This is a genomic window from Pirellulales bacterium (assembly GCA_019636335.1).
Classification (GTDB): Bacteria; Planctomycetota; Planctomycetia; order Pirellulales; family JAEUIK01; genus JAHBXR01.
This window is the reverse complement of the sequence record JAHBXR010000002.1, coordinates 1-230,686: the sequence shown is the minus strand read 5'-3', so window position 1 is coordinate 230,686 and position 230,686 is coordinate 1. Positions and strand designations below refer to the sequence as shown.

The window sequence follows — 230,686 nt, the reverse complement described above, 5'->3', positions numbered from 1 at the left end:
CATCAACGAGCCCACCGCGGCCACGCTGGCCTATGCCTGGCATCGCGGAGAGCTCGGCGCCTCGAGTGTCAAGTTCGACAAGCCGCGGATGGCTTTGGTCTACGATCTCGGCGGGGGCACGTTCGACGTCACGCTCGTGCGTTACACGCCCACGCATTTCCAGGTGCTGGCGACCGACGGCGACGTCCACCTCGGCGGCATCGACTGGAACGACCGCCTGCTCGACTTCGTGGCCGAGGAGTTCAAGACCCGCTACGGTTCGGATCCGCGCGAGTCGAAGCGCACCGTGCAGGTGTTGCGCAACGACTGCGATCTCGCCAAGATCGCCCTGTCAGCCCATGCCGAGACCACGATCAATTGCCGGCACGAAGGCAAGACCATCACGGTCCGGATCTCTCGCCGCCAGTTCGAAGACATGACGGCCGATCTGCTGCAGCGCACCATCGACACGCTGATGCTCGTGCTCGAGCAGGGCCAGGCCACGCCGGCCGATCTCGACGCGATCGTGCTCGTGGGGGGCTCGACGCTCATGCCGCTGGTGTCCGAACGGATCGAAGCAGTCACGGGCGTCAAACCCTACCGCGATCTGTCCCCCTTTACCGCCGTGGCCCAGGGCGCGGCGATTCATGCCGCGATCCTCGAAGCCAAGTTTCGCGGCGGCCAGAGCGATATTGCCGAAAAAGTGCGCAAGCACCTAGCCGCCATCAAGCAGGACGAGGTGAATTCGCACGGGCTGGGGGTGGCGGCCCGACATCCGCGGACGGGCCAGCTCGTCAACCATGTGATGATCCCCCGCAATACCAAGCTGCCGGTCGAGGTCAGCCAGACGTTTCTCACGAACCAGGACCACCAGCAGCGCGTGAGCGTCAAGGTGATGGAAGGGGATGCCCCCGACCCGGCTGCCTGCTCGTTGATCGGCAATTGCCGCATCACCGACCTGCCGGCCAACCTGCCGAAGGGTTCGCCCATCGAAGTGACCTACTCCTTCGATCAGGCCGGACGCATTCGCGTGCGGGCCCGCGACAAGACCGGGGGGCGCGAGGCCGCTATCGATATCGAACGCCGCGGCGGGCTCGACGATCAACAGATCGATGGCTTCACCAAGCTGGCCAGTGAATACAAAGTCGAATAGGGAACTCGAGGTCGATAGTCACTCCCCATGAACAAGCCGCTGGACGTCTATCGCGATTGGCTGGGCATCACCGAGACCGCGCGCCCGCTGAGCTACTATCAGATTCTGCGGTTGAGGCAGTTCGAGGACGATCCCGCCAAGATCGGCACGCACTATCGCAAGATGAACGCGCACGTGCGCAAGTTCGCGGCGGGCGATTTTGCCAAGCAATCGCAGGATCTGCTCAACGAGCTGGCCAAGGCCATGCTCTGCCTGACGGATGCCCATCGCAAGGCGGAGTACGATGCCTCGCTCGGCCGTAAGGATGCCACGCCCGGCAAGCGCCGCTCGATGGAAGAGCTGCTGCTGTTACGCAAGGTGGTCGATCAGGAACAGCTTGCCAAGGCCCGCCGTTATGCGCAGGCCGTCGGTGTCGACATGCACGACGCGCTCGTGCAGCAAAAGCTGGCCACGGCCGACGTCGCCATGCAGATCTTCGCCGAGTCGCAGGGGTTGCCCTACCTCGACCTGTCGGACATCGAGTGCGACACCTTCCTGCTACCCAAGGTGCCCGCCGTGCTGGCGCGGCAACACTCGTGCGTGCCGGTGATGATCGACGACGACCAGTTACTGGTGGCCTCGCCCCACCCGCTCAAGCCCGAGGTCGAAGACGAGTTGCGTCTGCGCGTCGGCATGCCGGTCCGCTCCGTGCTCTGCACGCCCGCCGGGGTCAACAACATCATCGCGCAACACTATACGAAGGAGGCCGCGGCCGCCGAGATGGCCGCCGGCGGAGCGCCGGCTGCCGGTCGCAAGGCCACGAATACGTCGGCAGTGACCGCCGCCGCGGCCGGTCCCCTGACCGCCGAGCAGAAGAAAGAGTTCAAGAAGCGGCGGCTGATGACGACGCTGATGGCCTTCAACTTCGGCTTCATGGCCATGATCTTCTGGCAACAACTGCTGAAGGGATTGTTCTTCAATCCGTTGCCGTCCCCCTTCCTGACGGTCACGTTGCCCCTGGCTATTGGCGTAGGATTGGTGGCCGCCGGCGCCGGCTTCGCCTACGCGACCGTCAAGGGCTAACAGCTTGATCTCGTTGCCGACTACGACGGGGTGTCCGGCCCTTTCTCCGGCGAGTTGAACAGCGTCGTCTGATCGAGACCGCTCGTCGTGGCGTTCGTTTCCTTGGCGGCCGGGGAGCTATCCATGGTCGCTTCGAAGGCGCTGTTGCGCACGGTGGCGGCGTTCGGCGCCGTGCGTGTCGCCGGCCGTTGTTGGCCAAGCTGGCCTCGCTCGTAGCGGCTCCACCACGCCTCGGCATCGTCGAGCGTCCATTTGGCCGTCACACGATCGAGCATGGCCGCCAGGTCCCGCGCCGTCTGCGGGCGCTTGGCGCGATTCTTTTCGAGGCAGGCCAACAGCGCGTGCTCCAACTCGGGGGACACGGCCGCGCCGAGACGTCGCGAGGGGGCCTCGGGAATCGCCGTGATGTGCTGCTGGCACAGCTCGGCCAGCGTGCGTGCGTGGAAGGCGGTCTCGCCCGTCAGCAGGAAGTACCCCACCGCACCGACGGCGTAGAGATCGCTGCGCGGATCGACCAGCTCGGGTGTTTGAATCGCCTCGGGCGACATGTAGAGGGGGGTGCCCGACATGTCGCTCCCCACTTCCTTCTTGTCGTCGATCGCCTTGACGAGCCCGAAGTCGAGGACCTTGACGACGTCAGGCTCACCGCCGCGGCGATTGAGCATGATATTCGCCGGCTTGATGTCGCGATGCACCAAGCCTTGCGAATGCGCCTCGTAGAGCGAGGCACAGATCTGCCGCAGGATACTGACGACGCGTCCCTCGGGCTGGGGGCCGTCGCGATCGACGAGTGTTTGCAGGTCGATCCCGTCGAGATACTCCATCGCGTAGTAGAACACCCCCTCGGGCGTGCGACCGTAATCGAAGATCGCCACGGTGTGCGGGTTGTTCAGATTGCAGGTGATCTGCACCTCGCGCTCGAAGCGCGCGATCGTCGCGTCGTTCACACGGTCGACGTCGAGCATCTTGATCGCCGTGGGGCGTCGTAGCATGGCGTGTTGCCCCTTGTAGACGACGCCCATCGCGCCGGCGCCGATCTTGTCCTGCAACCGGTACTGGCCGAGTTGCTTGGCTTCGATCGTGGCCTTCTGTGCCTGACGTTGCAGCCGCGCCACCACCAGCGTAAAGACGAAGATCGCCACGGCGCTGATGCCCAGCAGCGCGTAGATCGAGAAAAAGCTCCACTTGAGAATCGTCAACGGGCGATAGGCCTCGCCGATATCGATTTCGGTAATGATGCCCATCTGATACTTGGGCAGCCAGGTCCAGGCGCCGACCGAGGGCGCCCCGCGATAATCGCGGTAGCCCGCCATATTGACGCCGGTGGTTCCGCTGACGGCCGCCGCGGCGATCTCGGTCAACGGCAATTCGTGGCGGCGCACGTGGGGGCGGAACCCTTCGACCATGTTCCCGCCGGGATCGCGCACTTGGACGGTCAGGATCGACGCGGCGCCTTCCTGGTCGGGCAGGATCCCCAGCAGGATCAAGGCATCATCGAAACGGCTGTTCGAGACCAGCAAGCCCTCTTTGCTGATGGCGTAGGTCTCACCCGTCTCACCGATCTGGCCGAGTTGAAGAATATCGGTGAATTCGTCCTCCGGTCGGATGCGCAGGGCAAGTACCGCGACCACTTGTAGATTCTCGTCGCGCACCGGAGCACAGACGAACATTGTAGGCACGCTGCTCCGCAGCCGACCGCGTGCATCCTTGACCATGCTGACGCTGGCGAAGGGAGTGGAGACGGTGGGCGTCCCCTCGAGCGTTCGATCGAGAAAGCTCTCGTACTCCGGTACGACCTGCCCGATCAAGTCCCGCGCCGTGGCGGCAATCACGCGGTGGTGCTTGTCGACGACCACAAAACCGGTGAAGTCGTGCGAGGACATGCCCGCTTCGAGTTCTTTCGACAAGCGGGCATACAACTCGGACAGACTGGCGTCACTACGCTGCGCGGGATCGATCCCCGCGGCGGCGAGCGAATCGGGCTGCGCTGCCAGGAGCTGTGCGATGGTCTGCCGGACGGCTGGGCTGTTCGCCATCGAGACCGCGCTCGATTCCTGGACCTTCAACCACTTCTCGAGCATCGAGCGCTCGACCGTGAGCAACGTCTGTAATTGCGAACGGAGCGTCTGCTCCATCGTGTCATGAATCGAGAGGTTGATCGCATAACCCAGCGTCGCCAGCACGACGACCGCGATGATGGGCCAGACCCAGAGTTGCTTTTTCAGCAGCAGGCGCGTGCGCGAAATGGTCCGTCCCAGCGAGGTCTGGCCAAACGTCATGTGCGCCTGGACCCCCTCCTGGTCGCGCGACCGCCGCCACAAGGCATTCAGCCAGTTCCGCATATCTTTGTCGTCGAGAGATTAGGTGAGAGGGGGAGCCCGGGATGCCCGCGTCTTGCAAGCTCGATGCTAGTTACCGCCAAATGGCGTCCGCAAGCGACGAGCGTTCTCGATCACCATGCGCCACTCCGGCCAGTGCAGATCCATCAAGCCTACTATTTATTTCGAGAAACACACGGCGAGGAGACCGCCCGCAGAACGCATCCCCATACAGGACAATGACTTTTGGCTCACGACCAGCGTGGCCGAGTCTGTTTTTCTGAAATTGCTCGAATGGTTGTCGATTGGGCGGGAGATCGTTCGACCAATTCATGCCCACCGAGGTACAGGTCCTGAATCTCTCGCAAGGAGTCTCGCCATGAAGATCGCCACATTGCTCTTGGGTCTGTTGGGAGCCAGCTTCGCTCTGCCTGCCCTTGCCGACGACCATCAGCATCCCGCCCCCGCCGCGGCCACGAACGCGGGCTTCGAGAAGCTGAAGACGTTGGTCGGCACCTGGGTCGTCGCCGATGAAGAGGGCCACCCCACCGACCAGGTCGTTTCGGTGATTCGTCTCACCGCCGGCGGCAGCGCCCTTCACGAAACGCTATTTCCGGGCCAGGACCAGGAGATGATCTCGGTCTACACGGTCGACGGCTCGGACATTGTCATGACGCACTACTGCGTGCTGGGAAATCAGCCGCAGATGAAAGCCCGCGCCAAGACGCCGAGCGACACGCTCAATTTCGAGTTCGTGGGGGGCACGAATCTCGATCCGCAGAAAGATATGCACATGCATGCGGCGGTGCTCAAGTTCGTCGACAACGATCACTTCGAGGTCGAAGGCATCGGCTGGCAGAATGGCAAGCCCACCGAAGAAATGTGCGGTGGCATGAAACTGGTGCGCAAGAAGTAGCACGGCAGCCGGTGACACGAGGCGGGCTGATTCTCCCACACGGGAGTCAGCCCGCCTGCCCCACTGACCACTCTACACCCTGCCCCACCGCTACAAGTTCCGCAAGCGAGAGAGTTCGCCAAGCGTGTATGAAGCCGTGCCCGGAATGCGCCGAAGAGAGCCAACAGACTCCCTCTGCTCCGCGACGTGCGGTCCCGGCCGGTCCTCTCTCTCTGCCGTCAGACGTTTACACGCTTCGTGCGGAAAGCGACCATGTTTTCTCATCGCCGTGGAACCTGGTGGAAAGGTTGGTTCACGGTGGTCTTCTTGCTTTTGTTCGCACCGGCCGGGCAGGTTCTTGCGCGCGCCGATGATCTCGCGATCCAAGCGACAGAATATGTCGGCGAACAGGAGATCTACCAAACGTCGCCGAGCTTCCTCGACGGGCTGCAAGATTTTCCGCGCATCTGGCACGTTGATCCTTACGGCACGGTCCGTTTGCGGGGACGCGTCGACACCGATTTCCTGTGGACCAGCCAGAGCGCCGCGAACGAGGCCACCTTCGGCGATTTGGGCGACACCGTAGGTCTGCGGCGTGCGCGGATCGGCGCGGAGGGAGCCTGGGGGACTTCCGGGCGATACATTGCCGAGATCGATCTGGCCCCGGGCGTAGTCGTGCCGCGCGACATCTTCGCAGGGTTCGGCGAGAGGCAAGCATTCGGCGAAGGACGCGTCGGACACTTTCGCGAACCCTTCAGTCTCGAAGGCGCCACGAGCGCGAACTTTTTTGCCTTCATGGAGCGCTCGCCCATCAACTTGCTCGACCCGGCGCGCAATTGGGGCCTGGGACTATTTCGCACCGACGTGGGCGAGTCGGCCACGCTCGCACTCGGCGCGTTTCATGCCGGCACCGATGCCGGTGACTTCGAAGGGGGCGACGGCAGCACCGTGGGTTTCACCGGTCGACTGACGGGCGCGTTCTTCCGCGACGATGCCTGCGCACGCTACTTGCTCGTCGGCGTCTCACTCTCGGAGCGTCTTCCCGAGCAGGGGGTCATCGTCATCAATCAGCAGCCTCGCAATCCGCTGCTCGAGCTAGGCGATTCCTCGTCGCCCCCCTTCGTGCCCGTGATCGAGATTCCCGCTTCGTTTCAACAACTGATGAACGTGCAGGCCCTGTGGGCCGAGGGCCCCTATTGGATTCAGAGCGAGTGGTACGGCAGCCTCATCGCTCAAACCGGCGCCGCCGACGTTTTTTTCCACGGCAGCTACGTGGCATGCGGCTGGTTTGTCACGGGGGAGCATCGCGACTACGACGGCGCGAATGCCGTGCCCGGTGCGATCCGCGTCGCGCGTCCCGTGCTACGAGGACCAGCGTCGCGAGAAAAGTCGCGCGGCGGGGGCGCGTGGGAGTTGGCCGCGCGCTTTGGTTACCTCGACTTCTTCGACCCCGACACACCTCGCGGCCCGAACGGGCAACTCCTGGGCATCGGTCTGCCGACCGCCACCTTTGGGGTGAACTGGTATCTCACCGATCGCATGCGTCTGCTCTTCAACTACACCTACCAAGCGCCCGACGAACCGAACACCGGTTCGAGCGCCAGCAGCATCTATGGCATGCGTCTGAACGTTCATTGGTAACGTGGAAAGGCCTGCCGTTCGGACGGACGCGTTTCGACAGCCAGACACCGCGCTCGCCTTCGAAAAGGGGAGAGTCCCTCGTGCCCTTGGCCTGCCCAAGATTTGGGGGATGGGCAGAGGCCTGAGTGGGACAAACTCTCGACACCGCCGGTAGGCGCTATTAACCTACCGCGACACGGTCACACGGCGACCACGGCCGGACGAGACCTCACTTTGCCCACGTGGTGTACGCCGGCGCGATCGGCCGGCGTGGGGTGGCACTTGAATCACACATGGCAATCGCCGCTGGACGAGGCGCAAGCACTCTACGATCGCGGATTGTACGTGCAGGCTTGGCGATGTGGTCTGGCTCTCGGTCCGCTCAACGAGTGGCCGGGCACGGCAGGTCGTATTCTCGCTGGGCGTGTGGCACATAACCTGGGTGCCATGCGGCTGGGAGCCTGGCTTCACTTCACCGCGTGGCGGGCTGATCCGAACAACGTTGAAGCAAGACTCTTCTACACGCACACGCTGCGCGAACGGCGCGGCACGTTCACCGCGTGGCAGTTCACGCTTCGACCGTTTGATCGTGAGGGGGCCGCCCCGCGCACGCTGGCCTTCTGGCACGCCTGCGAGGCGGCGCTGGCCGCCGACCGACGAGATTTCGAGGCCGCCCATGCGTTCTACGCGCAGGCCAAGGAGCTGGCCAGCGAGGAACCTTGGATCGGCGTCGACTATGCCTGGATCTTGCGCTGCGAAGACCGTCTGCCCGAGGCGCTGGTCAGCATCGAAGCGCTCGTCGAGCGACACCCCTTTTACCGTCCGGCAATCTCCTACGCCGCCGAGCTGTTGCAGGCCAGCGGACGCGATTTCGAGGCGCGCGCGCTGCTGGAGGACAAGATTCCGCGGCTCGAAAGCGTGCAGCTCTCGTTGCAGTTGATCGACCTGCTGACCGAGTTGGACGATTACGATTCGGCCTCGCTCCATCTCGAGCGGCTCTTCGACGAGCATCCGATACTCGAGTCGAGCTTGTACCAAAGCCTCACTTGCCGGCGCAGCGACATTGCCTGCGCGCTCGGCGACATCGCACGTGCCGCGCGGTACGCCCGGCAAGCGCAATGGCCGTTTCATCGCTATGTCGCCGACCAACTCGAGCAGCCGCAAGAGGGCAAACGCCGTGTGTCGCTGCCGGTCGGCTTCGTGCAGCAGCATCACGTCACCTGCGCACCGGCAACCCTGGCGGCACTGTGCGAATTCTGGTCGCGTCCGGCCAGCCACTTGGAAATCGCCGAAGAGATCTGCTACGACGGCACGCCCCCGCATCGCGAGCGCGAATGGTGCCGAAAGAATGGTTTTCACGCCCGCGAATTCACTGTCACCTGGGATGCCGCGGTCGCGCTGATCGACCGGGGAATTCCGTTTTCGTTGACAACCATCGAACCCGCGCGTGGGCACCTGCAGGCGATTATCGGCTATGACAGCCGGCGCCGCACGCTGCTGATTCGCGATCCGTCGTTCCGGCACTTCACCGAGCTGCTGGGAGACGAGGGACTCCAGTATTATCGGTCGACCGGACCGCGCGGCATGGTAATGGTGCCCGAGGATCGGATCGATCTACTCTCCGGGCTGCTGCTGCCCGACGCGGAGCTTTACGATCAGCTCAGCGTGCTACAGACCGCCACGGAACGCCACGATCGAAACGAGGCACAGGCGGTTTATGAAGCCATGGTGGCCGCCGCGCCGCAGCACTTATTGACGCTCACGGCACGCCGGCTGTTGGCCTACTACGATGGCGATGCGACCGCGCAGATGTCCTGTGCCGATGCCTTGCTCGAGATGTTTCCCGACGACGCGATGAGCGAGCTTGCGAAATTGAACTCCTTGCGTCTATTGGCGCGACGCGAAGAGCGCGTCGCGCGTTTATGCGCGCTTGGCGACCGCGTGCGCGGAGAACCCGTCTTCCGGCAAATGCTGGTCGAGGAACTGCAGATCGACGCGCGACAGCGCGAGTTCATCCGCCGGACGCTGCGCCGGATCATTCGTGCGCGGCCGGCCGATCCGCAGGGATTTCTGCTCTTGGCGGTGCGGCATTGGGAGGAACGCAAGTTCGATGAGGCCCTCCCGCTGTATCGCGTCGCCGCCTGCCTCAACCTGCGCGATGAACGCATGGCGCACCATTATTTCCAGGCTTGCCGCCACCTGGGCCGGACAGACGAGGGACTGGCCTTTTTACGCTCGCGCGTCAGGCAACTGGGAACCGCCTCCAGCCTGCCAGCCCACACGCTGGTGGGCGCGTTGCTCGATGTCCACCGCGTTCCCGAGGCACTGGCCACCTTCGACGAAGCGCTGACGCTGCGCCCACACGACGGCAATTTGAAGCTCTATGCCGCCACAACACTGGCTCGTGTCGGGCAAAGCGCGCGGGGGGCAGAACTGCTTCAGTCGGCCGTGGGTCAGACGCGACGGATCGATTGGCTGCGCGCCGCGGCCCAGATCGCCCACGGCCAGGGAGACTTGCACCAGGCATTGGCACATTGGCGCGATGTGGTCGCCAGCGACCCGCTGGCCGTCGACGCGCAGAATCAGGTCGCGCTGCTGCTCGAGCTGCTCGAAGGCCGACGCGCGGCACTTGCGTATCTGGCCGAGCGAGCCGACCAGTTTCCCCATCACTACGGCTTGCGTCAGCTCCAGTTCATTTGGCTCAAGGATTCTCCCCACGAGCCGCGCGAAAGAGTCCTCCGACAGCTCATCGAGATCGATCCTCAAGATGCCTGGTCGCACCGCGAGATGGTCGCCTGGCTCTCGTCCGAGAATCGCTTCGACGAGGCGCTCGTCGAACTCGACCTGGCCGATGAGCTAGAACCGAACTCACCGTTCGCCGCGAACATGCGGGGCTTTCTGGCGCTGCGCATGCAAGGAACCGCTGAGGCCCGCCAGCACTACCGCCGTGCCATTCAGCTTTCGATCGAAAACACGTTCGCCATTCACGAACTCGTACGCGCGTGCGACACCCAGGAGTCTCGCCTTGAAGAGCTGCGTTTCGTGCAAGCCGAACTCGAACGGCAAGTCGGCTTTGGCGATGCCCTGCTCACGTTTCGCAACGTCGCCCAGGGGACCTACTCGCCCGAGGAGCTGTTGGGGCTGCTTCAGCGAGCGCTCGAAGCACGACCCGATTTGTGGCATGCCTGGATTGCCGTCGTACAGCAGCACCTGGCATTGCGGCAACTCGATCAGGCGCTCGACCTCGCCCAGCGTGCCTGCGAGCAATTCCCGCTGACGCCCGATGTCTGGAGCGAGCTGGCTACCGTGCATCACGCGCGAGGCGATCAAGCCGCCCGGGTGGCCGCACTACATCGCGCCCTCGAAATCAAGCCCAGCGAAAGCAATGCGGCGCGACAACTGGCCATGGCCCACGTCGACGCTGGCGATGTCGAAACCGCGCGGCAAGTGATGGAGCGGATCCTGCAGCGAGACGCACTCTGCGCCGAGAATCATGCGCTGCTCGCCTATCTCGACTGGTTGCGCGGCGAGCGCGGCGCGGTCCTCGACACGCTCGAACACACGATCCGCATCAATCCCGATTACCACTGGGCGTGGGAAAACCTGCAGCAATGGGGAATGGCCGCCGGCCAACCACAGCGTGCGATCGATCTGGCGCGCACTTTGACCCAGGAACGGCCGGGCAACTCTCGCACCTGGCTTACGCTCGCTTCGCTATTGCGCGGCGGTGGGCCCGCAACCTCGGCCGAGCGTCTGGCTGCCATCGAGAGTGCCATCGCCTGCGATCCTTGGAACTGGGACGCCTACGATCTCCAGGCCGAGTTGCTGACGATCGAAGGCCGCTTCGAAGAGGCCGAACAAGCCTGTACGCCATCCACGATGCACGGCCGCTTGCCCCTCTCGTTGCGCGGTCGCCGGGCCTGGATTCTCGCTTCCGCTGGCGACCTGCACCGGGCGATCGACGAGATGACCGACGTGCTCGCCGACGATCCCAACTATCAATGGGGCTGGCTGCAGATTCTCGACTGGCACCGACTCGAAAAGAATCTGCCAGATTACCGCGCGGCGGCCATTCGACTGACGCAAATCGCGCCCGATCTGGCCCTGGGCTGGGGATACCTGGGCGATGCGCAGCTTCAATACGGAGAGCGGATCGATGCTATCGCCAGCCTATCGCGTGCTCTCCAGATCTCCCCCGAATATCAATTCGCCGCGCAGACGCTGTTCGATCTCTACCTGGCGATGCACCGGTACGAAGACGCCGAGGCGCTTCTCGAGCGGACGCGCCCTTATTCCCCCGAACCGGCTCAGCACCTGCTTGGCCACGTGAGAATCGCCCTGGAAAAACGCGACGAGGAAGAAGCCCGGCGGCGGCTTGCCTACCTCTGCCAGTCGCCATCCGACGATCGCGCCTGGTTGGCGCGGGCCCGGACGGAATTCGAGCAGCGTGGCTGGGGACGGCTATTTCGTCAGACGGTCGAATGGTCGCTCAAGCAGGCCGCGCCCCACCCCACGCTACTCTCGACCTGGATCGAAGACGCCGCGTCACAAGCTCGCTGGGGCGCGTGCCAGCGCAGGCTCAAGGATCTCGCAGGGAACGAGGCGGCGTGGCGGGCAACATTCGCTACGCTACTCGAGACGGCCGGACAGCAGCGTCAAGCAGGGCTGGTGCGCAAATTGCTCCGCAAGAATCGCGACCGTATCTGGCACGACAACACACTCTGGGCCGACGCGGGCATCGCGCTCTGGCGCTGCGGACGTTTCCACGACCTTAACAAGTGGTACACGAACTGGCGCGGTCGAAAAGATCTCCAACCCTGGATGCTCCAGGCCCTGGCTTACAGTCTGCGGTACACGTCGACGCGAGCCTCGGGCGCCGAGATCAATACCCTGGCGCTCGAACTTCCCCCCGATCATTCGACGCCCATCCACCGCCTGTGGTTGGCCACCGATGCCTTGTTGGTGGGAGACTGGCAACGTGCCCGGTCGCTGCGCATCGGGATCCACGCCGAAGGACTCGGAGAGTTTGCCCAACTCATGCTCCGTGTCGTCGATGCCGCAATTGGCGTCGAGTCGGGCACGAGTGCGTCGCCGTATGGTCTTTCGTTCGCTCAAGCTCAGGCTCTCCTCCGGGCCTCGCTTGGCGACCACGGCGCCTCGCTGGCCAGCGATCACGTCTTCCGCGACTTCTACCGGCGCTATCGCCGTCGCGCGGCGTACCGCTTGGGTGGCCCCCTCGACTGGCTAATCACATTTATTTCGCCCCTCTGCTATCGCCCGATGACTTGGTAGCAACCGCTTGCGTCAGGGGCATCTTCTCCAACTTGCGCTGGGTAACGCCGCGCCAGGTGCGACCGCTTACCCAGCTTGCCATTCGTGGCGAAGTCTGACGGCTGCGTCGATTCTGCTGGGGGACACGTTCCCTGTCGGCCGATAGATGACGAAGGACGACCCGGCACCGTTGCGCCGGGTTGTGTGGCACGCGCGCCGCACCGACTCGACACCCCAGGCCGGTCGAAGACGATGAGCATTTGCCGAACGATCCGCTTCCGCCTCGTCGCGTGGCACTCGGTGCTGCGACGACTACCAACGCTCACCCTGGCCCTGGCGCTCGCCGGAGGCACGCTCGAGTGCGCGGTTCGCGCCGCGGGGACTCCCGAATTGCGTCCCACGCAGGTGATCGAGACGCCCGTCGAAGGGACGCGCCGAGATAAGGTACCGGTCGTCAACGCCGTGGCCCTGAGTCCCGATGGCGCCACTCTGGCCACCGCGGGAGACGATCATCTGATTCGTCTTTGGAATGCCGCCGATGGCACGCTCAAGCAAACGCTGCGCGGCCACTCCGACTGGGTGCAACGCGTTGCCTTCAGCCCCGGCGGCGACTTGCTCGCCTCGGCCGGCAACGACCGCCGCATCCATCTCTGGAATGCCGAGACCGGGCAGCTCATCAAAACGCTCTCTCGACATCCGGCGGCGATCTATTCGCTGACCTTCTCGCCCGACGGCACGAAGCTGGCCACGGCCGGTTTCGAGAAGGTTGTACGGCTGTACGACGTCGATCGCGGCCTCGTGCTGCACGAACTGACGTGCTCGTGCGCGGACAATCGTTCGCTGGTCTTCTCGCCCGATGGCGAGCAACTGCTGGTCGGTGGCCGCGGTGGCTGCATCTCGTTCTGGACGCTGACCGATGGTTCGCTCGATCGCAGCCTGACACTGCAGACACAGCGCATTCGCGGCCTGGCCTTCTCACCCGATGCGACGCGGATCGCCGTGGCGGGCGAAGGCATCGAGATCGACATTCTCGACGCCGCGACGGGCGAAAAAGTACTCACTCTGCCGGGCCGGCCCGGCAAAACGCTGGCCATGGCGTTCTGCGGCAACGACACGCTGGCCACGGCCGGCAGCGACGACCAGATCCACCTGTGGGATCTGACGTCGGGACAAGAGAGCGCCCGGGGCATGGGGCACACCGGCTCGGTCGCCGCACTGTCGTGCGACGCCGTGGGCGGACGACTCGTCTCGGGCAGCTTCGACACGACGATCTGCGTGTGGACCCTGCCCGACCGATCGGTCCGGGCGATGCTCGAACGCCCCGAGCCGCGTTACTCGCCGCGCTGACACGTGGCGCCGCTGGCCGGGCACCAACGGCAACGCCGTTGGTCGCGGCAGTGCGACTAACGGGTAGACGACCAGACTTGCAACGGATGACAAGAGACGACGAGCTCGCGACGCCAGTCCGCTGACGACGCGACGAACAGGCTTCCCACTCGACACGGAGATAGTTACGTGGGCCGTATCCGCACATCCCTCTCGCGCTTGAGCTCGCGCCTGTTTGGTCGTAACAACCCTCACCCGGGCCAGGCCCATGCCGAACGCTGGCACCGCTGCACGCTCGACGTGCTCGAAGAACGCCGCCTGCTGGCGAGCGACATCTACATTGGATCGGTCTACTACGAAGGGGCCGAAGGTGACGACGCCACCGGCGACAAGTTCTACATCACCTTCCAAGGGGGCGCGCCCGGCACGCAACTCGACCGCATCGTGATCGATGGCGACAAGGAAGGGAACGGCCTCACCAACGGCGACACATTCTTTGATACCGCGCCCGGCGGACTGGGAGCGTTCGGATCGTTCCCCTTCACCCAGGTGCAGGCCAACGGCTTCACGATCACCAACATCAGCGTAACGGATGGTGGTACGCAACTGGTTCTCGACTTCTCCGGCTTTGACGCCGGCGAGTTACTGATCTTTTCGATCGACGTCGACGAGCAAGGGTTCCTGCAGCCGAACTCGATCGCCGAAGGTCGCGAGTTCGAAGGAGCGTCGTTCCAAGCGTTCTTCACGGCGCCGCACTACTTCGACATCAACGGCAAGGATCTCTATCTCGACGAGTATGACGATAAGCTGGCTCAAGCATCGGCCGCCGGGCTCGGTTTGAACCTGCCGCCAGACAACTACATTCCGCCCGCCACGAACGACCTGAAGGATTTCACCGCCGGCGCGATCTTCAAGCTCACGCAAACGCCGCTGCCGATCACGATCTCCGGCAAAGTGTTTGAAGACATGAACCTGAACAACAGCCAGGAAGGGGGCGATCCTGGCATCGCCGGCGTGAACCTGACGCTGTATCAGAAGGTCGGCAACGATTTCATCAGCACGAACAAGAGCGTCACGACCGACGCCAACGGCTACTACAAGTTCGAAGGCGTGCTCCCCGGCGAGTACGAGGTTCGCGAGACACAGCCAAACGGTTACTTCAGCGTCGGCGCCAAGGCCGGTAATGTCGCCGGCTCGCCGCGCGGCAGCGTCAAGAACAACGACGCCATCACCGGCATCGTCGTCAACGGCGGCGAGGACAGCGTCCACAACGACTTCGCCGAGGCATGTCCCGCCTCGCTGAGCGGACACGTCTACCACGATCGCGACAACGACGGCGTCCGCGACCTGGGCGAAGAAGCCATTGCCGGCGTGTCGATCGAAGTACAGTTCCTGCCCAATGGCGGGCCAGCCCCGGCGCCGATCGTCGTCGTCACCGACGCCAACGGCTTCTGGGAAGTGACGGGCCTGGCGCCGGGCAGCTACAAGGTCACCGAGTTGCACCCCACCGGTTGGCTCGATGGCCTCGACTCCGCGGGCAATGCCGGCGGCACCGCGCAGAACCCCGGCGATTCGATGACCGGCATCTTCCTGGGGAGCGCTCAGGCCGGCATCAACTACGACTTCGGCGAGTTGAAGCCGGGCAGCATCCACGGCCGCGTCTATGTCTCGGACGATCCGAACTTCATCTATCACCCCGGCGATCCGGTGATTGCCGGCGTTACGATCTGGCTCCTCGACGCCGCGGGCAACCGCCTCAAGAGCACCCTGACCGACGCCAACGGCGAGTACCACTTCACCGACCTGGCGCTGGGCACGTACGGCGTCGAAGAGGTGCAGCCGGCCGGCTACTACGATCACGGCGACGTGCTCGGCACGCTGGGAGGCGTCATTCCGAAGAACGACTTCTTCGGCGGCATCGTCATCACCTCCGGCGCGCACGGCTTCGAGTACAACTTCAGCGAGCAGCTCCCGGCCAGCATCAAGGGGCGCGTCTATCAAACGCTCGACGGCGATTGCGACTATCAGCCGACCGATCCCCCCTTGGCCGGCGTGGTGATCTACCTGCTCGATTCGCAGGGGAACCGCATCGGCCAGACTGTGACCGATGCCAACGGCGAGTACCAGTTCACGAATCTCGTGCCCGGCACGTACGGCATCGAAGAGATCCAGCCCAATGGCTTCTTCGACGGCGGCGAAAAAGCCGGCTCCGTCGGGGGCAACGTCACCAACGACAAGATCACGAACATCGTGCTCGGCTCCGGCGTCAACGCCGTCGAGTACAACTTCTGCGAGATCCCACCGGCCAGCCTGTCGGGCAAGGTCTACGTCGACCACAACAACAACGGGCAAATCAACTCGGGCGAGCCAGGCATCGCCGGCGTCACGCTCCACCTGCTCGACAGCAACGGGAACCCGACCGGGCTGACCACGGTCACCGACGCCTCGGGCAACTACTCGTTCCAGAATCTGCAACCCGGGACGTACAGCGTCGTCGAGGTCCATCCCACGGGCTACATCGACGGTCTCGACACCCCGGGCTCGCACGGCGGCTCGGCACAGAACCCCGGCGATCGCATCAACGGCATCACGCTCTTGGGTGGCGCCAACGCGGTGAACTACAACTTCGGCGAGTTGCAATCGGCCAGCATTCGCGGGCGCGTCTATCTCACGCTCGACGGCGACTGCGACTACCAACCGACCGATCCGCCGTTGGCCGGCGTGATCATCTACCTGCTCGACACGTCGGGCAACCGCATCGCGCAAACGGTCACCGACGTCAACGGTGAGTATGTCTTCACGAACCTGTCGCCCGGCACCTACGGCATCGAAGAATCGCAGCCGGCCGGTTATCTCGACGGGGGCGAAAAGGCCGGCTCCGCCGGGGGCAACGTCACGAACGACAAGATCACGAACATCTTCCTCGGCTCCGGCGTCAACGCCGTCGAGTACAACTTCTGCGAAATCCCCCCCGCCAGCCTCCAGGGCACGGTCTATGTCGACCTGAACAACAACGGCGTCAAGGAAGCGAACGAGCCGGGCATCGCCGGCGTGACCGTGCAACTGCTCGACGCCAATCAGGCGCCGACCGGCAAGACCACCGTCACCGACGCATCGGGCAATTACGGCTTCTACGATCTCTATCCCGGTACCTACTCGGTCAACGAAGTTCACCCCGCGGGCTACTTCGACGGCATCGATACGCCGGGCTCGGTCGGGGGCGTGGCGCAGAACCCCGGCGACCGGATCACGCACATCGTGCTCGCGGCGGGCGTGGCGGCGGTCGACTACAACTTCGGCGAGTTGCTCGGCTCCGAAATCCGCGGTCGCGTCCATCTCACGCTCGATGGCGATTGCACCTATGAGCCCGGCGATCCCCCCGTGGCCGGAGTGACGATCTGGCTCTTGGATTCCCTGGGCAACCGCATCCGCAGCACCGTCACCGACGCGAACGGTGAATACGCTTTCACCGATTTGATGCCCGGCACGTACGGCGTGGAAGAGATTCAACCCACGCAATACCTCGACGGCGGGCAAGAGGTCGGCACGGCCGGCGGTGTGAATTCGTCGAACGATCGCATTACCGAAATCGTGCTCACCGGAGGCACGAAGGCCTTCGAGTACAACTTCTGCGAGATCCCGGCCGCGAAGATCTCGGGCTACGTCTTCGTCGATGGCAGCCCGCTCGAGCTGTCTCCCTCGCAGGCGAAGAACCTCTCGGCCGCCGGCGTCCTCAGCCTGGCCCAGGCTGAAGGATACAACTTCACGCGTGACGCCAGCGACAAGCCGATCGCCGGCGTGGTGCTGCGATTGGGCAATGCCTTCGGCGAACCGATCCTCGACGACCACGGCAACCCGATCACCACCGTCACCGACAAGAACGGCTACTATGAATTCGCCAACCTGCGTCCCGGCGTTTACACGGTGCTGCAAGACCATCCGACGAAGTACGTCGACGGTCTCGACAGCGCCGGTTCGACCGGGGGCTTCGCGGTGAACCAGGGCGATACGTCGGCGGCGAGCCTGCTGACCGTGCCGGCCAACAACGACGCCATCGCGCGGATCGCCGTGACGGCGGGCGTGGTGAGCGTCGAGAACAACTTCGCGGAGTTGGAAACGACCTCGACGCCCCTCTTCTTCCCGCCGCAAAATCCGCCCCCTTCGACCGTGCCGGGGCCGACGCAGTACGCCGGACCGCAGCAGCCGTTCCAAACGTACTCGCCGGTCCTCTCGCCCGACGTGGTGCGTCCGACCTACTTTGGCGGCGTCGGCTGGCGTTCGACGATCGGCAACACCTGGCACTTGAGCGTCATCAACGGTGGCCGGCCACGCGCCGATCAGTTTGCCACCGAGCTGCTGCAGCAGGTCAGCTCGCGCTTCAACGTACACGCCTGGACCGGACTGCCGCTCGACAACTCGCTGTGGCAATTGCACGAACGCGATGGCGCCCCGGTGGCGCAGTACATCTTCGGCACGGAACGGGGCATTCCGGTCGTGGGCGACTGGAACGGCGACGGACGCGACGAAGTGGGTGTCTATGTCGATGGCGAGTGGTTCCTCGATCTCGATGGCGACGGCCAGTGGGACGAGCACGACCTGTGGGCCAAGCTGGGTACCGCCTCCGATCAACCGGTCGTCGGCGACTGGGACGGCGACGGCAAGGACGACATCGGCATCTTTGGCTTCGCCTGGCCGGGCGATCTCGCGGCCCTGGTCCACGAACCCGGGCTGCCCGATCCCGAGAACCTACCGAGCGGTGCGCAAAAGAACGTTCCGCCCGACCCCGACAAGGCCACGCTGGGCAATCGCGCGATGAAGCGCACCATACACGGCAAGGTACGCGAGGATCTGATCGATCACGTCTTCCACTACGGCTCGGAAGGAGACGTCGCCGTCACCGGCGACTGGAATGGCGACGGCATCGCCACGATCGGCCTGTTCCGCTCCGGGACGTGGATTCTCGACGATAACGGCAACGGCCGCTGGGATCTCGACGATCGCGTCGTCGACTTCGGCGCGCCGGGCGATCGTCCGGTCGTGGGCGACTTCGACGGCGACGGCATCGACGAAGTGGGCGTCTATCGCCACGGCACGTGGATCATCGACACGAACCACAACCTGCAGCTCGACGACGAAGACGCCCGTTACGAGCTGGGTGGTCCGGGCGACATCCCCGTCGTCGGCGACTGGGATGGCGACGGCCGCGACGAGATCGGCGTGTACCAGCAAGGCAAGGTCGTGCGGCCCGAGACCTAAACCACGCGCGCGATCGCGGTCCGGGGCTTGCATCGCCACGCATGGGGCGAAAGGATAGAGTCTGCTTCGGCACCGGAACAGACTCTATGCTTGCCGCCGATCATCTGTTGGCCCTCGTCGCGGCGCTGACCCTGGTCAGCGTATCGATCGCGCTCGTCGCATGGCACGTGCGCTCGTGGCGATTGATACGCGCCGAGCTGCCGCGCGGCGCCGAGCGCGATTATCGTTGGCGGCAGTTCCGGCGGAGGATGCAGGCCAGCTCGCTCGTGGGAGTGCTGGGGGTGGCCATTTACTTGGGCTACCTGATTCCCTACCAGACGATGCCCCGGTTCTTTCTGGCCTTCTGGCTGATGGTCATCGCCTGCGTGCTGTGGTTGTCGGCGCTGGCCTGGATCGATGTGCTCGCGACGCGCACCTTTTTTGCCACGCGTCGCCACGCCATCGACATCGAGCGCGCCGCCTGGCAGGCCGAAGTCGAGCGATCCGAGCGCGCGCGGCAAAACGGTTCGAGCGTCTGAGCTTCTGGCGCGAAAGCGCGCCGCCGGCGCCCCGGCCGTTGCGTCCGCTACGACACCGGTCCTTTTTCGACTAGAATCGCCCCTGCCCCGCACCGTCCCGCCTTTGGAACAGACTATGGACCCGTTTCGTTTCTGCCTCGCCCTGCTGCCCTTGGGCGTTTACCTGGTGGTGCTGGGGGGGCTGCAGCTCTCGCGCCGACCGATCCTCGTCAGCGGCGGACGCGACCTGGCCGCGCTGGGGCTCGCCCTATCGGGCATCGCCATCATTGGGCCGATCGAGCTGTTTCTGCCGCGGGCCGCGGCGAACACGTTCGGCGTCTATGTGTGGCCCTTGGTGATGGCGTGCTACTTCCTGCTCGTGATTCTCGCGGTGCTGACGGCCCGCCCCCGACTCACGGCCTACAACGTGTCGCTCGACGAGTTGCGGCCCCTCTTGGGAGAAGTGGCGTTGGGACTCGACGCCGACGCACGCTGGGCCGGTGCGAGCTTGTCGCTGCCCCGCTTGGGAGTCGAGTTGCACATCGAGGAATTTTCGCCGATGCACAACGTCGCGTTGGTGGCGGCGAACGATCGCCAGCGCTACGACGGCTGGCATCGGCTGGAACGCGCCCTCCGTGCGCGCCTGGCACAGGTGCCCGTGGCGCGCGATCCGCGCGGGGTGTTGCTTCTCGCGCTGGGGCTGCTGCTCTTCTCGGCGGCCTATGCCCGGGTGGCCTTCGATCCGGTCGCGACGCAACAGGCATTCGTCGAGATGGTGCATCCGTAGCGCACTCGCCGGACGAGTCGAGTTTTTCCGCAGCCTGCTAGCGCAGCAGATTCCGTAGCAGATCATGCACCGCGCGCTAGGCGAACAGCGCTTGCAATGGATTGCCCTCGCACACGCGAATCGGACGGCCGAGCCCGTTGTGCAAGTACGTCTCGGGCGAGATGCCCAGGGCGTGAAAGACCGTGGCCGAGAAGTCTTGCGGCCGCACGGGATCGATCTCGGGGTGGGCCGCGATGCGATCGCTTACGCCGTAGACACTCCCCCCCTGGATGCCGCCGCCAGCGAGCAATCCGCTGTAGCAGAAGGGCCAATGCTCGCGTCCCGCGTTGCCACGCGTAATCTGCGGCCGACGACCGAATTCACCGACCCAGACGATTAGCGTCTCGTCGAGTCGCCCGCTGGCCGAGAGATCCTCGAGCAACGCCGAAAGGGCCTGATCGGCGGGGGGAATCAAATCGCGTTTCAAACGACGGAAATTGTCGCCGTGGGTGTCCCAGAAATTCTGGCCGTCGTTGTGCCAGTTCACCGAGACCAGCGGCACGCCATGCTCGACCAGACGGCGGGCGAGCAAGGCACACTGGCCGTGAATGTTGCGGCCGTAGCGATCGCGCGTCTCGGCCGTTTCCCGTGCCAGGTCAAAGGCGTCGCGCGCCTGCTGCGAGCCGAGCAGCCCGAGCGCCTTCTGCATGTGCTCGGCCATGTCGGCCGGTTCGCCGGCGCTGTCGATCATGCTGCGGCATTCGTCGATCGAGGCGAGCAGGCGGCGGCGATCATCGAGCCGTTCGAGCGTTACGTCCCCGGCGAGCGTCAGTTCGGGAATCTTCCATTCCTCGGCATTCGGATCGCCCGACGCGATGAGCGGATCGTAGCGCTTGCCCAGCCAGCCAGCCGTTTGACCTGGCGCCTGCCCCCCCGGCGCGGCCGGATGCGCGGTGAGCCACGGCATCGTCACGAACGAAGGGAGCGCGGCGGGCGAAGGTCGCAAACGCGAAACGACCGAGCCGATGTGCGGCGTGTCTTGCGGGCTGGGGGGGTCCGCATCGCTGTTGAGCACGCGGGCCAGCGTCCCGGTCACCGTTAGATGTCCGCTCGACAGGTGCGCCGGGTCGGTGTGGTGCAACGAGCGAACGATTGCCAGCTTATCGGTGTGCTGCGTCAGGCGCGTGAAGTGTTCGCAAATCTGGATGCCGGGGACGCGGGTCGAAACCGGCTTGAATTCGCCACGAACTTCGTCCGGGGCCTCCGGCTTCAGATCGAAAGTGTCGAGCTGACTCGGCCCACCCCACATAAAGAAAAAGATGCAGCTCTTGGCGCGACCGAAACCGCGTGCGGCGGTCATCGGCGCCGCCTCTCGAGCGGCCACCAGGCCGGGCAGGCCCAGGCCCAGCAGCCCCAATCCACCGGCGGCCAGCAAGTCGCGCCGCGCGACCCTCGCCTGGCGGACAAAATCGTGGCAGCCCGCCGAGGCACGCCCCGAACGGGGGCGATCGTTCGCTGGCGCATATCGAGTGCGGCGTGGCAAGTCGTGGTCCTCGGTCCGATCGATTCGGCGGGCGAAGCCCCAAACATCAACGTTCGTTGATCTTACCCCTGGCCCGCGTCAGCAACAAGCTTGAGTTTGCCGCAGCGCCGGGGGAAGATCGGGGTAGCAAGTATCACGGCGATGGGGACTTCGGCGTTGCCCGGGGTGGACCGCCGACGGTGCCGAAGACTACGATTGTCAGGCGGCCTCTGGCCGGTGACGTCGCTGCCCTACTTACGGACAGAAGAGGAAGCCCACTCTTGTCGACCGAGGTACAGAGCCTGGTCACGGCTCTCGAAGCCAATATGTCGCAAGTCGTTCTGGGAAAGAGCGACGTCGTGCGTCTGTGTATCGTTGCGCTGTTGGCCGGCGAGCACGTGCTGTTGGAAGACGTGCCGGGAGTCGGCAAGACGTTGGTCGGCAAGGCCTTGGCCAAAAGTGTCGAGGGGCGTTTCTGCCGCATTCAATTCACCCCCGACTTGCTTCCCAGCGACATCGTGGGGACGAGCTTCTTCGACGCGAAGAAGAACGAGTTCACCTTCAGCCCGGGGCCGATCTTCGCCAACATCGTGCTGGCGGACGAGATCAACCGCACGACGCCGCGCACGCAAAGTGCCTTGCTCGAGGCGATGAGTGACGCACGTGTCTCGGTCGATGGCACGACCCACACGCTGCCCCATCCCTTCATGGTGATCGCCACGCAGAACCCCTTCGAGTTCGAAGGCACCTACCCATTGCCCGAGAACCAGTTGGATCGCTTCCTGCTTCGCACGCGGCTGGGGTACCCGGGACGGGACGACGAACGCCAGGTGCTGGCCATGCACCGGGCGGGCGAGCCCGTCGATCACCTCGAGCCGGCGCTCACTTGCGATCAGGTGGTCGAGCTGCAGACGGCCGTGCGGCGCGTCGCGGTCGACGAGGCCATCGCCGATTACATCCTCGACATTGCCGAGGCGACGCGTACGAGCGACGAGCTGCACGTCGGTATCAGCACGCGTGGCGCGCTCTCGCTCTATCGTGCCGTGCAATCGCTGGCACTGGTCGAAGGGCGCGACTATGTCATCCCCGACGACGTCAAGCAGTTGGCGCTGCCCGTGCTGGCGCACCGCGTGATCAGCAAGGGCTATCTGCACGGCGGCCAGCGCGATGCCGTCGAATCGGTGGTCGCGCGCCTGATCGCGGAAGTGCCCGTGCCGGAATAACCGCCGCGGCGCGCCAGGGAACGTTGAATCGAGGGGCCGTTCTTCGACAGATCGCGAACGGTGACGCCATGCAGCCTCGACGCCGAATCGCGATCACGTTTGCCGGCCTGTGCTATCTGGGCGTGCTTTGCTTCCTGTTTACCGGGGCGATGCTGCGCGATATCAACCTGATGATGTTGATGTTCGGCATGATGGCCTGCCCTTACGTCTACAATTGGCGCAGCGTGCGGATCTCGCTCGCGCGGCTCGAACTCCTTCGGCGCATGCCGCGACGAATCGCCGTCGGCGACTTGATCGAAGTGGCCGTCGAAGCCACCAGCCGCCATCGGTGGTTCGGCAGTTGGGCCGTCTCGGTCGAGGACACCATTCGCCGCGAAGGAGACTCGAGCGCCGCCGAGCCGCTGCGGGCAAGGCTGTTGATTCCCCGCATCTCGCATCAGCAGACGGTGTCGATGTCGTACCGCGGGCGCCTGCTGCGGCGCGGACGTTACCACTTCGGCCCCTGGCGATACTCGACGGCATTTCCCTTCGGATTGGTGCGGGCCACGGTCAGCGATCCGCGCCCCGCCACGCTCACCGTGATTCCGCGACTCGGTCGTCTCACGCGGCGCTGGTGGAGATTTCAGCAAACGGCTCAGCGGCCGGCCCAAGCGACGCGCGCCCTGGGAGTGGTCGAGGGAGATTTCCACAGCCTGCGCGACTATCGCCCGGGCGACAGTCGGCGCTGGATCCATTGGCGCACCTCGGCCCGTCGCGGTGCGCTCATCGTGCGCCAATTCGCCGAACAGAGAAATCAGGATCTGACCCTGGTGCTCGAGCTCTGGCGACCGCCGACACCGAACGAAGCCGAACTAGCGGCCGTCGAAGCCGCCGTCAGCTTTGCCGCCACGATTGCTGCCGAGCTGTGCGGGCGCGGTGGCAGCCACCTACAATTCGCCTGTGCCTGCGACAAGCCGAGCCTGGTCTCGCATGCGGCCTCTTCAGCGCTGCTCGACGACATTCTCGAATCGCTGGCCCTGGCCGAAGCCACGCCCACCGACCGGTTGCCCGAGTCGCTGGGGGCGGCGCTCGCCACGGTGCGACCCGGGCGCTCGGTGATTCTGATCAGCACGCGGCCGGTCGACCTGGCCGATACCGAGCGCTTCGTCGAGATCTGGGAAGATCCCCGCCGCAGGGCCACGCTGTCGCGCATCCTGACGGTCGATGCGAGCAGCGCGCAACTCGCCGAGTATTTTCAACCGCAGTGACATGACCATCGAACGCTTGCTACAGCTTTGCATCGCGGCGCTCGTCGCTCTCTCGGCCATGCTGTTGGGCATGGGCCAGCAGGAGACGCGTTTGCCGATCCTGGCGGTGGTCGTTTCGGCGGTGGCCTTCTATGTGGTCGATCTCCGTGGCTGGTGGCGCCTGGGCGATCGAACGGCGGCCCTGCTGTCGCTGATCGCCGTGGCCTTCGCCTTTCTCGACCTCGGCAGCATGGGGCGCGATAGCTGGCTGATCGCCGTGGCAAACTTGCTCGTCTATCTGCAGTTCATTCTGCTGTTTCAAGTCAAGCTGCTGCGGCGGTATTGGCTGTTGATGCTGCTCAGCGTGCTCGAAGTCGCCGTGGCGACCGTGGTCAACGACGACCTCAGCTTCGGCTTCCTGCAAGTGGTTTACCTGTTTCTCGGCGCCACGACGCTCGTCTTGCTCCACCTGCATAGCGAGATGCTGCGTCTGACGTCCCCTGCGGCGCCCGGCGGCACGAGCGCCGCCGGTTGGTTCGGCGCCCAGACCGTTCGCGTCGGCCAGCAGGTCGACCGCGTGTTTGTGGCCCATGCGCCGGTCAACCTGGCCGAGCGACGCGTGCTGGCGCCGGCGCTGAACGAGGTGGCGCTCGTCTGCCTCGGAACGCTCGTCATGACGGCCGTCGTCTTTCTCATGGTGCCGCGCGTGGGAGGAAATCCCTGGCGCCCCGCCTCGCTGACCGGGCAGCCAGTCGTCGGCGCGTCGCAGAGCGTCCGGCTGGGCGACCTGGGAGACATCATCGAAAGTCCGGAAGCGGTCATGCAGGTCAGCTTCCAGTCGTTCGAGGGGGGGCGAGTCATTGAGATCGTCGGAGAGCCCCTCTTCCGCGGCATGCACCTCACGCAATACCAGGACGGCGTGTGGGATCTGCCGCGCGGATCGAGCGCGGACGAAATCCATCCCGTTCCGCTGAGAGACCTGCCGCCTCATACGGTGCGACAGAACATCCAGATCGAGCCTCTCTCGAGCGACCTCCTGTATTGCCTGCCCACGTCGTACAAAATCGAACAGGATGTGCATCTGCTGTACGATCACGCGCGTTACCAGTACGTGCGTTCCGATGATAAACAGAACGAACAGTATCGCTTCAACATGGCGACCACCGGGCTGATTGGCGGAAAGCAGTACCCGGTTCTGCCCAGCCAGGAAATCGTCGATACGGGGTACAACCCTTACGAAGATTTGCCTCCCGGCGACAAGCTCGATCGCCTGGGCGATCTCGCCGAGAGCCTGGTGGCCGACATCCCGGCGAGCAATCGCTTGGCACGTGCCCGCCGCCTGGAAAGTTACTTCGGCGAGCCGGGACGATTCAGCTACTCGCTGCAATCGCCGCTGCGCGATCCGGCGCTCGACCCGATCGACGACTTCCTCTTCGAACGGCCGCAAGGGCACTGCGAATACTTCGCCACGGCCCTGGCCCTGATGCTGCGGAGCGTGGGCATTCCCTCGCGACTGGTGCTCGGCTTTAAAGGGGGCGAGTGGAACTCGCTCGGCGGCTTCTACCAGGTTCGTCAACTGCACGCGCACGCCTGGGTCGAGGCCTATCTCGAACCGGCTCACTTGCCGAGCGATCTTCCCCAGCAACCGCGAGGCGACATCCCGGTCAGTTGGGCCAACGGGGGCTGGCTCACGCTCGACCCCACGATCGCCAGCCTGAGCGCCGTCGACCGCTCGTCAAACTGGTTGGCGATCGCCTCGTTGCGGCAGTTCACCGACTATGCCCAATACCTGTGGTCGAGCTACGTCGTGGGGCTCGATGCCAATCGTCAGATGGAAGCCATCTACCAACCGATCGGCGCCGCCTTCCTGTCGGTCTATCGCGCGCTGACCAATCCGCAGAACTACCGTGACATCTGGCAAGGATTTACCGTTCTGTTGGGACTCGACGGAACCGGTTGGTTCAGTGGCGACTGGTTCAGTTGGCGTGGTGGGCTGGTCGGTTCGCTCCTAGCGGCAGGCGTGATCGGCGCCGTGCAAGGAGTGCGCCGTCTGTGGCAGCGCTATGGCTGGCGCCGGGGATCGGCTTTGGCTCGCCGGCGCGGGCCGGAGGTCGAGTTCTACCATCGACTCGAGTCGCTGCTGGCGCGGTTTGCCATCGTGCGGACTGCCTCGCAGACGCAGCGTGAATTCGCCACCCTGGCCCGGCGCAAGCTGGGCGAACGGGGGCTCGCGCCGGCGGCCGCGCTGGCCCCCGAGCGCGTGACCGAGGCCTTCTACCGCGTCCGTTTCGGCCGCGCGGACCTGGACAAGGCCGAAAGCGACACGGTAGAACAGTCGCTCGCGCTGCTCGAAGCGGCGCTTCCGCCGCGTCGAGGACGTCACGAGCTACGGTCATGAAGATTGGTATCGTCGGCTATGCCGGGTCGGGCAAGAGCACGCTGTTTCACTGGCTGACGGGGGTCGAGCCCGACTTCGCGCTCGCACACTCCGGGCAATCGGCCATGGCCCCGGTGCCCGACGAGCGCATCGCGCAACTCTGCGAGATCTACAAGCCCAAGAAGATCACGCAGGCCTCGCTCGAGCTGTTCGACACCCCCGGCCTCACCCGCACGCACGAAGGGAACGCCGCGCGGCTGGGCCTGCTGCGCGAGGCAGGCTGCTTCGTGCTGGTCGTGGCGGGCTTTGCCGGCTCCGATCCCCTCGTCGATCTGCAAAGCTTCGAGGAAGATCTGCTGCTGGCCGACCTGGAGATCGCCTCGGGCCGGGTCGAACGCCTGCGCGAATCGGTCAAGAAGCCTCGCCCCAACCGCGAAGAGGAGCTGGCCGAACTGGCCGCTCTCGAGCCGCTCGTCGCAGGACTGGGCGAAGGCAAAGCGCTGCGCGATATGAAGTTGACCGAAGAGCAGTACCGCGCGACCCGCTCCTTCCGCCTGCTGACCGAGAAGCCCAAGCTGATCGTGGTCAACGCCGCCGACGACGAGGACCAGCCCGAGCGATTCACCGAGAAGATCGTCCCCGGGCAGCCCGTCGAGGTGATCCGCGTCGGGCTCGAGCTGGAGCTGATGCGGATGTCGCCCGAGGATCGCGAGGAGTTCGCCCAGGAGTTGGGGCTCACCGCCTCCTCGCGCGACGGACTGCTGAAGCGCATCCTCGACGTCTCCGGGCAGATGCTCTACTTCACGGCCGGCGAGAAAGAAGTTCGCACCTGGATGCTTCGCCAGGGTGGAACCGCGCTGGAAGCCGCCGACAACATCCACAGCGATCTCGCCCGCGGCTTCATCCGGGCCGAGGTGATGGACTGTGCCGACCTGGTCCGCCTGGGGAGCGAACGGGAGATCAAGGCCAACAACCTGCTACGGCAGGAGCCGAAGGACTACGTCGTCCGGGACGGCGATATCCTGCACGTGCGATTCAGCGTTTGATGCCGGCCAGAGGCACAGGCTGCCAGCCTGTGCCTCTGGGTCTTTCTCCAGGGGCGGTCCATGGCCCGGTTTCAGCGGCGACCGCCTGTTCCGCCCTTGCCAGATGGGCGAACTCGCCGACAATAGCGGGTGTCTACTGCTTTTAGTCTTCCTTCGGAGTTCGCCGCACGATGTCGAATGCCGTTGCCGTCACGCCGCAGGCGAATGCCGCCTCGCGCAAGTTGGTACCCGACCTGAAGGAAGGGGATAGGCTCGAGGTCGTCCACCAGGTGAAAGTCGGCCAGCGCAGTTGGACGACCACCACGCAGGGGACGGTCATTTCGACCGAGCGCCGCCGCCACGGTCTGCACAACGCCCGCAGCACCGACGACAAGGTGTGGAGCGACATCATCCTGCTCCGCCGCGACGATGGCGAGCTTACCACTGTCACGATGGACGAGTTCACGGTCCTCCGACGCGTGAAGTAGCAAACGCGACGCGCACCGCTTGGGAGTATCCCCCCTCCCTTCTGACGTGGGTCAGGGGCCGGAGGTGAGGGGAAAGCCAGGGACCGGCATCGCGCCAACACCCGCGGCCTGCCACCCCCAACCGACCGCCCGATGAATCACGATTCGATCACCCCCGCCGCCGAACGACTCTTCACGCAGCACGAGCGTTCGTTCGAGCAGAACCGGTTCGTCTATCCGGTGCTCAGCCGGCGCTCGGGGGGCATCTCGCTCGGCGTGAATCTCAATCCCGACAAGGTCTGCAACTTCGATTGTATCTACTGCCAGGTCGATCGCGTGAGCACGGCCGAGACCACGTTCGTCGATCTGCCGGCCTTGCTCGACGAACTCGACCACACCTTACAACTCGTCACCTCGGGTCAGCTCTTCGAGCATCCGAAGTTTCGCGATACGCCGCAGGCGCTGCGGCGGTTGAACGACATCGCCTTCAGCGGCGATGGCGAACCGACGACGCACGTCAACTTCGACGAGGTCGTGGCGCAGTGTGCTGAGTTGAAACGCCGTCACGGGCTCGACGATGTGAAAATGGTGCTCATCACGAACGCCAGCATGTTCCATCGCCCGCACGTCGTGCGAGGACTGGCCACGCTCGATGCGAACCGAGGAGAGATCTGGGCCAAGCTCGACGCCGGAACCGACACGTACTACCAGCAGGTCGAACGGACGAAGATCCCCTTCGCGCGCATCCTGGAAAACATCACCGCCGCCGCGCAGGTGCGTCCGCTCGTGATCCAGGCCCTCTTCATGCGCATCGCTGACCAGGCCCCCCCCGCCACGGAGATTGCGGCCTTCTGCGAGCGCTTGAACGAGATCACCGCCGCCGGCGGGCAACTTAAGCTGGTACAGATCTACACGGTGGCGCGCCGCCCGGCCGAATCATACGTCGCGCCGCTCACCAATGAGGAAGTCGACGCGATCGCTGCCGAGGTCCATCAGCGCACGGGACTCGAAACGGCCGCCTTCTACGGCGTCTCGTAGGTCACGCCAGAGTGCGTGACAGGCATATCGTCCGGCCTGTCGTGTTTGTGGTTTTTTTTAATCAGGCACCAGATGTGCGGCTGACTACTACGGCGTAATCGCAGCATCGGGCTCGGTCACCGTTTGGCCGTCGAGCGTTTCGACCTTCAAGTCGGAATCGGCCGGCTCGAGCCGATCAAAAGGCAGGCCTTCGATCGAAGTCGTCGTCGGTTCGGTCGGAACGTTTTCAAGCGGAACGGGCGGCTTGGCTTGCTGGGCCTCGATCATCTCGGCGCGCTCCACCTCTTCCGAGAACTGCCCCTCGGGCGCGGCCGCTTCACTTGCTGCGGGCTGCTCGGCCGATTGCGTCTCGGCCGGCACGTTTTCCGCGGGAGCGGCCTGCGTCGCGGCCGTAGCGATACGTTCGTCCGCGGCCTGCCGCTGACGTGCTGCGGCCGCCTGCTGCTGTGTCGTGTAGTAGAGGCTGGCGGCAAAGCCGATTGCCGCGGCCGCGCTAAAACCGATCAATTGCAGAATGAGGGCCAGCCAACCGCGGCTTTCCTCGCGGGGGCGAGCAGGAGTGGCCATCGCAGCTCGCGGCGAAACAGAAATAGAAGCGGTGGTCGGTACGGCGGCCTTCGTGTCGGACATGGCGTGGTCTCCGCGGAACGTGTTCACGGCCTCTTCTGCTCAGCCGTCCCATGCCGAATTGTCTCGCCTCCAGCGACGACTAGCATCGCTCGCAGTGGCTTTGCTGACAAGGTGTCAGACAAAAAAAGCCGCTGTTTTCAGGGATGAAATCACTCTCGCGAGTGTGGCGCAAACTTAGCGCTCTGCGTCAAAGTGTCACGATTTCTTAACAGTATGCGGCCAGTGGTCGAGCGATTGAACCGAACGGTCGCGATGCTTCACGCACGATGAAAACCCATCGCGCGAGCGCAGCACCTTGCGGCGCCGAGATTTGCGGCGGACGAGCGTCGTTGACCAACGGCGGCGGAACCCTTTAGACTCATTCGACCGACGGTCGCCGCATGCGGCGCAGGTAGAGGAGTACGAGCGCGTTCGCAATCGTCGCGGACGCCTCGGCCGCGCGGCCCGGCTTCATTGGCTTTGATCTGGTGGCAAGGAAATCATGGCGACCACTTCTCTCAATCTCGAACAGCTTTCGATCAATACCATCCGCACGCTGGCGATGGACGCCGTACAGCAAGCGAACAGCGGTCACCCCGGCACCCCCATGGCGCTCGCGCCGGTGGCCTATACCGTCTGGCAGAAGTTTTTGCGTTACGATCCAGCGGCCCCCCACTGGCCCAACCGCGATCGGTTTGTGCTGTCGTGTGGGCATGCCTCGATGCTGCTCTATTCCATCCTGCACCTGGCAGGCGTGCGACAAATCGACCACGACGGCAAGCTGACCGATGAACTGGCCGTGCCGCTCGAGCACATCAAGCGGTTTCGCCAGTGGGACAGCCGCTGCCCTGGGCATCCCGAGTGGCGCCACACCACGGGGGTCGAGACCACCACCGGCCCGCTCGGACAGGGTGTCACGAACAGCGTCGGCATGGCGATCGCCTCGCGCTGGTTGGCCAGCTACTTCAATCGACCGGGCTACGAGCTGTTCGACTTCAACACCTACGTGTTGTGCAGCGACGGCGACCTGATGGAAGGCGTCTCGGGCGAGGCCGCCTCGATAGCCGGGCACCTGCAACTTTCGAACCTGTGCTGGATCTACGACAACAACCACATCACGATCGAAGGCAACACTTCGCTCGCCTTCAGCGAGGAAGTGGCCACCCGCTTCGAGGGCTACGGCTGGTACGTCCTTCGTCTGGACGACGCGAACGATACCGAGGCGCTGGCCAAGGCGCTGCGCACGTTCAACGAAAGCTCGAGCAAGCCGACGATGATCGTCGTCCGCAGCCACATCGCGTGGGGCTCGCCCAAGAAGCAAGACACGCACGAGGCGCACGGCGCCCCGCTCGGAGCCGATGAGATCCGCGCCACGAAGGAAGTCTACGGCTGGCCGGCCGAGGCGAAGTTCCTCGTGCCCGACGAGGTGCGTGAAGATTTCCGCAACGGTGTCGGCGAGCGCGGCGCGAAGCTGCGCACGGCGTGGGACAAGCTCTTCGCCGACTACGCGAAGAAGTATCCAGATCTCGCACGCGAGTGGCAGCAGATGGAAGCTCGCGAGTTGCCCAGCGGTTGGGACAAGGACATTCCCGAGTTCCCGGCCGATGCCAAAGGCACGGCCAGTCGCAACTCGGGGGGCAAGGTGCTCAACGCCATCGCCCAGCGCGTGCCCTGGCTCTTGGGGGGCTCGGCCGATCTTTCCCCCTCGACGAAGACGAATCTCACGTTTGCCGAGGCGGGCAGCTTTGCCGCCAGCACGCACGGCGGGCGCAACTTCCACTTCGGCATTCGCGAGCACGGCATGGCCGGCACGCTCAACGGCATGTCGCTGTGCGGCCTGCGTCCTTACGGCTCGACGTTCCTCGTCTTCAGCGACTATTGCCGCGGCAGCATGCGCTTGAGCGCCATCATGGGCCTGCCGGTGATCTACGTCTTCACGCACGACTCGATCGGCGTGGGAGAAGATGGCCCCACGCATCAGCCGATCGAGCACCTGGCCGCGCTCCGCGCGATTCCGAACATGATCGTGTTCCGGCCCGGCGACGCGAACGAAGTGGCAGCCGCCTATCGTGCGATCATGCCGCTGCGCGATCAGCCCGTTTCGCTCATCCTGACTCGACAGGACCTGCCCACGCTCGACCGCACGAAGTTCGCTTCGGCCGACGGCGTGAAGCAAGGGGGCTATATCCTGGGCGAAGCGAAGAAGGGATCGCCCGAGGTGATCTTGCTGGCCTCGGGGAGCGAGCTCTCGGTGGCGGTGGCCGCCTGGGAGAAGTTGAACGCCGATGGCGTGGCGGCGCGCGTCGTGAGCATGCCCTCGTTCGAGCTGTTCGAGGCGCAAGACCACGCCTACCGCGAAAAGGTACTCCCTTCGAACGTGCGCGCTCGCGTGGCGGTCGAGGCCGCGATCAAGCAAGGCTGGGAACGCTACCTGGGCGACGGTGGCCGCTTCGTGGGCTTGAACCACTTCGGCGCCTCGGCCCCCGCGGAAGAGCTCTTCCAGAAGTTCGGCATCACGGCCGAACGCGTGGTCGAAGAAGCCCGCGCGGCGCTGCGTGGAAACTAATTCGTCGGTTCGTAGCCCAAGTTGCTCGAGAGCCAGCGTTCGACTTCCGATCGCTTCAGCCCCTTGCGTGCCGCGTAGCGTTCGACCTGGTCCAGCGTCAGCGAATCGACGGAGAAATAACGGGCCTCAGGGTGGGCAAAGTAGAGTCCGCTGACGGCCGCCGTCGGCCACATGGCAAAGTTCTCGGTCAGCGTGATGCCGGTCGCTTCCTCCGCGCCCAGCAGGTCGAAGAGGGTGCGCTTCTCCGTGTGATCGGGGCAGGCCGGATAGCCGGGCGCCGGTCGAATGCCGCGATAGCGCTCGGCGATCAAATCGTCGTTCGTCAGATGCTCGTCGCGACCATAGCCCCAATCGAGCCGCGCCGTGGCGTGCAACGATTCGGCGAACGCCTCGGCCAGACGGTCGGCCAGGGCTTTCGCCATGATCGCGTGATAGTCGTCGTGGTCGGCCTCGTAGCGGCGGACGATTTCGTCCAGTCCATGCCCGGTCGTGACGGCAAACGCCCCCAGGTAATCCTCGCGGCCGCTGTCGCGCGGGGCGATGAAGTCTGCCAGCGAGTAAAAGTGGTTCGTCCCCTTGCGCTCCCACTGCTGGCGCAGCGTGTGGAACCGCGTGTGCGGCGTGCCACGCGACTCGTCGGCGAAGACGTCGAGGTCGTCTCCCACGGCCGCCGCCGGCCAAAAACCGTATACGCCACGAGCCTGCAACAACCGCTTCGCAACGATCTCGTCGAGCATGCGGCGTGCGTCGTCGTACAGCTTGCGAGCTTCCGGGCCCACATGTTCGTCCTGGAAGATGGTCGGATACTTCCCCTTCAGTTCCCAAGCCTGAAAGAAGGGAGACCAGTCGATGTAATCGACGAGCTTATCGAGGGGATAGTCGTCGAGCACGCGGCGTCCGAGGAACGCGGGCCGATCGATCCGCACACTGGCCCAGTCGGTGGCAAAGCGCCGCGCGACGGCCTCGGCATACGGCACGAGCTTGCGCTGCTGTCGCTGCTGATACGTCTCGACCAGTTGCCGCTGCACGTCGCGATTCGAGCGCACGAACTCTTCGTTGAGCCGGGGATTGAGCAGCTTTTCGACAACGCCCACGCACTTCGACGCATCGAGCACGTGGACCGTGGGCTGGTGGTACACCGGCGCGATCCTGACCGCCGTGTGCCGGGCGCTCGTCGTTGCGCCCCCGATCAACAGGGGCGTCTTCATTTCGAGTCGCTGCATCTCGCGCGCGACGTGAACCATTTCGTCGAGACTGGGCGTAATCAGCCCGCTCAGCCCGATCAGGTCGGCCCCGGCTTCCACAGCCGCCTGCAAGATCTTCTCGCAGGGGACCATTACGCCCAGATCGATCACCTCGTAACTGTTGCAGCCCAGCACGACGCCGACGATGTTCTTGCCGATGTCGTGGACGTCTCCCTTCACGGTGGCCATGACGATCTTGCCGCGCGATGAGCTCGCCGTGGCGGCCCGCTTCTTTTCCTCTTCCATGAAGGGGAGCAGATAGGCCACCGCCTTCTTCATCACGCGCGCGCTTTTGACCACCTGCGGCAGGAACATCTTGCCGGCGCCGAACAGGTCGCCGACGATCGTCATGCCGTCCATCAAGGGACCCTCGATGATCGACAAGCAACTGGGATACTTCTGCCGCGCCTCTTCCACGTCCCCTTCGATGTAGTCCGCGTTCCCCTTTACCAGCGCGTGCGAAAGACGCTCTTCGAGCGGCGCCTGCCGCCACTCAAGTTCGGCCGTCTTGCTGCCTCCCTGCTCCTTGATCGTCTCGGCAAAGTCGACGAGGCGCTCCGTCGCGTCGGGCCGGCGATTGAGCAGCACGTCCTCGACGCGCTCGAGCAACTCGGGCGGAATCTCTTCATACACCGCCAACTGCCCCGCGTTGACGATGCCCATATCGAGCCCCGCGCGAATCGCGTGGTACAGGAATGCCGCATGCATCGCCTCGCGCACCACGTCGTTGCCGCGGAACGAGAACGAGATATTGCTGATGCCGCCGGAGATCTTCGCGCCGGGGCATACCCGCTTGATCTCGCGCGTCGCCTCGATGAAGTTCAGGGCGTAATCGTTGTGCTCTTCGATCCCGGTGGCCACGGTGAGGATGTTGGGGTCGAAGATGATATCGGTCGGATCGAGGCCCACCTTTTTCGTGAGCAACTCATAGGCGCGGCGGCAGATGCGGACCTTGTCCTCGACCGTGGTGGCCTGACCGACCTCGTCGAAGGCCATCACCACGACCGCGGCGCCATAGCGGCGCACCAGGTTCGCCTGCTCGAGGAACTTTTCTTCCCCTTCCTTGAGGCTGATCGAGTTGACGATCGGCTTCCCCTGCACGCATTTCAAACCGGCCTCGATCACCGACCATTTCGAGCTGTCGATCATGATCGGCACGCGGCAGATATCGGGCTCGGCGGCCACGAGGTTCAGAAAGCGGGTCATCGCCGCTTCGCCGTCGAGCAGCGCCTCGTCCATGTTCACGTCGACGACGTTCGCCCCCCCGTCGACCTGCTCGCGCGCCACGCGCAGCCCCTCGTCGAACTGGCCGTTCAGGATCAACCGTGCGAAGCGCTTCGAGCCGGTGACGTTCGTCCGCTCGCCGATCATCGTGAAGTTGCTGTCGGGACGCAGCACCAGCGCTTCGAGTCCCGCCAGCCGGGTCAGGGGCTCGATCTGCGGACGCACGCGCGGCGGCCTCTTCGCCACCGCCTCGGCGATGGTCTTGATGTGCTCGGGCGTGGTGCCGCAACAGCCGCCGACAATATTCAACCAGCCATTGGCGGCGAACTCCCCCAGCGTCGTCGCCATCTGCTCGGGCGTCTCGTCGTAGCCGCCAAATTCGTTCGGCAGGCCGGCGTTCGGATGGCAGCTCACATAGACCGGCGCGATCCGCGACAGCTCTTCGATATAGGGGCGCATCATCGAGGGGCCCAGCGCGCAGTTCAAACCGACGCTGAAGGGGCGCGCATGCGCGATCGTCGTCCAGAACGCCTCGAGCGTCTGACCCGACAGCGTGCGTCCGCTGGCATCGGTGATCGTGACCGAGATCATCACCGGCAACGTCAGATCGTGGTCGGCGAAGTAGCGGTCGATGGCAAACAGGCAGGCCTTCAAGTTCAGCGTGTCGAAGACCGTCTCCGGCATCAGAATGTCGACGCCCCCTTCGACCAGCGCCGAGATCTGCTCGTAGTACGACTCAACCAGGTCGTCATACGTCACCTCGCGCGCGCCTGGGTCGTTCACGTCGCGCGACATCGAGGCGGTGCGATTCGTGGGACCGATCGAGCCGGCGACGAAGCGCGGGCGATCGCCGTTGCCGAGCAGATCGGCCGCTCGGCGCGCACATTGCGCCGCGGCGATGTTGATCTCGCGGATGTACGGCTCGAGGCCATAGTCGGCCATCGAGATGCTCGTCGAATTGAACGTGTTCGTCTCGACGATGTCGGCGCCGGCCTCGAAATATTGCCGGTGGATCGCGGTGATCGCCTCGGGCTGTGTGAGGACGAGCAGATCGTTGCAGCCTCGCAGATCGCGCGGATGATTCGCGAAGCGGCTCCCCCGGAAATCAGCCTCGGTGAACTTCAGGGCCTGGATCTTCGTCCCCATCGCCCCATCGAGCACGAGGATCCGTTCGGCGAGGAGCTGTTCGAGAACGTGACGGGTTTCACTGCGATCGGCGACTGACATGCCGGAAACAATCTCCCTGCAAGAGAAAAGAGACAAGTGGAGTCGGCCCTAGGCACTCCTGGAGTATGTCAGACTGCCCCAGAAGCTGCAAGGCAACCTAAGCCTTCTCATGATCATGTCTTACGTCGAAAATCGGCGTTGCGGACGGTGGCCCGCCGCGCGATCATCCGGCGCCGCCGAGTTGCGGCGTACTTTGCCCAGCCTTCCTCTTTCCGACAACGTTCAAGATCAACCGCATCGATACCGATACAAGAACCGAACCACGGGTTCGCCTCGCCTGGGGCTGCGCAGGGTTTGCGCGGCGCGAGGCCATGCGAGCGAGCGGACGACAAGGATGTCACCGCGGCAACGGTCCGTTGTCGCGAGAGCGAACACGTCGAGGGAACGATGAGCCACGCACCTTGGGAGCCGGAGCCGACCGGCGAGGGCCTGATGGCGCCACAGCGCCGTCCGCCGAAAAACGTCTCGGCGGCGTTCCCCGGCGAAGGAGCTCGGCGCGGTGGTCCGCGTCTGCGGCTTCAATTGCAAGATTTCAGCGCTCCGACCCTGAGTGCGGCGGCCGCTCCGATCGTGGCGGCCACCGCGTCGACCTCGGCCGAGCCGGCCGCGAAACCGAAGCTCATCCAGCGTTTCGTTACTCAGGGGGCAGTCGTCGGGCTGAAGCACTACTTCGGTACCACCTTGCGGGTCGTCATCGTGCGCAACGCCTCGTTGCTCTGGCAGCCGCAGTTCCTGCTGCAGCCGAAGGTGGCGATCGCCGGTCTCGCGGCGGTCGTCGCTACCGCCGCCACGTTCTTCTTCACGGGCAGCGATACCAAGGTCGCCGATCAGCTCGGTGCCGCCCCGGCGTGGGCGCCCCCTACAATCGAGGCCCCGGACTGGAACACGGTCGCCCAACCGGTGACGACCGTGCCGGTCGAATCGCCGCTGCCGGCGATGCCCACCTCGACCGATGCCCATAGCACGGTCGCCACCGAGGGAGAGGCCCCAGCCTGGACGCCAGCCTCGGCCCTGCCGACCACGGCCACCACCCCGTCGGCGATACCAAACTACCCCACCACCGAGATTCCAAACGTGGCGGGGGTGGACACGGTGCCCGCGGCCAACGCCAACAGGCAAGCCACGACCCCTCGCGAGCCGGAAGTCGTCGCCACGCGCCCCGAGACTCCACGCCCCTATCCGACCACCTTCGCCCCGGAGAAGCCGCCGCAGGCACGCATCACGGGCAATGTCACCGTCCTGCCGGGGGAACCGACCCCATGAGCAAACTCGACCGCGCTTTTATCCGAGCCTTCAATCGCGAACGGACGGCCCACGTCGCCGAGCCGCAGCACGCTCTAGAGTGCTCGGCGCCGGTAGCGCCCGAAGACTTCGCGCCCCCCGTGCTCGACACGACCGAGGAATGCTGCGCGGACGCGGGCACAGGTGAACCCGGCGTCCAAGATCCGCACCTGCCATCGATCGAAGAGTTGTACGGCTTTCCGCGGACGAGCGGCGAGTCGCGCATTCTCCGTGCCGATGGTCCGGTCGCCCGGCAACGTTCGATCCCGACACCGCACACCCATTTCGCTTCGAACGAGGAGGTCGCCCCGGCGACAACCGAGAGCGAACCGGTCGCAGAAGATTTCGAAGGGCACCTGACCAGTGCGGTCTTCGCCTCGACGGCGCCCGCAGGGGAACTGCCGTCGCACGAGGAGACCACCGCACAACCTGCCGCGATGAGGTTGTTTTTCGGCGAAGACACGCCCCACGTCGAGGAGGCCATGCCTGCCGAAGGCACGGGTCAGCATCCGCGCTCGCGTCCCACGCTGTCGCTCTACCGCGAATCGTCGTGGGACGAAACGTGGGACGCCGAGTCGTTCGAGCGTGGCGGGCTGTTTGGCGAGACCTCGGAAGAGCCGCCGGCAGCCGCCTTCGAAGTACCGCGTTTCGCCTGGCCCGCCATGTGCGATACCTTGATTCGCAATGCGGAAGGGCTCTTCGAGTCGCTGGCCGATGCGCTCGTTGCGGCCGGCCACGACGGACATAACCGCGTCGTGTTCACCGGCACGTGCAGCGGCGCTGGCTGCACGACGATCGCCCTGGCCGTCGCGCGCCGCCTGGCTGCCGATGGCCACTCGGTGGTACTCGTCGACGCCAATTGGCGACACCCGCAGCTTGCCGCGCGCCTGGGCATGCGTCCCGAATGTGGCTGGCGCGAGATCGTCGAAGAGCGACTCCCCGTCGACGAGGCCCTGGTCGAATCGCGCGACGATCGCTTGAGCCTGTTGCCCCTGGTCGAACGTTCCGATGCCCCCACGGCGGGTCTCGATGCGGCGGCCCTGGCTAATCATGTCGCACGGTTGGGACGACATTACGACCTGGTGTTGATCGACGCGGGGGCACTCGATGCCGCCCCTGCCGTCGGCTTCGAGTTGACCGCGCACCTGGTGAACCTGGCCGACGTGGCCATCCTGGTGCAGGACATGCGCGCCAAGCAGCAAGAATCGGAGCGCCTGCAAGAGGCGCTCGATCGGGCCGGCCTGGCCTGGTGGGGCACGGTCGAGAACTTCGTGCCCGCCGCCTGATCGTTCACGAACGCCTAGCGAGTCGAAACATGTACGAATCCTACTGGCAGCTCGACCACAAGCCGTTCGAGAACAACTCCGATCCGAACTTCTACTATCCCTGCGAGTCACACCAGGGAGCCCTGCTCAAGCTGCGCTACTCGATCGAGAACGATCGCGGCGGCGCCCTGCTGGCCGGCGCCTCGGGCCTCGGCAAGACGTTGCTCGTACACCTGCTGCGCCGGCAACTGCCCGAAGAGTACAGCCCGTTCGTCCATCTCGTCTTTCCGCAGATGGCCCCCGCCGAGTTGCTCGCCTACCTGGCCGACGAGCTAGGCGCGCCGGTCGCCGAGCCGGGCCGCACCACGATCGACGGCAGCGTCCGCCGCTTGCGCACCTTCCTCGCGGAGAACACGCGCGCGGGGCGGCACGCGGTCGTCGCGATCGACGAGGCACACCTGCTCGAAGGTCCCCGCGTGTTCGAGACGCTACGGCTGCTCTTGAATTTCGAGACCGATTCGCGCCCCGACTTGAACCTGCTGCTCATCGGTCAGCCTTCGCTCTTGCCGGCGCTCGAGCGCATGCCACAGTTCGACGAGCGGCTGGGCGTGAAGTGCCTGCTGCGTCCCATGACGCTGGAAGAAACGATCAGCTACGTGAGCCATCGCCTGACGGCCGCCCGGGCTCCGCGTCCCATCTTCGACAGCGAGGCCCTGGAAACGATCCACCATCTCACGCAGGGCAATCCTCGCCGCGTGAATCGCCTGTGCGATCTGGCGCTGTTGATCGGCTTTGCCGACGAGCTGCGCACGATCGGCGCCTCGCAGCTCGAGACCATCTCGCAAGAGCTCGTGGCCGTAAACCCCGACTGATTCGTGTGGACGTCAGCTTTTTTAGTCGACGGCTCATCGGCTTCCCTCTCTCGGCGGCCGTGGCTGCCGTGGCGTAGAATCGGCGTATGGATTCGCACGCCGCACCGAGCCTCCGCCCCGCGTTCTCGACCGCTGTTGGCTGTGGCCTCGCGTGCGCCGCGCTCCTCATCGCGACGGCCGATACCCTGCCCATGAGCTGGGACGAAGGCAATGCCATTCGCCGCGCCGAGGGCATCGCCGCCTGGGCTACTCTGGCCACAACCGGAGAAGACGATCCTTTCTCGTCCACGATCATCGGCGAACATTGGCGCTACACGACCACCATCGAAGGGCATCCGGCGTTTTACGGCATCGTGATCACCGCCGGCCGTGCGCTGGGAGAACGTTGGCTGCCCCCCCTTGCCGCCGCGCGGCTTGGCCCCATCCTGCTCTTCTCGCTCGCCGTCGGCTGTGCGGCGTGGCGACTGGCGGGGGACTATTCGCGAGTAGCCGCGATTGCCGGCAGTGTGGCGCTCGTGACGATGCCGCGACTTTTCGCGCACGCGCATTACGCCTCGTTCGATGGGCCCCTCACAAGCTGCTGGCTCATCGCCTGGGCATTCTTCGAACCCGCGCGTCGCGGCGGCTGGCGATTTCTCCCCTTTGGCGTCGCGCTCGGCACAACACTGGCCTGCAAGTCCCCTGGCTGGTTCGCGCCGCTCGCGTTTCTGCTGGTGTCGCTCGTCACGCGCGACCGGGCCGGCATCCGGGCCAGCCTGGCCGGGATGCTCCTGGCGCTGGGGGTCTTCTGGCTCTTGAACCCGCCCCTCTGGCACGACCCGATCGGCGGTTTTCAAGAGTTCGTGGTCCTCAACACGGGGCGCGCCGACCGGCCGCAGCACAACATTTCGACGTGGTTTCTCGGCCGGATGCACAACCTCGATTATCCACTCCCCTGGTACAACACCCTGCTTTGGACGGCCATTGCCGTACCGCTAGGCACGCTCGCGCTGGCCCTGGTCGGCATCGGCCATGCCGCGCGGAGCGGGGAACGCGAAACCTGGCTCCTGGTCGGTTGCTGGGGAACACTCGTGCTCGTCCGCGCGACCCCCTTTGCGCCCCCCCACGACGGCCTTCGTCTCTTCCTGCCGAGCTTTGCCTTCCTCGCCTGCCTGGCCGGAGTCGGTTTCGATCGCTTGTGGCGCCGATTTGCCCGGCGCGACTTAGAGATCTCGCGCGGCCGCTTGCTCCTACGTCGCACGCTGCTTGCTCTGCCGCTGGCCGCCGCCGCCGGGAGCACCGCCTGGTATTGGCCGCAGGAGCTGTCGTACTACAACCTGGCGATCGGCGGCCTGCGCGGCGCGACCGCGCTAGGCATGGAGCCCACGTACTACTGGGATAGTCTCGACCGGCACGTCTTCGCCTGGCTCGACGCGAACACGGCGCCGGACGAAAAAATCCTCTTCGGCGCGGCGCCGCCAGAGAACCTCGCCCTGTTGCGCGAGTGGGGAACGCTCCGGCGAGGCTATCGCGCTGCAGATCCTGGCCGCTACCGCTGGTACGTCATCCAGCTACGCCCCAGTGGCTGGCGCGACTTCGACCGCTGGCTGCTCGCGCACGAGCAACCTGCCTACCAGCACACGATCCGCCCGAGCGATCGCGAGCTCGGCCCCTGGTCGCTCGACGTGCCGCTGCTGAACATCTACACGTACGAGCAATACGAACGAGCCCGCGCGGCCGTGCAGATCGAGAACAGCCCGGCGTCTTAGCCGTTCAGGGGAGTTCGCCGATGGTTTCACCACCGTCAATGGTTGCCATGGCTGCAAGCACCTGCATCTCGATCTGGATTGAAATTGGGCGAACCGATGCGTCACAAAAGACGAACGGCAGGACGCCCGGGTGATAGCTGCCCCAGCCGCGCCGACAAGGCAATGAGGTTCCGGTCCCCCCCGCCTGCTTGCACGCCTCGTAGTCTCCCCACAGGCTCCGCGACTGTGGCGTCACGGCCGACAGGCTGTAGTGCGCATACGAATAGGCCCAGAATGTACGGAACGAGGGCGTGGTTCGGGTAATGCTCTCGCCGACCAACAGCGTCTGCGAGGTGCCGTCCCGAACGTGAGCAAAGCTTTCGGTGCTGAAGCCGAGCACGCCAACGGTATGCATGGCGCCACGGCTGGCGCGGGGGAATTCTCCCAACTCGGCGGAATCCAGAAAACGTATGCCATCGCTGCGGCCACTGACGGCGCGGTAAGAACCGGCTCGATAGGGCAGGTTCAGCGCGAACGAGCCGGCCGGCCCACTGCCAGGCACACCCAGTTCATCGCGCCCCACATCCGACGCGCAACCGAAGACGGGAATGCGTGTTTCGCGCACCACCCGGTTCTGAGGCGCCTCGTTAAAGTCGTCGAAGTCATACTGCCTGTACAGCGGTTGCTGTTCGAGAAACGGTAGTATGGCGAGACACCAATTGGCGCCGTCCTGTGAAGGGTATCCCGCCGATCCGGCCGCGCCGCCATAGCAGATACCGGCGGTGTGCGTCACATTGCCTGGCGGAAATGTTCCTACCACCTCGTGGTACTGGTGAACGGCCAGACCGATCTGTCGCAAGTTGTTCGCACACTGCGCACGTCGCCCCGCCTCGCGTGCCGATTGGACTGCGGGAAGCAGCAGTGCCATCAAGGCGCTCACGATGGCGATCACAACCAACAATTCGACGAGCGTGAGCGCGCTACGGCGATGTGGCTTCATGCCGCTGAACATCGCGATTGCCTCGCTACGGTGTGGAGCTTCGTCCCTCGTCGGCGAATCCACAGTGTCACAGTGATGAGCCCCACCGTGGCGCCGACGAACGTCCCCGGCTCTGGTACGGCAGAAATCTGCATGGGATCCATGACCCACAACTCATAGCCGTTGACCGATGGTCCCATGGGTCCGCCCGACGCTTCTTGATTGAAGATGCCGACGGCGTTGAAAAACCCATCCGGTGGCAACATCGTGCCGAACTCGGGATTCAACCCCAAGTGGAGCGAGAACTCGCGACCAGCGACGTCCGCCACCGTCACCCGATTTCCAGCCGCCCAAATCGAACCATCGTCGATGCGCTGGACCGACATCAACTGCACGAGCTCGCCCTGGTAGCGTTCTCCTCCGGCGAGCCGGCTCGGATCGAAGAGCACACGATCGTTGATCTCATCCCAAAGATCAGCCAAGAGTAGCGGCACCGGCGTCGGCAAGCCTACTCCCGGTGTGATCAGCGCCAACTCGAAGTCCAACTCGGACTCGATGAAATGCTCTTCGTTGACGTTTGTCTTGCCGCCGAACGCGAGTGCGCCCTGCGCGCGTATCTCGACGTAGTCCCCCGCGCGGAACACATGACCTGTCGCGCGATCCTGGTTCACGCGTAACATCTCGGCCGACCAGGCGGCATTCGAATAACTTCGATCGGGATCGGGCTGGCCGTCTTCGAAGTTCTGAGGAAGATTGCCGTAGTGCTGCCCCATGAACACGGCCGTACCCCCGTAATCACCCGGCTCGACCGCCTGCACGAAGACCTGCCACTGCGCGCCCAGATTGAACGGCGGAAGCGGACCCGTCACCGGGGTGCTGTCCAACATGTCTTCCGGGTTGTTCAGCAAGATGCCTCGCAGACGGTACGGAAAACCGGTGGTGGGAAAAGTACGCAGTCCGTTGGCATCCACCGCCTGAAAGTCACGATGCTGAAGGATGGGACGACTGTCCCAGTCCACGTCGGCCACCCCCGCGCCATCGGCCGCGACGGTCCAGGTAAGAAGCCCCACGACGTTCAAACAGGCGAGCATGAGCCCTCGCCACCAACGGGCACGAAAAACGGACGACATGCGGAAGCGCCTTTCTGATCGAGTGAAGCGGGCAGGCCAGGCGGCGCGAATTCGCGCCGGAGCCATGCGAACGAGCCTTGGGAATCTCGGTCGGAGATCGCCGAACGACCGAGAGGACTAGAACTGGTCAGACAGCGCCTGTGGCGGCCGTTGTGGCCCAAGCAGCGGTCGACCTAGCGCGGCATTAGCTATCCCTGCGGTAGAGGCGTGCCTCGAACGAGCGAAGCACGGGAGTCGACCATCTCTCTTGCACACTGCGTGCCAGCAATACATGTCGCTCGATCTTGTGGTGTAGCAACAGCTTGGTGCGCGCTGGCTGGACTCCTTGGCGCCACGAAATATCGCGACTAGCTTGATGTTCGTTGATTCCAACGAAATTTCGTCACACCGAACGAATTGACCGCTCCGTGAATACCGTGTCGCTACAGGCGATCGCCACCTCGGTGGCCCAGGAACGCTACCTGCCCGATGTGCTGCAAAGGATCGTCACCGAGTTGGCCGCCCAGCCAAACGTCGCGCTGACGCGTATCTGGTTGCTTCAGTCAGGAGAAGTTGCCGACGGCCACGAATCCTCAACGGGGTCGAGAACAGGTCGCCACCTCACACTGGCCGCCAGTGCCGGCACATCCTGTGCCCACCATCGCCACGCCGATTGGTCGCGCGTCGATGGCGCACGCCAGCACATCGAGCTGGGTACCGGCAAGGTGGGAAGAATCGGCGCCACGGGCGAATCCATCCTCGTGGCCGACACTTCCACCGATCAGCAATGGATCGTCGACCAGCACTGGGCGCACGAGGAAGGCATCCAGAGCTTCGCCGGACATCCGCTGATGTTCCGCGGCGAGATTCTGGGTGTGCTCGCCCTGTTCAGCCGCGATCGACTGACGCAGCACGACTTCGACTGGCTGCGACTGTTTGCCGACCAGGCGGCAGTGGCAATTGCGAACGCAAGGGCCTTCGAAGAGATCGAGCATTTACGGCGTCAGCTCGAATCAGAAAACTTCTACTTGCGCGAAGAAGTCAACGAGGCGCGCGCCTTCGGCGAGATTGTGGGGAGCAGCCCTGCACTTGCCAAGACGCTCGAGCAGATCGAGCTCGTCGCTCCCACGATGGCCAGTGTCTTGATTCTGGGCGAATCGGGCACGGGCAAGGAACTGGTGGCCCGGGCGATCCACGAGCGGAGCCAACGCCGCGAGCGTCCCCTGGTCAAAGTGAACTGCGCCGCCGTTCCGCGCGATCTCTTCGAGAGCGAGTTCTTCGGTCATGTGAAAGGCTCGTTCACCGGCGCGGTCAAAGACCGCACCGGTCGCTTTCAGCTCGCCGACCGCGGCACCTTGTTCCTCGACGAAGTGGGAGAGATCCCGCTCGAACTACAAGGCAAGCTCTTGCGGGTACTGCAGGAAGGTCAGATCGAGCGTGTCGGCGATGACGTAACGCGGCGCGTCGACGTGCGGGTCATCGCCGCCACGAATCGCGACCTGCGGGCCGAAGTCGAGGCCGGTCGTTTTCGGCAGGATCTTTTCTTCCGCCTCAGTGTCTTCCCGATCGAAGTCGTCCCGCTGCGCGAGCGTCGCGAGGACATACCTGCCCTGGCCGAATTGTTTCTGAAACGTTGCTGCCGCAACTTGTGCCGTGACGGCGTGCGTCTCGCCCCTCACGACCTGGATCTGTTGCAGCAATATGCCTGGCCCGGCAACGTTCGCGAGCTGCAGAATGTCATCGAGCGTGCCGCGATCGGTGCTCGACAGGGCACGCTCGATTTCTCTCACCTGCTGCCGGCTACCCGGCGTCAACCTGCCCGAGCACCGGCGACGGCGCGCTCGTCGCAGGACGTGCTGACGCGACACGAAGTCGAGCAATTCGAAACCGCGAACATCGCCGCGGCTTTGGAACGCACCAACTGGAAGATTTACGGCGCGCGGGGGGCGGCGGCGCTCTTGGGCATGCAGCCCACGACGCTCGCCTCGCGCATGAAGCGACTGGGACTGCACCGGCCACGCTAGCCGAAGCACCGGCGAACGATCCCCACGAGTCGCCCGACTCCCATACCGACCGCGGCGGCTGCGCAGGGGAACATCAAAATCCCATGGCGCGGCCGATGATTTCCTTCATGATCTCGGTCGTGCCGCCGTAGATGGTCTGCACGCGCGTGTCGAGGTAAATCTTGGCGATGGGGTATTCCATCATGTAGCCGTAACCGCCGTGCAGTTGCAGGCATTCGTCGACGATTCGCTTCTGCGTTTCGGTCGTCCACCATTTGCACATGGCGGCCTCTTCCACGTTCAGCTCGCGGCGGTTGTGCTTCAAGACGCAGTTGTCGAGGAAGACCCGGGCGATGTGGGTCTCGGTCTTGCATTCGGCCAGCTTGAAGCGTGAGTTCTGGAACGTACCGATCGGGCGTCCGAAGGCGGTGCGCGTGCGACAGTATTCCAGGGTGTGCTCGAGCGCGACTTCGCACGCCGCCACCGCGCCCACGGCAATCGAGAGCCGCTCTTGGGGCAACTCGTTCATGAGACAATAAAAACCCTGCCCTTCGCCACCGAGCAGGTTCTCGGCCGGCACGCGGCAGTTGTTGAAGTAGAGCTCGGCCGTGTCTTGCGCGCGCAGGCCGATCTTGTCGAGCTTGCGCCCATGCTCGTAACCTTCCATGCCACGTTCGACGACGATCAGACTGATGCCGGCGTGCTTGGCCGTGGGATCGGTCTTGGCCACGACGATGCACAGATCGTTGAGCAGGCCATTGGTGATGAACGTTTTCTGACCGTTGACGACGTAGTGGTCACCATCGCGAATGGCCGTGGTGCGCACGCCTTGTAGGTCGCTGCCGGTGTTCGGTTCCGACATGGCAATGGCGGTGATGATCTCGCCGCTGACCATCTTGGGCAGCCAGCGCTTTTTCTGCTCTTCGGTGGCGTAGTGCAGGATATAGGGCAGGATCACGTCGTTCTGCAGGCTGAAACCGACGCCCGAGGCCCCCACACGCACCAGTTCTTCGACGACGATCATGTTGAAGCGGAAGTCCTGCAGTCCGGCGCCACCGTATTCCTCGGGCACGTCCATGCAGAGAAAGCCCGCGGCGCCGGCCTTGAGCCAGGCCTCGCGGCTGATGACGCCATCCTTTTCCCACTGCTCGTGGTAAGGCACGATTTCTCGTTCGACGAACCGGCGGAACGAATCGCGGAACAACTGATGCTCGGGCTCGAAGATCTCTCGCTTCACCGCAGGATTCCCAATTTGAGCTAGAGGAAATGTTTCACCGCCAAGGCGCGAAGAGCGCGAAGGCAATTATGGCATGACCAACGAATTCCCCACCCGAAGCGTCAGCGAGGAGGCACTTTGATCGATGCCCCATCCAAGAACTCCCTCGCTGACGCTTCGGGTGGGGATTCTGCAAACGCGCAACTTCAAAGTACATTGGCCAGGATGCACCCCGTTGACGCTGCAGGCTTGCGATCGCCTCCCTCGCAGGCGGCTACCCGCCTGCGAAACGCTCGATTCTAACCAGAGAATGGCGCCGATGCTGCCACCCTGTTTTCGGGCCTGTGCCGGAACCGCACATTCACTGTCCCCCCGCGTACGTTCTGGAACAAATGCTTCCCAGCCCCCGGAGCTTGACCTTATAATCGCGGGGTGGCGAGGCGCCGGCCCCCCATCGTCTTCCCGCCTGAAAACCGGCTCGTCGCCCCTGTGCTTGTAGAAGTTCATCCTGCCTGATGCTCGCGGGGGTTCGACATGATGCGACGTATCTCCAGCGCGGCCCTGGTGGCCGTGCTGCTGCTCGTGGTCTCGACGGCGCGCGCCGACGACAAGATCAGCTACAACCGGTCGATCCGCGCGGTGCTGGCCGAGAACTGCTTCGCGTGCCACGGTCCCGATAGCGGCTCGCGCAAGGCAGAGCTGCGTCTGGACCGTCACGATGATGCGGTGGAGCGTGGGGCGATCGTCCCGGGCGAACCCGACCAGAGCGAGCTCGTCGCCCGCATCGAAAGCGATGACCCCGAGCTATTGATGCCGCCGGCGTCGTCGCACAAGAAGCTCACGCCCGAGCAGAAAGAGCTGCTGCGCCGCTGGATCTCTGAGGGAGCGGAGTATGAACCTCACTGGTCGTACATCGCTCCGGTGCGACCGGCCTTGCCCGAGGTAGCGGACCAGGCGTGGCCCAAGAACCCGATCGACTATTTCGTTCTCGCGCGGTTGGATCGGGAAGGGCTCGCGCCGGCCCCCGAGGCCGATCGCCACGTGTTGGCGCGGCGTGCGAGTCTCGACATCACCGGGCTGCCGCCAGAACCGGCGCTGGTCGAGGCGTTCGTCGCCGACACCGCGCCCGAGGCCTACGAGCGGTACGTCGATCAATTGCTCGCCTCGCCACACTGGGGCGAACATCGGGGCCGTTACTGGCTCGATGCCGCGCGCTACGCCGACACGCACGGCATCCACTTCGACAACTTCCGCGAGATGTGGTCGTACCGCGATTGGGTCATCGAGGCGTTCAATCGCAACCTGCCCTTCGATCAGTTCACCATCGAGCAGCTTGCCGGCGATCTGTTGCCGAACCACACGCTCGATCAGACCGTCGCGTCGGGCTTCAACCGCTGCAACATGACGACGAACGAAGGGGGGGTGATTCCCGAGGAGTATGTCGTCCTCTACGCGCGCGACCGCACGGAGACAACCTCGCAGGTCTGGCTCGGCATGACCACCGGTTGTGCGGTCTGCCACGACCACAAGTTCGATCCGATCTCGCAGCGCGAGTTCTACGAGTTCTCGGCGTTCTTCAACAACACGACGCAGAACGCGATGGATGGCAACATCAAGGACACGCCGCCGATCGTGACCGTGCCGCGCGAGGAAGATCGTGCCACGTGGGAGGCCCTGCCCACGCAGCTGGCCGCGGCGAGGAAAGAGGTCGAAGATCGGCGCGGCAGCGCGCGGCCCGAGTTCGACTCGTGGCTCGCTGGTCCCGCCAGCGGCTCGCTCGCGGCGAACAACGTGGCGGATGGCCTCGTCTTCCACGCTCCGCTCGACGTGAGCGCCGGCCAGGCCTTGGCGGTGCTCGTGGCGGGCCAACCCCGTCCCGTGGCAGCCAGCGCGGTGCCGACCTTCGAGGCGGGCGTGGTGGCCGACCAGGCCTGGAAGAGCCGCCCCGAGACGCTGGTCGAGGTGGCCGACGTTGGCGACTTCGAACGCGATCAATCCTTCACCTGCAGCGCCTGGGTCAAAGTTCCCGCCGATGGACTGGGCGGCTCGATTGTGGCCCGCATGGACGAGAACACCGCCTTCCGCGGCTGGGATCTGTGGCTCGAGAATGGCCGCGTCGGCGCGCATCTGATCAACGCCTGGCCCGACGACGCCCTCAAGGTAGTCGGCCGGGGTACGCTCACCAAGGACAAGTGGCAGCATGTCACGCTCACCTACGACGGTTCGAGCCGTGCCGCCGGACTCAAGATTTACCTCGACGGCGCCGCGCAGGAGGTCGACGTCGCGGCAGACGGTTTGAAGAATACGACCCGCGCCACGGTCCCCTTCAAGTTCGCGCAGCGGCATAGCACGGCGCGCATCAACGACCTGGGGCTGCAGGACGTGCGGCTGTACGATCGCGTGCTGGCGCCGGAAGAGATCACGCGCATGGCCGGCACGGCCCGCGCGGCGTTCCTGGTAGCCAAGCCGGCCGAAGCGCGCACGCCGGCGGAGGCGGACGAGTTGTATGCGTACTGGCTCGCTGGGATCGACACGACGCATCAACAATTGGCCGCCCAAGTGCGCGAGTTGGAAAGCACGGAGACCGCCATCAAGTCCCGCGGCACGATCGCCCACGTGATGCAGGAGAAAAACGACCCGGCGCTGGCCTACATCCTTTTCCGTGGCGAGTACGACAAGCGCCGCGACGAGGTTCGCCCCGGCACCCCCGCCGTCTTGCCCGCCTTCCCCGCAGACGCGCCGCGCGATCGCCTGGGCCTGGCACAGTGGCTCCTCCTGCCCGAGCATCCCCTCACCTCGCGCGTGACGGTGAATCGTTTCTGGCAGGAGGTGTTTGGCGCGGGGTTGGTCAAGACGACCGGCGAGTTCGGCGTCGGCGGCGACCTCCCCACTCATCCCGAGCTGCTCGATTGGCTGGCCATCGAGTTTCGCGAAAGTGGCTGGGACGTGAAGAAGCTGTTCCGGCTGATGGTCACGTCGGCCACGTACTGCCAGTCGGCGGCCACGACCCCGGAAAAGATCGAGCGCGATCCGCACAACAACCTGCTGGCCCGCGGTCCGCGGTTCCGCATGGATGGCGAAATGGTGCGCGACAACGCCTTGGCCGCCAGTGGCCTGCTGGTGCCGAAATTGGGGGGCCCGAGTGTCAAGCCCTACCAACCCGACGGCGTCTGGGAGGCGGTGGCGATGATCGGCAGCAACACGCGCGACTACAAGGCCGACTCGGGCGAGAACCTGTACCGCCGCAGCATGTATACCTTCTGGAAGCGAGCGGCCCCGCCCGCCTCGATGGAGACATTCAATGCCCCCAGCCGCGAGGTCTGCACCGTGCGGCGCGAGCGGACGAACACGCCGCTGCAGGCGCTTGTGACGTTGAACGATACGCAGTTTGTCGAGGCGGCCCGCCGGCTCGCCGAACGGGCGTTGAAGGAAGGAGGCGATACGGACGCCGACCGCATGGACTTCATCATGCAGCGGCTTTTGTCGCGTTCTCTCACGGACGCGGAACGGACGGTGGTCGAGCGTTCGCTCGTCGACCTCCTCGCTTACTACCGCGAGCACGCCGACGATGCCCAAAAGCTCGTGGCGGTCGGCGAGTCGCCAGCCGACGCCTCGCTCGACGTGCCGACGCTGGCCGGCTGGACGATGCTCACGAACGAGCTGATGAACCTGGACGAAGTGGTCAACAAGTAGCACACGCGCGCAGACGATGGCGGTTTGCCGCGAGATCGAAATACCGACGGGAGAGAACGATGCACCCCCTCTTCGAAGAATGGGTTCGCACCGAAACGCGACGGCAGTTTCTGCGCCAGGGAGCCAACGCGCTGGGCATGGCCGCGCTGGCCTCGCTGGGCGGGAATAGCTTTCTTCGCCCCGCGGCGGCCGGGCAAGACGTGCTGCAGGCGATCGGCCCCCACTTCGCCCCCAAAGCCAAGCAGGTGATCTACCTGCACATGGTCGGCGGTCCGTCGCAACTCGACCTGTTCGATTACAAGCCGCAGATGCAAGATTGGTACGACAAGGATCTGCCCGACTCGATCCGCAAGGGGCAACGTCTCACGACGATGACCTCGGGCCAGGCGCGCTTTCCCGTCGCGCCGTCGAAGTTCAAGTTCGCGCAGCACGGCAACTGCGGCATGTGGATCAGCGAATTGCTGCCCAACCTGGCGAAGGCGGCCGACGACATCTGCTTTATCCGCAGCATGAACACCGAGGCCATCAACCACGAACCGGCCATCAGCTACATCCAGACGGGCAACCAGATCACGGGGCGACCCTGCTTGGGCTCCTGGGTCTCGTACGGTCTCGGCTCGATGAACGCCGATCTGCCCACCTTCGTGGTGCTGGTGGCCAAGCCGACGAACACCGAGCAGGTGCAGGCGATCTCCGCACGACTCTGGTCGGCCGGCTATCTGCCGGGCGAGCATGCCGGCGTGTCGTTCCGTTCCGGCGGCGACCCGATTCTCTACATCAACAATCCGGACGGCGTCCCCTCCTCGGTGCGTCGCACGACGCTCGACGGGTTGCGCGAGCTCAACGAGCTCAATTACCAGCAGGTAGGCGATCCCGAGACCCACACGCGCATCCAGCAGTACGAGCTCGCCTTCCGCATGCAGTCGAGCGTGCCGGAGCTGACCGACCTGTCGCAGGAGCCGGAATCGACCTTCGAGCTTTATGGCGAGTCGGCTCGCAAGCCGGGCACGTTCGGCCACACGGCCCTGCTCGCCCGGCGCATGGTGGAGCGCGGCGTGCGCTTCGTGCAGGTTTACTTGAACAACTGGGATACGCACTCGAACGTGGCAGGCCGCCTGCCTGACCAGTGCCGCGACATCGATCAACCCTGCTACGGCCTGATTCAGGATCTCAAATCGCGCGGCATGCTCGACGAGACGCTCATCATCTGGGGAGGCGAGTTCGGCCGCACGATCTACTCGCAGGGGGGGCTGTCGAAGGAGAACTACGGCCGCGACCATCACCCGCGCTGCTTCACCATGTGGATGGCGGGCGGGGGCTCGAAGGGGGGCACCATCTACGGCGAGACGGACGACTTCTCGTACAACATCGTCCGCGACCCGGTCCACATTCGCGACTTCCACGCCACGGTGCTGCAACTGCTCGGCTTCGAGCACGAGCGTTTCACGTACAAGTACCAGGGGCTCGATCAGCGTCTGACGACGGTGACCGACCCGGCGCGGGTGATTCAAGAGTTGCTGGCTTAAACGTTTTGTGAAGCGTCCGTTCTGAAGTGGCGACTTCCCGGTATCCGGGCGCGCCGCCGAAGGAAGCGACGGATGCGCACGACGGCGTACGGTTTGAGTCAGCGGTGCCAAAAGAAAGTGGAAGAGTGTTTTGGCCGGTTGAAATCGGTGGCGGGCATGAAGCGTTTGAATCTTTTCATGCACGGGACCGCAGCCCCGTGCCACTTCGAGCGATAATCTTCCGCTTCCTTACTGCTGCACGTCGGCGAAGGCGTGGCGCAGGGCCTTGAGGGCCGCTTCCCCCTGCTGGCCCTCGACGACGACCGTCACGCGGACCTCGCTCGTGTTGATCATGTCGATGTTGATGCCCGCATGGGCGAGCGCTTCGAACATGCGAATGGCCACGCCCGTGTGGCTGCGCAGGCCGATGCCCGAGACCGAAAGCATGGCAATCTTCGGCGTGCTCGTGACGGGGCCGCATTGCAGCCTGGTGGTCAGCTTCTCGGCCACGGCCACCGTTTCCTTGAGCGATTCTTGCGGCACGGTGAAGCTGAGCGTGGCAGGCGTGCCACCGGCATAACTCTGCACGATCATGTCCACCAGGATGCCACCCGCGGCGATACCGTCGAAAACGGATGCCGCAAGTCCGGGATGATCGGGTATGCCGGCGATCGTCACCAGGGCCTGCGTCGCGTCGAGCGACACGTCGCTGATGGCCAGGTCTTCCATCCCCTGCAGACGGCGCACCACATCAACCGCGCTGCCCGAGGCCGGCGCAGGGGGGGGGCCGTTGGGGGCCTTTGCGGGCGCCTTGTCCAACTCGAACGCGCGATGCACGGCGCGGACCGCGGCATCGGCCTGGTCCCGCGAGATGAGGGCCGAGATCTTGATCTCGCTGGTGGTGATCATCTGGATGTTGATGCCGGCGTTCGAGAGGGCATGGAACATGCGCTCGGCGACCCCCGGCTGATGGGCCATGCCCAGGCCGACGGCCGAGACCTTGGCGACGCTGTCGTCGTGCGTGATCTCTTCGGCGCCCAGTTCCTGGGCGGCCTCTTCGACCGCTTCGAGCGTGGCCCGCAGATCGACGCGCGGCACGGTGAACGAGATGTCGGCCTTGCCGCCGGCGCCGAGGTTCTGCACGATCATGTCCACGGCCACGGCGCGCCGCGCGATGCGCGAGAAGATCGCCATGCTCGTGCCCGGCTGGTCCGACACGCCCCGAATCGTGACGACCGCCTCGTTGCGCACCAGGGCGGCGCCGCTGACCGGTTGATCGGGCGCTTCGGGGTCGGCCACGATCAGCGTGCCCGGTACGTCCGTGAAGCTGCTCCGCACGTGGATCGGCACGCCGAACTTCTTGCCGAACTCGATGGCCCGGCTGTGCATCACGCCGGCCCCCAGGCTCGCCAGCTCGAGCATTTCGTCGTAGCTCACCCGGCGCAGGAGGCGTGCCTCGGGCAGAATGCGCGGATCGGTCGTATAGACGCCATCGACATCGGTGTAGATCTCGCAGGCATCGGCCCCCAGCACGGCGGCCAAGGCCACGGCCGTCGTGTCGCTGCCGCCGCGACCGAGCGTCGTGATGTTGAACTCCTCGTCGATGCCCTGGAAGCCCGCCGCGATGACGACCTTGCCTTCGTCGAGCGCGCGGCGCATGGTGTCGGTCGAGATCGAGCGAATCCGCGCCTTCGTATGCGTGCTGTCCGTTCGAATGCCGATCTGCGTGCCGGTCATGCTGATGGCCTTCGACCCCAGGCGTTCGACGGCCATGGCCATCAGCGCCACACTCACCTGCTCGCCCGTCGACAGGAGCATGTCCATTTCGCGCGCGGGCGGATTGTCGTTGATCTCGTTGGCCAGCGCGATCAATTGATCGGTATTCTTGCCCATCGCCGACACGACGACGACGACCTGATTCCCTTCGTGCTGGGCGCGAATCGCCTTGCGGGCGGCGGCCAGAATCTTGGTGCTATCGGCGACGCTCGTGCCGCCGAATTTCTGAACGATGAGACCCATGAGTGGCTACTTCTAACTTCTATCGCTTGCCGTTCTGGCCCAGGAAATAGGCCATCATACGCCATCCTTCGTCGAAGGCCAGGGCCGAGCGACCGGCCGTGGGCTCGTCGTAAGTAGTGCTGGCGTCGGGCTCGATGCCGGTGCCGGCGATCGCCAAGGGAACGAACCCGTGGCTGTGCGTTTTCAGACGCAGGGGAGTGGGGTGGTCGGGGGTCACGAGCAGACGGTAATTCCCCTGAGCCTGCAGGGCCTCGTGGATGGGAGCCACGATGTCGCGATCGATATCCTCGAGTGCCTTGATCTTGGCGGCGCCGTCTCCTTCGTGCGAGGCCTCGTCCGTGGCCTCGATATGAACGCAGACGATGTCGTGGTCCTGGAGGGCCTCGATGGCGGCCCGGCCTTGGGCGGCGTAATCGTTGTCGAGGTATCCCGTCACGCCGGGGACCTCGATCCGGTCCCAGCCGAGCAAGGCGGCGATGCCGCGCAGCAGATCGACCGCCGTAATCATCGCCCCGCGCTTGCCATACACGAACGAGAAGGGCTCGAGCGCCGGCACGCGCCCCAGGCCCCAGAGCCAGATGTTCGTGGCTGGGGGCAGGCCGCGCTCGCGCCGCGAGACGTTCACCGGATGTTCGGCAAAGAGCGCCACGCTGTCGGTCATCAGTTGGTTGAGCTTATCGCTCCCCGGTCCGCGCGGATAGTCGTCGAGAACCGACTTGTCGGTCAGGTCGTGCGGGGGCGTGGTGCGCGTATCCTGGCTGAACGGCGCCGTCCCCGACTTCGGCCGATCGATCAGCAGGTTGCGATAGCTGACGCCGGGGATGAATTCGAGCTCGTCCCCCCCCAGGTTCGCTTGCAGGGCGGCGATCAACTCGCGAGCTTCGTGGTCGGGAATCTGACCCGCCGTGAAAGAACGCATCTGCTGGTCTTCGACCGTCACCAGGTTGCAGCGGATCGCCCAATCGTTGGGGCCAAGCTGAATGCCCTGTGCGGCGGCCTCGAGCGGCGCGCGCCCGGTGAAATAGCGGTTCGGGTCGTAGCCCAGCAGGCTTAACGTGGCGACGTCCGATCCGGCCGGTAGATGCGCCGGCACATTGTTCGCGCGGCCGACGACTCCGGCCCGCGCCACCGCGTCCATGGCCGGCGTGTGCGCGGCTTCGAGAGGCGTCTTCCCCCCCAGCGATTCTTGCGGTTCGTCGGCACAACCATCGGGAATGACGATCACGTACTTCATGTTGGTGTTGGGCTCGGAGTTAGTTCTCGACCCGCATGCGGACGCATTGCGAGCTGACGCAGGGGAGACGGTCGATCTCTTCGACGGCCTGCCGCGTGGCGCCTTCGGTGGTCAGATGGGTCATGATCACCAGCGGCACGACCCCCGTGTTCGGCGTGAAGGCCTCGTGCTGGATGACCGAAGCGATCGAAACACCGTGCCGGCCGAGCACGCTGGTCACTTCGGCCATGACGCCCGGGCGATCTTCGACGTTGAAACGCAGGTAGAAGCGGCCGGGCACCTTGTCGTGGTCGCGGGCGTTGACGGCGTCCTTGCGCTGCGACCAGAGCTCCAGGTTGCGGAAGGTGATCGCCGTGCGACCGACGACCATATCGATCAGGTCGGCGACGACGGCCGAGGCGGTCGGCATCTGCCCGGCGCCGAGACCGTGGAAGAAGACTCGTCCCACGGCGTCCCCCACCACGCTGACGGCGTTGTGCGCGCCTCGAACTTCGGCCAGGGGCGTGCCGATCTTAACCAGCGTCGGCGAGACGTGCAGTTCGAGCCCCTCGACGACTAGCCGCGCGACCGCCACGAGCTTGATGCGATAGCCCAGCTCGAGCGCGTAACGCAGGTCGACCAGCTCCAGCGTGTCGATGCCGCGGCGGGGGATTTCGCTCCAATGCACCTGCGAGCCGAACGCGAGCTGCGCCAGGATGGCGAGCTTCTGCGCCGCGTCGGTGCCGTCGACGTCCATGCTGGGATCGGCCTCGGCGTAGCCCAGTCGTTGCGCTTCGGCGAGCGCCTCGGCGTAGGTGGCGCCTTCGTCCTCCATCTGCGTGAGGATGAAGTTGCTCGTGCCATTCAGAATGGCGTAGATCGACGTGATCTGGTTGGCCGACAAGCACTGACTGATGTTGGTGATGATCGGAATGCCGCCGGCGACCGAGGCCTCGAAGGCGATCGTGCGCCCCAGCTCGCGGGCACGCTCGAACAATTCGGGGCCATGCTCGGCCAGCAGCGCCTTGTTCGCCGTGACGACATCCTTGCCACTTTCGAGCAGTTCGAGCATGATCGTCCGCGCTGGTTCCAATCCCCCCAGCAGGTGCGCGACGGCCACGATCTCGGGATCGTTCGTGATGCGCGTCAAGTCGTCGCTGATGAGACCGCCGGGCAACTCGACCTGGCGCGGCTTGTGTACATCGCGCACGACGACCTGCTCGAGCCATAGCGTGCGACCGGCATGCCGTGCGGTACGATCGCCAAAGTCGAGCAACAACCGCGCGACGCCACTCCCGACGGTGCCGAGCCCGACCAGCGCTACCTTGGTTTTTTCCATCAGTTCGTCACTTGCTGAACGTTCCGTCTCGCTGGGAAACAACATCCCAACTCGAAGCCAAGCCGCGAGTCCGGCCGAGGGACCCTGCCGCTCGCTGAAATCGCACCAGTCGCGATTACAAGCACGCGCCGGAGGAGGTACCGAAAGGCACTCCCACCGGGCGTCGACTGTGAGGCAACCACACCGTTTTGTCGCTTGGCGCACGAGAGAATCTGACAATCCTAGGTCCCCCGGAGGGGGAGCGTCAAGGATCGATCGGGGAGCCTTCTCCCGATGTTCGGCAGGCACGGCCAAGTGGGCTGCCGACGACGAGCCAGGCGGGCGAACAGCACCCTCCGCCTCTTATCGGGCTGACGGAGACGCTTCTCGCCGCCGCCACAGTTCGAACCACACCGGCGTGACTGGCGTCGCCCGCTCGAAATCGTAATTCCACGCGATGGCCGCTTCTCCGTCCGGCAGCACGCTGATCAGGCCGATCTGTTCGTAGTGCTCCGCAGCGTACTCCTCCCACCACCCGAGGATCCGCCCCGGCTCGTAAAACTGATCGACGTCCCCCACGCCCCAAGAGGTCATGCTGTGGGCGACCACGCAGTAGGTGGGCTCTCCCCTCTCGATTTGTTGTTGCATCTCCGCTTCCATCCGCGACGCATGTCGATGTTGCTCGGCAAAGGGGTACGTGTAGAGATAGCTGGTCACGCTCGGCAGGTCCGAGCAGAAGTAAATCTGCGGTTCCGAACCAAGCACCGCCAAAGTGTCCCCTTCTTGGGCGAGGTCGTCCAGATGCTCAGCCACGATCCGCGAATGCATAAACGCGTGGCCGCGGTAGGTGTTCCAGATGAGTTGCTGATTGTCCCAGCGGAACCAGGCCTCGAAATGGCCTGCGATCAGCAACCCGACCGCCATGCTCCCCGCGAGCGATGTCGAAAACCTCAACGGCGTTTTCGACTGCACGAAACGCGCGAGACCGGCGATGCCTTGCGCCGCAAAGTAAGACGCCGCGGGCATCAGGAGTACGAAGTAATGGGGGGTGAAACGCAAGCCCGGGATCGCTGCCAGTACGCCCCCCGCGAACAGGCAGAGCCAGAGCAACATATCCCGCCGCGATTCACGATCCCAAACCAGCGAGCCGAGCCCCACGAGCAAAAGTCCGTTGAGCAACTGAGACGCCCGTCCAAAATTCCTCACGGCAATCCAGGCGTGAGTGAACGGAGACTCCCAACCCCGATTGCCCGCCGCATAATCGCGGGCGTACGTGACCGTCCAAAACCAGAACTCCGTAAAGACCCCCTGCTGATAGAGCGCCGCGAACAAGACGCCGAGCGAGATCGCCCCCCCCAGCGAAAGGCAGGCCACGTCGCGCAGGGTCGCGCCCATCGCGCGACGACGTCCCAGGCAGTAGAACACCGCCGGAATCGCGAAAAAAATGGCCTGCTGCTTCATGATCGTGGAGATGCCAAACAGGCATCCTACTCCCACCAGGAGCCAGGCTCGCCCACCTCTCCAATCGCCGTAGGCCTGCGCCAGCAGCAGCCAGGCCCCCAGGCCGAACGGGAGCACGAAGTTCGTCGCGTGCGACCAAAGCCCCCGCGTCGCCGGGATCATCGACCAAAGCAGGAACAGCGACGTCGCAAGTGCCGCCAAGGCAAGGTCCCGAGAACGCGCGACCAGCGCAAAGAGCAGGGCGGCCGACGCCAGATGAAACGGGAGCAACGCCAGGTGAACGGTCGTCACGCTCTCCCCGAACAGCAGGAACGCCCCGGCGTAACTCAGCGCCGTCCCCGGATACTTCATCGTATGCGCGGTCGAATAGAGTGGCTCACCTTGCAGCAAGAGCCGCGCAATATGGGCGTACTCCCCTTCGTCCCGTTCCAGCGGCACGTCGACGTATCGCCAGCGAACCACGACGACCAGCACGATCGTCAACGCCAGCAGCCAGACGCCTAGCCAATCGAATTCTTGCCGTCGGTCTGACGGGGCGGTTTGCAAGGACGACAATCGCACGGCGTTAGGCAATTTGCTCGACAACGTTGCGGAGAAGTTCCCGTCGAAAATGGGGACCCGCCACGAAAGGGTTAAAGACTTTCCGACTCGGGTGCATCGCGAAGCGGGGCGCGCGGTCTCGACAGCGAACCGAGCCTCCAGATAACGATCCATCCAAGCATCCGACTCAACGCGATCCATTCTGCCAGCGAAGGTCGCAGATATCTACCTATCTACCGGCATCGACCTTCGACCAGGCCCGATCGGGCAGTATTTCAAATTCATTTTGTAGGGAGAACACGCTCAGCGTGGCTCGGCCGAACGACATGGCAACTCCGGCTCGTTAGAGACAGCCATCGCAAATCAGTCTGCCCGCGAGAGCTAAAATGGGAACGCAGCCGCCACCCCTTGCCATTTCGCAAGCCAAAGCCTTGCCTCGCCCTACGTTGTCAGCCCCTGGCGCGGCTGGTAGGATGCGCGACATGCGCAAAGGACTCGCGGTTTCCCCAGGCGTGGCCGTGGGAAAGGCTTACTGCATCGACGAGGTGTTCGTCGGCCACGACGCCAAGCCCCTCGAAGAGTCGGAAGTTCTTCACGAACTGGCCCGCTACGAACGCGCGGTCGAACACGCCGCGGCCGATCTGAATGCGCTCTACCAGAAGGTGGCCAGCCAGGTCGGGCCCGAGGAAGCCGCCATCTTCCTCACCCACGTCTCGATCCTGCGCGATCCCGTCTTTGCCGCCAAAATGCGGCGATTCATCGCCAAAGATCGCCAGCGGGCCCCCGCCGCCCTCCATCGCCTGCTGAACGAGTACACCTCGCTCTTCGCCCGGACCAAAGACGACTACCTCAAAGAGCGTCTGGCCGACGTCCGCGACGTGATCTTGCGCGTCAGCGGCTACCTTTCCGAAATGCTCCAGCCGGGGGCCGAGGCCACCAGCGGACCGATCATTCTCGTGGCAGACGAGTTGCTCCCCTCGCAGGTGGTAACCCTGGGAGAACGCCAGGTCGCCGGCATTGTGACCCAGGCGGGAGGACGGACCAGCCACGCCGCCATCCTCGCCCGTGGACGCGGCATTCCGGCCGTCTCGGGCGTGCGCGGCATCCTGCGCCAGGTACGCAATGGCGACACGGTGATCGTCGACGGGCGCGACGGCAACGTCATCGTCAATCCGCATGCCGAAGTCGAGGCCGCCTACCGTAAGCTGCAACGCGAGTTCGTCGATCTCAAGGATTCGCTCGTCGAGAATCGCGATCGTCAGGCGGTCACGCGCGACGGTGAGCGGATCGAGCTGCTGGCCAACATCAACAACGTGGGAGACGCCGAAGCGGCCGCGGCCATGGGGGCAGACGGCGTGGGACTCTTCCGCACGGAATATCTCTTCCTGACGCACGCCGACGTCCCCGACGAGGAAGAGCAACTCGAGGCGTACCGCGCGGTCATCGATGCCAGCCCCCATCGCCACACGACGATCCGCACGCTCGATCTCGGCGGCGACAAGACGATTCCCTACCTGGGGCATAGCCGCGAGGCCAATCCCTTTCTGGGCTGGCGCTCGATCCGGCTTTCGTTCGAGCATCCCGAGTTCTTCATCACGCAGATCCGCGCCGTGCTGCGGGCGGCGCACGATCCCCTGGGACGCAAGAGCGAGGTGAAGTTGCTCTTTCCGATGATTACGGTGCTCGAAGAGATGCGCCGCATTCGGGCTATGGTGCGCCGCGCGCAGCGCCAATTGCAGACCGAGGGCAAACCGTACGTCGAGGTACCGATCGGCCTGATGCTCGAAGTGCCCGCCGCGGCAGCCAGCATCGATACGCTGCTCGATGTGGTCGATTTCGTCTCCATCGGCTCGAACGATCTCGTGCAGTACCTGATGGCCGCCGATCGCGACAACCCCAAGGTCAGCCACCTCTATCAACCCCTGAGCCCAGCGGTGCTACGCGTGCTGTTCAACGTGATTCGCACCTGCCGCGTGGCGGGCAAGCCCGTCACTTTGTGTGGCGAGATGGCCGGCGCGCCACGTTCTTTCGTCCTGCTGTACGCCATGGGTCTGCGCAGCTTCAGCATGAGTCCCGCCTTCATCCCCACGGCAAAAGAGCTAGTGCGCAACCTGAGCCAGGAAAAGGCCGAGGAAATCCTCTCGCGGGCCATGCAGCTTAAGACTTCGGCCCAGATCATCCGCTTCATGGGCGAACAGACCGACGAGCTTTGTCCGAACCTGAAACTGCTCGACTCGGAATAACGTCGAGCCGATCGCGCAAGTCTAGCAGGCCAGCGATCTGTGCCACCAAGCCCCTCTTACTCTCCCAGCACGTCGTTGAGCACTTCTTCCGACACGTAGATCGGCAGGGCCGGGTCGCACGTCACGGCCACGGCGATGGCGTCGGACGGCCGGGCGTCGACCTCGACCAGCTCTCCTTCGCGCTTGATGCGCAGCCGCGCGAAGTACGTATGGTCTTTCAACTCGCTGATCACGACGTCCTGCAACTCGCCGCCGAGATTCTCCGCCACGCTGACCAGCAGATCGTGCGTAAGGGGCCGCGGCGAGGTAAACCCCTTCACGCGGCGATCGATCGTGGTGGCTTCAAAGATGCCGATCAAGATCGGAAACGTGCGATCGCCATCGACCTCTTTCAGGTAAATCACCTGATGGTCGTTGATCTCGCTGATGATGATCCGCGACAACTCCATCTGCACCGGCATGACCCTGTTCCTCGCGCTGCCTAAGGACGTCAAGCTTAAGAGGCATCTCGGGGTGTCACTGCGGACCGCGCACCAAGGGGCTCGGACCTTGGTCGCAGCAGCGCCGACCGATCCTGACGACCAGCATCCAGTATACGGAGATAAATCGCGCGGCGAATAGGGCGCGAATAAGGTAGTTGGTCAGTTGATATCGGAGTGGTATCCTATACCTATAGGTGTGGAGGCCTTTTATGCCCTATCAATTCCCGCCCGACGTGGAGCAACTTGTCCGCGCGCAAATGATTGCCGGCGACTATCGTACCGAAGACGACTTGCTTCGCGACGCGCTTAAGGTTCTCGAAGAGCATCGACAGACGGTCATCTATGACGATCCCGAGGTACTGGCCGGCGTCCGGCGAGGCCTCGACGAGATGAAGCAAGGTCTGGGCCGACCCTTCGAGCAATTTGATACTGAGTTCCGCGCGAAACACAAGCTTCCTCGCGATGCCTAGGTTCCGCATCATCCTGCAGCCCGAGGCTGAGCGAAACGTCGCGGAGATCTTTACTTGGCTATCCGAGCGTTCACCACAAGGCGCCGCAGCCTGGTACAAGGCATTTGAACAAGCCATGGAGCGATTGCGAGCTTCAGCGGACGTTTTCCCGGTCGCGCCGAATCGCCACACTTTCACGATAACGACGTTCGTCACGTACTTTTCAAGACTCGCCGCGGACGACCTTATCGCTTGCTCTTCACCATAAGCGATACAGACGCGCACGTCATCTACGTTCGCGGCCCAGGCCAGAACTTGGCAAAGCCTTGAAGGCCCAGCCAGCTCTTGAAAAAGCCCCGTCGGCTGTGGCTATTTCGACCGAGCGCGTAACGTCACCAAAGCCCTTTCGATCGAGGCGAGGCGCTGGCGCAGCTCTTCGAGCCCGGCCCGCTCTTGGGCCACCACCTCGGGGGGCGCGCGGTCCACGAAGTTGGCGTTGGCCAGCTTCTTTTCCTTCGCGCCGATGCCGGCGAGCACTTTTTCCTGCTCTTTCTCGTTGCGCTTGATTTCGGCTTCCACGTCGATCAGGCCGGCGAGATCGGCGTAGATCTCGATGCCAGGCAGTGCCACCTTGGCGTGCGTCGCCGGCGGCTCCACGTCAGGGCCCCACTGGCTGGCCTTGGCCTCGGCCATTGAATCGAAATAAGGCTCCATTGGTTGGAGCAGCGTGGCGGTCTCGGCATCGGTCCGCACGGAGAAAGAGATCTCGGTCCGCGGCGGAATGTTCTGCCGGCTGCGAATCTCGCGCAGCCCACGCAGCACCTCCTGGAAAAGACCGAAGCGGCGTTCGATGGCTTGATCCTGCCGAGCCAGTTCGGCCACCGGCCAGGGGGCCAGCATCACGCTTTCGGCCGCGGGGGCAGGCTGCGGCAAGCCGCGCTCGGGCGCCGCCTCGCGCAACAGTTGCCATACCTCTTCCGCCAGGAAGGGAATCATCGGGTGCAACAATCGCAGCAGCGTATCGAGCGCGTGGGCTAGCACGCGTTGTGCCACTGGTCGCGCGGAAGGATCACTCAGACGATTCTTGACCATCTCCACGTAGAAGCTGCAGAACTCGTTCCAGGCGAAGTCGTACAGCGTGCGACAGGCATCGGCGAAGCGATACGTGTCGAGCGCCTCGGTCACCTGCGTGGTCACGGTGGCCAGGCGACTCAAGAGCCAGCGGTCTTCGACCGCCAGCTCGTCGTCTTTCACCGGGGCCGGTGCGTAGCCGTCGAGATTCAAAAGCGCAAAGCGGCTCGCGTTCCACAACTTGTTGCAGAAGTTGCGCGCGCCCTCGAAGCGTTCGCTCACCACGGCGCCACGCGGCAAAGCCGTGTCGGCGGGGGCCTTGGCCCACTGCGTCGAGAAGGCCTGGCCGCACTGCGGGCACTCGATGCGCGGCAGCACGCGGTTCTTCTTGGTTTGTTCCACCAGCTTCTGGCAGTGCGGACACTCGAATTCCACCGGCATCCGCACGTCTTGCGTCTCGGTGGTGAGATGCGCGAGGCCGAAGCGCAGCGCATCGGCGCCGAACTTCTCCATCACGTCGATCGGATCGACGCCGTTGCCCTTCGACTTCGACATCCCTTCGCCGTAGCCGTCGAGGATCTTGGGGTGAATATAGACGTCGTGGAACGGCACTTTGCCCACGTTGTAGAGTCCCGTAATCACCATCCGCGCCACCCAGAGCGTGATGATGTCGCGGCTCGTCACGAGGACGCTGGTGGGATAGTAGTAGGCCAGCTCCGGCGTCTGCTCGGGCCAGCCCAGGGTCGAATGGGGCCAGAGGGCGGAGCTGAACCAGGTATCGAGGACCTCGGCGTCTTGCACGAGCTTGTGGCCGGGCAGGGCATTTTCGGCCAGATCCTCGTCGCGCGAGCAGATGAGCCAGCGGTTGCCGGCCTCGTCGCGCGTCCAGGTGATATCGTCGCGATCTTGGAAGGCCGTTTGCAGTTCTGCTTCGGTGGCGGTGTCGTTGTACCAGATGGGGATGCGGTGCCCCCACCACAGTTGCCGCCCGACCGGCCAATCGCGTTTCTCGCTCAGCCAGTCGAGGTAACTGCGTGCGTAGCGGGCTGGCACGATTCGCACGCGGCCGCCGGTCACGGCGTCCATCGCGGTTTGGGCGAGCTGCTCCATCCGCACGAACCATTGATCGGCCAGCAAGGGCTCGATCGGCGTCTTCGAGCGATCGGAGTGCGCCAGCTCGATCTCGCGATTCTCCACCGCGGCCAGCAGGCCCTGTGCGTCGAGATCCTCGACGACGCGTTTGCGTGCGTCTGACATGGTCAGCCCGCGATAGGTTCCGGCGGCATCATTCAGAGTGCCGTCGAAGTTGAGGATGTTCGTCATCGGGAGTTTCTGGCGCAGCCCGACTTCGTAGTCGTTGGGATCGTGAGCGGGGGTGATTTTGACGCAGCCGCTGCCGAGCTCCGGCTTGGCCCACACATCGGCCACGAGCGGAATCTCGCGATTCAACAGGGGCAACAGTACATGCCGACCGGCGCGGGCCATGTCGCGCAGCGTCTCCAGCTCCGGCAAGAGGGTACGGCGCCGCTCGGCCAGCTCGTCGATTTGAGCTTGAATTTCGGGTTTCTGTTTTTCGGGTGCTTCGGCCAGTTTTGCCTCGAGGAGGGCGCGGGCCGCGTCGAGCGCTTTGGCCGGGTCGGGATGCACCGCCACGGCGGTATCGCCCAGCATCGTCTCGGGGCGGGTCGTGGCCACGGTGACGTGGGTCGGCTCGCCCGGCTGAGGGTTCACCACCGGGTAGCGCAGGTGCCAGAAGCTGCCGGGCACGGTTTTGTATTCGACTTCGTCGTCACTGACGGCGGTTTGCAGGTAGGTATCCCAATTCACCAATCGCTTGCCGCGATAGATCAAACCATCGCCGAACAAGCGGAAGAAGGTGAAACGCACGGCGCGGGCGCAGATGTCGTCGAGCGTGAACCGCGTGCGCTGCCAGTCGCAACTGCAGCCCATCTGCTTGAGCTGGCTGAGAATGCGGGCTTCGTACTCCTGCTTCCAGTTCCAGATGCGCTCGATGAGGCCGTCGCGACCGAGATCGTGCCGCGACTTTTTTTCTTCTTCGAGCAGTCGTTTTTCGACGATCGCCTGGGTGGCGATGCCGGCGTGATCGGTGCCGGGCATCCAGAGGGTATTGAAGCCCTGCATCCGCTTGTAGCGGATGAGGATATCTTGCAGCGAGTTGTTCAGCGCGTGCCCCAGGTGGAGCGCGCCGGTCACGTTCGGCGGAGGAATGACGATGGTAAAGGGCTTGCGTTTCGGATCGGGGACGCTGTGAAAATAGCCGCGCTCTTCCCAGAACTGGTACCAGCGGGCCTGCGCCGCGTTGTGCTCATACTGCTTCGGCAGCTCGTCTTTGCTCGTCGCCATCGACATGGGATATCCAAGATTTTGGTGTGTAGTCGAACGTTGCTCTTCGTTTGCTCCGGCACCTTATCAACCTCGCCAAGTGCGGAGCAAAGCTCCGCACGGCTCGCAAAATAACGACTTACATCGCTGTTTTGTCATCGCATCCCTGCGATGTCGCAGTCCGTTGAGTTTTTCAACGGACTGTTCTCCTAAGCGCGAAGCGTCCGCGAGGAAGGCACGTAGGTCAGGTACGGGGTACCTGACCTACAAAATTGTTGTTGCATCGCGCTGGTGTTTTTCCTCGCTGACGCTTCGCGTTTGTGATTTTTGAATGAAATTGTGTTGGTTCGCGCACCCTCGCGCACCACGGCGGACCACTCGGTCGCCCCAGGAGCAGCGGATTCGTTGCAAGCGGCGCGGTGGTGGGCACTTGCATATCGAGGACCAGGCTGGGCGATCGTGCTTCTCAAGCGGGTATTGGTGGCCTCGTTAGGAGGCGCTGGTTCGCGCACCATCGCGCACCACTCGCGCGAGGGCGAAGACATTCGACGTGGCCGAGTCGAACAAGTGTCAGGTACGCGCGTACCTGACCTACTGTACACGGATGCACATCTCGCCGCGCTGTCGATTTTCGGCCACCGCGCTGGCCGCGGATTTTCGCGCGTCGCCAACCCCGGATCGTATCGGGCCACTTCAAAACTCACGCTTCGGGTTATTCCGGCGGCATTCTTCCAATTCGTGAAATCCGTGGATGGTTTCTTCGTCACCGACCCGCGCCGGCCGGGGCGGGCTCGCGCTCCTTACTCGGGGCGGACTTGGGTTGCGCGCGTCGGGCTTCGTCCTTGTAGAGTTTGTACTCGATGCTGTCGAGCAGCGCCATCCAGCTCGCCTCGACGACGTTTTCGCTGACGCCGACCGTGCCCCACACGTCGTGCTCGTCGCGGCTTTCGATGACCACGCGGACGCGTGCGGCGGTCGACGCCTCGGAGTTGATCACGCGGACTTTGTAATCGACCAGGTTCACCTCGGCCAGCGCGGGGTAAACGCCCAGCAGTGCCTTGCGGAGCGCCGCATCGAGCGCGTTCACCGGACCATCTCCCTCGGCCACTTCGTGGCGCAGCTCGTCGCGCACGCGCAGCTTGACCGTGGCCTCGGTGGTGACGGTCCCCTGCTCGTCGGTCTGCACCTCGACGCGATAGTTCAAGCGTTCAAAGTGTGGCTCGAAGGCCCCCATGGTGCGTTTGACCAGCAGGTCGAACGACGCCTCGGCCGCCTCGAACTGATAGCCGGAGTTTTCGAGCCGGACGACCTCGGCCAGAATCTTTTCGGCCACTTTGGGATCGTCGGCGATGTTATGCCGCGTGGCGAGCGCCAAGATGTTCGACTTGCCCGATAGCTCGCTCACCAGGATGCGCCGCTCGTTGCCGACGAGCGTGGGGTCGATGTGCTCGTAGCTGCGGGCGACGCGATTGACGGCGTGGGCGTGCATGCCCCCCTTGTGCGCGAAGGCACTGCGACCGACGAAGGGTTGATTGTCGCGGAAGTGCATGTTGGCCGTTTCATAGACGAACCGCGACAGCTCGGTGAGATGCTCGAGCTTGTTGGCGTGCAGCGCCTCGTAGCCCCGTTTCTTCAACGTCAGGTTGGCAACCACGGTAATCAGGTCGACATTGCCGCAGCGCTCGCCGAGTCCGTTGATGGTGCCCTGCACGTGCGAGGCCCCGGCGTCGATGGCCGCCAGCGAATTGGCTACCGCCAGTTCGCAGTCGTTGTGGCAATGGATGCCCACCGGCACCGGGAGCGCGTCGACGGCACGGCGTGTCAGCTCGGCGATTTCCTCGGGCAGGCTGCCGCCATTCGTATCGCACAGGACGACGATCTCGGCGCCGGCGTCGGCCGCGGCGCGGATCGTGGCCAGCGCGTAGTCGGCGTTGGCCTTCGTGCCGTCGAAGAAATGCTCGGCGTCGTAGATCACCCGGCGGCCGCACGAGCGGAGGTAGGCCACGCTGTCGGCGATCATGGCGATGTTCTCGTCGAGCGAGACGTGCAGGATCTCGGTGGCGTGAAAGTCCCACGTCTTGCCGACCAGCGTGATGACCGAGGCACCGGCATGCACCAGGGCCTGCATGCCCGGATCGTCGGCCGCGGCGATCCCCTTGCGCCGCGTCATGCCGAAGGCGCACACGGCGGCGTGGTCGAGCGGAAGCTGCTGCACGCGTTGGAAGTATTGCGCGTCCTTCTCGTTCGACAGCGGGTAGCCCCCCTCGACAAAATCGAAGCCGAGCGCGTCGAGCCGTTCGGTAATGGCCAGCTTGTCCTCGAGCGAGAAGCTGACTCCTTCACCCTGGCTACCGTCGCGGAGCGTGGTGTCGTAGATCTGAATGCGGCGCATGGCCGGTACCTCGGTGTTGGCGGTTGGCGCCCTGAAACGAAAACAGCCCTGTGGCTGCATAGGCCTCAGGGCTGCGGTTGATCGGTCGTGCCGGTCGAAGCCCTACGGCCTTACCTCCTGGGTAATCTCGCTAATCGCACGAATAATGCCCGTCGCGACGAGCGAAACACGCTCGACGACGACCGGCCGTGCGATCTGGAACGAGACGTCCACGAGGGCAAAATCCTGGGCTGCGGACCGTGACAAAACGTACGAAACAAGCATACGACCGGTAAAGAGGGGTGTCAACGCGGAGAGGTTCAGCCAGCAAACGCCCCAAAGGCCCGAATTCCACCCCGAGCGGCGGACCTGTCCCCCCGACGAGCGAGCTCAGAGCCAGCGGAGCGGATCGGCCTCGCTGCGGCTGGCCCAGACCTCGACGTCGGCAAACTGCCGGCCGAGCAGGGTGGCCAGCGTCTCGACGGCGAAACGCTCGGTGGCGTAGTGTCCGGCGAGCAGCAGGCCGATGCCCTGGGCCTCGGCCTCGAGGGCCGTATGAAAGCGGGCCTCGCCCGTTACAAAACACTCGCAGCCCAACTCGATGGCCGAATCGACGAGCTCGCCGGCGCTGCCGCAGGCCACGGCCACCAGCTCGACCTCTTGGCTGGAATCGCCGACGACCTGGAGCGACTCGATCTTAAGGAACTGCTTCAACTCCGCGGCCAGTTGGTCGAGCGTGAGCGGCCTGGCCAGTCTTCCGCAACGGCCCGTTCCCAAATGGGGCGGCACCACAGTATTCGCCGCGGGCGTGAGGGGGCGGACGTCGAGCAGCTTCAACCCCTCGGCCAATTGCTGATTGATGCCTGCCGCCGCGGAATCGAACGCCGTGTGAGGACTGTAGACGGCCACGCGCGCGGCGATCAGATCGAGCAGCATGCGGCCGGTGATCGTGTCGCGCGTGATCCGCTTGAAGGGGCGAAACGGCAGCGGGTGATGTGCCACGATCAACTGGGCGCCCGACTCGATGGCCTCGTGGGCACTGGCCGGCGTGATCGTGAGACAGGTCATCACGCGCTCGACCTCGGCGCCGGCATCACCGACCAAGAGGCCAACGTTGTCCCACTGCTCGGCCAATTCGGCAGGGGCGAAGTCATCCAAGAATTGCGCGATCGTACGAACACTAGACACGGCGAATACCTTGTAAGTGACATCCGACGGGAATCACAACCCGAAGCGTCAGCGAGGCGATTCCTCGATCGACGTTCTCTCCAAGAAGCCCCTCGCTTACGCTTCGGGTTAAGATGCGATCGCGCGATCACCACCTGCGGAGCGGATTACTCTTGCGCCCGGAAATGGTAGTTCAGCGAACGCGATCCGCCAATCTCGTCGGCCCGTAGCCAGAGCATTTGTCCGATCAAGGCCTGGCCATTCTCGATGCGGTAGGTCGTGACATCGGTCCCACGATAGAGGTGCAGTACCTGGCGGCGAATGCGACGCCGCTGCGGCGCGAACAGGCTGCACGTGAAGCTTACGGCCTCGTCCGTGGTGTTGGTCAGCCGTTGTTGCACTTCGAGATCGCCATTGGGCAGCAACTCGCTCGTCAACTCAATCGAAATATCTCCCAAGCCCACGTCGAGACGGCGATAGGCGCTGAACTTGTAGGGGCGATCGGCGTTGACCTCGAAGTCGATGCGTACTTGCTGCGGACCACTGTTCGCATCGGACGAGAAGAGAATCGTCAGGGGCAGCTCGACCTCTTCGCCCGCGGCCAGTTCGAAATCGAAGCTGTGGGGGCTGACGATCCATTCCGGCGGCGTCACGATGGTCGCGCGACCGCCGGCGCCGTTGGGAAAGAAGTTTTTGAAGCGCAGGGTCTGCCCGTGCGGCTTGCCAAAAACGCTGGGCAACTGCCGCCGGCCGAAATCGACGGAATGTCGCCAACGCGCCACGGGCTCATTCATGCCGGTGATGAACGTCGGAAGGGGTCCCACGTCGATGACCTGCTCTCCCTGCACAACTTCGGGTTTTCGGGCGCGTCCCCAGATATCGAGCTGCTCGACCTTCTCGCCCAGGTAGATCTGCTCGCGCTGCGCGCGGGCATTCCAGGCGACCATCACCGCCTCGCCATTGCGGACGAAGACGTCGTTCGAGCTGCCCCCGGGGAGCGACATCTGACCAAGACACTCCGTTCCGGCCAGCGCGATCGCCGTGGTGCGCCACGGCAAGAGCAACTCGCCCGGGGTACCATCGTCGTTCAAGAGTCCGCGATCGGTGCTGACCGGATCGGGCACGAACATCGCTTCGACACCGGCGCGTTTCGCCGCCATCATCCGCTCGACGAGGTCGGCCGCACGGACGTCGTTCGTGTAGCGGCGACGATCGAGCGGCTCGATGGCCACGAACCTCGCGACACGCGGGTTGCGTGGCAATGTCAGATAGGCACGCAGCTCTTCGGCCGTGAGGGGTGGGTGTGCCGAAAGGGCGAGGAAGCGCCAGGCGACGTCGGGCGAAGCGGGCTGCTCATAGGTCCAGTTCCAACCGAAGCCCAATTGCACGTCGTGCCCGACCGTATCCATCATCTGCTTGAGCTCGGCGATCTTCTTCTCGAGACCGCTGAAGCCCACGAACGACTGGTCGAGATCCGTGCCCAACTGCCAACGGCGGACGTTGATCGACGATCGTAAGAGCACCGACTCGAGCGAGGGAAACCAGACTTCACTGGGCGTGGTGAACAGATCGGCGGCCTCGAGCGAAGCGGAGTTGCCGAACTGCGCGCGGACGGCGGGTGGCGGCTCGTGCAGCAAGCCGACCACCGTGATGCCCTGGGCCCGCATCTGTTCGGTGAACCAGATCAGGTCGTTCACGCGCGCCGTATCTTGCACGTCGTGCCAGAGGGGGAACTTGACCCAGTTGATGCCCACCTGCCCCAGCAGTTGCGCCAGCATCGGAATGGGGAGGGGCCGATCGCCGCGCGGCAGCGTCCAGCCGAACTCGCCGGCACCGCGCTGTGGCTCGGGTCGTATGACGGCCAGCGATAGCGAACGTTCGAGAACCGGCCCCTCGTTTCCGAGCAATTCGGCGCGCAGGCGGTAAAAACCCACCTCGTCGAGCTGCGGCCGCCAGACCACCTCGCTCGAATAGTGTTCCTTGCCCGTCACGAGATCGCGCCGCATGACGCGCGCCGCCGGAGTGGAGTTCGACTCGCTGACGACGAGCGTCTGATGGTCGACGGGTTGGTCGCGGGCATCTTCGAGGGCGAGCGAGACCCGCCAATCGGGATCGGCCAGGCCGGTAATCTCGCAGCGCAGCTCGACCTCGCCGGTCGATTCGTACATTCCCAGGGGAACGCTTGTCGCCAATTGCATGCGCGGCAACCGGCCGAGCCACAGATCGTCGAACGCGGCGGCGCCCTGCAGATCCTGGGGGCTTCCGGCTTCGACGTGCAGGCCGATCAAGGCACTGCGCGCGTCGCGATGATCGGAGGCCACCGGCCCGATGCGGACGCGCGTCCAGGGCGAATCGCCCCGGATGGGCTCGGAATGGTAACTATCGAGCACGCGATTCTGCGCGTCGAGAATCGTCAGCGTGAGAAAGGCGCGATCGTGCCGGAGCCCTTCGGTCCGAATCATGCCCTCGAGCACGTAGGTAAAGTCGGGACTGATGGCAATGGCCGGGCTGCGCACCGCCGCGGCGCCACCATTGAGCCGCACGACCAGCGTCCGCCCCGACGACGGAGAAGCGTCCGGTTCCAGCTCGATCTCGACGTAATGGGGGTAATCGGGTCCGCGTTTGCGGGTCCAGCCGTCGGGCCAGCGATCGAAGTTCGCGTCGGCTCCCTGGTCGAAGTCGCTCGCGAACACCTCGACGGCGTAGGGATCGCGCGCGGCGGTGGGCGCGGCGGCCAGGGCAGCTAGAATCAACACACCCGTGCGCAACATGCCCGACAGCACGGCCAAGTTTGGGCGAGCCGTCACTACAGGGCATGACGCGGAGGGGGCGCGTACGTTCATCGAAGCGGAGTTTCTCGTAAGCTGAGCGGCCGGGCCGCACGGCAGGCAAATCTGATTCCACTTCATCGCTATCGACTTCGCGCGGCGAGGCACTCGACCGCGGTTTTCCTAATCGTTACGACCCGAAGGATCCGTTCCTTGGCAGAACTGAAAATCGGCATTCAGCTCCGCAGCCTGCGTCTTCCGTTCCGCAAGGCCCTGCAAACGGCCCAGCGGCTGGGGGCTTCGGCCGTCGAGATCGATGCCCGCGGCGACCTTCGCCCGCAGGAACTTTCGGAGACTGGCCTGCGCGAATTGCGCAAGATGCTCACCGACTTGGAACTGCGCGTCGCGGCCGTGGGGTATCGCACGCGCCGCGGGTATCACGTGCTGGACGAGCTCGATGCCCGCGTCGCCGGAACGAAGGCGGCGATGAAGTTCGCCCACGATCTTGGGGCGCCGGTCGTGGTGAACCAGGTCGGCCCGGTCGGCGAGGATCTGGCCACGGACGAGATGCGTCTACTCAAAGACGTGTTGATTGAGCTCGGCCGTTACGGCGATCACGTGGGGGCCTACCTGGCGGCGGAGACGGGCACCGAGAGCGGCACGCGGCTTGGCCAGTTCATCGACACGCTGCCGGCCGGCACGTTGGCCGTGAATCTCGATCCGGGCAACCTGATCGTGAATGGCTTCTCGCCCCTCGAAGCGGCCGAAGTGCTCGGCCCGCACGTGCGCCACGTGCATGCGAAGGATGGCGTGCGCGATCTGGGTCAGGGGCGCGGGATCGAAGTGCCGCTGGGGCGTGGCAGCGTCGACTTTCCCGCGATCATCGGCGCGCTCGAGCAACACGCCTACCGCGGCTACTACACGATCGAGCGCGAGCGGGCCGAGAATCCCGAGTTGGAACTGGCTAGCGCCGTCCGTTATTTGCGCAACCTTTGATGGCGCTTGGCAGCAGGAGCGCTGTATCTCAGTGAGGTCCCTGTGCTATGCTGCCGAGTGCTGTGTCGAGAGAAAACGCACGATGTTCGCCACGGGGGGTGGCGGTTCGATTAACGCCTTCAACGCCTTGCGAGAGAGGTATCGACCATGTTCCGCTATTGCACGTGGTTCGCGCTGATGTTGCTGGTGACTTTCGCTGCGAATCTCCGCGCCGAGGATGCCAAAAAAGAGAAGCCGGATTCACCTGGCTCGAAGGAAGTTTCGCCAGAAGAACTCGAGGATCGGTTTGCTGAAAAGCTGAGTGGCGCCGTGCTCGAAGGGAGCTTTACCGCCGACGACCAGCCCAGCGGCGAGACGCCCAAGCCCGATCGCTACAAGCTGGGCACCGTGAAGAAGGGGAAGAACGGCTATTTTCTGATCGAGGCGAATATCGGCGAGGGGGATGCTCCCTTCCGCATGCCGGTGCTCGTGAAATGGGCTGGCGATACGCCCGTCATCACGCTGACGAACGTGCTGATTCCCGGCTTTGGCACCTTCACCGCCCGCGTGCTGTTCTATGAAGATCGCTACGCTGGCACGTGGCAGGGTGGAAGCCACGGCGGCACCATGTTCGGCCGCATCGTGCGTGACGACGAAGCGGCAGGCGAGAGCGCCGGCGAAACGGCCCAGGCCACAAAAGAATCGGCGAGCAAGTAGCACCGCCACAGCGCCACCGTTCGAGCAATGGCGCGACTTAGCAACCTCGCCAAGTGAGGAGCAAAGCTCCGCACGGCTCGCAAAAGAACGACATACGTCGCTATTTTGTCATCGCATCCCTGCGATGTCGCAGTCCGTTGAGTTTTTCAACGGACTGCTAGCGTGCGTCGTCCGCGAGCGCCCCGAGGGTCGCCGCGAGCGTCAGGCAGGCCGTTTCCACGCGCAGAATGCGCGTGCCGAGCGCAACGCCTTGCCAGCCATGTTCGACTGCCGCCGCGAACTCGGCGTCGCTGAATCCCCCTTCGGGGCCGACGGCAACGCACACCTCGCGCGGCGCGGCGCCCGTCCGTTCCAGCCTGTCGCGCCAAACGGCTGCGACGGAAGCCGTGGCCTCGGGCTGCGCGATGAGCCGCAACGATTCTGGTACATCGCGCGCGGCAAATTCGCTCCACGGGCGCGGTTCGGCAATCTCGAGCAGCCGATTCCGACCGCATTGCTTGGTCGCTTCGATCGCGGCGCGTCTCAGGCGCGCCAATGCCGAGTCGGCCGGCTGCGCCACGCCCCGTTCGGTCCACAAAGGAACGATCGACGAGACGCCCAACTCGACGCACTTCTCGACCAGCCATTTCTGGCGGTCCCCCTTGGGCAGGGCCACGGCCAGCGTGAGCCGTAGCGGCAACTCTCGGTCGATCTCGCGGCGGGTGTGGATCGTCAGTTCGACCTCGTCGCGTGCGACCCGCGCGACCGAGGCGTCGAATTCCGCACCGCTGCCATCAAACAAGGTGACGGCATCGCCCGGCTTGGCCCGCATCACCCGCGCGAGGTGATGCCCCTCGGGGGGCCCCAGCACGACGCGATCCGAATCGATCGTGTGCTCGACAAAGTAGCGATCGGCCATGTTTTGCTGCGTAATTCCGTGTGAGGGCGTCAAGTTTGACGGCCATTTTACCGATGAGGACAAAGGCAAGGAATGCGCCGAACGAGCCGGGCGCGGTGCGCGCGCTCGCCGGTCGGCAATCTCTCTAGAATCGGGCGCGGATCGCTGCATGTATCTCGCACACTGGGGTCTTCGCGAAGCGCCATTCTCGCCGCGGCTCGATCCGCGCACGTTCCATGCCAGCCCCGTCCACAACGAGGCCCTCGCCCGGCTCTTGTTCCTCGTCGAGGAACGGCGTCGCGTGGGGCTCTTGCTGGGCGAGTCGGGAACGGGCAAGTCGCTGTTGCTGGCAACGCTGGCGAGCGAACTGCGCGCCACGACGCCGAACGTGGTCGCCGTCAATCTGCTGGGAGCCGAGCCCCAAGGGTTTCTGTGGGGCGTGGCGGCGGCACTTGGGGCGAACCCCGACGTGCATGCCAGCACCCACGAACTGTGGCGTGCCGTGACCGACCAGATCGCCGCGGCGCGCTACCAGCAGTTGCCGACCGTGTTGATGCTGGACGACGCCGACCGCGCCTCGCGAGAATGCCAGGCGACCGTGTTGCGTCTCGTACATGCCGACCTGGCGCCCGAGGCCCGTCTGACCGTCGTGCTCGCCAGCCGGCTGAATACGTCGCACCAACTCGATCGACGCTTGCTTGAATTGGCCGAGCTGCGCGTCGACCTGGCTCCCTGGGAAGAAGTCGATACGGCGGCCTTCGTGCGCGAATCGCTCGCGCGCGCCGGCGGCACGGAGCCGATCTTCGAAGCGGGCGCCCTCACCCGGCTGCATCAACTCGCGCAGGGCATTCCGCGGCACGTCTGCCAACTGGCCGAGTTGGCCCTGGTGGCCGGCGCCGGCGAGCATCTCCGCCGCCTCGACGCAGGGACCATCGAAGCGGTGTATCAAGAGCTCGGCGTGGTCGAAACGTTGGCCGAGTGAAGGGTGAACGAGCTCGTTCATCAGATACCGCACGGAATCGCCTTGCGTTGCCGTGCCCTCGTCGCGGAGGGTAGTATGGAGGCAGGAGATACCCCATGGCGACTGAAATCAGCCCCGAGCTCCGTGGCGAATGCAATAAAGATGCTGATCGGTGCGGATCAGTAGCTTGTCTCCCACGATGGCGGGCGTGGCCATGCACATTTCGTCCTCGCCCAGCGGATTCTCGTGCAGGATCTTGAACTCGGGGCCGGCCTCGATGACGAAGGTCACCCCGTATTCATCGCAGCAGAAGATCTTGCCGTTGTAGGCCCAGGGCGAGGCCGTAAAGCCCCGTGCATTGGGGATGCGCTGCTTGCCGAACACCTCTTCGCCCGTCCGCGCGTTGTAGCAGGCGAGAAAACCGCGATCCAACAGCACGTAGAGGTTATCGCCATACAGCACGGGCGTGGGATTGTACGAGCAGGCGCCCTTGTTGCACCAGGCGATGAACTCGTTCGACGTCTCGTCTTCGCCGAGCGAGATATCGCCGCTGGCTCCCGGGCGAATCGCATAGAGAGGCTTGAGCTTGTCGAGCACGTAGCCCGAGCCGATATAGAGCAAGCCATCGCGCGAGAAGGGGGTGCAGATGGTGATGCTCGACATGCCGGCAAACTCCCACAACAGCTTGCCATCGAGATCGTAGGAGCGCGTCTTCACGGTGCCCGGCGTGACAATCTCGGTGCGCTGTTCATTCTGCCAGACATAGGGGGTCGCCCAGTTGCTCTTCTCGTCGGTGCGCGGCGTGCGCCAGAGTTCCTTTCCCTCGCGCGCGTCGATCGCCACGAGGTACGATTCGTCGTCGTTGTCGTCGACGATGTAGATGCGGCCGTCGTGCAGCACGGGGGAGGCCGCGGTGCCCCAGCCGTAGCGCGTGTTGTGAACCGGAAACTTCACGGACCAAAGCTGGTTGCCCGCGAAGTCGAAGGCGAACAAGCCCAGGTTGCCGAAGTAGGCGTAGACGCGCTCGCCATCGGTCACCGGCGTCTCGGAAGCGAGCGTGTTCTTGATGTGGTAGGTCATCTCGGGCACGCCTTCGTGCGCCACGCGATCCCATAAGATCTGGCCCGACTCGAGATCGAGGCAATACACCTTCCATTGATGCTTGGCGGTGGGGGGCGTCTTGCGCTCGCCGCCGAAGTAAAGCCCCCGCTTCGCGGCCTCGACCTCCCCTTCGCTGACCACGGTCGTGAGAAAGACCTTGTCTTGCCAGACGATGGGCGACGACCAGCCCAGTCCGGGAATCGCGGTTTTCCACTGCACGTTTTCGGTGGCGGTCCACCGGTCGGGCAGGTTGCTCCCCTCGGCGGTTCCCAGGGATCCCGGTCCGCGAAATTGCGGCCAGTTCGCGTCGGCGGTGGGTGCTGGCTTCAGCTCGGCGGCCTGGGCCGCCAGCGTCAGAGAGAGGAGTAGGACGAGTAGCGAGAGCCCGCGTGGCATGTTGTAGTCCCTTTTCGATTTCGAGTATCGCCCGGCCACGTCGAATGTTACGGCGAGTGACGCCGCCCGGGAAGAGAGGTCGTCCGCGATCGCCCGGGATCGCTACGGGAGCCCCTTCGTCTCGAACCCGCTCCCACCCCCCGGTCCCTGCCCGGGCCGAGGGGCATCGGTGCGCAGCGAGATTTACCTACTCTTGGGTATTCATTCTGCCGAAAATCGGGCCTAGAATCATCGTACCTTAGAGCCGAAGGACGAGACCAGCTTGCGAGCCTGATCGGCCGCCGGCGGCGGCTGATGGCAGCAACTCGGGCAAGACGGGGCAGGACGTTCTCGTTCAACCGGAAATAAGCCGAGCAACGCGCATTCGACCGCGGCTGACACGGCGAAACTCGATCGAGCGGTGCGGCGCGATGACCGGCCAGCTAACTCTCTTCATTGTCGATCCCGATGCGCCGGCGCGTCGCTGGTTGCTCGACACCGCCGCCGCGCGTGGTGTCGCGTGCGAAGAGTTCTCGTCTGCCGAAGAGTTGCTGGCGGCCTGCGACAATGGCCGCACCGGTTGCATTGTCACCGAGTTGCGGTTGCCCGGCATCAGCGGGATCGAATTGCTCGAACAATTGCGCGCGACGGGCAACTTGCTGCCGGTCATCTTTCTCACGGCGCACGCCGATATTCCCGCCACGGTGCGCGCGATGCGCAGCGGCGCCATCACCCTGCTCGAAAAGCCGGGGGACGTCGACGCCTTGTGGGACGCCATTACCCGGGCGCTCGCCGACGAGCAACTGCGTTCGGAACGGCAGGCGCGCCGGGCGGATACCCTGCGGCGACTGGCCTTGCTCTCGGAGCAGGAACGGCGCGTCATGCAGTTGGTCGTCGAAGGACGTCTGAACAAAGTCATCGCCCGCACGCTCGACGTCAGCACGCGTACCGTCGAGCGCGATCGCGCCAGCCTGATGAAGAAGCTGGGCGTGGAGAGCGTGGCCCAACTCGTCGAGCGCGTCGTCGACGCGCGCGAGTAGCGGGAAGAGCGACCCCGATCGGCGTGCATCGAGCAGGAATCCTGCATGCCCATTCGGCAACTGCCGAATGGGCATGATCCGCACGGCGGTGTCACCCGACCTGCCAACGAAATTCGGAACGTTACTTTTTGGCCGTAGCCCCCGCGGCGGCGAGCTCGCCCAACTCGCGGAGAATCGCCACCGCATCGCTCGGGAAGGCCCCCGTCTCCTTGCTCCAGAAGTTGAGCGTGGCGGGCTTGCCTTGGTAGACGATCGGGAGATGCAGGCTGGAACCAACCATGGCGGCGAAGGTGGCCAGATCCTGCGCATCGTCCTTGCCGAGCTGGTTGTGAATGGTGAGCTCCCTGGCTTCGGCATGCGCCGCCAGGGCCGAACGTTCCTTCGCGAAGGTCATGCCCGGACCGCCAAGCTGCAACTCGACCACCGGAGGTTGCGCGGCGAGCGCCACGCGAACCTGCTCTCCGTCGACATAGGTGACGCAGACGCGATCGACCTGCGGCACGACACGCACCAGGCGTTCGAAGAAGGTCTGCAGATCCTTGTCCGATTGCGTGGCCTTCTCGGCGCCGCGCTTCAACAAGGTGCTGACGCGCGGGGCTTCTTTCTGAACTGCCGCGACAAAACGTTCCGTCCGCGATTCACCGGCGGGCAACTGCGAAGGATCGATATCGGTCGATTCCGAGAACCAACCGATCATCATCTCTTCCCAAGTCTGATCTCCCCAGCGGACGTCTTCGTTGGGATTCGGATTCGCCAGATTGTTCTCCGAATTGTCGAAGTGCGCGAGGCAGTAGAGCTTGCTGCCGGCCGGCGCGAGAATCGGCTGCTCGAGCATGTAGATCACCTGCCAGTTGAAGTCGTACCGCGGCACGTCGAGCAGCGTCTCGACCTTGCCGTCGGGATAGTGCAGCTCGTAGCGGAAGGCCTTGCCGCGGAGGTGCATGTGTGGGGCGAAGGTCAGCAGCAGCGTGTCTTCTTTGAACGTCCGCGTCGCCTCGACGGGGTGATTGTCGGCCCCGGCCGGAATCTTGAAGGCGAAGTTGATCGCCATGTTCATGCGAGTGTCGTGCTTGACGGTCTTCGGATCGGCAAAGCGGAATCCGATGGCACTGCGATCTTCGGTCGCGCCGCCGTTGGGCGTGTAGTGCATCTGGAAGAGCAAACGCGTCCCCGCCTCGACGTGGGTGGCCATGCCCGGCGGCTTGAACCAGGGAGGGGTGCCCGGCGCGGCGCCGGCGATCAGCTCGATGCCCCCCGTGCCTGGGTTGAACTCGCCACGGCTCTTCTCCGGCCCTTCGAACGAGGGAAGCTCCACGCCTGCCGGCACCGCAAAGACGAAGATATGGTGTACGACCGCACGATTACCGAGCAGGCACTCGGTCACCTCGATCCACTTGTCTTCCTTCCAGCCCGGATCGACCACGAAGTACTGATACTCGAGCGTCCCTTCCGCGGGAATCGGGAAGGGCTCGTCACGCATGTAGTAGATCTCGTCCGGTTGGCCGATCTGCCAACCTTCGGGATACTCGATCGGCTCGGGCAGTTGCGAACGATCTCCCTCGGGCGCGCCATTCTTGACCCAGGCGAAGATCAATTCTTTCTCTTCCTCCGACATGCTGCGATCGTTCGTGAAGTGGCCGTAGCGCGTATCGGCGTGCCAGGGGGGCATGCGCTGCTCGCGGACCACCTCGGCGATCATGTCGGCCCAGCCGGCGACCTCGTCGTAATCCATCAGCGCGAACGGAGCGATCTGTCCCGGCCGATGGCACTCGACGCAGTTGTTCTGCAGGATGCGTGCGATCTGATTCGAATAAGTCACCTGCGAATCTTCGGCCGGCGTGCGTACGCGGCCGATCAAGCAGCCCACGGCCTCGGTCGCAGGTGCTGCCACGTCGCGGTCGGCCAGCACATCATCGATGGCATCGCCCAGGAAACGGGAACGCACCTTCGATTGCGCGTAGCCGGTGCTCGAGCCGAGCCCGTATTGATCGTCGATCCGCCCGCGGTAGCGAATGCGCCGCTCGGCGTCGAGCACGAAGACTTCGGGCGTGCGTTCGGCGCCGAACTGGTCGGCCAACGCGTTGCCCGTGTCTTTGAGGAAGGGGACACCCAGGTTGTAGACGCGCGAGTAGTTCTGCATCTCGGCGATCGAATCCTGGCGATTCGGATCGACCGCGAGGAAGGCCACCCCCTGGTCGCGATACTCGGTGGCCAATTCGTTGATGCGGGGGGCGTACAGTCGGGCCAGCGGGCATTCCGTACCCAGAAAGACGACGACTATGGCCTTGCTGTCGGCCAGGTCGGCGAGCGTATGCTCCTTGCCCCAGATGTCGTCGAGGGTGAACCCGTCGATCTGTTTGCCCAGCGTCGTCTGCCTGGCCTCTTCGGCCGCGGCGGGCCGACTACACAAGGCCGGCAGGGAGAGTCCGGCCAGAGCGGTCAACAGGAGCGCGGTACGCATCACTTCACCTCGAAGAGTTAACGTGGGTCGATGGATTGGTGTTGGATGGATTCGGGCCAGTCATCCAAGGTTCGCGATCGGCTCGCCCCGGGCGGGATTTCCTCAGTTCATCTGCCGCGTGGGGGCTAATCGGGTCTTCGTCGGACGAGTCTTTTACTTGCGGCGGTAAGGCCGTGGATTCAATATTTTCGATGAAGCGAGCTCGACTCAGGTCTCCCCTCGGTCGGCATCGATGCCCAGATAACTCAGGTAGCCGCGCACCAACTCGGCCGCGAGTTGCTCGTCGGTCATGTCGGCCGCCAAGGACTGCACGCTCGGCATCAGCGTGCATTGATCCAACATGGCGAAGACCATGCGGATGCCGAAATCGACCGCCAGGGGGGGCTGCCAGTGTCCGATTTCCTCGATCCGCGCGAGCATCAGCCCCCGCAGGCGCTCGGTAATGTGCTCGCACAACCGTCCGGCACTCTCGGCGAAGGCCGTGTCGTGTACGCCGCGGAGGATGAAGGCGCGAATCAGTCCCTGTCGCTCGCGGTAGATCCGCACCAGAAAGGGAATCAACTCGGTGACGATCTCGGCGATACTCGACCCTTCCCATTCGGCCGGGTCGAGAGCGGCATCGGTCGTGGCAACCGCCTCTTCGTGAAACCGCTCGTGCAGCAGGTTGAGCAGGGCCTCTTTGTCGCGGAAGCGGGCATAGAACACCCCCACCGACGACTGCGCCCGGCGCACGATGTCGGAGATCGTGGCCGCGTCGAATCCCCGCTCCGAAATGACCCCCTCGGCCGCATCGAGGATGCGTTCCATGCTCTCCTGACTGCGCGCCTGCCGCGGCGGGCGAACCCACTGGACGTTGTGATGGGAGGTACGGGCAGTGGACATGGAAAACCCAGGCAGACCTTGCGGGCAATAGTGCGTTAGTTCGCGGGGAAAACCAGAAACGGGATATAGAATCTAGAATTCAGATTCTACTTGTAGCCGCTGCTTCGATGGCCGTCAACAGCGATCCGCCGAGTATCGGCATTGAGCATCCGTGTAATCGCGAGCCAGCCCTGGTTGGGGCTTTGCCGCTTTGATACATCCACCCTGCTGGGCCTGATCGTGCGTGGCCATTGCAACCCACCGCACGCGACTTGCTCAGCCGACGACGCTGACCTGATCGCCCACGTGGATCTTGCCCGTGCGACCCGTGGGAACCAATCGCGTGTTCGTCGTGAAGCGGTAGGTGTGGTCGAAGCGATCCTTAGGCGCCCAGTCGGGCAAGGTAGCGGCACGCTGTCTGGCGAGGGTAACGACGAAATGTTCGTACTCCTCACCCGTTTCCGGATTGCGCGTGGGGACGGGGCAGCGTTGGCAGGGATTGGTCCCCTCGAATGTTACGTCGCCGATCTGAAAGCGCACGACGCCGTCGCCGGAGCCAAAGAGGCGGTCTTCCCAAAAGGGCTCGACCCCCGACACCACCAGGTTCATGCGAAACCGCCGGTGCAGATCCTCGGGCGAGAGCTCGGGCATCCATTGCGAGACGGCCTCGATCGACGCCCCGCTCACGATCGTGGGACCGGGCGAATCGTTATCGTCCGGAAAGCCCCCCAGGTCGTGCTCGACGAGCATGATCCGCGCGCCGAAATACTCGCCGAGCCACGCCTCGATCGCCGCGCGGTCGTCGTCGAGATGAAACCGCGCGGACTCGTTCTCACCCTGACGGCGCAACTCAAGTGTGCGGGCCAGCGGATCGCACACGGAGCGCAGGCGGTGAATCTTCTCGGTGCGTTTGGCACTGAAGAATTCGCCGTCGGCACCGCGCAGGGCGAACTGGCGGTCGTGGCGCAGGCCAGCGCCGGAGATGAGCTCCGCATTGGCGACATCGTACCCGTCGAGCGACTTGATCGGATAGATCGTGATGCGCTCGAGCTGAGCCATAGGGTCTGCCTAGAAGCGAGTCGACATATCGCAGCTTACGCCCCCCGCGGCCGGCAGGTAGGCCGAACGGACGTAGTCCATCACCATACGATGCGCGCTGAACCGCCACGCGAGCGAACTGATGGAGTTCATCATCATCTTGATCCACCCGCGGGGCAGACCGTCGATGTCGCGATCGTAGTAGAGCGGGATGATCTTGGTCTCGAGGACGCGATAGAGGTCGTCGGCATCGCGTTTGTCGTTCAACTCGTCGGAGACGTGCGAATTGCCCGTGCCGATGGCGAAGCCGTTCTTGCCGTCGTAAGCTTCGGCCCACCAGCCGTCGAGGACGGAGAAGTTCAATCCGCCGTTGAGCACGGCCTTCTGCCCGCTGGTGCCCGAGGCCTCGAGCGGTCGCCGCGGCGTGTTCAACCAGACATCGACCCCCTGCACCAGGTGGCGGCAGACGTTGATGTCGTAGTCCTCGACGAAGGCCACCTTGCCGGCGAAGCGTTCGTCGAAGCGCAGGTTGGCGATCTCGCGAATGAGTTGCTTGCCCGGCTCATCGGCGGGATGCGCCTTGCCGGCAAAGATGACCTGGATCGGCCGATCCTCGTCGTTCAGCAGGGCGCTGAAGCGGTCGATGTCGCTCAAGATGAGCGAGGCCCGCTTGTAGGTGGCGAAGCGTCGGGCGAAGCCGATCGTCAGCACGTTCGGATCGAGCATGTTGCGTGCGGCTTCGACGGCGTCGTCTGGTTCGCCGCGGCGGCGGCACTGGCGGCTCAGACGGCGGCGGACGAAGGCGAGCAGCAGGTTCTTGAGCGCCTGGTGGGTTTCCCACAGTTCGCCCGGATCGATCTGGTGAATGCCTTGCCACACCTCGGGCTCGCCCATGCGGCTGAACCAGTTGGCCGGGAAGTAGCGGTCGTACAAGCCTTGCATCTGTCCGGCGAGCCAGGTGAGGATGTGTACGCCGTTGGTGATGTGACCGATCGGGATCTCTTCTTCCACGCGCCACGGCCAGAGATGGGCCCACATGCGGCGACTGACGTGGCCGTGCAAGGAGCTCACGGCATTCGCCCGGCGCGAGAGCTTGAGCCCCAGCACCGTCATGCAGAAGGTCTCGTTGTCGTTGCGCGGATCGACGCGTCCCAGGCCCATGAACTGCTCGTACGAGATGCCCAAGGCATCGCGCAGCGGGCCCAAGTGTTCTTCGATCAGTCCGCCGTCGAAGCGATCGTGCCCCGCCGGCACCGGCGTGTGGGTGGTAAAGACCGTGTGCTGAGCGACGTCGCGCAACGAGTCGTCGAAACTCATGCCGTGCATATCCATCCGCTCGCGCACAGCCTCGAGACAGGCGAAACCGCTGTGGCCTTCGTTCAGGTGGTAGACGCCGGGCGTGATGTTCAGCGCCCGCAGCGCCCGCACGCCACCGACACCGAGCACCAGTTCTTGACGAATGCGCGTGCGATGGTCGCCGCCATAGAGCCGGCTGGTCAACTGGCGGTCTTCGGGACTGTTCTGATCGACGTCGCAGTCGAGCAGGTAGAGCGGAATGCGTCCCACGTGCATCAACCACAACTTGGCCAGCAGCGGGCCGGTGCGGGTATCGATGTGAATCGTGATCGGCTTGCCGTCGGGGCTGAGCGCCGGCTCCATCGGCAGGTTTTCGACCTTCGTATCCTGGTACTCTTCGATCTGGTAGCCGTTCTGATCGAGGCGCTGCTTGAAATAGCCCTGATCGTAGAAGAGGCCGATCGCCACGAGTGGGATGTTCAGACCGCTGGCGCTTTTGATGTGGTCGCCCGAGAGGACGCCCAGACCGCCGGAGTAGATCGGCACCGATTCGTGAATGCCGAACTCGGCGGAAAAATAGGCTACTGGCTTCGAGCCGAGCACACCCGCGTGGGTGATACCCCACGTCTGCGTGGGCGAAAGGTATTCCTTCAAGCGGCGATACGCTTGATTGATGCGGCTGTAGAGCACGAGCTCCGCGGCGCGCATCTCGAGACGCTCCGGCGTGAACTCTGCCAAGAGCGCGATCGGATTGTGGTCGAGCTGCCGCCAGCGAATGGGATCAAGGTCGCGAAACAGGCTCGTGACCTCGGGATGCCAGCTCCACCAGAGATTGTGGGCCAGAGCGACACATTTGTCGTAGAGCGTCTGCGGTGACAATCCATGCACGGCGGAGCTGTCGAGGTCCCCGCGGCGTGCAGCCTGTGTCTGACTCATCGAGTGATTCTCCTTCGCGCGCCTGCCGGGAACGCCCCGATTATATCGCGTGTTTCCAAGGGAGCGACCCCTGATTCCTCTGCGCGTCGAGATTGCCGTCGCAGCATTAGATTTTGTGAAGTGAGACGCGCCACGCGCCGCGGCCATCGATCGGTTGTCGCCTGCAACGCCCAGGGGTATCGTGAACCGCCGACGCTCGATGCTCTGCTCGACCTGCAGCCTGCGGTGACGACATGTCAAACTCTTCGCAGATCACCACACCGGACGATCCCGCCCTCGCGCAACTCTGCCACGAATTGAGCGCTCATGCCACGGCACTTGATGTGAGCGAGGCGTGGCCCGAGCATCAACTGAAGCTGTGCGGCGAATACGGCGTCTATCGCTGGTTCTCCGGCCAGAGGTGGGGGGGCTGCGACTGGAGCGAAGGGGACGTCATTCGCGGTTACCTGCGGCTCTCGGCCGCCTGCCTGACGACGACCTTCATTCTCACGCAACGTGCGGGCGCTTGCCGTCGAATCGAGGCTTCGGACAACGAAGCGCTGAAGGCCGAGCTATTGCCGCCGCTGGTCGAAGGGAGCGCCTTCTCGACGGTGGGTATATCGCATCTCACCACGAGCCGGCGACATCTGGGGCGCCCCGCGCTCGTGGCCGAAGAAACGGCGGGGGACTACGTGCTCGACGGCTACAGCCCCTGGGTCACCGGGGGGGCGCATGCCGACTGGGTCGTCACTGGGGCCACGCTGGAAGATGGTCGGCAGATCCTGGTCGCCCTGCCCACGGCGCTCGAAGGGGTCGAGGCCGCCGAGCCGGCTCGACTGATCGGCCTGACGGCCAGCCACACGGGCGAAGTGCGCTGCCGGCGCGTGCGGGTCGAACGCCGCTGGTTGCTCGCCGGACCAGCAGAGAATGTCATGTCGCAAGGGAGCGGAGCGAACACCGGCGGACTGCAAACGTCGACCTTGGCGATCGGCTTGGCGCGGGCAGCGGTCGATTTTCTGCGGTACGAGGCGGAGCGCCGCGCGGACCTCAATCCCCCCAGCCTGTCGCTGGCGCGCGAGGTGGAGCTCGCCACGGGCGACCTGCTCGAGCTGGCGCGCGGCAACGCCGTTTGCAGCCACGACGAGTTCCGTGCGCGAGCCAATAGCCTGGCGTTGCGGGCCTCGCAGGCTTCGCTGGCGGCGGCCAAGGGAAGTGGCTACGTCGTGGGGCATCCGGCCGGACGGATGTGCCGCGAAGCGCTCTTCTTTCTGGTCTGGAGCTGCCCGCAACCCGTCATGTCGGCAGCGCTGTGCGAGTTGGCCGGGCTGTCGGACTGAGTTGGCTGGTGCGTGGAAGTGAGCGGGGAGAATTCCCGGGTTTCCACGCCCCGTCACGGCCTTTCGGCCCTTCTTGCGCTTCGCTATCATTTTGGCTTCATCATATTGCGGTGGAAATGCGGCGGGCCCTGGTGCGCGACCTCGTCTCGGTCAGCGCAACCTTGCTGTCGGACTCGCCTGATGCCCTCTACTTCTCGGGAGCTTTGCACGTCATGACGAACGACACGAATGTCACCTGGCACGAACACGCGGTGTCGCGCGAAGAGCGCGAGAACCTCAACGGTCATAAGGGCTGCGTGATCTGGTTCACCGGTCTCAGCGGCTGCGGCAAAAGTACCGTGGCGAACCTGGTCGACCACAAGCTCCACGCCCAGGGTGCGCACAGCTTCGTGCTCGACGGCGACAACGTGCGCATGGGCCTCAACGCCGGACCGGGCATGCTGAAGAAGCGGCATAGCGAAGAGTTCGCCAACCGTTTCGGACTCGGCTTCTCGGCCATCGATCGCGAAGAGAACATTCGCCGCATCGGCGCCGTTTCGGAGTTGTTCGCCTCGGCCGGCGTCATCGCACTGACGGCGTTCATCAGCCCCTATCGCCGCGATCGCGATGCCGTGCGGGCCATGCTGCCCGAGGGGGACTTCATCGAGATCCTGGTCGACGCCCCGCTCGAGGTGTGCGAAGCCCGCGATCCGAAGGGGCTGTACAAGAAGGCCCGCGCCGGCGAGATCAAGGGTTTCACCGGCATCGACGACCCGTACGAAGCCCCCGAGAAGCCAGAGTTGGTGCTCGATTCGGCCAAGAAGGACGCCGAGACGCTGGCCGAAGAAGTGCTGGCCTATCTGCGTTCGAAGGGCAAAATCAAGTAGCGGTCTATCACTTTCAGTGCGATTGCATCGACTCGACGTCTCCGGCGGCTATGCGTTTGCTCGGTGGGTGCTGATCTGGGCTATAATTGGAATATGGCACCAAAAATTACGCCCGAAATGCGTACTGCGCTTTCCCAGAGCAAGGGCCAGCCAATCGAAGTCGAGGACCAAGAGTCCAACCGGGTTTATTGGTTGTTCGAGAGTCCTCTGGCCGAAATGCTGCTCGACCAACAAGTCTTGCAGGAATTCCTGACATGGCGGCTCTCGCGCAAGTCTGACGACAAGCACGATCAACTTGACCGCTGGATCATTGCACGGCTTGAAGAGGCCGAAGCCGAAGTCGCCGCTGGCCTGGCAACCTCCTGGGATATCGATGACTTTAGGAAAAAGCTACAGGCACGATTGAGCCAGACCTCGTCAAGCTGATGGCATACGTTGTCAGGGCAGATGGGATTGAAATAGCACGCGTGCTGCATGGTGCTCGCGATTTGCCGAATCTACTCGGTACTGGTGAATAGCAACCTCGATGTTTCGCGAACCCCCGGTTCGCCAGTCCAGCATCCGCATTCACTGTTGTGAGAACGATTCAATCAGGTCATACTTGAATTGGTCATGGCAGCAGCCCAATGGATTGCAGCCAAGGCCTCTGGACGTCGACTGTTATACGTTGGCAATGGCGTGAATCAGACGAGGTTTGAATGCAATCGCGTGGACCGGGTTGGTGGGTATTGTATGGCCTGGGGGCCCTCTGCGCGTTCGTGCTTGCCGGCCGCCTGGTGGCGATCATTTTTTCGTCGTTCTTCTCGCTGTTGATCGTCGACGAAAAACTCGACCAGGCTGGCGCCGGGCAGATGACCGGGCCGATTCAGGTGGTGCGCCAGTTCGATGGTCCCCCGGATACCATTGCGGCGCCCCAGGCCACGATTCCGGGTGCGGCGCGCCCTCTCACCGCGGCCGACCTGAAACAGCCCTCGACGCCCTATCTCGAAACCCCCACCACGCGGCGCCAGCGCCCCCAGTAGGCAGATGGCCGTGGGGGGACGTTCGAGGAGAGGGGGGATCTCTGCGCGGTTGGGCTGTGAAGCCTCGTGCCGCGAGTGAAGACCGAACTCGGGTTATGCTGCCCGATCGCGGGCAGATTGCCGCGAGTTTGCCTGAGAGGTCGTCAGGTGGGGCTGAAGGGGCGGGGGGCGCGTGCCGCCGCGAGCTCGGCTATTACCTCGCGACGAGGCACGGTAGGCCTCCTCCTGTTGGCGGACACGCGCCATTGTGCCGCGCAGCACCACAAACACGAGGGGAAGCAGGCTGAGGAGGCCGATCCACAGCAATAACTCGATCGAGCTGAGAGACAACATCCTCGCCCCTAAGGCAGAAAATACCGGCGCCACGCCTCGACGCAACCACACGTTGCGTCCCTGTACGGCTTCTATCGGCATCCACGATTAGGGAACATGCGAGGCGCCTTGCCTCGATGCGCAGCTCTCATCAGTCCACGCAAACCTCGCTGTTTAACACCTGCTGGCAGGGCGCGATAGCAGCATTGCGCGGGAAGCAAGATCCGGTCGCGCGGGACCGTTGAATTCCGGTGGTAGCACGACCGTCCTCGGTCGCGCCGGGGACCCTTGCCCGGCGTGGGAGGAAATCGAATCACGGCGAGCTACTTGGGAAGTTTTCCCTCGGCCAGCTCGCGGTCCCACTCATCCATGAGGGGCCAATCGACGGCACACGTGCCAAAGTCGGCCATGTGCTGATACTGCTCGAGCCGCGCGATGGTGGCGTCGAGCACCGCGTTGTCCTTGCGGAAGATCGGTCCGTGGCTCGGCAAGAGCCACTCGACATCGCTCGCGCGAATACGCTTGAGCGAGGTGATGAAATCCTGAATGTCGCTGCCGTGGTGGGCGTCGATCACCCCGACGCAACCGTCGCGGTAGATGTTGTCGCCGCTGAAGAGCAGATTGCCGAGGCGGAACGAGAGCTGGCTGTCGGTGTGCCCCGGCGTGTGCCAGACCTCGAGTTCGAGGCCGCCGATGCGAATGCGGTCCCCCTCGTCGATTAGTTGGTCGATCTCGACGGCCGGCAGTTCGAGGTGGATCCCTTGAGCACTGATCTCGGCGTAGGTTTTGACGAGATCGCCCGAGGCGAGGGCCTCGGCCGCGAGGCGGTGCCCCAGGGCCGGCGTCTTCAGCAATTGCTTGACCTTGGCCAGCCCCTGAATGTGGTCGGCATCGGCGTGCGTGGCGATGACCCCTTTCGCGCTCGAGAGGGGAAAATCGAGCTGGCGGATGATCTCGACGATCTCGTCGACGGTGTCTTCATAACCGATATCGATCAGCACCCATTCGGGGCCGTCGTAGACGAGATAGACATTGCAGCCGATCCGTTGACCGGCCTGGTAGTTCATCTCGATAACGTGAGGGAAGACCGGCTTCCGCTCCAGCATGATGATCCCCCTCTTCGCGCCTATTGCTGTCCACGCGGCCAATGAGCCACTTTGCAGAACGGTGCCCTCACGCATTCCGGGCTTCCGTTGGGCGCCCGAGACTCCTTGGCTGCGCGGAGCGGAATAATGCCCAACGCTGAATGTGTCGCAGTGCCGGAATTTTAGGGCATCGTGGCCGGCAAATGAACCCCCTCGGGGCGCGAGGGATAGCCGGGCAAGGTCTCGCCGAGGAATTCGTCGAGACGCTCGGCGACGCGGCGGTTGCCCAACTCGCTGAAATGATGCCATTGTTCGTCGAGGTAGAGATCGTCGACGTTGCCGGCGGCCAGAAAACTGCCCGCCAGATCGAGAAAGGGAATGCCCGCCTGCCGTGCCGATTGGTTCAGCGCTCGGCTGATCTGCCGGTAGAGATCTCGGCGGGCAGAATCCTTCAATTCTGCAAGTTCGGGCAGCAGCACGATCACCAGGGGCAGCCCGTCGAGCGCCGTCTCGCGGTGCAACTCGGCCAGAATCGCCCAGGCAACATTCAGTTGCCGCGAAGGGTCGATTTCCAGGGGCGGACTCTTCCAGGGGGCGGCGAGTGACTCTGCCGTGCGGTAGATGGCACTGTAGTCCGAGAGAAACCGCACGACGCCGTCACGCGCGTCGAGTGGCTCGCCGGCCGCGATTTTCTTGGGCACAGGGCGCCCCGTCACGTGCAGTCGACCGCCGACAAGGTCGAAGCGAGGCATGGCGGCCCCGTTGGCCATCCGTCCGCCGGTCATGCGCCAGATATCGTCGAGGATCAAGGCCACGACGACGGCCTTGGCGTGCAAGGCGTCTGCATCGCGCTGGTACCAGAGGTAGCACTGCCCGATCGAGTAACCCCCCTGCCCCATATTCACCGCCTGTAGCCCGGGATTGACGGCTTCAAGTTGTGCCGGGTAGGTGGCTCGATCGTCGACACCGTATCCCAGCGTGAACGAATCGCCCAGGCAGAGGATGCGAAAGCGCCCATCCACCGGCGCCGGCGCATAGGATTCTCGGGCACGAAGGCCTTGATCGTTGATTGTGATGTGCCGGCCGGGACCGTAGAAGTCGGCAATCTGCTTGCCTGGGATGTGTGCCCAACCCAGGTCGGCATCGTGCCGCGCGTGGAAGTCTTCCATGAACTCGACGGCCCGCGGCGATTCCGGGCGTGTCGCGTCGTCGCCCGCCCATTGCCAGTACAGATGCAACAGGCCTTCTACAATTGCCAGGCCCAGCAACGTGGCGATCGAGGCCCAGAGAAGACGCCTGCGGAGCTTCATGGAGCGAACCATTTCGAGGCAGGCGCCGCGGGGAACGAGAGCCAGGGCGATGTTCGTATCGGGCGCGCCCTTCGGTCGAGCGAGTGTTTCTACGGTGCGGTCAGAACCGGCGCCCCGGGGGCGGGGGGCATGGCGCGCGATCGCGACTCGGTGTCGCGCAGCGCCGCCGAGAGTTCTGGAATCGCCGGGGCGGCGCCGGGACCGATTTGCCCCAGGGCTCGCGCCGCGGTCAGTCGCACCGTGTAGACGTCGTCGGCCAGGGCCGCGGTCAGCGCCGGTACGGCCTGTTGAGCGGTCTCTCCCAACCGGGCGATCCCCTTGGCGGCGTTGGTGCGCACCACGGGATCGGAATCGTGCAGGGCAGCGATCAACACCGGCAGGGCCTGGCTGCCGATGCGCGAGAGCGAGTCGGCGGCGGTTTCCGAAATCGTGATCTCCGGGAGCAGCGGACGCTGCACCAATTGGGCGATGGGCCGTTTCGGCAGTTCGAGATTCACCCGCGCTCGCGCATCGGCAATCTCCTGCGCCGTGAAGCTCGTGGGCCCCACGCCGGTACCACAGCCGACGACCAAGGGGGCCACCCCAAGCACGAGCCAAGGGACGCTAAACGAGGTTCTCGACATGCTGCTGTTCCTCTTTCAAGCCGCCAGACGGGGACACGACGCCCCTCGAATGCCAGCATGACCAGCGGCTCGGCGACTGTCCACGGCGTGCCGGGATGCACCGTCGCGAAACGAGACGTGCTGCCCCGCGGAATGCTCGCCTTCGGCCGTCGAGTGAGTCTCAGAGTTGGAGGTGTCGTCTCATTTCGAGCCGGGCGCCGTGCGTTCGACGACAGTTCGCGCCGGCCCCTGCTATGACGACGGCCGCGGTCGGTCGCATAGAAACTTTCTCAACCAACGGCCACAAAAACACTTACGATCATCGCGGCCTGGCGGCACCGCAAGATAGTGATGCCACTGGCACGCCGCTTGCAATTTCATACGAACAAGAAGCGGAAACTCGGCCGGAGCAGCCCAGCCGGCGAGAGGCCGCCGGGAACTCCGATTCGCAGAAGGTCGCCGCCATGTTGGAACTCGAATGCCTGATGGCCTTGGGGGTGCTGTTGTCGGTAAGTCTGGTGCTGATGTTCACGGTGCGGCCGAAGCTGCCGCAGGTCCGGTTGAGACAAATCCCGATCAACGACTGAAACGACGAGAAACGACTGAAACGACTGAAACGACGAGAGCTGTTCGACGCGGGGTCGGTAGTAGAAGAAGCAACATCGCCGGTGGATGTGATCGGCGATGACGGAGAATAGGGGTCGTACGGCGGAACCCGATCGCTCCTGCTCTGGTAGAGACGCGGCGAGGGGGGGAAACCACCCGCGCCGGGAACGAGAAGTGGCCAGGCACGGGAAGAGGCAACCCGTGGGACGAGGGAAGAATGTGGCTCCGACAGGGGTGTCATGCACTGGCCCCCTGGACCTTGTCCCGCCGAATGGCGCGTGCCACCCGCCGCGACGTGAAGACGTGCCCGTAGAGTTGACATCATGAGAGACCGCACGTCACGTTTTCATGTCCGGCGGTGGCGCGACATTCGAATGACGCGGGGCTCCTGATTCAGAAGCAGGATTCCTCTCTGTTTTCGGTGCAAGATCGTTCGCCGGCCACCGAACCTATCTTTGATCGCACGATGCACCTCCTCGGCTAGCTGTGCTTCCGGCCAGGGGTCATTTGCTCTAGAATCGTGCGACTGTCTTCGTGCTTCCCGCCCCCCGCTGGTGAGATGGCCTTCGTGAGCAAATCGACCACTGCCGAGCGTGTCATCCTTGTGGCGGGGCACGAACCGATTCGCCTGCGCGATCCGGCGTTTGCCGCGTTTCTCGCCTGGCTGCTGCCTGGGCTGGGTCACCTCTATCAGCGCCGCTTTGCGAAAGGGGTGCTGTTCATGGTGACGATCCTTTCGACGTTCTTCTATGGGTTGTTCCTGGGAGAAGGTCACGTGGTGTACGCCTCCTGGCGTCCCGAGGATCGCCGTCTGCCCTATCTGTGCCAGGTGGCGGTGGGGTTACCGGCCTTGCCCGCACTGGTGCAGGCGCGCCGGGCCGAACCGCTGTGGGGCGGTTTCATGGCGCCGCCGCGCAACTCGCATGAGCTCGACCACTGGCACCGGCGGCTGAACAAGTATTTCGAGTTGGGCACCGTCTACACGATGATCGCCGGCCTGCTCAACATCTTCGCCATCTACGACGCCTACGCCGGCCCCGCGATGGTCGAGGAGAAGGACGCGGAAGGTGACGGAGCGAGTCCGCCCGACGGCGATCCTCCTGGCAGCGAGTAAGCGCCGGCATCTCGTCCCACAAATTCGATCCTTTTTCCACGCACGCACGGTCAACCCCATGTCGCATGTGGTTCTGCTCGCCGCCGGCGAGAATCAACTCTGGTACCTGCTGCCGCTGGTGGTGGCGGTGAGCCTGGTCTGGTCGGCCACGCGGCACGAAGACATGGGGCAGATTTTGCGGCGCGCGCTGCGTGCCGGACTGACGATCCTGGGGCTGTTGGGCGCGGCGTTCGTGTTGTTGTTTGCCATCTCGCGCTGGCTCTAGGGGGCGTCTCTCCCCCCACCCCACGATTCGTCTCGCAGCTCGCGTCGCAGGTGACCGCACCGCGTGCCAACGCGCGGAATGATCCACACAATCGGCAGAAAACTCCGGCCGATTCTGGCATCGCGCCACACGATGGGCTATACGTGTGTAGGCCGCTGCCCGGGCCTCCCGCCAGTTTCCAGCCCATAACCCTCCGGCCGACGATCGTGAACTTCCGACGTTTGGTTGCCACCTTCAGTTTGGCCATGGTGGGCCTGACGTTGCCGCTTGCATCCGCTGCGCAGGTGGCTCTGGCACAAGCCTCGCGCGCCCCCGCGCTCGAGGCCTCGCTCGACGCGTTGGAACGATCGTTGCCGGCCGATCCCTCAGCGTTCGCGACCGCCGATACGGCGGTTTGGAAGCGGCTCGTCGCGGAGATCGACGCCAGCGCCAATACCCGAGCGGCGACGCTCGATCGCCAGGTGCCCGCCCAGGCGTTGGCTGGCTGCCGCTCGCTGCTCGTCGCGAAGGATCGCGTCGACGCCCTGCTCGAACAGACCCTCGCACGGCGGACTGAATTCGCCGGTTTCGGCCTGGGCGAAGAGAATCGCGATGCCGTACGTCGCTATCTGAGCGCGACCTCGCGTCTCATCGAGCTCTCGGGGCGACTTCGCTACCTGCTGCGCGATGCACTCGAACGGGCATCGTCCAGCATCGAGGCCGATCCCCGCTCGCGCGAGGCATTCATCCAGTTGCTCACCGAGCACGGCAGCCAGATCGGCGCCGTGTTGTTGACGCCCTTGCTGTTCGACCCCGAGCCCGCTCCGGGCCGCGCGGCGGTCGTCGCCCGAACCAGCGATGCCACCAAGGGGGCCGTTCTGCGTTTGCTGGCGGCTGCCGGAAATCGGGAAACGCTGCTCGACCTGGCCGAGTTCCTGCACACGGGCCCCTCGGCCTCTCTTACCTTGCAGGCCGCCGAGACGATTCGCGAGATCGGCCTGCCGCAGGATCCTCGCCCCGATCAGGATGCGAACCTGCCGCAGCCCGCGATCACGGCCGAAGATCTGCACGAGTTGCTCACCGCCGTGGATGCGTCAAAGCTCGCGGGCGATGACGCGCGGCGCCATGGCGAGCTCGTCGCGTGGAGCGAGCGCCGGATGCGCGAAGGCGTAACCGAGGACGTCTATCGGCTGGGGCGGTTCGATCTGCGGCCGGGCGATTGGCTGCTGATGCGCAATCCGTCGCCTTACAACAGCTTTACCGACCTTTCGCCGGGGCTCTTCACGCACGTGGGGGTCGTCACCGACGAAACGGGGCCGGATGGGCGGCGCCGCATCGTGCTGGTCGACATGCCCGAGCGCGGCACGGTGATGCCTGCGACGAACATCGATCTCTTCGTTGAACGCACGCTGCACTATGTCGTGCTGCGTCATGCCGATCCCCTGTACGGCAAGAAGATGGCCGACGTGGCGCGTGCGGTGATCGGCAACGAGACGCAGTTCGATCTGAACTTTCGCACGTCGCGCGTCGAAGAGTTGAAGGGACAGGACCTCGAGGGGCGCAAGATCCACACCTACTGCGCCGGTCTGTTGCTCCTGTGTGCGCAGGAGACGCCGGGCGCCCGCGACGAATTCTTCCCGCTGCCCGAGTATGCCGCGGCAGGCAATACGCAGCCCAACCTGGCCAAGCTGGGACTATCGATCGGGGAGGATTTCGTCTCGCCGACGGGAGCTCTCTTCTCGCCCCATTTCTCGCTGGTCGCACGTTGCGAGCCGATGTACGAGCCGACGCGCGAGATCGAAGAAGCGGTCTTCGACCATTTTGCCACGTCGCTGGTCGACAAGACGTTGCGTCCTTCGGCGTCGATGTACCAGTCGCTGCGCGTGAAGCTCGCGCAGGCGGCCGAGGTCACGCCCCTCTTGGGTCGGGCGCTGGCCGCGGCGAATGACGTCAGCCCCGACATGGATCTGGTCGCGGCAGCGCGAGCGGCAGCCGTGGTCGAGAATCTCGATGAGATCGCCTTCGGCACGAGTGGCGAGTTCGTGGCGGCGCGCGAGGCCATTCGCGCCGGCAACACGGCCGATCTGGTGGCGCGCGGCGCCTCGAGCGAAGAGGTCGCCCGGGTGCAGGAAATGCGCCGGCGGCATGGCGATCTCTACCAGGCCTGGCGCTCGGGCAAGATCACCCCGCGCGACCTGCGGCTGAAGCTGGTCGACTACTACTCGACGCTCGGCAAACGCCGCATCGACGAACAATTCTTCAGCCGGGCGCCGTGACGGGCGGCACGTCTGCCGCGAGCCGGTGGTCCCCGCTCGCGTCCCACGATTTCCCCGCGGCAAGCCCGGATAACAAGAGCGGCCTGGCGGGGCTACAATAGAGCATGGTAGGCCGGTGGATGTCGTGTCTTGCTGGTCCCCATGATAACGCTGGAAACTCCGTTGTGACCGATCAGCCGAGTACGCTTGCCCCCCCGGAGGCCGCGTCCGAGCCGGACTTGCGGCGCGGCGCGATGACGCGCCGCCGCTGGATCATGCTGCTCGGCGCCAGCTTCGTGGCGATCGTGGGGGCGGCGCTGGCGGCCCTGTTCTGGCGAGATGCGCAGGCTCCGCTGCTCGTGTTGCACGGCCATCACGATAAAGTCCACGCAGTGGCCTATTCGCCGGACGGCATGCTCCTTGCCAGTGGCGGCGGCGATCAAAAAGTGCGGCTCTGGAACGCCGCGACAGGCGAACCCGTGGGGGAACTCGATCACCAAGGTCCCGTCCTGGGGCTGGCTTTTTCTCCCGATGGCGGATTGCTGGCCTCGATCGACTCGGACCGCACGGTGAAGCTTTGGAACGTGGCGGATCGCACGCTGCAAAGCACGCTGCGCAATCGCCGGCAACCGACGATCATCGCCTTTTCGCCCGACGGCCAGCAACTGGTCGCTCACGCGCCCAAAGCGAAGGACCTGACGCTGTTCGATCTCGAATCGGCGGCGCCGGTCCACGTGCGCGACCCCCAAGAGGCGCTCGGTTGGTTGATTCCGCAAACGAGCGACGGCGCGCTGGCGGCCCGACCTGCCTCGGGGCGGCAGATCTCGCTGACCGAAGGGATCGAAGGGGGCGAACGTCACAAGCTGCCGGGGCATAGCGACCAGTTGAACTGGGTGCGTTTCTCGCCCGATGGACGGCTGCTTGCCTCGGCGGGGGGATATACGTTCGACCAGTTTACGTTTCGCGGGGGGGAGATCCGCCTGTGGGACGTGGCCACCGGCAAGTTGCTCGTGAGCATCGACCAATTGAAGGCGGCGATTCCGTGCCTCGCGTTCTCGCCCGATGGCCGTCGCTTGGCCGCCGCGAGTTTCGATGGTACGGTCTGTGTATGGGACGTCGAGCAAGTGCTCGCCGGCAAGTAACAACAGGAAGCGACCGTGTCCGAAGAACCACGCGATACGAGCACCGATCTCGAGCTTCCGCCGCCGGTGACGCCTGGCGTGGTCGACGTGTATGAGCCCGCGACTCGATCGCTACGTTCGCATCCCGCCTGGCGCTGGATCTGGCGCGGCAGTCTGGTGTTGGCCGGCATCGTGGCGGTGGCCCTCCTCGGTCTGGCGGCGAACGGCACGAAAGGGCTGGCGAATTACTGGCTGGCCCGTGCCTATGGGCACTACGCCCAGGGCGATCTGCCTGCCGCGATCGACAGCCTGACCGACGGACTGGAATGGTTTCCGGACGACTCGATGCTGGTCTATGCGCGGGCACAGTTCCGTCGCGAGCACCACGATCTGGCAGGCAGCCTGCAAGACGCGAATCGATTGATCGAGCTGGCGCCGGAGTTCGCCGACGGCTATACCGAACGCGCACAGACCTACCTGCGGCAGAAGCGCTACCCCGAAGCGATCGCCGATCTCACGCAGGCGCGCGATCTGCAACCGACCGGAGAACCCGAACCGCTGAATGGCCTGGCGTATGCCCGGGCGCTCGCCGGGACCGATCTCGAATTAGGGCTGAGTGAAGTCCAACAGGCGATCGACCAATCGGCCACCTCGCCCCACCTCTACTCGTATCTCGACACGCGCGGCTATCTCTACCACCTGTTGCAGCGCCACGAGGAGGCGCTGGCCGATCTCGATCGCGCGGTCGAGCAAGGACTGAAAGATCGGGATAAAGCCGTGGCGCACATGCAGGCACAACGACTTTCGGACTCGCAGATCAACCGCCTCACCAACCTGCTGAATCGCAACCTGGCGGTGATCTATCATCATCGCGGCGAAGTTCACCAGGCGCTGGGGAACAAGGAACAGGCCGAGTTCGATCTGCGTCGCGGCGACGAGCTGGGCTACAACCCCGAGCAGGGGGTCTTTTAGCGCCGCGCCCGGCGTTAACCGCCGGCAAAGCACCGTTCGGCCAGACGAACGCCGATCCAGACTGCGGTCAAGCCGATCGCGCAACTGGCGAGCACATTCGCGACAGCCAGGCGCGCGTCTCCCGTGGCGACCAGTTGATACGTGTCGAAGCCGAAGGTGGAGAAGGTCGTGAACCCGCCGAGAACGCCGACCAGGATGCCCAGGCGAATCTCGTCACGGACCGGCAGATGACGGCCCAGGCTCACGGCGAGAAAGCCGACCAGCAGGCACCCCAGGACGTTGACGCTGAGCGTGCCCCAAGGGAAGCGCGTGCCGATCCATTTCTGCACGCCGGCATGCATCAGGTAGCGGCAGACCGAGCCGAACGCGCCGCCGAGCGCCACCATCGTCAACTGCAGAGCCACGAGATCTCTTCCTTTGCTGTGCGTGCCTCACTCCCCCGCGCGGCGATCAGAAGCGATAGATCACGTCGGTGGCGATCAAGAGTTGGTTCGAATCGCTCTGGCCATCGTAGGGGAGCGGACCCTTGGTTTGCGACCAGTCGATGCGCAGCTCGGGCCGCACCAGCAGATTCGCGTTCGGCTTCCAGTTCAGCCCCAAGGTGCATTCGAAGAAATCGCCGCGGTTGCCATTGGTATCAAGGCGGGTTCCCTCTTCGTCGCGGAACCACTCGAAGCGGCATCCCCAGGCCCAGCATGGATTGATGTCGCGCAGGAAGTACTGCACGATGCTGTACCAATCGGCGTCGTTCTGAAACTGCGGTCCCGCGGCGTTTTCCTGGAACCCACGGTCGTATTGCAGCACGTAGGTGAAACACTCGCTGGGCCGTAGCGTGAGAATGGCGCTGAACATCACCATGGTGCTGTTCGGCTCGCCCAGCAGTTCGTTCTGCTCCTGGCCGGCATACACGGAGTAAGCAAACGACGCGAAGCGTTCGGGGCTGTTCCAGGTAATGCCGCCGAGGAAGCCTTGATCGTTGTTGATGTCTTCCCAGGTATCCCAACCGCGAACGACGCCGGCAAGAATCGCCGTACTGGGCAGAATGTTGTAACTGCTCAGAAAACCGGTGTGCGTGAAAGGCTCGCCGTAGAGCTTGCTGTACGAATGCGAGTAGAAGAAGTTGTTCACCGCGGGCACGGTTTCGTAGCCGATGATCGTGTAGAAATGGCCCAAGCGGAAACGCGCGCCGTAGCCCCACGGCGCATAGACGTCGACGAATGCCTGCGGCATGGCCAGGCCGTATAGAGGCGCGGCGCCGTTGGCGCGCGGACCGTAGTCGCGATTCCAGCGTTGCGTGCCGTTGTTGTGCGTCTCGAGCCCCAGCGCGGTGGTGAAGTAATAGTCGGTACCGTAGAGCAGGTCGACCTGGCCGCCGATATCCCATTGGCACGATTCGGTGCAGACCGGCTTGGCCATCGTCAGATAAAGCTGGTTCATCTGGTACTCGTTCGCCCGATCGTTGAAGCCGACCCCCGCATTGAAGCGATCGGGGGGGCTGTCGGGGTTCCAGGTGAAGCCCTGCTCGAGCCACGCGTCGAAGCAGAGGGCGGAGGCAAGTTCTTCGCCGAGCAGGCCGCGCGGCGAGTAGAGGGCGGGCGGAATGAGCCAATGCCCGTTGCGACGGCAACAGCCCGCCTCGTCCGTGTACCAGGGGCGATCGTAACCGTAGTCGTCGACGAAGGCCGACTGCGACTCGTCGCCACGGTAGGGACTTGTCTGTGGCGAAGCGGGCGCCGATCGTTGGCGGGGCTGCGTGGCAGGCGCGGGTGCGCTCTCTCGCTCGTCGTCGAGACCGGGTATCGGCGCGTTGCCGCGCGGACTCGGGTCCAGGATTTCGTCGATCGAGGGCGCGTCTTCATCGGGGACACCCTCCGGAGGCGGAAGGGTCGGCAGCGGAGGCTCGTCATCGGTGGCCGGGGCGGCCGGCACGGTTGGTGTCGGCGCGGTGCTTTCGGGCACGCCGATCGGGGGTTCAGCCGTCGCCGGCGGCGCGGGCGTATCGGTAGGCGGATCGGCCTGACGAACGTTGACAAAGCGCAGCGTTCGAGCCGGCGCGGCCGCCTGCGCCTGCTCGACGGTCGTGGCCAAGAACCAACCGGCGAACCCCAGCGCGATCCATCTCAAAGCGTTCATCGACCTCCCCCCCTCGAGTGCGACGTACAACGTTCGATCAGACCGCGACGATGCGGGAATCGACGTTGCCAAGCGGCGCCATCCACCAGACGAGGGCGGCCGCCACGCGAAGAGGAAAGCTTTGCCACCAGCGCGAACGCCTGTCCCAACAGGACAAGCGTTCACGCGCGAGCCACCGTGGGCGGCACGAGCATGGGCACTTCGGTCGAGCCGATCGCGTGCGCTGCGCAATTTCCAGCGCAGGGCAACTTCCCCCTTCGTTCGCATCATCGGCGCGCACGGTCAGAGGGCTTGTGCCAATCAGTCAAGATTTGCGGGTCGTAGCGATCGCCCGGATCGGGCAGAGACTGTCGCTATCAGTGTGATGCTAGCTGCCGAAGGGAACCACGTAGTTGATTACCGCGCAGTAATGCAGCGCGCTGCCGGCGAGCACGAAGATGTGCCACACGGCGTGGAAGTATCGAATCGAATCCCAGGCGTAGAAGATCGTGCCGGCGGTGTAAGTGAGTCCGCCGGCCAAGAGCCACAACAGACAACCGGTGGGGACGGACTCGAGCATGGGACGCGCCGCGATCACGCAGACCCAGCCCATCGCCAGGTACAGGCCCAAGGAGACCCAGGGGAAGCCGTGTCCATACAGGAGCTTGAAGACGGCCCCGAATATGGCCAGTCCCCACACGATGCCAAACAGGGTCCAACCCCAGGGACCACGCAGGTTGACCAGCGTGAAGGGGGTGTAGGTGCCGGCGATCAACAGATAGATCGCGATGTGATCGACCAGCCGCAGGATCTGCTTGGCCCGTGGATGTTGGACGGCATGGTAGAGCGTCGAGGCGGCATACAACACGACGAGCGACGCGCCATAGACGGAGCAGCCGATGATGTGCCAGAGGGTGCCCTGCCAGGTGGTGAGGACGACGAGCCCGACGAGCCCGGCGATGCTGAGCCCCAAGCCAATACCATGCGTCACTCCATTGGCGATCTCATCTTCGATCGCGGCCAACGTGACGGAATGCGGACGTGAGACCGGGGTGCTACGCATCGGCTGCTCGCGTGAGGCCAGGTTCCGCTTGGGCCAGGGCCGCGACGCGCGGCGGCGTTCGTGGTGGCGAATCTGCGGAAACGGTTTGGAGGCAATCGGTGCTATCATTGTATTCGCTCCCGGGGGCGGCTGCCGACCATTTATTCTCGTGCGGCCAGCACACTCCCCCAGGTCAGCGTAGCGCAGGCAAGCTACGCCGTGTTACACCGCTCCAGACACATCTGGCAGGCCATCCCCTACCGGAGCAGGAGTCGTAAGACGATGGCCGCGCCGCCCCCCTGGGACACTTCCGGCCCGCCACGAAGGGAAGAATCGCCGCGCGAGTGACGACGACCTGAACTTCCCCGAGGCTGTCGTGTCGCCGGCCAGACCTGGGACCGATTGACGGCAGTCAAGCCGAAGATGCGCCGGGATCTCAGTTGCCCAACGAGACCGCTTCCTTGGGCGGCTTCATGGGATTCACCGGCACGGTGCCGTCGAGCGGGCGGTCGAGCACCTGCACATCGCTCACGCGCTGGTGAACCAGCGGCAGCAGCAGCGAGATGGGCTCGCTCGTCAGGGACACGACTTCTTCCGTCGGCCGCGCGTAGAGAAATACCGCGTTGTGTTGCCGCAGGTAGCTGCAGCGGAAACCTTCGGCCTCGAGCGCCGACTTGGCATCGTCATACGAAGTTCCGGTCGGAACGCGGCGCAGGACGGCTTCGCGAATCTCGTCGTGAGTTCCCTCGTTCGTAGCCAGCCGCGCATCGGCCGGCTGCACGTCGCAGGCCGTCGGTACGCCGGCCTGACATCCGCAGAACGTCAGGATCAGCACGGCAAGGGAAAGCGGTTTCCAGGGATGCATCATCGTGTGGTACTCGGCTGGGACTCGACCGAGGCGACCTGCGTTTCACACGCTCGGCGCGGTGGTCGCGTCGAGTTCAACAACCACCCGGCGGGCGGGGCGCCGGATGAGGCCGCGTATGATGCCCGCATTCGGTAGTTGTTGTCGAGACGAGTTTTGTGCGGTTCAGCTAGCAGAGTAGAGAACCGCTAGCGGTGGCAGCCGAGAGAACGGATCTCTCTCGCGTCAGGCTGCTAGCTGGTATTGCCAGCATCGATCGCAGCCGAGCGGCTTGAAACAGGCTTGGTGAATGGAGCCGCGCCGAGGCAAAATCGAACGCACCGGGCACCGATTCGCGACCAACGAGGGGACGGGGGGAGACCATGTCTGACACGATCGAATGCACAGCCAGCAGCCCGCCGCACGCACTCGAGACCGGGGAAACGCCGATCTTTCTCACCGCCGCGTGGCGCCATCTGGTCGTGTTGAACTTCGAGATCGACCCCGATCGGCTGCTCCATCTCCTCCCCCGCGGGACCGAGCTCGATACTTATGAGGGCCGCAGCTTTGTCAGCATGGTGGGCTTCCAGTTTCTCGACACGCGATTGTTCGGCTGGCCGGTGCCGGGACATCGTCGCTTCGAGGAGGTGAATCTCCGCTTCTACGTCTGGCGCGAGGTGTCAGGCCAGCGTCGGCGGGGCGTGGTATTCGTCAAAGAGCTTGTGCCGCGTCTGGCAGTGGCCAAGGTCGCACGCTGGTTCTACAACGAGAACTACGAAACGCGTGCGATGCGCCATCGACTCGCACCGGCGGCCGCAGGTCATCGCCTGCCGACCGAGATGATCTACGAATGGCGCCGCGCAGGTCGATGGGACCGGCTGGGCGTGGGAGTCGACCCGGAAAACTGGGGCTATCCCGCGCCAGGCTCGCTCGACGAGTTCATCATCGAGCATTATTGGGGGTATTCCGTACAGCGCGACGGCGGCACGATGGAGTATGAAGTCAGGCACCCCGCGTGGCGCATTGCACCCGCCGTCGAGTGGGAGTTCGATTGCGACGCGCGGGCGCTTTATGGCAGCACGTTTGCCGAGGCGCTGCGGCAGCCGCCGGCCTCGGCCTTTCTGGCGGATGGCTCGGCGGTGGACGTGCATCAAGGGACGCGTTTGCGTTGGCCGTCTTTCAGCAGCGCGTCATCGACACGATCGGCCCGCCAACGAACGATGTAATTCGGCATCGCCTTGCGTCCCACCAGGCCGTACAACCCCGTGCCATCCGGGGCGAAGGCAATCTCCTTCACCAGGCGCGCGGCGGAAGGCGCGTCGCACACGGCCAGTTCGTGTCCGGTGCGCAAATCCCAAAGTCGGACGGTCCGTCGTCGGGATTCGATACAAGCGAGTGACAAGTTATCCGGTGATACCGCGACGCAATCGACGTCGTCGTTGGCGGTCAGCGCCGAGCGGAGCTCGCCGGTCCGCGGATCGCGCAGCCCGATCGTGCGCGGGGCCTCGCCCGTGATCAGGAGCTGGCCATCCGGGGTGAATGTCGCATGGTTGAAGACGTGCCCTGGTTGCTCGTGATGGAACGTCTGCTTCCAGGTCGAGGTATCCCAGCCGGTGAGCATGTATCCGCGCGGCGAGACCAGCGTCTTGCCATCCCTGCTCAAAGCCAGATGAAAAACGGCCGCCGGTGTCACGAGACGCTTTTGCAGTGCCCAGTACTCGGTGTCGAGCACCTCGAGCCAGCCGTCGAGGCCGCCGATGACGAGCCATTGGTGATCGCGCGCGAACATGGCTACCAGGGGCGTGCCGGGCCAGTGGCGATCGAGCACGAGCTTGCCCGTCGCCAGCTCGGTCACGCGCACGCCGCCGTCGACCGCGATACTGGCAAGCCATCGGCCGTCGTGGCTGAAGCACGCGTTGACGACCATCGCCTGATGCGGGGGCAACTCGACCTTGAATTGCCAATCCTTGGTCTGATAGAGGGCGAGTTCCCCTTTTCGCCCGCCGATGGCCGTCAGAGAACCATCGGGCGACAGTTCGAAGGTCTGGGGCAACGTCTTCGCCGTATCGTTCCATTGCAGGCCGGGCGCCTGCGGCACGCCGGTCCGCTCGTCGAATTGCCACAGCCGTACGGTCCCATCGGCACTTGCGGCAGCCAGGACAGGACGATCGGGCGCCAGCGCCACCGACCAGAGGCGTTCCGATTGGCCCTGAAAGGAGCGGAGCAAGGCGCGATTTTTCACATCCCAGAGTCGCGCCGAACCGGTCGCCGAGGCCACGGCCACCAACCCGCGCCTCTGATCCACGCCGTGGGCCATCACCGAAGCGGTGAACGGCGTTCCCAAGCGCCGAATCGGCAGGCCGGTCTCGGCATCGAAGAGTACCTGTTGCCCGTCGATGAGCCCCAACAGCAACTCTTTGCCCCCCGAGACGAAATCGACGCAGCGAGCTTCAACCTCGGCCTTGAATTCCAACTGCAAGTTCAATCCCGAAGGAGTGTACTCCCACACTCGGACGTAATCGTCCTCGCTGGCGGTGACCAATCGCTTGCCATCCGGAGAAATCGCGACCGAATGGATGTGGAGATCGCCCAGCTCGTGTGTCCAGATGAGCTCGCCGGTGGCCAGATCCCACGAACGGATCGTGCCGTCGTGTCCGGCACTGACCAGCCCAGTACCGCCGGCGACAAAGGTCATCATGCTGACCTGTTTCTCGTGTCCGACGAGTTGCCGGACCATCGTGCCGTTGTCGACCCGCCACAGGCGAACGCTGCCCGTGTCGTCGGAGGAAGCGAGCGTTCGCGAGTCGGGGGCAAAGCAGACGAAGTCGACTTCGTCGAGATGGCCGCACAAGACGTGCCGGGGTCGCCCGTCGGCCGTCCAAAGGCGGGCCGTGCGATCCTTGCCGGCGGTAGCCCAATACTTGCCGTCGGGCGAGGCCGCCACGCAGTAGACGTCCCCCGTGTGGCCGAGCATCTCGCCGGCGTGATCGTGCGTGACCCCCCACAGATAGCGCCAGCCGAATCCCCGGAGGTCGGCATAACCTGGTTCGGGAAGCTGATCGGCGAGAATCTCGACCGCCTCGTCCGAGTTGAGACGCTTCCACGTCTGTTGGGCGCGGGCGATCTCGGCGGAATAGAGTACCTCGCGCATGCGCGATTCGCTCGCCTTCGTGGCGGCCAAGGCGCGCGAAATGCGCACGCTATACCACGTGGTACTGGTTACCAGCAAAACGATGGCCAGCGCACTGACGCAAACCAGCGCGGCCGCCGTGGGGCGACGGCGGGCCCATTTCCAGACGCGTTCGCGCGGACGAATCGGTCGCACCCAGGTCGGTTCGCCGCGCAGGAAGCGCCGCAGATCTTCGGCCAGCATCGCCGGCGAAGGATAGCGCTTTGCTGGCATCTTTTCGAGGCAACGCAGACAAATCGCCTCGAGATCGCGCGGCACCTCGGGGCGCACGACGCGCGGGGGGACCGGCTCGTTCTGGAGTACCAGGCGCAGCGTGGCGCCGTGCGTGCTGCCGCGAAACACCGCGCGACCCGTCAGCAACTCGTACAGCACCGCTCCCAAGCCATAGATATCGACGGCCGGACCGACGGCATTCGGCGCACCGTTCGCCTGTTCGGGCGCCATGTACGAGGCCGTGCCGATCACGGCGCCGGTGGCTGTCTCATCGCCATCCGGTTCGAGCACCTTCGCCAGACCAAAGTCGGTCAGCTTGGGCACGAATTCGAGTTGTTCGTGTTCCGGTGAGGGCACACCGGGCGTACTTTCGACGTGCTTGCGGCGAGGTTCGAGCAAGACATTGCTCGGCTTCAGATCGCGGTGCCAGACGCCACGATCGTGCGCATGCACGATGCCATCGGCCAGTTCGGCCACGATTTGCGCCGCGATGATCGGCGGCGCCGAGGGATGCTCGCGCAACCAATCCGCCAGGTTGATGCCCGGTGAATAGGCCTGCGTCAGGTAACAGATCGGCCCCAACTCGCCCGCCTCGAACACGGTGACGATGTTGGGATGGCTGAGCTGCGCGGCGGCCTTTCCTTCGCGCAGGAAGCGCCGCCGCATCGAGGGGGTCATCAACACGTCGGGGCGTGGCACTTTCAGGGCCACGAGCCGATTCAGCGCCGGATCGCGCGCCAGAAAGACGACGGCCTGACCGCCGTGCCCCAACTCTCGCACGATCTCGAAGCGACCGAATCGACTGGCGGCCGGGGCTTGCTCGTCTGCGGGCGGGGCGGCATCGTCCGCCGTTATGCTACCGTCTGTCCGCGGGCTGGCGGTGTCGATATCGCCGTTGTTCGAGCCGTCTTGATGGCGACGGCGTCGCTCGCGATCGAGCAGATCGAGACATTCGACCGCGCCGCGCAACGGTTCGGGAAGCATGCTGCTCGTGGCCGAGTCCATCGCCTCGGTGACGGGAGTGGCGTGCCCCGCGGCTAGGGCTTCGTCGTAGTCAACGAATAGTTCCGCCAGCGGCTCGGGGAGATCGACATCGCGAGGTGGGCGCAGATCAGCCATGAACGGGTGAGTTCGAATTGGAATCGTCGTCCAGCAATTGCCGCAGCCGATAGATTGCCCGCACCCATAGTTTACGCGCCGCCTCGGCGGAGCGCTCTAATTGTTCGCCGACATAGGCAAACGAACGACGCTCCAGGCTGCGCAGCTCGACGGCACGACGCATATCGTCGGGTAGCCGCTCTAGTGCCGATTGCAACCGCCGCTGCTCCTCTTTGCCGGTGGCAATGCTGCTCGGTGTCGCTTGGCGGCGGATGTGCTCGCCCGCCTTCGATGGCACGGCGCCGACTTCCCCTTCGAGCGATACCTCGCGACCCACATTGCGCTTCTGGGTGCCGGTGTACTGCCGGCGCGCATGAGCCAGCTTGTGCTCGAGGATCTGGGTCAGCCAGGCGAGCAGTTGTTCGTTCTCGTTCCCCTCGAAGCGGTGGAAGATCTTTTGTGCCTGGACGAACGTTTCCTGGACGACATCCGAGGCGCCGATCTTGGCTTGCAGGTCGTTGCCCAGCTTATGGTTGGCCACCAGGAGCAGATAGTTGCGGCAGCTTTCGAAGATCTCGCCGAGCGCGGCCACCGATCCGGACCGCGCAATGGCCAGCCGTTGGGCGAGCAACTCGAAGGGGGCGCCGGCCTGACGGGGGGCCGGATTCGAAGGGGAGCCACGCGACAGACCAGCCGACGCGACGTCCGAAGACGCCGCTACGGCCGGCGCCGAAGCCTCGTTAGGCAACGGTGGAGCCGCTTTTGGGACGCTTTGGCCCGATGGCTCTGGTCTTGTAGGTCCCTGCCAGTCCACTAATCACCGAGCTTTCGAAAACCGGACGCGCGTGGCGGCAAAAAATTGGCGGTTTCTACCAGTGTCAGTATCAACAGGGTCTACCCACAGATCAAGCATCGAGCGTAAACATCTGCTACAAAACGCCTTGCAAAATACGCAACCAACCCTAAATGCAGCCAGTACGGCCCCATGATCGGCCCGATATTGCCGGCTTACCCGTTGCTGGGCCCTCGGCGTCCCCTGCGATGATTTCGCGGGCGGGGTCAAATTGGAACGGTTCATCCGTGCGTCACCAGTCTTCGACCGCGAGTTCCATCACGCCGTCGGCTTCTTGGCGTTTCGCCAGCGAGATTAATTCTCGGCGCAAGGCTTCGAGCTTGGGGCTCAAGGGTTCGGTGGGAAGCTTGCTGAGCACGCGCAAGGCCTGACGGGGACGCGCACCGGTGGCCAATAAGATTTGCGCCAGCTTCAAGCGCACGTGCAGGGCCTTGGCCGGGAAGCGCTCGAGATACTCCACCAAAATCGGCACGGCGACGTCGTACGAATCGGCGTGGTCGACCGCGCGAATCAGCTCGACAAGCTCGGCCTCGGGCAATTGCCAGCCCGGCAGTGCCCGGGCCTTCTGCTGATAGAAGAGCGCGGCGAGTCGGCCCTGCCGCTGGGCAACGAGCTGCACGATTTTTTGCCGCGCGGATTCGGCCTCGCGTGCGGCGATTTGCGTGCGCTGTTCCTCGGTGAGAGATGGCGTGCGATCGTCGAGCGTGCTGCGGCCCTCGCGCCCATGCCAGACATTGATGATGTCCCACCCTTCGCAATCGACCATCGCGCGTTTGAGCATCACCCAGCCGACGACGAGGCCGAGCGAGGCCCCCATCAGGTGCAGCACGGCCGTCTGCAGTTCGAAACCGGTGAACGTCGCCACGAGGAGGTCCATACAGACGTAGAACACCGCCAGCCACATGACGGGCACGTCGAACTCGCTCGATCGGCTGCGGAACCCCCAGCCCCCCCCGGTGATGAAGTGAATGTCGTTCTTCGGCGCCCAGACGAGTGAGATGGCCATCAAGCCATACACGATCGACGAGGCGCCGAACGAGAAACTCTCGGGCATGCCCAGCGTGATCGATTGCTCGAGGGCACATTGCACGATGCCGATGCCGAAGTAGATGGCGAGGAAGCGGAGCAGGCCGACCTTGCCTTCGACGACCAAGCCGAAGACCCACAGAAAGGCCATGTTGCCCAGCACGTGCCCCACGTCGCCGTGAATGAAGTTCGACGTGATCCACTGCACCGGGTGCAGGCCCTGACCGATCCAGAGCGACCAGGCCATGGCCGCGCCGGGATCGCGGCTCAGGGTAAAATGAGCGAAGACCAGCGCATTCGTGGCGATCAGCGAGACGGTCGCGATCGGCCAATGATAGAGGGGCGCGTCGGTGCCCCAGGGGAAAAAGAAGAACATGGTAGCCGCCCCCGCACTAACTGCGCGATCGCGAATGCTTCAAGAGTTGATGCGCTCACTGTCCAAAGGACCTGATCTTACGTTGCCCTGAGAATAATCGCAGAAGGCTGGGGCAAATTAGCCAAACTTTGCCGCTGCCAGCACTGCTGGTGTCTGGCGACGACCGCCAAGTCGGGCTTTACCGTCGTTCTTGCTCCCGCCGATACCGACATCAGGGTCCGCCGTGCGCCGAGGCTGGTGCGCGGCGTGAGGCCCACACGCGCGGCAGGGATTCGCCGCGTCAACTGGCAGGGAGAGCCGTCTTGAACTCGACGCACGCGCCGAGAGGAGCCTCCTTTCGCGCCGACCGCGTTTGTCCACGCCGTCGCCGCGCGGACGCTACGCTCGTGCGCCGAGGCGGCAGGCTGGTGCTGGCCATGCTGCTGCTCGGGTTCTCGGGCTGCACCTCGTTTCGCGACTACGTCTCGAACGGTCTGAAAGTCGGACCGAATTACCAGAAGCCCTGCGCGCCGGTGGCGCAGGACTGGATCGACAAGGACGACATTCGCATTCGCGATCAAGCGGAAGACATCAGCACCTGGTGGACCGTCTTTGGCGATCCCGTGCTGAATCGTCTGGTGGCTCAGGCCTATTCGCAGAACCTGACGCTGCGCGAAGCGGGGTTCCGCGTGTTGCAGGTGCGGGCGCTGCGCAATATCGCCGTGGGAGAGTTCTTCCCGCAACAGCAGGACATGTTTGGTGGCTACTCGCGCAACGCGATCAGCAAGTCGGTGGCCAACTCGTCCTTCATTCCCGATCGATTCTACGGTCAATGGGAAGGGGGCTTCAATCTGGCCTGGGAGCTGGACTTCTGGGGCCGTTATCGCCGCGCGATCGAGGCGGCCGACGCCGATCTCGACGCGTCGGTCGAAAACTACGACGACGTGCTCGTGACGCTCGTCGCCGACATGGCGCAGAACTACGTGCAACTGCGCGTGCTCCAGCAGCAATTGGCGCTGGTGAAGGCCAACGTCGAGTTGCAGCGACAGACGCTCGAGCTGGCCGAGGCGCGCTTCCGCGGCGGTCAGACGAGCGAGCTGGACGTCGACCAGGCGCGCAGCAATCTCGCACAAACCGAGTCGCTCGTGCCGCAGATCGAGATCCAGATTCGCCAGTCGAACAACGCCATTTGCGTGCTGTTGGGGATTCCGCCGGCGGATCTGGCGGCCATGCTGGGCCCCGCGCCGATTCCGACCGCGCCGATCTCGGTGGCGGTGGGCATTCCAGCCGATCTGCTCGCGCGCCGGCCCGATATCCGCCGCGCCGAGCGCGAAGTCTCCGCGCAATGTGCCCGCGTCGGCGTAGCCGAAGCCGAGCTGTATCCTCACATCGCGGTGACGGGCACGATCGGCGTAGCGGCCGAGAACACGAACAATCTGTTTGGCGGCAATTCGATGGTGGGGGCGATCGGACCGAGCTTCCAGTGGAACATTCTGAACTACGGCCGGTTGCTGAATAACATTCGTTACCACGACGCGCGGCTGCAGTCGACGATTCTGCTCTACCAGAGCACCGTGCTGTCGGCGGGCGCCGAGGTGGAGAACGGGCTGATCGCGTTCTTGAAATCGCAACAAGAGGCCCAAGCACTCGCCGTGAGCGTCGATGCGGCCGACAAGGCCGTGCGGATCGCGATCGTGCAGTACAAGGGGGGGATCGTCGATTTCAACCGCGTGGCGCTGCTCGAGCAGAATCTCGTGCAGCAGCAAGACTCGCTGGCCCAGTCGCGGGGCAACATTGCGCAGGGGCTGGTGGCCGTGTATCGCGCGCTGGGGGGTGGCTGGCAGATTCGCCTCGCTCCACCAGGATACGTGGTGGGGGCTGACGGCGCCGCCACGCCGCCAGAGGGGGTGCCGGCTCCTCCCCAGGGACACGAGGGGGTGCCTCTGCCCGCGCCACTGCCGAATCTGCCTGCGCCGACGCCGAATGCCCCGGGGGTGCCTGCCCCACCGTTGCCGGCGGGTGCGGCTCCGGCGGCCATCCAGCGTCCCGCACCAACGGTGGCGCCAACCGCCGCTTATGTGCCCCTGCCGCCGCCCGCCCCCCTTGCGCCAGTGGGTGCTGGGATGAGCGGCCAGGCCCCGGCGATCTTGCCCCCTGTGGCCGCTCGGCCTCTTCCGCCGTCGCACGTCTGGTAGTGTCCGAGAAGCGTCGCTACTTTGCTGGCTGGCAGCATGCTAGCTGCGGGCGCGCGGAGTGGGCAGATCGGTCGTGCCCTAGCAGGACGAAAAGCGTACAGTGGCGGCGTCGCATCGCCCCTCACGACGCACGAGACTCATGCCAGAAGCTCGCACCCGCACGCCCCGTTCGTGGCGCCTTAAATTCCGCGACTCCTTGCGTGGCACGCGGCGCGGCATTCGTCGCGAAAGCAACTTCACGATCCATCTCTTTACCGCGGCGCTGGTGATCGCCGCCGGGGCGATCTTCGAGATCGGGCTCGTCGAGTGGTGCCTGGTGCTGCTGGCCATCGCCGTGGTGCTCGTGACGGAGTTGCTGAACACCTCGATCGAGTTGCTCGTCAAATCGCTCAACACGCGACACGATCCGCAAATCGGCGAGGCACTCGATATTGCCGCGGGGGCCGTGCTGGTGGCCTCGTTTGGCGCGGCGCTGGTGGGCGGAATCGTCTTCGTCCACCGGCTGGGCATCCTGCTCGACTGGTGGAAGTCGGTTCTCTAGCCCCGGGTACGCGACGTCGCGCGGGCGTACTACTGCTGCAGACCGTAGAGCATGGCGTTGATGGCGATGCGGGCGGCATCCTCGCGCGTGTAGCCGGCGCATTGCAGCGATTCCTGGCGCTCGAGCGCGCAGCTTAGATCGTAGGGCGAAAAGACGACGCCCCAGCGGTCCCCGACTTTGATCCCTTGCAATTCGGGGGGGACAATTCGCAGCTCGACCGTGATCGGCTTGTCGGCCTCGGCACGGCGCGGCTGTCGCCGCGTGACCGTCTTCAGGTCGAAGCCGCCGAAGGCCGCCGTCAGAAGCGGATCGTTGGCGGGGATCGGCGCGAGGGGCGTTTCGGGGAAGGTCGCCGCCATCTCGCGCTGGAACGCGCGCGTGAAGGCCTCGCTGCCGCACACGCTGTCGGCCAGCAAGAACCCGCCCCGTTCGACGAACTCGCGTAGATGGCTCCGTTCGGCGGCCGAGAGGCGGAAGTCGTTGCGTCCGTGCATGAAGAGAATCGGATAGGCGAACAACTGCGGATCGGCGAGCGCGACGTCGTGCCGATCGGTACTGGTGCGCACGCCCGCCTCGCGAGCGAGCGCCTCTTGCAGGTTGATGAGCGCGCGGGGGGCGGTGTCCCAGCCGCCGGTGTGGCGCAGCTTGGCGATCTCGAGCCGGGCGCGATCGAGCGGATCTTGTGGATTCTGATTGGCGCTGGCCAGCGGCGTGATCTCGTATTTGTACTTCACCTCGCGATTCGTCGCGTAAGCGAGCACATTCGCGCCGATCGAGTTGGCCGCGGTCACGTTGACGAGCACATCGGGGGGCAAGGCCGCGGTGCGCTGCGGGCCGGATAGCTCCCACAGGCAGGAGAGATCCTGCGGGGAGTAGACGACGCTCGTGCGGCAACCGACGTCGATGCCCCACAACGGCGCGACGTGCGCCGCGTCGATCGGCTCTTCGGCGTGCCAGATGGGATGCTCCGGCGGCAGCAGCCGCAGACGGTATTCGGCCTCGGGGAAAACACGCTCCATGAGTTGCCGAAAGCCCTGGTCGAAGCCGCCGCTCTCATCGCAACAAGCGACGGCGAAAATAAACCCGCCCTGATTCACGTACTCGCGCAGGCGCAGCGTCTCTTCGTCGTTGAACTGCGGCGCCTCGCGCCCGCTGATGTAGAGCACCGGCGTCTGCAGCAGGTCGTCGACGGTGGCCGCCTGCGGACTGATGATCTGCCACGTCAGGTCGCGCTGCCACCGCTTCTCGACATAGGTGGTGAGATTGGCGATGTCCGCGCGGTGGTGGTTCCAGTCGTTGTCGGGACCGTGAGCGAGCTTGCCCGCGATGACGGGACGTCGCCCCTTCGAGAGGAACAACAGCGCCAGGCTGGTGGCCACACGGGGATCGCTCTCGCCGTGCGACTCGTTCTTCCAGAAGCCGGAGAGTTGATCTTGCGTCTCGACGAGCATGGCGACCCCTTCGCGATACCAGTCGTGCTCGCCGATGAAGCGCCGCGCGGTGAGGCGGCCGACTCGTTCGATGCCGTACAGGTTGTAGAGCAGCCAGGTATTGCCGCGGCCCGAGTTCGTCCGCACGCTGAAGTTGCGTCCGAGCCAGTTCAGGGCATTGTCGACGACGGCGCTCGAGGCCTGATCTCCGCAGCAGCGCACCTGCCCGCCGAGGAGTTGCACGTCGGGCTCGTTCAAGCGGCCGCTGGCGATGACGACCGAGGAGATGCCGGCCGAGGTCATGCTGCCGGTGCCCGCCTCGCCGGGCGTGTACCCCCACGAGCCATCCTTGTTCTGGGTGTCGACCCAGTGGGCCAGGGCCAGGCGCCAGGTGTTATCGCTGACGGGGACGCCGACGCGTTCGGCCTCGTGCAGGGCGAGCAGGGCGAACTGCGTGTTCGAATTGTCGCCGCCGCCGCGCGGGTAGGACCAGCCCCCCTTGTTGCGCCCGAGCTTCAATTGATTCGTCTCGAACCATTTCACGTTCTCGCGAATCAGGGCCATGTCGCGCTTGGGCTGCGCTGCGCAGAGGGCCATCGTCTGCAGGGCCACGGCGTAGTTCATCTTGGGGCGGGCGTCGCGCAGGTGTTGCAGGGCACGCTGAATTTGCGGGTCGTCGGCCGGCACGCCGGCATTGACCAGGGCCAGCACGCAGAGCGAGGTGACACCATCGTCATAGCCGGTAAAGTCGGGCCAGGTTCCATCGGTGCGCTGTTCGCGCCGTAGAAATGAGATGCCCCGATCGATGGCGCGCTTGACCTGCTCGGCCGAAACGTCGGCCTGGACGGACGTGGGCGCCAGGGACGTCAGGCAGGCGAGGAGCAACACGATCGACGAGCGCACGGCGAGCCGTACTCGCGAGCGAGTCGCGGCGCCGAACGTGCGTCGGACGTGTTGCATCATGAGCTTGCCGCAGCCTTTAACGGAAGGCCGGCCGCGTTGCTGGCCCGAGAAGTGACCGATAGAATGTAGAGTTGACGGCGCTAGTCGAGCGCCATTCTAAGCGGACGGCCTGGGGGCGACCAAGCGCCCCGGCCTGGGATCGCGGCGCCGGAACCCGACTTTCCCATGTGCAAGGCATCAGTGCGAAGGAAACGTTCGTTTGGCCACCAAGCCCCGCAGCCTCGGCGACGTCCTGCAAGAGTTCGCGCAACATCGTCAATTGATGCGCGACGAGCTTAAGAAAGTCATCGTCGGCCAGGACGAGGTGGTCGAACAAATCTTTGCGGCGATTTTCACGCGGGGTCATTGTCTGCTCGTCGGTGTGCCCGGGCTGGCGAAGACTTTGATGGTCAGCACGCTGGCACGGCTCCTGGACATCGAGTTCAAGCGGATTCAGTTCACGCCCGACCTGATGCCCTCGGACATTACGGGCACGAACGTGCTCGAAGAGGACGATCACGGCCGGCGAAATTTTCGTTTCGTGGAGGGGCCGGTCTTTACGAACATCTTGCTGGCGGACGAAATCAACCGCACGCCCCCCAAGACGCAGGCGGCCTTGCTGCAGGCGATGCAGGAGCGCGAGGTGACGGTCGGCCAGCAGACGATGTCGCTGCCCGATCCGTTCTTTACGATTGCCACGCAGAATCCGATCGAGCAGGAAGGGACGTACCCCCTACCCGAGGCGCAGCTCGACCGCTTCATGTTCAATATCAAGGTCGACTACCCCACTCAAAGCGAGGAAGAGCAGATCCTGGCGGCGACGACCCGGGGGGAGCGCCCGGAAATCCGCAAAGTCTTGTCCGGCCGGGCCATTTTGAACGTACAGAAGCTGGTGAACTCGGTGGCGGTCAGCGAGTACATCATTAAATACGTGTCTCGACTGGTACGTGCCACACGTCCGAAGGACGCTTCGGCTCCTGCCTTCGTCCGCGAGATGGTGGACTGGGGGGCGGGTCCGCGAGCCGGGCAGTTCCTGATTCAGGGGGGGAAGGCGCTGGCGGCGATGGACGGCCGCTTCTCCGTCTCGATCGAGGACGTGCGCAAGGTGGCGGTGCCCGTGTTGCGCCACCGCCTGAGCACGAACTTCCAGGCACAGGCCGAGGGGCTTTCGACCGACGACGTGGTGCTGCGGCTGCTGAAAGAGATCGCCACTCCCGAGATCCCCAAGTTCGAGACTTGAGCGGCCGCACGGCATTCCCTTCTCCCTTCTCAAGTCGGCCGCAACGGCCATGACGACTGCCGAAACCTATCTGAAGCCCGAAGTAGCGCAGCGCATTGCGCGGCTGGATCTGCGCGCGCAGTTCATCGTGAAAGGGTTTCTCCAGGGGCTGCACGCCAGCCCCTTCCACGGCTTCTCGGTCGAGTTCAGCGAGCACCGTAAATACACGCCGGGAGACGACCCCGAAGACATCGACTGGCTCGTCTACGCCAAGACCGACAAGTACTACGTGAAGAAGTTCGAGGCCGAGACGAACATCACCGGCTACCTGGTGATGGACCTCAGCCGCTCGATGGACTACACGCATCGGCAGGATCTGACCAAGTTCGACTATTCGATCTGTCTCGCGGCGGCGCTCTGCTACCTGATGGTGCTACAGCAGGACCCCGTGGGACTGATCACGTTCGACGAGAAGGTGCGCGACTGCCTGCCGCCGCGCTCGAAGCGCACCCAGTTGGGGAACGTACTGTCGCACCTCAGCCGCTTGAAGCCCGACGGGCAGACCGGCATCGCCCGCAGCCTGACGCAGATCGCCGCCATGCTGCGGCATCGCAGCCTGCTGATGGTGTTCACCGATCTGCTGGCGGAACCGGACGAGGTCATCTCGAGCCTGCGCCGACTGCGGCATGGCGGCCACGATGTGATTCTGTTCCACGTGCTGGACGAGGCCGAGGTGCATTTCCCCTTCGACGGGATGGTGGAGCTCGAGGAGCCCGAGAGCGAGGAGACGCTGCGCGTGGACGCGGCGAATTTTCGCGAGGATTACCTGGCCGAGCTCGAGGAGTTCCGCGAACGCTACCGGCGTGAATGTTCTCGCATCGGCATCGACTACGTGCCGCTCGACACGAGCATGCAGTTCGACAAGGCGCTGACCGAGTACCTCATGAGTCGCCGGGCACGGGGTTAGCGAGGCAGCGCCATGGACTTCGTCAATCCGGCACTTCTGGCGGGCGTGGCCCTGGCGGCGGTGCCGATCATCTTGCACCTGGTGCTGAAGCAGAAGCCGCGGCACCTCGAGTTCCCGGCGCTGCGTTTCGTCAAGAAGCGGCGCGAGGCGAACCAGCGGCGTCTGCGCTGGCGGCAGTTGCTGCTGCTGGCGGCGCGGGTGGCGGCCATCTGCCTGCTGGCCCTGGCGCTGGCGCGTCCCAGCCTGAAGATGTCGGGGGGGATCGCCGGGCGCGAGGCCCCGGTGGCGGCCGTGATGATCTTCGACACCAGTCCCCGCATGCAGTACCGCCGCGACAATCGCACGCGGCTTGAGGAAGCGCGGCAACAGGCGCTGTGGCTCTTGAGCCAACTGCCCGAGGGGAGCCAGGTGGCGGTGGTCGATGGCACGACGGGCACGGCCGTGTACCAGGTCGATCTGGGCTCGGCCAAGCAACGCGTCGAGCGGCTCGATACGCATCCGACGACGCGTCCCCTGGCGGAGTTGATGGACGAAGGGCTGCGGCTGCTGACCGAAAGCGACAAGGATCGCAAGGAGCTTTACGTCTTTACCGATCTGGCGCGAAACGCCTGGCCGCAGGACGATCGCAAGCCCTGGGCCGAACGGATGGAATCGCTCGGCGATGCCGGCTTCTACCTGATCGACGTCGGCGTGCAGGAGCCGCAAAACTTTGCCTTGGGAGAGATTCGACTCTCGAGCGATACGATCGCGCGGCACAGCACGGCGCGCGTGACGACGAGCGTCTCGCTCGAAGGATCGGCCGGCGAGCGCGGCGTGGAGTTGTACGTCCTGGACGTCGACGGCAAGCCGCAGAAGCGCAGCCAAGAGGTGGTGCAACTGGCGGATGGCGATTCGCGCGAGGTAGAGTTCCCGTTGTCGGGGCTGGCCGAGGGGACGCATCAAGGCTTCGTGCGGATCGTGGGAGAAGATGGACTGGCGATCGACGACGCGCGTTACTTTACGATCGAGGCGTTGCCGGCCTGGAATGTATTGATCGCCGCCTCGCCCCCGGTGGATTTGCACTCGCTCTATCTCGCCGAGGCTCTGGCGCCCGAGAGCTTCCGGCGCAACGGCACGGCGCGGTTCAACTGCACGACCATCGCCAGCGATCAACTAGCGGAGCAGGACTTCAAGCGCTATGCCGCGATCTGCCTGGTCGATCCGCCGTCGCTGTCGGCCGATGCCTGGCAGAAGCTGGCGATCTACGCGGCGGAAGGTGGTGGTGTGGCGATCTTCCTGGGGCGCAACGCGGCGGCCTCGGCGGGGTTCAACGAGGGGGCGGCCCAAGACCTGCTGCCCGGCAAGCTCGCGAAGGTCGTCGACCGCGAGACGCACTTTCTGCCCGACGAGCAGTTCGTGCATCCGCTGTGGTCGAAGTTTCGCGACGTGTCGGGCATCCCCTGGTCGCAGTTTCCCGTGCATCACTACTGGGAGTTAGGGCCGCTCGTTGCCGACGCGAGCGTGTTGGCGCGTTACGCCGATGGCGGCGCGGCGCTCGTCGAACGACCGGTCGGCCGCGGCCGCGTGTTGGTCATGACGACGCCGATCTCCGACCCTCCGACGGCCGATGCGTGGAATCAATTGCCGAGCGGCATCGACGCCTGGCCCTTCGTGATGCTGGCCAATGAGTCGACTCTTTATCTGGTGGGCAGCCACGCCGCGCGATTGAACTACGTGAGCGGGCAAACCGTGGTGATCCCGGTCGCGCGACGTGGCCTGGCGAGCGCGGTGCTCAGCACGCCGCAGGGGGATGAATTTCGTCAGAGCATCGATCCCGAGCGCGAGGCCGTAATCATCACCGCGACCGCTACGCCCGGGCAGTACCAGATTCGCGCCGGCGGCGACGAAGAGGGCATGTCCACCGGATTCAGCGTGAACCTGCCGGCGACAACCACGTCATTGCGGCGCATGGACGACGCGGAGCTGGCGGTGACGTTCGGCGAGTCGGGCTTTCAACTGGTGCGCGATCGCGAGGAGATCGATCGCCAGTTGAGCGCGGGACGCGTCGGTCGCGAACTGTATGGCTGGTTGATGGGGCTCGTGGCCGTCGTGCTGGCCGCCGAATTCTGGCTGTCGAATCGGTTCTATCGACCGGTTGCCAGTGAAACGGAACCTGCGAAGTAGAAGTAAGGGGCAAACATCGGAGCAAGAAACGTGGCGTTCTGAGTACCTGTTCTCGACTCGATTAGCATGCGATTGTCCCTCATACCTGTTGGCGGCTACCTCTTCGTCGTGCTGGTCGCGGCGGCGCTGGTGGCGTTGCTGTGGTGGGCGCCGGTTGGCGACCGGGGGACGGTGCGCCGACGTCGCGTGTTGGGCATCTTGCGTGCCACTTCGATTCTGCTGTTGCTGGTCGCCATGCTGCGACCGACGGTGGTCTACACGAGCGTCAAGCAGCAATCGGCCACGCTGGTGCTGCTCCTGGACCGCTCGCGCAGCATGCAGGTGGCCGATGGATTGGGAGGGAGCACGCGGTGGAGCTCGCTTTGGGCGGCCGTGGCCGATGCCCTGCCGGAATTCGATACGTTGGGAGACGATCTCGAGCTGCGCGCTTACACGATCGACGCCGAGGCGCGCGAGGTGCCGTGGGAAGAATTGAGCGACACTTTTTCCGCGGAGGAGGACGGATCGCCTGCCAGCTCGAAGGATAAAGAAAACTGGGCCGCGCCCGAGGGTGAAGAAACGGCGCTCGGCTACGTGCTCGAGCAAGTCATGCAGCGCGAGGCGGGGAAACGACTGGCGGGCGTGATCTTGATGAGCGATGGGGCACAACGGGCGTACGCCCCGCGCGACGTACCGCCGCAGATCGCGGCGCGGCGCCTGGCCGATCTTGGCTACCCGTTGTATGCCTTCGCCCTGGGCTCGACGACCTCGAGCGGCGAACGGCGCGATATCGCCTTGCGCGATCTCGTGGCGACGCAGCCGATCTTCGTGAAGAACCGGCTCACGGCCACCGCCACGGCGCGCGTCGAGGGGCTGGTCAATCGCGATGTGCCCGTCGAGCTGCTGTTCGAATCGGCGCCGGGCAAAATGGAGGTCGTCTCGCAGAAGACCTACCGGGTGGTCGAACAGGGCGAGCAGTTGCATCTCGAGCTCGATCACGTGCCGGTTCTGCCGGGCGAATTCAAGATGATTCTGCGCGCGGTGCCGCAGCCGGGGGAATCGCTCACGTCGAACAACGAGTTGGCGACCTTCGTGAACGTGCTTAAAGGAGGCGTCAACGTCTTGTACGTCGAGGGGGCCATCCGGCCCGAGATGCCCTACCTGATCCGCGCGCTGGCCAGCTCGCCCAACATCAAGGTCGACGCCGTGCGCGTGAATGCGGAACGGCGCGAGACGCGGCCCCCCGACTTTGCCGAACGCTTCAAGCCGGGCAAGTACGACGTGTACATTCTGGGCGATCTCGATTCGACGGCGTTCGACGACGCCGAGTTGACGAACCTGGCCGATGCGGTGCGACGCGGGGCCGGGCTGATCATGATCGGCGGCGTGCATAGCTTCGGCCCGGGCGGTTATCAAAAGACAGCCCTGGCCGATGTGCTGCCGATCGTGATGACGGATCTCGAGCGGCAGAATTTTCATGAACCGCTCAGCCCCGACCTGCACTTGTCCGGTCCCCCCAAGCTGCGGCCGACGAAGCTGGCCGAGGGGCATTTCATCCTGCGACTGGGCGAAGCGGGGCAAAGCTCGAGCGTGTGGGCCAACCTGCCGCCGTTGCCCGGCGGAGCGAATCGTTTCCGCGGCTTGAAACCCGGCGCCAACGTGCTGGCCGAGAGCGAAGCGGGAGATCCGCTCCTCGTGGCCCAGGGGCTCGAGCGCGGCCGCGTGCTCTGCTTTGCGGGAGATTCGACCTGGCGCTGGGCGCTGGAAGGATTCGAAGACGAGCATCGTCGCTTCTGGCGACAGATCGTGCTGTGGCTGGCGCACAAGGACGAATCGTCGGACGGCGAGGTCTGGGTGCGGCTCGACTCGCGCCGCTTCTCGCGCGGTCAGCGGGTCGAGTTCGAGCTGGGGGCACGCGACGGCCAGGGCGACCGAGTCGATGACGCCGAGTTCGAGGTCGAGGTCGCGGCGCCCGACGGCAGCAAGCAGCGCGTACGCGCCACGAACAGCGCGACGGGGGAGCGGGGCGTGTTTCTCGCTACGTCGAAGGCCGGCGACTACACCATCTCGGTCGCCGCGCGGCGCGGCGGCACATCGCTGGGGACGACGCACGCGCGCTTCCTCGTCTTCGAAGAAGATCTCGAACTGGAAAACCCCGTGGCCGATCCCACGTTGTTGGCAACCCTCGCCTCGATCTCCGGCGGCAAGGCGCTGGCGGCCGAGGAGCTACCGGGATTGATCGAAGAGCTGCAGCGGTATCCCGAGCAACTCGAGGTCGAAATCGAACGCCGCGAGACGATGTGGGACTCGTGGCCCTTCTTCCTGCTGTTCGTCGGCCTGCTGGGCACCGAGTGGTTTTTGCGCAAGCGTTGGGGCTTCGTGTAGCCGCAGCGTGCCGGCACTTGTCGCTACCTGTCATTTCGGCGAAGGCCGGCCGAGCCATGTGGCACGTTTCAGAGGGCGAAGTTCCACGCGTCGCGCGAGTATTTTTCGGCCACCAGCGCAGCGACGCGCCGCGTCAGTTCTTGCTCGTCGAGATCGCCTGCCTCGGCGCGCCAGGCCCGCGTGAGCGCTTGGCGTAGCGTCTCTGCGGTGACGGGCAGATTCGCGATGAACTCCTCGTGGCTGCGTCCGGCGCGATAGTCGGGAACGCGGGGAGGAGTCCGCAGCAAGTCTGCCACTAGCGGCAAATCGAAGTCGTAGAGCAGCGTGCCGTGATACAGGACGTGGCTGCGTTTGACGCGGAGACTGTTGCCCGAGAATTTGCGATTGCCAAGCGCCAGATCGCTGGTGCCGGCGCGCGCGATGCCGGGGACGAGCGGCGCGATCGCCGCCAGGAGAGTTTCGAGCACCACCAGGTGCGCGCCGGCCAGGCTGCTCAAGGTGGGTCGCCGCACGGCGGAGAGGACCACGGCGTACATGAGGCATCCCGGGCCGGCGACGATGGTGGCCCCACCGCTCGTGCGGCGTAGGACCGGCACGTCTCGCTCGTGGCAGCGCGCGAGATTCACTTCCACGCCAACCTGCGTCGAGCGCCCTAGCACGACGACCGGCGCGGTGGCTTCCCAGAGTCTGAGAAACTCCAGCGCCCCGCGCGACGACTCGGCCACGTCGAGGAGCGCTTCGTCGAGCGCCAGGTTTTGCTCGGGGGTGGCGAGCGTTCGATCGACGAGCTTCATCCGCGGTACTGTCCCGGGGTTGTGGTCTGCCGAGGGGGCCACCGGTGCGGGTTGACGCCCCCCCGTCCCCTCCTAAACTTAGCGTAGTTGCGTCACCGGCGCCGATCTGTTGGCCCGCACGCGACTCTCGTCGTCCTAGAGGGAAGCAGGCCGCGCGGTCCTTCGCCGGCTGATGTTGCGCGCCCCTTGACGGCGGGCTCCGTGGAAAGCTGAGCGCAGGCATGACCCAGCCCCCCGATGTCCCCCCTTCGATGTCGCCCGACGACGCCTTGCCGCCGGTCGAGCCGCCGAACGCGGGCTTTATCGTGCAACTCTTCGTTGTGCCGGCCGTGATCGTGTCGATCATCGTGGCCGTGTGGCTGATGTTCAACTGGCTGGCCCATATGAGCCAGGAAGATGCCACGGGGTACATCCAGGCCCTCAAGCGCGACAATACCGCGCGCTGGCAGACGGCGGTGAACCTGGCGAACGCGCTGCAGCAGCCCGATCATCCGTTGAAAAAGGATGAAGGGTTTGCCCGCGACCTGGCCGCGTTGCTCGACGCCGAGGTGGCCGCCAGCGCCGAGCACGGCGACATGGAAGATATTCGGCTCCGCGTGTTTCTCTGCCGGGCCTTGGGGCAAATCAACGTGCCGGCCGCGCGCGAGGCGCTGTTGAAAACGGCGGGCTCGACCGGCGGAGATCAGAATGTCGCCGTCCGTGAAGCGGCCGTGCAAGCGCTCGCCGTGCAGGCCGGCAATCTGTCGGAAAATGAAGATCGCACGGGTTTGCTCGCCTCGTTGCTCGAGCTGTCGAGCGACAGCGAGGCCGCGGTACGTTCGGCGGCCGCCTATGCCCTGGGGGTCGGCGGGCAACCCGAGGCACTGGCCCGACTGCGGCAATTGCTCAACGACGGCACGCCGAACGTCCGCTACAACGCGGCGACGGGTTTGGCGCGCCATGGCGACGCGGCGGCGGTCCCGCTGCTGTCCGAAATGCTCGATCCGGAAGAGGTCGTCGTGATCGCCGGCGAGGATGTGGGGGAGCGCGACCGCGAGATTCTGCGGCTTTCGATCGTGCTGAGCGCCTTGCAAGCAACCGATCAATTGAGCGAGAAGAATCCCGGGGCCGATCTGACGGCGCTCGACGCGCCGCTCGAGGCGCTGACGAAATCGGAAATCAAGCAGATCAGCGTCGCCGCGCTGGAAGTCGTGCAACGGATGAACGGTCGACAAGCAACCGCAACGGCACCCTAGTGCTCGCGACTTGCTTGCAGCGAGAAACGTGGACGGGAACGCGTACGAACACTCACACTTCGAGGAGGTAGGTCATGGCCATCACCGCGCAAGAAATCGTCGCCATGCTGACGAAGTCGTACTGCATGGAGTTGGAAACGGTCATCAACTACCTGCAGGCGAGCATCAATCCTGACGGCGTGCGTGCCGAAGAGATCAAAAAGTCGCTCGGCGCCGACATCGCGGCCGAGTTGGGGCACGCGCAGCAGCTTGGCAATCGCATCAAGCAGCTCGGTGGCAAGCTGCCGGGCTCGCTCGCGCTCGAGTTCGATCAGAAGAGCTTGCAGCCGGCCGAGAAGTCGACCGATCTCGTCTCGGTGATCAAGGCCGTGATCGACGCCGAAGAAGGAGCGATCGCGCAGTACAAGAAGATCATCAAGGCGGTCGAGGGAGAGGACTACGTCACGCAGGATCTCTGCATCCGCCTGCTGGCCGATGAGGAAGAGCACCTGATTTTGTTCAAGGGCTTCCTCAAAGAATACGCGGCTTGATCGTCTACCGCGTGGGTATTTCGTCTACCTGGGGAGTGTATGAACTGGGGCAAATGCCGGCGGTCGAGGCCCTCGACCGCGGCGCTCGCCCCCCCTTATTGAGACGAACTCGCGTGCCAAACACGCAATTCGGGGACGGCAGTGACCAGATGTCCAGTGCTAGCGAGATTCACGACACTAGGTCGTAAATAGCGATTTGGCAAATAGTTGCGTTCGACGACGCGCAGCGGCCCATCGGCCGCTTTTTTCGCGAACTTCAACAAATCTTTCATCTCGCAACTCCTTGCCGCAGTGGAAGTTGCAAGTGGCCACCGCGCGCATGTTAAACTTTTCTGTTTGCTGGGTGACGAATCGTCGGCCAGACTCTCATGATGGCTCGCGCAAGGTGGGTTCTGCGCCGAATCTGTGACGTCGCTCCGGCGGCGGTCGGCCAGCCGAAACCCGCGCGAGCCCTGAGATGTGGGTGAGGTGTCGTTTCAAGTCCGCTTCGAGTCCTGTCCGCGCCGCCACTGTGAATGGCCGTGTCGCGACGGGGGGCAAGTGAGGTTGGTATGCGTGCAACTCTGACATGGTCGTTGCTGGTGCTGGTGTTGAACTCGTGGCTGCCGGGCGCCGTCCAGGCGTGCGACGGCTGCGGAGGCTGCGCGGTCTGCTCGGAGCGCACGTGGCGTCTCGTGAGCGAGACCGCCTACGAGGAGCGTCAGACGACGGCATACCGTATCTCGAACGAGATCGTCTATGACGAACGCCAGGTGACGTCGTATCGTCCCGTCTGGGAGACGGAGATGCGCGAGCGCCGCTACACAGTGGCCCGCCCCGTGCAAGAAACCAGCGAGCGGGAAGAGCGCTACAAAGTGCTGCGTCCCGTGTGGGAAACGCAGGTGCGCGACACCAGCTACAACCAGGTGCGCAACGTTTACGAAACGGCCGAGCGCGAGGAACGCTACGTGGTCTCGCGCCCCGTCTGGGAGACGCAAGAGCGCGAAGAGGCCTACACCGTCCGCCGCCAGGTGATGGAGACGGTCGAACAAGAACAGCAATCGGTGGTCTGCGAGCCGGTGACCACCTTCCGCACGCAGATGGTCGATCAAGGTTGCTTCCAGAACGTGCAGACCTACAGCCCGGGCCGCGTGTGCAACAAGCTCATGTGGCAGCCCAAGAGCTGCGTGGTGGATCCCTGCACGGGCGCCGTCAGCCAGCAGGGGGGCGGATTGGTCTGGGTACCGGTGCAGGGACCAGGCAGCTACCAGGTGGCTCGCGTCTGGCAGCCGAACGTGGTCGCCCAGCAGATTCCGCAGACGACGATGGTGCAACGCGTCGTCGTGCAAAAGGTGCCGGTGCAGGTCTGCCGCGTCGTCGATGAGCAGTGCGTCCGCAAGGTGCCGGTGCAGGTCTGCCGCATGGTGCAGGAAGAGCAGGTCCGCAAGATTCCGTACACGGTCTGCCGCCAGGTGGTCGAGCGTGTCGAGCAGCAGACGCCCGTGCAGGTTTGCCGCATGGTGGAAGAAGAATGCGTCCGCCGCGTGCCGGTGACGACGTGCCGCGTCGAGTACGAAGATCGCGTCGAGCAGGTTCCGGTCCGCGTCTGCCGCCAGGAAGCGGTGGTCGAAACGGTGCGCGTGCCGCGCTGCGTCGAGCGTCGCGAGCCGGTGGTGTACACGTACCGCGTGCCCCGTACCAGCTATCGCTGGGTCGAGGTCACGCCGCAGGTGTCGATGGTCGAACCCGACTGCTCGGCGGGCTCGCTGCCCCCCGCGAACTGGGTTCCGGCCCCCTCGACGTCGAATCCCTCGACGTATGAGCCGAGCCGTAGCGAACCGACCCCGGCCACGCCGCCACCGAGCACGAACCCGCCGTCGCGGACGACGCCCGGCACGGGCGAGCCGACCCGACAACCGGCGATCCCCAACCACGAGAACGTGCCCGAGCCGCAAGACGAAGAGACGCAGCCGGACCCTCCGCGCAGTGCCTGATCCTCAGCCGCACGGCAGCAGGAAACATCACGAACCAGCGTCCGGGGCACAAGTCCATCACGACTTGTGCCCCGCTTCTTTTGCGCCGAGCAGCCAGGTCCTCTTCAAACCGAGCGGTAAACCACCCCTGACCACGGACCCCGCGGCGTTGACAGTCGGGCATAACAGCGCGAGACTGCACCGAGACTGCGTTCGCGAAACAAGCCTCGCCCTGGCCCGCGCCATACTTCCGGCATGAACGCCCCCTCGACACCCCTTGGTCGACCGATCGATGACGAGCCTTCGCTGGCCGGTCGACGCGTGGCGTTCGTGGGTCGACTGGCGGGCATGTCGAAGCGCGAAGCGCAGCAACTCGTGCGTTCGCACGGCGCCATTGCCGTCGAAGTGGCCGATGCCGAGACCGAGTTGGTCGTCGTCGGCGAGGAAGGCTTTCCGCTGGCGGCGGTCGACGAACCGGTCGACGTGCTCGAGGGGGTTCTGCGCACGGCGGCCGAGCAAGGCACCCTCGAGGTGCTGCGCGAGTCCGACTTATGGCGCCGCCTGGGCATGGTTGACGACGAGCGGGATGTGCGCCGGCTCTACACGCCGGCCATGCTCGCGGGTCTGGTCGGAGTGCCGGTCGCCACGATACGCCGCTGGCACCGCCGGGGACTGATTCAACCGCTGCGCGAGGTGCGGCGTCTGCCCTACTTCGACTTTCAAGAAGTCACCACGGCGCGTCGCCTGGCCGAAGTGCTGGCGGCGGGGGTCTCGCCCCAGGCGCTCGAGCGCAAGCTGGCGGCGCTCGCGCGATTTCTGCCCGACGTCGAACGCCCCCTCGCGCAACTGCCGATCATTCTGGCGGGCAAGGAACTGCTGCTGCGGCAGGGGGAGGGGCTGCTCGAGCCCGGTGGGCAACTTCGCTTCGATTTCGACGCCGCGGCCGTCGATGCCGAACCGGCCGTGCTGGATGTAGCCAGCGCAGGCTACGCGGATACGCCCGAGGCGATGTTCTCCGCGGCCGAGGAGTTGGACGACGCGGGGGATCTGGAGGGGGCCGCCGAAGCGTATCGCGCGGTGTTGGCGGCAGGCGGCCCGAATGCCGAAGTCTGTTTTCGGCTGGCCGAGTTGCTCTATCGCCTGGGGGATCTCAGTGCGGCGCGCGAGCGGTATTCGATGGCGCTCGAGCTCGACGAAGACTACGTCGAAGCGCGGGCAAACCTGGGGTGCGTGCTCGAGGAACTGGGACGGACGGATCTGGCCGAGGCGGCCTTCCGCGGGGCGATCGCCATGTACGAGGATTTTCCCGACGCGCATTATCATCTGGCGCGCTTGCTCGACCTTGCCGGCCAAGCGGACGAGGCCGAGCAGCACTGGCGCCGTTTTTCGCAGCTTGCCCCGGAGAGTCCCTGGGCCGACGAAGCGCGCGTGCGGCTGGCCACCGGTCCCGACTTCGATTGAGCGTGGCATTCGCATACCTGCGTAGTAAACAATGACGATACCTCGGCAAGCACCTCGTCGTGGCGGCGGAGCTTGGGGCAGAATCTGCGATGTTTTTCCAAAATGGGCGGTTGACTCGACTGCATCGCTGACTAGAATCGGTCGTGTTGAGATTGAGTCTCGCCCGCTAGGCCTCTCCTAGCCAGCACTTTTCCGGAATGTCTTGTGGCGGCGGCGCTGCGCGCTCGTCTGCTTCATGCGACATTCACGTTCCATGATTTCCGCACGGATGCCCGCCATCGCAAGCCTGGATTCGTGATTGCGCCGGGTGCGCATCGCTTTCTATCCAGCGCTAGCTCGTAGCCGCTTCGACGTGGGGCGCTGCGCGCCCCGATCGAACGACCGCGAACGTATCGATTGGAGTTTGCTCATGCGATGAGGGTGCGGAACACCACCGTGCCACCTACCTAGTCGACTGCATCGACCTGTGCCGCACGTTCGCGCTGGCTTGAGCTGCGAGCGCGGTTGGCGCGTCGATGGTCGCCTTTGACTGCGCTAGCCAGCCTCCCGCCTGCTCGCCGGCCGCGTTGTCGCGGTCCCGTCTTTTCCTACTTCTTCCCTGCGATCGATCGGGCTCTCCCGCGAAGGAGGTTGCCATGCGCTAGAGGTACGTCCACGAGTTTTTTTTCTTTCTTGCTGGTGACACACAATGGAGATGCTATCCATGTTAGTTCTTCGAAGGTTGATGGCGTGCGTAGTGTTGGGCGTTGTAGCGATCGTGGCGACAACAGCGCAAGCGGACCCGATGGCGTTGATCGATCCCGGGCTGCCCGGCACGACGCAGTACGACGGCTGGGCGAGTGGCAGCCTGACGACCGGCGCGAACCCCGGTTTTCCTGGCTTTCCCGGCACGGGCGCCTGGCCGTCTGCCATTGGCTCGAGTGCGCCGGGGTCGGGTGATGCCACGTTGATGAAGGTGGCCAACGGCGCGGGGGGCGGTCCCTATCCCGGGGGAGGCTCCATCTACTACGGCGGCTTCAGCGGCGATAGCAACGTCAACGGCGGAACCCTGTCGGTGGCCGACAGCACGCCGGTGTCGGGCGTGAAGAATGTCGTGTTCCAGATCCAGATCGGCGAGGCCTCGACCTACGACTTCTTCAACGACATTCTGCCCACGTTGAACTACAACGGCGGAGTTCAGCAGCTCGCGGCGACCAACAACCTGTTGCTCGAGCAATTCTTCAACGGCACGATCGATACGCCCACGGGCCCGGAAGACGTGTTCATCAACACGTATCTCTTGCAGTGGGATCTGACTCCGGTCGGCAGCGTGACGGATTTCAACATCGACTGGAATGGTGTCCAGCATGTGCAGGTCTATGCGTTGCGACTCGACCAGTCGGATCACTACGAGGCCTACGCCGTGCCGGAGCCGACGTCGATCGGCCTGGCCTTGATGGGGGGCCTGGGGCTGATCGGCGCGCGGGCACATCGGGCGTGGCGTCGGCGACGTGCTTCGTAGGTCGCTAGTTTTTTTCTAACAGGCGCTCGGCCTGCTTGGCGCGTGAAGCGTGGATGGCGCTTCCGCGCCAAGCGGCCGATTCTTTCTCGATAGGACGCGAGCTCGCTCGCCCTGGATTTCGATGATTACGAAGCAAGTTCGACCGGCGCGCACGGGAAGCCGCTGTTTCGCACCGGTTGGATTCACGTTGGTGGAACTGCTGGTGGCGATCGCGATCATCGGCATCTTGATCGCCATTCTGCTGCCTGCCGTGCAGGCGGCGCGCGAAGCGGGGCGGCGCGCGATCTGCAGCAACAACCTCAAGCAGCTCGGCCTGGCGATGCACAACTATCAGAGCGCGAACGGGATCCTGCCGCCCGCCGGATTGAAGCGCAATCCGCCCGGCAGCCTGATTCCGCCACGTCCGGCGAGCGGTTTCGTCTCGGTGCTGCCGTATTGCGGCGAAGAAGCGCTGTTTCAGTCGTGGAACTTCAACATCGGGCCCGACTTCAATCCCAACCTGCCACTGACGCGCCGCGTGCTGTCGATCCATCGCTGCCCCTCGATGCAGTTGACTCTGCTGGGAAGCAGCATGGAAGATTGCACGCTCCGCCCGAGACCCAGCAGCTACGCCCTGTCGACGGGCAGTCACCATCGGCTCGACGCCAACAAGTATGGGCACAACGGCGCGTTCGTCATGCAGGGAGAGGGGTTCTATCGCGTGGGGCTCGACGATATCTCGGCGGCCGACGGCACGTCCCAGACGCTCTTGATCGGCGAGCTCGGTTATACACTGGCCGAAATGACTGACGAATGCTGTCCGGGAGGAATGACGCAGTGGGCCGTCACCTACCCGGGCCAGGCGATTGCCAGCACCGGAGGAATCTTCAATAGCCGTCGTGTGGTGAGTCACGAGTACGAGGTCTTTCGCGGCGATCATCCTGGGGGGGTGAATTTCGTCTTCGCGGACGGGGGGGTGCATTTCGTTCGCGAGACGGTCGACGCGGCGGTCCTCGATGCCCTGGCGACGCGCGCCGGTGGAGAAGTCTTGGGGGACTTCGAATGAGCCCGGCGCGCGTCGTGGCCTCGATGCTGCTGGCGGTCATCCTGCCCTGCCTGGGGTGTGGTGGCTCGAGCGTGGCACGAGTGCCGGTCTCTGGCACGGTAACGCTCGACGGGGCGCCGTTGCGTTACGGCTCGATCGTGTTCACCGGGACGCATGGTCCGCGCGCCGGCGGAATCATCCGCGCGGGAGAATTCTCGATCACACGTGCGGAAGGACCGGTGATCGGCGAGCTGCGCGTCGAGATCCGTGCGCCGAAGCTGGCCGACGACAAGCCACTCCCTAGCGATCCAGGCGAGATGACACGGCTGGCGATCCATGCGCCAGAGCTCTTGCCCGAGCGCTACAATACGACCAGCATCTTGAGCGTGGTGGCTCGCGGCGACGGGGAGAATGTGTTCGCGTTCGAGCTGACATCGGCGGAGAAATGAGGACCGATTGCGCGCGTGCGAATCAATTCGCGCCTTTGGCGGGGTGATCGAGCTGGTCGTACTTCTGCTTCAATTCTTCGACGGCGTCGTCGCTGCGATCGACGTGCAGGTCGAGCCAGACACCGTCGACGCCGGGTTTGGCGACACGGATACCTGCCGCGAGCCGACCACGATGATCGCCCCCCGCGCGATCGCCGGCGACGAGGGTGGCCATCAGACGATCGGCCAGGCTTCCCGCGGTCGTTTCGTAGGCCGCGACCATCGAGACGATGACCTCGCGACCGGCGAGCGTGTTTCCCTGGCAGGCATAGAAGCGTCCCGTCATGGCACCCCAGTAAAGACTTTCGCCCTCGGCGGCGATGGGCTGATGAATGGCGGTGCGTCCCCGCGCGTCGATGAGGGCGAGTTGCCGCTCGTCGCGGCGAGGATCGTCGGCCAGGAGTAGCACGAGCACCTCTTGGGAAGACTTGCCGGCCGCCAGGAGCTCGAGGGCGCGCGGACCGAACTTGGGCTCGTGCCAGTGTTGGGTACAGAAGGCGCCAACTCCGGCGCGGACGTAAGGGACAACGCGCCCGACCGACGGATACTTGCTGGCGACGGCCGCCCCCACGGCGCCCGAGGCGGGATCGTACGCCACGATCGAGAAGGTGCGGCTGACGGCGGGGGGAGCAGGCTCGGCGGCGAGAAGCGGAAGGGCAATCTGGCTGACCAATAGCAGGATCGGACAGGCCAAGGTAACGCGGGGTCGCATGTGGCGAATCCTCGAATTCGGACGTGACTTGTTGGCCGGTGGCGGCAACACAGTTTAGCAGTCGGTCCGTGGCGCGAAGCGTCGTCGGGGGGCTGGTGCGACCGGGGGCTGCGGCGAGGGTCGATCGGCCAACGCAAGTGACGAACTGACGGCAGGTTGCGACCAAAGGCCGAAAATGCCGCGTGCGGCACGGGCACCTTGTAAAACTTCCTAAACTCCTTATCCTTTCTGGGTATATCAGCGTGCGGGTGGGGGTCTGTACGGCTGCTCGTACGGTGCCCCCAATCTTGTTGAAGGCGTGGGCATCTTACGGCGCCGCTCCCGCGCGACGCTGGGCTGTTCCGCGCGGACAACCCGCGATGAAGATTCGATGAATCAAATCCTCTACCAGTACGAGATCAATCCGACCACGTGGGTCTACGTGTCGTCGATGATGACGATCGGGATCTACTTCAAGTTCGGCCGGTTCTGGAGCGTGAGGAATCTGGACCTGGTCGCGCTGATCGCCCTGGCGCCGGGATTGTTGCTCGTCGAGCATGGCCCCGACACGGAGGCCTTCGGCTACGTCTGGCTCTTCGTGCTGGGCATGTTCTGGCTGATCCGGCTGCTGGCCGACCCGATGATGGTTCGCCGGCCCCTGTTGGAACCGAACCTGTCGCCGGGGGGGCTGACGTTCATGTGTGCGTCGCTGCTCGTCTTTCTGATGACCAACGTCATCACGGCCGAGCTCACGCCGAACGATCTCGAGGGGGCGAAGCGCCTGAACGACGTGCTCAGCCGGCAACCTTCGGCCGAGGGGGATGTCTCGCTGGCGGCGCATGGGCCCGGCTATCCGCTGCTCCACTTGCTGGCGCTGGTGCCGAACGAGGCGATCCTCGACGTGGACGAATCGCTCCCCCCCGATCAATCGGAATTGCTCGTCCACACGGCGACGGCCCGCACGATGGCCATCATCTCGCACCTGGCGATCGTGTTCGGAATCATGTTCATCGGGTACCGGCACTTCGGCAATCTGCGGATGGGCATTGCCGCGGCGGCGCTCTACCTATTGCTGCCCTGCACGGCCCAGATGGTGGGGCGCGTGGATCACGTGCTGCCGGCGGCCCTGTTGGTCTGGGGGGTGGCCTGTTATCGACGTCCGCTGCTGGCCGGCATGTTGATCGGACTGGCGGCGGGGGCGATCTACTATCCGATTTTTCTGCTGCCCCTCTGGATCAGCTTCTATTGGCAGCGTGGACTGGTGCGGTTCCTGTGTGGCGTGTTCGCGATGCTGGCGCTCGTGACCGCGACGCTGGCCTTCACGTCGGCCGATTCGGCGGCCTTCTGGAGTCAGGTCAGCCAGATGTTCGGCTTCACGACCCTCACGCAGCAGCCGGTGGATGGATTCTGGTATTTCAACGAACCGGCCTATCGAATTCCGGTCGTGGCGACGTTCTGCGCGTTGTGCTTGAGCATGGCCATTTGGCCGGCACAAAAAAATCTGGGCACACTGCTGAGCTGCTCGGCCGCGGTGATGCTGGGCACGCAGTTCTGGCATGCCCCCAGCGGCGGACTGTACGTGGCCTGGTACCTGCCCCTGCTGTTGCTGACCGTCTTCCGCCCGAACTTGGAAGACCGCGTGGCGCTGAGCGTGTTGGGGGCGGGCTGGTTCACGAAGCGGAAGTCGAGCCCCATTCGGGGCATCGTTCGCGCTGCCTGACGCGGCCTTACGGCGGAAGGACCCAACGGCGGTTCAGTCGTCGCCCAGGCGGTCGGGGTGGAGCCCCAGGTTGACGATGCTGCAGGCCATGATGGGATCGAGGCCGAGTTCTTCGGCGCGCTCGATGACGTCGGCACTCTCGCTGCCCGGGTTGAGCCACAATTCCTCGCAGCCCCGCTGGGCGATCTCATCGAGCGCGGCCAGGGTCACCGCCGGCGGCAGGTAGACGCTGACCCGTTCGATCTTGCCCTCTGGCACTTCGGCCAAGGAGCGATAGACCGGCAGGCCCTCGATGGTGCCCCCCTTGGGATTCACGGGAAAGACTTCGTAGCCTTGCTGCAGGTGGGCGCGGACCGACTTGTTGCCGAACTTCGAGCGATCGGCACTGGCGCCGAGTATGGCCACGGTGGGCTTGAGCATAGCGAGGAAATCTCCAAGGACGTGTGCCGCAGGAGCACAAAAGGGGCACCCCTGACCACTGAGTGGAGTGTAGCGATCGCGGCGAGGGCCGCAATCAGTTGCGCCGCGCGTCGAGATCGGCCGGCGCCTTGCGCGTGGCGAACCACTGTTTCCAGCGTGGGACGTCGAAGTCGAAATTGGCGCCGGTCAGTTTGATGAGGGCGTCGAGCACCGAGTGGTTTTGCAGGCGCTGGGTGATGATGCGCGTGCTTTGCCCGACGGAGAGCCCTCCCGGCGCGCCGCCACCGCCGGGGGTGGTGTTGAAGGTGGAGTTGATCGATTCGGGGCTGCCCGAAGTGATCTTGTGCTTGTGGACGGTCACCAGGGCATCGATGAGGGGTTCGACGGCCGTGGGGCTGTTCATCACGCGGAGGCAGTCGGCGGCACGATTGACCGACTGGTTATCTTTGCTGCGCAGGCCCGAGATGTATTGGGCGACCACGTCCGGGTGCTTCTCGACGGCGAGATAGTCGAGCGCGGTGAGGCGGACTTCTTCGTTGGGATCTTCGAGCGAGAGTTGCACGAGCAGCGCGAGGGCCTTGGGCGTGGCGATGTTGCTGACGGCCTGCGCGTAGAGGGCGCGGTGGGCATCGATTTCATCTTCTTTGAGGGCGCGCGTGAGGGCGGGCAGCGCGTCGGGGTCTCGCAGGGCGCGCAACTGGATGATGGCCTCTTCGGCCCGATCCGTTTCGAGCCAGTCGCGCCAGCGTTTCAACTTGCCTCGCCAGGCGGCCTCGGCCTGGTCTGTCTGGCGGCGTTCCTCGATCAGTTGCACCTCTTGCGGCAGGACCCAGCGGCCCTTGTACTTCACGTAGCCGCGCGAGGCCATGACCGAATCTTGCGTGACCCATTTCCCCTCGAGCTGCGTGTAACCCAGCGCGCGGCGTGCCGCGAGGTGGTTGGTATCGAGCTCGAGGATGCGTTCGAGATGGGTCTTGCGCGCCGCCGGGTTGCCATTCTGGCGGCACCATTCGGCCAGTTCCCATTGTCCGGCGACGGTATCGGGATATTGAGGCCGGATCTCTTCGTAGCGCGTCTGCGCGGCGGTCTGATGGATGACGTCGACGACCGCCGTGCGGGCCAACGTGACGCGCCCGCCCGACTTCGTTTCGATGACATACTTCTCGCGCGGCTGCTCGTCGGGATTGAGGAGCTTACCCTCGATGCGTCCTTTGTTGGCAAGTTGGAAGATCTCGCCGCGCGCGGGGGGCGCCGCGCACACGCTCAAAGCCATGACCGCCAGCAAGGGGACCAGGCTGGTGCGGGGAGGTACACTCCTTCGAGATGTCGGGAGCAGACTCGACATGGCCAACCGACGAGAAATTCGCAGAACGAAAGGGTTCCGTCCAGACTGGGGCGCCGGGGGGTCGCTCGCGGCGCGTCACCTCCAGTATATAGAGGGGCTGGGGTGAAGTAGCGAGAAAACTGCCGGGGAACGACATGACCGATACGGTGGCGGAACACAGACAGGCATCGCCCCCGCAGGTGCGCTGCGGAGTGGTGACGGTGAGCGACACGCGGACTTTGGCCGACGATCGCGGGGGGGGCCTGATCGTGGAATTGCTCTCGGTGGCGGGACATACAGTAGCGGCGCGGGAGATCGTGCCCGACGATCCGGCCCTGATCGGGGATCTGGTGATCCAGTGGCGGGATCGCGAAGATATCGATGCGATCCTGCTGACCGGTGGAACCGGCATCAGCCGCCGCGACCAGACCTTTGAAACCGTCGAGGTCCTGCTGACCAAGGTGCTGACGGGCTACGGCGAACTGTTCCGCGTGCTGAGCTACCAGGAGATCGGCGCCGCGGCGATGTTGAGCCGGGCCCTGGGAGGCGTGGCCGAGACGACGGTCGTGCTCACGATGCCGGGCTCTCCCAACGCGGTGCGCCTGGCGATGGAAAAGCTGATTCTGCCGGAGTTGCGGCATCTGGTCCGCGAGGCGACGCGGTAGCGGCTCGATCTGGCGGCCGGTCGATGCCGTCTTTGCTAGCACCCGCCAAGTTGCCCTAGGGAGTCGGGGCGGGCTTCGCTATTCTACGCGGCCCAATTGTCCGTGGCACCGGCACTCAGCCTGTGCAGATTTGAATTTGAATCTGTTTGAAGAATTCCCTCGCTGACGCTTCGGGTTGCGATTACCCAATCCCCACCCGAAGTACACGACCCATCATCGCGTGCGTGGCACGAGGCTGCGCGCGTGTCGACCCGTTCGCACGATTGCCCAAGGAGGGGCACATGCGTCGCCTGCTCAAGCTGTTGCTGCTGGTTCTGGCCGCCGGAGGTGGTGGCTACTACGTGCAAAAGAATGGCGTGCCGGGGCTCGATCAGCTTCAGCCGTCTGGTTTGGAAGGCACGACGGTCGCTTATTCGGATCCGGTGGCGCCGTTTCGCGCCGGCTCGACGATCCGCGTGGCCACGTTTAACATCCAGGTCTTTGGCGAATCGAAGATGTCGAAGCCACACGTGACGCGCATCCTGGCGGACGTGGTGCGCCGTTTCGACGTGGTGGCGATTCAAGAAATACGGGCGGTGAGTCAGGAGATCCTGCCGCGATTTTTGGCCGAGGTGAATTCGGTGGGGCGGCAATACGACTACGTGATCGGTCCGCGGCTGGGGCGCACGTCGAGCAAGGAGCAGTACGCCTACATCTACGACACGGCCACCGTGGAGCTGGATCGGGAATCGGTCTACACGGTGCAGGATCCCGACGACTTGTTGCATCGCGAGCCGCTGGTGGCGGCGTTTCGCGCCCGCGGGGTGCCCGAGGCGGAAGCATTCACCTTTACGTTGGTCAACGTCCACACCGATCCGGACGAAGTGCGAGAAGAGTTGAACGTGCTCGACGACGTCTATCGGGCGGTGCGTGCCGATGGCCGTGGCGAGGATGACATTCTCATGCTGGGCGATTTCAATGCCGACGATCGCCGCATGGGCGAACTGGGGCAGGTCTCGGGCATCACGGGCGTCATTCGCGGTGTGCCGACGAACACGCGCGGCACGCAGATGTACGACAACATTCTCTTCACCGAGCCGGCTACGAACGAGTTCACCGGCGGCGCGGGAGTGGTGGATCTGATGGAAATGTTTCACCTGACCCAGGAGCAGGCGCTGGAAGTCTCGGACCATCTGCCGGTCTGGGGGGAGTTCAGCGTCTACGAAGGTGGTCGGGGCGGACGGCTGGCTACCCGTCCCGAAGAGGCCGGGGCGCGATAAACTAACGGAGTGGGCAAACTGTCTGCTCCGGGGAGTTGATCGCGTATGGCAACAGAAAGTCGACTTTCGTCGCGTTTCGAGTCCGCGCTGGTCTATGCAGCGCAGTTGCACGCGGCGCAGACGCGCAAGGCGTCGGATGTGCCGTACGTCGCCCATCTGCTGGCGGTGGCGTCGCTCGTGATCGAGCACGGCGGCGACGAGGACGAAGTGATCGCGGCGCTGCTGCACGATGCGATCGAAGATCAAGGAGGCGCGCCGACGCGGGCGGCCATTGTCGAACGCTTCGGTCCGCGGGTGGCCGAGATCGTCGCCGGCTGCACCGATGCGGAGGTGATGCCGAAGCCCCCCTGGCGGGCGCGCAAAGAGGCCCATCTGGCCCATGTGGCGGTGGCGTCCGACTCGATTCGGTTGGTGATCGCGGCCGACAAGCTGCACAACGCGCGCGCGCTGCTGCACGATTATCGCCTGCACGGCGAGTTGCTGTGGGAGCGTTTCAACGGCGGGCGTGAAGGAACTCTCTGGTACTACCGCTCGATGGTCGACGCCTTGCGCCGCGGCTGGTCGCACGCGTTGGTCGATCAACTGGCACGCGAGCTCGATGAGCTCGAGCGGCTGGCGAACATCGATTGAAATCAGGCCACGCGCGGCGCTAAGATACGACGCGTGGTGAGTGGTATCCGCAGGGCCTGAACCGATTCAGGTATTTCGCAGAGCCCGACGCCGAAGGTTTTCGGCGGCGGGCTTTTTTCGTGCGCTGAGCGCAAGGGGACGCGCGGCAGTGTGGACAGTGATGAGCGATTTGGCCATTCCGGAACTGGGCAACGTGACGGCGACGGCGATTCTCGGCTGGTATGCGTGGCACACGGCCTCGCGGACGATTCCGGAGCTGTTGCGCGACTTTCGGGCCGAGCTGGCGGCGGGACGGGCCGAGTTCCGCGCGGAGCTCGAGGCGTTTCGCGTCGAGTTGGCGGCCGAACGTCGCGACCGGCACGAGGATCACGTGTCGGCCGTGGAGGCGATTCACGAGTTGGCCGAGCGCCTGCCACCACCCGGCGCGAACAAACCACGAGAGGAGTAATCGCGATGACGTCTGAAGTCGTATTGCCGAGCGGGCTTTTCGACCGCACAGGAAAGCTGCGACAGATTCTCGATCTGCTGGCGGCCGTGCGCGAGCTTGAAGGCTCGCTCACCGAACCGGCTGGCTTGCGGGCATACGTGGGCCTGGTACTGCGCTTTGCCGAGTTGTTCGGGCTCGAGCCGAGTTGGCTCGAGCGTCTGCATGGCGTGTTGAAGAACGACGCGACGTTCGAACTGTTGCTGGCGATGGTGCGATACGCGTCGAGTTGGCTGGGACGGGCCGACGAGCGCCCGGGCAAATCGGTGCGCGCGGCGGAAGCGCAAGCCGCGGTCGAGGCAAGCTCGCTGGCCGAATGGCTGCCGTTCGTGTTGTGGCTGCTCGAGACGTGGCGCCGCCTGCGAGGTGAACGATGAGCGAGAGGACGGGAAAGAGCGCGTCGTGGCGGTTGCCTCCCTATGCCGTCGAGGCGCAGTTTGTCGCGCTGTCGGAAACAGTCGACTGGGGCCTGAGCCTGTACGGCGTGCCGGAGCAATGGCGCGACTCGCGCGGCGCTGGGGTGACCGTAGCCGTGCTCGATACCGGGATCGACGAGGGGCATCCCGATCTGGCCAGCGCCGTGGTGGGGGCGCGCGACTTTACGCGCTCGCCGAGTGGCCCGATCGATCGCGTGGGACATGGCACGCATGTGGCCGGCACGATCGGCGCGCGGCAGAACGAATTGGGAGTCGTCGGCGTGGCGCCGGAATGTCGGCTGCTCGTGGCGAAGGTCTTGGGCGATAGTGGCAGCGGCAGTGGGGCAAGCGTGTCGGCGGGGATCGATTGGGCCTGCGAGCAAGGCGCCGACATCTTGTCGCTGAGCCTTGGCTCGCCGCAGCCCAGCGAGGAGATTCGCGGGGCCATCGCGCGGGCGTCCGGGGCGGGCAAGATCATCCTCTGCGCAGCGGGAAATGAAGGGCGCGACGACGCCGTGAACTATCCGGCGCGCTGGTCCGACACGATCGCCGTTGGCGCGGTCGATCGAAATGGCCGGTTGGCTTCATTCTCGAGCCGCGGACCGGAGGTCGATCTCTGTGCGCCGGGGCAGGATGTGCTGTCGACCTACCTGCGCGGCGGCTATGCCAAGCTCTCGGGCACGAGCATGGCGACCCCCTTCGTGAGCGGCGTGGTGGCACTGATGCTGGCGAAGCATCGGCGTCAACGCGGCAGGACGCCCGTCGAGGAACGTGTCCAGGTGGTCGAACATCTGCTGCGAACGGCGATCGATGCCGGACCGACGGGCAAAGACCCCCAATACGGCTACGGCCTGATTCATCCGGCGGGGGCACTCGCGGCGCTGGCGCCGCAGCCGGCGACGCTCGAGCTGCGGATCGGGCCGGTTTCACTCAACGGCGTGCCGGGCGAGTTGGTGTTCGTTCCGACAAGCGACACGGAGTAATCACGTTGTCCGCGATGGTCTTGGGAATGCTCTGTGCGATGGTGTCGGCGAAGCAGCACGTCTCGCCCGCCGACGAGCTGCGCGCGGTGCTGGCCGATCTCGAGACGCATGTGCCTCGGGTCGACTGGCGCGAGACGCGCTACCTGAGCTTGCACAACCTGCCGCGCGAGCGCTGGGCAGAGACTCATGCGGTGGTGTCGTTCGTGCTGAACAGCGTGAGCCGTAGCGATCGGATCGTGCGGCCCACGATCGTGCCGGACCGTGGCGGGGGACTGTTGCGTTTCTCGCTGGCGGATTACGGGCTGCCGGCCGAGGCGTGGGAGCTGCTTGCCAGCGAGGATCCCTACTGGCATCTGCGCAGCGAAGTGCTCGACCCGGCAAGCGGCAAGCGGAAGCAGGTCTTCACCGATGGGGGCTGGGTGGGGCTCGAGGCGGGAGAGGCGCTGCGGGCCAAGACGCGCAGCGCGGGCGCCCTACTGCGGGCCGATTTCTTCGTGGCGCGGGTATCGACGACGCTCGACGGCGGACACTACTACCGCTTCGCCGGCATCCCGCGCACCGAGACGGAATGGTTTGCGGCGCTGGGCATCGATTTGAAGACGGTAAGCACGCTGCACGCCGATCGCGGGGCGAACATGATTCGTTCCGACATCACGCAGAAGGTGCGACGCGTGGTGCGGCGTCAGGGACCGCTGGGGGGCACCTGGCAGACGTACGACGTCGCGCGGAGCACGCCGGAGCGCGATCCGTTGCGCCATCCGTTCGCGTTCGAGTTCGATGCGTCGGAACATATCGCCACGAAACGGAATGGCCTGCACCTGTTCAGCCTGAACGATCGGCAAGGCGCGCGGCAGGAGACCGTGCCCGACGTGGTGGCCAAAGACACGAGCGATCCGCACGGACCGGGCATCGTGGCGCCGATGCTATCGTGCGTGCGCTGCCACGTCGAGTCGGGCCTGCGTCCTATTGCCAACGACCAGCGGCACCTGGCCGAGCGTGGTGTGGACCTGTTCGCGGAGCGTACGCAAGACGCCGATCGCCTGGCGGCCTTCTATGGATCGACTTTGGAAAAAGAGTTGCGGCGCGATCGTGAGGACTATGCCGAGGCCGTCGCGGCGGCCACCGGCGGATGCGACGCCGCCGAGGTGGCAAGCTGGCTCGCCGAGATGTATCGCGACCATCGCGACGCGCTGGTGACGCCGGCACGCGCGGCGCGCGAGCTCGGCGTGCCCCTGGAAGATCTGGCGGACGTTTTGGGTGGATCGACCGATCCGGTGTTGCTCGCGTTGCAGGCGGGTTTGAGCGTGCAGCGCGAGCAATGGGTGGCCTCGTTTGCAGAAGCGGCGCTCCGCGCCGCGGGAGAAAAACCATGAAATATTGGGGCGCGTTGATGGTCGTGGGGCTTGTCTGTAGCGCCAGCGCGGCGGATTGCACGATCGTTCGGCGATCGGTCGGTCGACACGTCGCGGTGCAAGTCGATGCCGGGCTGGCCGTAGTGCCATTTGCGGTTCCCGTGGCGGTGCCGGTGGCCGTCATCTCGCAACCGGTGGTGTTCTATGCACGGCGCGTGGAGTTGGCCGCCGAGGTATCGCCAGCCACGGCCAGGGAGAGGCGAGCAACACCACGTGCCCCACGTTCGGCGGCCGACGTATTGCGAACGCACTGCGCGGCGTGTCATAGCGGGCCGACGGCCAAGGGAGAGTTGCGCTTGTTCGAGCCGGAGGGCGCTCTGGTCGAACGATTGCCGCGCCGGGCGATCCTCGACGCGGTGACCGAAGGGAGCATGCCGCAGGGGACGTCGACGCTGACGGAGGAAGAGATCGATGCCTTGCGCGAATGGGCGACACCGCCCCGCGAGCTGTTGTATTGAACGGGAGCGTGAAGTCCGGGGCCGGCTGACGTGAGACAGTCCACTTTCTTAACCAGGAGTACGAGCATGAAAACGCTGTTGACGTTGATCGCGTTGTGGATGAGTGGCGTCGTAGGTGACCTGGCCATGGGTTGTCCTTTGGCGCCGGTGTGCGCGTCGGCCGAGGTGGCGGTTCCGGCGCAGGTCGTGCAGGCGGACGTATCGTTCCTGGGCGTGGCGCCGACGTTCGTGCCCCAGGCGGTGGTGGTGTCGCCGGGTTACGTCGTGGCGCCGTCGGTGGTGGCGAGCGGCGTGGTTGCTCACTCGGAAGGGGTGGTGGTGCGTCGTTCGACTGTATTCCGATCGCGACTGGCGCCGATGCGGGCTTCGTCGCGCGTGACGATTCGTACGCGCGTGCGGTAGCTCGCAGGCCAGGCGGTACAGGCCCGATCGCCTGTGCCGCCTGGCTGAAGCCGGGTTCGAAAACGCACAGGCCGGTGGACTGTCCATCTGATTGGCTTACTGTCCGAAGGAATTACAACCTCATGTTTCGCGATCGCATCAAGGAGCTTCGTCGCGTGCCCGCTGCGGCTTTGCGGCCGAATCCACGAAATTGGCGGCGGCATCCGGCCGGACAGCGCGCGGCGCTGCGGGCCATGCTCGACGAGGTCGGCTTTGCCGATGCGCTGCTGGCGCGCGAGTTGCTCGACGGCTCGCTCGAGCTGGTGGATGGGCATCTGCGGGCCGAGACGGCGGCGGACGACGAGGTGCCCGTGCTCGTGCTCGACCTGGAGGAGTCCGAGGCGGACAAGTTGCTGGCCCTGCTCGATCCGCTGGCCGCCCTGGCCGAGACGGATCAGGTGGCGCTGGGAGACTTGTCCGCTCGGTTGGAACTCGAGAGCGAGGCGCTGGGCAACGTGCTGGCATCGATCCTCGACGAACCGTCGGTGCTGGATGCCGCTCGACACGAAGAACCCGAGACGCCGGTGGTGCCGGAAAGTTTCGTGGTGGCGATCGAATGCGACGATGAGGGGGAACAGCGTCGAGTCTACGAGCGCATGCGCGAGGAGGGCTATCGGTGCCGCGTCTTGACGTTGTAGTGCAATGTCCGGTGTTCGATTCGTTTCGCGTCGAGCAGGTGGCGGGCATGTTCGACGTGCCGTTGGCCGAGAAGGCGACGGAGACGTTCTCGGTCGACGTGCCTGGCGCGGACGAACCGTGGGAAATCGGCCTCATCGTCGGACCGTCGGGGAGCGGCAAGAGCACGATCGCGCGGCGGGCCTTTGGCGAGGCGCTTTACACGCCGCGCGACTGGCCGGCGGACCGCGCGGTCGTGGATGGCCTGGGCCAATTGCCGATCAAGCAGATCACCGGGCTGTTCACGGCGGTGGGGTTCAGCTCCCCCCCTTCGTGGATCAAGCCGTACCACGTGCTGAGTGGCGGCGAGCGGTTTCGTTGCGATCTGGCGCGGGCTCTCGCGGTCGGCTGCGGTGCGAACGAAGAAGGGAGGTTGGAAATCGAGCGCCCGATCGTGGCGTTCGACGAGTTTACGAGCGTGGTCGATCGCAACGTGGCGCGGGTGGGTGCGGCGGCGATTGCCAAGGCGATTCGCTCGGGGCGCACGGCGTGCCGTTTCGTGGCGGTGACTTGTCATTATGACGTGGCCGAATGGTTGGAGCCCGACTGGGTGCTCGACATGGCCACGCGGCGCTTGACCTGGGGGCGTCTTCGGCGGCCGCGCGTTCGGCTCGCGCTGGTCCGTTGCGGCCGCCGTGCGTGGGACTGTTTTGCGCGTCATCACTATCTGAGCGGCAAGCTCTCGTTCGGCGCGCGCTGTTATCTGGCCCTGTGGGAGCAAGAGCCGGTGGCGTTCTGTGCCGTGTTGCCGGTGATCGCCTCGCGCGGCAAGTGGCGTTTGAGCCGCGTGGTGACGCTGCCCGACTATCAGGGCATCGGCATCGGCACGCGGGTGGTCGAGGGACTGGCAGAGGAGTATCTCGCGGAGGGTGAACGATTCTTCGTGACGACGGGACATCCGGGCATGATCGCGCACTGTCGCGATTCGCGGCGCTGGCGGATCGTGCGGGTCAAGAGGACGGGCTCGCGCGCGAGCATCGACCTAGCGAACTATCGGGGCACCGGCATGCGAAGCGTGGTCTCGTTCGAGTACCGCGGCGGGAGTGACGATGGGAACACGAGCCGAGAAGGATCCACGGAAGAAGCCTCGCGTCCGCGCCGAATCGCCGACGAGGGGAGTGCTGAGCTCGCACCAGCGCGCTCAGATTTGCGCAATCATCGCCGTGGGGTGCAGTCGAAGCTGCGCCGCGAGCTACATCGGCTGTCGGGTCGCGGCGATCGACGAGCTCGCCGCGCGGAGCAGGACGTTTCGCCAGCAACTGGCCGAGGCGGAATCGAAACATGAGCTCGCGCATCTGGAGAACATTCGCGCGGCGGGCAAGAAGGAGTGGCGGGCCTCGGCCTGGGCACTCGAGCGGCGCTATCCCGAGCGCTACGGCGCGCGGAAAATAGACGGACTGACGGGCAAGCAATTGTCGCGTGTGCTGTCGGAGTTCTCCACATTGCTTTTGGGGCAACTCGGCGATGTCGCCCAGCGCGAGCATGCCGCGGCGGAGTTGCACGACCTGTTGGATGAGATCGAGCAGCGGGGTTAGTGGGCAGTGGGCAGTGGGCAGTGGTGAGATTTTTCCGTGGTTGAATCTTCCTCGAAATTGGCGCCGTTTTTGGATGCTGGCGTGCCCTTGCCTGCCGTGGCGAACGTGGCGCGGCAACTGCTGGGCATGCTCGGCACGCAACAGATGCGCGTCGAGGGGCACGGCACGGCGCCGCGTCCCGACTCGCCCGGCTTGCTGGCGTGGGCGCGCGAGTTTCTACCGCGCCACGTGCGCTCTGCCCCCTCGCTCATGCACGTCTGGGTCGCCGAGCAGCTCGACGGCTGGCATCGAGCCGAGGGGACGAAGCTCAATGTGCTCGGCCCCCGCGGCAGCGCGAAATCGACGCTGGTGACGCTGGCTTACGTGCTGCGGTCGGCGGTCGAGGGGCGCGAGCCGTACATCTGGATCGTCTCGGACACGCAGAGCCAGGCCTGCACTCATCTGGCCAACCTGCGAGCAGAATTGGAACACAACCGCCGCCTGCGGAAGGTCTATCGCTGGTCGACACGGCCGGGCGCCATCTGGCGGAGCGATGTCTTGTCGCTCTCGAATGGCGTGACGATCGAGGCCTACGGCACGGGACAGAAAGTGCGCGGCCGGCGGCGGATGCACCATCGGCCGACCTTGATCGTCTGCGACGATCTGCAGAACGACCAGCAGGTGGCCACGCCCGAGGGACGCGAGCGGGCGCGACAATGGTTTCACGGCACCTTGCTCAAGGCGGGCGCCCGGCAGACGAACGTGGTCAACCTGGCCACGGCGCTGCATCGCGAGGCGCTCGCGCTCGAGTTGCACGAGAATCCGGGCTGGACATCGCGCATCTTCCGAGCGATCGAAAACTGGCCGGACGACATGAAGTTGTGGGAGGCGTGGGAGGCCCTCTATACGGATCCGGCGCGCGAGGATCGCCGCGAGGCGGCCCGGGCGTTCTTCGAAGAGCATCGCCCGCGGATGGAGGCTGGGGCCACCGTGTTGTGGCCCGAGGTCGATGATCTTTACCGGCTGATGCAGATGCGCGTGGAGAGCGGACGGGCGGCGTTCGAGCGGGAGAAGCAGAATTCGCCGCTGAATCCCGAGCTGTGCGAGTGGCCGGCCTCGTACTTCGACGCGGGCATCTGGTTCGACGACTGGCCGCAGGATCTGCTGGTCAAGACGATCGCGCTCGACCCGAGCAAGGGGCGCGACGGCGAGAAGGGGGACTATTCAGCCTATGTGGTCTTGGGGATCGATCGGCAAGGGACACTCTACGTCGAGGCCGATCTCGACCGGCGCCCCACGCCGCAGATGGTCGATGACGGAGTGGAGTTGTGCCGGCGTTTCCTACCCGACGCTTTCGGGGTCGAGTCGAACCAGTTTCAGGAGCTGCTCGGCGACGACTTCGCCGAGGCCTTCGGACGGCAGGGGCTGCCGCTGCGCATCTGGACGCTGGACAACCGCGTGAACAAACGGGTGCGCATCCGGCGGCTGGGTCCGTATCTATCGCGCCGCGCGGCGCGATTCAAAAGCCACTCCCCTGCGACGGCACTGCTGGTCAACCAACTGCGCGACTTTCCGTTGGGGGCTCACGACGACGGTCCCGACGCGTTCGAAATGGCGCTGCGGCTGGCAGGCGAGTTGCTCGCGGGGCGCGGTTCGCCCGATGGACTTGGAGACCGATTGATTTAGTGGGCAGGGGTAGCACCGATCATTTTGCGGTGCGAGTGGACTACTCGATTGGCCCGAGTCGCAAAATGGTCGGTGTTGCGCAGCAACCAGAGGATGAGTGTTGTATCGCGATCGGTAATCTCGATGCCGGCACGACCCTCTTGTCGCTGCGCGACACGGACGTCCTTCCGACTTCACCTCCCACTGGCCAGCAAGCCGCTCGCGGAAGAACGTCCGTGCCACCCGCCACTGCTGGATTGGGAAACCAACTCACTTAGAGAGAGGACCGACGATGCGTACGACCTTGGACCGTTGGGAACATCGCCTGCAAGAGGCGTTCGACGAGTTGTATGCCAGCTTCGTCGATCCGTCCGAGCCGTTTCATGGCGAGGATGGCGAGCGGTGGCTGCCGTTGGGCATGACGAACGCGGTTCTGGCCACGGAGCTTGCTTTTCGCAACGAGCAGGAGCTGGCCGAGATTCGCCACGAGTGCCGCCTGCTGGCGACGACGAACGAGTTTGCCATCAATGGTCACGAGAATCGGGTGAGCTACATCGTTGGCACGGGGCACACCTACCGAGCCACGCCGAAGAAGGGACTGGCCGTGCCGGAGCGTCTGGCGGCGCAGGCCCAGGAGGTGCTCGACGAGTTCGTGCGCGAGAATGCCTGGCATTGCCGGCAGCAGGAGATCGTCCGCCGGCGCGACCGCGACGGCGAGGCATTCTTGCGATTCTTCGCCGATGACGACGGCACGACGCGGGTCCGCTTCGTCGAGCCGGGACAGGTCTCGACCCCGCACGAGCTGCTGTCGGATGAGTCGGTGAGCTTCGGCATCGAGACCGCCCCGCACGATGTCGAGCAGGTGCGGTGCTACTATGTCGAAGGAGAAAGAGTACCGGCCGAGGAGATGCAGCACCGCAAGGCGAATGTCGATGCGAACGTAAAGCGCGGACTGCCGCTGTTCTTTCCGGTGCGAAAAAATCTCCGTCGCGCGGAGCGCATTCTGCGGAACATGAGCGTCGTGGCCGAGATTCAATCGGCGATCGCGCTGATCCGCAAGCATCGCGGCGGCTCGCGCACGGCGGTCGAGCAGTTCGTTCGCGGCCAGGCCGATGCAACGGTCTCGCGCGGCGCCAGTGGCCGCACGGCGAGCTATCGGCGTTATGGAGCGGGGACGATCCTCGACGCCTATGGCGACGTGGAGTACGACTTTCCGGCCGCGGGAATCGAAGCGGGCAACTTTGTCATGATCCTGCAGGCCGAGTTGCGGGCGATCGCCAGTCGGCTGGTGATGCCCGAGTTCATGCTCACGTCCGACGCCTCGAACGCGAACTACTCTTCGACGATGGTGGCCGAAGGGCCGGCCGTCAAGATGTTCGAGCGCTTGCAGGCGGAGCAGGTCGAGGCGGATCTGGACGTGATGCGGCTGGTAGTCAGCACTGCGGCCCGGGCGGGACGACTGCCGGAAGAGGTGCTCGAGCTCGTCGAGATCCAGGTGGGCACGCCGTCGCTGTCGGTGCGCAATCAAGTCGAGGAAGCGCGCATCCGGGCAATCGAACACCAGCACGGCATTCTTTCGCCGCAGACGTGGAGCCAGCAGCGCGGGCTCGACTACGACCAGGAGCAGGCGAACCTGGCGCTGCACGCGGCCCGGGGTGCCATACCGCATGGTAATACTCACCAAGCGCGGGTTACACCGTAGCGATCGAATTCGGAATCGGCGCTGACGAGAGTGAGATTGCCCAACTGGGCCTGAGCGATCAGCAATCGATCAAACGGATCGCGATGGTGATTCGGCAGTTTTTCAACCATCGTTGCATGCGCGAGCGTGATGGAAATCAATTCAAAGTGATTCCGCGCAATCTCGCGTGGGAGAAATGTCTTGCAAGATTCTCCCAAGTCCAATTTGCCCAGCCCCACCTTGATGGCAATCTCCCAACAACTAGCGATGCTGACGAGTTTGCGGTTGTCTGCTTCTTCGATGAGTGCCTTAGCGGACGTGGAGAGTTGGGGATCATCCCACAGGAACCACAACATGGCATGAGCATCGAGCAACAAGCTCGTCATCCCATGTACTCCCGAAACTCTTCCAGGGGAGCGTCGAAATCAGGCGCCATCCAGTGCTTTGTTTCCTTCGCGCTGCCGGCGCGACAGGGCCAGTGCTGTGCATGAGCGCGAACCAACGTCGCCAGCGGTTCACCCTTTTCGACAATGACTAACTCCTCGCCAGGGGCCAGGATCTGGATGAGCTCGCTCAATTGAGCCTTCGCGACGTCAAGGCTTACGGTGTGCATCTGGTTTACCTGTTCGCGCGACACGTGAAGATACCACCCTCAATTGTACCAGAATATTTGGCCTTGGTGCGAGGTTCTGCATCGAACATGCACGCGATCACTTTGAAGCTACTCGGATGGGCGATACGAAATCGGCTCTTCTGGAAAGGCCTGAATCAACTGGTCAAGATGTTCGAGCGTGACGATCGAGCATTAAGGGCGCGTAACCGTTCACTCCCCGGGGCGTGAACGGTTACCAAAAAAGTCGCGTGGAAATCGGCCACCGGCCGCGGTACTCTCACCATCATGACACTGACGCACACGAGTGAGACGAATCGCAAGCGTGTGGCTCAGGCCGAAACGGTTTGGGCCGAGTTGCTCGCCGAGATGTTGCAGCGCGGCGTCCACGGCACGGCGGCTGTCGAGGTGTGCGTGCAGGATGGCACGATTCAACACGTGCGGCGCCGCGTCGAGCGGCTCGAGAAGTAACGAGTAACTCGCGACTGAATAATCCGGGTATCCGAACGGGCCAGGGCGTAGCACGCGGCGCGATCCGAAGATCGCGACGGACGCACGCCAGGTACGGCATCGAACGGGGCCCACTCGAAACGACCGCGTTTCGGGTGGGCTCCGTTTTTTTATGGGGAGAAGGCAGCCATGCCACAGTCGTTGCAGGAGTATGTCGATTCGCGCGGCGTGGGGGTGCGGGTCGATCGCGAGCGCGGCATCATTCGGGGCGTGAAGATCCTGGGACTCGAATCGCGGAATGGCCGCCGCTATCGCGAAGAGGCGCTGTTGCGGGCGGTCTCGCTCTACGACGGCGCGAAGGTGAACGTCAACCACGCACGGGCCGGCAGCGCGGCGCCGCGCGAGTACCAGGACCGCCTGGGGGTAATCCGCGGCACGGTCGTCCGCGCCGGTGAAGGCCTGTTCGGCGACCTGCACTTCAACCCGAAACACGCGCTGGCCGAACAGTTGATCTGGGACGCCGAGCACGCGCCGGAGAACGTGGGCTTCTCGCACAACGTGCTGGCCCGCACGAACCGCGAGGGGAATCGGTTGATCGTCGAAGCGATCACGAAGGTGGAAAGCGTGGACCTCGTGGCCGATCCGGCGACGACGCGCGGTCTGTTCGAGGCGGAAGAGGCGCCAGGCGAGGATCTGGCCGGCGAGCCACCCACGGATGCTCCGCGGGACGACGAGCTCGTGGCGTGGAGCGAGCTGACGGTCGAGTTGCTGGTCGAACGGCGGCCCGACCTTGTCGAGGAGATTCGCGCCACCGCGGCCGACGACACGGCCGAGATGCAGCGCGAGCTCGAACGCTTGCAGGCCGTGGAAGCCCGCACGGCGCGACGCGAGCTGATCGAGCGTCTGCTGAGCGAGGCCGAGTTGCCGGGCCCCAACGAGGGGGAGCACGCCCGGACCATCGTCAGCCACTGGTTTCTCGAGGCGCTCGAGCAGGCGCCCGACGAGCGGATCGTCCGCGAGATGGTCGCCGATCGGGCCCGGCTGGTACGCGAGGTGTTCGGTCCGGGGGCACCGCGCCGGCGGCGCGCGGGAGAACCGCAGTCGCGCGAACAACGTTTCTTCGAGCGGCAGCGCGACGAAGCGCTCGACGCGCGGCAGTTCGCCCTGGCGATCCGTTGATGCAGCGGCGTGGCAGGCACAGAGCCATTTTACTTCGACACGATTCACTTGACCGCAGAGGAGCAGACCAGCGATGGCCGACACGATGCGTTGGAGATATGGCGATACGAAACCGGTGGTGTCGAACGACGTCGCGTCGGCGACGGTGCTCGAGATCGGCGATCTCGTGTTTCAGGACGCCTCGGACAGCAACAACCCGAAACCGGCCGCGGACACGGGGGCGATCCCCGGTACGCACGCCACGCTGGCGGCCGCACAGGAGGCATTCCACGACGAGTTTTTGGGGGTGGCGATGCAGCGCAGTCCCGCCGGCGCGACGAATCGCGTCCGCGTGGCGACGGCGGGCGTGTTCGAGTTCGTCTGCGCCTCGGCGACGTTCGCGCTGGGCACGTTGGTGGGAGTCGACGACAACGCCGGCGGGACCGCGCTCGAGAACCAGCAGGTGATCGCGGTGGCGACCCCCAACCTGGCGATCGGCCGGGTGGTGAAAGATTACCCCATGGCGACGACCAGCGTGCTGGTGGAAGTGGTCGGCACGGTGACGGCGGGTGGCCCGCAGGCGATGGCCTAGTCGATGGAGAGAGGGTCTCACGCAGAGACGCGGAGCGAGAAGGAGACGCGGCGGGGAAGTGCGTGGGTAGCAGACGTTCTTCCGCGTGTGGCTGGCTGGCCAGCAGGAGGTGGAGTCGGAAGGACGTCCATGTCGCGCAGCGACCAGAGGGTGGTGCCGGCATCGAGGTTATCGATCGCGATACAACACTCATCCTCTGGTTGCTGCGCAACACCGATCACTTTGCGACTCGGGCCAATCGAGTAGTCCACTCGCACCGCAAAATGATCGGTGCTACTCCTGCTTTCCGTGAAACACCGAAACAGTTCAAGAAATATAGTCAAATCAAAGAGGAGCCTCACGGTGGGAGCGATCAAATATCGGGAGTTGAAGCGGCGGTATCAGCTCGATGGGGCGGAGCGGACGGTGCGGCAATTGTCCGAGGCGCTGCGCGAGAAGCATCTGCGGGCGGAGGATTTCAGCATTCGCGATCTGGCCGAAGGGCTGGTGCCCGACGGGCGCGAATGGGTGCGGATGCTCGATCCGCGCGGCGAGGGCTCGGTGCGGCTGCTCGAGGCGGGGGATGGGGTCGACGTGACGGCGTTTCTCAACATCACCGGTCAGGTGGTCTACTCGAAGATCCTCGAGGCGTACGAGCAAGAAGCGTTCGTGATGTCGAAGCTCGTGGAGACGATTCCCACGCGCTTCGATGGCGAAAAAATTCCGGGCGTGGGCAGGGTGCGCGACGCGACGGGAGAAGTACACCCGGGCATGCCCTATCCCAGCCTGGGCTTCGGCGAGGATTTCATCGAGACCCCTTCCACGACGAAGCGCGGCTTTATCGTGCCGGTGACCAAGGAGGCGATCTTCTTCGATCGCACGCACCTGGTGCTCAGTCGTGCGGCCGAGGTGGGGGAGATCCTGGGCTTGAACAAGGAGAAGCGGCTACTCGATCTGCTCGTCGGCGTGACGAACAACTACAAGTGGAACGGCGCCAGCTACGACACGTACCAGGCGAGCGCGCCCTGGATCAACGTCAAGTCGGGCAATGAGTTGATCGATTGGACCGACGTCGACGGGGCGGAACAGCTCCTGGCCGACATTCTCGACCCGACCACGGGTGAGCCGATTCTGGTCCGCGCGACGAGCGTGCTGGTGATGCCGGCCTATCGCCATGCGGCCCATCGGGTGTTCAACGCCGTGGAGATCGACTACCAGCCGGCCAGCGCCGCCACGACGACGCGAGCGAGCAACCCGCTGGGCAACTACCAGGTCCACGAAAGCCGGTTGGCGTATCGGCGGATCGTGGTCTCGGGCGTGAGTGCCGACGACGCGAAGAAGTGGTGGTTCCTGGGGGATTTCCGCAAGGCGTTCGCCTACATGGAGAACTGGCCGATCACGGTCACGCAGGCCCCGGCCAACAGCGAGGCGGAGTTCAGCCAGGACATCGTCGTGCGTTTCAAGGCCAGCGAGCGCGGCGCCGCGGCCGTAATCAACCCGCGCTACGTCGTCAAATCGACCGGCTGATGCGCGGCACGCGACTTCACCCTGCAAGAAGGACGATGCGATGACCAGGCTGGGAGACGATACGGTTCACGGTTTCGACCATGGCCGCAAGAGTGAGATCGGCACGACGGCGGTGCCGCTGGTGGCGACGTCGCGGAAGGGGACGCGCGGCGTGCAACTCAAAGCGGCCGCGGACAATTCGGCCGAGGTGTACGTCGGCAACAGCGACGTCACGACCGACGCGGCCGATGCCACCGACGGATTTCCGCTCTCCGCGGGGGAGGGGCTGTTCGTGGCGGTGGACGACGCGAGCAAGATCCATCTCCGCGCCCCCTCGGGCACGCAGAAGGTGTTTTATCTAGTGCTGTGAAGCGAATCGAGTTCTGTGGCAAAGGAAGCGTGATGCGCGGGCGAGCGATGCACCAACCGGTGGCGACCAGGCAGTACGGCACTCCGTGCTGGTTCACGCGGGCCGAGAGATTCTCGCCGGCGAGCGTGGCGGGACTGGTGCTGTGGCTGGCGGCCGACGATGCGGCGTCGTTGTTTCAGAGCTCGGGTCTCGACACGCCCGCGCTGGTCGATGGCGACCCGGTGGGAGGTTGGAAGAACCGGGGGGCGGGAGCATATCACGCGTTGCAGGGGACGGCGGATCGGCGTCCCCTGCTCCGCTTGAACGGGGTGAATGGCTTACCGCTGGTGGAGTTCGACGGCAGCGACGACTACCTCGCCGTGACGCGCATGACGGGGAAGTTCTCGGATGGACTCAGCTACTTCATGGTGTTGAAGTTTGCCGATGGCCGACCGCCCGGCACGCGGCGCCCCTTCGGGGCGAGGACAAGCTTCCCGATTCAAAGTTACTTTACCGCCACGCTGCCCAGCAGTGGTTCGATGGTGCATGCGACGTGGATCGACGCGGAGTATTACGAAGCACCCCTGCTCTCGCTGGACGATGGCGAGACCGAGTGGCATTTGTTGGCGACGGTGATGACGCGGGGAGGAGATTTGACGAGCTACGTCGATGGCATCGAGACCGCCACGGTCGACATGAGCGCATCGACCTGGTCGAGCATTGCCAGTCCCGTGTCGGAAAGCCCTTTTCTCGGGGCCGAGAATCTCGTCGGTTCCCCCACGGGGGCACACTCGCTACGGTTGGCCGAGCTGCTGATCTACGGCACGCCGCTCGGCGGAGCCGACCGGGAGGCCATCGAGCAGTATCTGCAGACCAAGTACGGTCTGAGCTGACGCTTTAGGAGACGACTACATGAGCGACCAGGCGACGATCGCCACGATCAAGAGCCAGATGCTGGCGCTGATCGCGGCGATTACCGAGAACCCGAAACCGAGCTACGCGATCGACGGCCAGTCGGTTTCGTGGAGCGACTATCTGCGACAGTTACAGGCCAGCGCCGAATGGTGCGATCAACAACTCGCGCGCAGCGAGCCGTTCGAGATCCACTCGCAGGGGTTCAGTCCATGACGATCGAGCTCGACGTGGCCGACGATTTCCGTTCGTTCGATGCGCTCGAAGGGATCGTGTTGCGTTCGCGCAGCGGCCTGCACGAAACGGCGATCGCGCGGGCGCTGCGAAGAAGCGTAACGCGGCGTGAGGCGGCCCCCTCGGCCGGCTTCTACACGCAGGCCGATACGCGCTGGCACTTCGAAAGTGGGGCGGTCGAGACGGAACCCGAAGTGGGGGGCACGATCCTCGACGCCACGGGGCGCATCTGGCGGGTGCTGGGCGTGTCGCACGAGACGCTGAGCCAGCGCTGGACGTGCTGGTCGCGCGAGTTGTCGTTGGCCGGTGGATTGACCGACGTGATCACGATTCAGCAGGCCGCCTGGACGAAAGGAGAGGCCGGCGCGCTCGTAGCAAGCTGGAGCGATTACCTCGCGCCACTTCGCGCACGCGTGCAGCCAGAAGGCTCGGCGATTGCCACGCAACACCGCCTGCGCAGCGTGCCGCGGCGCTACCGCGTGTACCTGGCCGAGGAAGTGGCGGTCGATGCCAACCACCGCATCATGCATGGCAGCGAGATCTATCACGTGCTGGGCTTCGAGCGACCGTCGCGCATCGACGAGCTGTTCGTCATCCTGGCCGAACAAACTCCCTGGCCGCTGGGAGGTGGAAACGTGGGGGGCGCCGTATGAGTCTCGAAGGGGCGATTCACGAGCGTTGGGGGGCCACCGCGGCACTGGCGGCGCTCGCGCCGGCAGAGCGTGTCTTGACTGGCGCGGCGCGCGGCGATCTCCCCCTGCCCTACGTCGTGCTCGTGCGCGAGGGAGAAAGCGCACGCCTGCGCACGAGCAGCCACACCGAGGTAACCGAGATCCTCGTGCGGTTCGAGATCTATGCGGCCGAGCTCGACCTGGGCAAGGCCATTGCCGAGGCGCTGCGCGGACCATTCAATCGGCAGGGTTTTGCACTCGAGGTGGGCACGTGTCTCGTGATGCAGGGGACGAGCGAACAGGAACAACTGGCCGCCGACGGCATCTGGACGGTCACGGCGAACTATCTCGCGCGCATCGCCCTGCCCGTGGCGAGTTGAAGAAAACAAGCGAACTGAGGTACGGGGATGACAGACACGTTGACGGCGGAATTGAGTGTGTCGCTGGCCTGGATCTCGCCAACAAGACGGATGGCTGGACCGTGACCGGGAGCAGCAGCGACGTGCTGCGGATCACGAATCCGAACGCCACGAGCGTAACTTACAAGATCGCCCTCTTGGGCACGAGCGCATAAAGGAACAGATCGATGGCAGTCATCAGCGGCAAAGACGGTTCGGTCACGTTCAACTCGGCGGAGGTCCTGCAAGTCACCGGTTGGACGCTGACCCATACGTCGCACAATTCAGCCTGGGCCAGCTCTTCGACCGGGGGATATCGGCAGCGCGTGGCGGGCGTCAAGGACTGGGGAGGCAGCTTCACCGCCAAGTACGACGCGGCGATCGTGCCGACGGTCGGACAGTCGGCGGCACTCGTGCTCGAGCTCGACGGATCCGACAGCGCGACCGGCAACGCGATCATCGACTCGGTCAGCCTGCTGGTCGACATCAACACGGGGGAGGCCGTGGGCTACACGCTGGCCTTCAGCGGCAACGGGGCGCTGACGATGCCGAGTTAGGGTCAGGGGTCAGGGGTCAGGGGTCAGGGGTCAGGGGTCAGGGGTCAGGGGTCAGGGGTCAGGGGTCAGGGGTCAGGGGTACGCAACGTAACGAGCACTTGTTTCATCTATGCCTATAGCTTTTGAAGAACTTGTCGGCTCGCCGCGGATTCGCATTGCGGATGGCCGCTTTTTCGCCACCCGCGAGTTCAAGATCGCGTGGAGCGACACGATCGACTTCGCGGTCGAGCTGTTGGGTGGTTACCGTAACATCGACGGCACGTTCGTCTTCAGCGAGCCGGCGATTTTTCCGGGCGTGCCGCAGGCGATCTGTCGTGATGTGGATCTCGACCCCTTTCCGCCCGACAAGATCGTGACCAGCGCTTCGAGCTCGCTCGTGGGGAATACGAACCTGCCCGAGTTCGCGCTGGTCACGGCGCGCTACACGATCCCGCTGCACAACAACCATCGGCAGAAGCGCAAGCATCAGCCCGAGGTGCCCCCCGGGACATTTCTCACGAGCCAGAGCGAAGTGGGGTCCGAACAGGCCACGCTGCCTGGCTGCGCGATGCAATGGAAGGAGGACGAGTCGCCCTTCGACGGCGACATGGTGCTGGGCAAGCTGCTGCCCACGGAAGAGCTGACCGAGATCTGGGAGAAGGTGCCGATCGAGCTCGCGCCGTGGGATGCCATTCGCGACGCGCGCGGCAAGGTAAATGACGCGCCGTTCCTGAATCACGCGGCCGGCACCGTGCTCTTTCTGGGGGCCGAAACGACCCTCGAGAATCAGCTTGCGGGGGACGTGCTGGTGAAGCTGACCTATCGCTTCAAAGTGCGCGAAGTCCCCTCGACGAGCTCGCCCGACCTGCTGTTCGGCTGGAACCACTTCTATCGCGGCGCGGCGCATGCGGGAGAGCACTGGCTCGAGATTGCCGATCTGGACCACAACGCGCCCTATCCCGCGTTCGATTTCATGAAACTCTTCACGTTCGAACCGTAATCGGTTCAGGCAGCATTCGATGATTTTGGAAGAAGTGCGCGCGGGCGAACCGATCACGGCCGAGTGGGCCAACACGCTGGTGCGCGCCGTGCGGCAGATGCAGCGAGTCTCGGCCGCGGCGCCGTTGCGGTGCCAGGTCGATTCGAGCGGGTTGCACCTCTCGCTCACGAGCTGGCCCCGTTGGGAGTTGTGCGAGCTGACCACGGAGCTCTCGGCGGGCAGCAGCGCCAAGGCCGTTCCGCTGGTCTTCGTCAACAGCCTGTGGACGCATCTTGGCGGTTGCGAGTTCGACGTGTTCGATTCGCTGGGAGACAAGAATGGGCTGGTGGGAGATCGCCTCTGGGCGTACTACTCGCCCAAAAGCCTGCGCTGGGAGATCGTGCAACTGGCATGTTGAGCGCGAGACTTCCACTATTCGAGGCCGGTCGGTGGCCGCGCGCCGGCGGGATGCTTGCTTTCGCCGGCGGATATCCCTGCTGTTGCCAACGCTCGCGCGGCAGCACGTCGAGCGAGCCGCCGGGCAGCAGCGCGACCAGCACGAGCAGCGTCTCGTTGGGCACCACGGTGTGCGGCATCTGTCAGGGGGCGGTGACGTCGCAGTATTACCGCGTCGACCTGGCGGGGATCGCCACCGGCACGGGGCTCTGTCTCGGCGGTCGCACTTGCGCCAATCTTGATGGATCGTACGTGCTGGGGCCGCTCGCGGAGCTCACCGTCGAGGGGAACACCTACTGCCAGGCGGGGCTCGAGATCGCCGGCGTCTGCCGCGACGACGACAGTTGTTTCGCGCTGCTGCGCCTCGTCTTCGAACGGCCCCTGGTGGGAGATCTCGCCGGGCATTATCTCGTCTACGTCGAATTGTCGAGCACGGGCGAGTGCAACGAAGACACGGGCGAGCCGATCATGACCTTCTTGCACGACTTTGGCAGCGACGGTCCCCCCGACTGCCTCGGCAGCTTTCCGCTCATCATCAGTGGCGGCGTGGTGGAATTCGTGATTACGCCCAAATGCGCTGCCGGCGGGGCAACCTGCACGATCACCGCGATCGCCCCTCCGTGACCCCGCCGTGAAGTCTCGTAGCCATGTCACGTTTACCGCGGAGCAACCGATGGAACCCTGCACGCATCGCCTCGTCGACGAGGAGCTGCCCGTGTGGCGCTGCTCGCATCCGCAGGTACACAGCCGACTCCAGGTAGTGTGGTCGGGCGTGTGCGCCGGTTGTATGCGGATCGATGGCGGCGTACGCACGGTCGAACCACGCGAGCTCGTTTCCCTCCCCTCGAGCGGCGATCCCGCGCAGCGCTCGCGCGGCCTGGGCGATACGGTGGCGAAGTTGCTGGCACGCTGGGGCATCAAGCAGCGGCCCGGCTGCGGTTGCGCCGCGCGCCAGGAAAAGCTCAATCGCTGGTTTCCGTATCGACGGCGACGAGCGTCTCTCGCGCCGCGAGACACCGCACTGGAGCCACCCTCTTCCGAGGCGCAGCTCTTATTGCGCTTTCCGCACGGGTTTGGCGATGCGGTGCAGTTGACCACGGTGCTGCTGCACCTGCGCGAGTTGCGCCCCCGCTGGACGATCGACGTGGCGTGCAAGCGCGGGGCCGATTCGCTGTTTGCGGGGCTGTGCCGCCAGACGTTGCGGCTCGATGCGATGCCGCCGCTCGAAGCGACGTACGCGTTCGATCGCACGCTACCCTGGGACGAGCCCGACCAGACCTACCACGACTCGCCCAGCACGAAGGCCGAGAAATGCCTGCGCGAGGTGTTTGCGCTGGCGCCCGTCGAACGGCTGTGCCGCTACCAGATCACGCCGAGCGATGTTGCTCGGCAAGCAGTGGATCGATACCTGCGAGAGTTGTGCGGTCGCGTGGAAGCGCGCGCACCGATCGTGCTTCTGCACTACCAGGGGAACAGCGCCCGGGGGGGCAAGAACCTCGACGAGCAGATGGTGCGCAAGCTGGTGGCCGTCGTAAGGGGGCGTGGATTAGCGCCGGTGGTGCTCGACTGGGAGACGCCTCCGAGGAGCTCGTTGGTACGCGAGGGACTCGTCGCCTGCCCCGGGGCTGAAGACCGGTTGTGGCAAGGGCTGGGCACCGGGGATGGTGGCGTCTTGGCGGCGCTGATCGCGCGCGCCACGGCGATGGTGGCCATCGACTCGGGGCCGGGGCACGTCGCCGCCGCGACGAGCACGCCGACGCTGGTTGTCTGGCGGCGCCATCATCCGGTGAACTACTTCGGCCTCGACGACGGCCAGGTCACGCACGTCGTGACGCGCGATCATGGCCGGTATATCCGCGGCGACCGAGCCACGGGGGAGGATTACTTGCGGCGGCGCTATCGAGCCCTCGTGGCCGACGCGCCCTATCGCGTTTTTCTGCCACGCCTGCTCGAGGAACAATTGCGTCAGCTCGTTTGAACAGGCAGTTGGCGAACGCTCACGCGCCTTCGACGTCGGAAACCTTGTCGTAGAGCACCTGCACGATGCCGACGAGGGTTTGGGCCTCACCACTCTCGAGCAGCAGGGCCACCTTCTCGTGAACCTCACGATTGCGATTCATCGTGGCGACGATCTCGAGCGTCCCTTCGCGGGTCAGCGCGCCGCCGGTCCCGACGCGACTGTAGAGCTCGTCGAAATCGGAGGGAGCCCAATCGCGAAACAACTCGGCCCGCTGCTCGACGACCTCGTCCACGGCCGGGTTCGACTCGCGATCGAAACTACGGTTGGCGAGCGTGGCGGGATTCTGGAACAGCTCATCGGCCGCCACCCCCAGCCCCACGGCCAGACGGTGGAGCGTGCGGGCATGCGGCCGCTTGCCGTCTACGCGAAGCAGGCCTTGCACCGTGCGGCTGTCGAGGCCGGTGCGCTCGATCACCTGAGCCAAGGTCAGGCCGTCGCGGACCATGATCCGCCGCAAGTTATTGGCTAAATCGCTCATGGGGGCACCGCACAAAATACGTGTTTATGCGTGGCAGAAAAATACACTTTTCTTGTTGACCGTATAATGTATTTATGTACAGTATTCGTAGTCGCGGCGTCAAGCTTTTTCCCAGGAATTTGGGAGGAGGGGGCGGCGCCGGTCGCTTTTGGGTCAGGTTCGGGCAAAGACGCCACCAGCAAGACAGCGGGGTGAGACATGATGGTCGCGGCAGGGAGCGAACGGGGGCAAAAGTACCGCGTGTGGCTCGTGGGCTTTGGCGAATGGGAGCCCGAGCGCTGGAGCGATGTGCCCCCCGAGTCGGTGGCTATCGAGGCGGCGGAAGAGGGCTGGCTCTCGGTGGACGAGGCGGCCGTTTTCGTCCGCAGTTTCAACACGGCGATGCTCACGCACCCGAAACGGGTCTGGGCGATTCCGGTGCCCGTGGTGGTGCGCTACGAAGGAGATCTGACCGCCGGACAAACCGTCGAGGCGGAGGCCGTGGACGTGCGGCCGCTGAAGAAGGCAGCGCGGGGGATTGGATGGTGAAGAAGTTGCTCGGCTTTCCCTCGCACTTGCGTAGTGTCTTCGTGCCGTTGTGGTGGACAGGACAGGAAGAAGAATCACCACGACAGGGGGGCACTACGGGGTTCGGCCGCCAATTCCGCTTCGAGCAGCTTTCGAAGAGCCGGACAAAGCTTGTCGAGAGGTGCCTGTTGAATGGGAGAGGTCACGCGCACTTTTGCATTTTGTAAACCCTTACACTCGACAGTTCGCATTTTGTAAAGTACCCTTGATAGTCGGACGATTGTAGTGTTAGGGGGGGGGCGTGCGTGCATATCGTTTCCAAATCGCGTCTACGTGAGTACTGGGAACGCTTTCCCGCGACGGAAGGTCGTTTGCGAGCCTGGTATTTGACGGCAGTCCATGCCGAGTGGTCGCGCTGGGCGGAGTTGGTGGCGTCTTTCCCCCAAGCCGATCAGGTAGGCGATTGCGTGGTTTTCAACCTCGGCAACTCGCATCGCTTGATTGGTCGCGTCCGATACGCAGCGAGGCGATTGTACGTTCTGCGAATTCTGACTCACGCTGAATACGACAAGAGCGATTGGCCTACCGAATGTGGCTGCCACGAGCGGCCACCCCGCAAGTTGGCCAAGCGTTCGCGAGGTACCTAAGATGGCAACTGTCTCGCGCAAGAAGAGCAACGCAGGCTATCTGAAGCTGATCGACGAATTTCCGCTTGCTCCGATCCGTTCCAAGTCGCAATTAAAGTCGGCGCAGCGTTTGCTCGATACGCTGCTCGCGCGCTGGCTAGATCGCGGTGAGAACGATTACTTCGAGGTGCTCACGCAACTGGTCGAGGATTACGAGAGCAAGCAGGAGAAGATCTCGCCCCCTGCGCTCGCCGACTTGCTCAACTTACTGATGGAAGAGCATGGTGTTTCGGCGAGCGATGTGGCCAGAAGAACCGGCATCGCCGAGTCCACGATCAGCCAGATGCGTGCCGGCAAGCGCTCGTGCAGCAAGGTGAATTGCGGGCGACTGGCCGACTTCTTTCATGTGTCCCCGCTGACATTTTTCGAAGCGACGACACTCAACGCAGGTTAGCATCGCACCGTTTGTGCGTTACTTCTCCTTCGGGTTCACCCAGTCCCCCCAGCGTTCTAAGTAGGCGCGGTACGCCGCGCTCGATTTCGATTGCTTGATGAGCCACTCCTTGGTTTCGCCGACGATGCCCTGCTCCTCGTCGAGCGAGAGTTGGCCCAGCAGCACGCGGGTGCGAAGGAAGACGAAGTAAGTGTCGAGCGCGTCGCAACGGCAGTAGTCGTTGATCTCGGCGATCTTTCCTTCGTTGTACATGTCCTGAACCATGTGCCCCTGGATATCCATCTTGCCGGGCTTGCCGAGCAGATTGGCCGCCAGGTTCAGCCCGCCGTTGAAGCGGCTCGACCCGAAGTTCGTCAGCAGTTCCTGCAGGTCGATGTGCGACTCGAGATTGAAGCGATTGCGCGCCTGCTCAAAACTCTTGGCATAGAGGTTGAACCAACCAGGAATGCTCAAACCGTAGCGGAACGCTGCCAGCTCGAGCACCGGGATATCAAACGTGCGTCCATTGAAGCTGACGAACGTGGGACGCTTGTACTTCTCCCAGCCGCGCCAGAAGTGTTCGGTGATGACGTGAGGACGGAACTCCGGCTCGTCGAGCACGACGAGGTCGTCCAGGCGAAAATCGTCGCGCACCTTGGCGATCGCCACGCTCACCGGTGTCTGGAACGTGTAGGGAATAAAATCGCTTTCGTACTTCTCCATCAGCTCCGCGCGGTAACGGGCCACGGCGGCCTCGGGCGCCAGCTTTTCGCCCGGGTAGCGGAGCTTGGCCACCAGTTCGGGGTCGGCCACGGTTTCGATGTCGAAGACGAGATATCGAACGGCGGGCATCGTGGGTTTCCGTGGAGGTCGAAACGGGGGCTTCCGTCGAAGGCCCCCCAGGCACGCTACCCCAAATTGCCGCGGGAGGGTCTTTCAGGCCGGGCACACGTCGGGGGGCATCAACAGACCAGGCCAAGGCTACCAGATCGCCCTTCGATGGGCGACCAGCAGAGCCACCCATCGGTAGCGGCTGCTAGCAGCGACGTCGGCGAGCCGGGGAAAACGAGGCAAACCTTAACGGCCCCCCTTGGCAAATGCCCGCGTGCCAGCACGGCTGGCGTCAATTTCGTCTGCCGTTTCAGCCGACAAAAACGGTAGAGAGTGGCCGATCGATCAGCCCGGTGCGAGTCCGCACGCTGACTCCCTTCGGCCACCCCTCTGACTGCCAGGGATTTTACCCACCCACGGCCAACGATGTCCTACCTGAGCCGCGGGCAGTCTCAGATTCAAGCACACCCGGGGGAACGCGCAGTGCCATCCCTTTCGATCGTGATCCCGGTGCTCGGCGACGTCACACGGCTGGAAACGACCCTGGTATCGGTGCTGAGTCACCGCCCAGCGTCGTGCGAGGTGATCGTCGTGCTGGCCACTTCCTACGACGATCCGTACGACCTGGCGGACGAGGTGCAGTTTGTGGCGGCCCGACCGCGCGCCGGTTGGGTGGAGTGCGTCAACCTGGGATTCGAAGCAAGCCGGGGTCGCGTGATTCATGTGATGGAAGCCGGCCTCGAGGTGGAAGAAGGCTGGGCCAACTCGTCGGTGCGACAATTCGACGATCCGCGCGTGGCGGCGGTCGCTCCCGTCGTCGTCGACGCGTGCGACACGAAGCACGTCTGGGCGGCAGGCGTCGAATACCGTGCCGGCGGCCGACGGATGGCGCTCGTGGGGGACGAGGGCGCCAGCGCCGTCGAGCGGTGGCATCGAGGACTGCGCGGACCGCATCGCCTGGCCGGCTTCTATCGTCGCAGCGTCGTCGTCGATCAACTGGGGGGCTTCGACGCGGGCGCCGGCGACCATTGGGCCGACGCCGAGATGGCGGTCCGTCTGCGCCAGGCCGGCTACACGGCGACACTCGAACCGGCCAGCCGCTTGAACGGCACGGCCGAGATTGCTCGCGACGCAGAGCGAGCGCGAGGCTTGCTGCGGCAAGGCTTCGAAGCCGAGCGTGCCTTCTGGCGCAACCTGCCCGCGCGAGGCGTGGTGCGTTCTCTGACCGGCCACGTCTTCAGCGTGCTGGGAGAAACGTTGCGTGCTCTACCCAACCCGGCGGCGGTTGGTGGCCAGCTCGCGGGTCGACTCTTCGGCCTGACGACGAGCCTCACGCAGGGCGCGTACCGCGCGCACCTGCACGCGATCAAAGATCTGGCGGCGGATGCCGTCACGTTGCCGGCCGCGGAGCATCTCGATCGGCGCGCCGCCCTGCGGGGCGAGCGTCGTGCCGGCTCGGTGGCATCGGATGCGCTGCGCCACAGTGCGTGAGCACGGATCGCGCCTGCGACTAACCAACCTGGCTTGAACTTTGATGTTCAAGCCTTCAACTGCTCGTCGTGCCGCATGCCGCTCGGCGGTTGATCGGCGCGGTGGACGTTGGCCAGCGCCGCCTTGGCGCCGGCGTGTTGCTCGACGTCGTTATCTTCCCACTCGATCGAGACGCCGCCGCTGTAGCCGGCGCGGTTGAGCTCGACGAAGATCTTCTCGAGCGGCGCGGCGTCGCGCGCCGTGCCGGCGGTGACAAAGTTCCAGCCGTTGTGGCGATCGCCCATCGGGCGGTGTCCCCCCAGGCGGCCGTTGCGGGTATAGCCGTCGATCACTTGCACCCCTTTGATGTGGGCGCAGTGAATTCGCGCGCCGAACTCGCGAATGAAGTCGATGCCCGAGACCCCCTGCCACTCCATGTGCGAGCAGTCGAAGTTGAAGCCGGCTGCCTGGGCGAACCCCGCTTTATCGACGGCGGCCAGATATTCGCCGGCACTGGTAATATCGCCCATGGCCCGTTCGCTGGGGTGGCATTCGAGATCGTAGGTCGTGCCGTACTGCAGGCAGGCCTGGAACACGGGCGAGAACCGCTCGACGAGCAACTCGAGGCTGACTTCGTAGACGTTCGGGATCGGGTGCCCACCGAGCGAACTCGGCAGGGGCGGGAACAGAAACCAGTGGCTCCAGCAGTGGGCCGGCGAACCGACGAAACCGGAGACCGGCACCACACGATCCTGCAACTTGCCGACATGATGAGCGAGACGCACCGTGTTCACGAGTGCCGTGGTGGCCTGCTTCTGCGCGATCGCCGCGACGTCGCTCGGCACGAAGAAGGGATCGGTGCGAGGGGGATTATTTCCCGCCTTGCGCCAGGCGGCGTAGGCCTCGACCGCTTCGCCGCCGATGAACTGTAGCGTTTTGGCCGAAGGTTCGTCGCCGAGCACCTGGCCTTGCAGGTGGGCGGCGATGCTCAGGATTTCGAGCCCACGCTTCTTCGCCTTCTCGACGCGCTCTTTGGCGTAGGCGGCAGCGCCGGCGTCGTCGCCGCAGCGGGCCAGGTCGAGTTCCCAACTCGCTTCTTCCCAGCCGTCGAATCCGGTGGCGGCGATCCAGTCGAGCCACTGCTCCTCGGGGACGTTGCCGAATTGACCGCGGACGAGCCCGATCTGATGGTGCGAGTGTTTGCCCGGCCGATGTGTTTTCGTCTGCTGATGACCCACGACTGCTTCCCTTGAAAATGCGCTGCGGTGTTTCTCGAGCTTCCGTTTGGTGCGCCGCGAAGGGAGTATCTTAGCGGCGCGCGGGACGGGATTGAACTAGCGCGGCGGGTGGTTCGGCAAACGTGTAATGCTTAACCCGGCGTCCCTTGTTCGGGAGACACCGGAGCCCAGCGAATACGATACGCACGGCCTCCGCGTGAGCGAGACGATTTCCTGCGTGTGTCCCTTGAAGTGGGGCACCGTGTCGAAGAGGGGTTGCGGCCGCCACCAGGTTTGCTCGTCGGACAACTGGCCATGACAAAGCTCGATGACTTCGAGCGCGTCGACCAGGACTTGCGCGGCGGCGCTAAGGGCGGCGCGGGTAGCTTTCTCGGCGGTGGGAGGTGTCAGCGAGCTCGCGAATAGCTCGAAAGTCCGTCTTCGAGCAATTGTGCCGCGAGTTGCATCGGGCTGATTTTTCGATCGTCCGTGCTGACGGACTCGGCCAAAGTGGTCAGTTGGGCCATCGTGGCATCGCTCATGGGGACCTTGCCGTAGTGATTCCACGAAGGGTCGGTGGGCCTGCCTGGCCTTTTGCCACGGCTGGGCTCCAGGCGATCTGCCATGATCTTCGCGAGGCGAGCCATACCGATCGTGCCGCCTCCCACGTCGGGAACGTCACCCACTATGGTAGCGCCGAGCCGCTGGGCGATCTTTTTGATGTTTTTAGCCATGACTGGACTCTTCTGGAAATTGAATTTCCAAGAACTGCTTATCGATGACGAGACCCACTGCCCCCTGGTGGGTTTCGGTTCCCATGGCAATCAGGAATTCGTGAAGCTCGTCGACGTGGGCCTCGATTGCTCGTTCGGACGTATAGCAATTCAATACTACGGGATCGTCGAAGACGAGCTGGCCTTATCTTTCGTCGTCGCGCCATACTCCGCGTGCTCTGGGAGATGCGGTAGCGCCTCCAAAAGTACGTCCAAAAAACTCGAGCGCGCGTTCCACCCATACCGCTTGCTCGACGGGCTCACCATTGCGATCGACACTCGGAATGTAAAGCACCATGACGGTAGTCTCGCGTCTGGATGCCCCGAGCTTCGCTTTCAGACTCCGCGCCATGCCCCGCCCTTTACATCGTCGAATTGCATCCGGTGCAACGAACGCCAATTGCAGCATCGTACTTTTAGGGACAAAAGTCAACTTTATGTCCCAAAAGTGAATCTCCCACAAAAATCGCCGACACCGTCTGAAGCAGACCACCGACAACACGAGTACAATCTGCGTCAGATCGGCGACCAATTCCAACAAACTGCGCACCGTTCAAGGTTCATCCTGGAGATCGCTTCCATGTCCACACTTTCGACCACCTGGTTTACGGCCGCGGCTACGGCACTGGTGCTTTCGTGCTGCCTCGCCAGTGGGGCCAGTGCCGACGACGACGCCAAGAAGGATGCCGAGGGGCCCGCGCCGACGAGTGGCGAAGGCTGCAACCTGGGGACCGACGGGTATGCCGATTCGGACGGCGTGAAGATCCACTATGTCACGCTGGGCGAGGGGCCGCTCGTGGTGCTGATTCACGGCTTTCCCGACTTCTGGTACTCGTGGCGAGAGCAGATGCCCGAGCTGGCCAAGCACTTTCAGGTCGTGGCGATCGATCAGCGCGGCTACAACCTGAGCGACCAGCCCGAGGGGGTCGAGAACTATACGATGGACAAGCTGGTGGCCGACGTCGATGCCGTGGTGAAGCATCTGGGCAAAGACAAGGCGATCATCGTCGGGCACGACTGGGGGGGTATGGTCGCCTGGAGCTACGCGGCCGCTCACCAGGACAAGACCGACAAGCTCATCATCTTGAACCTCCCCCACCCGCGCGGCCTGATGCGCGAACTGGCGAACAACCCCGAGCAGCAGAAGAACAGCAGCTATGCCCGCAACTTCCAGAAGCCGGAGGCGGCGAAGCAGATGAGCCCGTTGTTGCTCACCTTTTGGGTGAAGGACCCCGAGGCGAAGAAGAAGTACAACAAGGCGTTCCAGCTCTCGAGCATGGAGGGGATGCTCAACTACTACAAGGCGAACTACCCGCGCGAGCCGTACAGCGACAACACGGGCGCGGCCGCCGAGTTCCCGCAGATCACCTGCCCCGTGCTGATGTTCCACGGATTGAAGGACAAAGCGCTGCTGCCCGGCGCGCTCGCCGGCACCTGGGACTGGATCGACAACGATCTCACATTGATCACCATTCCCGAGTCGGACCACTTCATTCAGCAGGATGCGGCCGAGAAGGTGACGAAGAACATGGTCCGCTGGCTGACGGCGGAGTGAGGGGGGGCTGCATTCCCACGGAACTACGGCGATCGCTGACTACTCCGCAAGTTCGTCTGGTAAAGCGAACTCGCGGCCGCCCCAACGCACGTGCAGCACTCGCACTTCACCTGATGCGATCCTGAAAAGCGCTCGATAGACGCTGCGCCCTCGGCCGAACAAAAAGTGGCGCAATTCATCTCACGTCGGCTGCTCGGGGGGCAAGACACGCCGGATCTCGTCAAAAACTTCGTGCAAAGGAACCATGCGTCCTGCTTCGACATCTGCCATTCCCTCAAGCACTCCTGCCAATGCTTCTTGGCGTTCGCGCTCCAGCATCCGCAGAGCTTCGCTGACAAGCTCCAGCTCGGAACTGTAACGCCCCGTGCGAAGTTCCCGGTTGACGAATGCTTGTAGTTCTGTGGGAATTTGCAGTGCCATGGGCTGATTCGAGGGCAGGAAATTTGAACCGTGGTAGTCGGACGCGACAGACTTGGTAGTAGCCTAGCCAAAACAACTCAATCCTATCGCGCGGGTCCCCCAAGTGGCAAACTCTGACGGCCAAATCGCCGCAGAAACGACTCCCTTGTAACACGCGGCAGGGGGTCGACCCGTCGCAGGTGCGGAAGGTCTACCTTAAATCCCGGGCCGGGCCTAGTTTCGCCCCCCTTAAGGCCTTTTCAGGTCGGGCTGTTTTCAGTAGTTTATGCCCTTTACCCTTGCCTAATATCACTGGCTCGAATAGTGAGATCCGGGCCGCACACGACTTTTGTAGAGGCGGAAAGACGATTCCCATGAACTACAAGAAGCTAGTTTTCTGGTCCCTTGGCACCCTACTCTTGTTCGCGGCACAGCCGGCACTGGCCAGCGAAGCCAACCTGGCCATTCCCGATCTGCACGCCGGTACGTTTACCATCGCGGGCACGGAAATCACGGCCTGGAATCTTCTCTTCTACGGTTCGTTCGTGATTGCCTTCACCTTGGGAATCAGCCTCTATTTGCGAGCGCAAATCCAGCGTTTACCAGCCCACAAGTCGATGCTCGACATCGCGGAAGTCATCTTCCAAACCTGCAAGACCTACCTCATTCAGCAGGGCAAGTTCCTGCTGATGTTGTTCGCGATCATTGCCTCGGCCATGACCTACTACTTCATGGCACTCCAGGGTGAAGGGCTCGATACGGTATTGCTCGTGCTGCTCTTCTCGGTGGTGGGCATGATCGGCTCCTATTGGGTGGCCTGGTATGGCATTCGCGTCAACACTTGGGCCAACGCACGCACGGCCTTCGCCTCGCTGCGCAGCGAACCGTGGGACGTGGTCAACATTCCCCTCCGCGCGGGCATGTCGATCGGTCTGTTCCTCATCTCGCTCGAACTGATCATGATGGTCATCATCCTGCTGTTCGTGAACCGCGAGATCGTCGGTTACTGCTTCCTGGGCTTCGCGATCGGCGAGTCGCTCGGCGCTTCGGCCCTGCGTATCGCGGGGGGTATCTTCACGAAGATCGCCGACATCGGCTCCGACCTGATGAAGATCGTCTTCCAGGTGAAGGAAGACGACCCGCGCAACCCGGGCGTGATCGCCGACTGCACGGGGGACAATGCCGGTGACTCGGTCGGTCCCACGGCCGACGCCTTCGAGACCTACGGCGTGACCGGCGTGGCCCTCATTTCGTTCATCACGTTGGCGGTGGCCGATATCAACATCCAGGCCAAGTTGATCGTGTGGATCTTCGCCATGCGGTTCTTGATGGACTTCATGTCGGGTGTTTCTTACTTCTTGAATCAGGGTATCTCCGAGAAGAAGTACAAGGGACTGTCGGAGTTCAACTTCGAGGAACCTTTGACGCGGCTGATCTGGATTGCCGCCATCCTTTGTATCTCGACTTCGTTCGGCATGAGCTGGCTGTTGATCGGCGACCTGAGCGTGGCTCAGGCCGACGGCTCGACACTCGCGTTGCCCGCATTGTGGTGGCAGCTCGCGCTCATTATCAGTTGCGGCACGCTGGCCGCGGTGCTGATTCCCGAGTTCACCAAGATCTTCACCAGCTCGCACTCGAAGCACGTGCATGAAGTGGTCACCGCCTCGCGCGAGGGTGGCTCGTCGCTGACGATCCTCTCGGGCCTGGTGGCGGGCAACTTCAGCGCCTTCTGGTGCGGCATGCTGATCACGGGACTCATGACCGGGGCCTTCTTTGTCAGCCAGTTCGAACTGATGAATGTGCTGGGTACGAATGCTTCGATCTTTGCCTTCGGTCTGGTCGCCTTCGGCTTCCTCTGCATGGGGCCGGTCACGATCGCCGTGGACAGCTACGGCCCGGTGACCGACAACGCCCAGAGTATTTTCGAGCTGGCTCAGACCGAGCACATCCCGGGCATCAAGGAAGAGATTCAGCGCGACTTTGGTTTCACGCCCGACTTCGAACGGGGCAAGCACTATCTCGAAGCGAATGACTCGGCAGGCAACACGTTCAAGGCGACGGCCAAGCCGGTGCTCATTGGCACCGCCGTGGTAGGCGCCACGACGATGATTTTCGCCATCATCCTGCTGCTCGAGAAGGCTGGCATGCTGCACCTCAGCCTGACCGACGCGCCGGTCCTGCTGGGCTTCATCAGCGGCGGCGCCGTGATCTTCTGGTTCGCCGGTGCCTCGATTCAAGCCGTGACGACCGGCGCCTATCGGGCCGTGGCCTTCATCAAGAAGAACATGGACCTCTCGAAGACGGCCGCCGACATCGAAGACTCGAAGACCGTGGTCCGCATCTGCACCGAGTACGCTCAGTCGGGCATGTGGAATATCTTCATCGCCCTGATGTCGATCACCTTGGCCTTCGCCTTCTTCGATCCGAACTTCTTCGTGGCCTACCTGATCTCGATCGCCGTGTTCGGCCTGTTCGAGGCGATCTTCATGGCCAACGCCGGTGGCGCCTGGGATAACGCCAAGAAGCTGGTCGAGGTCGACCTCAAGGAAAAGAACACGCCGCTGCACGAGGCGACGGTCGTGGGCGATACGGTGGGCGACCCATTCAAGGACACCACGTCGGTGGCTTTGAACCCCATCATCAAGTTCTCGACCCTTTTCGGGCTGCTGGCCGTCGAGATCGCCATCGAGATCAAGGAAAAGGCGCATGTCGAGTCGACCAGCGACTTCACGCCCTACGTCGGCGCGGTCATGCTCGCCATCTCGTTGATCTTTATCTGGCGTTCGTTCTACTCCATGCGTATTCCGAAGGAAGTCTGACAAACCGCGCGGACCGCGGATCGCTCGTTGCGAAAATCTCACAGCCGCCGGCCGGATCGCTCGATCTTGCCGGCGGCTTTTATGATTCCCCACCAGATTCCGGGCGAGCAAACACGATCCATGGCGCTTCGCGCGCGAAATACGAAAAGTCCGTCGTGCCGTTGTCGTGTCCGCTGCTATTCCGACGCATAGAACCACGACACCGGCAGCGAGCGGAAACGGGACGAGATACGCCCCGTCCCCTCTTTCGCCACGTAGTAGCTGAGCAACACCCCATCGCGGTGGAAGAGCACGCTCGTGTAGGCGTAGGTGTCGTCGGTGCTGGTTTCCAGGTTGCGGAGGTGCTGCCAGGTGCCTCCTTCGTCCGAAGAAATGGCCGCGGTGAGGGGCGTGCGCCGGCCATAGGCCCCCGGCGGCGGCTGGACGTTGTTCCAGACGAGCAGCAGGTCCCCCGTCGATGGAAGGCGGCGGATCGTTGCCGGCGATTCGGGCGAAGGAACCGAGAGTTTTTCTGGCTTGCTCCACGTGTCGCCGCCGTCGGAGGAATAACTCGTGGCGATCGAGCCGAACTGCGTGCGGATAATCATCAAGACGCGCCCGTCGCTGAGTTCGATCACCTCGGGCTCCATGGCGCCGCGCTGCGGCATGGCGACCGATTCCTTGCCTCCCCGCCACGTGGCGCCGCCGTCATCCGAGAGGAAAACCCACGACCGAAACTCTCCGCCGTGCGAGACATCGTCGCACGACGCGACCGGGCACAGAATGCGGCCGCTGGATAGCACCGTCACGCGATCGTTGTTCATCACGTGGTAGCCCGGCTCGTCGGTGACGAGGACCGGCGGACCGAACGATTGTCCCTGATCGTGCGAGACGCGCAGATAGGCGTCGAGATCGGTGTGCGAGTTCTTCACCAGGTAGAACATGCCGAGCGGCGCCTGCACGGAGCCGTTGAGCGCCGCCGCGATATCCGCCTTGTCCCCCGACTTCGGCAGCCGCCGCAGGGTGACCGACATGACGTTCTGCCGCCCCACGTTCTCCTGCAGCAGCCGCGCTTCGCCCCACGTGCGTCCACCGTCGATCGAAGTACGTCCGATGATCGTGGCGGTCGCGTGATCGGCACCACCCCCCACGAACTCGGTTGTGGCATACAACAGCGAACCATCGGCGAGCGCCGCGATCGAACCCTCGCTGTATCGCGGATGCTCGGCTGTTGCCGGATAGACATCCACGGCGAAATCGTCGGGCACGACCGACACCGGCAGACCGAGCGCCCCGGGGGGCAGCGATAGCGCGATCAACGACTGCGCCGCGCGGACGCGCACATCGACGCCCGGATCATCGAGCAGTGCCTCGAGCCGCTCGCGGGCTTCCGTGGCGCGACCATACCCGGCAAAATCGGCCGCATAGGTGCGAACCATCACCTCGGGGGACGACAGATTCGCCACTAGCGCCGCGCGGCCGCGTCCATCGCCCAGGCAGGCCAGCGCATGGGCCGCGTACGCTTTGGCTAGGGGTTGTTCTTCTCGCTCGAGCAGCGCGGCCACCGGCTCGACGTCCTGCTGGTCGCCCAGCAATCCCAAGGCCCAGGCGGCGACCTTGCGAATCTCGACGTCCGGCGAGGCGAGCTTGTCGCGCAGGTGGGCCAGCGCCGCGCGGTTGCCCCCCCGCGCCAGGGCGGCGGCGGCCATCAACCGCAGGCGATCATCGCTCGACTGGGCGAACGCGGAACGTAGCAATCGTCCATCGCCAAGCTCGGCGATCTTGTAGAGGCTTTCGGCCGCGTGCGTGCGACCGTTCGACCCGGGGTTGGCCAGGATGTCGAACAGGACATCGAGTTGCCGGCGGTCCCCGGTGCGGACCATTTCGCGGACGAGGCCACATCGTCGCTGATCGTCTGTTTCTTGCGGGAATCGCGGCTCGAGTGCGGCCACAACTTCTGCCCCTCGCCCTGCCAGCGTCAAAGCTTCGGCGGCGTGCATGGCAGGCCAGAATTCCTCCCCCGCGAGCGCCTCGCGCAAGACCTGCAGGCAGCGTGCGTGCAGCTCGGGCGACAGCGGTTCGACCCGCGGATCTGCTGCCTCGGCCAGCTTCCCGTGCGCTCCCAGGCATCCGATCCACAGCAACAAGCAACCGCCCCACCCAATCGTACGTTTCATCGCTTGCTTCATGGAGAGCACCTCGTCCTTACTCGGAATCGCGCCTGCTCGATTCGACTGCGTTTAGGTTGGTTCCCATTGTGTACCCGTTCGATAGACAATCGACGGCAGGCCTGTCTCTTCGCGGGAGCACCAGTATAGGGTCGCAAAAGCGCCTCGGGGAAAGAAGTTTGTCGCCGGATTCCTCGTTGCCACGCCGCGCTCCTCCGCGAGGCCGTGGGGGGGCGGCCAGCAAAGCGCTGCTTGATGGCGCACTGTTCTCACTTCGGCGCACGATCGGCAACGAATTCGCCAAATCCTGGTACGAGCACTTGTCTGCCGCCGGCAAATCTTTTCAAGTCAGGCTGATTCCACGCTCTGGGCCGCTTGACTCTCGCGTAGAACAGTTCGATAGTGGGGAGTGTCGCCGGCGGTTATTTTCGCGCTCGATGCTATGCGTGTCGTCGCGCGAGAGCATCGATCCCCCCGGAGCGACGATGGCCGCAGAGCCGTTTTTGCGCAGGAGCATTGCCCCGTGGTAACTTTGGTAACGGGGGCGACGGGGCTCGTGGGCAATAATGTCGTGCGTTGCTTGCTGGCCGATGGTCAGCCTGTCCGTGCGCTGGTGCGCACTTCGAGTTCTCCGCGTGCCCTCTCTGGCTTGCGGGTCGAATTGGTTCGCGGCAGCGTCTGCGATCCCGACGATGCGCTACGCGCTTGCCAGGGGGTGGAGCGTGTGATTCATTGCGCGGGCTACGTGCAGATCGGCTGGTCGAATCTCGCCACGCACCGCGCTGTCAACGTCGGCGGCACGCGCAACATGGCCTCGGCCAGCCGCGCGGTCGGCGCGCGGATGGTACACGTATCGAGCGTCGATGCGCTAGGTATGGGCACGCGCGAACATCCGGCCGATGAGAACCAGGGACCAAGTCCGCACATCCTCTGTCCCTATGTGACGTCCAAACGCGAAGCGGAACAGGCGGTCGAGCGCGAAGCCGCGGCCGGCCTCGACTCGGTAATCGTCAATCCGAACTTCGTCCTCGGCCCGTGGGATTGGAAACCCTCGTCCGGTCGAATGCTGTTGGAGATCGCGCGCGGGCGAGGGTTGATTGCACCCCCCGGCGGGAACGATTTCTGCGATGCGCGCGACGTCGCCCAGGGGATCGTTGCCGCCGGCGCGCGCGGCCAGGCGGGGCGCCGCTATATCCTGGGGGGCGTACCGCTCTCTTACGTCGAGGCCTGGCAACTCTTTGCCAAAGCGTCCGGTGTACGTGCTCCGTTGGCGGTCGCGCCCCAGTGGCTACTCCGCGCGGCAGGGCTTGCCGGAGACGCCTGGGGTAAATTGTGTCGCCGGGAGCCCGACGTCAATTCGGCCGCCACGGCGATCTCGGCCCGACCGCATCACTACTCGAGCGCCCGCGCCATCGCCGAATTGGGCTACCACGTCCGCGACATTCGCGAGACCGTGAACGATACCTGGGACTGGTTTGTGCGTGCGGGATATTGCTAGGAGGTAGCCCTGCGCTGCCTTCCGATCGAAGGTGTTGCGCAGCAACAAGAGGGGCGATCGGGCCTGTGCATTTCAGCAACGCAGCCTCATCACAACACGGGGCCGGTCGAAACGGACCTCTTGTCGCTGCGCGACACCGACGAGCTTCCGACTTGCGCAAGAAAAGCTTTAAACCGTCTCCGGAAACTCGTCGGTGCTACTCCCTGGCACCACTGCGAACCAGGCGGCGGCGCCCAGGGCCAGCACGATCGGCGCGAGCGTGAAGAAGATCGGGGCGTACGATCCGGTGCGTGCCTCGCACTCGGCGAACAGGAGTGGCCCGATCGCCGAGGCCAACACGGTCAGCATTTGCGCCGCCCCCTGGATGCGTCCCAGGTGCAGACGCCCGAAGTATTCGGCCCAGATGGCAAAGAAGACCACCGTCACCATGCCCCCGGCAGCCCCCATCAGCACGGCGTTGGTCATGACCTCGCCGTAGCTTGTCACGAAGGGCAACCACACGAGCGCGGCGGCATAAAGTCCCATCGCCAGCGACATCAAGCGGCGCAGCGACCAGACCGCGCCGATCCAACCCGCGGCAAACTGGCTTAGCAGCCCGACGAGTGCGCCGACGACGAGCGTCGCGTGGTAGGTCTCGGTGTCGAAGCCGAGTTCGAGCAGGATCGCTTCGTTGAACAAGCCGATGCCGGAGACGGCCAGGCCGTAGAACGACGTCGCCAGCGCGAAGATCCAAAACGCCGGCGTGCGCAGCGAATCGCCCAGCGACAGCCCCTGCGCGTCGGCTTGGTCATCGGCCCGTTCCTCGCGTCGATCGGGCGCGAGCCCTACTTCCTCGGGCGTGCTGCGGACGAGCAGCCAGAACAGCGGCAACAGGCCCACGAGCAGGACGAGCGAGATCTCCCACCATGCGGTGCGCCACCCTTGCTCGCGCACTGCATAGCCGACGAGTCCAAACGCCGTCGCGAAGAGAAAGCCGACGAGCACGGCGTAAACCCCCATCGCCAGGCTGATGCGGCGGCGAAACCACTTGCCCACGAGCGAGATGCTCACCACCGAGAGCGCGCTCTGCCCAAGCGCGCGGGTAAGCATGACGAGGATCGCCAGGACGGCCACCGTCTGCACGCCGCTCATGCCCCACACCGTCAGACCCAACCCAGCGATGACCAGCGCCAGCACGCGCCGCGATCCATAGCGGTCGACCCAGCGTCCGACCGGGAGACAGGCCAGCGAACCGAGCAGGGTTGCCCAGAGATTGATCTGGGCATACGTGGTGCGGTCGAGCTGCAAATCGGCCAACAACGGTTCGGTGATGAGCCCCAGTCCCTGCGTGCGGCCCGGCAGCGTCGCCAGCATGGCAAACGCCGCGCAGACGACATTCACCCAGCCGTAATAGAAGGGGAGGCGGACCATCCAGCGGCGTACCCCCGGAGGGGCCGAGAGCGTGACTTGCGGTGCGGGAATCGTCTTGCTCCTTGTCGTGCGAATGAAATCAGGCGACTTCAAGTGGCGATCGCTGCTCGTGGCCGATGGCTGGCAGTCCAGACTGCGGCCAGTAGAACGAACATGACCAGGCCCGCCCAGCGGATGCCTCCCGTCTCGAACACCACCATGCCGTTGAAGACGATGAAGAGCATGAAGGTGTGCAGCAGGCGGTCGATCCACGCGGAGCGCGCGGCATACCGCGCCGGCAGACACCACCACCAGAGCGCATCGATGATCCAGCACCAGGTAAAAAAGTAAGAAATGTAGATCCCCTCGCCCACGCCACTCACTTCACGGGTTCGCTCGAAGGCGTGCGCGTGCGACCAGCCGTGGTAGTAGTGAAACGCCATCGCCAGATGGACCAGAAAGACCACGATCGCCCAGGTCCAGCACCAGCGAGTCAGGCGACCCCGCGTCGATACCGCGCGCCAATCGTCCGTGTCGCGCAAGCGCATCATGAGGCACAAGGCCACGGCGTACCACGCCAGCGACAGCCGCACGGTGTTGCGCGTGAGCAGGTCGCCGACATCGTATGCCCAAAGCCGCGTCAGCGCGATGACCGCCACCAGCACCACGGCGCCACCGACCAGCACGGCCGTATCGAGTGGCAACGTCACGCGTCGCGGTTCGGCAGCAGTGCTCGTCATCATGTTACGGACGCGTGTCGAGCACGATTTCCGACTCGCGATTGGCGGCCACGTCGGCGGGAAAGAACCAGGCCGGCTTGAACTTGCCCGCGACGTACAACGACATCTGATCGGCAAAATGGGGCGATTGCGGATGATCGCTCACGCCATAGGGCAAGCAACTGACGGCCTGCGTCTCGCCGGCAAAGTCGACGATCATGCCGTAGCTCGAGCCGGCCGTGAGATAGCGGTGCCCGCGTTTCACCTCTCCCCCGCTGGGTCTCAGCGTGGCGCCGATCGTTTCGTTCCCCTGGCGCGTGCGATGGATGCCGCACCCGGCAATCCCCATCTCGATCTCGCCCCGTCGAATGCGGCTGAAATCGCCCCAGGGGGCATCGAGCGAGCCGAGTTGCTTGCGCATGTCGGCGGCCACCTCGAGCAGTTCCTTCACGGCGGTGGGGCCCTCGTTGGCCTCGACGGCTTTGACGAAGGCATCGTTCGTCCACAGGTGGAAGAAGAGCGCCGCGCCTCGCGAGTCGACATCGGTGCGCAGATCCCAACGCTCGAGCACGTCGGCCGCTTCAGCCACGGTATCGCGGGCATCGCCCGCGCTGTCGAGTTGCGCGCGCAGCAGGCTAACGATAGCGTCTTTGTGTTGAGTGCCCGCCTCGAGCTTCGTATCGACGGCGTACTCGTGCATTTCCGACCAATCGATCGATTCATCCCCCGCGAGCAACTCGGCCAGGCGGCGCCAGCGGCTGTTCGCCTCTTGCCCCATCAAATACGGCACGAAGTCGCTGGACCGCGGCGCCTCGTCGGGGGTGACGTTCTGCGGTCCGCTGTTCGTGTTCAGCAGATACCCGCTCTTGGGATTGAGCACCTGCGGCAGCTCGTCGATGGTGTGGAATCCCTGCCAGCGGGCCCACTCTTGATCGCCCGGGCGCAGGTCGTGGCTGCTGATGCGCGTGTCGCGCTTCGGCACGCGACCGTTCGAGATATAGAAGATATCGCCCGCCTTGTCGGCGTAGACGATGTTGAACATCGCCAGCCCCAAGGGCTCGAGCGACGAGCGGAACGACTGGACGTCGTGCGCCTTGGCCATCTGATAAAGCTGCCGTACGCGGCTGGGACCCTCAGGCAGCGGCAGCGCGAAGACGTAGGCCACGCCGTCCTGCTCTTTGATCACCGGTCCGAGATCGGTGCGCTTGCAGGGCATCGTCTGCTTGGTGGCGCCGCTCGGCATCGCCACGTGGTAGGTCTCTTTCGACTCTTCGAATTCCTGCCAGCCCGCGAGCCCCTTGTACTGCTGGGGATTCTCGGGGTTCACCTCGAAGGTGAAGACGTCTCCCAGGTCGGGGGCGTTGACCGTCATGCACCAGGCGGTATCGACAGTGCGACCCATGCTGACATAAGGGGAGCCGAAGAAGCAGGCCCCCATCACGTTGATCTCGGGGCTGACGAGGTGCATCTCGTACCAGCGAAAGAAGCCCGAGTGGGGTAGGTGCGGGTCCATCGAAAGCTGCGCCGCGCCGCTCGCCGAGCGCTGGGGCGAGACGGCGAACTGGTTCGACCCGAAGGCCGATTCGCGATCGCGATCGAGGCTCTCGAGCCCCACCAGCTTGATGCCGGCCCGGGTCAGGTCGTCGCGGCAGTGCGAAATGCAGAACATCGTGTCGACATACATGGCAAAGCCGACGATTTCGTGCGGCTCGATCGGCGTGATCCAGTCGGGCACCTGCACGCGGTTCTTGGCGATGTAGGCATTCACGCCGGCCGCGAAAGCATCGAGATGCTCGCGTTCCTCTGCCGTAAGAACGGCGTAGGCCTCCTGGGCGCGTTGGGGAATATTGAGCAGCCGCATCAAATGATCGAAGATCATCTGATTGAAACCCTCGCGCTCGGCGGCGCGGCCTTGCCCACGCAGCAGATTGACGTACAGGTTCTCGAGCTGATCCTCGGCCTGGCAGTAGCCCACGCCGTAGAACAGACTCCAGCTATCGCCGGCGATGATGTGCGGCACGCCGAACTTATCGCGGACGATTTTCACCGCACCGGTCGCCGGCGGTCCGTAATCTTCCAGGGTGGCCGCCGCGGCCGGAAGTGAGACGACGAGCGCAAGGAGCCATCCGAACGAGCTTCGCATAACGCAGATCTTTCGTTGCCAGAAGATAAGGGAGCCGCACGCTCGGCACGTCTTGCCCAGCGCGTTAGCGACTATCATCGGTGCGCGAACTTCGCTCGTCAAATCACCCGCAAAGGCGCCGGCGGCGGCTCTCACAGCCGGCAATAGGGGGGCTCGCGATCGGGCAGGTGAGGCGGCCCGAACAACTGGGGGTGCAATAGATGCGCCAGAATTTCCAAACTCTCGACCATTCGTGGTCCCGAGCGATTGAAATAGGCATTGCCGTCGACCGCATAGACGCGGCCCGCACGCACCGCCGTCAATTCAGACCAGCCGGGTAGCGCAGGCAGCACCGTTGCTTCTTCGAGCGTCCGCGCCAGGTCGAACCCGCACGGCCCGACGACGATCACCTCGGGATCGAGCGCCACCACGGCGGGCCATTCGATCCAGGTGCTGTGAACCCCTGCCTTGGTGAGCAGATTCTTGCCACCGGCAATCTTGACCAGTTCCGGCGTCCAGTTGGCCGCCAGCATCATGGGTTCGATCCACTCGATGCACGCCGTGCGCGGGCGCTGCTCCTCGCCTAGCGACGTCGCGCGGTGACGGATGTTCTCGACGCGCGCCTGCAGACCGGCCACATACTGCGCCGCAACCGGGGCGACCCCCGCCGCCTCGCCCACCCGCAGGATATCGGTGAAGATGTCGTCGAGCGTCATCGGGTTGAACGCCACGATCCGCGCCTGCCGCAGCGCGGGATGCGTCTCGACGGCGCGGACCACATCTTCATAGCGCACGGCGCAGACGTCGCATTGCGCCTGGGTCACGATCAAGTCGGGCTGCAAGGCGGCCAGCCGCTCGACGTCGATCTCGTAGAGCGCTGCGCCGCTCTGCAGCATCGTCTGGACCTGCTGGTCGATCTCGCCACTCGAGGCCGACGCGGCGACGTTCGTCGTCGTGACGCGCGGCTTGGTCGCCGCCTCGGCCGGAAAGTCGCACTCGTGGCTCACCGCCACCAGGCGATCGCCCAGCCCCAGCGCGTAGAGCATCTCGGTGCTACTGGCAAGAAGAGACGCGATACGCTGAGGTCGTAGGGTCATGAGTCGCCTTCAAAGGATATTCCAGTGGGGCATCGTCTCGCGCCGCCGTCATCGTCGATCGAGCAATTCGGCCAGGTGCAATACTTCGATCGCTCGTCCCTGGCGGTGCAAGCGGCCACCGATGTTCATCAGGCAACCGGCGTCGGTCGAGACGACGGCGTCGGCGGCCGTTTGCGTGATGCAATTCGACTTGTCGTCGACCATCGCCCCCGAGATCTGAGGATAGCGCACGGCGAACGAGCCGCCGAAGCCACAGCACTGGTCCTGCCGGACGAGGGGAACATAGGTTGTACCGCGCACGTGTCGAATCAGCGTCTCGGCCTCGGTCACAAGCCCCAGTCCCCGCAGGTGGCAGGCAAAGTGATAGGTGACCCGTCCCTCATACGCGGCGCCCACATCGACGACGCCGAGCCGATTGACCAGCAAATCGGTGAGCTCGAACGTGCGTGCGGCCAGATCCTCGGCACGGCGGAGCCACGCCTGGTCTTGCTCGAAGAGGCGCGGGAACTCGAGCTTGACCATCGCCGCGCACGATCCCGAGGGGGTAACGACCGCTTCGGCCCCCTCGAACACGCGGATCGTGTGCCGCGCCAGCTCGCGCGCCTGATCGAAGAAGCCGCTGTTGTAGAAGGGCTGCCCGCAACAGGTCTGCTGCTCGGGAAACTCTAGTTCGTGACCCAAACGCCGCAACAAGCGCACGGTCGCCTTGCCGGCGGCAGGCCGCAGCACATCTCCCAGGCAGGTCACCATGAGCGCCATTCGCATCGGCGTATCTTATCGAGCGGAAAGAGGGAGGTGAACGGGCGCCGTTCCCGGTGGCCAAGTTGGCAGAATTCCGTTGACGCATCTATTTAGACTATCTATATAGATGGCATGGAAACCATTCGCGGCGATCAACTGCGCGGACATCTGGAAGGGCTGATCCTCGCCTCCCTCGAGCGCGAGGCCGCCCACGGCTGGGATATCTGGCGGCGACTGGAGCAGGCGAGCGGCGGGGCGCTGGCCATCAAAGAGGGGTCGCTTTATCCGGCTCTCTATCGACTGGAGCAGCAAGGGCTCATTGCCGCGCAGTGGGATGCGGAGGGTGCGGCACGCTCCGGACCACGACGCCGAGTGTATCGTCTTACTGCCAAGGGGCGGCGGCGTCTGGCCGCTGCCCGGAACGAATGGCAACAGTTTGTTGCCGTTTTGGGCCAATTATTGGGAACGCCTGCATGAATGCACTCAAGGTACATGTCGAACGTATCGTGCGACCCGTCCGCGCGTGCCATCGGCGGAAGGACGCCTGGCGCGAGGAGTTGCTCGCCCATCTGACACGTATCTACGACGAGGAACGGGCGCGCACCGGCGACGCAGAGTCGTCCGCGGCGGCGGCGATTGCCCGGTTCGGCGAGGCGCCGGCCCTGACGGCGGAATTGCAGGCGGGCGTTTCCTGGATCGAGCGCTGGAGCTTGACACCTCTTCCCACGTTCGCGCTGTTTCGCCGGCGAATCGATGAATCCCCTCGCCACTATGTAGTACGGGCGACGACCTACGGTCTCGTCTGGGGGACGTTTTGCGCCGTGGCTGTGGTTGCGATCTCGCTAGCGTTCCGCTCGCCTGCCGCGCATCAGAAGTCGAACGCCGCGGTAGCCGGCCAGATCAGCCTATCTATGTTTGCCGCCTGCGCCATCCTGTTTTCCGCCGTGATGGCGAACGGTCTGCTGACCGACCAGATCCGGGTAGAGTTCGAGCGCCGCTCCGTCGCGCTCGATGCGGCCGAACGTCGTCGTGCGAATCGGCAGGTAGCGTGTTGGGTAGCCTTGAATTCAGTGTTCTGGAGCGCTGCCGCACTGGGATTCATGTTCCTGTTGAATTCGGCGATCCCCGGTTTTGTTTCCACGGCGCGCATGGTAGCAATGAGCGCGGCGGCAGGCGTTGCCAGCGCACCGATCATCCTGCTGCAGACCAGAGACTGGTTGCTCGCGAATCGGCGCTTCGAGAACTGGGAATCACTTCCGCTCGACGATTCCGCCGTCGCCGAGTAGGGACGCGGCTACCGCGATCCTAGAACGGTGGCCCACCTCCGCCCGGGAAGGGGGGTAGCTGCTTGCCGCGCTCCTTCATCCGCGCGGACATGTCGCGCATGAACTCGGTAGCCTGGGCACGAAACTCCGGGGTCGTCGAATCGAGCATCTTCTTACGGAATTCGTTTCGCGCCGCGGGGTCGCGGGGCGGACCTCCCGGTGGTCCCCCTGGCGGACCGAAGCCCCGCCCGCCGAGCCCGTTACTTGTCTCACCCCGCTTCTCGCGCTCCGCGCGTTCCTTCTCGAACGTCTTGCGCATGTTGTCCATCTGGTCGATGACGCGGTCGAGCTCCTTCGTCTTCTCCTCGGGCGTCATGGCGAAGTAGCGCTCGAATTGTTCCTGCATGCGCCCTTGCATCTCTTCGCGGCGGTGGTCCATGAACTCGCGGCGCGTCGACTCGGGCATGGCGTCGACCTCCTCGCGAAGTTGCTTGAACTGCTCGCGCACCTCGGGCTTCGAGATGTCGGGGGGGCCGGTGGTCTGTTCGAAGATCTTCTTACTCAAGGCCTCGGCCTTGGCGAGTTGCGGATCGGGGCCGCTCGACCACCAGGCCCACGTTCCACCCGAGAGCAACACCACGATCAGCGTGCCGATGACGAGCTTGATCCGCATAACTGATTCTCCCAGATGATCCGAGGTAACCTGCCAAGACAGAGGCAATACCTTTCCAACCGCGTGCCGCGACGATAGTTTCGCGGGGCGCGGCCATCCGTAACGCTTGACCGGCCGCCACCGTCAATTCGACAATCAGGACCGCATTCGACCAAGCCTTTCCCTCGCAGCACGAGAATCCGACGCTTTGCTCCGCCGTTGATCGTCGGGCCGACAACAAGTGCCGGCGGCCTTCATCGGTGCCGACAACGCCCCCCAGCCCTTTTCCCACGAAGGATACCCGTGACAGCACCCCGCTCGTTTCAACAAGAAATCTGCTCGCTTTTCGGACAGCCGGTGGCGGAAAACCCCACGCAATACATGCTCGAACGGGCCTTCCAGCACCACGGACTCGACTGGCGCTATATTACGCTCGAGATCAGTCCCGCCGATTTGCCCGCCGCCGTGCTCGGCATGCGCGCCATGGGCTTCCGCGGTGGCAACTGCACCATCCCCCACAAGGTGGCGGTGATCGAGCATCTCGACGAGATCGCCGAATCCGCCTCTCTCATGGGGGCGGTGAACTGCATCGTCCGTCGGGGGGACCGGCTCGTCGGCGAGAATACCGACGGCAAGGGCTTCCTGACCTCTCTTCGCGAGGTGACCGACCCGCGCGGCAAGCGGGTCGTGCTGTTGGGAGCGGGGGGCGCTGCCCGGGCGATCGGCGTCGAGCTCGCCTTGGCTGGCGCGGCCGAGATTCGCGTCGTGAATCGCAATCCCGATCGGGGCGAATCGCTGGTCGAGCTACTGAACGACAAGACTCCCACGCACGCGCACTTCGTTCCCTGGACCAGCCAGTACGCTTTGCCCGAGGCGACCGATGTGCTGGTGCAATGCACGTCGATCGGGCTGTTTCCCGACGTCGACGCACGAGTGCGAATCGAATTCGACACGCTGCGCCCCGGCATGATCGTGGCCGACGTGATTCCGAACCCTCCGGCCACGCATCTGATCCGCGAAGCGAAAGCGCGTGGCTGTACGACGCTCGACGGCCTGGGCATGCTGGTCAACCAGGGGGTGATCGGCTTCAAGCTCTGGACCGGAGTCGACCCCGACCCCGCCGTCATGCGCGAGGCGCTAGAAGAAGTGTTTAATTGAAAAGTTCTGCTCTTAGGATGGGGGTAGCACCGCCGAGTTTCCGCAACAGGCGTGAAACTTTTCTCGCGCAAGTCGGAAGCTCGTCGGTGTCGCGCAGCGACAAGAGGTTCGTTTTGACGTACGATAATCATGGCATCAGCCCGGGGCAGAGGAATCTGATGGTCCAACGCAGGGTCTTTGATGATGAACGCCATGCACAGTTCGTGACTTTTTCCTGCTAGAGACGGCCGCGACTCTTGGATCACCCACGAGCAAAGGAAATCGTCATCGACCTGCTCGCTGAAGAACTTGCCAAGCGGCAAGGGGGCTGTTTTGGCTTCGTCGTGATGCCCGACCATGTGCATGCCACAGTCTGGTTCCGTGCAGTGGGCTGTTTGAGCGAATTCATGAAAGTCTGGAAGGGAAAGTCGAGCCGGGAGCTGAAACTGTTGTTGCGCGGAACCTTGCCGGAATATACGAGAACGATCGACTTGCGAGAGCCGTGTTGGCAGCCGAAGTACTACGCCTTCAACGTCTACTCGGAAAGTAAAGTCCGTGAGAAACTGGAATACATGCACATGAACCCAGTACGTGCCGGACTTGTCGAACTCGCAATCAATTGGGAGTGGAGTTCGGCCCGCTATTACGAACTCGGTGAGCCATGCGAAGTTCCTTTGGCTTGGGAGTTCTGATTACAAAGAGCGAGATGCACAAGAGGGCTACGGACCTTGAAAGCACGATGGCTCAAGACCTCTTGTTGCTGCGCAACACCGACGACAGTGCGACTCGAGTGTATTATCGTGCGCGACGTCGCGCCGCACCATCGTCGGTGCTACCCGGCTGACCGACGGATGGTGCCACCCTCTTCCTTCCTACTCCGCGCCTCCGCGTGAGCCCTTTACGGCTGGCAGCATCGACACTCAATGCCGCCATTGCGGCGAGCGTTTTTCGAGGAACGCCTGCATCCCCTCGATGGCATCCTCGCGCTGGGCGTTGTCGACCATGACCCCTTGCGCAAGTTCGTAGGCGCGCGGTCGATCGAGCCCGAGTTGCGCGTAGAAGGCCTGCTTGCCCAGCGCCAACGTATCGCCGCTGGCGCCCGCGATGCGCTCGGCCAACTCGCGCGTGGTGGCCGCGAGCTCCGTGGCGGGCACGACTCGGTTCACCAGCCCCAGACGTTCGGCTTGCGCGGCCGAGATCGGCGTGCCCGTGAAGAGCATCTCCAGGGCCTGCTTCGTCGGCACCGCCCGCGCCAGCGCCACGGCGGGGGTCGAGCAGAAGAGACCGATCTTGACCCCCGGCGTGGCGAACGAGGCCCCTTCGGCGGCGACGACCAGATCGCACGTGGCCGCCAATTGGCAACCTGCGGCGGTGGCCAATCCCTGTACCTCGGCAATCACCGGCTGCGGCGCGAGGCGGAGCGTCTCCATCACCTGGGTGCAGAGCGCAAACAGGCTCTCGAGTTCTGCCGGCGAGGCGGAGCGCACCTCGGCCAGATCGTGTCCGGCCGAAAAGACCGGCCCCGCCGCGCGCAACACGAGACACTTGATCGTGCGATCGGCGCTCGCGGTGCGCAAACGTGTGGCCAGCTCGGTAAGCATGGCGCGCGAGAGGACATTTCGCCGCGCGGGATTATTCAGCGTGAGCACGCCGACGGCCCCCTGCCGTTCCCAGACGACCAGCGAGTCGCTCGCCTGGTCGGCAGACGCCGGCGTCGCAGCCGTGCGAGATTCGATAGCCATCCGAGCCTCCTCGATTAGAGGCGAGCCGCGCGATCGCGCAGCTCGTATTTCAATACCTTGCCGGTCGACGTCTTCGGAAGCGGCCCAAAGACAACGGTCTTCGGCGCCTTGTAATGTGCCATCTTCGCGCGGCAGTGCTCGATCAGTTCTTGCTCGCCGATATCCGACGCATCGGGACGCAACAACACGAAGGCGCAGGGCGTTTCGCCCCACACCTCGCAGGGCCGGGCAACGACGGCCGCCTCGAGCACCGCCGGATGCTGGTAGAGCACCCCCTCGACCTCGATGGTCGAGATGTTCTCGCCCCCCGAGATAATGATATCCTTCGAGCGATCCTTGAGCTCGATGTAACCGTCGGCGTGGAGCACGGCGAGGTCCCCCGTGTGAAACCAGCCCCCGGCGAAAGCCTCGGCCGTGGCGCGGGGATTCTTCAAATACCCCTTCATGGTGATGTTGCCCCGCGTGAAGACCTCGCCCAGCGTCTGACCGTCGGCGGGCACGGGCTCGAGCGTCTCGGGATTCGCCACCAGCAGCGCTTCTTGCACCGGATAGCGGACACCTTGGCGCGACTTGAGCGCGGCGCGCTGCTCGGCCGGTAGCGAGTTCCACTCGTCGTGCCACTCGCAGATCACCGCCGGACCGTAGGTTTCGGTCAGGCCGTAGACGTGCGTGATGTGAAACCCGCGCCGTTCGGCCGCGGCAATCACCGAGGCCGGTGGAGGCGCCGCGGCGGTCATGACCTCGACCGTGGGACTGCCCAACGGACGCTGCGCGTCGGTCGCCTGCGCCAGCATGTTCACCACGATCGGCGCTCCGCAGAGATGCGTCACCCCCTCGCGCGACAGCGCCTCGAAGATCGGCTCGGGCGCCGTCCGCCGCAGGCAGACGTGCTTGCCCGCCACGAGCGAAAGTGTCCAGGGAAAGCACCAGCCGTTGCAGTGAAACATCGGCAAGGTCCAGAGATAGACGGGATGCTGCGGCAGGTGCCAGACGAGCGCGTTGCCAATGGCGTTGAGCATCGCGCCGCGGTGATGGTAGACGACCCCTTTGGGGTTGCCGGTCGTGCCCGACGTGTAATTCAACGCGATCGCCTGCCATTCGTCGTCGGGGGGAGACCAGCGAAAGTCGGGATCTCCCGTGGCAAGAAACTCTTCATACTCGACCTCTCCCAGACGGCGACCATCGCCCGAGAACTGGGGATCGTCGATGTCGATCACGCGCGGACGATGTTTTACTTGAGCGAGGGCCGCCTCGATGACGGGCGAGAACTCCCGATCCGTAATCAACAGCTTCGTCTCGGCATGCTCGAGCGTGAACGCGATCGTGGCCGCGTCGAGCCGGATGTTGAGCGAATTCAGCACCGCGCCAGTCATCGGCACGCCGTAATGCGCCTCGAGCATGGCGGGCACATTCGGCGCCATGATCGACACGGTATCGCCCCGCGCGATCCCCGCCGCGGTCAGGGCCGAGGCCAACCGCCGGCAGCGGGCATGGAACTCGGCGTAGTCGCGGGCGATCGGGCCATGCACGTAGGCCGGTCGGTGGGGAAAGACCGCGGCTGCCCGTGCGAGCAATCCCAGGGGCGAAAGGGGCACATGGTTGGCCGCGTTAGGGCCAAGACCGGTTTCGTAGATCAATGGTGTTCCCTCGAACGAATGATTACTATCCGCGCGGGCCAGGAGTTCTGAGAAGTGCGATGCCTGCTCGCGTCCCGAGCTTCCGTTTTCTGCCCTCGATTTCATTGCCGCGCGGAGCCGCCCGGTGGAGACCCCCGTCATTGTAACGCGTGACAGCAGATACCAACCAGATTTGCAGGTCACGTAACGAATGGCGATGCGATGGAGAATCTGGCGTGTAGCAACAGCCGGCCTTCTACGCTTGGGAAGGATAACCCAATCATTTCGTCCCGGCCCCGCGAATCGAGATCGATTTATGACACGACGCAACCGTTGCGCGCCCTTGGCCTTGCTCGCGCCGTTATTTTTGCTGGGTCTTCTTTTACCCCGCTGGACTTGGGCCGACGAAACCGCCCTGCGGCCGAGCGGCGTTCCTGGCCCGGCCACGCGCTCGCGGGCCGAGTTGGCCGAGCTGGTACGCAGCGCCCTGGATGATCCCCGCGCCGATGCAGCGCAGCAGCTCTCGCGCGATCATGCGGCGCTCGTGTCCGCCTTCCAGCGGCAGGAAGATTTCCTGCGCCGAAGCCACGCGCACGGCGCCGGCTGGCAACGGCACCTGCAGAGCGGCGTCTTGGCGGCCGAGCTGGCTAAAACCAATGGCGGCGATCTCGCACGGCTCGCCGCGATCCTGCCCGCGTACAAGAGCGGTCACGCCGGCCTCGAACGGCAACCACTGTACGAGGTGCGCGGGACACTCGAGCAATACTGCCGCAGCCTGCGCGCGGCGCGGCTCGACGATCCGGCGCACGAGTATCACGAGCATCTCACACGACTGGCACAAACGCTCGAACGGGGCCGGCTGCGATCGCGCTCGTACGAGGACATCGCCGCCTCGCTGGCCTGGCTCGATCAACATGGCTTCGCCCCCACGATCGTGGCGGCACTACGCGACGAGCTCGTGCAGCCCAACCTGTCGGTGCAACTTTCGGGACGTGCGCTTTGTTCGCAGCTCGATCGCACGCTGGACGAGGCCCTCACCATCAACGACACGCTCAACGGAGCGCATGTGACGGGGCGCGGACGATTGACCGGCCACGTCACGTTCGATCTCGTGCCACACCACGATCGCGCGGCGATCCGCCTGCGGGTCGACGGCCAGATCCAGACACGCACCACCGCTCGAAGCGGGCCGGTCGGGCTCGAGGGAACCGGCCTCACGCATCTGACTGGCCAAAAACTGATTCTGGCCGACGGCGACACGTTCCAATCCTTGCCGGCGCAAGTCTCGGCCGAGACGCGCTTGCGCCCCACGGGGGTCTGGTCGACCTTCCGCGGACCGGTGCTCGATCGCGCGGCGCGACGCATCGGCTGGCAGCGCAATCTCGACAGCCTGCCCAGCAGCGCGTGGAACGTCTCGCGCCGCGCCGAACGCGACCTGCGACGGCGCATCGATGCCGAGGCCGCCACGCTCGTCGCCTCGCTCGAACAAGCCTACATCGACCAGGTGCGGGTGCCCTTCTCCCGGCACCATATCTTTCCCGAACGGGTAGGCTTCCGCACGACGCACGAGCACCTGCTGCTCGATGCGACGCTCGTCGCACCGGGTCAGTTGGCGGCCATGTCGCCACCCCCCACGCATGACTCGGCGGCGATCGCCTCGCTGGCAATCCACGAATCGTTCTTCAACAACATGACCGACACGGCATTGTCGGGACGGACGCTACAGTCGACCGAACTGGCGGGCGTGCTCGAGAAAATGCTGGGAGAGACTCCCTTCGGTTTCGAGTCGGTCGACGGCGTACCGTGGGAAATTACGGTGGCCGACCACGCTCCGCTCGAAATTCGACTGGGCGAAGGAGACGTACACGTCACGATCCGTTGCTGCAAGGTCGTGGCCGGGCCCGAGATGTTCGACGTCCCCTTCGCGGTCGGCGCGAAGTATCTCGCCACGATCGACGGAGACGCCATCGTCTTTCATCGCCAGGGAGGACTGGGCGTGTCTGGTCCGGCCGTCGGTGGCATCGGCAAACTGAGCGACGGCGTCACCGATTCGACAGCGAAAATCGCCGAGCGGTTCGAGATGCTCTTGCAAGAGGAACTGCGCTTCACGGCCGATCTGCTTCCCTTCACCCTGCCCATCACAGGCAAGCTGGTGCCCAAGCGGCTCGTGCTGAGCGAAGGTTGGATGCACCTGGCGCTCGACACGACCCCCGCCACGCCCCCCACGGCCATCGCCACTGGAAGTTCACGCTAACCTGGCACAACGATCGGCGCTCGTCGTTACTTTGGCGCCATGCGAATCGCGCCGTCGAGGCGGATCGTCTCGCCATTGAGCATCGGGTTTTCGACGATCTGCTGGGCGAGTTGAGCATATTCGTCAGGCTTGCCCAGTCGCGCGGGGAACGGCACCTGGGCGCCGAGCGACAGGCGTGCTTCCTCGGGCAGGCCCGCCATCATCGGCGTCTCGAACAGCCCCGGCGCGATGGTCACCACCCGGATGCCGAACTTCGCCAGCTCGCGTGCGATGGGAAGGGTCATGCCGACAACACCCCCCTTCGACGCGCTGTAGGCGGCCTGGCCGATCTGGCCATCGAAGGCGGCCACCGAGGCGGTATTGATAAAGACGCCACGTTCCCCCTCGGCATTCGCCTCGGCGCCGGTCAGGGCGGCGGCCGCCAGGCGAATCACGTTGAACGTGCCGATCAGGTTCACCCGAATGATGGCGGCGAAGACGTCGAGATTGTGCGGGCCTTCCTTGCCGGCCACGCGCATCGCGGTGCCGATACCGGCGCAGTTCACCGCGCCGTGCAGTCCGCCGAACTTCTCCTTGGCGGCGGCAATCGCGCGGTTCACGGCGGCCTCGTCGGTGACATCGCACTCGACGAAGTGGGCATTCGCGCCGAGTTCCTGCGCCACCCCCTCACCAGCGGGCTTGTTCATGTCGGCGATCACCACCTTGCCCCCGGCTTTGACAAAGCGGCGGGCCGTGGCGGCGCCGAGCCCCGAACCGCCGCCGGTAATGATGAACGTGGTCTTGTCGAGTTGCATGGCTGGAGTTCCCTCGGATGCTTGAATGCTGAATACGCGCGAGCCTGTTTGCTCAGCGCGAGAGTTTTCTGTGCGCCGTTCGGTGCTGCTGCTCTGTCACCACCCGACCCCTCTCCCACGGTGGGGAGAGGGGAGGGCATGGTCTCGAATCGATTGGTAGCGCTAGATGCGCTCGATGATCGTGCAGGTGGCCTGACCGTGGCCGATGCACATCGTTTGCAAACCGAGCGTGCCCCCCGTGGCTTCGAGGCCGCTGAGCATCTTGGCCATCAGGCCGGCGCCGGTGCCGCCGAGCGGGTGCCCGTGCGCAATCGCTCCCCCCCAGGGATTCACCTTCGACATATCGGCGCCGAGCTCCTTGGCCCACGACAGCACGACCGTGGCGAACGCCTCGTTGATCTCGATCCAGTCGATGTCCTTGAGCGTCAGCCCGGCGCGAGCCAGCGCCTTCTGCGTGGCGGGAATGACGCCGGCAAGCTGCAACGTGGGATCGTCACCCACGGCGACGCGGGCGAGGAAGCGCGCCCGCGGCTTGTAGCCCTGCGCCTCGGCCACTTCACGATCGGCGATCAAGACCGCGGCGGCGCCATCGGAGATCTGGCTCGAGTTGGCGGCCGTCACCACGCCGTTGCCTCCGGGACGGAACACCGTGGCCAGGCTGGCGATCTTCGCCGGGTCGAGCTTGTCGCGAACTCCCTCGTCCCGCGCGAGCGTGACCTTGTTGCCTTCGGCGTCGACCGCTTCGGTGGGCAGGATTTCCTTGTGGCGATTTTCCTTCAGCGCGGCGCTGGCGCGGCGATGGCTTTCCATCGAGAACTCGTCGCACATCTGGCGCGAGAGGCCCCATTTCTCGGCCATCCGCTCGGCGCTTTCTCCCTGATGGATCAGCTCGAAGCGGGTAAACAGCTCGGGGTTCATCTTGTCGAGCGAGCCGACGTCGCTGAACATCGGGGCGCGGCTCATGTGCTCGACGCCGCAGCCGATGACGAAGTCCGCATCGCCGGCAGCCACTTCCTGCGCGGCAAAGTGGACCGCCTGCTGGCTCGAGCCGCACATGCGGTTCAGGCTCACCGCCGGCACCTCGACGGGAAAACCAGCCAACAGCACGCCCAGGCGGCCGATGTTGGCTCCCTGCTCTCCCGCCTGCGAGACACAGCCGGTAACGACATCGTCGACCCGCGCGGGATCGACCTTCGCGCGGTCGACCAGACCACGCAGCGCCCGGGACAGCAACTCGTCGGGGCGAATGTTCTTGAAGGCGCTTTCTTTCCGCGCGAAAGGAGTCCGAACGGCTTCCAAAATGACAGGCTGTGGCATGACGGGCTCCTTCGAGGGCTACGTGTCTGCGGATGAGTTGATGGTTCGATTCTACAGGTGTGTCGTCATTGTACCGAGCGGGGCAGGCAGGCGTTTCGCCCCCTATCCCACTTGGCAGTAATAATTCTGGAACTGCTCTCGCAGCTTCGACTTCTGAAACTTGCCCGCCGACGTTCGGGGGATGGACTCCACGAATTCCACGGCATCGGGGAGCCACCACTTGGCGAACTGCGGGCGGAGGAAGTCGATCAATTCTTCCTGCGTGGCGAGACGCCCCTGCTTGAGTACCACCACGGCCAGCGGCCGCTCGGCCCACTTGGGGTGCATCACCGGCACCACGGCGGCCTCGGCCACGGCGTCGTGCCCCATCAGGGCGTTCTCAAGCGCCACGGAACTGATCCATTCGCCTCCCGACTTGATGACGTCCTTGGCGCGGTCTTGCAAATGGACGCAGCCGTCAGGGTCGATCGCCACGATATCCCCCGTGCGAAACCAATCGTCGGGCGTGAACGAGGCGGCCCCTTCCGGGCTGTTGTAATAGGCGTTGGCGATCCACGCGCCGCGACATTCGAGCTCCCCCATCGACTGGCCGTCCCAGGCGATCTCGCCATTCTCGTTGCGGCCGCGCACCTCGACGAACGGCGCTGGCTTGCCCTGCTTGGCGCGGTAGTCGAGCTGCGCATCGAGCGGGGCTTCGAGCAGGTGCTGCGGAAGATTCGCCACGGTGCCCATCGGCGCCAGCTCGGTCATGCCCCAGGCATGCACGACGTTCAGGCCGTGCCGCTCCTCGAACGCGCGGATCATCGAACGCGGCGCGGCCGAGCCACCCACGATCATCGCGCGCAGCCGCGAGAGGTCGTAGCGTCCTGATTCTTGATCGAGGATCTGCAACATGCCGAGCCAGATCGTCGGCACGCCGGCGGTCATGGTCACCTGCTCCGCCGACAGTTGCTCGAGCAGCAAGCGAGGATCGAGATGGGGGCCGGGAAAGACCTGCTTCGCCCCCACGAGCAGACAACCGAACGGAATGCCCCAGGCATTGGCGTGGAACATCGGCACCACGGGCAATACCGTGTCCGCCTCGCGCAGGCCGAGCACGTCGACGGTGGCCGCGGCCAGCGAATGCAAGGCGATCGCGCGATGCGAATAGAGCACCCCCTTCGGCCGCCCCGTCGTGCCCGAGGTGTAGCACATGGCCGCGGCCTGGCGCTCGTCGAAGTCGGGATAGACGAAGTCGCGCTCGTGGACCGAATCGAGCAGCTCTTCGTAATCGATCGTGCCTGGCGGCAAATGATCGTTGCCGTGCCGCACGACGATCACCTGCTGGAAGGGGACACGATCGCGAAACGGCGCGAACAGCGGCCACAGCACGTCGTCGACGATGACGATCTTGTCTTCGGCGTGACCGGCGATGTAGGCCAGGTCGTCGTGGTGCAAACGCAGATTGAGCGTGTGCAGCACGCCGCCACAGCAGGGAATGCCGAAGTACGCTTCGAGATGCTGGTAGTGATTCCAGCAGAACGTGGCCACGCGATCGCCACGTTCGATGCCAAGCTTGTTGAGGGCCAGCGAAAGCCGCTTCGTACGGCGCACCATGTCGGCGTACGTGTAGCGATGACTCGACCGATCGGGCAGCCGCGAAACAACCTCGCGGGCGGCGAACAATTGCTCCGCGCGGCGCAGTATCGCCGGCAGCGTGAGCTGGTAATCCATGATCAAGCCGTGCATGCTTCCCCCGCCACGGGCCAGGAACCGGCCCACAAAAGGCGTCTTGATTGTAGCGGCCGGTAGAGGGCCAGCAAACAACTCGCGCCCGTCCGTTGTAGGTCAGGTACGCCGTACCTGACCATCGATCGAGTTGGCTACGTCGAGAAGTGTCAGGTACGGGGTACCTGATCTACTTCACGCAGGCGAATGTTGCGGAAGCGCATCTTGCGGCCGCCGTAGTTTTGCAGGCCGAGGTAGCCCGTCGGCCGCTTGAGGCCCGGGTGCTCTTCTTCGCGCTCGGGATAGCGGTCGAGATCGACGTCGAGGACTTCCTGGTCGTTTAGCTTCACCACGAGTTGGCGGCCCACCGCGCGGATGGAGATCTTCTGCCACTCCCCCGCGGGCTTCAACGCGCCGGGCTTGGGGCCTGCGATGTCGTACAGCGCGCCGGTGTTCTGCACGGGCTTGAGATCCCGATACTCCGGCGCGAACTCGTCGAGCAGTTGGATCTCCATCCCCAGACGCGAGGTGCGCCCCCCATGCGGAGCGCGGATGAAAACGCCGCTGTTCCCCCCAGGCGGCAGCACGAACTCCAACTCCAGCTCGAAGTCGGAGAACTCGCGGGTCGTCGACAGCCAGCCCCCGGCCTCGGCCGGCGTGAGATCGCCGTCGATGACTTGCCAGCAATCGGCGGGCTCTCCCACCACCTGCCAGCCCTCGAGGTCGCGACCGTTGAACAAATTGGTCCAACCGGTCGGCTCGTCGTCGGCCCGTACGGCGAAGGATAGGTTTGCGACGGACACGAGCACCAGCGCGGCGCACGCATATTGTACAAGCGAACGATCGGACCGGCGCAGTGTGCTGTACATCGCCTCAGCTCCGCAGCACGCGGGTAAGTTGCTCGCGGATCGTCGACTCGATCTTGCCGCGAAACATCATGGCCGCTAGCGGGATCTTGCTGTCGACCACCACTTCCTCGTGCGAGATCGTCATCTTGCCGCTGGTCGAAAAACCCATCGCGCTGAAGGCGAAGCGGACGAATTCGTCGTTCCACTCCTCTTCGAGATTGTTGACGTGATCGCCGTACTGCGACTTCACCATCTCGAGAAAGCGCTGCAATCGCTCGCGGGCTTCCTCCTGCGACAACGAATGCGCGACCGAAAGATTCAGGCTGGGCATGATACGTACTCCGTTCTCGTGTCAGTTCGATTTCCCGGCCCCGCTCGGTCGATCATGTCTATCCCCAGATTACACAGATTTCGCAGATTTGAAGACACTCGCCATTCCTCGTCTCCTCGGGCAATCGACTCAAAGAACAGAGCAATCAAATCTGCGTAATCTGCGTAATCTGTGGATGAATCCCTTTCGCTGAAATTCAGCCGATCTTCGCCTTCAACTCCGTGAGCAAACGCACGGCGTGGCCGATCTCGGCCTTCTGACGCTCGGGCTCGCGCGGGATCTCGCGTTCGATGGTGAGCGGGCCGTGATAGCCGACCTTGTCGAGCGTGCGCAGGTAGTTCTCCATGCCCACCTCCCCGGCTCCCAACTCGGTTTCGGTACCCCATTCTTCGCCAGGACGAGCCGCCCAACGGGCATCCTTGCAGTGGACGCTGCGCACGTAGCGACCGACCTTCTCCAACGCCTCGATCGGCTCGCCCGAGCCGTAGAGGATCATGTTCGCCGGATCGAAATTGACATAGAGATTATCGCGGGCCACATCACCGATGAACTGCACGAGCGCGTCGGCCGTCTCCTGGCCGGTTTCGAGGTGCAGCGCCTGGCCGTTCTTCTGACAGTGATCGCACAGGTCGCGCGTGACCGTGAGAATCTCGCCGTACAGCGGATCGGACTTGTCGTGCGGCACGAAACCCAGGTGCAGCGCGACGATCTTCACGTCGAGCAGCCTGACAAAGTCGGCGATCTCTTTCATCTCGGCCAGCCGCGCGGCGCGCGTCTCGCGCGGCACCAGCCCCACGGTGCGCACCACGGTGGGGATATCGGCGTAGCTCTCTCCCTCGAAGCCGCCGAAGACCGCCGTCAGGCGAATGCCGAGCGCGCTCAGCCGTTCGAGAAACGCCTTGGCGTGCTCCGGCGTACGCTGGGCGCGGCTAGGGGCGTGCAACTGAATGGTCGGCACGCCCAACTCCTTGGCCACGTCGAGCTGCACACCCAATCCGGCGTCGATGCTGGCAAAAACTCCGATCGGCCACTTTTCCACACGCGTCTCCTTGTTTCGGTTTCGCCCATCCCGGCGGCCCCTCCGTGCCGCGCTCGGCAGCGTCGGCTCATGCTACACCTTGCCCCGCGGCGGTTCAAACAGGCTGCTTAGAGCGGCAAAGGCTCACGCGAAGCCGCGGAGGGATCGAACGCATTCCTCCCATCCATCTCGCTCCCCCCTCCACGCCTGCGTGAGCGATTAAAGCATTTCGCTCAGCAGAGAAGCCAGTTCCTCATCGCCGATGTCGCGTGGGTTGCCGCTCATGCTGTTGCCGCGCGAGTCGCGCACGAGCCCGGCGATCTGATCCTGCCGCACGCCCAATGCCGACAGCCGCGTGGGAATCGCCAGTCGCCGGCACAACTGTTCGACGACGGTCACCGCGGCATCGGCCGCTTGCGCATCGTCAGTGAAGTTGTGCCCACACAGCGCCGGCGCCAGTTGTGCGAAGGCCTGCTGGCAGACATCACGGTTGGCGCGCATCGCCACCGGCAGCATCACGGCACACGCCAGTCCATGCGGCACGCGGGCATGGACCCCCAGCGCAGCGGCAACGCCGTGAGCCAGGCCGAGTCCCGAGTTCGCCAAGGCCATGCCCGAGAGAAGCGCCGCATGCGCCAGCGCTTCTCGCGCGGGGCGATTGTGCCCCTGCTCGACGGCGGTGACAATCGCCGGGACCGCCCGAGCAAGTCCTTCGAGTGCGAGCGCCTGGGGCAGTGGCTGCGCGCGGCGCGAGACGTAGCTTTCGATCAGTTGCGTAATGGCATCGAGCCCCGCATGAGCTGTCACCGCGGCGGGCAGCGACACGGCCAGTTCGGGATCGACCAGCACGACCTGCGGCACGAGCCGCGCGTCGCGCAGGCTCTTCTTGAACGGCGGATCGTACGAAGAGATCACGGCATTGCGCGTCGCCTCGCTGCCGGTGCCCCCCGTGGTCGGCATGGCGAGGATCGGCAGAGGCTCTGCGTCGAGCGTCAGGCCGCGCCCCACCCCTTCGAGATAATCCTTCACCGAATCACCGCCACGATTTGTGGCCAGGGCCGCGACCCCCTTGGCCAGATCGAGCGCCGATCCCCCACCAATCGCCACGACGAAATCGCCGTCGGCCGGCGCAAGCTGCCGAGCCAACTCGACCGCCGCATCCACGTCCCCCACCTCGGGCTCGTGCGAGATGTTCGCCAGCCGCTCGACCGCCATGCCCGCCGTTCGCAGCGCATTCCCCACTTCATCCAGGGCGCCCGACGATTCGAGCGTCCGCGACCCGGCCACGATCATCGCCCGGCGTCCAAGCGGCCGGGCCAACTTGCCGACCTCCGTCCGGCGTCCCCAACCAAAATGGATGCCAGCCGGCGTGGTAAAGTCATATTGAAGGGGCTTGTTCGTCGACATGGCGAGCGATCATAGGCGTCGCTCGGCCGGGAATCCACCCATCGGAACACCGTCGACGGCGCCCCTGGGGCCATTTCCGTCTCGGCGCACAGGAACATCCACGGCAGATGAGCAAATCTGCTGGAGGACTTGCTTGCGCACCGATGGTTCAGGGGAGCCCACCAAACGTGCCTGCCCCTTAAGCGTCATGCGCGACTTTCGCCGAATTCGCGGCAATTCACTGCGCGACACAGTGGCAGCGTCGTGCATCGGGCTTGTGCATGCGCTTCGGGTACTGCCGAAGCACCCCAGCGGTGTTCCAGAATTTATTGCCTTCTGCAATGCGTTATTGGTACGCGAGTTACATCGTTTGCTTCCCGTGGAGGAAGACATTCCCTCAAGAATGCCCGGTATGCTTTGGCACGCCGCTTGCTAATAACTGCTCCCGAAGAAGGATGAAACCACTCGCAACTTGAAGGCACAAGGCGGTCATCCGAATTACGCGGAAACAACAAGTGGGTAGATGCGGATCGTGATCGAACGTCCGCTGGTGAAATTCAAGAGAGCGAGGAGTAAGCGATGGTGTCGAGCGGAGAACTACGAGTGAGTGCGGCCGATCGCGATCGTGATCTCGAACGTCAGATCACGCAGTTGTTGGCCGAACGTCACTGTCACTCGTTGCGTCGTCTGCAGGTGCAAGCCCGCGATGGCATCGTGACGCTGCGAGGCCAGGTCCGCTCCTTCTACGAGAAACAACTGAGCCACGATTGCTGCCGACGAGTCGACGGCGTCGTGCGAATGGTCGATGCGGTCGATGTCGCTTGATATCCCGCTCGCCCCTGCGAACCAAACCATGCCGCGTGTGTCTGACCTGTAGCGACGCGGCCGCTGACTCAAGCTGAGGAGTGCGACTCACCAAGCAGAAGAAGTCACAACTCGATTTTCGCCCGTCTTCCCCCCACGACGAGCGCAGCCCTGGGAGGGCACCTCTTTTCCCCTGCTTCCCTCGCCCCTCCCAGGGCTTATTTTATGCGCCGAGGTTGGCGCAGGTCGCAGGCCTCCCCATGCCTTTTGGCTTGCGATTCTCTTTCTGGCGTACGCGGCGTACACTGCAACCGCGCGTGCAGGCACCGTAGGAGTTCCCATCCCGGAGAATTCCGCCTCCGATGCGCGTTGCCGGCCGGCAACGCGATTTCACCGCGCGGAAGAGGTGGATATGGGCGTTTCGCCGCGATGCGATTGGCGCCAAGCGCGCCATTTGGCCAGCGCCGCGTCGCGATCGGCCGCGCTGTGGAAGCCCACCGTGTTCAACACGAAGAGCATCTGATGATTCCGCCGCACGGACGAGAAGCCGAACTCGGCGTGATCTTGCGCCGCCAGGTGGACCGCCACGGCCAAGGCCAGATCGCGCAGCTCCATAGGGAACTGCCCCTTGCCATCCTGCAGCACGCCGCAGATCTGCGTGTCGTCGAGATGCGCTTCGATGATCGGCAGGTGGCTCGTATCGCCGAAACGTCCCGTTACCAGTAGCGCGTATTGCACGACCGGCGACGACGCTTCGGTTTGTTCGAGCGCGGCCAGGGCCGGCGGCAATGCTTCCTCGAGATCGTAGCGCAGCGCGAGCATGTAGTTCTGATAGCTCGACGCCGTCCCCTCGCGCGAGACCCACGCCCCCACCACTTGGCGCAGAGCGTAGGCGTCGTTGCGCTTGGCCGACTGCTGCATTGCCTGCTGAAAGCTCGGCTGGTAACTGAAGTTGTGCAAGTAGGAGATGACCTCGTCCGAAACGGGCAAGCTCGGATTCGAGGCAGCGAAGTAGAGTGCCGCCACCGTCCCCAGCGTCGCTTGCTGCCGAACGCGCGGATCGGGATCGATCATGCCACGCTGAATCTGCTCGCACCGCGCGAGGAACATTTCCTGCGCGGCCCCGGAGCTATCGTCTACCGCCTCGAGCAGATAGGGCTCGTAACGGTGCATCTCGGCAAAGAGAGACCGGGCGCCACGATCCTCGCCGGCCAATTGCTTGAAACGCTGCCAGCCGGGCAGGTCGACCTTCAACTTGCCCTCGCGATCGGCGGCAAACGCCTCGAGCTGCTCGCGATGGTCGACCTCGAGCACGACCGCCAGCACCCGCCGGCAGCGGCTTCGCACCTCGGCGTCATCGCTCTCGAGGCCCGCCAGCAAGGCGGGCTTGGCCGCGGAACCCAGCTTTGAAAGGGCCGCCGACGCCCGCTGCCGGATATCGAACGAGTCGTGCCCCAAGAGGGCCACAAGTTCCTCGGGACGCAGCTCGCGGCGCTGTCCCTGAGCGGCCTTGGCAGCCGGCGTCTCCGGCACCGACGGACGCAACGCCCGCACCTTTACCGGCGGACGTGGCACGGCGCCCGACTGCGGGGGGGCGGCCGAGAGGAAGGCCGGAGTTCCACTAAGAACGACCACCCACGATGCCAGCCAGACTGGCACACGACCAAGGCGATGAAGTTCGTTGAGCGGCCGCATTGGGCAGGGCTCCCCGCGCCGCCGACCGCGAAACCCACGGTCCAACAGGCACAGGCTCCATTCTGCCACGCCTTTACGGCAGAATCCAGCAGGCAGTGACATGCGCTTTCTTGCCGATGGTCACCAACGTCTACTCGGGGTTGAAGTGCGAAGACGCGCAACGATTTGTCATTCGCCCACTGCCCACTCCTGGTCTCCGAACAGTCTCTTGCGGCGGGTGTCCTGGGGCATTAAGATGCTGAGACTGGGATTTGCGGCCGCTTGCAGCCTTCCTCTGCTAAAGTGCCACCGCGTCGGATCGGCCAAGCCCGAACCAGCGGTCCAACCACTAGCCCAAAGAGAAGCCGCACGTGCGCCACAGCGCCTGTGCGGCTTTTTTTTCGCGCGGGCGCGATTCCCACACCACTCTTTGCGGAGCAAAGCGACATGGGAACCGCCATGAGCGATAAGAACTCGAACGCCGCCAACCCGCGCCCTGCCGATCAGACGGCGGGCGCCCTCCCCCCGGCCGTCGGCAGCTCGACCCTGGCCGTGCATGCCGGCGAAGCCCGGCAGAAGCTCGGCGACTCGATCACCGATCCGATCTTCTGTACGGCGACGTACACCTTCCGCGATAGCCAGTCGGTGATCGACTTCATCGAGCAGAAGCAGCAGCGCGAAGAGTACGGCCGCTACGGCAACCCGGGCGAAAAGGTCGTCGAGCGCAAGTTGGCCGCCCTCGAAGGGGCCGAGGCTGGCTTGCTCTTTACCACCGGCATGAGCGCCCTGGCCACGTTCCTCCTGGCCAAGCTCAACTCCGGCGACGAGATCCTCCTCTTCGACCAGTGTTATCACCGCAGCCGCGAGTTCTGCGTGAAGCACCTGGGCCGTTACGGCGTCGTGACGAAGCAGGTACCCGCCTGCGACTACGCCGCGATGGAAGCCGCCATCACGCCGCGCACGAAGCTGCTGATTAGCGAGTCTCCCACGAATCCGCATTTGAGCGTCGTGGATCTTGATCGCTTCGTCGAAATCGGCCGTCGCCACGAGATCGAAACGTTGATCGATGCCACGCTGGCCACGCCGTACAACCTGCAACCGATCGCCGCGGGGGTCGACTACGTGCTCCACTCGGCCACGAAGTACCTCGGCGGCCACAACGATCTCTTGGCCGGCGTGCTCGTCGGCCGCACCGACGATCTCGAACCGGTCCGCAAGCTGCGCGGCATCATGGGCACGCTCAATTCGCCCCACAACATCTACCTGCTCGAGCGCGGCCTGAAGACCTTCGAGCTGCGTATCCAGCGCCACAATGCCAATGGCATGGCCATCGCCCGCTATCTGGAAAAACATCCTCGCATCGAAAAGGTGTACTATCCCGGTCTCGAGTCGCACACCGATCACGAGATCGCCGCGCGCTCCATGCGTGGGTTCGGCGGTCTGGTCACCTTCCTGGTAAAAGACGCCGACTGGCGCGCGACGGCCCGCGTGGTCGATGCCTTCCGCATCCCGCGCATCGGGCCGAGCCTGGGGGGCGCCGAGTCGCTCGTCGAGCAGCCGCTGGTGATGAGCTACTTCGAATGCACGCCCGAGGAACGCAAGACGTACGGTATTCCCGACAACATGATCCGCCTGGCCTGCGGCATCGAAGATACCGCCGACCTGCTGGCCGATCTCGAACAAGCACTGGCCACCCCGTAGTAGTCGATCTATCGCTCAATGTCAGGCACGAAGTAGGTGGCTCTCCGAAAAATGCGACCCAGAAGACTCTATCCTCAAGCTGACATTCATCGATAGATCGACTACTAGGTCAGGTACGCGCGTACCTGACAAGTCGATCGAGTTGCCACTTCCAACGTTGTCAGACACTATCAGACACTAAGCGAGCACGAAATAGAAATCGCTGTCAGGTACGGAGTACCTGACCTACAGGCATGCAATTTCGCACCCGAGCCATTCACGTTGGACAGGAGCGCGACACCGCGACCGGTGCCGTCGTACGCCCGATTCACCTGGCCACCACCTACGTGCAACCTGCCGCCGGCGAATGGGGCGAGTATGACTACTCGCGCAGCGGCAATCCCACCCGGCGCTCGCTCGAAACGACGCTCGCCTCGCTCGAAGGGGGCGTGGGCGCCCTTTGCTTTGCCTCGGGCATGGCCGCCACGCACGCCGTCACCATGCTGCTCGAACGGGGCGATCACGTCGTCGCTGGCACCGACGTCTACGGCGGCACCTATCGCCTGCTGCACCAGATCGTGAATCGGGCGGGCGTCGACGTGAATCTCGCGCCGTCGTCCGATCTCGCCCGCTTCGAGGCCGCCATCAAGCCCCACACGAAGCTCTTGTGGATCGAGACCCCCGGCAACCCCTTGCTCTCGATCACCGATATCCGCGCTTGCGCCGAGATCGCCCATCGCCACGGCTGCCTGCTCGGCGTCGATAGCACGTTCGCCTCCCCCGTGCTCACGCGACCGCTGGAGCTGGGCGCCGACATCGTCATGCACTCGGCCACCAAGTACCTGGGGGGGCATAGCGACGTGCTGGGCGGAGCGCTCGTCGTGCGCGACAAGGCCCTCTACGAACGGCTCTACTTCGTGCAGAATGCTACCGGCGCCGTGCTCGGCCCGTTCGAGTCGTTTCTGCTCTCGCGCGGCTTGAAGACCCTCGAGCTACGCGTCCGCGAGCATGCCCGCACCGCACAACTGCTGGCCGAGTGGCTCGTCACCCACCCGCGCGTGAAACGGGTGTTGTACCCTGGTTTGCCCTCGCACCCGGGCCACGAACTGGCGAAGCATCAGATGCATGGCGGCTTCGGCGCCATGATCAGCTTCGAGACGGTGGGAGACTTCACCACCGCCAAGCGCATCGTCGAGTCGACGAAGTTGTTCCAACTGGCCGTAAGCCTGGGCGCGGTCGAGTCGCTGATCGAGCAGCCCGCCTCGATGTCGCACGCCAGCTACGCGGCCAAGGATCGCGCGGCCAATGGCATCGCCGACACGCTCATCCGCCTGAGCGTCGGTCTCGAGGCGTTCGACGACCTGCGCGAAGATCTCGACCAGGCGCTGGCGAACGACTGAGCCGGACGAGAGCAGCCCAGCGGCATGGCAGGCAAATCTCGCCCCGCCCCGCTCGATTCGTCAAGCGCGCGGCTTGGGAAACACGATCGTGGCCCGCGCGATCGCGCCGCGGCGGCGTGGCGGGCAGGGGGGATCGATCGTAACCCTGCGCTCCGCTTCGAGCCGCAGCACCACGTCGCGATAATCCTTCTCGACAAAGGGCCGGCCCACGCTGTGATGCTCGAACAGCTCGGCAAACTTCCAGCGCTCTCCCGCACAGTCGGTCAGCAACAGCCCTTCCAACTCCTCGACGGGGCGCAGCAGCTCGTAGAGCGCCGGGCAATCGGGCTCGGCCGGAAGGTATTCGAACGCGGTCGCGCCCGGCTCGGCGCTTCGCTGCTCGGCCAACACCTCTCGCATGATGGCGTAACCGCGAAAGTTCTTGCTCACGAAGAGCAGATCATGCGTGCCGGCAGCCCCCTCTCGGTGGCGATAGCGAAACGGCAACACAAATCGGCCCCCCATGCCCTCGAGCGCCTGCTTCATCTCCTCGACGACGATCGCCGCGCGACGTTCATCCCTCGCGTCAGCGGCTTGCAACCGGGCGTCCAGCGCCGCGGCGCGCGGCGCCCCCAGCAGCTCGACCAACCGCTCGTGGTGCATGGGCGAGTGAATGCCCCCCGCGCGGCGCCCGGAAGTAAAGAACAGCATCCCGTCGCAGCCCCAGCCTTGCAGAATCGAATGGATGAGCTCCGACACCGAGGCTTCCACGCCAAATGGCTCGACCAACAGCAAGGTCGGCACCAGCCGGCGGGCCGCCAGCAGCCCACTCAGCTCCGCCCCCACTTCGCCGCCAAAGACGCTCGGCGGGTGGCGTAAGCGCTCGACCCCGGGCAACGCGGCGATGGCTGCCTCCAGCGAGCGCGTGTTCGCCTCGCTACGATCGAAGAAGACCGGCACGAGCCGCTCGGCGAGCTCGGGATCGGCCAGCGCGCGATGCAGGATCGTCAGGGGAGTCGTCGACACCCCGTCCCGATCGAAACCCGGCCCGGCAAACAGATCGACGTACGCGATGCGATTGGTGGTCCGATATCGCTTCTGCGCCCTGATCAGATTCTTTGCCCAGGTGAGAAAGTACCGAGTAAAAATCTCGGACTTGATGAGCGACGTCTCCGCCTGCTCATCAAACATCGGCCCTGACACACTCTTGCCCTCTCGCCATCTCGTGCGACCCACGCCAGAATGTACATGCGTATATTCTGGCGAGCAACACGAACCGTGCGAGAAGTGACCAAAATTAGTGTGATTACACTAGCCTTCACAAGGCTGCCATCGTGCGTACGCCCCTCGCGTCTGGCCGCAGACCCTATTTGGCCCCCGCCCCAGCCACCGCCTCGACGATCAAGTAGAGCCGCGGTCCCGAGGCGTTCGGAGTTCCCGGTTCCAGCGTCAAACCACCGGCGACGACCGGCTGGCCGAGGGGCACGCGAATCGTCGTGGCCAGTTGCTGCGAGACCACCTCGCTCTGGTCGAGGTGCGTAATGCCGCCGAAGGAAACGGCGCCGGTCGCGGCGGGCTGCCACTGGCTGACGATGCTACGCAGATCGAGCACGACGGCGTCCTGCCCCGGCATGGTGATCGGCGTTACTTCGAACATGATGCCCGAGTGCTGTGTCGAGACAATCGGCTGATAACCGACATGCTGATTCAGTGTGGCAGTTTGCAACGAATTGGGAGGTGACGGTCCGGAGACGGGCGCCTCACTCTTTTCCACCTCTGCCACTTGTGCCAGCACTAGTTCGTCGATCCGAACCTGTTCGCTCGCGGCGATTGCCGTCGGAGAATCAACTACGGCGTGGGCGATGGCGGACTCCACTGGCAGAGCTCCCTCGAGTTGGCCCACCACGGGGATGACGCTGGTCACGGCGCTGCGGAACCGCCCCGACACGATATGCACCGTTTGCCCGTTGAAGCAGGTAACTTCACCGGCATCGACGATTGCCGACGTGGCCGGACGCGGCGCGGTCGAGGCCTCCGTGGACAAGGCCTTGAGCTTGGCGCGATCGATTTGCGGCGGCGAGGTGTCGGGCGCGCCCTCGGTGAGCGCGGCAAACTGCTCGCCATCGAGCACCGCCCACTGGGCACGCACCGTAATGGTGTCTCGCATGCCTTGCTTGCGCAAGTCGGAAAGCAGAGCGGCGATTTGCTCGTGAATCGCCGCGGTCTGCACGACGATTAATTGCTCGCGGAAGATCGAGATGTGTCCATCGCTCCCCACTTGATCCCAACTCTGCGGCTCCACGTAGGAGGTGATGACATTCATGAGGTCGTCAATCAATAGACTCGCCCGATCGTCTTGTACATTGAACTGACCGCCGCCGCTTGGCATTCCACCTCCCATTCCACCGCCAAATCCGCCCCCTCCACCGTTGCCGGTGGAGCTTCCCATGCCACCAAAGCCCACGCCGCCACGAGCACGGGTGCCGGAGATCTCGATTCCCGGGAACGGATAGTTCCGCGGAGTGAAGACGAGATCTGCCACCGGATAAACTCGCGTCAACAGCACTGGACGCTTCGCCTCTCCACCGGCCTCGCTCTCCTTCTGCTCGGCACGCGCGATGTGTGTCGGCGGCTCTATCACAAGCACCATGAAGCCGACGAGAGTCAAACAGCCCAGGCGTGAAGTAACGTGCATGGGTCTATCCTTGGAAAGTCTAGGGGTACGTGAAGAATTAATTCAGACGTAGGACACTTGCGTATTGTGCCGACACGGCCTGTACCGAAGGCCATAGTCGCAGATCGGTGCGGGCATAAGCCAAAAATTCGCTGGCCACGGCGTCCTTGCTCATCAAGAGTGCCACCAGGGCCTCGCGACGAGCGTTGTTCTGCATCACGATCTGTGCCAGTCGCCGCGACACGGCGGGGTCGTTTCGCGCCGCCAAGGCCCGGGCCGCGACGATTCGCTCGTCCACGTCGGGACTGGCCAGCGCGGCGAATAGCCCCTCGATCGGCGGATTTTCGGCCGCGACGAGCGCGGCGATGGCATCTTGAGTTATCGACGGATGGCGCAACAGCGCAAGATACGCTGGCGTGTTCTCGGCAGCGTCGCGCCGCAAGAGTGCCGCGAGCCAGGCTCGGCGTCGCTCGGCACTCTCGGCGCGATACGCCAGTTCAGCCAGCTCGTGCGTCTCGCACAGACGCTCGATCGCCGCCAGCACCTCGTCGGGACAGTGGGGACGCAAACTGTGGTTGATCAAGAATAACAACGAGTCGCGCGTCGCCAGCGTCGCCAGCAGTCGCAGGGCGACCGCCTGTTTCGCTCCGCGCGATTGCTCGACGAGTGCCCGCAAACGCGACTCCGCATCGACATGTGTTTCGTCGAGCACAACGGCCGCCGCGGGCAGGTCTTCGGCGCCATTCGCCAGCAGCCGCGCGATCACGCTTTCCAAGTCATCCCTGGCCTGTTCGGTTGGTGCGACCGGTTCCGTCGGAGCGTCCTGTTCGAACGGTCGCCGCTCCTTCGCACGCGCTTGCTGCTGGCGCCGCACGATGGCCAGCTCGAACGGATTCGCTTCACGCGACGCCACAGAAACCGCCAAAGGCACCGGCGCTACGGCATTCTCCTCCGGCGCAGGTAGCGGACCCGGCAGGTTCAAGGGCGCAGCAGGACTCTCCGGCGCCACCTCGACGAGCGCCGGCAACGGCGACTCGACGGTCATCATTTGCCAGGTGAGCGATCCGCCGACCAGCACCACCGCGGCGAGCGCCATGCCGGCCACTCGCGCGCCGTCGACGATGCGCTGCCGCCGGTGAATCTTGCGCCAGCGCTCCGCAAGATGGGACGTCTGCTGCGCGTCGGCCTCCGACCAGCGTGCTGCACGCAACAGGTCGTCGAGCGGATCGTCGTGGGGGGCTTGCCAGTTCATGTCACTTCTCGGCCAAATAGGGGCCCAATTGTCGACGGAGTCTCGCCCGCGCCAGGCTCAACGTCGAATAAACATTGGCTTCGGTCGTCTCGAGCACGCTGGCGATCTCGCCGGCGGCGAGTCCTTCGTAAGCGGCCAAGACGAGTACCTCGCGCTGTCGCGGCGGCAAGGTCGAAACGCATCGCGCCACGATCTCGCCCAACTCGTCGGCGATCATCTGCTCGCTCGGCGAGACCTGCGCCGCCTCGATCTGCCGCTCGTCGAGCGACTCGGTCATCGTCGCTTGCACCGCGCGATCGCGAAACACATTGACGACGATCCGGAACAACCAGGTCTCGAACCGCGACTCTCCGCGGTACGTTTTCCACGATCGTGCCGCGCGCAGCATCGCTTCCTGCACCACCTCATCCGCCAGATCGCCATGGCCCGTCAGCCGCAGGGCGAAGCGCAGCGCCGCGGGCAGGCTCTCGGCCATCAAGCGGTCGAACGTCTGCCTGCCTTCCGGAAGCGCCATCGCCTGCGGTCCCTGTTCCTGCCAGAAGCCGGTTCGGCCTTCCAACACCTTAGACCGGCCGCAGGACGGAATCTCAAAAGAATTCTGCTGGGAAGGGCAAATTGGTCGCGCAGCGACAAGAGGTTCGTTTCGACCGGACCGGCGTTGTGGCGAGGCTGTGCTGCTGAAATGCGCCTGCCCGATCGACCCTCTGGTTGCTGCGCAACACCGACGACGGTGCGACTCGAGTGTGTTGTCGTGCGCGACGTCGCGCCGCACCATCGTCTGCTACCCGGTGGTATGGAATTGGAACACCACGACACGACGACACAACGAATTCAGGTTCGATCGCCAACAAATTCCCAAACGCAAATCGTGAGCGTGGGGGCCGATCTGGTACTCTCAGCCCAACGACCCGGTCGAGAGCAGGATGCCATCGGCGTCGGCGTACAGGAACTGCCCTGGGACGAAGGTCACGCCGGCAAAGCGCAGCACGACGTCGCGCTGGCCCGAATTGCGTTTCTCGCTCTTGAGCGGGTGGGGCGCAAGCGCCTTCACCCCCAGTTCGATCTGGGCCAGATCGGCCACATCGCGCACGCAGCCATAGACGATGACGCCGCTCCAACCGTTGCGATGCCCCAGGGCGGCCAGTTGATCCCCCAGCAGGGCACAGCGCAGGGAGCCGCCGCCATCGACGACGAGCACGTGCCCCTTGCCCGGCTCTTCGAGCGCGGCCCGCACCAGTGAATTGTCTTCGTGCGTCTTCACCGTGGCGATGGGACCCTGAAACGCGATCCGTCTGCCGAAGTCCCGAAACAACGGCTCGGCAATCTGCACCACGCCCGGGTGAGCGTCGGAAAGGTCGGTCGTCTTGAATCCCATGATGGTCCGCTCCACTGGTTCTGCTGGCGCCACGCGGGGCTGGGGGGCGGCGGCGGGCCAAGTTTAGCCCCCCTTCCCGGGCATGACCATGCCTCGCCCCGGCAAGCAGCCCCAAACGCTTCCGCTAACCAGAGCCCCTCATTAAGCTGGAGCCAGGGAGAGGTGAAGCCCATGGCACCTGGGGCCGGAGGGAAGCGATGATGCACCGCGACACGGTTGGTCGGCCGATGGAGATTCTCCTCATCGAGGACAACCTGGCCGACGCTTGCCTCACGATGGAAGCCCTGCGCGAAGGGAACTTCGAGCACCGCCTCACCCTGCTACGCGACGGCTGCGACGCACTCGAGTTCCTACGCCGCGAAGGCAAGTACGCCCGCGCCCCGCGACCCGATCTCATCCTGCTCGATCTCGAGCTGCCGAAGCTCGACGGGCGCGAAGTGCTGACCGAGATCCACGCCGACCCCGAGTTGTGTTCCGTGCCGGTCGTCGTACTGACGGTCTCGCATTACCACGAAGAACTGGTCGTGCAAGAACGGCTCGACGCCGACTGCTACATGGTGAAACCGATCGAATGGCCGGGCTTCGTCGACCTGGTGACCCGCTTCCGCCGCCGTTGGGCCGCCGACGTGCTGCTGCCGATGTGACGTAGGAGGCTGTAGGCTCTAGGTTAGAGACTGTCGAGGGTCAAGAATTACCCCCCGCGCTGCGGCGAAGATCGATGCTGCTCCGTCCGCGACGAGAGCCCACACAAAAACCCTCCGGCCTACAGCCTGAAGCCTCCAACCTCCTATGACTCCTCGTCTCCGGATCCTGCTGATCTGCTTCATCCTGGCGGCGGCGATCTTTGGCGTCGACTACATGACACCCCTGGGCGTGGCATGCGGCGTGGTTTACGTGGCAGTCGTCGTCGTGGCGCTCTGGTCGCCGCAACGGATCGATGTGATTATCATCGCCGAAATCTGCACCACCCTCGTCTTTCTCGATCTGTCCTTCTCGGCCCGGCGGGGCGATCTGTGGCAGGATCTGGCCAACCGCTTTCTGGCGATCTTTGCCATCTGGGTGACCGCCATGCTCGGGCTGCGCCGCAAGCGAGCCGAAGAGCGCCTCGAGCTGCTCAACGAAACCCTCGAGCACCGGGTCGCCGAGCGCACCGAAACGGCCGAGCAGCGTGCCCGCCAGCTCGCGCAGTCGATCACCGAGCTCGAGCACAGCAACCTCGAGTTGCAGCGCTTTGCCTACGTCGCTTCGCACGATCTGCAAGAGCCGCTGCGAATGATCACCGGCTTCTGCGATCTCCTGCAGCGCCGCTACCAGGGGCAATTCGACGAGCGCGCCACCCAGTGGATCGGCTTCGTCGTCGAGGGGGGGCGGCGCATGCAGATCCTGGTACAGGATCTGCTAAACTATACCCGCATCGACTACCAGGCCCGGCCGTTCGAACCGACCGATTGCGGCGCCGTGCTGCAGGAAGCCTTGGCCAACCTGCGCAGCTCGATCGAGGATCTCGACGCCAGCGTCACGCACGACCCGCTTCCCACGATCAACGCCGATTCCTCGCAATTGCTGCAAGTGTTTCAAAACCTCATCGGCAACGCGATCAAGTTTCACGGAGATGCTCCGCCGCACGTCCACGTCTCGGCCCAGCCGCACGACGACGGCTGGCGCTTTTCGATCCGCGACAACGGGCTGGGCATCGAACCGCAGTTCGCTGAACGGATCTTCGAGATCTTCAAGCGTCTGCACGGGCGCGATCGCTACCCCGGCAGCGGCATCGGCCTGGCAATCTGCAAGCGCGTCATCGAACGGCACGGCGGACAGATCTGGGTCGAGCCGGGCGAAACCAGCGGCAGTGTCTTCTTTTTCACCATTCCGGCGAGGAACGGTCATGAGTAATGCGAGCACGCAGCGACGCGCCGCCCGCATCCTGCTGGTCGAGGACAACCCGGCCGACGTGGAACTGACGCGCGAGGGTTTCGGCGAGATCATGCTCGTCCACGATCTCTACGTGGCCCGCGACGGCAGCGAAGCGATCGCCTTTCTTTGCCGCGAGGGAAAGTTCGCCGAAGTACCCCGTCCCGACCTGATCCTGCTCGACCTGAACCTGCCCGGCCGCGAAGGTCACGACGTGCTCAGCGAGATCAAGAGCGACAATTCCCTGCGCCGCGTGCCGGTGATCGTCCTCTCCAGCTCGCGCTCGGAGCGCGACATCACCCGCGCGTACGAAGCGCACGCCAACGCGTACATGACCAAGCCCACCGATTTCGACGGCGTCGTGAAGATGCTGCAAGCGATCGTTGATTACTGGTTCGGCATGGTGCGCCTGCCGAGCGTGTGAGCTCGCGTCGCGTCCCTCGTCGAGAATCTCGCCCGTGAAGCTCGCGCCGCCCAGATTCACGTTGCGCATGCTGCTCGTGCTCGTGGCGTTGGCGAGCCTGCTCTTTGCCCTGCTGCCGCTGTTCGACGCGCAGCGCCACCAGCGCCGGCAGGCCCGCGAGCTGGAAACCCTGGGGGCCACCATCCTGTTGACGCGCGAGGCGCCGGGCTGGCTCGATCGCCTGCCGACCTTCTGGCTCGACCGTCATGGCGAGGCCTTCGCCCGCGTCGATTCGATCGACCTGGTTGGCGTAGACGTCGACGATCGCGTCGTCGAGCTGCTGGCCGGCTGCCGCGAGGTCCGCTTCGTCGATCTGAGCTTTTCCGCCATCACCGACGAGCAGTTCGCCCGATTGCAGACGCTGACACAGTTGCGCGTGCTCAATCTGTCGAACACCCCGCTGACGAACGCCAGCCTGCCAGCGCTCATGGCGCACGAGACGCTCGTCGATCTCGACCTCTCCGGTACCCCTCTCACGCCCGACGCCGTCGAGAAGCTGCAAACGGAGCTCCCCCACCTGGATATCGATCATTAGAAGACAATTTGCGGGTCTCGGTCGTCGAATGACGCGGCGAGTGTCCGCAAACACGCTGGTGTTTGCGTCTGTGCAAAGTTCTTGCCGTGCGGTGGTGGACACCGAATCTCGTCGGTGGCCGTGGCGCGCTATTCACAGATCGACGATGGCGGAAATCACCTGTTTGATTTCCCATTTTTGCTTGACCATTCGAGGGGGGGTTACTAACATCAGGTCGCAGCCGCCCGCCCATTTGGGGGGGGTCACTGACCGCCCCGAACGATGAGAGACAACGATGGGCAGATTCATCGCGATCGTTTACTGCACGGTTTTCTGCGTGTCGCTCATTCAGACCGCCGTGGCCGATCCGTTGCATAGTGCCGGGGCCCACATCTCGGGCGAAGCTGGCTACTACACCGACAGCGTCTTTCAATCGCCCACACCGGTTTTCTTCAGCGGTATTGGAGACATACCCTCGGGCACCGTGGCCACTGTTTCATCCTCCTCTAGTGTCTACAAGCTCACGGGATCGGGTTTGGTCCAAGGCAATCCGAACGACTACTCGGAAGGAATCATCACCACCGCAACCGGAACCGTCGAAGAGACTCTTTATCCCCTCGACGAAAATAATCAGCCCATCACCTTCGGCACGATCAAGGTCATCGCGCGCTACAATGCCGCGATGTCGTTCTCGGGAATCGACTCGGGCGTGCAAGCGAACTTTAACTTGAGCGTCTTCGGCTTCGACTTCGATGGCGACGATGATTTCGTGTCGATGGAAAACACCTCGGGGGGAAACGGCTTTCTCACGGTGGAGTGGACCGGCGACTTCACCGACGGCGTACACGTGCTGCTCGATGGTTATGCCTCGACGCGAGGCGGAACGTTCGAAATAGGTAACCCCACCGTCGGCGAAGTGAACACGGAAGCGTATATCACCTCGATCCTGGTAAATGGCAATGCCATCTACACGGTGCCCGAGCCTTCGACCTGGGCCGTGATGCTCCTGGGCGGAGCCGGCGCACTGGCGATCGTGCGCAAGCGCGCACGCCGCGCGAAAGTCTAGTCTCGACGCATTCGCGCTGGACTTTGCCGTCGGGTAGGAAGAAGATGATGACGGCCTTGCCGTAGACAGGGTCCGATTCGCTGCGATGCTTTCTCCCCTTCGCGGAGGTGTAGCGTGGGCAAGCCATCGAGGGTCTGCCGTGCGTTGTTCGTCTGCAGCCTGGTCTTCCTGTCGGGCCGCTTGAGTTCGGCGGCGCCACAAACGTCTCTTGCCGACCTCATCATCTCGCCTGCCAATAGTAATCGGCCTCCCGGCGCTGTTCTGCGCTTCGGCTTCTACGACTTCGAGCAGGGAAGCGGCATTCGCGGTTTCGCCATCTCGCCCGACGGGCGCAGCACGGCCAGCAGTGGCTATCTGGCCGGCGCGCCGATCAAGATTCGGCAAGTCGGCTCGCGCAAGCTCATCGCCGAGCTGGCCGAAGATCTGAACGGCAGTGGATCGCTCGCCTTCTCCCCCGATGGGGCGTTACTCGCCGCCGGAAGCAATACCGATGGATCGATCCGCCTGTGGGACATGCCCTCGCAGAAGCGCGTGGCCATCCTGCGCACGGCCGACTACCCGCAGTTCAGCACGAACTTGCCCGTGCTGGTGGCCTTTGCACCAGACGGCAAGACGCTCGCCGCGGCCAGCCCGCTGGGCACCGTGGAAGTGTGGCACGTGGGCGAGGCGTACGTCCTCGATTCGGTCGTGCCGGCCGCCGGCCAGCTCAAGGCCCATCAGAAGCTGAGCCAGGCGATCGCGATCTCGCCCGACGGTAAGCGTCTGGCGGTGGCCACGGCCGATCTGAAAATCCGGATCTACGATTATCCCACGCTCAAACGGCTCGACGAAATCACCACCGATTCGGTCGAGGTCGTCGACCTGGCCTTCTCGTCCGATAGCCGCTTGTTGGCTTACACGGGCCGGACACCGCGCGGCAATGCGCGGGCCGCTGCCGGTGGCCCCGCGGGCAATAGCAAGGGAGCCGCCGTCTATGATCTCGACGCCCGGCAAATCATCCACGAGATCGCCGGAAGCTACGGCAACTCCGTGGCGTTCGTGCCCGGGACGGAGCGCTTGCTAGCGCTCGGCAGCTTCGGCAATGTCACGCTCACGGATCTCGCCACGAAATCCGTGCTCTACTCGCAGCCCACCGAGAGTATCAAGCTCGTCGTCGATCCCGCCGGCAAGATCTTCATCACCGCCAGTCAAAGCGGACGCATCAAATACTGGGATCTCGCCCAGGGGCAGGAGATCGATCCTCATCCCGGTTCCAAGACTCCCCGGGTGAGCTTGCCCGATATCGTTGACGTGGCCTTGCCCGCCTCGGGAGAAATCGCCCTGACGGCGACGAGCACGGGCGAGATTCACGTTTGGGATCTGCGCAGCGGAGAGTGGCAGCGTGCCATTCCCGATCCACCGCGCGAATTGCTCAGGCCCTTGTACGGAGCGGTGTTTCTACCCGATGCGACCAGCGTCATTTTCGGCCTGGGTCCCCACCTCGAACGCATGGAAGTTGCCGATGGTCGGTCGCAGGAATGGGCCACCTATCCGTCAGAGGAGGAGACCCAGCGCTTCGAACACGGCCGTTTGACCCGCAGGGCCGTTTCGGCCGATGGCTCGACCGTGGCCTCGCTCCACCGCGAGCGCCCGTCGAACGGCGACGGCCTGATTCGCGTCTGGAACGTGGCCGATGGCAGGCTGCGCTCTTCCGTGCCCGTGAGCAAAGACCAGAACGTCGTGGTCTGCCTCTCGCCGGACGGCTCCGTGCTCTACACCGTCGCGTCCCACGAGCAAGGGGGCTATCGAACCAATACCATCATCCAGCTTTATGAGGCCGACACCGGCAAGCCGCTCCGCCAGATCGTCACTCCGGGCTGGACGGTGTTCACCCATGCGCCCGGCCTCTCGCCCGATGGAAAGCAGCTCGCGCTGGGGAAGTATGGCGACACGGTCCAGCTTTGGGATCTTGCCGCTGGCAAACTCACCAGCATCCTGCGTGGCCCGCTGAGCGGCAGCGCGGCGGTCCACACTTGCTTTTCGCCCGACGGAAAACGACTGCTCGCCGGAGTGCAACAGCGCAAAATCGGCTCCGAATCTTCCGACGTGCTCCAGGTCTGGGATGTAGGCGAGCGTCGTCTCACGCATCAGTTCGCGGCCATGGCACGCGAGGTCGCCTTTTCGCACGATTCTCAGCGCCTGGCGGTGGCCCTGGTTGATAATTCGGTGCTCGTCTACGACCTGACGCAGGAGCATCCCCAACTCGGCGATGCCGCTCCTCCCACGGCGGACGAATTGGAACAACTCTACCAACAAGTGGGAGGTGGCTCGCACGCCTACGTGGGGCAGCTCGAGCGGTACGATCTCTGCGAGAGAATGGTCGCCGGCGGAGACGCGACGATCGAGTTTCTCCGTGTGAAGCTTCTGTCCCCTCTCGAGCCCGAGCAGGACGAACTGTACGCCCTCGTCGAACAACTGCGGTCGGAAGACCGTGCCGAGCGCGCCACGGCAAGCGTCAAGCTGGTCGAGCTCGGAGACAATTTCTGGAAATCGTGCGCGAAATCGCGCCAAGGTCCCCTCGCCCGATCCGACTCTGTTCGTCTGCGGTCGGCCGTCGCCAAAGTGCCCGAACAGCGGCGCATGCGCATGGTGTTGCACGTCGTGCGCCATATCCCCACCCCCCAGGCCCTCGAACTGCTGCAAGAGGTGATCGCCCAGCACGCCGGAGATCGCTCGCAACGAAACATCGTGGCCCGCGCCCAAGAGATGCTCAAGGAACTCGCGGACCCCCCTTCTTGATGCAACGCCGCATCGGGTCATCACGCGGCGCAAGCTGGCACTCGCCTGGCCGGTGGCGTATCCTCGAACCAACGTCCCGAGTTCCTCGAGTGGGAAGGTGCCATGCCGGTCGAGATTCCGCGTTCCTCGTTCGCTCCTTCGCGCCGCCGCGCGACAAACGCCTCGCGGCGACGTTTTCTGCAGACGACCGCTGTCTGGGTCGCCGGAGGCCTGACGGCATCGCGTGCCGCGGCCGACGAGCGGCCCCCCGTGACGCGTCCTCGTGCCACCTCGGGCGATGATCGCGTCGAACCCGCTTGGGACGAGCGGCTCACGATCACCGTCGGCCAGCGCGAGGCCGACATCGTCGGCCGCGACGAACGCGCCCTGCAGGCGGCCGTCGATTACGTCGCGCGCCTGGGGGGCGGCACGGTGAAGATTCTGCCCGGCGAGTACGTCCTCTCGAACGCGGTGTACTTGCGCTCGAAGGTGCGGCTCGTCGGCGCTGGCGAAGAGACGGTTCTTGCCAAGGCACCGTCGGTCACCACCAAGCTGGCCGAGGACAGCGACTGGTACGATCAGGAAATCACCCTCGCCGATGCCCGGGGCTTCAAAGTCGGCTCCGGCGTCTGCATTCGTACCCGCAATCCGCACAACGGCGGCCTGGACGTCGCCAAGCGGACGCTGGTGGCGCGCTCGGGCAATCGCTTCAAGCTCGATCGCGCCCTGCGGCAGAACTTCTGGCTGATGGGAGACACCACCGTCTCGACCCTGCACGCCCTGCTCGATGGCGAAGAAGTGGAAGAATTCGCAATCGAGAACCTCGCCCTCGACGGTCGCCGAGCCGAGAACGAGAACCTCGACGGCAACTACGCCGGCTGCATCTTCCTACAGGACTGCCGGCGCATCGACATCCGCGGCGTCACGGCGCGGAACAACAACGGCGACGGCATCAGTTGGCAGATCTGCCACGATGTCGTCGTCGAGAACTGTCACAGCCACGGACACGCCGGGCTCGCGCTCCACCCCGGCTCCGGCTCGCAACGCCCCCTGATCCGCCACAACCAACTCGCCGATTCCGATATCGGCATCTTCTTTTGCTGGGGCGTGAAGTATGGCCTGGCCGAGCAGAACGAGATCCGCGGCAATCGCGTCGGCGTCTCCATCGGTCACCGCGATACCGACAACCTGGTGCGCCGCAACACGATCGCCGCCAGTCGCGAGAACGCGGTCCTCTTCCGGCCCGAGCGCGGCAAGGACTTCGCCGGCCACCGCAATCGCATCGAAGAGAACAAGATCTCCGACACCGGACCGGCCGGCGCCGTGGCGATCGACGTGCAAGGCCAGACCGAAACGATCTCGATCACGGCCAACGAGATCCACGAATCGCGCGGCGCCGAAGGCCGCATCGGCGTGCGCCTCGGAGCCGAGACGCGCGACATCACGCTCGCGCAAAACGAGATCCACGGGTTGGCCGTGCCGGTCGAAGATCTTCGGAAATCTTGACGGCGCGAGTTAACGGGGCCCCGTCACGTGGAGACCGCCGCCGTACCAGCTATTCGTTCTTGCCTGCCGGTTTTTCTTCAGCGGTGGCAGTCTTCGCCGCCGCGGCCTTGGCCTCGGCTTCTTCCTCGGCCTTCGTGACGCGCTCGAACGTCTCGGTCCGACCCAACAGCGCGACGCCAATGAAGCCGCGGGCCTGCAGCTTGCTCAGGTCGCCATCGTCGAACCACATCTTGCACTTGTACGTCTTGCCGTTGTCGCCGTCGTAGATGAAGCCGCTGTCCCACACCTCTTTGCCGGCGTTGTAGACGAAATCGCCCAGCATGGTGATGCCCACGAAAGGACGCTTGGCCAACTCCGGATCGGGATTGTTCTTGTCGAGCGCCCCTTCTTCGTCGTAGGCGATCACCTTGCCGAAGAACTTGTCGCCGTCGCGATAGATCTCCATCTTGCCGTTGCGCTTGGGAAACCACCATTTGCCGAGCACGGCCTTGGCCGGGTCTTCCTTGTCGGCGGCCAAGACGGCGCCCGCCGGCAAAAGAACGCTTGCCAGAAGAAACAGCAGCAGCCATCGAGCCGTCGTCATGGAAACCTCCTCGGCCCCGAGCAGGGCCCCTCCCCTTGGAAACCTGCGGGTCGTACCCCCCGCGAGTACGCCCTCCGCGCAAAGGTCACCGTAGCACACCTACCGTGAAAGACCAACGTTTTCGCTCGCCGGGGCAGAGAACGGAAAGAATCGGATCGGCCAACTTGGTTTCGAATCAAGCCAACCGGGCAAAAGGACCCCTCGATCCCCATCTGAGTCGAAGAGTTTTTACTTGCCGGCCGCGGTCACCTCGGGCTGGTTCGCCTCGCTATGCTCGGCCAGGAAGGCCTCGAGCGACTCGATAAACTCGGGCTGGCTGAACGCGCTCATGTGATCCGCTCCTTCGAGCACCACTACCTTCAGGTTCGCCGTCACCGGTTCCATCCGATCGACCCCGTCCTTGAGCGGATCGCGGTCGCCGATGAGCGCCAACAGCGGCACCTTGTTGTCGCGCAGCGATTGCTCCGCGACTTCGAGATCGCCCATGCCGCGCGCCACCGCGGCGAGCGCCAACGGGTCGTTCAGAATCAAAATCATCTGATTCATGCCGGCGATCTGTTCTTCGGTCGGTTGCGGATCGCCCGGCGGCGTCAGGTGACGAATCAATGGGCCGATGCCCTTGCCCTCTTCGAGCGAGGTGGCCAGCTCGTTGATGAGTTTCATGCGTTCGTCGTCCTTCTTGGTCCAACCGGCACCGCCGAGCGTGGCCGTAAGTACGCGCTCGGGATAGGTCGTGACCAGCTTGCCGGTGATAAAGCCCCCCATCGAGTAACCGACGAGGTGTGCCCGGTCGATCCCCAGGTGATCCATCAGGCGGACGATGTCCTCGACCATTTCGAGGCCATACTTTGCCGGCTCGTGCGGCTTGCCGCTGCGGCCGTGGCCACGATTGTCGAGCGCGATCACCCGATAGTGCCTGGCCAACGCGTCGAAGACGCCCGACTGTTGCCAGTTCAACATTGCGCTGGCGGTGAAGCCGTGGATCAGGATGACGGGCTCCCCTTCCCCCGCGGTGATGTATTGAATCTTCACGCCGTCAGAATCGAACGAAGCGGACTTCGGCTTGATGCGTGTCGGCTTTTCGGCCGTCGCCGCATCTTGCGCCGCTGCCGACGCGGTCCAGACGAACATCAGTGCGGCAAGCCACAGCAGGGTAAGACGACGCATCATCGTTCGGCTCCCGAAGAAGTCAGGACACATCAGGACACAGAGGTACGCAAGATTTCAGGTCGCGTCGCGCGAGCGAGCCACGACGGCCACGATCGCCGTGCCTATCGAATAGACAATCAACATCTGGGCGGGTCCATAGGTAAGCCACACGATATCCCCCGCCATGCGGAACGAACCCTGGAACAACTCCCAGGCCAGCACGAGATCGCTCGTAAGAAACAAGGCGCCCCCCACGGCCAGCGGCAAGAAACGCCGATCGCGCAGCGCCACGCCCGAGGCCAGGCCCGCCGTGCCCGCCAGCAGCAGGCTATAGGGCAGTGCCGGCCAGCGCAGAGCGGCGTTCTTCGGGGCGTCGGTCGTGACATAGAGCCAGCCGAAGAAACCGATCGCCAGCCACACGGCCAGCGCCAGCCAGCGCAGGCCCGGCCGTTTCAGCCCGATCACCTGCTCGAGGTTCAACATACCGGCGATGTACGCGATGTGCCCCAACCCGAAGGCAATGATCCCGCCGATCGTGTCGTCCTGGAACACGCCAGGAAGGAGCCCCGCGTTGAACAGGTCGCCGATAAAACCCAGCGTCATGCCGACGGCGATCAGCACCGCATACTTGCGCACCGCCGTGGGCGCCGCCACGACGATCCACGTCCAACCGGCAAGCACGAGCACGGCGGAGGAGGACATCCGCGCCCAGCGCGGGATGCGGGCTCGCGACTCGTCGTCGCCGCCGAAAATGAATCCGCCAAACAACAGCGCCGCCCAAAGAAACCAGAGGGCAAACAGCAACCACACGGCGCCGCGCTGCGCGGCCGAGGAGGTTGCCTGTTGTGCGGCAGCCACGCCAGCGGAAGTGCGAGATGAAACCGACCGATCGAGCGACATCGACGATATTCCCCTAAAGAATGGCGAGAGACGATCAGCAGCTTACTCGGCAGCGTTCGGCGATACAACGAAGCGACCGCAGTCGACCCGAGTGCAGGAGGCAAATCGGTCATTTCTGGTCGAGGCCTCCCGTTGGTGGTCGAAGAAGCCAGAGTGCGCACAGTGCCAACGCTAGCGACAAGCAAAAGGACCAAAAGGCCACGATGAGATTGTTCTCCACCGCTGCGACTCGAAAATCAGAGTCGTCGCTTCTCGCGTCCCATACCGCCTGACCTGTCGCCCAAAGTGCAATAACGAGACTCACCGTTGCGGACGTGCCAAGAAGTATCGCAGCCACTTTTCTCCCTGGGGAGATCGCGGACTCTCTTCTTGTGGTTGACCCAGGCGATACGTAGGGATTCGACTCCATGACGTCAGCTTAGCACCTATGTCGATGCCACACGCCACCTCTATTTCCACACCGTCGGGTGGCACCGACGATTCTCCGGGAAAAGCCGTCGAATCAGGCGAGATGAAAGTCGGTGCTACCGACTGCATCCGCGGCGCTTTCATCCCCCGCGGCAGCCAGTTACGATTGAAAGTCTCCATTCTCGCGCTCGTCGGTTGTATCTCGTCTTCCTAAGCAGGGGAGGGTTCGCTCCGTGGCTGATCGTATTGATTTACCTGCCGCGTCTGCCGGTTCCGCAACATCTCGCCGTGCGTTTATCGAGCGCGCGGTCGCCGGCGGAAGTCTCGGGCTGGCCGCGTTGGCCACCGGCTGTGCCGGCTCCACGTCGGGCGAGTCGGCAAGCTCCGCCGCCACGGGCGCCGGCGGACAGCGTCCTCTCAAAGCCGCCTTCTCCAACGCCGGTCTGCAAAGCACCTGGTGCAAGCTCGGCAAAGACACGGCCGAGCTATGGGGCAAGCTGCTTGGCGTCGAAGTCACCTGGTTCGACGGCGAGTTCGATCCCCAAAAGCAGCGCGACAAGATCGATCTGATCGTCGACGACGATTGGGACTTCTGCTGCTTCCAGGCCGTGCAGATCGACACGCTGGCCGATCCCGTCGCCACGCTCAAGAAGCGTGGCGTGCCGGTGATCTCGATGGATACGCTCCTCGTCGCGCCCGAGCGCATGCGTGAAGTGGGCGTCTGGACCGAAGTCACCCCCGACCAGGTCTTCATGGGCGAGACGAGCACCCGCTATCTGATGGAGAAGATCGGCGGTCGCGGACGCGTGATTCATATCGGTGGACTGAGCGCCCACAGCGGCGCGCGCGGACGCAAGCAGGGCTTCGACAACGTCGTCAAGCAGTATCCCGAGGTCGAGGTGATCGGCGGCGATGTCCGCTGGTGCGACTGGAAAAAGGAAAAGGCCCGCAACACGTTCGAGGCGCTGCTCGAGCAATCGAGCGAGCCGATCGCCGGGGCATTCTTCCACAGCGACGACATGGCCCTGGCCGCGCTCCCCGCCTTGAACGGCACGATCCACGAGAAGATGATCGTCACCGCGGTCGATGGCCAGAAAGAAGGGCTCGCCGCGATCGCCGATGGCCGGCTGGCGGCGACGACGGTGAACCCCGTCTGCCTGATCCACATGACGTCGCTCGTGTTGGGTCAATTCATCGCCCGCAACGGCGAGAAGATGGAAGACCTGCCGCTGGAGATCATCACCCCCGGCCCGCTCGTCTCGCGCGACACGAACAACCTGGCAGCCATGCAATACCTGGCCGATCCGCGCCACTGTCTCGTTTAGTTAGAACTGCAAGATCCAGAATTCAACGCAAAGGCGCGAAGACGCAGAGAAGACAAATGATGGATAGCCGCGTGGCGCCGCTGGCTTGTAGGTCAGGTACTCCGTACCTGACACTTGTTGGAGTTCGCTACATCGAGAAGTGTCAGGTACAGAGTACCTGACCTACTTTGTTTGCTCCTTTGCGTCCTTGCCTCTTCGCGCCTTTGCGTTAATTCCTATCAATTCGCATGTCGACTCAATCGGACCAGCCAGTCGTTCCGCTTCTGCAATGCCGCGGCATTAGCAAGCGCTTCGGGGGCGAGGTGGCGCTCGAGGGGGTCGACTTCACCCTCGAGGCCGGACGCGTGCATGGCCTCGTCGGCAGCAACGGCGCCGGCAAGAGCACGCTCATGAAGATCCTGGCCGGCGTGCTCCCCGACCACGACGGCGAGATCCTGCTCGAGGGCCGGCCGATTCGCCTCTCGAGTCCCCAGGCGGCGCTCGCGCATGGCATCGCTATGGTCTATCAGGAGCTGTCCGGGATTGCACAACTCTCGGTGGCCGAGAATCTCTTCCTGGGACGACAGCCGACAACAAAGCTCGGCCGCATCGACTGGCGCTCGATGTACCGCCAGGCGCAGCAGTACCTGGAAGAACTCGAGATCCATATCGACGTGCGCCAGCGGCTCGATCGCTATCCGCTTGTCATCCGGCAGATGGTCGAGATTGCCCGTGGCCTGCACAGCGGGGCGCGGGTCCTGATCCTCGACGAACCGACCAGCGCGCTGAGCCCCCCCGAAACACAACGGCTCTTCTCGCTCGTCGCGCGGCTCAAGCGGTTGGGCGTGTCGTTCGTCTTCATCAGCCACTTCATCGAGGACGTGCTCGCCATCTGCGACGACGTGACCATTTTGCGCGACGGCCGGCGGATCGAAACCACCCCCTCCACGCAGCTCGACAAGCATTACGTCATTCGCACGATGCTGGGACACGGCCTCGAAGGGAGCGAGGCGGGCTACGAGACCTCGGTCGCGCTGCCGCCACGCTCCGCCGCGCCCCCGCTGGTCGAGGTCAGCCATCTGCGACTCGCCGGGGCGTTCGGCGAAGTAAACTTCTCCGTGGCGCCGGGCGAATGCCTCGGCATCTACGGATTCGTCGGCGCCGGGCATCAAGAGGTCGTGCAGACCCTGGCCGGCGCGCGACGCGCCACCGCCGGTACCATCTCCCTCGCTGGCCGCGCCCTGCGGGCCGGCAGCGTTCGAGCCGCCGTCGAGCGCGGGGTGCTCTTCGTCGGCGCCGATCGCAAGCAGACCCTCGTGCTCAACGCGCCGATCTATCAGAACGCCACCCTCGCGCATCTGCGCCGCGCCGTCGGGCGCTGGCTTACCCGCCGCCGCGAGACGAACGTCGCGCGGCCGCTGCTCGAGCGCGTCGGCTGCCAGCCCCCGGACCCGCACCTCAAGGCCGGCAGCCTCTCGGGGGGGAACCAGCAGAAAGTCGTCTTCGCCAAATGGCTGTTGGGACCGATCCGCGTGCTGCTGCTCGACGAACCGACCCGCGGCATGGACGTCGGCGCGAAGGAAGACATCATGCGGCTGGTGGCCGAGCTCAAGCAGCAGGGGGCCGCGATCGTGCTCGCCTCGAACGAGCCCGAACTGATCCTCGCCCACGCCGACCGCATCCTCGTGATGAACCGGGGCTGGATCACCCACCAGTTCGCCGGCGTCGAAGTCGACAAGGCCGAGCTGATGCGCTCGGCGTGAGATTGCGTTTTTAGTTTTTCAACGCAAAGACGCAGAGACGCTAAGGCGCAAGGCATCCTAACCCGAAGCGTAAGCGAGGGGCTTCCTGGCAACGACGGCGATCGAAGCCCTCTACGCGCGTACCAGAAATCGGCCGGGTGGCACCGATCATTTTGCGGTACGATCCGCGGCGACCGATCGACGGCAAGTCGCAAAATGGTCGGTGTCGCGCAGCGACAAGAGGAATTGTGAAAAGCAGATTATTTCACCGCTAAGAGGCGAAGGGCGCAAAGGAACATACGGCCTCGCCCCTCCTCCCGCGCGCAGCGCCGCTTGCATCTCGGCGGCATTCTTCTACCCTTAACTCCTCGGCGTCTTCGCGCCTTTGCGTCTTTGCGTTGAAATTTCCCACGCGACTTTGCGTTGAAAGCATATGCCCGTCCAGCCCATCGATCTCAGCAAGTTGAAAGTCTATCCGCTCAGCGAGCGGTGCCATCTCACGACGGTCGAAGACATTCTCATCGACCCGACGACCCCTCCGAAGCCCTGTCACGAGGCCAACGCGCGGCTGATCGACCAGTGCGCCGCCAAGATCCGCCATGCCCGCGAGCGCGGCGCCACGGTGATGCTGATCTACGGCGCGCATCTGCTGCGCAACGGCGCGGCGCTCGTGCTCGATCGACTGATGGCGGGGGGCTGGCTCACGCATCTGGCCACGAACGGCGCCGGCACGATCCACGATTGGGAATACGCCTGGTTCGGCGCCTCGACCGAGAGCGTCGAGATGAACGTCGCCACCGGCACCTTCGGCACCTGGGACGAGACCGCCACGAACATCCACCGCGCGCTAATGGCCGGCGCGCTCGAGGATCTCGGCTACGGCCGCTCGTTGGGCCGCCACATCCATGAAGATGGCGTCACGCTCCCCACGACCGACGAGCTCGCGGCCCAGATCGCGGACGAACCCGCACATCGTCTCACGGCTGCCCGCGCGGATCTGCTGCGCGCCATGCGCGAGCAGAACTGGCCCGCCGGCCGCAATGCTGTCGAGCATCGTTGGAAGCACGCCTCCATTCTCGCCAGCGCCTACAAGCATGGCGTGCCGGTCACGGTGCATCCCGGCATCGGCTACGACATCATCGCCAACCATCCGGTCTTCAGCGGTTCGGCGATCGGCCGCGCGGCGGAGCTCGACTTCAAGCTCTTCGGCGGCTCGGTCGAAGGCCTCGACGAGGGGGTCGTCCTCTCGGTCGGCTCGGCCATCATGGGCCCGCAGGTCTTCGAGAAAAGCGAAAGTTGCGTGAACAACCTGCGCTTGCAGAACGGGCGGAACATCATCCACCACCACACGATCTTCGTCGTCGATCTGCAAGACGGCGGCGGCTGGGACTGGACCCAGGGCGAGCCCCCCAAGACGAACCCCGCCTACTACCTGCGCTTCTGCAAAAGCTACTCCCGCATGGGCGGAGCCATGCACTACCTGCAATGCGACAACGCGACGTTCATCCACCAGCTCTACGGGCGGCTGGTATCTTTGGTTGAGCCAGAAGTAACTTAGAGACTCTAACACAACTCGGTTTTGGCGATGTTGAGGCAGATCAGCGCTTCAGCGAGGTTGATGAAGGCTTCGTGGATGTCGTCGCGGCGCTCCCAACGAATGCGGAGTCGGCGGAAATGGTGAAGCCACGAGAGCGTGCGTTCGACGACCCAGCGAAAGACTCCCAACCCGCTGCCGTGTTCCCGGTTGCGTTTCGGGATCACAGGGGTGATGCCTTGTTTGCGAAGTGCCTTGCGGTGCGGTTCGGAGTCGTATGCGGTATCGGCTTGGACCCGGTCGGGATGACGTCGAGGCGGACCTGGCTTGCCTCGGACCGGTGGAATGTGGTCGACCAACGGGAGGAGTTCCGTCACGTCATGAACGTTGGCCGCCGTCAGGATCACGACCAGTGGAGTGCCGTTGCCGTCCGTCAGGACGTGGTGCTTGCTGCCCGGTTTTCGCCGATCGGTCGGATTCGGGCCGGTTTTTGGGCCTCCGCACATGGCCCGCAACATCGCACTGTCGGCGACCGCGCGCGACCAGTCGATTTTGTCAGCCTGGTTCAGTTCGGCCAGCAGAATCTCGTGCAATCGCCGCCAGACGCCGGCGGCCTGCCAATCACGGAGACGTCGCCAACACGTCATCCCACAACCGCAACCCATTTCCTGCGGCAGCATTTCCCACGGAATTCCCGTTCGCAGGACAAACAGGATGCCCGTCAACGCCTCACGGTTGCCAACCCAAGGGCGACCGCCTTCGGGATGAGGCGACAATGGTGGGAGCAGAGGTTCAATCCGCTCCCACAGTTCGTCGGAAAGAAGTGGTTTGGCCATCGCAGGATCCTCCATGACTGAAGCTGCGAAGCTCGCCATCCCACCGCGAAAAGTATCAAATACGGCCAAGGCCATGAAGAGCAGTTTGGGTTGTGTTAGGGTCTCTTAAACCTTCGGCTCCCACCCCGGCCGATACTCGCGCTGCCACAGGGCCATCTGCTCTTCATCCCCGGTGATCTTCCCCGTCGCCGCGTCGAGGTTCACCGTGCGCCCCGTGCGGTAGGCGATGTTGCCCAGGTGGCAGAGCAGGGCACTCTTCACCCCTTCTTCCACGTCGCAGTTCGGCCGCTCGCCCGAGCGCAGGCAGTCGATAAAATTCTGCAAATGCTCGCCGTCGCCGCGGTTGATCTCGAGGCTCTCGAGCTCCTTGTCCATGCGGTCGTAAAACGCCAGCCGGCTGCTGCCGATCACCAGGCTCCCCGCGTCACCGTAGAAACTGGTCCCCCAGCCCTGTCCGTCGAGGCCACGGCGGTGCCACGTCTTGTGTTCCCAGGTGGCCCCCTTGTCGCCGAACTCGTACGTCACCAGTTGCGTGTCGGGCGTCTCCTGATCGTCGTCGAACGCCAGCTTGCCGCCGCCGCACACCACGCGCGTCGGGTGATCGACGCCCAATCCCCAGCGCACGATATCAAGCGAGTGGACGCCGTTGTTCCCCAACTCGCCCGTCCCCCAGTTCCAGAACCAGTGCCAGTTGTAGTGTACGAGGTTGTCGTGATAGGGCCGCAAAGGGGCGGGCCCCTGCCACAAGTCGAAGTCGAGTTCCGTCGGCACGGGTATCTCTCGCCCGCGCCCGATGTTCGGCCGGTCGCCATTGATCCAGCCGCGCGCGAAGCGCACCTTGCCGATTTCGCCCGCCTTCATCCGTTCGATCGCCGCGCCGATCGTCGGCGAACTGCGTCGCTGCGTGCCGATCTGCACCGTACGGTTATGTTTCCGCGCCGCCTCGACCATCAGCTCCCCTTCGCGCGGGTTGTGGCAGGCCGGCTTCTCGCAGTAGACGTGCTTGCCCGCCGCACAGGCCAGAATCGTCGCCGGCGCGTGCCAGTGGTCGGGCGCGGCGATCACCAGGGCATCGACCGACTGGTCATCGAGCGCGCGGCGAAAATCCTTCACTACCTGGGGAGAAGATCCACCCTGCTTCTCGACCGCGGCCACGCCCTTGGCCGCGGCGCGATCGTCGACGTCGCAGATGTACGCCACCTGGGCGTCGGACAGGGCCGCGAACTGACCCGCCAGCGCCGAGCCACGACCGTTCGTGCCCATCACGGCAATCACGACGCGATCGTTGGCGGCGGTGGCCGCACGAGCCACGCTCGCCAGCGTCATCACGCCTGCTCCCGTGGCCGCCCCGGTCTTCAAGAACTGCCGCCGGCTGAACTCGCGAATCATGCTCGGTCCCCTGCAAATAGGTCAGGCATGGACGTGCCTGACGAAAAAACGGATCTTACCGTAGTGCCGTCGTGTCGTCGTGGTTGCTTTCAAGCTCAGCGGCCGATTGATTTACCATAAGGGCACAAAGGCACGACGAGATATTAACGCCGCAGATTTGTGGGTCAGGTACGCCGTACCTGACAGGAATGTAAAGGCTGCCTCGCATGACAGTCTTTTCGTTAGCAATCGTTCGGAATCGAAGTGGGGAACTCCGGGGTGCCACTGGCTCTGCCAGTGCGTGGTTCGGTGAGACACTTCTGGATCATTGCCATCGCAAATACATGCTGCAACTATCGTCGACTCCTCAGCGATGAATGATGAATGTCGAGCGTAGCATCCGACTCAACGATGGATGGCCAATCGAACTGCGCTGGCAGAGCCAGTGCCACCCAGACCATGTGGCGTAACGACAAGAGGATGAGCGACGGCGACCACACGGTTCTCGCCGTTCCCTCCCCTCGCGATGCACACGTCGTACCGATCCTCTTGTCGCTGCGCGACACCGACCATTTTGCGACTTGGCGTCGAAGAGCATGGTCCATTTGCTCCGCAAAATGATCGGTGCTACCCGCTGCACTGGCGGAGCCAGTGCCACCCGGCCGCATCGCCTCTCAGTCTAACGTATCCAAACACGAAATTCAGTCTTCTCATGCCCACCCGCTATAATGGCAGCATGCGGTCGCACGAATCTCCCCCCGCCCCGACATCCCCCACCGCCGTTTCGACCTCCGACGAGCCCGCCGCCGACGCACCACCCGCGGCGTCGGCCGCCGAGCCTTCGGCGTACGACGCCTATCTCCTGCGGCACGAGTTGCGGAATTTCATCGCCCTCGTGGTCAATCAGGTCGTGCTGCGTAGCGGCTGGATCTTCAAGACCGAAACGGTCATCGTACCCGCCTTTCTCGACACGCTCGCCGGCGGCGCCGGCTGGATGCGCGGACTGCTCCCCGTGCTGAATCGCCTCGGCCAGAGCGTGCCACCACTCTTCTATGCCTCGACCCTCTCTGCCATGCCGCGCAAGAAGTGGTCGCTCGTCCGTTCGTCGTTCGTGATGGGCGTCCCCTGGCTCGTGCTGGCCCTGTTTCTCAATTACCACGGCACGACGCCCCCCGCCTGGCTGGCGCCGGTGTTCCTCATCATCTACACGCTGTTCGGCGTCTCGAACGGCATCAACCAGATCTCGTACAACACGGTGCAGGGCAAGCTGATTCGCGCCGAGCATCGCGGCCGCTTGCTCGCACTCGCCGCCATCGTCGGCGCCATCACCGCCATCGGGCTCACTTGGTGGTTTCTCGGCGATTGGCTCGACGATCCCGCCGGCGGCTTTGACAGCATCTTCGCCTTCTGCGGCATCGTCTTCGTCATCTCGGGCATCTCGGCCATGTTCTGCGCCGAACCCAAGGACGACGCGCCGCTCGATCAGGCCTCCGGCATTCGCGAATCGCTCGCCGATGCCTGGAGCATTTTGCGCGACGACAAGAACTTTCGCCGGCTGATCGAAGTGGTCGTCCTCTTCAGCACGATCCTGATCCTCTTCCCGCACTTTCAGGCCTTCGCGCGCGAGCGGCTCGGACTCGCGGGCCGCAACCTGATGATCTGGGTCATCGCCCAGAACGCCGCGCTCGGCGTCTACAGCCTGTTCATCGGCCCCATCGCCGATCGCTTCGGCAACCGACTCGCGCTGCGCGTGATCATCCTCACGCTCGCCACCACGCCGCTGTTGGCCATCGTGCTCGGCCACGTCGAGCCGGAGCTGGGGCGCAAGCTCTATCCCGGCGTCTTCGCGCTCCTGGGCCTGACGCCCGTCATGATGCGGACGACGCAGAACTACACGCTCGAGATCTGCCGCGCGGTCGATCACCCGCGCTACCTCGGCACGCTCGGCTTCTGCCTGGCGGTACCCTTCAGCATGTCGCCATTAGTCGGCTGGGCCGTCGACCTGTTCGGCTTCGAGCGCGTCTTCCTCGGCGGCGCGGCAATGTTAGTCCTCGGCGGACTCGTCACCTTCCGCCTCGTCGAACCCCGCCACGCCGGCTTCGTACCAGCCGACACGTCGAGCGGCCCGTCAGCTTAATCGCGCGGTGCATCACGAATGAGGGCGCGGGTGGCACGGACGATTACTCCGCAAGCGATAGGCCACTCCAAAGAGCTCGTAGTCGGAGAATCGTCCGTGTCGCGCAGCGACAAGAGGATCAGCCAGCGGTCGTGACCTCGAGACAGTGCAGCACAACCCTCATCCTCAGGTTGCTTCGCAACACCGACTCTTGGATGAACCACGCCGGGCCTCCAGGTACACTCATTGCACTACGACTTGCTGTGAAAGCAGCCGGCGTTGTTGAGCCACGGGATTCATCAGTAGACCGCAAAAAGTACCCGGACATGGATGAAGCAAAGCGCTTCCGTACTCTACGAGACTTTACCGTAGGGCATGAGCCAGATGAGGAGAACTATCTCCATTGCTCGGCGTCGCTGCGCATCTTCGGCGCCAGCCTCAACTTGAAAGAGATTACATCGACGCTCGGACTCGAGCCGACTTCAAGCCATCGCGCTGGTGAGCGCAAAGGACCGAAGTCGCCGCCCTATCGACATGACATGTGGAGCTACTCGCCACGCGTGGCTGAAACCGAGCCGCTCGAGAAACACATCGATGCACTCTGGTCTGACATCAAGAGTCATCGCGACTATTTGAAGCAACTCAAACGCCACGCGACGGTCGACGTCTTCCTGGGCTATCGCTCAAATTGCGATCACGCGGGCGTGGAGGTGCCCCACACTTGCTTGGAAATGTTCACCGAGCTGGAGATCCCGTTCGGGCTCTCCATCATCATCGCGTGAAAGCGGCGACGCACGCCCCTAAACCAATCCCTTGCGCACGGCCCACACCGCCGCTTGCGTGCGATCGGCCACGCCGATCTTTTTCAAGATGCGCTGCACATGCTCTTTCACCGTCTCGGCGCTGATAAACAGCGCCTTGGCGATCTCCTTGTTCGTCAGCCCCTGCGAGACCATCGCCAGCACCTCGGCCTCGCGGCGCGTCAGGGGCACTTCGATATCGCCCGAGAGTCGCGGCGTGGCGAGCGCCCCGCTCACGCGGCGCAGCTCGTCGCGCGTCCACATGTCATGGCCGGCCGCCACGATGCGAATCGCCTCGATCAGCTCGTCGCGGCTGCAACCCTTGAGCAGGTAGCCGTTCGCGCCGAGCGCCACGGCACGCGCCGTGTACGTCGGATTGTCGTACATCGACAGGACGAGAATCGGCAGCTTCGGCTGCTCCTGGCGAAACTGCTCGAGCGCCTTCAGCCCATCGCTCTCTCCCATGCGGATGTCGAGCAGCACGAGATCGGGCTTCAACTCGCGCGCCCGCTCGAGCACTTCCTCACCATTGGTCGCTTCGCCCACCACCTCGATATCGGTGTCGGCGAGCAGACTGGTCAATCCATGGCGAACGACCTCGTGATCATCCGCAATCAGTAGCCTGATGGACATAAACGTCCTCCCGACTCGTGCTCCCGCTGATGTGGACAGATCGACAGTAGTGACCGAGGGCGCCCCCCCTCAATAAAAGTCAGATCAAAGCCCCGTCAAAGATGCCAGAACGACACCCCCCCTATGAACGGAACAATCAACCTAAGAGAGGGAAAGCAGGTACCCCACTACTATGGTAGGGTCTTCGTCGCCTCGAAGCCAGCTTTTCTGGAAAAAACCCTCGTAGCACCTCGCCCAACGTGCCCGAGCGCTCGACGGACATTCCGCCTCGTCCCTCCGCATGGCGTGTCGGCCTTCCGCGCTCTCGGAGTCTCGACGAGCATGTCGTCGGCTTGGCCCCATTCGCTCCAACTCGCGTGAGCATTGCTCGGTCTGCTCCGTCCCCTCGTCACTTGGGGCGGGGCGATGCTCGCGGCGGCATCTCGAGCGGCCGGTGCCCCAGTTTCGTACGCAGGCGATTGATCGGTCCCAACACGCCGGGGCGTCCCAGGATGGCGATCTCGGCCCGCCGTTTCCCCGGAAAGTCGAGCAGCGTGACCCCCACAAAGATCGTCATCAGCCCCTGGCCCGGCGTAAAGATCAACAGCACGCCCAGCAGGGCGATCAGCGCGCCCAGCACATTCTTCAGCACGCGCAGCAGCAGCCGGACTGCGCTTCTGCGGCCGTCCTCCGGCGGACGTTTCCGCGTGAAGTAGTCGTGCGGCATCCGCACGATGATCACCGGCAGCAGGGCCAGGCTGCCGACGAACATCAGCACCGAGCCGAATACGAGCCAGCCGATCGCGCCGTTCCACTCGGGCACATTCCATCCCCAGCTCATCCCCGACAGCTCCGCATCACCCGCCCGATCGGCCTGATCGATCCCCGGCTTCCGCTCCTGTTCCGCGCCTGCAACAGGCTCGCGAGCAAGGCCTTACGACAACTTACCAGATTCTTGTCTGCCGCCGCGTTACATCCCGGCGCGCTCCGCCGCCCCTATAGCCTGTGACCCAAGTTGTCCCCAATTCGCCAGCCGAGTGACCGGGAGTGGACCGATGGCAACAGAGACTCTAACCGCCGCGGCGACCGTCGCCCCCGCCGACCCACGCGGCGGCCTGCTTTCCCGCAGCTTCCTGGGATTGCTTGCGACGCAGTTCCTGGGAGCTTTCAACGACAACATGTTTCGTTGGTTGATCGTGCCCATTGGCAAACACTACTACGGTGGCGAGAGCGAAGCGCTGGCCCTGGCCGTCGGCCTGGCGGCCTTTGTGCTTCCCTACGTCCTGCTCGCCGCCCCGGCCGGTTACCTGGCCGATCGGTTCAGCAAGCGGCAGGTCATGATCTGGTGCAAGGTGGCCGAGATCGCCATCGTCATCGCCGGTGTCGCCGCCATCTACGCCGGCAGCACCACCGCCATGTTCGTGCTGCTGATGGTGATCGGCAGTCAGAGCGCGCTGTTCGGCCCATCGAAATTCGGCAGCATTCCCGAGATCGTCCGCCCCGAAAAGCTTTCGGCGGCCAATGGACTCATCGGCCTCACCACCATCCTCGCCATCGTCCTCGGCTCGATCGCCGGTGGCTACCTGTTCCTCGGTACCGGTCCCACGGGTCAAACGAACTTGTGGATCTCGGCCACGGCGCTGATCGGTGTTGCCGTCGTCGGCTGGCTGACGAGTCTCGGCATCGGGCGCCTCGCGCCCGCGAATCCCGCGCGTGAGTTTCCCTGGAACCCCGCCCGGCAAACGTTCCGCGATCTCGGCCTCCTCTGCGGCAGCGTGTCGCTCGTGCGAGTGGCGCTCGGTACCGCCTTTTTCTGGTCGCTGGCGTCGCTCGCCAATCTGAACGTCGATGCCTACGCCTGTCACGAACTGGGGCTCGAACAACACCAAGTCGGTCCGCTGCTGGCCGCCATCGCGCTGGGCGTGGGCGTGGGCAATCTGCTGGCCGGCTACTGGTCGCGCGGCCGCGTCGAGTTGGGGCTTGTCCCCCTCGGCGCGCTCGGCATGGCCACCGGCTCGTTCGTCCTCTTCTTCTCCACCGACTCCTACGGCTGGAGTCTCGCTTCGCTCTTCGTTATGGGGGCCTCGGGCGGTCTGTTCGATGTACCACTCCAGGCCTACCTGCAAGAACGCAGTCCGGCCCAGTCGCGCGGAGCGATGCTCGCCGCCAGCAACCTGCTCACCTTCCTGGGCACGCTCCTCGTCTCGGGACTGTTCTATCTGGTGCGCGGACCGCTCGGGCTTTCGGCCGGCACGATTTTCCTTGGCGCCGGTCTCTTGAGCCTGGCGGTTGCCCTCTATGCCCTGAAGCAGCTTGTCGCTCCGACCATCCGCTTCCTGATCTGGCTCGTGAGCCGGGTCTTCTACCGGCTGCGGGTCCGTGGCCTCGAGAACGTGCCCACCGAAGGGGGCGCGGTGCTCGTCGCCAACCACGTCTCGTGGATCGATGCCGTGCTCGTCGTGCTCAGTTCGGGCCGCCCCGTGCGGATGCTGGGCTACGCCGACTACATCCAGCGCTGGCCCGTCCGCTGGCTGGCCGATGCCTTCGGCGCCATCCCCATCCGGCCTGGGTCGGGCCGGGTCTCGATCATGCGCTCTCTGGCCACCGCCCGCGATGCCGTCCGCGCGGGGGAGCTGGTCTGCGTCTTCCCCGAGGGGGGCCTGACCCGCAACGGCCAGCTCCAGGCCTTCAAGCCCGGGGTCATGTCCATCCTGGCCGGAACCGGGGCTCCGTTGATACCGGTCTACCTCGATGGACTGTGGGGCAGTATCTTTAGTAATCGTGGCGGACGGTTTTTTTGGAAGTGGCCGAGTCGTTGGCCCTTCCCCGTAACAATCACCTACGGCCACCGCCTCGAGCAACCCAAGCACGTCCATCAAATCCGGCGCGCCGTCCAGGACCTGGGTGCCCAATCCATGCAAGATCGCCAAGACAAAGACACCAATCTCTTGCGTCTGTTCGTTCGGAACTGCCGCAACCATAAATCGCAACCGAAAGCCGCCGACACCACCGGGCAGGAAGTGAACGGGGCCAACCTGCTCCTCCGTTCTCTCATCTTCCGCCGCCTGCTGCTCCGCGAGATCCTCGGCCCCGACGAAAAGTACGTCGGCCTGCTGTTGCCCCCCTCGGTCGGCGCGGTGCTGGCCAACGTGGCCGTGCCGCTGGCCGGACGCGTGGCGGTCAACCTGAATTACAGCGCCTCGAGCGAGGTGATCGATTCCTGCATCCGCCAGTGCAATATCAAGCACGTGCTGACCAGCCGCCGCGTCATGCAGCGCTTGAACATCAAGGTCAACGCCGAGCTCATCTATCTCGAAGACTTCATCACCAAGGTCACCAAGGCCGATAAGCTCATCGCCGCGGCCATGACCTACGCCATGCCCCTGGCCTGGCTCGAGCATCACCTGGGCGTCAACCGGATCAAGCCCGACGACGTGCTCACCGTGCTCTTCACCTCCGGTTCGACCGGCGAGCCCAAGGGGGTCATGCTCACGTACCAGAACGTCGGCTCGAACGTGCAGGCCATCGACGAGATCGTCCACCTCACCACGTCCGACACCGCCGTCGGCATTTTGCCCTTCTTCCACTCGTACGGCTACACGGCCACGATGTGGACCATGCTCGCGCTCGCGCCGAAGGGGGTCTACCACTTCAGCCCGCTCGAAGCGCAGCAGGTGGGGGAGCTGAGTCGCAAGCACCGCGCGAACATCCTGATGGCGACGCCGACCTTCCTGCGTTCGTACATCAAGCGCTGCCAGCCGGAAGACTTCGCCTCGCTGGACGTGGTGTTCGCCAGCGCCGAGCGTCTGCCCGCCGACGTGAGCGACGCCTTCGAGCGCAAGTTCGGCGTGCGTCCTTCCGAGGCGTACGGCGCCACCGAGCTCGCCCCGCTCGCCTGTCTGAACGTGCCCGACAGCCGCTCGCACGGCGCCAGTAGCCCCGGCACCAAGGAAGGCTCCGTCGGCCGGCCCATCCCCGGCGTCACGGCCAAGATCGTCCATCCCGAGACGGGCGAGGATCTCGGCATCGACGAGCCGGGCATGCTCCTCTTCAAAGGCCCCAACGTCATGGCCGGTTACCTCGACCGCCCCGACCTCACCTCGAAGGTGATCCGCGACGGTTGGTACGTCACCGGCGACATCGCCAAGATCGACGAGGACGGCTTCGTCACCATCACGGGCCGCCAGAGCCGCTTCTCGAAGATCGGCGGCGAGATGGTCCCCCACATCAAGATCGAAGAGACGATCGCCGAGCTGCTCAAGTCGGACGAAGAGCTCAAGGCGGCCGTCACCGCCGTCTCCGACCCCAAACGCGGCGAGCGCATCGTCGTGCTCCACCTGCCGCTCGACCGCACGCCGGAAGAGATCTACCGGCAGCTCACGGCCTCGGGCCTCCCCAAGCTCTGGATCCCCTCGCCCGACAGCTTCGTCGAAGTCGAGGAACTCCCGATCCTCGGCAGCGGCAAGCTCGACCTCAAGGCGCTGAAAGAGATGGCCATGGACCGCTTCGGAGCCACCACCTCGGCCTAAGCCTCGTAGGTCACGCACCCCGTGCATGACAATCATTCGAGTTCGCAATGTCGCACATTGTCAGGTACGGAGTACCTGACCTACAAAATGGCACAAGCTGTCAGCCTGTGCGAAATGCTATGGCAAATGAGGCGATCACAAAAAGCGTCGGTCAATCGGGTACCTCAAACTCCCGAGAAAAAAGTTGACTGGGCCATTCTAGGCCGCTAGCCTGCCCTCTGTTGGTGGCCATCTCTTTCCGCCGCCACGAAGAGGGCAGTTCCCTGCAGTGGCAGACTTGGTGGTCGCTTTCGGATGATGATCTCGCGAAACGCGACATTGCGGAAACCAACCTTTTCTTAGGGTTCGGGTTGCCGCCAGTCTGGGGTTATGACATCGAGCCCTACCTGCGCAAGATCGATGAGTGGACAGAGCTTGTCGAGACAGCGACTCGACGCGCGATCCGACGACGATTAAAGCACGGCGCCGATGCGGACCTTTCGACAAACCAGTACCGCATCCTCGTGCTGATCACGGTCCTGCAGCGTGATCTTCGATTGAGATACTATCTGCCGTTCAGCCAAGGCGACTATGACGGCACTGATTCACAGAACTTATTCATCCATGGCATCCTCGACGGCCATGGCGGCACGTGCTGTACCATGCCGGTGCTGTATGCGGCGATTAGTCGGCGGCTGGGATATCCCATCAAGCTTGCTACGGCGAAAGAGCATCTGTTCTGTCGCTGGGACGATCCAGATGGGGAGCGGTTCAATATCGAAGCCACATCGCTCGGATTCCATGCTGACTACGACGACGAGCACTACATGACGTGGCCAGGCGAGTTGAACCCAGCCGACGTGAAGCGCGGCTGGTACTTGAAGAGCCAGTCACCTCGCGAGGAATTAGCGATATTCCTCTCACACCGAGCGCATTGCCTGCTCGATAACTTCGACTTCGCGGCGGCATCGACGATGTTCTCTTACGCGCATCGTCTTATGCCCGATTTTCCCGGCTATCATCAAAGTTGGGGGATCGCTCTGCTCTTACACGATGTCGTAAGGCACCTGAGGAAACAATCGGCCGGTGGGAGAATACCAGAGCGAATCAAGATCCCCACTCCGACCGAGGAGTGGGAGCGGCAACTCTATCCAATCGTCCAGAAAGAGCTGACACGTCTATTGCGCAATCGTCTCAAGCAGAGTGACGAACCACCTTACATCAGCTTGTACCCAGTCTACGCAGACGGAGGACGATCCTCATGCTCGACCCCAAAGTCGGCCGCTTCTTGACCGAAGACCCAATCTGGCCGGAAGACGACACCAACGCCTACCGCTACGTGAGCAACAACCCCACGAATTTCACCGATCCGACGGGCCTGGCGGCCTATCCGATTGCGCCGGACCACAGCGGCGGGGGTGGCCTGCCCTTGACACCGTATTATGAAGAATATGTGGCATTGGGCGGTCCGACTTATACAGACAGCGACTATAGAAAAGTGCGTGCTGCGATGCTGGCCGTGGCCAATAGGGCGCAAGAGCTAGCGAACAACGGCCGTTGCGATACTCTACGCTCAGCCCTAGAGCGGGCCACGGTGCTTGCAGACG

The 230,686-nt window shown here is 64.3% G+C and carries 185 protein-coding genes (1 of these 185 cut by a window edge); 111 read left to right on the top strand and 74 right to left on the bottom strand.

Annotated elements, in window-relative coordinates; all coding sequences use genetic code 11:
* Nucleotides 1-1,132: the 3' portion of an Hsp70 family protein gene (locus KF708_03105; GenBank protein ID MBX3411683.1), read on the top strand. It extends 446 nt beyond the left edge of the window; the window shows 1,132 of its 1,578 coding nt (coding positions 447-1,578); its start codon lies off the left edge, out of view; the stop codon is at nucleotides 1,130-1,132.
* A gap of 27 nt (nucleotides 1,133-1,159) precedes the next feature.
* Complete coding sequence (locus tag KF708_03100) at nucleotides 1,160-2,194, top strand: hypothetical protein (GenBank protein MBX3411682.1); 1,035 nt, start codon at nucleotides 1,160-1,162, stop codon at nucleotides 2,192-2,194.
* 20 nt (nucleotides 2,195-2,214) lie between these two features.
* Here KF708_03100 and KF708_03095 read toward each other — a convergent pair whose 3' ends face one another.
* Nucleotides 2,215-4,536, bottom strand: coding sequence for a serine/threonine protein kinase (locus tag KF708_03095; GenBank protein ID MBX3411681.1), 2,322 nt, complete (start codon nucleotides 4,534-4,536; stop codon nucleotides 2,215-2,217).
* Nucleotides 4,537-4,891: 355 nt separating this feature from the next.
* Here KF708_03095 and KF708_03090 point away from each other — a divergent pair, with 355 nt between their 5' ends.
* The 7 genes from KF708_03090 (at nucleotide 4,892) to KF708_03060 (ending at nucleotide 20,164) form a co-directional block, all read left to right on the top strand.
* The gene (locus KF708_03090) at nucleotides 4,892-5,428 is read left to right on the top strand and encodes a hypothetical protein (protein ID MBX3411680.1); all 537 of its coding nucleotides are present in this window, start codon (nucleotides 4,892-4,894) and stop codon (nucleotides 5,426-5,428) included.
* A gap of 252 nt (nucleotides 5,429-5,680) precedes the next feature.
* Nucleotides 5,681-7,048: a hypothetical protein gene (locus KF708_03085; GenBank protein MBX3411679.1), complete on the top strand. Its 1,368-nt coding sequence runs from the start codon at nucleotides 5,681-5,683 to the stop codon at nucleotides 7,046-7,048.
* Nucleotides 7,049-7,309: 261 nt separating this feature from the next.
* The gene (locus KF708_03080; GenBank protein MBX3411678.1) at nucleotides 7,310-12,319 is read left to right on the top strand and encodes a tetratricopeptide repeat protein; all 5,010 of its coding nucleotides are present in this window, start codon (nucleotides 7,310-7,312) and stop codon (nucleotides 12,317-12,319) included.
* Nucleotides 12,320-12,550: 231 nt separating this feature from the next.
* Nucleotides 12,551-13,645, top strand: a complete 1,095-nt coding sequence (locus KF708_03075; GenBank protein ID MBX3411677.1) for a WD40 repeat domain-containing protein — start codon at nucleotides 12,551-12,553, stop codon at nucleotides 13,643-13,645.
* 168 nt (nucleotides 13,646-13,813) lie between these two features.
* Nucleotides 13,814-18,880, top strand: coding sequence for a hypothetical protein (locus KF708_03070; protein ID MBX3411676.1), 5,067 nt, complete (start codon nucleotides 13,814-13,816; stop codon nucleotides 18,878-18,880).
* Nucleotides 18,881-18,966: 86 nt separating this feature from the next.
* The gene (locus tag KF708_03065) at nucleotides 18,967-19,398 is read left to right on the top strand and encodes a hypothetical protein (GenBank protein ID MBX3411675.1); all 432 of its coding nucleotides are present in this window, start codon (nucleotides 18,967-18,969) and stop codon (nucleotides 19,396-19,398) included.
* Between the two features lie 115 nt (nucleotides 19,399-19,513).
* On the top strand, nucleotides 19,514-20,164 hold the full coding sequence (locus KF708_03060; protein ID MBX3411674.1) for a hypothetical protein: 651 nt from the start codon (nucleotides 19,514-19,516) through the stop codon (nucleotides 20,162-20,164).
* A 76-nt stretch (nucleotides 20,165-20,240) separates the two neighbouring features.
* Here KF708_03060 and KF708_03055 read toward each other — a convergent pair whose 3' ends face one another.
* Nucleotides 20,241-21,686 (bottom strand): DUF1501 domain-containing protein, encoded by a 1,446-nt coding sequence (locus KF708_03055; protein MBX3411673.1) that lies wholly within the window; start codon nucleotides 21,684-21,686, stop codon nucleotides 20,241-20,243.
* Between the two features lie 305 nt (nucleotides 21,687-21,991).
* Here KF708_03055 and KF708_03050 point away from each other — a divergent pair, with 305 nt between their 5' ends.
* The 6 genes from KF708_03050 to KF708_03025 all read left to right on the top strand — a co-directional run bounded on the left by KF708_03050 (nucleotide 21,992) and on the right by KF708_03025 (nucleotide 29,021).
* Complete coding sequence (locus KF708_03050; GenBank protein ID MBX3411672.1) at nucleotides 21,992-22,888, top strand: MoxR family ATPase; 897 nt, start codon at nucleotides 21,992-21,994, stop codon at nucleotides 22,886-22,888.
* A gap of 68 nt (nucleotides 22,889-22,956) precedes the next feature.
* A complete protein-coding gene (locus tag KF708_03045) occupies nucleotides 22,957-24,135 on the top strand; it encodes a DUF58 domain-containing protein (GenBank protein ID MBX3411671.1) in 1,179 nt (392 codons plus the stop codon).
* Between the two features lies 1 nt (nucleotide 24,136).
* Entirely contained in the window at nucleotides 24,137-26,512 is a 2,376-nt protein-coding gene (locus tag KF708_03040; protein ID MBX3411670.1) for a DUF3488 domain-containing protein, read from the top strand.
* Nucleotides 26,509-27,537, top strand: coding sequence for a DUF933 domain-containing protein (locus KF708_03035; protein ID MBX3411669.1), 1,029 nt, complete (start codon nucleotides 26,509-26,511; stop codon nucleotides 27,535-27,537). Before KF708_03040 ends, KF708_03035 begins: the two co-directional genes overlap by 4 nt.
* A 170-nt stretch (nucleotides 27,538-27,707) precedes the next feature.
* Nucleotides 27,708-28,004, top strand: a complete 297-nt coding sequence (locus tag KF708_03030; GenBank protein MBX3411668.1) for a hypothetical protein — start codon at nucleotides 27,708-27,710, stop codon at nucleotides 28,002-28,004.
* Nucleotides 28,005-28,136: 132 nt separating this feature from the next.
* A complete protein-coding gene (locus KF708_03025; protein ID MBX3411667.1) occupies nucleotides 28,137-29,021 on the top strand; it encodes a radical SAM protein in 885 nt (294 codons plus the stop codon).
* An 87-nt stretch (nucleotides 29,022-29,108) separates the two neighbouring features.
* On the opposite strand, the gene KF708_03020 is transcribed toward KF708_03025, so the two are convergent.
* Nucleotides 29,109-29,651 carry a hypothetical protein gene (locus KF708_03020; GenBank protein ID MBX3411666.1) on the bottom strand — a complete coding sequence of 181 codons (543 nt, stop codon included), beginning with the start codon at nucleotides 29,649-29,651 and terminating at the stop codon, nucleotides 29,109-29,111.
* A gap of 481 nt (nucleotides 29,652-30,132) precedes the next feature.
* Between KF708_03020 and tkt the strand changes: the two genes are divergently transcribed.
* Nucleotides 30,133-32,196: a transketolase gene (gene tkt / locus KF708_03015; protein MBX3411665.1), complete on the top strand. Its 2,064-nt coding sequence runs from the start codon at nucleotides 30,133-30,135 to the stop codon at nucleotides 32,194-32,196.
* Here the strand turns inward: tkt and metH are convergent.
* Entirely contained in the window at nucleotides 32,193-35,891 is a 3,699-nt protein-coding gene (gene metH / locus KF708_03010; GenBank protein MBX3411664.1) for a methionine synthase, read from the bottom strand. The two genes, tkt and metH, sit on opposite strands and share 4 nt — an antisense overlap.
* 387 nt (nucleotides 35,892-36,278) lie before the next feature.
* Between metH and KF708_03005 the strand changes: the two genes are divergently transcribed.
* The 4 genes from KF708_03005 to KF708_02990 all read left to right on the top strand — a co-directional run bounded on the left by KF708_03005 (nucleotide 36,279) and on the right by KF708_02990 (nucleotide 41,057).
* Entirely contained in the window at nucleotides 36,279-37,154 is an 876-nt protein-coding gene (locus KF708_03005; GenBank protein ID MBX3411663.1) for a hypothetical protein, read from the top strand.
* Complete coding sequence (locus KF708_03000) at nucleotides 37,151-38,458, top strand: hypothetical protein (GenBank protein MBX3411662.1); 1,308 nt, start codon at nucleotides 37,151-37,153, stop codon at nucleotides 38,456-38,458. Before KF708_03005 ends, KF708_03000 begins: the two co-directional genes overlap by 4 nt.
* Nucleotides 38,459-38,487: 29 nt before the next feature.
* Nucleotides 38,488-39,309 (top strand): AAA family ATPase, encoded by an 822-nt coding sequence (locus KF708_02995; GenBank protein MBX3411661.1) that lies wholly within the window; start codon nucleotides 38,488-38,490, stop codon nucleotides 39,307-39,309.
* A 191-nt stretch (nucleotides 39,310-39,500) separates the two neighbouring features.
* On the top strand, nucleotides 39,501-41,057 hold the full coding sequence (locus KF708_02990) for a glycosyltransferase family 39 protein (protein MBX3411660.1): 1,557 nt from the start codon (nucleotides 39,501-39,503) through the stop codon (nucleotides 41,055-41,057).
* Nucleotides 41,058-41,061: 4 nt separating this feature from the next.
* On the opposite strand, the gene KF708_02985 is transcribed toward KF708_02990, so the two are convergent.
* Nucleotides 41,062-42,048, bottom strand: a complete 987-nt coding sequence (locus KF708_02985) for a DUF1559 domain-containing protein (GenBank protein MBX3411659.1) — start codon at nucleotides 42,046-42,048, stop codon at nucleotides 41,062-41,064.
* Entirely contained in the window at nucleotides 42,033-43,145 is a 1,113-nt protein-coding gene (locus KF708_02980; GenBank protein ID MBX3411658.1) for a hypothetical protein, read from the bottom strand. Before KF708_02980 ends, KF708_02985 begins: the two co-directional genes overlap by 16 nt.
* Nucleotides 43,146-43,540: 395 nt before the next feature.
* Between KF708_02980 and KF708_02975 the strand changes: the two genes are divergently transcribed.
* Complete coding sequence (locus tag KF708_02975) at nucleotides 43,541-45,148, top strand: sigma 54-interacting transcriptional regulator (GenBank protein MBX3411657.1); 1,608 nt, start codon at nucleotides 43,541-43,543, stop codon at nucleotides 45,146-45,148.
* A 73-nt stretch (nucleotides 45,149-45,221) separates the two neighbouring features.
* Here the strand turns inward: KF708_02975 and KF708_02970 are convergent, their stop codons facing one another.
* On the bottom strand, nucleotides 45,222-46,379 hold the full coding sequence (locus KF708_02970) for an acyl-CoA dehydrogenase family protein (GenBank protein ID MBX3411656.1): 1,158 nt from the start codon (nucleotides 46,377-46,379) through the stop codon (nucleotides 45,222-45,224).
* Between the two features lie 498 nt (nucleotides 46,380-46,877).
* Between KF708_02970 and KF708_02965 the strand changes: the two genes are divergently transcribed.
* Together KF708_02965 and KF708_02960 are read left to right on the top strand one after the other, a co-directional pair.
* Complete coding sequence (locus KF708_02965) at nucleotides 46,878-50,036, top strand: DUF1553 domain-containing protein (protein ID MBX3411655.1); 3,159 nt, start codon at nucleotides 46,878-46,880, stop codon at nucleotides 50,034-50,036.
* 59 nt (nucleotides 50,037-50,095) lie between these two features.
* On the top strand, nucleotides 50,096-51,562 hold the full coding sequence (locus KF708_02960) for a DUF1501 domain-containing protein (GenBank protein MBX3411654.1): 1,467 nt from the start codon (nucleotides 50,096-50,098) through the stop codon (nucleotides 51,560-51,562).
* Between the two features lie 228 nt (nucleotides 51,563-51,790).
* On the opposite strand, the gene KF708_02955 is transcribed toward KF708_02960, so the two are convergent.
* The 4 genes from KF708_02955 to KF708_02940 form a co-directional block, all read right to left on the bottom strand.
* Nucleotides 51,791-53,560, bottom strand: a complete 1,770-nt coding sequence (locus tag KF708_02955; GenBank protein MBX3411653.1) for an aspartate kinase — start codon at nucleotides 53,558-53,560, stop codon at nucleotides 51,791-51,793.
* A 19-nt stretch (nucleotides 53,561-53,579) separates the two neighbouring features.
* A complete protein-coding gene (locus KF708_02950; protein ID MBX3411652.1) occupies nucleotides 53,580-54,794 on the bottom strand; it encodes a cofactor-independent phosphoglycerate mutase in 1,215 nt (404 codons plus the stop codon).
* A gap of 19 nt (nucleotides 54,795-54,813) precedes the next feature.
* Entirely contained in the window at nucleotides 54,814-56,112 is a 1,299-nt protein-coding gene (locus KF708_02945; protein MBX3411651.1) for a homoserine dehydrogenase, read from the bottom strand.
* 342 nt (nucleotides 56,113-56,454) lie between these two features.
* Nucleotides 56,455-58,098 (bottom strand): hypothetical protein, encoded by a 1,644-nt coding sequence (locus tag KF708_02940; GenBank protein MBX3411650.1) that lies wholly within the window; start codon nucleotides 58,096-58,098, stop codon nucleotides 56,455-56,457.
* A 476-nt stretch (nucleotides 58,099-58,574) separates the two neighbouring features.
* On the opposite strand from KF708_02940, the gene ptsP reads away from it, so the two are divergent.
* Nucleotides 58,575-60,335, top strand: coding sequence for a phosphoenolpyruvate--protein phosphotransferase (ptsP, locus tag KF708_02935; GenBank protein MBX3411649.1), 1,761 nt, complete (start codon nucleotides 58,575-58,577; stop codon nucleotides 60,333-60,335).
* A 56-nt stretch (nucleotides 60,336-60,391) separates the two neighbouring features.
* Here ptsP and KF708_02930 read toward each other — a convergent pair whose 3' ends face one another.
* The gene (locus KF708_02930; protein MBX3411648.1) at nucleotides 60,392-60,796 is read right to left on the bottom strand and encodes a bifunctional nuclease family protein; all 405 of its coding nucleotides are present in this window, start codon (nucleotides 60,794-60,796) and stop codon (nucleotides 60,392-60,394) included.
* Nucleotides 60,797-61,026: 230 nt separating this feature from the next.
* Between KF708_02930 and KF708_02925 the strand changes: the two genes are divergently transcribed.
* The gene (locus KF708_02925) at nucleotides 61,027-61,287 is read left to right on the top strand and encodes a hypothetical protein (protein MBX3411647.1); all 261 of its coding nucleotides are present in this window, start codon (nucleotides 61,027-61,029) and stop codon (nucleotides 61,285-61,287) included.
* 348 nt (nucleotides 61,288-61,635) lie between these two features.
* On the opposite strand, the gene KF708_02920 is transcribed toward KF708_02925, so the two are convergent.
* The 4 genes from KF708_02920 to KF708_02905 form a co-directional block, all read right to left on the bottom strand.
* A complete protein-coding gene (locus KF708_02920) occupies nucleotides 61,636-64,701 on the bottom strand; it encodes a valine--tRNA ligase (GenBank protein MBX3411646.1) in 3,066 nt (1,021 codons plus the stop codon).
* A gap of 742 nt (nucleotides 64,702-65,443) precedes the next feature.
* Entirely contained in the window at nucleotides 65,444-67,072 is a 1,629-nt protein-coding gene (cimA, locus tag KF708_02915; GenBank protein MBX3411645.1) for a citramalate synthase, read from the bottom strand.
* A 369-nt stretch (nucleotides 67,073-67,441) separates the two neighbouring features.
* Complete coding sequence (locus KF708_02910) at nucleotides 67,442-68,239, bottom strand: Nif3-like dinuclear metal center hexameric protein (protein ID MBX3411644.1); 798 nt, start codon at nucleotides 68,237-68,239, stop codon at nucleotides 67,442-67,444.
* A gap of 146 nt (nucleotides 68,240-68,385) precedes the next feature.
* A complete protein-coding gene (locus tag KF708_02905) occupies nucleotides 68,386-71,007 on the bottom strand; it encodes a hypothetical protein (protein MBX3411643.1) in 2,622 nt (873 codons plus the stop codon).
* A gap of 192 nt (nucleotides 71,008-71,199) precedes the next feature.
* Between KF708_02905 and KF708_02900 the strand changes: the two genes are divergently transcribed.
* Nucleotides 71,200-71,982 (top strand): sugar phosphate isomerase/epimerase, encoded by a 783-nt coding sequence (locus KF708_02900; GenBank protein ID MBX3411642.1) that lies wholly within the window; start codon nucleotides 71,200-71,202, stop codon nucleotides 71,980-71,982.
* A 147-nt stretch (nucleotides 71,983-72,129) separates the two neighbouring features.
* Nucleotides 72,130-72,678 (top strand): hypothetical protein, encoded by a 549-nt coding sequence (locus KF708_02895; GenBank protein ID MBX3411641.1) that lies wholly within the window; start codon nucleotides 72,130-72,132, stop codon nucleotides 72,676-72,678.
* A gap of 157 nt (nucleotides 72,679-72,835) precedes the next feature.
* Here KF708_02895 and KF708_02890 read toward each other — a convergent pair whose 3' ends face one another.
* On the bottom strand, nucleotides 72,836-73,576 hold the full coding sequence (locus KF708_02890) for a 16S rRNA (uracil(1498)-N(3))-methyltransferase (GenBank protein ID MBX3411640.1): 741 nt from the start codon (nucleotides 73,574-73,576) through the stop codon (nucleotides 72,836-72,838).
* 148 nt (nucleotides 73,577-73,724) lie between these two features.
* On the opposite strand from KF708_02890, the gene KF708_02885 reads away from it, so the two are divergent.
* Entirely contained in the window at nucleotides 73,725-74,537 is an 813-nt protein-coding gene (locus KF708_02885) for an AAA family ATPase (protein MBX3411639.1), read from the top strand.
* 108 nt (nucleotides 74,538-74,645) lie between these two features.
* On the opposite strand, the gene KF708_02880 is transcribed toward KF708_02885, so the two are convergent.
* Nucleotides 74,646-76,013 carry a PQQ-binding-like beta-propeller repeat protein gene (locus KF708_02880; protein MBX3411638.1) on the bottom strand — a complete coding sequence of 456 codons (1,368 nt, stop codon included), beginning with the start codon at nucleotides 76,011-76,013 and terminating at the stop codon, nucleotides 74,646-74,648.
* A gap of 692 nt (nucleotides 76,014-76,705) precedes the next feature.
* On the opposite strand from KF708_02880, the gene KF708_02875 reads away from it, so the two are divergent.
* Nucleotides 76,706-77,032: a hypothetical protein gene (locus KF708_02875; GenBank protein ID MBX3411637.1), complete on the top strand. Its 327-nt coding sequence runs from the start codon at nucleotides 76,706-76,708 to the stop codon at nucleotides 77,030-77,032.
* Between the two features lie 121 nt (nucleotides 77,033-77,153).
* Here KF708_02875 and KF708_02870 read toward each other — a convergent pair whose 3' ends face one another.
* From KF708_02870 to glgP, 4 genes are all read right to left on the bottom strand, one after another.
* Nucleotides 77,154-79,493, bottom strand: coding sequence for a redoxin domain-containing protein (locus KF708_02870; GenBank protein ID MBX3411636.1), 2,340 nt, complete (start codon nucleotides 79,491-79,493; stop codon nucleotides 77,154-77,156).
* Between the two features lie 207 nt (nucleotides 79,494-79,700).
* A complete protein-coding gene (locus KF708_02865; GenBank protein MBX3411635.1) occupies nucleotides 79,701-80,300 on the bottom strand; it encodes a TetR/AcrR family transcriptional regulator in 600 nt (199 codons plus the stop codon).
* Between the two features lie 330 nt (nucleotides 80,301-80,630).
* A complete protein-coding gene (locus tag KF708_02860; protein MBX3411634.1) occupies nucleotides 80,631-81,413 on the bottom strand; it encodes an MOSC domain-containing protein in 783 nt (260 codons plus the stop codon).
* A gap of 9 nt (nucleotides 81,414-81,422) precedes the next feature.
* Nucleotides 81,423-83,624 carry an alpha-glucan family phosphorylase gene (glgP, locus tag KF708_02855; protein ID MBX3411633.1) on the bottom strand — a complete coding sequence of 734 codons (2,202 nt, stop codon included), beginning with the start codon at nucleotides 83,622-83,624 and terminating at the stop codon, nucleotides 81,423-81,425.
* A 233-nt stretch (nucleotides 83,625-83,857) separates the two neighbouring features.
* Between glgP and KF708_02850 the strand changes: the two genes are divergently transcribed.
* The 4 genes from KF708_02850 (at nucleotide 83,858) to KF708_02835 (ending at nucleotide 86,828) form a co-directional block, all read left to right on the top strand.
* Nucleotides 83,858-84,940, top strand: coding sequence for an acyl-CoA/acyl-ACP dehydrogenase (locus tag KF708_02850; GenBank protein ID MBX3411632.1), 1,083 nt, complete (start codon nucleotides 83,858-83,860; stop codon nucleotides 84,938-84,940).
* A 212-nt stretch (nucleotides 84,941-85,152) separates the two neighbouring features.
* Entirely contained in the window at nucleotides 85,153-85,806 is a 654-nt protein-coding gene (gene cysC, locus KF708_02845; protein ID MBX3411631.1) for an adenylyl-sulfate kinase, read from the top strand.
* Nucleotides 85,807-85,869: 63 nt separating this feature from the next.
* Entirely contained in the window at nucleotides 85,870-86,232 is a 363-nt protein-coding gene (locus tag KF708_02840) for a hypothetical protein (GenBank protein ID MBX3411630.1), read from the top strand.
* A 272-nt stretch (nucleotides 86,233-86,504) separates the two neighbouring features.
* Entirely contained in the window at nucleotides 86,505-86,828 is a 324-nt protein-coding gene (locus tag KF708_02835; GenBank protein MBX3411629.1) for a hypothetical protein, read from the top strand.
* A gap of 635 nt (nucleotides 86,829-87,463) precedes the next feature.
* On the opposite strand, the gene KF708_02830 is transcribed toward KF708_02835, so the two are convergent.
* The 3 genes from KF708_02830 to KF708_02820 all read right to left on the bottom strand — a co-directional run bounded on the left by KF708_02830 (nucleotide 87,464) and on the right by KF708_02820 (nucleotide 90,158).
* Nucleotides 87,464-88,246, bottom strand: a complete 783-nt coding sequence (locus KF708_02830) for an MBL fold metallo-hydrolase (GenBank protein ID MBX3411628.1) — start codon at nucleotides 88,244-88,246, stop codon at nucleotides 87,464-87,466.
* Between the two features lie 161 nt (nucleotides 88,247-88,407).
* Nucleotides 88,408-89,535: a hypothetical protein gene (locus tag KF708_02825; protein ID MBX3411627.1), complete on the bottom strand. Its 1,128-nt coding sequence runs from the start codon at nucleotides 89,533-89,535 to the stop codon at nucleotides 88,408-88,410.
* A gap of 89 nt (nucleotides 89,536-89,624) precedes the next feature.
* Nucleotides 89,625-90,158, bottom strand: a complete 534-nt coding sequence (locus KF708_02820) for a HEAT repeat domain-containing protein (GenBank protein MBX3411626.1) — start codon at nucleotides 90,156-90,158, stop codon at nucleotides 89,625-89,627.
* Between the two features lie 233 nt (nucleotides 90,159-90,391).
* On the opposite strand from KF708_02820, the gene KF708_02815 reads away from it, so the two are divergent.
* The 6 genes from KF708_02815 to KF708_02790 all read left to right on the top strand — a co-directional run bounded on the left by KF708_02815 (nucleotide 90,392) and on the right by KF708_02790 (nucleotide 96,449).
* A complete protein-coding gene (locus KF708_02815) occupies nucleotides 90,392-90,724 on the top strand; it encodes a hypothetical protein (GenBank protein MBX3411625.1) in 333 nt (110 codons plus the stop codon).
* 587 nt (nucleotides 90,725-91,311) lie between these two features.
* Entirely contained in the window at nucleotides 91,312-91,857 is a 546-nt protein-coding gene (locus KF708_02810) for a hypothetical protein (protein ID MBX3411624.1), read from the top strand.
* A gap of 58 nt (nucleotides 91,858-91,915) precedes the next feature.
* Complete coding sequence (locus KF708_02805; GenBank protein ID MBX3411623.1) at nucleotides 91,916-92,122, top strand: hypothetical protein; 207 nt, start codon at nucleotides 91,916-91,918, stop codon at nucleotides 92,120-92,122.
* 206 nt (nucleotides 92,123-92,328) lie between these two features.
* The gene (locus KF708_02800; protein ID MBX3411622.1) at nucleotides 92,329-94,377 is read left to right on the top strand and encodes a hypothetical protein; all 2,049 of its coding nucleotides are present in this window, start codon (nucleotides 92,329-92,331) and stop codon (nucleotides 94,375-94,377) included.
* 164 nt (nucleotides 94,378-94,541) lie between these two features.
* A complete protein-coding gene (locus KF708_02795; GenBank protein MBX3411621.1) occupies nucleotides 94,542-95,498 on the top strand; it encodes a hypothetical protein in 957 nt (318 codons plus the stop codon).
* Nucleotides 95,499-95,513: 15 nt separating this feature from the next.
* Entirely contained in the window at nucleotides 95,514-96,449 is a 936-nt protein-coding gene (locus KF708_02790) for a hypothetical protein (GenBank protein ID MBX3411620.1), read from the top strand.
* 14 nt (nucleotides 96,450-96,463) lie between these two features.
* On the opposite strand, the gene crcB is transcribed toward KF708_02790, so the two are convergent.
* From crcB to KF708_02770, 4 genes are all read right to left on the bottom strand, one after another.
* Nucleotides 96,464-96,853, bottom strand: a complete 390-nt coding sequence (crcB, locus tag KF708_02785) for a fluoride efflux transporter CrcB (protein ID MBX3411619.1) — start codon at nucleotides 96,851-96,853, stop codon at nucleotides 96,464-96,466.
* Between the two features lie 46 nt (nucleotides 96,854-96,899).
* The gene (locus KF708_02780) at nucleotides 96,900-98,582 is read right to left on the bottom strand and encodes a porin (protein ID MBX3411618.1); all 1,683 of its coding nucleotides are present in this window, start codon (nucleotides 98,580-98,582) and stop codon (nucleotides 96,900-96,902) included.
* Between the two features lie 367 nt (nucleotides 98,583-98,949).
* Complete coding sequence (locus KF708_02775) at nucleotides 98,950-99,624, bottom strand: hemolysin III family protein (GenBank protein MBX3411617.1); 675 nt, start codon at nucleotides 99,622-99,624, stop codon at nucleotides 98,950-98,952.
* A gap of 415 nt (nucleotides 99,625-100,039) precedes the next feature.
* Nucleotides 100,040-100,471: a hypothetical protein gene (locus KF708_02770; GenBank protein ID MBX3411616.1), complete on the bottom strand. Its 432-nt coding sequence runs from the start codon at nucleotides 100,469-100,471 to the stop codon at nucleotides 100,040-100,042.
* A gap of 359 nt (nucleotides 100,472-100,830) precedes the next feature.
* On the opposite strand from KF708_02770, the gene KF708_02765 reads away from it, so the two are divergent.
* On the top strand, nucleotides 100,831-101,673 hold the full coding sequence (locus KF708_02765) for a DUF2071 domain-containing protein (GenBank protein ID MBX3411615.1): 843 nt from the start codon (nucleotides 100,831-100,833) through the stop codon (nucleotides 101,671-101,673).
* Here KF708_02765 and KF708_02760 read toward each other — a convergent pair.
* The 3 genes from KF708_02760 to KF708_02750 form a co-directional block, all read right to left on the bottom strand.
* Nucleotides 101,598-104,969 (bottom strand): protein kinase, encoded by a 3,372-nt coding sequence (locus tag KF708_02760; GenBank protein MBX3411614.1) that lies wholly within the window; start codon nucleotides 104,967-104,969, stop codon nucleotides 101,598-101,600. The two genes, KF708_02765 and KF708_02760, sit on opposite strands and share 76 nt — an antisense overlap.
* Complete coding sequence (locus KF708_02755; protein ID MBX3411613.1) at nucleotides 104,962-105,696, bottom strand: sigma-70 family RNA polymerase sigma factor; 735 nt, start codon at nucleotides 105,694-105,696, stop codon at nucleotides 104,962-104,964. Before KF708_02755 ends, KF708_02760 begins: the two co-directional genes overlap by 8 nt.
* Before the next feature lie 337 nt (nucleotides 105,697-106,033).
* On the bottom strand, nucleotides 106,034-107,203 hold the full coding sequence (locus tag KF708_02750; GenBank protein MBX3411612.1) for a rhomboid family intramembrane serine protease: 1,170 nt from the start codon (nucleotides 107,201-107,203) through the stop codon (nucleotides 106,034-106,036).
* Nucleotides 107,204-107,505: 302 nt separating this feature from the next.
* Between KF708_02750 and KF708_02745 the strand changes: the two genes are divergently transcribed.
* Both KF708_02745 and KF708_02740 read left to right on the top strand, forming a co-directional pair.
* On the top strand, nucleotides 107,506-109,377 hold the full coding sequence (locus KF708_02745; protein MBX3411611.1) for an efflux transporter outer membrane subunit: 1,872 nt from the start codon (nucleotides 107,506-107,508) through the stop codon (nucleotides 109,375-109,377).
* A gap of 139 nt (nucleotides 109,378-109,516) precedes the next feature.
* Complete coding sequence (locus tag KF708_02740) at nucleotides 109,517-109,918, top strand: diacylglycerol kinase (protein MBX3411610.1); 402 nt, start codon at nucleotides 109,517-109,519, stop codon at nucleotides 109,916-109,918.
* A gap of 29 nt (nucleotides 109,919-109,947) precedes the next feature.
* Here the strand turns inward: KF708_02740 and KF708_02735 are convergent, their stop codons facing one another.
* The gene (locus KF708_02735; protein MBX3411609.1) at nucleotides 109,948-112,311 is read right to left on the bottom strand and encodes a DUF4159 domain-containing protein; all 2,364 of its coding nucleotides are present in this window, start codon (nucleotides 112,309-112,311) and stop codon (nucleotides 109,948-109,950) included.
* A 262-nt stretch (nucleotides 112,312-112,573) separates the two neighbouring features.
* On the opposite strand from KF708_02735, the gene KF708_02730 reads away from it, so the two are divergent.
* The 4 genes from KF708_02730 (at nucleotide 112,574) to KF708_02715 (ending at nucleotide 119,003) form a co-directional block, all read left to right on the top strand.
* Nucleotides 112,574-113,530, top strand: coding sequence for a MoxR family ATPase (locus KF708_02730; protein MBX3411608.1), 957 nt, complete (start codon nucleotides 112,574-112,576; stop codon nucleotides 113,528-113,530).
* Nucleotides 113,531-113,579: 49 nt separating this feature from the next.
* The gene (locus KF708_02725) at nucleotides 113,580-114,476 is read left to right on the top strand and encodes a DUF58 domain-containing protein (protein ID MBX3411607.1); all 897 of its coding nucleotides are present in this window, start codon (nucleotides 113,580-113,582) and stop codon (nucleotides 114,474-114,476) included.
* Nucleotides 114,477-114,488: 12 nt separating this feature from the next.
* Nucleotides 114,489-116,639, top strand: coding sequence for a BatA domain-containing protein (locus tag KF708_02720; GenBank protein ID MBX3411606.1), 2,151 nt, complete (start codon nucleotides 114,489-114,491; stop codon nucleotides 116,637-116,639).
* Between the two features lie 66 nt (nucleotides 116,640-116,705).
* The gene (locus KF708_02715; protein ID MBX3411605.1) at nucleotides 116,706-119,003 is read left to right on the top strand and encodes a hypothetical protein; all 2,298 of its coding nucleotides are present in this window, start codon (nucleotides 116,706-116,708) and stop codon (nucleotides 119,001-119,003) included.
* A gap of 68 nt (nucleotides 119,004-119,071) precedes the next feature.
* Here the strand turns inward: KF708_02715 and KF708_02710 are convergent, their stop codons facing one another.
* Nucleotides 119,072-119,797, bottom strand: coding sequence for a lipoate--protein ligase family protein (locus KF708_02710; protein ID MBX3411604.1), 726 nt, complete (start codon nucleotides 119,795-119,797; stop codon nucleotides 119,072-119,074).
* A 221-nt stretch (nucleotides 119,798-120,018) separates the two neighbouring features.
* On the opposite strand from KF708_02710, the gene KF708_02705 reads away from it, so the two are divergent.
* Entirely contained in the window at nucleotides 120,019-121,032 is a 1,014-nt protein-coding gene (locus tag KF708_02705) for a HEAT repeat domain-containing protein (protein MBX3411603.1), read from the top strand.
* Between the two features lie 74 nt (nucleotides 121,033-121,106).
* Complete coding sequence (locus KF708_02700; protein MBX3411602.1) at nucleotides 121,107-121,562, top strand: hypothetical protein; 456 nt, start codon at nucleotides 121,107-121,109, stop codon at nucleotides 121,560-121,562.
* A 95-nt stretch (nucleotides 121,563-121,657) separates the two neighbouring features.
* Here KF708_02700 and KF708_02695 read toward each other — a convergent pair whose 3' ends face one another.
* The gene (locus KF708_02695; protein ID MBX3411601.1) at nucleotides 121,658-121,834 is read right to left on the bottom strand and encodes a hypothetical protein; all 177 of its coding nucleotides are present in this window, start codon (nucleotides 121,832-121,834) and stop codon (nucleotides 121,658-121,660) included.
* A 279-nt stretch (nucleotides 121,835-122,113) separates the two neighbouring features.
* Between KF708_02695 and KF708_02690 the strand changes: the two genes are divergently transcribed.
* From KF708_02690 to KF708_02670, 5 genes are all read left to right on the top strand, one after another.
* A complete protein-coding gene (locus KF708_02690) occupies nucleotides 122,114-123,535 on the top strand; it encodes a hypothetical protein (protein MBX3411600.1) in 1,422 nt (473 codons plus the stop codon).
* A 234-nt stretch (nucleotides 123,536-123,769) separates the two neighbouring features.
* On the top strand, nucleotides 123,770-124,975 hold the full coding sequence (locus KF708_02685; GenBank protein ID MBX3411599.1) for a tetratricopeptide repeat protein: 1,206 nt from the start codon (nucleotides 123,770-123,772) through the stop codon (nucleotides 124,973-124,975).
* Between the two features lie 703 nt (nucleotides 124,976-125,678).
* Nucleotides 125,679-126,476: a PEP-CTERM sorting domain-containing protein gene (locus tag KF708_02680; protein MBX3411598.1), complete on the top strand. Its 798-nt coding sequence runs from the start codon at nucleotides 125,679-125,681 to the stop codon at nucleotides 126,474-126,476.
* Nucleotides 126,477-126,597: 121 nt separating this feature from the next.
* Entirely contained in the window at nucleotides 126,598-127,521 is a 924-nt protein-coding gene (locus tag KF708_02675) for a DUF1559 domain-containing protein (protein MBX3411597.1), read from the top strand.
* Nucleotides 127,518-127,949 (top strand): hypothetical protein, encoded by a 432-nt coding sequence (locus KF708_02670; protein MBX3411596.1) that lies wholly within the window; start codon nucleotides 127,518-127,520, stop codon nucleotides 127,947-127,949. Before KF708_02675 ends, KF708_02670 begins: the two co-directional genes overlap by 4 nt.
* A 22-nt stretch (nucleotides 127,950-127,971) precedes the next feature.
* On the opposite strand, the gene KF708_02665 is transcribed toward KF708_02670, so the two are convergent.
* Nucleotides 127,972-128,700, bottom strand: coding sequence for a DUF1028 domain-containing protein (locus tag KF708_02665; protein MBX3411595.1), 729 nt, complete (start codon nucleotides 128,698-128,700; stop codon nucleotides 127,972-127,974).
* Between the two features lie 370 nt (nucleotides 128,701-129,070).
* Between KF708_02665 and KF708_02660 the strand changes: the two genes are divergently transcribed.
* Complete coding sequence (locus KF708_02660; GenBank protein ID MBX3411594.1) at nucleotides 129,071-130,399, top strand: hypothetical protein; 1,329 nt, start codon at nucleotides 129,071-129,073, stop codon at nucleotides 130,397-130,399.
* A 33-nt stretch (nucleotides 130,400-130,432) separates the two neighbouring features.
* On the opposite strand, the gene KF708_02655 is transcribed toward KF708_02660, so the two are convergent.
* Nucleotides 130,433-130,819, bottom strand: coding sequence for a CoA-binding protein (locus tag KF708_02655; protein ID MBX3411593.1), 387 nt, complete (start codon nucleotides 130,817-130,819; stop codon nucleotides 130,433-130,435).
* Nucleotides 130,820-130,913: 94 nt separating this feature from the next.
* On the bottom strand, nucleotides 130,914-132,164 hold the full coding sequence (locus KF708_02650; protein MBX3411592.1) for a HEAT repeat domain-containing protein: 1,251 nt from the start codon (nucleotides 132,162-132,164) through the stop codon (nucleotides 130,914-130,916).
* Nucleotides 132,165-132,298: 134 nt separating this feature from the next.
* Between KF708_02650 and KF708_02645 the strand changes: the two genes are divergently transcribed.
* The 13 genes from KF708_02645 (at nucleotide 132,299) to KF708_02585 (ending at nucleotide 144,447) form a co-directional block, all read left to right on the top strand.
* Nucleotides 132,299-132,808, top strand: coding sequence for a MogA/MoaB family molybdenum cofactor biosynthesis protein (locus tag KF708_02645; protein ID MBX3411591.1), 510 nt, complete (start codon nucleotides 132,299-132,301; stop codon nucleotides 132,806-132,808).
* Between the two features lie 281 nt (nucleotides 132,809-133,089).
* Nucleotides 133,090-134,067 carry an endonuclease/exonuclease/phosphatase family protein gene (locus tag KF708_02640; GenBank protein ID MBX3411590.1) on the top strand — a complete coding sequence of 326 codons (978 nt, stop codon included), beginning with the start codon at nucleotides 133,090-133,092 and terminating at the stop codon, nucleotides 134,065-134,067.
* 45 nt (nucleotides 134,068-134,112) lie between these two features.
* On the top strand, nucleotides 134,113-134,697 hold the full coding sequence (locus KF708_02635) for a bifunctional (p)ppGpp synthetase/guanosine-3',5'-bis(diphosphate) 3'-pyrophosphohydrolase (protein MBX3411589.1): 585 nt from the start codon (nucleotides 134,113-134,115) through the stop codon (nucleotides 134,695-134,697).
* A 160-nt stretch (nucleotides 134,698-134,857) separates the two neighbouring features.
* Entirely contained in the window at nucleotides 134,858-135,145 is a 288-nt protein-coding gene (locus KF708_02630; protein ID MBX3411588.1) for a hypothetical protein, read from the top strand.
* 5 nt (nucleotides 135,146-135,150) lie between these two features.
* A complete protein-coding gene (locus KF708_02625; protein ID MBX3411587.1) occupies nucleotides 135,151-135,558 on the top strand; it encodes a hypothetical protein in 408 nt (135 codons plus the stop codon).
* Nucleotides 135,555-136,580, top strand: coding sequence for a S8 family peptidase (locus KF708_02620; GenBank protein MBX3411586.1), 1,026 nt, complete (start codon nucleotides 135,555-135,557; stop codon nucleotides 136,578-136,580). Before KF708_02625 ends, KF708_02620 begins: the two co-directional genes overlap by 4 nt.
* 5 nt (nucleotides 136,581-136,585) lie before the next feature.
* Nucleotides 136,586-137,953, top strand: coding sequence for a hypothetical protein (locus KF708_02615; protein ID MBX3411585.1), 1,368 nt, complete (start codon nucleotides 136,586-136,588; stop codon nucleotides 137,951-137,953).
* Nucleotides 137,950-138,450 (top strand): cytochrome c, encoded by a 501-nt coding sequence (locus KF708_02610; protein MBX3411584.1) that lies wholly within the window; start codon nucleotides 137,950-137,952, stop codon nucleotides 138,448-138,450. The genes KF708_02615 and KF708_02610 overlap by 4 nt, the downstream gene beginning before the upstream one ends.
* 66 nt (nucleotides 138,451-138,516) lie before the next feature.
* Nucleotides 138,517-138,852 carry a hypothetical protein gene (locus KF708_02605; protein MBX3411583.1) on the top strand — a complete coding sequence of 112 codons (336 nt, stop codon included), beginning with the start codon at nucleotides 138,517-138,519 and terminating at the stop codon, nucleotides 138,850-138,852.
* Nucleotides 138,853-138,974: 122 nt separating this feature from the next.
* On the top strand, nucleotides 138,975-139,529 hold the full coding sequence (locus tag KF708_02600) for a ParB N-terminal domain-containing protein (GenBank protein MBX3411582.1): 555 nt from the start codon (nucleotides 138,975-138,977) through the stop codon (nucleotides 139,527-139,529).
* Entirely contained in the window at nucleotides 139,508-140,851 is a 1,344-nt protein-coding gene (locus KF708_02595; GenBank protein MBX3411581.1) for a GNAT family N-acetyltransferase, read from the top strand. The genes KF708_02600 and KF708_02595 overlap by 22 nt, the downstream gene beginning before the upstream one ends.
* 331 nt (nucleotides 140,852-141,182) lie before the next feature.
* A complete protein-coding gene (locus KF708_02590; protein ID MBX3411580.1) occupies nucleotides 141,183-142,766 on the top strand; it encodes a hypothetical protein in 1,584 nt (527 codons plus the stop codon).
* Between the two features lie 271 nt (nucleotides 142,767-143,037).
* Complete coding sequence (locus KF708_02585; protein MBX3411579.1) at nucleotides 143,038-144,447, top strand: phage portal protein; 1,410 nt, start codon at nucleotides 143,038-143,040, stop codon at nucleotides 144,445-144,447.
* Here the strand turns inward: KF708_02585 and KF708_02580 are convergent.
* Both KF708_02580 and KF708_02575 read right to left on the bottom strand, forming a co-directional pair.
* Nucleotides 144,423-144,812 (bottom strand): type II toxin-antitoxin system VapC family toxin, encoded by a 390-nt coding sequence (locus KF708_02580; GenBank protein MBX3411578.1) that lies wholly within the window; start codon nucleotides 144,810-144,812, stop codon nucleotides 144,423-144,425. The genes KF708_02585 and KF708_02580 overlap by 25 nt on opposite strands.
* Nucleotides 144,809-145,063: a DUF2281 domain-containing protein gene (locus KF708_02575; protein ID MBX3411577.1), complete on the bottom strand. Its 255-nt coding sequence runs from the start codon at nucleotides 145,061-145,063 to the stop codon at nucleotides 144,809-144,811. The genes KF708_02580 and KF708_02575 overlap by 4 nt, the downstream gene beginning before the upstream one ends.
* Nucleotides 145,064-145,324: 261 nt before the next feature.
* Here KF708_02575 and KF708_02570 point away from each other — a divergent pair, with 261 nt between their 5' ends.
* The 14 genes from KF708_02570 (at nucleotide 145,325) to KF708_02505 (ending at nucleotide 155,234) form a co-directional block, all read left to right on the top strand.
* The gene (locus tag KF708_02570) at nucleotides 145,325-145,507 is read left to right on the top strand and encodes a hypothetical protein (GenBank protein ID MBX3411576.1); all 183 of its coding nucleotides are present in this window, start codon (nucleotides 145,325-145,327) and stop codon (nucleotides 145,505-145,507) included.
* A 168-nt stretch (nucleotides 145,508-145,675) separates the two neighbouring features.
* Complete coding sequence (locus KF708_02565) at nucleotides 145,676-146,665, top strand: hypothetical protein (GenBank protein MBX3411575.1); 990 nt, start codon at nucleotides 145,676-145,678, stop codon at nucleotides 146,663-146,665.
* 73 nt (nucleotides 146,666-146,738) lie between these two features.
* The gene (locus KF708_02560) at nucleotides 146,739-147,236 is read left to right on the top strand and encodes a hypothetical protein (GenBank protein MBX3411574.1); all 498 of its coding nucleotides are present in this window, start codon (nucleotides 146,739-146,741) and stop codon (nucleotides 147,234-147,236) included.
* 342 nt (nucleotides 147,237-147,578) lie between these two features.
* Complete coding sequence (locus tag KF708_02555) at nucleotides 147,579-148,742, top strand: hypothetical protein (GenBank protein ID MBX3411573.1); 1,164 nt, start codon at nucleotides 147,579-147,581, stop codon at nucleotides 148,740-148,742.
* 40 nt (nucleotides 148,743-148,782) lie between these two features.
* Nucleotides 148,783-149,091: a hypothetical protein gene (locus tag KF708_02550; GenBank protein MBX3411572.1), complete on the top strand. Its 309-nt coding sequence runs from the start codon at nucleotides 148,783-148,785 to the stop codon at nucleotides 149,089-149,091.
* A gap of 32 nt (nucleotides 149,092-149,123) precedes the next feature.
* Entirely contained in the window at nucleotides 149,124-149,963 is an 840-nt protein-coding gene (locus tag KF708_02545) for a hypothetical protein (GenBank protein MBX3411571.1), read from the top strand.
* Between the two features lie 19 nt (nucleotides 149,964-149,982).
* Complete coding sequence (locus tag KF708_02540) at nucleotides 149,983-150,198, top strand: hypothetical protein (protein MBX3411570.1); 216 nt, start codon at nucleotides 149,983-149,985, stop codon at nucleotides 150,196-150,198.
* The gene (locus KF708_02535) at nucleotides 150,195-150,869 is read left to right on the top strand and encodes a hypothetical protein (GenBank protein ID MBX3411569.1); all 675 of its coding nucleotides are present in this window, start codon (nucleotides 150,195-150,197) and stop codon (nucleotides 150,867-150,869) included. Before KF708_02540 ends, KF708_02535 begins: the two co-directional genes overlap by 4 nt.
* Nucleotides 150,866-151,267 carry a hypothetical protein gene (locus KF708_02530; protein MBX3411568.1) on the top strand — a complete coding sequence of 134 codons (402 nt, stop codon included), beginning with the start codon at nucleotides 150,866-150,868 and terminating at the stop codon, nucleotides 151,265-151,267. Before KF708_02535 ends, KF708_02530 begins: the two co-directional genes overlap by 4 nt.
* 206 nt (nucleotides 151,268-151,473) lie before the next feature.
* Nucleotides 151,474-151,842, top strand: a complete 369-nt coding sequence (locus KF708_02525) for a hypothetical protein (GenBank protein ID MBX3411567.1) — start codon at nucleotides 151,474-151,476, stop codon at nucleotides 151,840-151,842.
* 109 nt (nucleotides 151,843-151,951) lie between these two features.
* Nucleotides 151,952-152,821: a hypothetical protein gene (locus tag KF708_02520; GenBank protein ID MBX3411566.1), complete on the top strand. Its 870-nt coding sequence runs from the start codon at nucleotides 151,952-151,954 to the stop codon at nucleotides 152,819-152,821.
* Nucleotides 152,822-152,840: 19 nt separating this feature from the next.
* On the top strand, nucleotides 152,841-153,218 hold the full coding sequence (locus tag KF708_02515) for a hypothetical protein (protein ID MBX3411565.1): 378 nt from the start codon (nucleotides 152,841-152,843) through the stop codon (nucleotides 153,216-153,218).
* A 50-nt stretch (nucleotides 153,219-153,268) separates the two neighbouring features.
* Nucleotides 153,269-153,880 (top strand): hypothetical protein, encoded by a 612-nt coding sequence (locus KF708_02510; protein ID MBX3411564.1) that lies wholly within the window; start codon nucleotides 153,269-153,271, stop codon nucleotides 153,878-153,880.
* A gap of 49 nt (nucleotides 153,881-153,929) precedes the next feature.
* Nucleotides 153,930-155,234: a hypothetical protein gene (locus tag KF708_02505; GenBank protein MBX3411563.1), complete on the top strand. Its 1,305-nt coding sequence runs from the start codon at nucleotides 153,930-153,932 to the stop codon at nucleotides 155,232-155,234.
* A 19-nt stretch (nucleotides 155,235-155,253) separates the two neighbouring features.
* Here the strand turns inward: KF708_02505 and KF708_02500 are convergent, their stop codons facing one another.
* Complete coding sequence (locus KF708_02500) at nucleotides 155,254-155,754, bottom strand: helix-turn-helix transcriptional regulator (GenBank protein MBX3411562.1); 501 nt, start codon at nucleotides 155,752-155,754, stop codon at nucleotides 155,254-155,256.
* Between the two features lie 198 nt (nucleotides 155,755-155,952).
* Here KF708_02500 and KF708_02495 point away from each other — a divergent pair, with 198 nt between their 5' ends.
* The 3 genes from KF708_02495 (at nucleotide 155,953) to KF708_02485 (ending at nucleotide 157,341) form a co-directional block, all read left to right on the top strand.
* Entirely contained in the window at nucleotides 155,953-156,282 is a 330-nt protein-coding gene (locus KF708_02495) for a hypothetical protein (protein MBX3411561.1), read from the top strand.
* A gap of 350 nt (nucleotides 156,283-156,632) precedes the next feature.
* Nucleotides 156,633-156,908, top strand: coding sequence for a type II toxin-antitoxin system HigB family toxin (locus KF708_02490; protein MBX3411560.1), 276 nt, complete (start codon nucleotides 156,633-156,635; stop codon nucleotides 156,906-156,908).
* 1 nt (nucleotide 156,909) lies between these two features.
* Nucleotides 156,910-157,341, top strand: a complete 432-nt coding sequence (locus KF708_02485) for a helix-turn-helix domain-containing protein (GenBank protein MBX3411559.1) — start codon at nucleotides 156,910-156,912, stop codon at nucleotides 157,339-157,341.
* Between the two features lie 18 nt (nucleotides 157,342-157,359).
* Here the strand turns inward: KF708_02485 and KF708_02480 are convergent, their stop codons facing one another.
* Nucleotides 157,360-158,172: a 3'-5' exonuclease gene (locus tag KF708_02480; protein MBX3411558.1), complete on the bottom strand. Its 813-nt coding sequence runs from the start codon at nucleotides 158,170-158,172 to the stop codon at nucleotides 157,360-157,362.
* Nucleotides 158,173-158,634: 462 nt separating this feature from the next.
* Between KF708_02480 and KF708_02475 the strand changes: the two genes are divergently transcribed.
* Nucleotides 158,635-159,642 carry a glycosyltransferase family 2 protein gene (locus KF708_02475; GenBank protein MBX3411557.1) on the top strand — a complete coding sequence of 336 codons (1,008 nt, stop codon included), beginning with the start codon at nucleotides 158,635-158,637 and terminating at the stop codon, nucleotides 159,640-159,642.
* A gap of 47 nt (nucleotides 159,643-159,689) precedes the next feature.
* Here KF708_02475 and KF708_02470 read toward each other — a convergent pair whose 3' ends face one another.
* Both KF708_02470 and KF708_02465 read right to left on the bottom strand, forming a co-directional pair.
* A complete protein-coding gene (locus tag KF708_02470; GenBank protein MBX3411556.1) occupies nucleotides 159,690-160,859 on the bottom strand; it encodes a sugar phosphate isomerase/epimerase in 1,170 nt (389 codons plus the stop codon).
* A gap of 386 nt (nucleotides 160,860-161,245) precedes the next feature.
* Complete coding sequence (locus KF708_02465) at nucleotides 161,246-161,572, bottom strand: hypothetical protein (GenBank protein ID MBX3411555.1); 327 nt, start codon at nucleotides 161,570-161,572, stop codon at nucleotides 161,246-161,248.
* Between the two features lie 619 nt (nucleotides 161,573-162,191).
* On the opposite strand from KF708_02465, the gene KF708_02460 reads away from it, so the two are divergent.
* On the top strand, nucleotides 162,192-163,166 hold the full coding sequence (locus tag KF708_02460; GenBank protein MBX3411554.1) for an alpha/beta hydrolase: 975 nt from the start codon (nucleotides 162,192-162,194) through the stop codon (nucleotides 163,164-163,166).
* A gap of 180 nt (nucleotides 163,167-163,346) precedes the next feature.
* Here KF708_02460 and KF708_02455 read toward each other — a convergent pair whose 3' ends face one another.
* Nucleotides 163,347-163,586 carry a type II toxin-antitoxin system ParD family antitoxin gene (locus tag KF708_02455; GenBank protein MBX3411553.1) on the bottom strand — a complete coding sequence of 80 codons (240 nt, stop codon included), beginning with the start codon at nucleotides 163,584-163,586 and terminating at the stop codon, nucleotides 163,347-163,349.
* Between the two features lie 353 nt (nucleotides 163,587-163,939).
* Between KF708_02455 and KF708_02450 the strand changes: the two genes are divergently transcribed.
* Nucleotides 163,940-166,384 (top strand): sodium-translocating pyrophosphatase, encoded by a 2,445-nt coding sequence (locus KF708_02450; GenBank protein MBX3411552.1) that lies wholly within the window; start codon nucleotides 163,940-163,942, stop codon nucleotides 166,382-166,384.
* Nucleotides 166,385-166,560: 176 nt separating this feature from the next.
* On the opposite strand, the gene KF708_02445 is transcribed toward KF708_02450, so the two are convergent.
* Nucleotides 166,561-168,540, bottom strand: a complete 1,980-nt coding sequence (locus KF708_02445) for an exo-alpha-sialidase (GenBank protein ID MBX3411551.1) — start codon at nucleotides 168,538-168,540, stop codon at nucleotides 166,561-166,563.
* 514 nt (nucleotides 168,541-169,054) lie between these two features.
* Here KF708_02445 and KF708_02440 point away from each other — a divergent pair.
* Nucleotides 169,055-170,029: an NAD-dependent epimerase/dehydratase family protein gene (locus KF708_02440; GenBank protein MBX3411550.1), complete on the top strand. Its 975-nt coding sequence runs from the start codon at nucleotides 169,055-169,057 to the stop codon at nucleotides 170,027-170,029.
* Nucleotides 170,030-170,197: 168 nt separating this feature from the next.
* On the opposite strand, the gene KF708_02435 is transcribed toward KF708_02440, so the two are convergent.
* The 5 genes from KF708_02435 to KF708_02415 all read right to left on the bottom strand — a co-directional run bounded on the left by KF708_02435 (nucleotide 170,198) and on the right by KF708_02415 (nucleotide 176,121).
* A complete protein-coding gene (locus KF708_02435; protein ID MBX3411549.1) occupies nucleotides 170,198-171,532 on the bottom strand; it encodes an MFS transporter in 1,335 nt (444 codons plus the stop codon).
* Entirely contained in the window at nucleotides 171,529-172,161 is a 633-nt protein-coding gene (locus KF708_02430; GenBank protein MBX3411548.1) for a hypothetical protein, read from the bottom strand. Before KF708_02430 ends, KF708_02435 begins: the two co-directional genes overlap by 4 nt.
* 1 nt (nucleotide 172,162) lies before the next feature.
* Nucleotides 172,163-174,280, bottom strand: coding sequence for a penicillin acylase family protein (locus KF708_02425; protein MBX3411547.1), 2,118 nt, complete (start codon nucleotides 174,278-174,280; stop codon nucleotides 172,163-172,165).
* 131 nt (nucleotides 174,281-174,411) lie between these two features.
* Entirely contained in the window at nucleotides 174,412-175,356 is a 945-nt protein-coding gene (locus KF708_02420; protein ID MBX3411546.1) for a cobalamin-binding protein, read from the bottom strand.
* A 48-nt stretch (nucleotides 175,357-175,404) separates the two neighbouring features.
* Nucleotides 175,405-176,121 carry a (Fe-S)-binding protein gene (locus tag KF708_02415; protein ID MBX3411545.1) on the bottom strand — a complete coding sequence of 239 codons (717 nt, stop codon included), beginning with the start codon at nucleotides 176,119-176,121 and terminating at the stop codon, nucleotides 175,405-175,407.
* A gap of 108 nt (nucleotides 176,122-176,229) precedes the next feature.
* Between KF708_02415 and KF708_02410 the strand changes: the two genes are divergently transcribed.
* Both KF708_02410 and KF708_02405 read left to right on the top strand, forming a co-directional pair.
* Nucleotides 176,230-176,574, top strand: a complete 345-nt coding sequence (locus KF708_02410) for a PadR family transcriptional regulator (protein ID MBX3411544.1) — start codon at nucleotides 176,230-176,232, stop codon at nucleotides 176,572-176,574.
* Nucleotides 176,571-177,383, top strand: a complete 813-nt coding sequence (locus KF708_02405; GenBank protein ID MBX3411543.1) for a hypothetical protein — start codon at nucleotides 176,571-176,573, stop codon at nucleotides 177,381-177,383. The genes KF708_02410 and KF708_02405 overlap by 4 nt, the downstream gene beginning before the upstream one ends.
* Before the next feature lie 19 nt (nucleotides 177,384-177,402).
* Here KF708_02405 and KF708_02400 read toward each other — a convergent pair whose 3' ends face one another.
* The gene (locus tag KF708_02400; GenBank protein MBX3411542.1) at nucleotides 177,403-178,035 is read right to left on the bottom strand and encodes a hypothetical protein; all 633 of its coding nucleotides are present in this window, start codon (nucleotides 178,033-178,035) and stop codon (nucleotides 177,403-177,405) included.
* A 312-nt stretch (nucleotides 178,036-178,347) separates the two neighbouring features.
* Between KF708_02400 and aroE the strand changes: the two genes are divergently transcribed.
* Together aroE and KF708_02390 are read left to right on the top strand one after the other, a co-directional pair.
* Nucleotides 178,348-179,172, top strand: a complete 825-nt coding sequence (gene aroE / locus KF708_02395) for a shikimate dehydrogenase (protein ID MBX3411541.1) — start codon at nucleotides 178,348-178,350, stop codon at nucleotides 179,170-179,172.
* 236 nt (nucleotides 179,173-179,408) lie between these two features.
* Nucleotides 179,409-179,843, top strand: coding sequence for a transposase (locus KF708_02390; protein MBX3411540.1), 435 nt, complete (start codon nucleotides 179,409-179,411; stop codon nucleotides 179,841-179,843).
* Between the two features lie 228 nt (nucleotides 179,844-180,071).
* Here the strand turns inward: KF708_02390 and KF708_02385 are convergent, their stop codons facing one another.
* Together KF708_02385 and KF708_02380 are read right to left on the bottom strand one after the other, a co-directional pair.
* Complete coding sequence (locus KF708_02385; GenBank protein ID MBX3411539.1) at nucleotides 180,072-180,893, bottom strand: enoyl-CoA hydratase; 822 nt, start codon at nucleotides 180,891-180,893, stop codon at nucleotides 180,072-180,074.
* A gap of 14 nt (nucleotides 180,894-180,907) precedes the next feature.
* Nucleotides 180,908-182,530 carry an acyl-CoA synthetase gene (locus tag KF708_02380; GenBank protein ID MBX3411538.1) on the bottom strand — a complete coding sequence of 541 codons (1,623 nt, stop codon included), beginning with the start codon at nucleotides 182,528-182,530 and terminating at the stop codon, nucleotides 180,908-180,910.
* Between the two features lie 295 nt (nucleotides 182,531-182,825).
* Between KF708_02380 and KF708_02375 the strand changes: the two genes are divergently transcribed.
* The gene (locus tag KF708_02375; GenBank protein ID MBX3411537.1) at nucleotides 182,826-184,763 is read left to right on the top strand and encodes a hypothetical protein; all 1,938 of its coding nucleotides are present in this window, start codon (nucleotides 182,826-182,828) and stop codon (nucleotides 184,761-184,763) included.
* Between the two features lie 26 nt (nucleotides 184,764-184,789).
* Here KF708_02375 and KF708_02370 read toward each other — a convergent pair whose 3' ends face one another.
* From KF708_02370 to KF708_02340, 7 genes are all read right to left on the bottom strand, one after another.
* Nucleotides 184,790-185,557 carry a 3-hydroxyacyl-CoA dehydrogenase gene (locus KF708_02370; GenBank protein MBX3411536.1) on the bottom strand — a complete coding sequence of 256 codons (768 nt, stop codon included), beginning with the start codon at nucleotides 185,555-185,557 and terminating at the stop codon, nucleotides 184,790-184,792.
* Between the two features lie 162 nt (nucleotides 185,558-185,719).
* Complete coding sequence (locus tag KF708_02365) at nucleotides 185,720-186,874, bottom strand: thiolase family protein (protein ID MBX3411535.1); 1,155 nt, start codon at nucleotides 186,872-186,874, stop codon at nucleotides 185,720-185,722.
* A 102-nt stretch (nucleotides 186,875-186,976) separates the two neighbouring features.
* On the bottom strand, nucleotides 186,977-188,602 hold the full coding sequence (locus KF708_02360) for a long-chain fatty acid--CoA ligase (protein ID MBX3411534.1): 1,626 nt from the start codon (nucleotides 188,600-188,602) through the stop codon (nucleotides 186,977-186,979).
* A gap of 149 nt (nucleotides 188,603-188,751) precedes the next feature.
* The gene (locus tag KF708_02355) at nucleotides 188,752-189,450 is read right to left on the bottom strand and encodes a DUF1080 domain-containing protein (protein MBX3411533.1); all 699 of its coding nucleotides are present in this window, start codon (nucleotides 189,448-189,450) and stop codon (nucleotides 188,752-188,754) included.
* Nucleotides 189,451-189,454: 4 nt separating this feature from the next.
* On the bottom strand, nucleotides 189,455-189,760 hold the full coding sequence (locus KF708_02350) for a polyhydroxyalkanoic acid system family protein (protein MBX3411532.1): 306 nt from the start codon (nucleotides 189,758-189,760) through the stop codon (nucleotides 189,455-189,457).
* A gap of 196 nt (nucleotides 189,761-189,956) precedes the next feature.
* Nucleotides 189,957-190,799 carry a sugar phosphate isomerase/epimerase gene (locus KF708_02345; GenBank protein ID MBX3411531.1) on the bottom strand — a complete coding sequence of 281 codons (843 nt, stop codon included), beginning with the start codon at nucleotides 190,797-190,799 and terminating at the stop codon, nucleotides 189,957-189,959.
* 198 nt (nucleotides 190,800-190,997) lie between these two features.
* Nucleotides 190,998-192,185, bottom strand: a complete 1,188-nt coding sequence (locus tag KF708_02340) for an iron-containing alcohol dehydrogenase (GenBank protein ID MBX3411530.1) — start codon at nucleotides 192,183-192,185, stop codon at nucleotides 190,998-191,000.
* Between the two features lie 558 nt (nucleotides 192,186-192,743).
* On the opposite strand from KF708_02340, the gene KF708_02335 reads away from it, so the two are divergent.
* Nucleotides 192,744-192,989 (top strand): BON domain-containing protein, encoded by a 246-nt coding sequence (locus KF708_02335; protein ID MBX3411529.1) that lies wholly within the window; start codon nucleotides 192,744-192,746, stop codon nucleotides 192,987-192,989.
* Nucleotides 192,990-193,358: 369 nt separating this feature from the next.
* Here the strand turns inward: KF708_02335 and KF708_02330 are convergent, their stop codons facing one another.
* The gene (locus tag KF708_02330; GenBank protein MBX3411528.1) at nucleotides 193,359-194,603 is read right to left on the bottom strand and encodes a HEAT repeat domain-containing protein; all 1,245 of its coding nucleotides are present in this window, start codon (nucleotides 194,601-194,603) and stop codon (nucleotides 193,359-193,361) included.
* 498 nt (nucleotides 194,604-195,101) lie between these two features.
* Here KF708_02330 and KF708_02325 point away from each other — a divergent pair, with 498 nt between their 5' ends.
* Together KF708_02325 and KF708_02320 are read left to right on the top strand one after the other, a co-directional pair.
* A complete protein-coding gene (locus KF708_02325; GenBank protein MBX3411527.1) occupies nucleotides 195,102-196,343 on the top strand; it encodes an aminotransferase class I/II-fold pyridoxal phosphate-dependent enzyme in 1,242 nt (413 codons plus the stop codon).
* A 233-nt stretch (nucleotides 196,344-196,576) separates the two neighbouring features.
* Nucleotides 196,577-197,722 (top strand): PLP-dependent transferase, encoded by a 1,146-nt coding sequence (locus KF708_02320; GenBank protein MBX3411526.1) that lies wholly within the window; start codon nucleotides 196,577-196,579, stop codon nucleotides 197,720-197,722.
* A 60-nt stretch (nucleotides 197,723-197,782) separates the two neighbouring features.
* Here KF708_02320 and tcmP read toward each other — a convergent pair whose 3' ends face one another.
* The 5 genes from tcmP to rraA form a co-directional block, all read right to left on the bottom strand.
* Entirely contained in the window at nucleotides 197,783-198,892 is a 1,110-nt protein-coding gene (gene tcmP / locus KF708_02315) for a three-Cys-motif partner protein TcmP (GenBank protein ID MBX3411525.1), read from the bottom strand.
* 175 nt (nucleotides 198,893-199,067) lie between these two features.
* Nucleotides 199,068-200,396 carry a hypothetical protein gene (locus tag KF708_02310; GenBank protein MBX3411524.1) on the bottom strand — a complete coding sequence of 443 codons (1,329 nt, stop codon included), beginning with the start codon at nucleotides 200,394-200,396 and terminating at the stop codon, nucleotides 199,068-199,070.
* Between the two features lie 37 nt (nucleotides 200,397-200,433).
* A complete protein-coding gene (locus tag KF708_02305; protein ID MBX3411523.1) occupies nucleotides 200,434-201,627 on the bottom strand; it encodes a hypothetical protein in 1,194 nt (397 codons plus the stop codon).
* Between the two features lies 1 nt (nucleotide 201,628).
* Complete coding sequence (locus tag KF708_02300; protein ID MBX3411522.1) at nucleotides 201,629-202,141, bottom strand: RNA polymerase sigma factor; 513 nt, start codon at nucleotides 202,139-202,141, stop codon at nucleotides 201,629-201,631.
* Between the two features lie 381 nt (nucleotides 202,142-202,522).
* Nucleotides 202,523-203,002: a ribonuclease E activity regulator RraA gene (rraA, locus tag KF708_02295; protein ID MBX3411521.1), complete on the bottom strand. Its 480-nt coding sequence runs from the start codon at nucleotides 203,000-203,002 to the stop codon at nucleotides 202,523-202,525.
* A 197-nt stretch (nucleotides 203,003-203,199) separates the two neighbouring features.
* Between rraA and KF708_02290 the strand changes: the two genes are divergently transcribed.
* The 7 genes from KF708_02290 to KF708_02260 all read left to right on the top strand — a co-directional run bounded on the left by KF708_02290 (nucleotide 203,200) and on the right by KF708_02260 (nucleotide 211,219).
* Nucleotides 203,200-203,646 carry a response regulator gene (locus KF708_02290; protein ID MBX3411520.1) on the top strand — a complete coding sequence of 149 codons (447 nt, stop codon included), beginning with the start codon at nucleotides 203,200-203,202 and terminating at the stop codon, nucleotides 203,644-203,646.
* 145 nt (nucleotides 203,647-203,791) lie between these two features.
* The gene (locus KF708_02285) at nucleotides 203,792-204,895 is read left to right on the top strand and encodes a hypothetical protein (GenBank protein MBX3411519.1); all 1,104 of its coding nucleotides are present in this window, start codon (nucleotides 203,792-203,794) and stop codon (nucleotides 204,893-204,895) included.
* Nucleotides 204,888-205,337, top strand: coding sequence for a response regulator (locus KF708_02280; GenBank protein ID MBX3411518.1), 450 nt, complete (start codon nucleotides 204,888-204,890; stop codon nucleotides 205,335-205,337). The genes KF708_02285 and KF708_02280 overlap by 8 nt, the downstream gene beginning before the upstream one ends.
* Before the next feature lie 34 nt (nucleotides 205,338-205,371).
* Nucleotides 205,372-205,911, top strand: coding sequence for a hypothetical protein (locus tag KF708_02275; GenBank protein ID MBX3411517.1), 540 nt, complete (start codon nucleotides 205,372-205,374; stop codon nucleotides 205,909-205,911).
* Nucleotides 205,912-206,185: 274 nt separating this feature from the next.
* Nucleotides 206,186-206,956, top strand: coding sequence for a PEP-CTERM sorting domain-containing protein (locus tag KF708_02270; protein MBX3411516.1), 771 nt, complete (start codon nucleotides 206,186-206,188; stop codon nucleotides 206,954-206,956).
* A gap of 114 nt (nucleotides 206,957-207,070) precedes the next feature.
* Nucleotides 207,071-209,734, top strand: coding sequence for a WD40 repeat domain-containing protein (locus KF708_02265; protein MBX3411515.1), 2,664 nt, complete (start codon nucleotides 207,071-207,073; stop codon nucleotides 209,732-209,734).
* Between the two features lie 102 nt (nucleotides 209,735-209,836).
* Nucleotides 209,837-211,219, top strand: a complete 1,383-nt coding sequence (locus tag KF708_02260) for a right-handed parallel beta-helix repeat-containing protein (GenBank protein MBX3411514.1) — start codon at nucleotides 209,837-209,839, stop codon at nucleotides 211,217-211,219.
* A 49-nt stretch (nucleotides 211,220-211,268) separates the two neighbouring features.
* On the opposite strand, the gene KF708_02255 is transcribed toward KF708_02260, so the two are convergent.
* From KF708_02255 to KF708_02245, 3 genes are all read right to left on the bottom strand, one after another.
* A complete protein-coding gene (locus KF708_02255; protein MBX3411513.1) occupies nucleotides 211,269-211,802 on the bottom strand; it encodes a DUF2147 domain-containing protein in 534 nt (177 codons plus the stop codon).
* A gap of 228 nt (nucleotides 211,803-212,030) precedes the next feature.
* Nucleotides 212,031-212,972 carry an alpha/beta hydrolase gene (locus KF708_02250; GenBank protein ID MBX3411512.1) on the bottom strand — a complete coding sequence of 314 codons (942 nt, stop codon included), beginning with the start codon at nucleotides 212,970-212,972 and terminating at the stop codon, nucleotides 212,031-212,033.
* A gap of 54 nt (nucleotides 212,973-213,026) precedes the next feature.
* On the bottom strand, nucleotides 213,027-213,851 hold the full coding sequence (locus KF708_02245) for a lysoplasmalogenase (protein MBX3411511.1): 825 nt from the start codon (nucleotides 213,849-213,851) through the stop codon (nucleotides 213,027-213,029).
* A gap of 641 nt (nucleotides 213,852-214,492) precedes the next feature.
* Between KF708_02245 and KF708_02240 the strand changes: the two genes are divergently transcribed.
* From KF708_02240 to KF708_02230, 3 genes are all read left to right on the top strand, one after another.
* Nucleotides 214,493-215,584 carry a sugar ABC transporter substrate-binding protein gene (locus KF708_02240; GenBank protein MBX3411510.1) on the top strand — a complete coding sequence of 364 codons (1,092 nt, stop codon included), beginning with the start codon at nucleotides 214,493-214,495 and terminating at the stop codon, nucleotides 215,582-215,584.
* A gap of 227 nt (nucleotides 215,585-215,811) precedes the next feature.
* Entirely contained in the window at nucleotides 215,812-217,326 is a 1,515-nt protein-coding gene (locus KF708_02235; protein ID MBX3411509.1) for a sugar ABC transporter ATP-binding protein, read from the top strand.
* Between the two features lie 412 nt (nucleotides 217,327-217,738).
* On the top strand, nucleotides 217,739-218,863 hold the full coding sequence (locus KF708_02230; protein ID MBX3411508.1) for a hypothetical protein: 1,125 nt from the start codon (nucleotides 217,739-217,741) through the stop codon (nucleotides 218,861-218,863).
* 5 nt (nucleotides 218,864-218,868) lie between these two features.
* On the opposite strand, the gene KF708_02225 is transcribed toward KF708_02230, so the two are convergent.
* Both KF708_02225 and KF708_02220 read right to left on the bottom strand, forming a co-directional pair.
* A complete protein-coding gene (locus KF708_02225) occupies nucleotides 218,869-219,675 on the bottom strand; it encodes an IS5 family transposase (protein ID MBX3411507.1) in 807 nt (268 codons plus the stop codon).
* 105 nt (nucleotides 219,676-219,780) lie between these two features.
* Nucleotides 219,781-221,064 (bottom strand): Gfo/Idh/MocA family oxidoreductase, encoded by a 1,284-nt coding sequence (locus tag KF708_02220; protein ID MBX3411506.1) that lies wholly within the window; start codon nucleotides 221,062-221,064, stop codon nucleotides 219,781-219,783.
* A 691-nt stretch (nucleotides 221,065-221,755) separates the two neighbouring features.
* On the opposite strand from KF708_02220, the gene KF708_02215 reads away from it, so the two are divergent.
* Together KF708_02215 and KF708_02210 are read left to right on the top strand one after the other, a co-directional pair.
* Complete coding sequence (locus tag KF708_02215) at nucleotides 221,756-223,180, top strand: MFS transporter (GenBank protein MBX3411505.1); 1,425 nt, start codon at nucleotides 221,756-221,758, stop codon at nucleotides 223,178-223,180.
* Nucleotides 223,181-223,485: 305 nt separating this feature from the next.
* On the top strand, nucleotides 223,486-223,941 hold the full coding sequence (locus tag KF708_02210; GenBank protein MBX3411504.1) for a DUF4279 domain-containing protein: 456 nt from the start codon (nucleotides 223,486-223,488) through the stop codon (nucleotides 223,939-223,941).
* Between the two features lie 18 nt (nucleotides 223,942-223,959).
* Here the strand turns inward: KF708_02210 and KF708_02205 are convergent, their stop codons facing one another.
* Both KF708_02205 and KF708_02200 read right to left on the bottom strand, forming a co-directional pair.
* Nucleotides 223,960-224,592: a response regulator transcription factor gene (locus KF708_02205; protein MBX3411503.1), complete on the bottom strand. Its 633-nt coding sequence runs from the start codon at nucleotides 224,590-224,592 to the stop codon at nucleotides 223,960-223,962.
* 388 nt (nucleotides 224,593-224,980) lie between these two features.
* Nucleotides 224,981-225,412: a hypothetical protein gene (locus tag KF708_02200; protein ID MBX3411502.1), complete on the bottom strand. Its 432-nt coding sequence runs from the start codon at nucleotides 225,410-225,412 to the stop codon at nucleotides 224,981-224,983.
* Between the two features lie 214 nt (nucleotides 225,413-225,626).
* Here KF708_02200 and KF708_02195 point away from each other — a divergent pair, with 214 nt between their 5' ends.
* From KF708_02195 to KF708_02185, 3 genes are all read left to right on the top strand, one after another.
* A complete protein-coding gene (locus tag KF708_02195) occupies nucleotides 225,627-229,100 on the top strand; it encodes an MFS transporter (GenBank protein MBX3411501.1) in 3,474 nt (1,157 codons plus the stop codon).
* Between the two features lie 224 nt (nucleotides 229,101-229,324).
* Nucleotides 229,325-230,371 (top strand): hypothetical protein, encoded by a 1,047-nt coding sequence (locus tag KF708_02190; protein MBX3411500.1) that lies wholly within the window; start codon nucleotides 229,325-229,327, stop codon nucleotides 230,369-230,371.
* The coding region (locus KF708_02185; protein ID MBX3411499.1) for a hypothetical protein at nucleotides 230,341-230,686 on the top strand (346 nt) is incomplete at its 3' end. The genes KF708_02190 and KF708_02185, both read left to right, overlap by 31 nt.

Coding starts and splice junctions, on each gene's coding strand:
- KF708_02950 (MBX3411652.1), bottom strand. CDS start 54,794: ATGAAGTACGTGATCGTCATTCCCGATGGTTGTGCCGACGAACCGCAA.
- KF708_02945 (MBX3411651.1), bottom strand. CDS start 56,112: ATGGAAAAAACCAAGGTAGCGCTGGTCGGGCTCGGCACCGTCGGGAGT.
- KF708_02220 (MBX3411506.1), bottom strand. CDS start 221,064: ATGATTCGCGAGTTCAGCCGGCGGCAGTTCTTGAAGACCGGGGCGGCC.
- tkt (MBX3411665.1), top strand. CDS start 30,133: ATGGCGACCACTTCTCTCAATCTCGAACAGCTTTCGATCAATACCATC.
- KF708_02360 (MBX3411534.1), bottom strand. CDS start 188,602: ATGCACGGCTTGATCATGGATTACCAGCTCACGCTGCCGGCGATACTG.
- KF708_02955 (MBX3411653.1), bottom strand. CDS start 53,560: ATGGGTCTCATCGTTCAGAAATTCGGCGGCACGAGCGTCGCCGATAGC.
- KF708_02255 (MBX3411513.1), bottom strand. CDS start 211,802: ATGACGACGGCTCGATGGCTGCTGCTGTTTCTTCTGGCAAGCGTTCTT.
- KF708_02195 (MBX3411501.1), top strand. CDS start 225,627: ATGGCAACAGAGACTCTAACCGCCGCGGCGACCGTCGCCCCCGCCGAC.
- KF708_02715 (MBX3411605.1), top strand. CDS start 116,706: ATGCGATTGTCCCTCATACCTGTTGGCGGCTACCTCTTCGTCGTGCTG.
- ptsP (MBX3411649.1), top strand. CDS start 58,575: ATGCGCAAAGGACTCGCGGTTTCCCCAGGCGTGGCCGTGGGAAAGGCT.
- KF708_02720 (MBX3411606.1), top strand. CDS start 114,489: ATGGACTTCGTCAATCCGGCACTTCTGGCGGGCGTGGCCCTGGCGGCG.
- KF708_02695 (MBX3411601.1), bottom strand. CDS start 121,834: ATGAAAGATTTGTTGAAGTTCGCGAAAAAAGCGGCCGATGGGCCGCTG.
- KF708_02645 (MBX3411591.1), top strand. CDS start 132,299: ATGACCGATACGGTGGCGGAACACAGACAGGCATCGCCCCCGCAGGTG.
- KF708_02210 (MBX3411504.1), top strand. CDS start 223,486: ATGGATGAAGCAAAGCGCTTCCGTACTCTACGAGACTTTACCGTAGGG.
- KF708_02815 (MBX3411625.1), top strand. CDS start 90,392: ATGACGACGGCCGCGGTCGGTCGCATAGAAACTTTCTCAACCAACGGC.
- KF708_02990 (MBX3411660.1), top strand. CDS start 39,501: ATGAGCTGGGACGAAGGCAATGCCATTCGCCGCGCCGAGGGCATCGCC.
- KF708_02485 (MBX3411559.1), top strand. CDS start 156,910: ATGGCAACTGTCTCGCGCAAGAAGAGCAACGCAGGCTATCTGAAGCTG.
- KF708_02495 (MBX3411561.1), top strand. CDS start 155,953: ATGATGGTCGCGGCAGGGAGCGAACGGGGGCAAAAGTACCGCGTGTGG.
- tcmP (MBX3411525.1), bottom strand. CDS start 198,892: ATGTTTGATGAGCAGGCGGAGACGTCGCTCATCAAGTCCGAGATTTTT.
- KF708_02320 (MBX3411526.1), top strand. CDS start 196,577: ATGCAATTTCGCACCCGAGCCATTCACGTTGGACAGGAGCGCGACACC.
- KF708_02690 (MBX3411600.1), top strand. CDS start 122,114: ATGCGTGCAACTCTGACATGGTCGTTGCTGGTGCTGGTGTTGAACTCG.
- KF708_02465 (MBX3411555.1), bottom strand. CDS start 161,572: ATGGCTAAAAACATCAAAAAGATCGCCCAGCGGCTCGGCGCTACCATA.
- KF708_02560 (MBX3411574.1), top strand. CDS start 146,739: ATGGCCGACACGATGCGTTGGAGATATGGCGATACGAAACCGGTGGTG.
- KF708_02585 (MBX3411579.1), top strand. CDS start 143,038: ATGCGTACGACCTTGGACCGTTGGGAACATCGCCTGCAAGAGGCGTTC.
- KF708_02980 (MBX3411658.1), bottom strand. CDS start 43,145: ATGTCGTCCGTTTTTCGTGCCCGTTGGTGGCGAGGGCTCATGCTCGCC.
- KF708_03030 (MBX3411668.1), top strand. CDS start 27,708: ATGTCGAATGCCGTTGCCGTCACGCCGCAGGCGAATGCCGCCTCGCGC.
- cimA (MBX3411645.1), bottom strand. CDS start 67,072: ATGCGCCGCATTCAGATCTACGACACCACGCTCCGCGACGGTAGCCAG.
- KF708_02530 (MBX3411568.1), top strand. CDS start 150,866: ATGAGTCTCGAAGGGGCGATTCACGAGCGTTGGGGGGCCACCGCGGCA.
- KF708_02835 (MBX3411629.1), top strand. CDS start 86,505: ATGCAATCGCGTGGACCGGGTTGGTGGGTATTGTATGGCCTGGGGGCC.
- KF708_02310 (MBX3411524.1), bottom strand. CDS start 200,396: ATGCACGTTACTTCACGCCTGGGCTGTTTGACTCTCGTCGGCTTCATG.
- KF708_03040 (MBX3411670.1), top strand. CDS start 24,137: ATGACCATCGAACGCTTGCTACAGCTTTGCATCGCGGCGCTCGTCGCT.
- KF708_02515 (MBX3411565.1), top strand. CDS start 152,841: ATGATTTTGGAAGAAGTGCGCGCGGGCGAACCGATCACGGCCGAGTGG.
- KF708_02770 (MBX3411616.1), bottom strand. CDS start 100,471: ATGATGCATCCCTGGAAACCGCTTTCCCTTGCCGTGCTGATCCTGACG.
- KF708_02965 (MBX3411655.1), top strand. CDS start 46,878: ATGATGCGACGTATCTCCAGCGCGGCCCTGGTGGCCGTGCTGCTGCTC.
- KF708_02455 (MBX3411553.1), bottom strand. CDS start 163,586: ATGGCACTGCAAATTCCCACAGAACTACAAGCATTCGTCAACCGGGAA.
- KF708_02425 (MBX3411547.1), bottom strand. CDS start 174,280: ATGCGAAGCTCGTTCGGATGGCTCCTTGCGCTCGTCGTCTCACTTCCG.
- KF708_02250 (MBX3411512.1), bottom strand. CDS start 212,972: ATGATGCGTCGTCTTACCCTGCTGTGGCTTGCCGCACTGATGTTCGTC.
- KF708_03095 (MBX3411681.1), bottom strand. CDS start 4,536: ATGCGGAACTGGCTGAATGCCTTGTGGCGGCGGTCGCGCGACCAGGAG.
- KF708_02565 (MBX3411575.1), top strand. CDS start 145,676: ATGCCACAGTCGTTGCAGGAGTATGTCGATTCGCGCGGCGTGGGGGTG.
- KF708_02235 (MBX3411509.1), top strand. CDS start 215,812: ATGTCGACTCAATCGGACCAGCCAGTCGTTCCGCTTCTGCAATGCCGC.
- KF708_02270 (MBX3411516.1), top strand. CDS start 206,186: ATGGGCAGATTCATCGCGATCGTTTACTGCACGGTTTTCTGCGTGTCG.
- KF708_02420 (MBX3411546.1), bottom strand. CDS start 175,356: ATGACCCTACGACCTCAGCGTATCGCGTCTCTTCTTGCCAGTAGCACC.
- KF708_02885 (MBX3411639.1), top strand. CDS start 73,725: ATGTATCTCGCACACTGGGGTCTTCGCGAAGCGCCATTCTCGCCGCGG.
- KF708_02865 (MBX3411635.1), bottom strand. CDS start 80,300: ATGGAACGCATCCTCGATGCGGCCGAGGGGGTCATTTCGGAGCGGGGA.
- KF708_02405 (MBX3411543.1), top strand. CDS start 176,571: ATGAATGCACTCAAGGTACATGTCGAACGTATCGTGCGACCCGTCCGC.
- KF708_02550 (MBX3411572.1), top strand. CDS start 148,783: ATGACCAGGCTGGGAGACGATACGGTTCACGGTTTCGACCATGGCCGC.
- KF708_02280 (MBX3411518.1), top strand. CDS start 204,888: ATGAGTAATGCGAGCACGCAGCGACGCGCCGCCCGCATCCTGCTGGTC.
- KF708_02640 (MBX3411590.1), top strand. CDS start 133,090: ATGCGTCGCCTGCTCAAGCTGTTGCTGCTGGTTCTGGCCGCCGGAGGT.
- KF708_02205 (MBX3411503.1), bottom strand. CDS start 224,592: ATGTCCATCAGGCTACTGATTGCGGATGATCACGAGGTCGTTCGCCAT.
- KF708_02445 (MBX3411551.1), bottom strand. CDS start 168,540: ATGAAACGTACGATTGGGTGGGGCGGTTGCTTGTTGCTGTGGATCGGA.
- KF708_02710 (MBX3411604.1), bottom strand. CDS start 119,797: ATGAAGCTCGTCGATCGAACGCTCGCCACCCCCGAGCAAAACCTGGCG.
- KF708_02995 (MBX3411661.1), top strand. CDS start 38,488: ATGTACGAATCCTACTGGCAGCTCGACCACAAGCCGTTCGAGAACAAC.
- KF708_02325 (MBX3411527.1), top strand. CDS start 195,102: ATGAGCGATAAGAACTCGAACGCCGCCAACCCGCGCCCTGCCGATCAG.
- KF708_02300 (MBX3411522.1), bottom strand. CDS start 202,141: ATGGCGCTTCCGGAAGGCAGGCAGACGTTCGACCGCTTGATGGCCGAG.
- KF708_02775 (MBX3411617.1), bottom strand. CDS start 99,624: ATGCGTAGCACCCCGGTCTCACGTCCGCATTCCGTCACGTTGGCCGCG.
- KF708_02895 (MBX3411641.1), top strand. CDS start 72,130: ATGTTCCGCTATTGCACGTGGTTCGCGCTGATGTTGCTGGTGACTTTC.
- KF708_02355 (MBX3411533.1), bottom strand. CDS start 189,450: ATGTACAGCACACTGCGCCGGTCCGATCGTTCGCTTGTACAATATGCG.
- KF708_02730 (MBX3411608.1), top strand. CDS start 112,574: ATGCGCGACGAGCTTAAGAAAGTCATCGTCGGCCAGGACGAGGTGGTC.
- KF708_02665 (MBX3411595.1), bottom strand. CDS start 128,700: ATGCGACCCCGCGTTACCTTGGCCTGTCCGATCCTGCTATTGGTCAGC.
- KF708_02570 (MBX3411576.1), top strand. CDS start 145,325: ATGACACTGACGCACACGAGTGAGACGAATCGCAAGCGTGTGGCTCAG.
- KF708_02610 (MBX3411584.1), top strand. CDS start 137,950: ATGAAATATTGGGGCGCGTTGATGGTCGTGGGGCTTGTCTGTAGCGCC.
- KF708_02925 (MBX3411647.1), top strand. CDS start 61,027: ATGCCCTATCAATTCCCGCCCGACGTGGAGCAACTTGTCCGCGCGCAA.
- KF708_02580 (MBX3411578.1), bottom strand. CDS start 144,812: ATGACGAGCTTGTTGCTCGATGCTCATGCCATGTTGTGGTTCCTGTGG.
- KF708_02215 (MBX3411505.1), top strand. CDS start 221,756: ATGCCCACCCGCTATAATGGCAGCATGCGGTCGCACGAATCTCCCCCC.
- KF708_03005 (MBX3411663.1), top strand. CDS start 36,279: ATGAGCCACGCACCTTGGGAGCCGGAGCCGACCGGCGAGGGCCTGATG.
- KF708_02870 (MBX3411636.1), bottom strand. CDS start 79,493: ATGCGTACCGCGCTCCTGTTGACCGCTCTGGCCGGACTCTCCCTGCCG.
- KF708_02765 (MBX3411615.1), top strand. CDS start 100,831: ATGTCTGACACGATCGAATGCACAGCCAGCAGCCCGCCGCACGCACTC.
- KF708_02620 (MBX3411586.1), top strand. CDS start 135,555: ATGAGCGAGAGGACGGGAAAGAGCGCGTCGTGGCGGTTGCCTCCCTAT.
- KF708_02410 (MBX3411544.1), top strand. CDS start 176,230: ATGGAAACCATTCGCGGCGATCAACTGCGCGGACATCTGGAAGGGCTG.
- KF708_02500 (MBX3411562.1), bottom strand. CDS start 155,754: ATGAGCGATTTAGCCAATAACTTGCGGCGGATCATGGTCCGCGACGGC.
- KF708_03025 (MBX3411667.1), top strand. CDS start 28,137: ATGAATCACGATTCGATCACCCCCGCCGCCGAACGACTCTTCACGCAG.
- KF708_02960 (MBX3411654.1), top strand. CDS start 50,096: ATGCACCCCCTCTTCGAAGAATGGGTTCGCACCGAAACGCGACGGCAG.
- KF708_03000 (MBX3411662.1), top strand. CDS start 37,151: ATGAGCAAACTCGACCGCGCTTTTATCCGAGCCTTCAATCGCGAACGG.
- KF708_03065 (MBX3411675.1), top strand. CDS start 18,967: ATGCTTGCCGCCGATCATCTGTTGGCCCTCGTCGCGGCGCTGACCCTG.
- KF708_02850 (MBX3411632.1), top strand. CDS start 83,858: ATGTCAAACTCTTCGCAGATCACCACACCGGACGATCCCGCCCTCGCG.
- KF708_02780 (MBX3411618.1), bottom strand. CDS start 98,582: ATGAACGCTTTGAGATGGATCGCGCTGGGGTTCGCCGGTTGGTTCTTG.
- KF708_02505 (MBX3411563.1), top strand. CDS start 153,930: ATGGAACCCTGCACGCATCGCCTCGTCGACGAGGAGCTGCCCGTGTGG.
- KF708_03090 (MBX3411680.1), top strand. CDS start 4,892: ATGAAGATCGCCACATTGCTCTTGGGTCTGTTGGGAGCCAGCTTCGCT.
- KF708_02655 (MBX3411593.1), bottom strand. CDS start 130,819: ATGCTCAAGCCCACCGTGGCCATACTCGGCGCCAGTGCCGATCGCTCG.
- KF708_02700 (MBX3411602.1), top strand. CDS start 121,107: ATGGCCATCACCGCGCAAGAAATCGTCGCCATGCTGACGAAGTCGTAC.
- KF708_02385 (MBX3411539.1), bottom strand. CDS start 180,893: ATGGCTATCGAATCTCGCACGGCTGCGACGCCGGCGTCTGCCGACCAG.
- KF708_02370 (MBX3411536.1), bottom strand. CDS start 185,557: ATGCAACTCGACAAGACCACGTTCATCATTACCGGCGGCGGTTCGGGG.
- KF708_02480 (MBX3411558.1), bottom strand. CDS start 158,172: ATGCCCGCCGTTCGATATCTCGTCTTCGACATCGAAACCGTGGCCGAC.
- KF708_02740 (MBX3411610.1), top strand. CDS start 109,517: ATGCCAGAAGCTCGCACCCGCACGCCCCGTTCGTGGCGCCTTAAATTC.
- KF708_02930 (MBX3411648.1), bottom strand. CDS start 60,796: ATGCCGGTGCAGATGGAGTTGTCGCGGATCATCATCAGCGAGATCAAC.
- rraA (MBX3411521.1), bottom strand. CDS start 203,002: ATGGGATTCAAGACGACCGACCTTTCCGACGCTCACCCGGGCGTGGTG.
- KF708_02245 (MBX3411511.1), bottom strand. CDS start 213,851: ATGTCGCTCGATCGGTCGGTTTCATCTCGCACTTCCGCTGGCGTGGCT.
- KF708_03060 (MBX3411674.1), top strand. CDS start 19,514: ATGGACCCGTTTCGTTTCTGCCTCGCCCTGCTGCCCTTGGGCGTTTAC.
- KF708_02705 (MBX3411603.1), top strand. CDS start 120,019: ATGACCCAGCCCCCCGATGTCCCCCCTTCGATGTCGCCCGACGACGCC.
- KF708_02920 (MBX3411646.1), bottom strand. CDS start 64,701: ATGGCGACGAGCAAAGACGAGCTGCCGAAGCAGTATGAGCACAACGCG.
- KF708_03020 (MBX3411666.1), bottom strand. CDS start 29,651: ATGTCCGACACGAAGGCCGCCGTACCGACCACCGCTTCTATTTCTGTT.
- KF708_02830 (MBX3411628.1), bottom strand. CDS start 88,246: ATGCTGGAGCGGAAGCCGGTCTTCCCTCACGTTATCGAGATGAACTAC.
- KF708_02545 (MBX3411571.1), top strand. CDS start 149,124: ATGCGCGGGCGAGCGATGCACCAACCGGTGGCGACCAGGCAGTACGGC.
- KF708_02600 (MBX3411582.1), top strand. CDS start 138,975: ATGTTTCGCGATCGCATCAAGGAGCTTCGTCGCGTGCCCGCTGCGGCT.
- KF708_03035 (MBX3411669.1), top strand. CDS start 26,509: ATGAAGATTGGTATCGTCGGCTATGCCGGGTCGGGCAAGAGCACGCTG.
- KF708_02735 (MBX3411609.1), bottom strand. CDS start 112,311: ATGATGCAACACGTCCGACGCACGTTCGGCGCCGCGACTCGCTCGCGA.
- KF708_02630 (MBX3411588.1), top strand. CDS start 134,858: ATGAGCGATTTGGCCATTCCGGAACTGGGCAACGTGACGGCGACGGCG.
- KF708_02200 (MBX3411502.1), bottom strand. CDS start 225,412: ATGAGCTGGGGATGGAATGTGCCCGAGTGGAACGGCGCGATCGGCTGG.
- KF708_03075 (MBX3411677.1), top strand. CDS start 12,551: ATGAGCATTTGCCGAACGATCCGCTTCCGCCTCGTCGCGTGGCACTCG.
- KF708_02415 (MBX3411545.1), bottom strand. CDS start 176,121: ATGCGAATGGCGCTCATGGTGACCTGCCTGGGAGATGTGCTGCGGCCT.
- KF708_02285 (MBX3411519.1), top strand. CDS start 203,792: ATGACTCCTCGTCTCCGGATCCTGCTGATCTGCTTCATCCTGGCGGCG.
- KF708_02660 (MBX3411594.1), top strand. CDS start 129,071: ATGAATCAAATCCTCTACCAGTACGAGATCAATCCGACCACGTGGGTC.
- KF708_02675 (MBX3411597.1), top strand. CDS start 126,598: ATGATTACGAAGCAAGTTCGACCGGCGCGCACGGGAAGCCGCTGTTTC.
- KF708_03045 (MBX3411671.1), top strand. CDS start 22,957: ATGCAGCCTCGACGCCGAATCGCGATCACGTTTGCCGGCCTGTGCTAT.
- KF708_02525 (MBX3411567.1), top strand. CDS start 151,474: ATGGCAGTCATCAGCGGCAAAGACGGTTCGGTCACGTTCAACTCGGCG.
- KF708_02985 (MBX3411659.1), bottom strand. CDS start 42,048: ATGTTCAGCGGCATGAAGCCACATCGCCGTAGCGCGCTCACGCTCGTC.
- KF708_02635 (MBX3411589.1), top strand. CDS start 134,113: ATGGCAACAGAAAGTCGACTTTCGTCGCGTTTCGAGTCCGCGCTGGTC.
- KF708_02625 (MBX3411587.1), top strand. CDS start 135,151: ATGACGTCTGAAGTCGTATTGCCGAGCGGGCTTTTCGACCGCACAGGA.
- KF708_03085 (MBX3411679.1), top strand. CDS start 5,681: ATGTTTTCTCATCGCCGTGGAACCTGGTGGAAAGGTTGGTTCACGGTG.
- KF708_02260 (MBX3411514.1), top strand. CDS start 209,837: ATGCCGGTCGAGATTCCGCGTTCCTCGTTCGCTCCTTCGCGCCGCCGC.
- KF708_02460 (MBX3411554.1), top strand. CDS start 162,192: ATGTCCACACTTTCGACCACCTGGTTTACGGCCGCGGCTACGGCACTG.
- KF708_02290 (MBX3411520.1), top strand. CDS start 203,200: ATGATGCACCGCGACACGGTTGGTCGGCCGATGGAGATTCTCCTCATC.
- KF708_02650 (MBX3411592.1), bottom strand. CDS start 132,164: ATGTCGAGTCTGCTCCCGACATCTCGAAGGAGTGTACCTCCCCGCACC.
- KF708_03050 (MBX3411672.1), top strand. CDS start 21,992: ATGTCGCAAGTCGTTCTGGGAAAGAGCGACGTCGTGCGTCTGTGTATC.
- KF708_02760 (MBX3411614.1), bottom strand. CDS start 104,969: ATGGCTGATCTGCGCCCACCTCGCGATGTCGATCTCCCCGAGCCGCTG.
- KF708_02430 (MBX3411548.1), bottom strand. CDS start 172,161: ATGATGACGAGCACTGCTGCCGAACCGCGACGCGTGACGTTGCCACTC.
- KF708_02605 (MBX3411583.1), top strand. CDS start 138,517: ATGAAAACGCTGTTGACGTTGATCGCGTTGTGGATGAGTGGCGTCGTA.
- KF708_02450 (MBX3411552.1), top strand. CDS start 163,940: ATGAACTACAAGAAGCTAGTTTTCTGGTCCCTTGGCACCCTACTCTTG.
- KF708_03100 (MBX3411682.1), top strand. CDS start 1,160: ATGAACAAGCCGCTGGACGTCTATCGCGATTGGCTGGGCATCACCGAG.
- KF708_02520 (MBX3411566.1), top strand. CDS start 151,952: ATGCCTATAGCTTTTGAAGAACTTGTCGGCTCGCCGCGGATTCGCATT.
- KF708_02375 (MBX3411537.1), top strand. CDS start 182,826: ATGACACGACGCAACCGTTGCGCGCCCTTGGCCTTGCTCGCGCCGTTA.
- KF708_02685 (MBX3411599.1), top strand. CDS start 123,770: ATGAACGCCCCCTCGACACCCCTTGGTCGACCGATCGATGACGAGCCT.
- KF708_02230 (MBX3411508.1), top strand. CDS start 217,739: ATGCCCGTCCAGCCCATCGATCTCAGCAAGTTGAAAGTCTATCCGCTC.
- KF708_02365 (MBX3411535.1), bottom strand. CDS start 186,874: ATGCCACAGCCTGTCATTTTGGAAGCCGTTCGGACTCCTTTCGCGCGG.
- KF708_02725 (MBX3411607.1), top strand. CDS start 113,580: ATGACGACTGCCGAAACCTATCTGAAGCCCGAAGTAGCGCAGCGCATT.
- KF708_02750 (MBX3411612.1), bottom strand. CDS start 107,203: ATGTTCTTCTTTTTCCCCTGGGGCACCGACGCGCCCCTCTATCATTGG.
- KF708_02540 (MBX3411570.1), top strand. CDS start 149,983: ATGAGCGACCAGGCGACGATCGCCACGATCAAGAGCCAGATGCTGGCG.
- KF708_02890 (MBX3411640.1), bottom strand. CDS start 73,576: ATGGCCGATCGCTACTTTGTCGAGCACACGATCGATTCGGATCGCGTC.
- KF708_02350 (MBX3411532.1), bottom strand. CDS start 189,760: ATGCCCAGCCTGAATCTTTCGGTCGCGCATTCGTTGTCGCAGGAGGAA.
- KF708_02680 (MBX3411598.1), top strand. CDS start 125,679: ATGTTAGTTCTTCGAAGGTTGATGGCGTGCGTAGTGTTGGGCGTTGTA.
- KF708_02805 (MBX3411623.1), top strand. CDS start 91,916: ATGTCGCATGTGGTTCTGCTCGCCGCCGGCGAGAATCAACTCTGGTAC.
- KF708_02670 (MBX3411596.1), top strand. CDS start 127,518: ATGAGCCCGGCGCGCGTCGTGGCCTCGATGCTGCTGGCGGTCATCCTG.
- glgP (MBX3411633.1), bottom strand. CDS start 83,624: ATGAGTCAGACACAGGCTGCACGCCGCGGGGACCTCGACAGCTCCGCC.
- KF708_02305 (MBX3411523.1), bottom strand. CDS start 201,627: ATGAACTGGCAAGCCCCCCACGACGATCCGCTCGACGACCTGTTGCGT.
- cysC (MBX3411631.1), top strand. CDS start 85,153: ATGACGAACGACACGAATGTCACCTGGCACGAACACGCGGTGTCGCGC.
- KF708_02535 (MBX3411569.1), top strand. CDS start 150,195: ATGACGATCGAGCTCGACGTGGCCGACGATTTCCGTTCGTTCGATGCG.
- KF708_02510 (MBX3411564.1), top strand. CDS start 153,269: ATGCTTGCTTTCGCCGGCGGATATCCCTGCTGTTGCCAACGCTCGCGC.
- KF708_02820 (MBX3411626.1), bottom strand. CDS start 90,158: ATGTCGAGAACCTCGTTTAGCGTCCCTTGGCTCGTGCTTGGGGTGGCC.
- KF708_02860 (MBX3411634.1), bottom strand. CDS start 81,413: ATGGCTCAGCTCGAGCGCATCACGATCTATCCGATCAAGTCGCTCGAC.
- KF708_02400 (MBX3411542.1), bottom strand. CDS start 178,035: ATGCGGATCAAGCTCGTCATCGGCACGCTGATCGTGGTGTTGCTCTCG.
- KF708_02335 (MBX3411529.1), top strand. CDS start 192,744: ATGGTGTCGAGCGGAGAACTACGAGTGAGTGCGGCCGATCGCGATCGT.
- KF708_02875 (MBX3411637.1), top strand. CDS start 76,706: ATGCGCAGCGGCGCCATCACCCTGCTCGAAAAGCCGGGGGACGTCGAC.
- metH (MBX3411664.1), bottom strand. CDS start 35,891: ATGTCAGTCGCCGATCGCAGTGAAACCCGTCACGTTCTCGAACAGCTC.
- KF708_02340 (MBX3411530.1), bottom strand. CDS start 192,185: ATGTCGACGAACAAGCCCCTTCAATATGACTTTACCACGCCGGCTGGC.
- KF708_02880 (MBX3411638.1), bottom strand. CDS start 76,013: ATGCCACGCGGGCTCTCGCTACTCGTCCTACTCCTCTCTCTGACGCTG.
- KF708_02825 (MBX3411627.1), bottom strand. CDS start 89,535: ATGAAGCTCCGCAGGCGTCTTCTCTGGGCCTCGATCGCCACGTTGCTG.
- KF708_02225 (MBX3411507.1), bottom strand. CDS start 219,675: ATGGCCAAACCACTTCTTTCCGACGAACTGTGGGAGCGGATTGAACCT.